187 protein-coding genes, 1 tRNA gene, 1 other RNA gene and 15 pseudogenes are annotated in these 222,455 nt (G+C 68.0%); 90 read left to right on the forward strand and 114 right to left on the reverse strand.

From position 1 onward, the window contains the following. Window positions 1-178: 178 nt before the first annotated feature. From tatC to dop, 9 genes are all read right to left on the reverse strand, one after another. Window positions 179-1,042 (reverse strand): twin-arginine translocase subunit TatC, encoded by an 864-nt coding sequence (tatC, locus tag SKC42_RS14545; RefSeq protein WP_442932159.1) that lies wholly within the window; start codon window positions 1,040-1,042, stop codon window positions 179-181. Between the two features lie 139 nt (window positions 1,043-1,181). Next, the gene (gene tatA, locus SKC42_RS14550) at window positions 1,182-1,448 is read right to left on the reverse strand and encodes a Sec-independent protein translocase subunit TatA (protein ID WP_330965011.1); all 267 of its coding nucleotides are present in this window, start codon (window positions 1,446-1,448) and stop codon (window positions 1,182-1,184) included. A gap of 80 nt (window positions 1,449-1,528) precedes the next feature. Further along, window positions 1,529-2,503, reverse strand: coding sequence for a helix-turn-helix transcriptional regulator (locus SKC42_RS14555; RefSeq protein WP_330965012.1), 975 nt, complete (start codon window positions 2,501-2,503; stop codon window positions 1,529-1,531). Beyond that, the gene (locus SKC42_RS14560; RefSeq protein WP_330965013.1) at window positions 2,500-3,513 is read right to left on the reverse strand and encodes a helix-turn-helix transcriptional regulator; all 1,014 of its coding nucleotides are present in this window, start codon (window positions 3,511-3,513) and stop codon (window positions 2,500-2,502) included. Before SKC42_RS14560 ends, SKC42_RS14555 begins: the two co-directional genes overlap by 4 nt. A 148-nt stretch (window positions 3,514-3,661) precedes the next feature. Then, entirely contained in the window at window positions 3,662-5,020 is a 1,359-nt protein-coding gene (gene pafA, locus SKC42_RS14565) for a Pup--protein ligase (RefSeq protein WP_330965014.1), read from the reverse strand. 182 nt (window positions 5,021-5,202) lie between these two features. Then, window positions 5,203-5,997, reverse strand: a complete 795-nt coding sequence (prcA, locus tag SKC42_RS14570) for a proteasome subunit alpha (protein ID WP_330965015.1) — start codon at window positions 5,995-5,997, stop codon at window positions 5,203-5,205. Continuing rightward, entirely contained in the window at window positions 5,994-6,881 is an 888-nt protein-coding gene (gene prcB / locus SKC42_RS14575; RefSeq protein WP_330965016.1) for a proteasome subunit beta, read from the reverse strand. The genes prcA and prcB overlap by 4 nt, the downstream gene beginning before the upstream one ends. Then, entirely contained in the window at window positions 6,878-7,072 is a 195-nt protein-coding gene (locus tag SKC42_RS14580) for a ubiquitin-like protein Pup (RefSeq protein ID WP_330965017.1), read from the reverse strand. Before SKC42_RS14580 ends, prcB begins: the two co-directional genes overlap by 4 nt. A 118-nt stretch (window positions 7,073-7,190) precedes the next feature. Continuing rightward, on the reverse strand, window positions 7,191-8,699 hold the full coding sequence (gene dop / locus SKC42_RS14585; RefSeq protein WP_330965018.1) for a pup deamidase/depupylase: 1,509 nt from the start codon (window positions 8,697-8,699) through the stop codon (window positions 7,191-7,193). 138 nt (window positions 8,700-8,837) lie between these two features. Here dop and SKC42_RS14590 point away from each other — a divergent pair, with 138 nt between their 5' ends. Continuing rightward, window positions 8,838-9,482 carry a hypothetical protein gene (locus tag SKC42_RS14590; RefSeq protein WP_442932148.1) on the forward strand — a complete coding sequence of 215 codons (645 nt, stop codon included), beginning with the start codon at window positions 8,838-8,840 and terminating at the stop codon, window positions 9,480-9,482. A 155-nt stretch (window positions 9,483-9,637) separates the two neighbouring features. Here SKC42_RS14590 and arc read toward each other — a convergent pair whose 3' ends face one another. Then, window positions 9,638-11,470, reverse strand: a complete 1,833-nt coding sequence (gene arc, locus SKC42_RS14595) for a proteasome ATPase (protein ID WP_330965019.1) — start codon at window positions 11,468-11,470, stop codon at window positions 9,638-9,640. Window positions 11,471-11,766: 296 nt separating this feature from the next. Between arc and SKC42_RS14600 the strand changes: the two genes are divergently transcribed. Both SKC42_RS14600 and SKC42_RS14605 read left to right on the forward strand, forming a co-directional pair. Beyond that, window positions 11,767-12,393, forward strand: coding sequence for a hypothetical protein (locus SKC42_RS14600; protein ID WP_330965020.1), 627 nt, complete (start codon window positions 11,767-11,769; stop codon window positions 12,391-12,393). 8 nt (window positions 12,394-12,401) lie between these two features. After that, entirely contained in the window at window positions 12,402-12,701 is a 300-nt protein-coding gene (locus SKC42_RS14605; RefSeq protein WP_330965172.1) for a DUF503 domain-containing protein, read from the forward strand. Between the two features lie 4 nt (window positions 12,702-12,705). Here the strand turns inward: SKC42_RS14605 and trmI are convergent, their stop codons facing one another. After that, entirely contained in the window at window positions 12,706-13,548 is an 843-nt protein-coding gene (gene trmI / locus SKC42_RS14610) for a tRNA (adenine(58)-N(1))-methyltransferase TrmI (RefSeq protein ID WP_330965021.1), read from the reverse strand. 73 nt (window positions 13,549-13,621) lie between these two features. Here trmI and SKC42_RS14615 point away from each other — a divergent pair, with 73 nt between their 5' ends. Further along, entirely contained in the window at window positions 13,622-14,503 is an 882-nt protein-coding gene (locus SKC42_RS14615) for a RecB family exonuclease (RefSeq protein ID WP_330965022.1), read from the forward strand. 218 nt (window positions 14,504-14,721) lie between these two features. On the opposite strand, the gene SKC42_RS14620 is transcribed toward SKC42_RS14615, so the two are convergent. The 6 genes from SKC42_RS14620 to metH all read right to left on the reverse strand — a co-directional run bounded on the left by SKC42_RS14620 (window position 14,722) and on the right by metH (window position 24,431). Next, window positions 14,722-16,092 carry an FAD-containing oxidoreductase gene (locus tag SKC42_RS14620; RefSeq protein ID WP_330965023.1) on the reverse strand — a complete coding sequence of 457 codons (1,371 nt, stop codon included), beginning with the start codon at window positions 16,090-16,092 and terminating at the stop codon, window positions 14,722-14,724. Continuing rightward, window positions 16,089-16,571, reverse strand: coding sequence for a DUF4126 domain-containing protein (locus tag SKC42_RS14625; RefSeq protein WP_330965024.1), 483 nt, complete (start codon window positions 16,569-16,571; stop codon window positions 16,089-16,091). Before SKC42_RS14625 ends, SKC42_RS14620 begins: the two co-directional genes overlap by 4 nt. Before the next feature lie 114 nt (window positions 16,572-16,685). Further along, the gene (gene hisG / locus SKC42_RS14630; protein WP_330965025.1) at window positions 16,686-17,537 is read right to left on the reverse strand and encodes an ATP phosphoribosyltransferase; all 852 of its coding nucleotides are present in this window, start codon (window positions 17,535-17,537) and stop codon (window positions 16,686-16,688) included. A 2-nt stretch (window positions 17,538-17,539) separates the two neighbouring features. Then, window positions 17,540-17,821 carry a phosphoribosyl-ATP diphosphatase gene (locus tag SKC42_RS14635; protein WP_330965026.1) on the reverse strand — a complete coding sequence of 94 codons (282 nt, stop codon included), beginning with the start codon at window positions 17,819-17,821 and terminating at the stop codon, window positions 17,540-17,542. 646 nt (window positions 17,822-18,467) lie between these two features. Then, the gene (locus SKC42_RS14645) at window positions 18,468-20,180 is read right to left on the reverse strand and encodes an amidohydrolase (protein WP_330965027.1); all 1,713 of its coding nucleotides are present in this window, start codon (window positions 20,178-20,180) and stop codon (window positions 18,468-18,470) included. Window positions 20,181-20,681: 501 nt separating this feature from the next. Beyond that, window positions 20,682-24,431, reverse strand: a complete 3,750-nt coding sequence (gene metH, locus SKC42_RS14650; protein WP_442932151.1) for a methionine synthase — start codon at window positions 24,429-24,431, stop codon at window positions 20,682-20,684. Window positions 24,432-24,906: 475 nt separating this feature from the next. Here metH and SKC42_RS14655 point away from each other — a divergent pair, with 475 nt between their 5' ends. Continuing rightward, window positions 24,907-25,797, forward strand: coding sequence for a PAC2 family protein (locus tag SKC42_RS14655; RefSeq protein ID WP_330965029.1), 891 nt, complete (start codon window positions 24,907-24,909; stop codon window positions 25,795-25,797). 39 nt (window positions 25,798-25,836) lie between these two features. Here the strand turns inward: SKC42_RS14655 and SKC42_RS14660 are convergent, their stop codons facing one another. The 7 genes from SKC42_RS14660 to SKC42_RS14690 form a co-directional block, all read right to left on the reverse strand. Beyond that, window positions 25,837-26,724 carry an SDR family oxidoreductase gene (locus SKC42_RS14660; RefSeq protein ID WP_330965030.1) on the reverse strand — a complete coding sequence of 296 codons (888 nt, stop codon included), beginning with the start codon at window positions 26,722-26,724 and terminating at the stop codon, window positions 25,837-25,839. A 31-nt stretch (window positions 26,725-26,755) separates the two neighbouring features. Then, window positions 26,756-27,991 (reverse strand): cysteine--1-D-myo-inosityl 2-amino-2-deoxy-alpha-D-glucopyranoside ligase, encoded by a 1,236-nt coding sequence (gene mshC, locus SKC42_RS14665; RefSeq protein ID WP_330965031.1) that lies wholly within the window; start codon window positions 27,989-27,991, stop codon window positions 26,756-26,758. 26 nt (window positions 27,992-28,017) lie between these two features. Further along, window positions 28,018-28,800 carry a 3'(2'),5'-bisphosphate nucleotidase CysQ gene (locus SKC42_RS14670; protein WP_330965173.1) on the reverse strand — a complete coding sequence of 261 codons (783 nt, stop codon included), beginning with the start codon at window positions 28,798-28,800 and terminating at the stop codon, window positions 28,018-28,020. Window positions 28,801-29,033: 233 nt separating this feature from the next. Continuing rightward, window positions 29,034-29,858: an SCO1664 family protein gene (locus SKC42_RS14675; protein ID WP_330965032.1), complete on the reverse strand. Its 825-nt coding sequence runs from the start codon at window positions 29,856-29,858 to the stop codon at window positions 29,034-29,036. After that, a complete protein-coding gene (locus SKC42_RS14680) occupies window positions 29,842-30,429 on the reverse strand; it encodes a DUF3090 domain-containing protein (protein WP_330965033.1) in 588 nt (195 codons plus the stop codon). Before SKC42_RS14680 ends, SKC42_RS14675 begins: the two co-directional genes overlap by 17 nt. A gap of 76 nt (window positions 30,430-30,505) precedes the next feature. Then, complete coding sequence (locus SKC42_RS14685) at window positions 30,506-31,240, reverse strand: histidine phosphatase family protein (RefSeq protein ID WP_330965034.1); 735 nt, start codon at window positions 31,238-31,240, stop codon at window positions 30,506-30,508. A 93-nt stretch (window positions 31,241-31,333) separates the two neighbouring features. Then, window positions 31,334-31,636: a hypothetical protein gene (locus SKC42_RS14690; RefSeq protein WP_330965035.1), complete on the reverse strand. Its 303-nt coding sequence runs from the start codon at window positions 31,634-31,636 to the stop codon at window positions 31,334-31,336. A 153-nt stretch (window positions 31,637-31,789) separates the two neighbouring features. Between SKC42_RS14690 and SKC42_RS14695 the strand changes: the two genes are divergently transcribed. The 3 genes from SKC42_RS14695 to SKC42_RS14705 are packed head-to-tail and all read left to right on the forward strand — an operon-like array spanning window position 31,790 to window position 34,172. Next, window positions 31,790-32,809 (forward strand): YncE family protein, encoded by a 1,020-nt coding sequence (locus SKC42_RS14695; protein WP_330965036.1) that lies wholly within the window; start codon window positions 31,790-31,792, stop codon window positions 32,807-32,809. Window positions 32,810-32,862: 53 nt separating this feature from the next. After that, on the forward strand, window positions 32,863-33,069 hold the full coding sequence (locus SKC42_RS14700; protein WP_330965174.1) for a DUF5703 family protein: 207 nt from the start codon (window positions 32,863-32,865) through the stop codon (window positions 33,067-33,069). Between the two features lie 26 nt (window positions 33,070-33,095). Continuing rightward, a complete protein-coding gene (locus tag SKC42_RS14705) occupies window positions 33,096-34,172 on the forward strand; it encodes a quinone-dependent dihydroorotate dehydrogenase (RefSeq protein ID WP_330965175.1) in 1,077 nt (358 codons plus the stop codon). Here the strand turns inward: SKC42_RS14705 and SKC42_RS14710 are convergent. Further along, window positions 34,144-35,493, reverse strand: a pseudogene (locus tag SKC42_RS14710) (HNH endonuclease signature motif containing protein). The gene SKC42_RS14705 and the pseudogene SKC42_RS14710 overlap by 29 nt on opposite strands. A gap of 171 nt (window positions 35,494-35,664) precedes the next feature. Here SKC42_RS14710 and SKC42_RS14715 point away from each other — a divergent pair. Beyond that, on the forward strand, window positions 35,665-37,497 hold the full coding sequence (locus SKC42_RS14715) for a PE family protein (protein ID WP_330965037.1): 1,833 nt from the start codon (window positions 35,665-35,667) through the stop codon (window positions 37,495-37,497). Window positions 37,498-37,515: 18 nt separating this feature from the next. Here SKC42_RS14715 and SKC42_RS14720 read toward each other — a convergent pair whose 3' ends face one another. Both SKC42_RS14720 and SKC42_RS14725 read right to left on the reverse strand, forming a co-directional pair. Further along, on the reverse strand, window positions 37,516-38,046 hold the full coding sequence (locus SKC42_RS14720) for a YbhB/YbcL family Raf kinase inhibitor-like protein (protein WP_330965038.1): 531 nt from the start codon (window positions 38,044-38,046) through the stop codon (window positions 37,516-37,518). 29 nt (window positions 38,047-38,075) lie between these two features. Beyond that, complete coding sequence (locus SKC42_RS14725; protein WP_442932152.1) at window positions 38,076-39,443, reverse strand: M20/M25/M40 family metallo-hydrolase; 1,368 nt, start codon at window positions 39,441-39,443, stop codon at window positions 38,076-38,078. Window positions 39,444-39,541: 98 nt separating this feature from the next. Here SKC42_RS14725 and SKC42_RS14730 point away from each other — a divergent pair. Further along, window positions 39,542-39,627, forward strand: a tRNA-Leu gene (locus tag SKC42_RS14730). A 77-nt stretch (window positions 39,628-39,704) separates the two neighbouring features. Here the strand turns inward: SKC42_RS14730 and SKC42_RS27745 are convergent. Together SKC42_RS27745 and SKC42_RS14735 are read right to left on the reverse strand one after the other, a co-directional pair. Further along, window positions 39,705-39,884 (reverse strand): annotated as a pseudogene (locus SKC42_RS27745) (recombinase family protein); the annotation flags it as partial. 344 nt (window positions 39,885-40,228) lie between these two features. Then, a complete protein-coding gene (locus SKC42_RS14735; protein WP_330965040.1) occupies window positions 40,229-41,644 on the reverse strand; it encodes an amidase in 1,416 nt (471 codons plus the stop codon). A gap of 113 nt (window positions 41,645-41,757) precedes the next feature. Between SKC42_RS14735 and SKC42_RS14740 the strand changes: the two genes are divergently transcribed. The 7 genes and pseudogenes from SKC42_RS14740 (at window position 41,758) to SKC42_RS14770 (ending at window position 49,626) form a co-directional block, all read left to right on the forward strand. Then, window positions 41,758-42,543, forward strand: a complete 786-nt coding sequence (locus tag SKC42_RS14740) for a crotonase/enoyl-CoA hydratase family protein (protein ID WP_330965041.1) — start codon at window positions 41,758-41,760, stop codon at window positions 42,541-42,543. 163 nt (window positions 42,544-42,706) lie between these two features. Further along, window positions 42,707-43,333 carry a TetR/AcrR family transcriptional regulator gene (locus tag SKC42_RS14745; RefSeq protein WP_330965042.1) on the forward strand — a complete coding sequence of 209 codons (627 nt, stop codon included), beginning with the start codon at window positions 42,707-42,709 and terminating at the stop codon, window positions 43,331-43,333. After that, window positions 43,330-43,938, forward strand: a complete 609-nt coding sequence (locus tag SKC42_RS14750) for a TetR/AcrR family transcriptional regulator (RefSeq protein ID WP_330965043.1) — start codon at window positions 43,330-43,332, stop codon at window positions 43,936-43,938. Before SKC42_RS14745 ends, SKC42_RS14750 begins: the two co-directional genes overlap by 4 nt. A gap of 362 nt (window positions 43,939-44,300) precedes the next feature. Next, a pseudogene (locus tag SKC42_RS14755) lies at window positions 44,301-44,422 on the forward strand (crotonase/enoyl-CoA hydratase family protein); the annotation flags it as partial. Window positions 44,423-44,651: 229 nt separating this feature from the next. Then, window positions 44,652-45,383, forward strand: a complete 732-nt coding sequence (locus tag SKC42_RS14760; protein ID WP_330965044.1) for an enoyl-CoA hydratase/isomerase family protein — start codon at window positions 44,652-44,654, stop codon at window positions 45,381-45,383. Between the two features lie 1,420 nt (window positions 45,384-46,803). Further along, entirely contained in the window at window positions 46,804-48,519 is a 1,716-nt protein-coding gene (locus tag SKC42_RS14765) for an acyl-CoA dehydrogenase (RefSeq protein WP_330965045.1), read from the forward strand. A 150-nt stretch (window positions 48,520-48,669) separates the two neighbouring features. After that, window positions 48,670-49,626 carry an HNH endonuclease gene (locus SKC42_RS14770; protein ID WP_330965046.1) on the forward strand — a complete coding sequence of 319 codons (957 nt, stop codon included), beginning with the start codon at window positions 48,670-48,672 and terminating at the stop codon, window positions 49,624-49,626. A 61-nt stretch (window positions 49,627-49,687) separates the two neighbouring features. Here the strand turns inward: SKC42_RS14770 and SKC42_RS14775 are convergent, their stop codons facing one another. The 3 genes from SKC42_RS14775 to SKC42_RS14785 all read right to left on the reverse strand — a co-directional run bounded on the left by SKC42_RS14775 (window position 49,688) and on the right by SKC42_RS14785 (window position 53,429). Beyond that, entirely contained in the window at window positions 49,688-51,388 is a 1,701-nt protein-coding gene (locus tag SKC42_RS14775) for a CocE/NonD family hydrolase (RefSeq protein ID WP_330965047.1), read from the reverse strand. A gap of 98 nt (window positions 51,389-51,486) precedes the next feature. Next, on the reverse strand, window positions 51,487-52,467 hold the full coding sequence (locus tag SKC42_RS14780; protein ID WP_330965048.1) for an NmrA family NAD(P)-binding protein: 981 nt from the start codon (window positions 52,465-52,467) through the stop codon (window positions 51,487-51,489). Next, the gene (locus tag SKC42_RS14785; RefSeq protein WP_330965049.1) at window positions 52,464-53,429 is read right to left on the reverse strand and encodes an NmrA family NAD(P)-binding protein; all 966 of its coding nucleotides are present in this window, start codon (window positions 53,427-53,429) and stop codon (window positions 52,464-52,466) included. Before SKC42_RS14785 ends, SKC42_RS14780 begins: the two co-directional genes overlap by 4 nt. Before the next feature lie 153 nt (window positions 53,430-53,582). On the opposite strand from SKC42_RS14785, the gene SKC42_RS14790 reads away from it, so the two are divergent. The 3 genes from SKC42_RS14790 to SKC42_RS14800 all read left to right on the forward strand — a co-directional run bounded on the left by SKC42_RS14790 (window position 53,583) and on the right by SKC42_RS14800 (window position 56,094). Then, on the forward strand, window positions 53,583-53,954 hold the full coding sequence (locus SKC42_RS14790; protein WP_330965050.1) for a winged helix-turn-helix transcriptional regulator: 372 nt from the start codon (window positions 53,583-53,585) through the stop codon (window positions 53,952-53,954). A gap of 356 nt (window positions 53,955-54,310) precedes the next feature. Further along, complete coding sequence (locus SKC42_RS14795; RefSeq protein WP_330965051.1) at window positions 54,311-55,270, forward strand: NmrA family NAD(P)-binding protein; 960 nt, start codon at window positions 54,311-54,313, stop codon at window positions 55,268-55,270. A gap of 131 nt (window positions 55,271-55,401) precedes the next feature. Further along, on the forward strand, window positions 55,402-56,094 hold the full coding sequence (locus SKC42_RS14800; protein WP_330965176.1) for an SDR family oxidoreductase: 693 nt from the start codon (window positions 55,402-55,404) through the stop codon (window positions 56,092-56,094). Window positions 56,095-56,172: 78 nt separating this feature from the next. Here the strand turns inward: SKC42_RS14800 and SKC42_RS14805 are convergent, their stop codons facing one another. Then, window positions 56,173-57,054: an MBL fold metallo-hydrolase gene (locus SKC42_RS14805; protein ID WP_330965052.1), complete on the reverse strand. Its 882-nt coding sequence runs from the start codon at window positions 57,052-57,054 to the stop codon at window positions 56,173-56,175. 168 nt (window positions 57,055-57,222) lie between these two features. On the opposite strand from SKC42_RS14805, the gene SKC42_RS14810 reads away from it, so the two are divergent. From SKC42_RS14810 to SKC42_RS14855, 12 genes and pseudogenes are all read left to right on the forward strand, one after another. Continuing rightward, on the forward strand, window positions 57,223-58,119 hold the full coding sequence (locus SKC42_RS14810; protein WP_330965053.1) for an alpha/beta hydrolase: 897 nt from the start codon (window positions 57,223-57,225) through the stop codon (window positions 58,117-58,119). Between the two features lie 66 nt (window positions 58,120-58,185). After that, complete coding sequence (locus SKC42_RS14815) at window positions 58,186-58,617, forward strand: tautomerase family protein (RefSeq protein ID WP_330965054.1); 432 nt, start codon at window positions 58,186-58,188, stop codon at window positions 58,615-58,617. 165 nt (window positions 58,618-58,782) lie between these two features. Beyond that, on the forward strand, window positions 58,783-59,214 hold the full coding sequence (locus SKC42_RS14820) for a winged helix-turn-helix transcriptional regulator (RefSeq protein WP_442932153.1): 432 nt from the start codon (window positions 58,783-58,785) through the stop codon (window positions 59,212-59,214). 877 nt (window positions 59,215-60,091) lie between these two features. Further along, on the forward strand, window positions 60,092-60,661 hold the full coding sequence (locus tag SKC42_RS14825) for a type IV toxin-antitoxin system AbiEi family antitoxin domain-containing protein (RefSeq protein ID WP_330965056.1): 570 nt from the start codon (window positions 60,092-60,094) through the stop codon (window positions 60,659-60,661). Then, a complete protein-coding gene (locus SKC42_RS14830) occupies window positions 60,658-61,509 on the forward strand; it encodes a nucleotidyl transferase AbiEii/AbiGii toxin family protein (protein WP_330965057.1) in 852 nt (283 codons plus the stop codon). Before SKC42_RS14825 ends, SKC42_RS14830 begins: the two co-directional genes overlap by 4 nt. Before the next feature lie 216 nt (window positions 61,510-61,725). Beyond that, window positions 61,726-62,227 (forward strand): annotated as a pseudogene (locus tag SKC42_RS27750) (TOTE conflict system archaeo-eukaryotic primase domain-containing protein). Continuing rightward, window positions 62,145-62,933, forward strand: a pseudogene (locus tag SKC42_RS14835) (SAM-dependent methyltransferase); the annotation flags it as partial. The pseudogenes SKC42_RS27750 and SKC42_RS14835, both read left to right, overlap by 83 nt. A 17-nt stretch (window positions 62,934-62,950) precedes the next feature. After that, a pseudogene (locus SKC42_RS27755) lies at window positions 62,951-63,142 on the forward strand (cysteine hydrolase family protein); the annotation flags it as partial. Next, window positions 63,121-63,252: a hypothetical protein gene (locus SKC42_RS14840; protein WP_330965058.1), complete on the forward strand. Its 132-nt coding sequence runs from the start codon at window positions 63,121-63,123 to the stop codon at window positions 63,250-63,252. The pseudogene SKC42_RS27755 and the gene SKC42_RS14840, both read left to right, overlap by 22 nt. A 19-nt stretch (window positions 63,253-63,271) precedes the next feature. Further along, a complete protein-coding gene (locus SKC42_RS14845) occupies window positions 63,272-64,255 on the forward strand; it encodes a hypothetical protein (RefSeq protein WP_330965059.1) in 984 nt (327 codons plus the stop codon). Window positions 64,256-64,704: 449 nt separating this feature from the next. Beyond that, window positions 64,705-65,437 (forward strand): annotated as a pseudogene (locus SKC42_RS14850) (IS1634 family transposase); the annotation flags it as partial. Between the two features lie 19 nt (window positions 65,438-65,456). Further along, a pseudogene (locus tag SKC42_RS14855) lies at window positions 65,457-65,697 on the forward strand (integrase core domain-containing protein); the annotation flags it as partial. 218 nt (window positions 65,698-65,915) lie between these two features. On the opposite strand, the gene SKC42_RS14860 reads toward SKC42_RS14855, so the two are convergent. The 7 genes from SKC42_RS14860 to SKC42_RS14890 all read right to left on the reverse strand — a co-directional run bounded on the left by SKC42_RS14860 (window position 65,916) and on the right by SKC42_RS14890 (window position 78,935). After that, entirely contained in the window at window positions 65,916-66,800 is an 885-nt protein-coding gene (locus tag SKC42_RS14860) for an ankyrin repeat domain-containing protein (RefSeq protein WP_330965060.1), read from the reverse strand. Between the two features lie 30 nt (window positions 66,801-66,830). Beyond that, window positions 66,831-70,721: an aldolase/citrate lyase family protein gene (locus SKC42_RS14865; protein ID WP_330965061.1), complete on the reverse strand. Its 3,891-nt coding sequence runs from the start codon at window positions 70,719-70,721 to the stop codon at window positions 66,831-66,833. A 29-nt stretch (window positions 70,722-70,750) separates the two neighbouring features. Further along, window positions 70,751-72,700 carry a thiamine pyrophosphate-dependent enzyme gene (locus SKC42_RS14870; RefSeq protein ID WP_330965062.1) on the reverse strand — a complete coding sequence of 650 codons (1,950 nt, stop codon included), beginning with the start codon at window positions 72,698-72,700 and terminating at the stop codon, window positions 70,751-70,753. 93 nt (window positions 72,701-72,793) lie between these two features. Continuing rightward, the gene (locus SKC42_RS14875; protein WP_330965063.1) at window positions 72,794-73,627 is read right to left on the reverse strand and encodes a type 1 glutamine amidotransferase domain-containing protein; all 834 of its coding nucleotides are present in this window, start codon (window positions 73,625-73,627) and stop codon (window positions 72,794-72,796) included. A 51-nt stretch (window positions 73,628-73,678) separates the two neighbouring features. Next, window positions 73,679-76,285, reverse strand: a complete 2,607-nt coding sequence (locus SKC42_RS14880) for an alpha-amylase family glycosyl hydrolase (RefSeq protein WP_330965064.1) — start codon at window positions 76,283-76,285, stop codon at window positions 73,679-73,681. Continuing rightward, on the reverse strand, window positions 76,189-76,884 hold the full coding sequence (locus SKC42_RS14885) for a DJ-1/PfpI family protein (protein WP_330965065.1): 696 nt from the start codon (window positions 76,882-76,884) through the stop codon (window positions 76,189-76,191). Before SKC42_RS14885 ends, SKC42_RS14880 begins: the two co-directional genes overlap by 97 nt. Beyond that, window positions 76,881-78,935 carry an AGE family epimerase/isomerase gene (locus tag SKC42_RS14890; protein ID WP_330965066.1) on the reverse strand — a complete coding sequence of 685 codons (2,055 nt, stop codon included), beginning with the start codon at window positions 78,933-78,935 and terminating at the stop codon, window positions 76,881-76,883. The genes SKC42_RS14885 and SKC42_RS14890 overlap by 4 nt, the downstream gene beginning before the upstream one ends. Before the next feature lie 396 nt (window positions 78,936-79,331). On the opposite strand from SKC42_RS14890, the pseudogene SKC42_RS14895 reads away from it, so the two are divergent. Continuing rightward, a pseudogene (locus SKC42_RS14895) lies at window positions 79,332-80,568 on the forward strand (IS256 family transposase). A 171-nt stretch (window positions 80,569-80,739) separates the two neighbouring features. Here the strand turns inward: SKC42_RS14895 and SKC42_RS14900 are convergent. Both SKC42_RS14900 and SKC42_RS14905 read right to left on the reverse strand, forming a co-directional pair. Then, window positions 80,740-81,039, reverse strand: a complete 300-nt coding sequence (locus tag SKC42_RS14900) for a hypothetical protein (protein ID WP_330965067.1) — start codon at window positions 81,037-81,039, stop codon at window positions 80,740-80,742. Window positions 81,040-81,174: 135 nt separating this feature from the next. Beyond that, a complete protein-coding gene (locus SKC42_RS14905; protein WP_330965068.1) occupies window positions 81,175-81,882 on the reverse strand; it encodes an IclR family transcriptional regulator in 708 nt (235 codons plus the stop codon). A gap of 249 nt (window positions 81,883-82,131) precedes the next feature. Here SKC42_RS14905 and SKC42_RS14910 point away from each other — a divergent pair. The 9 genes and pseudogenes from SKC42_RS14910 to SKC42_RS14945 form a co-directional block, all read left to right on the forward strand. Continuing rightward, window positions 82,132-82,389 (forward strand): annotated as a pseudogene (locus tag SKC42_RS14910) (serine hydrolase); the annotation flags it as partial. Between the two features lie 436 nt (window positions 82,390-82,825). Further along, on the forward strand, window positions 82,826-83,293 hold the full coding sequence (locus SKC42_RS14915) for a nuclear transport factor 2 family protein (protein ID WP_330965069.1): 468 nt from the start codon (window positions 82,826-82,828) through the stop codon (window positions 83,291-83,293). A 73-nt stretch (window positions 83,294-83,366) separates the two neighbouring features. Further along, a complete protein-coding gene (locus SKC42_RS14920; RefSeq protein ID WP_330965070.1) occupies window positions 83,367-84,014 on the forward strand; it encodes a pyridoxamine 5'-phosphate oxidase family protein in 648 nt (215 codons plus the stop codon). Window positions 84,015-84,052: 38 nt separating this feature from the next. Then, the gene (locus tag SKC42_RS14925) at window positions 84,053-85,819 is read left to right on the forward strand and encodes an MOSC and FAD-binding oxidoreductase domain-containing protein (RefSeq protein WP_330965071.1); all 1,767 of its coding nucleotides are present in this window, start codon (window positions 84,053-84,055) and stop codon (window positions 85,817-85,819) included. A gap of 139 nt (window positions 85,820-85,958) precedes the next feature. Continuing rightward, on the forward strand, window positions 85,959-86,282 hold the full coding sequence (locus SKC42_RS27760) for a hypothetical protein (RefSeq protein WP_442932154.1): 324 nt from the start codon (window positions 85,959-85,961) through the stop codon (window positions 86,280-86,282). An 85-nt stretch (window positions 86,283-86,367) separates the two neighbouring features. Continuing rightward, complete coding sequence (locus SKC42_RS14930) at window positions 86,368-87,159, forward strand: hypothetical protein (protein ID WP_442932155.1); 792 nt, start codon at window positions 86,368-86,370, stop codon at window positions 87,157-87,159. After that, window positions 87,156-87,422 carry a hypothetical protein gene (locus tag SKC42_RS14935; RefSeq protein WP_330965072.1) on the forward strand — a complete coding sequence of 89 codons (267 nt, stop codon included), beginning with the start codon at window positions 87,156-87,158 and terminating at the stop codon, window positions 87,420-87,422. The genes SKC42_RS14930 and SKC42_RS14935 overlap by 4 nt, the downstream gene beginning before the upstream one ends. Next, window positions 87,419-87,760, forward strand: coding sequence for an STAS domain-containing protein (locus SKC42_RS14940; RefSeq protein WP_330965073.1), 342 nt, complete (start codon window positions 87,419-87,421; stop codon window positions 87,758-87,760). Before SKC42_RS14935 ends, SKC42_RS14940 begins: the two co-directional genes overlap by 4 nt. A 28-nt stretch (window positions 87,761-87,788) precedes the next feature. Further along, window positions 87,789-88,466, forward strand: a complete 678-nt coding sequence (locus SKC42_RS14945; RefSeq protein WP_330965074.1) for a phosphoribosyltransferase — start codon at window positions 87,789-87,791, stop codon at window positions 88,464-88,466. 9 nt (window positions 88,467-88,475) lie between these two features. Here SKC42_RS14945 and SKC42_RS14950 read toward each other — a convergent pair whose 3' ends face one another. The 20 genes and pseudogenes from SKC42_RS14950 to SKC42_RS15045 all read right to left on the reverse strand — a co-directional run bounded on the left by SKC42_RS14950 (window position 88,476) and on the right by SKC42_RS15045 (window position 111,390). After that, window positions 88,476-88,853, reverse strand: a complete 378-nt coding sequence (locus SKC42_RS14950; protein ID WP_330965075.1) for a hypothetical protein — start codon at window positions 88,851-88,853, stop codon at window positions 88,476-88,478. 63 nt (window positions 88,854-88,916) lie between these two features. After that, window positions 88,917-89,729, reverse strand: a complete 813-nt coding sequence (wag31, locus tag SKC42_RS14955) for a DivIVA-like cell division protein Wag31 (RefSeq protein WP_330965076.1) — start codon at window positions 89,727-89,729, stop codon at window positions 88,917-88,919. A 261-nt stretch (window positions 89,730-89,990) separates the two neighbouring features. Then, entirely contained in the window at window positions 89,991-90,281 is a 291-nt protein-coding gene (locus tag SKC42_RS14960; RefSeq protein ID WP_023364806.1) for a YggT family protein, read from the reverse strand. Window positions 90,282-90,438: 157 nt separating this feature from the next. Continuing rightward, a complete protein-coding gene (locus SKC42_RS14965; protein WP_330965077.1) occupies window positions 90,439-91,083 on the reverse strand; it encodes a cell division protein SepF in 645 nt (214 codons plus the stop codon). Between the two features lie 62 nt (window positions 91,084-91,145). Beyond that, on the reverse strand, window positions 91,146-91,958 hold the full coding sequence (locus SKC42_RS14970; protein ID WP_330965078.1) for a YggS family pyridoxal phosphate enzyme: 813 nt from the start codon (window positions 91,956-91,958) through the stop codon (window positions 91,146-91,148). Window positions 91,959-91,963: 5 nt separating this feature from the next. Beyond that, window positions 91,964-92,671 (reverse strand): peptidoglycan editing factor PgeF, encoded by a 708-nt coding sequence (gene pgeF, locus SKC42_RS14975; RefSeq protein ID WP_330965079.1) that lies wholly within the window; start codon window positions 92,669-92,671, stop codon window positions 91,964-91,966. Between the two features lie 106 nt (window positions 92,672-92,777). Next, on the reverse strand, window positions 92,778-93,932 hold the full coding sequence (gene ftsZ, locus SKC42_RS14980) for a cell division protein FtsZ (RefSeq protein ID WP_330965080.1): 1,155 nt from the start codon (window positions 93,930-93,932) through the stop codon (window positions 92,778-92,780). 310 nt (window positions 93,933-94,242) lie between these two features. Then, entirely contained in the window at window positions 94,243-95,190 is a 948-nt protein-coding gene (locus SKC42_RS14985; protein ID WP_442932156.1) for a cell division protein FtsQ/DivIB, read from the reverse strand. Further along, window positions 95,187-96,635, reverse strand: a complete 1,449-nt coding sequence (murC, locus tag SKC42_RS14990) for a UDP-N-acetylmuramate--L-alanine ligase (protein WP_330965178.1) — start codon at window positions 96,633-96,635, stop codon at window positions 95,187-95,189. Before murC ends, SKC42_RS14985 begins: the two co-directional genes overlap by 4 nt. 50 nt (window positions 96,636-96,685) lie before the next feature. Then, window positions 96,686-97,939, reverse strand: a complete 1,254-nt coding sequence (gene murG, locus SKC42_RS14995; protein WP_330965081.1) for an undecaprenyldiphospho-muramoylpentapeptide beta-N-acetylglucosaminyltransferase — start codon at window positions 97,937-97,939, stop codon at window positions 96,686-96,688. Then, entirely contained in the window at window positions 97,936-99,735 is a 1,800-nt protein-coding gene (gene ftsW, locus SKC42_RS15000; RefSeq protein WP_442932157.1) for a putative lipid II flippase FtsW, read from the reverse strand. The genes murG and ftsW overlap by 4 nt, the downstream gene beginning before the upstream one ends. Window positions 99,736-99,741: 6 nt before the next feature. After that, complete coding sequence (murD, locus tag SKC42_RS15005; RefSeq protein ID WP_330965179.1) at window positions 99,742-101,208, reverse strand: UDP-N-acetylmuramoyl-L-alanine--D-glutamate ligase; 1,467 nt, start codon at window positions 101,206-101,208, stop codon at window positions 99,742-99,744. After that, window positions 101,208-102,287: a phospho-N-acetylmuramoyl-pentapeptide-transferase gene (mraY, locus tag SKC42_RS15010; protein WP_330965082.1), complete on the reverse strand. Its 1,080-nt coding sequence runs from the start codon at window positions 102,285-102,287 to the stop codon at window positions 101,208-101,210. Before mraY ends, murD begins: the two co-directional genes overlap by 1 nt. Before the next feature lie 161 nt (window positions 102,288-102,448). Then, window positions 102,449-103,966: pseudogene (locus SKC42_RS15015) on the reverse strand (UDP-N-acetylmuramoyl-tripeptide--D-alanyl-D-alanine ligase); the annotation flags it as partial. Then, entirely contained in the window at window positions 103,963-105,528 is a 1,566-nt protein-coding gene (locus SKC42_RS15020) for a UDP-N-acetylmuramoyl-L-alanyl-D-glutamate--2,6-diaminopimelate ligase (RefSeq protein ID WP_330965083.1), read from the reverse strand. The gene SKC42_RS15020 and the pseudogene SKC42_RS15015, both read right to left, overlap by 4 nt. Before the next feature lie 111 nt (window positions 105,529-105,639). After that, window positions 105,640-107,700 (reverse strand): peptidoglycan D,D-transpeptidase FtsI family protein, encoded by a 2,061-nt coding sequence (locus SKC42_RS15025; RefSeq protein WP_330965084.1) that lies wholly within the window; start codon window positions 107,698-107,700, stop codon window positions 105,640-105,642. Beyond that, window positions 107,697-108,947: a hypothetical protein gene (locus SKC42_RS15030; RefSeq protein WP_330965085.1), complete on the reverse strand. Its 1,251-nt coding sequence runs from the start codon at window positions 108,945-108,947 to the stop codon at window positions 107,697-107,699. Before SKC42_RS15030 ends, SKC42_RS15025 begins: the two co-directional genes overlap by 4 nt. Beyond that, the gene (gene rsmH, locus SKC42_RS15035) at window positions 108,944-110,116 is read right to left on the reverse strand and encodes a 16S rRNA (cytosine(1402)-N(4))-methyltransferase RsmH (protein WP_330965086.1); all 1,173 of its coding nucleotides are present in this window, start codon (window positions 110,114-110,116) and stop codon (window positions 108,944-108,946) included. The genes SKC42_RS15030 and rsmH overlap by 4 nt, the downstream gene beginning before the upstream one ends. Continuing rightward, entirely contained in the window at window positions 110,091-110,522 is a 432-nt protein-coding gene (mraZ, locus tag SKC42_RS15040; RefSeq protein WP_085254095.1) for a division/cell wall cluster transcriptional repressor MraZ, read from the reverse strand. Before mraZ ends, rsmH begins: the two co-directional genes overlap by 26 nt. 466 nt (window positions 110,523-110,988) lie before the next feature. Beyond that, window positions 110,989-111,390 carry a DUF3040 domain-containing protein gene (locus tag SKC42_RS15045; protein WP_330965087.1) on the reverse strand — a complete coding sequence of 134 codons (402 nt, stop codon included), beginning with the start codon at window positions 111,388-111,390 and terminating at the stop codon, window positions 110,989-110,991. 330 nt (window positions 111,391-111,720) lie between these two features. Here SKC42_RS15045 and SKC42_RS15050 point away from each other — a divergent pair, with 330 nt between their 5' ends. Together SKC42_RS15050 and SKC42_RS15055 are read left to right on the forward strand one after the other, a co-directional pair. Beyond that, window positions 111,721-112,356: a GNAT family N-acetyltransferase gene (locus SKC42_RS15050; protein WP_330965088.1), complete on the forward strand. Its 636-nt coding sequence runs from the start codon at window positions 111,721-111,723 to the stop codon at window positions 112,354-112,356. Window positions 112,357-112,493: 137 nt separating this feature from the next. After that, window positions 112,494-113,141, forward strand: a complete 648-nt coding sequence (locus SKC42_RS15055; RefSeq protein ID WP_330965180.1) for an LppM family (lipo)protein — start codon at window positions 112,494-112,496, stop codon at window positions 113,139-113,141. On the opposite strand, the gene SKC42_RS15060 is transcribed toward SKC42_RS15055, so the two are convergent. Further along, window positions 113,138-114,034 carry a mycobacterial-type methylenetetrahydrofolate reductase gene (locus tag SKC42_RS15060; RefSeq protein WP_330965089.1) on the reverse strand — a complete coding sequence of 299 codons (897 nt, stop codon included), beginning with the start codon at window positions 114,032-114,034 and terminating at the stop codon, window positions 113,138-113,140. The genes SKC42_RS15055 and SKC42_RS15060 overlap by 4 nt on opposite strands. 227 nt (window positions 114,035-114,261) lie before the next feature. On the opposite strand from SKC42_RS15060, the gene idsA2 reads away from it, so the two are divergent. Then, the gene (idsA2, locus tag SKC42_RS15065) at window positions 114,262-115,359 is read left to right on the forward strand and encodes a bifunctional (2E,6E)-farnesyl/geranyl diphosphate synthase (protein ID WP_330965181.1); all 1,098 of its coding nucleotides are present in this window, start codon (window positions 114,262-114,264) and stop codon (window positions 115,357-115,359) included. Window positions 115,360-115,361: 2 nt separating this feature from the next. Beyond that, window positions 115,362-116,894: an alpha-(1->6)-mannopyranosyltransferase A gene (locus SKC42_RS15070; RefSeq protein WP_330965090.1), complete on the forward strand. Its 1,533-nt coding sequence runs from the start codon at window positions 115,362-115,364 to the stop codon at window positions 116,892-116,894. Here the strand turns inward: SKC42_RS15070 and SKC42_RS15075 are convergent. Further along, on the reverse strand, window positions 116,888-117,292 hold the full coding sequence (locus SKC42_RS15075; RefSeq protein WP_330965091.1) for an Rv2175c family DNA-binding protein: 405 nt from the start codon (window positions 117,290-117,292) through the stop codon (window positions 116,888-116,890). The two genes, SKC42_RS15070 and SKC42_RS15075, sit on opposite strands and share 7 nt — an antisense overlap. Before the next feature lie 92 nt (window positions 117,293-117,384). On the opposite strand from SKC42_RS15075, the gene SKC42_RS15080 reads away from it, so the two are divergent. Further along, window positions 117,385-118,659 carry a protein kinase domain-containing protein gene (locus tag SKC42_RS15080; protein WP_330965092.1) on the forward strand — a complete coding sequence of 425 codons (1,275 nt, stop codon included), beginning with the start codon at window positions 117,385-117,387 and terminating at the stop codon, window positions 118,657-118,659. 82 nt (window positions 118,660-118,741) lie between these two features. On the opposite strand, the gene SKC42_RS15085 is transcribed toward SKC42_RS15080, so the two are convergent. Genes SKC42_RS15085 through SKC42_RS15095 form a run of 3 tightly spaced genes read right to left on the reverse strand, consistent with a single transcriptional unit; the run spans window position 118,742 to window position 121,548 of the window. Next, on the reverse strand, window positions 118,742-120,127 hold the full coding sequence (locus tag SKC42_RS15085) for a class II 3-deoxy-7-phosphoheptulonate synthase (RefSeq protein ID WP_330965093.1): 1,386 nt from the start codon (window positions 120,125-120,127) through the stop codon (window positions 118,742-118,744). A 58-nt stretch (window positions 120,128-120,185) separates the two neighbouring features. Continuing rightward, window positions 120,186-120,671 (reverse strand): polyadenylate-specific 3'-exoribonuclease AS, encoded by a 486-nt coding sequence (locus tag SKC42_RS15090; RefSeq protein ID WP_330965094.1) that lies wholly within the window; start codon window positions 120,669-120,671, stop codon window positions 120,186-120,188. Between the two features lie 10 nt (window positions 120,672-120,681). Then, window positions 120,682-121,548: a hypothetical protein gene (locus tag SKC42_RS15095; RefSeq protein ID WP_330965182.1), complete on the reverse strand. Its 867-nt coding sequence runs from the start codon at window positions 121,546-121,548 to the stop codon at window positions 120,682-120,684. 115 nt (window positions 121,549-121,663) lie between these two features. Between SKC42_RS15095 and SKC42_RS15100 the strand changes: the two genes are divergently transcribed. Continuing rightward, window positions 121,664-122,977 (forward strand): glycosyltransferase 87 family protein, encoded by a 1,314-nt coding sequence (locus SKC42_RS15100; protein WP_330965095.1) that lies wholly within the window; start codon window positions 121,664-121,666, stop codon window positions 122,975-122,977. On the opposite strand, the gene SKC42_RS15105 is transcribed toward SKC42_RS15100, so the two are convergent. The 5 genes from SKC42_RS15105 to SKC42_RS15125 all read right to left on the reverse strand — a co-directional run bounded on the left by SKC42_RS15105 (window position 122,978) and on the right by SKC42_RS15125 (window position 126,367). Beyond that, window positions 122,978-123,706 (reverse strand): lysophospholipid acyltransferase family protein, encoded by a 729-nt coding sequence (locus SKC42_RS15105; protein WP_330965096.1) that lies wholly within the window; start codon window positions 123,704-123,706, stop codon window positions 122,978-122,980. Window positions 123,707-123,791: 85 nt separating this feature from the next. Beyond that, the gene (locus SKC42_RS15110) at window positions 123,792-124,151 is read right to left on the reverse strand and encodes a hypothetical protein (protein ID WP_330965097.1); all 360 of its coding nucleotides are present in this window, start codon (window positions 124,149-124,151) and stop codon (window positions 123,792-123,794) included. Then, window positions 124,148-125,431, reverse strand: coding sequence for an ArsA family ATPase (locus SKC42_RS15115; protein WP_330965183.1), 1,284 nt, complete (start codon window positions 125,429-125,431; stop codon window positions 124,148-124,150). Before SKC42_RS15115 ends, SKC42_RS15110 begins: the two co-directional genes overlap by 4 nt. Beyond that, complete coding sequence (locus SKC42_RS15120; protein WP_330965098.1) at window positions 125,428-125,862, reverse strand: SRPBCC family protein; 435 nt, start codon at window positions 125,860-125,862, stop codon at window positions 125,428-125,430. The genes SKC42_RS15115 and SKC42_RS15120 overlap by 4 nt, the downstream gene beginning before the upstream one ends. Before the next feature lie 115 nt (window positions 125,863-125,977). Continuing rightward, the gene (locus tag SKC42_RS15125; RefSeq protein ID WP_330965099.1) at window positions 125,978-126,367 is read right to left on the reverse strand and encodes a polyketide cyclase / dehydrase and lipid transport; all 390 of its coding nucleotides are present in this window, start codon (window positions 126,365-126,367) and stop codon (window positions 125,978-125,980) included. Between the two features lie 160 nt (window positions 126,368-126,527). Between SKC42_RS15125 and SKC42_RS15130 the strand changes: the two genes are divergently transcribed. Next, window positions 126,528-128,333, forward strand: coding sequence for an AMP-dependent synthetase/ligase (locus SKC42_RS15130; protein WP_330965100.1), 1,806 nt, complete (start codon window positions 126,528-126,530; stop codon window positions 128,331-128,333). A 14-nt stretch (window positions 128,334-128,347) separates the two neighbouring features. Here the strand turns inward: SKC42_RS15130 and pimB are convergent, their stop codons facing one another. The 4 genes from pimB to SKC42_RS15150 all read right to left on the reverse strand — a co-directional run bounded on the left by pimB (window position 128,348) and on the right by SKC42_RS15150 (window position 131,922). Beyond that, window positions 128,348-129,481, reverse strand: coding sequence for a GDP-mannose-dependent alpha-(1-6)-phosphatidylinositol monomannoside mannosyltransferase (gene pimB / locus SKC42_RS15135; protein WP_330965101.1), 1,134 nt, complete (start codon window positions 129,479-129,481; stop codon window positions 128,348-128,350). Between the two features lie 9 nt (window positions 129,482-129,490). Continuing rightward, on the reverse strand, window positions 129,491-130,336 hold the full coding sequence (locus SKC42_RS15140; protein WP_330965184.1) for a DUF4157 domain-containing protein: 846 nt from the start codon (window positions 130,334-130,336) through the stop codon (window positions 129,491-129,493). A 34-nt stretch (window positions 130,337-130,370) separates the two neighbouring features. Then, a complete protein-coding gene (gene ripC / locus SKC42_RS15145; RefSeq protein WP_330965102.1) occupies window positions 130,371-131,507 on the reverse strand; it encodes a peptidoglycan hydrolase RipC in 1,137 nt (378 codons plus the stop codon). Between the two features lie 169 nt (window positions 131,508-131,676). After that, window positions 131,677-131,922, reverse strand: coding sequence for a hypothetical protein (locus SKC42_RS15150; RefSeq protein WP_330965103.1), 246 nt, complete (start codon window positions 131,920-131,922; stop codon window positions 131,677-131,679). 270 nt (window positions 131,923-132,192) lie between these two features. Between SKC42_RS15150 and SKC42_RS15155 the strand changes: the two are divergent. Next, a pseudogene (locus SKC42_RS15155) lies at window positions 132,193-134,043 on the forward strand (DEDD exonuclease domain-containing protein); the annotation flags it as partial. Here the strand turns inward: SKC42_RS15155 and trpD are convergent. After that, on the reverse strand, window positions 133,981-135,060 hold the full coding sequence (trpD, locus tag SKC42_RS15160; protein WP_330965104.1) for an anthranilate phosphoribosyltransferase: 1,080 nt from the start codon (window positions 135,058-135,060) through the stop codon (window positions 133,981-133,983). The pseudogene SKC42_RS15155 and the gene trpD overlap by 63 nt on opposite strands. 138 nt (window positions 135,061-135,198) lie before the next feature. Here trpD and ctaE point away from each other — a divergent pair, with 138 nt between their 5' ends. From ctaE to qcrB, 4 genes are read left to right on the forward strand one after another with little or no spacing between them, the layout of a single operon-like run. Then, window positions 135,199-135,810 carry an aa3-type cytochrome oxidase subunit III gene (gene ctaE, locus SKC42_RS15165; RefSeq protein ID WP_330965105.1) on the forward strand — a complete coding sequence of 204 codons (612 nt, stop codon included), beginning with the start codon at window positions 135,199-135,201 and terminating at the stop codon, window positions 135,808-135,810. A gap of 29 nt (window positions 135,811-135,839) precedes the next feature. Beyond that, window positions 135,840-136,712 carry a cytochrome bc1 complex diheme cytochrome c subunit gene (qcrC, locus tag SKC42_RS15170; protein WP_330965106.1) on the forward strand — a complete coding sequence of 291 codons (873 nt, stop codon included), beginning with the start codon at window positions 135,840-135,842 and terminating at the stop codon, window positions 136,710-136,712. A gap of 49 nt (window positions 136,713-136,761) precedes the next feature. Next, on the forward strand, window positions 136,762-137,967 hold the full coding sequence (gene qcrA, locus SKC42_RS15175; RefSeq protein ID WP_330965107.1) for a cytochrome bc1 complex Rieske iron-sulfur subunit: 1,206 nt from the start codon (window positions 136,762-136,764) through the stop codon (window positions 137,965-137,967). Then, entirely contained in the window at window positions 137,964-139,667 is a 1,704-nt protein-coding gene (gene qcrB, locus SKC42_RS15180) for a cytochrome bc1 complex cytochrome b subunit (RefSeq protein WP_330965108.1), read from the forward strand. Before qcrA ends, qcrB begins: the two co-directional genes overlap by 4 nt. 514 nt (window positions 139,668-140,181) lie before the next feature. Here the strand turns inward: qcrB and SKC42_RS15185 are convergent. The 4 genes and pseudogenes from SKC42_RS15185 to ctaC form a co-directional block, all read right to left on the reverse strand. Then, window positions 140,182-140,826, reverse strand: coding sequence for a DUF2561 family protein (locus SKC42_RS15185; protein ID WP_330965109.1), 645 nt, complete (start codon window positions 140,824-140,826; stop codon window positions 140,182-140,184). Next, entirely contained in the window at window positions 140,826-141,773 is a 948-nt protein-coding gene (locus SKC42_RS15190) for an MmpS family transport accessory protein (protein ID WP_330965110.1), read from the reverse strand. Before SKC42_RS15190 ends, SKC42_RS15185 begins: the two co-directional genes overlap by 1 nt. Window positions 141,774-141,955: 182 nt before the next feature. Next, window positions 141,956-142,375, reverse strand: a complete 420-nt coding sequence (locus tag SKC42_RS15195) for a cytochrome c oxidase subunit 4 (RefSeq protein WP_330965111.1) — start codon at window positions 142,373-142,375, stop codon at window positions 141,956-141,958. Window positions 142,376-142,387: 12 nt separating this feature from the next. Then, window positions 142,388-143,499: pseudogene (ctaC, locus tag SKC42_RS15200) on the reverse strand (aa3-type cytochrome oxidase subunit II); the annotation flags it as partial. Between the two features lie 156 nt (window positions 143,500-143,655). Between ctaC and asnB the strand changes: the two are divergent. After that, entirely contained in the window at window positions 143,656-145,590 is a 1,935-nt protein-coding gene (gene asnB / locus SKC42_RS15205) for an asparagine synthase (glutamine-hydrolyzing) (protein ID WP_330965113.1), read from the forward strand. A gap of 91 nt (window positions 145,591-145,681) precedes the next feature. On the opposite strand, the gene SKC42_RS15210 is transcribed toward asnB, so the two are convergent. Then, window positions 145,682-146,656 carry a carbohydrate kinase family protein gene (locus SKC42_RS15210; RefSeq protein WP_330965114.1) on the reverse strand — a complete coding sequence of 325 codons (975 nt, stop codon included), beginning with the start codon at window positions 146,654-146,656 and terminating at the stop codon, window positions 145,682-145,684. A 187-nt stretch (window positions 146,657-146,843) separates the two neighbouring features. Between SKC42_RS15210 and SKC42_RS15215 the strand changes: the two genes are divergently transcribed. Next, window positions 146,844-147,512: an Rv0361 family membrane protein gene (locus SKC42_RS15215; RefSeq protein ID WP_330965115.1), complete on the forward strand. Its 669-nt coding sequence runs from the start codon at window positions 146,844-146,846 to the stop codon at window positions 147,510-147,512. Between the two features lie 17 nt (window positions 147,513-147,529). On the opposite strand, the gene SKC42_RS15220 is transcribed toward SKC42_RS15215, so the two are convergent. Both SKC42_RS15220 and SKC42_RS15225 read right to left on the reverse strand, forming a co-directional pair. Continuing rightward, complete coding sequence (locus SKC42_RS15220) at window positions 147,530-147,886, reverse strand: iron-sulfur cluster assembly accessory protein (protein ID WP_330965116.1); 357 nt, start codon at window positions 147,884-147,886, stop codon at window positions 147,530-147,532. Window positions 147,887-147,955: 69 nt separating this feature from the next. After that, complete coding sequence (locus SKC42_RS15225) at window positions 147,956-149,032, reverse strand: glycerate kinase family protein (RefSeq protein WP_330965185.1); 1,077 nt, start codon at window positions 149,030-149,032, stop codon at window positions 147,956-147,958. A 181-nt stretch (window positions 149,033-149,213) separates the two neighbouring features. Between SKC42_RS15225 and SKC42_RS15230 the strand changes: the two genes are divergently transcribed. Genes SKC42_RS15230 through SKC42_RS15245 form a run of 4 tightly spaced genes read left to right on the forward strand, consistent with a single transcriptional unit; the run spans window position 149,214 to window position 152,234 of the window. Beyond that, window positions 149,214-149,882: a DUF3043 domain-containing protein gene (locus SKC42_RS15230; protein ID WP_330965117.1), complete on the forward strand. Its 669-nt coding sequence runs from the start codon at window positions 149,214-149,216 to the stop codon at window positions 149,880-149,882. A 26-nt stretch (window positions 149,883-149,908) separates the two neighbouring features. Then, window positions 149,909-150,445, forward strand: a complete 537-nt coding sequence (locus SKC42_RS15235) for a bifunctional adenosylcobinamide kinase/adenosylcobinamide-phosphate guanylyltransferase (protein ID WP_330965118.1) — start codon at window positions 149,909-149,911, stop codon at window positions 150,443-150,445. Beyond that, window positions 150,442-151,491 carry a nicotinate-nucleotide--dimethylbenzimidazole phosphoribosyltransferase gene (cobT, locus tag SKC42_RS15240; RefSeq protein ID WP_330965186.1) on the forward strand — a complete coding sequence of 350 codons (1,050 nt, stop codon included), beginning with the start codon at window positions 150,442-150,444 and terminating at the stop codon, window positions 151,489-151,491. Before SKC42_RS15235 ends, cobT begins: the two co-directional genes overlap by 4 nt. After that, the gene (locus tag SKC42_RS15245; RefSeq protein WP_330965119.1) at window positions 151,488-152,234 is read left to right on the forward strand and encodes an adenosylcobinamide-GDP ribazoletransferase; all 747 of its coding nucleotides are present in this window, start codon (window positions 151,488-151,490) and stop codon (window positions 152,232-152,234) included. The genes cobT and SKC42_RS15245 overlap by 4 nt, the downstream gene beginning before the upstream one ends. Before the next feature lie 64 nt (window positions 152,235-152,298). Here the strand turns inward: SKC42_RS15245 and SKC42_RS15250 are convergent, their stop codons facing one another. Both SKC42_RS15250 and gcvT read right to left on the reverse strand, forming a co-directional pair. Beyond that, window positions 152,299-153,405 (reverse strand): branched-chain amino acid aminotransferase, encoded by a 1,107-nt coding sequence (locus SKC42_RS15250; RefSeq protein ID WP_330965120.1) that lies wholly within the window; start codon window positions 153,403-153,405, stop codon window positions 152,299-152,301. A 23-nt stretch (window positions 153,406-153,428) separates the two neighbouring features. Then, the gene (gene gcvT / locus SKC42_RS15255; protein ID WP_330965121.1) at window positions 153,429-154,526 is read right to left on the reverse strand and encodes a glycine cleavage system aminomethyltransferase GcvT; all 1,098 of its coding nucleotides are present in this window, start codon (window positions 154,524-154,526) and stop codon (window positions 153,429-153,431) included. A gap of 41 nt (window positions 154,527-154,567) precedes the next feature. Between gcvT and SKC42_RS15260 the strand changes: the two genes are divergently transcribed. Both SKC42_RS15260 and SKC42_RS15265 read left to right on the forward strand, forming a co-directional pair. Then, window positions 154,568-155,671, forward strand: a complete 1,104-nt coding sequence (locus SKC42_RS15260) for an adenylate/guanylate cyclase domain-containing protein (RefSeq protein WP_330965122.1) — start codon at window positions 154,568-154,570, stop codon at window positions 155,669-155,671. Between the two features lie 30 nt (window positions 155,672-155,701). Beyond that, window positions 155,702-157,243 carry a leucyl aminopeptidase gene (locus SKC42_RS15265; protein WP_330965123.1) on the forward strand — a complete coding sequence of 514 codons (1,542 nt, stop codon included), beginning with the start codon at window positions 155,702-155,704 and terminating at the stop codon, window positions 157,241-157,243. An 8-nt stretch (window positions 157,244-157,251) separates the two neighbouring features. Here the strand turns inward: SKC42_RS15265 and SKC42_RS15270 are convergent, their stop codons facing one another. Both SKC42_RS15270 and SKC42_RS15275 read right to left on the reverse strand, forming a co-directional pair. After that, window positions 157,252-158,841, reverse strand: coding sequence for a phytoene desaturase family protein (locus tag SKC42_RS15270; RefSeq protein ID WP_442932158.1), 1,590 nt, complete (start codon window positions 158,839-158,841; stop codon window positions 157,252-157,254). Window positions 158,842-158,843: 2 nt separating this feature from the next. Continuing rightward, window positions 158,844-159,311, reverse strand: coding sequence for an SRPBCC family protein (locus SKC42_RS15275; protein WP_330965124.1), 468 nt, complete (start codon window positions 159,309-159,311; stop codon window positions 158,844-158,846). A 142-nt stretch (window positions 159,312-159,453) separates the two neighbouring features. Here SKC42_RS15275 and SKC42_RS15280 point away from each other — a divergent pair, with 142 nt between their 5' ends. After that, window positions 159,454-159,798, forward strand: a complete 345-nt coding sequence (locus SKC42_RS15280; protein ID WP_330965125.1) for an aminopeptidase — start codon at window positions 159,454-159,456, stop codon at window positions 159,796-159,798. A gap of 193 nt (window positions 159,799-159,991) precedes the next feature. Here the strand turns inward: SKC42_RS15280 and SKC42_RS15285 are convergent, their stop codons facing one another. Beyond that, entirely contained in the window at window positions 159,992-161,758 is a 1,767-nt protein-coding gene (locus SKC42_RS15285; RefSeq protein ID WP_330965126.1) for an SDR family oxidoreductase, read from the reverse strand. Window positions 161,759-161,930: 172 nt separating this feature from the next. Here SKC42_RS15285 and sucB point away from each other — a divergent pair, with 172 nt between their 5' ends. The 5 genes from sucB to SKC42_RS15310 all read left to right on the forward strand — a co-directional run bounded on the left by sucB (window position 161,931) and on the right by SKC42_RS15310 (window position 167,206). Continuing rightward, complete coding sequence (gene sucB, locus SKC42_RS15290) at window positions 161,931-163,721, forward strand: 2-oxoglutarate dehydrogenase, E2 component, dihydrolipoamide succinyltransferase (RefSeq protein WP_330965127.1); 1,791 nt, start codon at window positions 161,931-161,933, stop codon at window positions 163,719-163,721. 15 nt (window positions 163,722-163,736) lie between these two features. After that, the gene (locus SKC42_RS15295; protein WP_330965188.1) at window positions 163,737-164,648 is read left to right on the forward strand and encodes a TIGR01777 family oxidoreductase; all 912 of its coding nucleotides are present in this window, start codon (window positions 163,737-163,739) and stop codon (window positions 164,646-164,648) included. Window positions 164,649-164,796: 148 nt separating this feature from the next. Beyond that, window positions 164,797-165,495: a lipoyl(octanoyl) transferase LipB gene (lipB, locus tag SKC42_RS15300; protein WP_330965128.1), complete on the forward strand. Its 699-nt coding sequence runs from the start codon at window positions 164,797-164,799 to the stop codon at window positions 165,493-165,495. Next, on the forward strand, window positions 165,492-166,424 hold the full coding sequence (lipA, locus tag SKC42_RS15305; RefSeq protein ID WP_330965129.1) for a lipoyl synthase: 933 nt from the start codon (window positions 165,492-165,494) through the stop codon (window positions 166,422-166,424). Before lipB ends, lipA begins: the two co-directional genes overlap by 4 nt. Window positions 166,425-166,453: 29 nt before the next feature. After that, window positions 166,454-167,206: a DUF4191 domain-containing protein gene (locus SKC42_RS15310; protein ID WP_330965130.1), complete on the forward strand. Its 753-nt coding sequence runs from the start codon at window positions 166,454-166,456 to the stop codon at window positions 167,204-167,206. Window positions 167,207-167,234: 28 nt separating this feature from the next. On the opposite strand, the gene SKC42_RS15315 is transcribed toward SKC42_RS15310, so the two are convergent. Next, complete coding sequence (locus SKC42_RS15315; RefSeq protein ID WP_330965131.1) at window positions 167,235-167,657, reverse strand: RDD family protein; 423 nt, start codon at window positions 167,655-167,657, stop codon at window positions 167,235-167,237. A gap of 229 nt (window positions 167,658-167,886) precedes the next feature. On the opposite strand from SKC42_RS15315, the gene glnA (SKC42_RS15320) reads away from it, so the two are divergent. Then, a complete protein-coding gene (glnA, locus tag SKC42_RS15320) occupies window positions 167,887-169,323 on the forward strand; it encodes a type I glutamate--ammonia ligase (protein ID WP_330965132.1) in 1,437 nt (478 codons plus the stop codon). A gap of 103 nt (window positions 169,324-169,426) precedes the next feature. Here glnA (SKC42_RS15320) and SKC42_RS15325 read toward each other — a convergent pair whose 3' ends face one another. The 8 genes from SKC42_RS15325 to SKC42_RS15360 all read right to left on the reverse strand — a co-directional run bounded on the left by SKC42_RS15325 (window position 169,427) and on the right by SKC42_RS15360 (window position 180,958). After that, a complete protein-coding gene (locus SKC42_RS15325) occupies window positions 169,427-170,146 on the reverse strand; it encodes a GAF and ANTAR domain-containing protein (RefSeq protein WP_330965133.1) in 720 nt (239 codons plus the stop codon). A gap of 81 nt (window positions 170,147-170,227) precedes the next feature. Beyond that, entirely contained in the window at window positions 170,228-171,088 is an 861-nt protein-coding gene (locus tag SKC42_RS15330; protein WP_330965189.1) for a TIGR03619 family F420-dependent LLM class oxidoreductase, read from the reverse strand. Then, window positions 171,085-171,729 carry a PaaI family thioesterase gene (locus tag SKC42_RS15335; RefSeq protein ID WP_330965134.1) on the reverse strand — a complete coding sequence of 215 codons (645 nt, stop codon included), beginning with the start codon at window positions 171,727-171,729 and terminating at the stop codon, window positions 171,085-171,087. The genes SKC42_RS15330 and SKC42_RS15335 overlap by 4 nt, the downstream gene beginning before the upstream one ends. Then, a complete protein-coding gene (locus SKC42_RS15340) occupies window positions 171,726-174,710 on the reverse strand; it encodes a bifunctional [glutamine synthetase] adenylyltransferase/[glutamine synthetase]-adenylyl-L-tyrosine phosphorylase (protein ID WP_330965135.1) in 2,985 nt (994 codons plus the stop codon). The genes SKC42_RS15335 and SKC42_RS15340 overlap by 4 nt, the downstream gene beginning before the upstream one ends. Window positions 174,711-174,770: 60 nt before the next feature. Beyond that, window positions 174,771-176,111, reverse strand: a complete 1,341-nt coding sequence (glnA, locus tag SKC42_RS15345) for a type I glutamate--ammonia ligase (protein ID WP_330965136.1) — start codon at window positions 176,109-176,111, stop codon at window positions 174,771-174,773. Window positions 176,112-176,201: 90 nt separating this feature from the next. Then, window positions 176,202-177,755 carry an alpha/beta hydrolase gene (locus tag SKC42_RS15350; RefSeq protein ID WP_330965137.1) on the reverse strand — a complete coding sequence of 518 codons (1,554 nt, stop codon included), beginning with the start codon at window positions 177,753-177,755 and terminating at the stop codon, window positions 176,202-176,204. Window positions 177,756-177,953: 198 nt separating this feature from the next. Beyond that, window positions 177,954-179,516, reverse strand: coding sequence for an alpha/beta hydrolase (locus SKC42_RS15355; protein WP_330965138.1), 1,563 nt, complete (start codon window positions 179,514-179,516; stop codon window positions 177,954-177,956). A gap of 50 nt (window positions 179,517-179,566) precedes the next feature. Then, on the reverse strand, window positions 179,567-180,958 hold the full coding sequence (locus SKC42_RS15360) for a WS/DGAT/MGAT family O-acyltransferase (protein WP_330965139.1): 1,392 nt from the start codon (window positions 180,956-180,958) through the stop codon (window positions 179,567-179,569). Between the two features lie 151 nt (window positions 180,959-181,109). On the opposite strand from SKC42_RS15360, the gene panB reads away from it, so the two are divergent. The 3 genes from panB to SKC42_RS15375 all read left to right on the forward strand — a co-directional run bounded on the left by panB (window position 181,110) and on the right by SKC42_RS15375 (window position 184,918). Continuing rightward, window positions 181,110-181,949, forward strand: coding sequence for a 3-methyl-2-oxobutanoate hydroxymethyltransferase (gene panB / locus SKC42_RS15365; protein WP_330965140.1), 840 nt, complete (start codon window positions 181,110-181,112; stop codon window positions 181,947-181,949). 177 nt (window positions 181,950-182,126) lie between these two features. Further along, window positions 182,127-183,320: a 1,4-beta-xylanase gene (locus SKC42_RS15370; RefSeq protein ID WP_330965190.1), complete on the forward strand. Its 1,194-nt coding sequence runs from the start codon at window positions 182,127-182,129 to the stop codon at window positions 183,318-183,320. A gap of 74 nt (window positions 183,321-183,394) precedes the next feature. Then, window positions 183,395-184,918 carry a CYTH and CHAD domain-containing protein gene (locus tag SKC42_RS15375; protein ID WP_330965141.1) on the forward strand — a complete coding sequence of 508 codons (1,524 nt, stop codon included), beginning with the start codon at window positions 183,395-183,397 and terminating at the stop codon, window positions 184,916-184,918. Window positions 184,919-184,937: 19 nt separating this feature from the next. On the opposite strand, the gene rnpB is transcribed toward SKC42_RS15375, so the two are convergent. Then, an RNA gene (gene rnpB, locus SKC42_RS15380) (RNase P RNA component class A) lies at window positions 184,938-185,340 on the reverse strand. Window positions 185,341-185,402: 62 nt separating this feature from the next. Further along, window positions 185,403-186,032: a class I SAM-dependent methyltransferase gene (locus SKC42_RS15385; RefSeq protein ID WP_330965142.1), complete on the reverse strand. Its 630-nt coding sequence runs from the start codon at window positions 186,030-186,032 to the stop codon at window positions 185,403-185,405. Window positions 186,033-186,079: 47 nt separating this feature from the next. Here SKC42_RS15385 and SKC42_RS15390 point away from each other — a divergent pair, with 47 nt between their 5' ends. Both SKC42_RS15390 and SKC42_RS15395 read left to right on the forward strand, forming a co-directional pair. Next, window positions 186,080-186,655: a helix-turn-helix domain-containing protein gene (locus tag SKC42_RS15390; protein WP_330965143.1), complete on the forward strand. Its 576-nt coding sequence runs from the start codon at window positions 186,080-186,082 to the stop codon at window positions 186,653-186,655. 74 nt (window positions 186,656-186,729) lie between these two features. After that, window positions 186,730-186,855 (forward strand): annotated as a pseudogene (locus SKC42_RS15395) (cytochrome P450); the annotation flags it as partial. A 354-nt stretch (window positions 186,856-187,209) separates the two neighbouring features. On the opposite strand, the gene SKC42_RS15400 reads toward SKC42_RS15395, so the two are convergent. The 5 genes from SKC42_RS15400 to cobC form a co-directional block, all read right to left on the reverse strand. Then, window positions 187,210-187,767, reverse strand: a complete 558-nt coding sequence (locus tag SKC42_RS15400) for a TetR-like C-terminal domain-containing protein (RefSeq protein WP_330965191.1) — start codon at window positions 187,765-187,767, stop codon at window positions 187,210-187,212. Window positions 187,768-187,855: 88 nt separating this feature from the next. Further along, window positions 187,856-188,956, reverse strand: coding sequence for a bifunctional RNase H/acid phosphatase (locus SKC42_RS15405; RefSeq protein WP_330965144.1), 1,101 nt, complete (start codon window positions 188,954-188,956; stop codon window positions 187,856-187,858). Then, window positions 188,953-189,690 (reverse strand): zinc ribbon domain-containing protein, encoded by a 738-nt coding sequence (locus SKC42_RS15410; protein ID WP_330965145.1) that lies wholly within the window; start codon window positions 189,688-189,690, stop codon window positions 188,953-188,955. The genes SKC42_RS15405 and SKC42_RS15410 overlap by 4 nt, the downstream gene beginning before the upstream one ends. Continuing rightward, entirely contained in the window at window positions 189,687-190,826 is a 1,140-nt protein-coding gene (locus SKC42_RS15415) for a Nif3-like dinuclear metal center hexameric protein (protein WP_330965146.1), read from the reverse strand. Before SKC42_RS15415 ends, SKC42_RS15410 begins: the two co-directional genes overlap by 4 nt. After that, window positions 190,823-191,863 (reverse strand): Rv2231c family pyridoxal phosphate-dependent protein CobC, encoded by a 1,041-nt coding sequence (gene cobC / locus SKC42_RS15420; protein ID WP_330965147.1) that lies wholly within the window; start codon window positions 191,861-191,863, stop codon window positions 190,823-190,825. The genes SKC42_RS15415 and cobC overlap by 4 nt, the downstream gene beginning before the upstream one ends. A 112-nt stretch (window positions 191,864-191,975) precedes the next feature. On the opposite strand from cobC, the gene SKC42_RS15425 reads away from it, so the two are divergent. Genes SKC42_RS15425 through SKC42_RS15435 form a run of 3 tightly spaced genes read left to right on the forward strand, consistent with a single transcriptional unit; the run spans window position 191,976 to window position 193,910 of the window. Then, entirely contained in the window at window positions 191,976-192,605 is a 630-nt protein-coding gene (locus tag SKC42_RS15425; protein ID WP_330965192.1) for an HAD-IA family hydrolase, read from the forward strand. Further along, window positions 192,598-193,095: a low molecular weight protein-tyrosine-phosphatase gene (locus SKC42_RS15430; RefSeq protein WP_330965148.1), complete on the forward strand. Its 498-nt coding sequence runs from the start codon at window positions 192,598-192,600 to the stop codon at window positions 193,093-193,095. The genes SKC42_RS15425 and SKC42_RS15430 overlap by 8 nt, the downstream gene beginning before the upstream one ends. Next, window positions 193,095-193,910: an SURF1 family cytochrome oxidase biogenesis protein gene (locus tag SKC42_RS15435; RefSeq protein ID WP_330965149.1), complete on the forward strand. Its 816-nt coding sequence runs from the start codon at window positions 193,095-193,097 to the stop codon at window positions 193,908-193,910. The genes SKC42_RS15430 and SKC42_RS15435 overlap by 1 nt, the downstream gene beginning before the upstream one ends. Here the strand turns inward: SKC42_RS15435 and SKC42_RS15440 are convergent. Beyond that, window positions 193,892-194,827 carry a cobalamin biosynthesis protein gene (locus tag SKC42_RS15440; RefSeq protein ID WP_330965150.1) on the reverse strand — a complete coding sequence of 312 codons (936 nt, stop codon included), beginning with the start codon at window positions 194,825-194,827 and terminating at the stop codon, window positions 193,892-193,894. The genes SKC42_RS15435 and SKC42_RS15440 overlap by 19 nt on opposite strands. A gap of 1,596 nt (window positions 194,828-196,423) precedes the next feature. Here SKC42_RS15440 and SKC42_RS15445 point away from each other — a divergent pair. The 4 genes from SKC42_RS15445 (at window position 196,424) to SKC42_RS15460 (ending at window position 207,643) form a co-directional block, all read left to right on the forward strand. Beyond that, on the forward strand, window positions 196,424-202,831 hold the full coding sequence (locus tag SKC42_RS15445) for an SDR family NAD(P)-dependent oxidoreductase (protein ID WP_330965151.1): 6,408 nt from the start codon (window positions 196,424-196,426) through the stop codon (window positions 202,829-202,831). 137 nt (window positions 202,832-202,968) lie between these two features. Further along, window positions 202,969-204,168, forward strand: coding sequence for an aminotransferase class I/II-fold pyridoxal phosphate-dependent enzyme (locus tag SKC42_RS15450; RefSeq protein ID WP_330965152.1), 1,200 nt, complete (start codon window positions 202,969-202,971; stop codon window positions 204,166-204,168). Next, a complete protein-coding gene (locus SKC42_RS15455; RefSeq protein ID WP_330965153.1) occupies window positions 204,165-204,812 on the forward strand; it encodes a GNAT family N-acetyltransferase in 648 nt (215 codons plus the stop codon). Before SKC42_RS15450 ends, SKC42_RS15455 begins: the two co-directional genes overlap by 4 nt. A gap of 23 nt (window positions 204,813-204,835) precedes the next feature. Then, window positions 204,836-207,643, forward strand: a complete 2,808-nt coding sequence (locus SKC42_RS15460; protein ID WP_330965154.1) for an MMPL/RND family transporter — start codon at window positions 204,836-204,838, stop codon at window positions 207,641-207,643. Window positions 207,644-207,741: 98 nt separating this feature from the next. On the opposite strand, the gene SKC42_RS15465 is transcribed toward SKC42_RS15460, so the two are convergent. Together SKC42_RS15465 and SKC42_RS15470 are read right to left on the reverse strand one after the other, a co-directional pair. Then, entirely contained in the window at window positions 207,742-209,001 is a 1,260-nt protein-coding gene (locus SKC42_RS15465; protein WP_330965155.1) for an IS30 family transposase, read from the reverse strand. 125 nt (window positions 209,002-209,126) lie between these two features. Further along, window positions 209,127-209,279 carry a hypothetical protein gene (locus SKC42_RS15470; protein WP_330965156.1) on the reverse strand — a complete coding sequence of 51 codons (153 nt, stop codon included), beginning with the start codon at window positions 209,277-209,279 and terminating at the stop codon, window positions 209,127-209,129. A gap of 204 nt (window positions 209,280-209,483) precedes the next feature. On the opposite strand from SKC42_RS15470, the gene SKC42_RS15475 reads away from it, so the two are divergent. Next, complete coding sequence (locus SKC42_RS15475) at window positions 209,484-209,879, forward strand: VOC family protein (RefSeq protein ID WP_330965157.1); 396 nt, start codon at window positions 209,484-209,486, stop codon at window positions 209,877-209,879. Window positions 209,880-209,894: 15 nt separating this feature from the next. Here the strand turns inward: SKC42_RS15475 and SKC42_RS15480 are convergent, their stop codons facing one another. Continuing rightward, window positions 209,895-211,013: an epoxide hydrolase family protein gene (locus SKC42_RS15480; RefSeq protein WP_330965158.1), complete on the reverse strand. Its 1,119-nt coding sequence runs from the start codon at window positions 211,011-211,013 to the stop codon at window positions 209,895-209,897. Between the two features lie 138 nt (window positions 211,014-211,151). On the opposite strand from SKC42_RS15480, the gene SKC42_RS15485 reads away from it, so the two are divergent. Continuing rightward, the gene (locus SKC42_RS15485; RefSeq protein ID WP_330965159.1) at window positions 211,152-212,033 is read left to right on the forward strand and encodes an SDR family oxidoreductase; all 882 of its coding nucleotides are present in this window, start codon (window positions 211,152-211,154) and stop codon (window positions 212,031-212,033) included. Here SKC42_RS15485 and SKC42_RS15490 read toward each other — a convergent pair. The 3 genes from SKC42_RS15490 to SKC42_RS15500 form a co-directional block, all read right to left on the reverse strand. Further along, window positions 212,024-212,821 carry an NAD(P)/FAD-dependent oxidoreductase gene (locus SKC42_RS15490; RefSeq protein WP_330965160.1) on the reverse strand — a complete coding sequence of 266 codons (798 nt, stop codon included), beginning with the start codon at window positions 212,819-212,821 and terminating at the stop codon, window positions 212,024-212,026. The two genes, SKC42_RS15485 and SKC42_RS15490, sit on opposite strands and share 10 nt — an antisense overlap. Before the next feature lie 170 nt (window positions 212,822-212,991). Then, complete coding sequence (locus SKC42_RS15495; protein ID WP_330965161.1) at window positions 212,992-213,342, reverse strand: UBP-type zinc finger domain-containing protein; 351 nt, start codon at window positions 213,340-213,342, stop codon at window positions 212,992-212,994. A gap of 275 nt (window positions 213,343-213,617) precedes the next feature. Continuing rightward, window positions 213,618-214,526 (reverse strand): alpha/beta fold hydrolase, encoded by a 909-nt coding sequence (locus SKC42_RS15500; RefSeq protein ID WP_330965162.1) that lies wholly within the window; start codon window positions 214,524-214,526, stop codon window positions 213,618-213,620. Between the two features lie 358 nt (window positions 214,527-214,884). Here SKC42_RS15500 and SKC42_RS15505 point away from each other — a divergent pair, with 358 nt between their 5' ends. Next, complete coding sequence (locus SKC42_RS15505; RefSeq protein ID WP_330965163.1) at window positions 214,885-215,748, forward strand: alpha/beta fold hydrolase; 864 nt, start codon at window positions 214,885-214,887, stop codon at window positions 215,746-215,748. Window positions 215,749-216,302: 554 nt separating this feature from the next. After that, complete coding sequence (locus SKC42_RS15510) at window positions 216,303-217,496, forward strand: Fic family protein (protein ID WP_330965164.1); 1,194 nt, start codon at window positions 216,303-216,305, stop codon at window positions 217,494-217,496. 71 nt (window positions 217,497-217,567) lie between these two features. Here the strand turns inward: SKC42_RS15510 and SKC42_RS15515 are convergent, their stop codons facing one another. Both SKC42_RS15515 and SKC42_RS15520 read right to left on the reverse strand, forming a co-directional pair. Continuing rightward, window positions 217,568-217,753 carry a hypothetical protein gene (locus tag SKC42_RS15515; protein WP_330965165.1) on the reverse strand — a complete coding sequence of 62 codons (186 nt, stop codon included), beginning with the start codon at window positions 217,751-217,753 and terminating at the stop codon, window positions 217,568-217,570. Beyond that, window positions 217,750-218,058, reverse strand: a complete 309-nt coding sequence (locus SKC42_RS15520; RefSeq protein ID WP_330965166.1) for a transposase — start codon at window positions 218,056-218,058, stop codon at window positions 217,750-217,752. The genes SKC42_RS15515 and SKC42_RS15520 overlap by 4 nt, the downstream gene beginning before the upstream one ends. A 239-nt stretch (window positions 218,059-218,297) precedes the next feature. Here SKC42_RS15520 and hxsA2 point away from each other — a divergent pair, with 239 nt between their 5' ends. From hxsA2 to SKC42_RS15545, 5 genes and pseudogenes are all read left to right on the forward strand, one after another. Further along, on the forward strand, window positions 218,298-218,588 hold the full coding sequence (hxsA2, locus tag SKC42_RS15525; RefSeq protein WP_330965167.1) for a His-Xaa-Ser repeat protein HxsA2: 291 nt from the start codon (window positions 218,298-218,300) through the stop codon (window positions 218,586-218,588). Further along, entirely contained in the window at window positions 218,588-218,878 is a 291-nt protein-coding gene (locus SKC42_RS15530; RefSeq protein WP_330965168.1) for a hypothetical protein, read from the forward strand. The genes hxsA2 and SKC42_RS15530 overlap by 1 nt, the downstream gene beginning before the upstream one ends. A 3-nt stretch (window positions 218,879-218,881) precedes the next feature. Further along, window positions 218,882-220,336, forward strand: coding sequence for a His-Xaa-Ser system radical SAM maturase HxsB (hxsB, locus tag SKC42_RS15535; RefSeq protein WP_330965169.1), 1,455 nt, complete (start codon window positions 218,882-218,884; stop codon window positions 220,334-220,336). Next, window positions 220,333-221,493: a His-Xaa-Ser system radical SAM maturase HxsC gene (hxsC, locus tag SKC42_RS15540; RefSeq protein WP_330965170.1), complete on the forward strand. Its 1,161-nt coding sequence runs from the start codon at window positions 220,333-220,335 to the stop codon at window positions 221,491-221,493. Before hxsB ends, hxsC begins: the two co-directional genes overlap by 4 nt. Window positions 221,494-221,742: 249 nt before the next feature. After that, a pseudogene (locus tag SKC42_RS15545) lies at window positions 221,743-222,455 on the forward strand (transposase); the annotation flags it as partial.

Raw genomic sequence — 222,455 nt, forward strand, 5'->3', positions numbered from 1 at the left:
CCAAAACGCCGGCATCCTCGAACGCAACACCACACTCGAACCCACAACACTCCTCAAGCCAAAAGGGGTGTTGCATCGATCCCTTGAAACCACCGGCGTGTCGGCGTACAAACACGCACGCTCGCGGGGACGACGGCGGGCGGCCGCCTCGCGGGGACGACGAGTGGCGTGGGCGGGGTTAGGTGACGTCGTCATGCTGACCGCCGGTGACCGAGGGCTCGGGGATCGGTGCGGGCGGCTCGATCATCGAGGCCTCGTCGTCGGGAATCTCGACCAGAGCTTCGCGCTTGGCCTTTCGCCGGTCGTGCACGCGGGAGATCTGGATCGCGAACTCGAGCAGCACCGACAGCGCCACACCGAGCGCGGTCATCGAGAAGGGGTCGGAGCCCGGCGTGAAGACGGCCGCGAACACGAACATGCCGAAGATCAGACCGCGCCGCCACGACTTGAGCCGCTCGTAGGTCACCACCCCGGCCATGTTGAGCATCGCGATCAGCAACGGGAATTCGAAGCTGACGCCGAACACCACCAGCAGGTTGATCAGGAAACCGAAATACCGGTCGCCCGACAGCGCGGTCACCTGCACGTCGCTGCCGACGGTCAACAGGAAGCCCAGCGCCTTGGACAGCACGAAGTACGCCAGCACGGCGCCCGCCACGAACAGCATCGCCGCGGGGATCACGAACGCGATCGCGAAACGGCGCTCCTTCTGATAGAGCCCGGGCGTGATGAACGCCCACAGCTGGTAGAACCAGACCGGGCAGGCCAGCACGACCCCGGCCGTCATCCCCACCTTCAGCCGCAGCATGAACTGGTCGAAGGGAGCCGTCGCCAGCAACCGGCACTGCCCGTTGGCGCTGATGCTCGCGCGCGCCGACTGCGGCAGCGAACAGTAGGGATGGCGCAACCACTCGCCGAGGCTCTCCAGGCCGAAGATTCCGTGCGAATACCAGAAGAACCCGAAGATCGTGGTGATCAGGATCGCGCCCAGGGCGATCAGCAACCGGGTGCGCAGCTCCGTCAGGTGGTCGACGAGCGACATCGTCGCGTCGGGATTGGTGCGGCTGCGACGCTGGCGGGGGTTGAGCCGCTTCAGCAGGCCGGCGGCGCGCGCTGAAATTCTGGGTGTGTTCACGAGGCTTGATCAGTGGCGCCCGGGCACCGCGCCGACGACTGCCGCGCTAAGCCGGGCGCGCTTCGCTGTGACCCTGCTCGCTCGTGGCCGGCGGGTCGACTCGCTGCGACTGCACGGGCTGCGGGGTGTCGGAGTTTGTTTGCAGGGAAGGCGCGTCCGTCTTGTTCTCGCTCTGCATTTCGCGGAGTTCGGACTTGAAGATGCGCATTGATTTGCCCAAGGAGCGCGCGGCATCGGGGAGCTTCTTGGCGCCGAACAGCAGGATCACTACGACAGCGAGGATCGCCCAGTGCCACGGACTAAGACTGCCCACTTTGATTACCTCCAGACGTCCACCCGATGCTACCGCAGCCGGGCGAACTGCCGGTGTGCCCGCGCCGCGCCGGAACCAGCTCACCCCTGGCGGGTGCCCTCGTAGGCCGCCAGTGCCTCCTGCGCCGCTTCCCGTACACGCTGTGCGAGCGACTGCGGTTCGAGCACCCGGACCGCCGAGCCGAAGCCCAGGACCAGCCGCGTCATCCAGTGCTCGGACGCGTAGGTCATGACGGCCTCGCACGAGCCGTCGGGCAGCTCGCGGACGTCGCGCATCGGGTAGTACTCCAGCATCCACGACGCCGAGGGCGCCACCCGCAGCGTCGCCGACGGCAGGGACGGGTCGCCGTCGAACAGCGAGGTGTCCGGCGGCGCCTGCAGCACCGGCTCGGGGGGCGCGGCCGGCTCGCCCGATTCGTTGGCGTCCACGATCCGGTCGAAGCGGAACAGCCGTACTCCCTCGGACTCGCGGGACCAGGCCTCGAGGTAACTCTGCCCGCCGATCAGCAACACCCGAATGGGATCGACGATCCGGCTCGTCAACGTGTCCCGGGACGCCGAGTAGTAGTCGATGATCAGCGCACGCTTTTGCCGGACGGCCGCCCGCACCGCGGCGGCGACTCGATCCTCGACGGGCGCGGGCTCGGCGGCGGCGGTCACCGACGCCACGGTGTCGCGCCCGACGGCGCCGGCGGCGGCCTCGATCTTGGCGATCGCGCTGCGCGCCGCCTCCGGATCGACCACGCCGGGGATGTCGGCGAGCGCGCGCAGCGCCACCAGCAGGCCGGTGGCCTCCGGAGAGGTGAGCTTGAGCGGCCGGTCGATGCCGGCCGAGAAGGTCACCTGAATCGTGTCGCCGGAGAATTCGAAATCGATGAGATCGCCCGGGAAGTAGCCGGGCAGGCCGCACATCCACAGCTGGTTGAGGTCATCTTCCAGCTGCTTGATCGACACGCCCAGGTCCGCGGCCGCCTCGGTGCGGGTGATCCGCGGATTGGCCTGGAAGTACGGAACCATGTTCAGCAGCCGGATCAGCCGGGTCGATACCGGAGTCACCGGGACTCCCCCATTCCCGCGTGGCCGCGCAGGCGGTCGAGCACGTCCTCGCGCAGGGAATCCGGTTCGAGCACGATGGCGTCCGCCCCGTATCCGGCGATGTCGCGCGCCAGTTGATCGGCGGCCCGGATGTCGAGCTCGATCACCTCGCCGTCACGGTCGCCGACTCGGCGCCCCTCCGCGGCTCGTGCCGCCCGGCGCAGGGCGGTGGCGCGCCCGTCGGCCACCCAGACCCGGGCCCGGCCGCCGGCCGGCGCCGCCGAGACGTCGGTGACTCTGTCGGCGACGATGTCCCGCAGGTTCACGCCGTCGGGGACGGTGACGGCGCCGACGGGGCCGACCGGCGCGACGTCCGCGCCGATCCGCGAGAGGCGGAACACGCGGATGTCGTCTCGATCGCGGTCGTGACCCACGAGGTACCAGCGGCCCCGGTGGGTGACCACGCCCCACGGTTCGACGGTGCGGGTGCTGTAGGGCTCGGCCCGTGACGATCGGTGCGGGAACTGCACCGCCTGCCCGGAGTCGATGGCGGACAAGAGGATTCCCAGGACGTCCTCGGAACCGCGCAGGCCGGGAACGCCGGACGGGGAGGCGATCGCCACCGGGGCGCCCGCGTCGAAGGGATCGACGTCGACCCCGGCGGCCCGCAGCTTGAGCAGGGCGCCCTGGGTGGCGGTGATCAGCTCCGGTGACTCCCACAACTGGGTGGCGACCGCCACCGCGGCCACCTCGTCGGGGGTGAGCTCGACGGGTGGCAGCGAGTACGCGTCGCGGTTGATCCGGTAGCCCTCGGTGGGATCCAGGGCGGACACCCGGCCGACCTCGAGCGGGATGCCGAGGTCACGCAATTCGTTCTTGTCGCGCTCGAACATCCGCGAGAACGCCTCGGCGCTCGGGCTGTCCGAATACCCGGCCACGGTGGACCTGATCTTCTCGGCGGTGACGTAGCCGCGGGTGGACAGCAGGGCGATGACGAGGTTCACCAGCCGTTCTACTTTGGAAGTCGCCATTGGCTAAAGGTTATCGCTGGCGCTCGTCCCTCGCGTGCACCGGCGGGCGAGTCGCATTTTTCACATTCGCCCCACGCGTCCCGAGTTGGCAGGGACCACAACTACACGAAAGTCGATATCACGTGGGTGTGACTGATAGGACCGATGGCTACATGCTGGCGATCAGCCGCTTGACCCGTTCGTCGACCGCGCGGAACGGGTCCTTGCACAGCACCGTCCGCTGCGCCTGGTCGTTGAGCTTGAGGTGCACCCAGTCGACCGTGAAGTCGCGGCCCGCCGCCTGGGCGGCGCTGATGAACTCGCCGCGCAGCCGGGCGCGGGTGGTCTGCGGCGGGGTGTCGACCGCCTCCGCGATCTCCTCGTCGGTGGTCACCCGCGCCGCCAGGCCCTTGCGCTGCAGCAGGTCGAAGACCCCGCGACCCCGCTTGATGTCGTGGTAGGCCAGGTCGAGCTGGGCGATCTTCGGGTCGGACAGCTCCATGTTGTAGCGGTCCTGATAGCGCTGGAACAGCTTGCGCTTGATGACCCAGTCGATCTCGGTGTCCACCTTGGCGAAGTCCTGGCTCTCGACCGCGTCGAGCTGGCGGCCCCACAGGTCGACGACCTGCTCGATCTGCGCGTTGGGCTCGCGGGTCTGCAGGTGCTCGACGGCCCGGCTGTAGTACTCGCGCTGGATGTCCAGGGCGCTGGCCTGCCGGCCGCCCGCCAGCCGCACCGGCCGGCGGCCCGTGGTGTCGTGGCTGACCTCCCGGATCGCGCGGATCGGGTTGTCCAGCGAGAAGTCGCGGAACGGCACCCCGGCCTCGATCATCTCGAGCACCAGCGCCGCGGTGCCCACCTTGAGCATCGTCGTCGTCTCGCACATGTTGGAATCGCCAACGATGACGTGCAGGCGCCGGTACTTCTCGGCGTCGGCGTGCGGCTCGTCGCGGGTGTTGATGATCGGCCTGCTGCGCGTGGTCGCCGAGGACACGCCCTCCCAGATGTGCTCGGCGCGCTGGGACAGGCAGAACGTCGCCGCCTTCGGGGTCTGTAGCACCTTGCCGGCACCGCAGATCAGTTGGCGGGTGACCAGGAACGGCAGCAGCACGTCGGAGATCCGGGAAAACTCCCCGGCCCGCACGATCAAATAGTTCTCGTGGCAGCCGTAGGAGTTGCCGGCCGAGTCGGTGTTGTTCTTGAACAGATAGATGTCGCCGCCGATGCCCTCGTCAGCGAGCCGCTGCTCGGCGTCGATGAGCAGGTCCTCGAGCACCCATTCCCCGGCCCGATCGTGGGTGACCAGCTGCACCAGGCTGTCACACTCGGCGGTGGCGTACTCGGGGTGGCTCCCCACGTCGAGGTAGAGGCGGGCCCCGTTACGCAAGAAAACGTTCGAACTGCGCCCCCACGACACCACCCGGCGGAACAGATAGCGGGCGACCTCGTCCGGACTCAGCCGACGATGACCGTGAAAGGTGCAGGTGACACCGAACTCGGTCTCGATGCCCATGATTCGTCGCTGCACGTAATCGAGGGTACTGGCTGTGGCCGCCTGTGGTGTGAAAGCGTCGCAGTAAGTGCCCGTTTTGGTTGAGTGAATGCCGCTGGAGCGGGCGGCGGCGCCGCTGATCGGGCATGACGGCACAGCAACCCACCGGCATCGCGGGGTTCCGACACGCCGCACGAGCGGCGGCGGCGCGGCGGGGGCTATTTCGCCGGCTTGCCCTCTTTGGAGCCTTTGTCCGAACCTGAGCCCGAACCCGAGCCTTTGTCCGAACCATTGCTCTGCGGCAACAGCGCGTCGAGCGCGGCGCCAGTGATCCGACGGAACGCGCGCCGCGGCCGGCTCGCGTCCAGGACGGCGACCTCCAAAGAGGCCACCCCCAGCGTGGGCTGATCGCTGGAAGAGCTCGACGAGTTGTCCGGGCTGCCCGCACGCAGCGCGTCGACCGCGATGCGCACGGCGTCGGCCAGGTCCGCGTTCTCGGTGTAGGTGTCCTTGAGGGCGGTGGCGATCGGCTCCGTCGTCCCGCCCATCACCACGAAATGCGGCTCGTCGGCGATCGACCCGTCATACAGGATCCGGTAGAGCTCGGGCGGCTTGGTCTCGCCGTAGTGCGCGACCTCGGCGACACACAACTCGACCTCGTAGGGCTTGGCCTGCTCGGTGAAGATGGTGCCCAGCGTCTGAGCGTAGACGTTGGCCAGCTGCCTGCCGGTGACGTCGCGCCGGTCGTAGGCGTAGCCGCGGGTGTCGGCGAACTGGATTCCGCCGCGGCGCAGGTTGTCGAACTCGTTGAACTTGCCGGCTGCAGCGAAGCCCACGCGATCGTAGAGTTCGCTGATCTTCTGCAGCGACCGCGACGGGTTCTCCGCGACGAACAGCACGCCACCCGCATAGGCCAGCGCGACCACGCTGCGGCCGCGGGCGATGCCCTTGCGCGCGAGCTCGCTGCGCTCGCGCATCGCCTGTTCGGGCGAAATGAAATACGGGAAGCTCACTTATCCCCTCGCGACTCGGCGTCGGAGCCGAATGTATCGGCGCGCGAACGACTTTCGATGACCTGACGGGCCAGTTCGGCGATGCGGCTCTCCGGCACGTCGGCGGCGCCTTCGGCGCCGATGGTGACCGCCGTCGGGTAGATACCGCGGACCAGATCCGGTCCGCCGGTTGCCGAGTCGTCGTCGGCGGCGTCGTACAGCGCCTCCACGGCCACGCGCACCGCGGAATCGGCGTCCGTCACTTGCGAGTACAGCTTCTTGATCGACGACTTCGCGAAGATCGATCCCGACCCCACCGACTGGTAGCCCTCTTCTTCCAGGTTCCAGCCGCCGGCGGCGTCGAACGACACGATGCGGCCGGCGCTCTGCGGATCGGAGGCGTGGATGTCGTAGCCCGCCAACAGCGGGAGCGCCACCAGGCCCTGCATCGCGGCCGCCAGGTTGCCGCGGACCATGATGGCGAGCCGGTTCACCTTGCCGGCGAACGTGAGCGGCACGCCCTCGAGCTTCTCGTAGTGCTCGAGCTCCACCGCGTAAAGGCGCGCGAACTCCACGGCGATCGCGGCGGTACCCGCGATCCCCGTGGCGGTGTAGTCGTCGGTGATGTACACCTTCTTGACGTCGCGCCCGGCGATCATGTTGCCCCGCGTCGAGCGCCGGTCACCCGCGAGGACGACACCGCCCGGGTATTTCAGCGCGACGATCGTGGTGCCGTGCGGCAGTTGCGCGCCAGCCCCACCGGGATGATGGCCGCCGCCGAGGTTCGTCGGCAGCAGCTCGGGCGCCTCGCGGCGCAGGTAGTCGGCGAACGACGACAGATTTACTGCCGAGTTTCCCGAGAGAGCGAAATTGGTGGACAGGCGATCAGAGAACGACCAGGTCACTGTCCGCCCTTTTGGACATACGCGCGGACGAAGTCCTCGGCGTTCTCCTCAAGGACGTCGTCGATCTCGTCGAGCAGGTCGTCGGTGTCTTCGGCCAGCTTCTCGCGGCGCTCCTGGCCCGCGGCGGTGCTGCCGGCGAGCTCGTCGTCATCGCCGCCTCCACCACCACGCTTGGTCTGCTCCTGAGCCATAGCCGCCTCCTGCTTTCGGTGAATCTCATCAGCGGCCAGTTTGGTTACTTAACCGAACTGCCCGCTGGTCTTTCCCTACCCTACCGGTCGACCCCGACGTTTCCCCGCCGAACCGGGCTTAGCTGGTGAGTTGCTCCACCAGTTCGACGGCGCTGTCGACCGAGTCCAGCAGCGCGCCGACGTGCGCCTTACTGCCCCGCAGCGGCTCCAGGGTCGGGATGCGGACCAGCGAATCGCCGCCGAGGTCGAAGATCACGGAGTCCCAGCTGGCGGCGGCGATGTCGGCGCCGAAACGCCGCAGGCACTCCCCGCGGAAGTAGGCGCGCGTGTCGGTCGGCGGATTGTCGACGGCCTCGAGCACCTGGTGCTCGCTCACCAGACGCTTCATCGACCCGCGTGCCACCAGCCGGTTGTAGAGGCCTTTGTCGAGCCGGACGTCGGAATATTGCAGATCGACCAGGTGCAGCCGGGGCGCCGACCAGCTCAGGTTCTCCCGCTGCCGGAAGCCTTCGAGCAAGCGCAACTTGGCCGGCCAGTCGAGCAATTCCGCGCACTCCATCGGGTCGCGCTCGAGCAGATCGAGCACATCGGCCCAGGTTTCGACGATGTGCGACGCGCGCGGATCGGGGTCCCGGCCGTCGACCAGCTTTGCCGCGCGGTCGAGATAAATCCGTTGCAGCGCAAGGGCGGTCATCTCACGACCGTCCGCCAGGGCGACGGCGACCCGCAGCGACGGGTCGCGGCTGATCGCGTGGACGGCGTGCACCGGCCGGGCCAGCGCCAGGTCGCTCAGGTCGATCCCGTGGGCCGGGCCGTCCTCGATCAGGTCCAGCACCAGCGCGGTGGTGCCCAGCTTCAGGTAGGTCGAGGTCTCGGCGAGGTTGGCGTCACCGATGATCACGTGCAGGCGGCGGTACCGGTCGGCGTCGGCGTGCGGTTCGTCGCGGGTGTTGATGATGCCGCGCTTGAGCGTGGTCTCCAGCCCGACCTCGACCTCGATGTAATCGGAGCGCTGCGACAGCTGGAAGCCGGGCTCGTCGCCCGAGGGGCCGATGCCGACGCGGCCGGAGCCCGTCACGACCTGCCGGGACACCAGGAACGGGGTGAGCCCCGCGATGATCGCGGAGAACGGCGTCTGCCGCGACATCAGGTAGTTCTCGTGCGCCCCATACGAGGCGCCCTTGCCATCGACGTTGTTCTTGTAGAGCTGCAGCTTGGCGGACCCCGGCACGCTGGCGACGTGCCTGGCGGCGGCCTCCATCACCCTTTCGCCGGCCTTGTCCCAGATGACGGCGTCAAGGGCGTCCGCACACTCGGGCGCGGAATACTCCGGGTGCGCGTGGTCGACGTAGAGACGGGCGCCGTTGGTCAGGATCATGTTGGCCGCGCCGACCTCGTCGGCGTCGACCACCGGCGGCGGCCCCGCCGAGCGGCTCAGGTCGAACCCGCGAGCGTCGCGCAGCGGCGATTCCACCTCGTAGTCCCAGCGGGTGCGTTTGGCCCGCTGGATGCCGGCGGCGGCCGCGTAGGCCAGCACCGCCTGCGTCGACGTGAGGATCGGGTTGGCGGTCGGGTCGGACGGCGACGAGATGCCGTACTCGACCTCCGTCCCGATAATCCGTTGCATGGCACCAGCCTAGGCCCGCCGAGGAGCCGGCCCGTGATGCGGGGCGGTGCGAACGGGTCAGCGGCGAACCGCGACCGCGGGGCCGCGGCAGCCGCGTGCCCTGTTGACGCAAACCGGCCCAGTGATTAACTTCACCGTGTGTCCGCCCCCGAATCAGGTCCCATAGTTCGCGAACCGACCGACGACCTGTCCGGGAAGCGTTATGGCGAGGTGCTTCTGGTGACCCCCGGCGAGGCGGGCCCGCAGGCAACGGTCTACAACAGCTTCCCCCTCAACGACTGCCCCGAGGAGCTGTGGCGCGAGCTCGACGCTCAGGCCATCGCCAAGGAGAACGGCGCCGCCACGGCGTTGCTCAACGGCCCGCGCTACTGGCTGATGAACGCCATCGAGAAGCAGACCCGCGGACCGCAGATCACGAAGACCTTCGGCGGCATCGAGATGATCATGCAGGCGACCGTGCTGCTGTCCTCGATGAACCCCGTCCCGTACACGGTCAACCAGGTCAGCCGCCACACCGTCTTCGTCTTCAATGCCGGCGAAGAGGTCTATGAGCTGCAGGACCCGCACGGACAGCACTGGGTGATGCAGACCTGGAGCCAGGTCGCGGACCCCAACCTGTCGCGGGCCGACCTGCCCAAGCTGGGCGAGCGGCTCAAGCTGCCCGACGGGTGGTCCTACCAGCCGCGCGTGCTCACCAGCGAGCTGCGCGTCGACACCACGTCGCGCGCCGCCTGCGTGCTGCAGGACGACCTGACGAACAGCTACTCACTGGTCACGGCCTGAGGGGCCCGCAGCCTTCTTCTTCTTTCGCCGAGCGAGCGTGTTTGTACGCCGACACGCCGTGCGGGGCGTCATTTTGCGCACGCTCGCGGGGCCCCGCGGCGGGTACCTGGCGGCCTCGCCACCACGCTGAGGCGCGCCGGCGAGGCCCCAGACCGCTACAGGTACTGACCCAGGTTGGACTCGGTGTCGATGGCCCGAGACGCGCTCGACGACTTGCCGGTGACCAGCGTGCGGATGTAGACGATCCGCTCGCCCTTCTTGCCCGAGATTCGCGCCCAGTCGTCGGGGTTGGTGGTGTTGGGCAGGTCCTCATTCTCGGCGAACTCGTCGACGATCGAGTCGAGCAGGTGCTGGATGCGCAGACCGGGCTGCCCGGTCTCCAACACCGACTTGATCGCGTTCTTCTTCGCGCGGTCGACGACGTTCTGGATCATCGCCCCGGAGTTGAAGTCCTTGAAGTACATGACTTCCTTGTCACCGTTGGCGTAGGTGACCTCCAGGAATCGGTTGTCGTCGATCTCGGCGTACATCCGTTCGACGACCTTCTCGATCATCGCGTGGATGCAGGCCGCTCGGTCACCGTCGAACTCGGCGAGGTCGTCGGCGTGCACCGGCAGCGACTCGGTCAGGTACTTCGAGAAGATGTCCTGTGCCGCTTCGGCATCCGGCCGCTCGATCTTGATCTTCACGTCCAGCCGGCCCGGCCGCAGGATCGCCGGGTCGATCATGTCCTCGCGGTTGGAGGCGCCGATCACGATGACGTTCTCGAGCCCCTCCACGCCGTCGATCTCGCTCAGCAGCTGCGGGACCACGGTGGTTTCCACGTCCGACGAGACGCCGGTGCCGCGGGTGCGGAAAATCGAGTCCATCTCGTCGAAGAACACGATCACCGGCGTTCCCTCGGACGCCTTCTCACGGGCGCGCTGGAAAATCAGCCGGATGTGGCGTTCCGTCTCACCCACGAACTTGTTGAGTAGCTCGGGGCCCTTGATGTTCAAGAAGTACGACTTGGCCTCGCGGGCGTCGTCGCCGCGCACCTCGGCCATTTTCTTGGCGAGCGAGTTCGCCACCGCCTTGGCGATGAGCGTCTTCCCACAGCCGGGCGGCCCGTAGAGCAGCACGCCTTTGGGCGGGCGCAGCGCATACTCGCGGTAGAGCTCCTTGTGCAGAAACGGCAGCTCGACGGCGTCGCGGATCTGTTCGATCTGGCGCGTCAGGCCCCCGATGTCGAGGTAGCTGACGTCGGGCACCTCCTCGAGCACCAGGTCCTCGACCTCGGCCTTCGGGATGCGCTCGAACGCGTAGCCGGCCTTGGTGTCGACCAGCAGGGAGTCGCCGGGCCGCAGCTTTCGCGGCCGAGTGTCGTCGTTGAGAGCGTCGGGCGGCTGGTTGTCCGGCAGGTCCGGCGCGACCAGGGGCTCAGCCAGCCAGACGATGCGCTCCTCGTCGGCGTGGCCGACGACGAGCGCGCGGTGGCCATCGGCCAGGAGCTCGCGCAGCGTGGAGATCTCGCCGACCGATTCATACGTGCCCGCCTCGACGACGGTCAGGGCCTCGTTGAGACGGACGGTCTGCCCCTTGCGCAGGACCGAGACGTCGATGTTCGGTGAGCACGTCAGCCGCATCTTGCGACCCGAGGTGAACACGTCGACCGTGTCGTCCTCGTGCGTGGAGAGCAGGACGCCGTAACCGCTCGGCGGCTGACCGAGCCGGTCGACCTCCTCGCGCAGCGCCAGCAGCTGCTGACGCGCCTCCTTGAGGGTGTCCATCAACTTGGAGTTGCGCGCCGCAAGCGAATCGATGCGGGCCTCCAGCTGGTGCACATCGCGCACGGAGCGGGCGCTGCCGTTCGCTTCCGCCGCGCTCTCCAGTTGCTCGCGCAGCAGTGCCGCCTCGCGGCGTAGTTGTTCCAATTCGGCAGCTTCGCCGCTGGACATGCTGGACTCGCGGGGGGTACCGAATGCTTCAGAACGCTCTGAGCCACCCATGTTGCGCTCCTTTCCCACCCCGAATTGGTGTGGATACCTCAAAGCTACCGGCGATTGGCGGTTCATGTGCGCAGTCAAATACCCACGAAAAGTTAAGACTTTCGTCACGCTGGTAAATTCGGCGACGAATCGTGTTGATCGAAAGGGCTCAGAGGGAACGCAGTGACCGCAAAGTGCCTCTCCACAGGCTCATCCGGCCACTCCGACATTGGGATGGTGGCCGTCGCTGTGACTTCCGTTGCACCCGTTAGCCCGACATCAGTGATTACCCGCCCGTAACCCGGCTGACCGTCTGGATGCCCCGACACCCTTCCTTGAAGCTGATCGCCGCCGCAGCCCTGGCGGCGTTCGCGCTGGCGGGATGTTCGGCGAGTGAGCCCAAGATCGAGTCGTCGCCCTCGACGCCGGCGCCGCCCGCCACTTCCATCCCGGTCGCAGCTCCCCCGACCGCCCCACTGCCGGGCCCCGAAGCCCTCAATGCGGTGCTCACCCGGCTCGCCGATCCGAACGTGCCGGGCACCGAGAAGGTGAGCCTGGTCGAGGGCGCGACGCCCGAGAACGCGGGCACCCTGGACAAGTTCGTGAGCGCGCTGCGCGACAACGGCTATCTGCCCATGACGTTCGCGGCCAACAACGTCGCCTGGTCGGACAAGAACCCGTCCCACGTGATGGCCAGCGTCACGGTCAACACGGCGCAGCCGAACAACCCGAACTTCACCTTCCCGATGGAGTTCGCCCCGTTCCAGGGCGGCTGGCAGTTGTCCCGGCGGACCGCCGAAATGCTGTTGGCGCTGGGCAAGTCGCCGGCCGCGCCGCCAAGTTCCGCTCCGCAGCCGCCCGGCCCACCGTTGCCACCGCCGCCCGAACCCGTTCCGCCGCCGACGTCGTCCGAACCCGCCGCGACTCCACCTCCACCGGGTTGACCGGCGGGATGTGGATCGGCTGGCTGGAGTTCGACGTGCTGCTGGGCGATGTCCGATCACTGAAACAGAAGCGGTCGTTCATCCGTCCCGTGGTCGCCGAGCTGCAGCGGAAGTTGAGCGTGTCGGCGGCGGAGACCGGCGCGCACGAACTGTATCGGCGGGCCGGCATCGGGGTGGCGATGGTCTCCGGGGACCGCGGCCATGCGGTTGACGTGCTGGACGCGGCCGAACGCCTGGTCGCCGGCCATCCCGAGTTCGAGCTGTTGTCGGTCCGTCGCTCGCTGCTGCGCAGCGACGATCTGACCTGAGCACCTAGCCGTCGCGCCCCACGCGCTTGCGGCCCAGCGGGGCCGGTGCGACGGCGCCGGGCGCGAGTCGCCGGGTGAACACCAGGAAGGCGGTGTGTCCGCGCATCGAATGCTGAGGTCGCACCGCCAGGCCGACGACGTTCCAGCCGCGCTGCAACGTCTCCCAGGACCGGGGTTCGGTCCAGCACTGCTGGGCCCGCAGCGCCTCAACGGCCCGCGACAGCTGGGTGACGGTGGCGACGTAGATGATCAGCACGCCGCCGGGAACGAGCAGCCGCGCCACGGAGTCGAGCACCTCCCAGGGGGCGAGCATGTCCAGGACGGCACGGTCGAAGGAGCCGTCCGGTAGGTCGGAGTCCGCGAGATCGCCGACGATCAGCTGCCAGTTGTCGGGCGGCCCGCCGAAGAACACCGAGACGTTGCGCCGGGCGTGCTCGGCGTGGTCGGCGCGCGCCTCGTAGGACACCACCCGTCCCGCCGGCCCCACGCTGCGCAACAGTGACAGGGTCAGGGCACCCGACCCGGCCCCGGCCTCCAGCACCCGGGCGCCCGGAAAGATGTCGCCCTCGTGAACGATCTGCGCCGCGTCCTTCGGATAGATCACCTGCGGGCCGCGGGGCATTGACATCACGTAGTCGACCAAAAGGGGACGCAGCACCAGGAACAGCGCGCCGTTGCTGGACTTCACGACGCTGCCCTGTTCCAGGCCGATCAGGCTGTCGTGGGGGATGGAGCCGCGATGGGTATGAAACTCGACGCCCTCGGTGAGGACCATCGTGTAGTGCCGCCCCTTGGCGTCGGTGAGCTGGACGCGTTCCCCCGCGGTGAAAGGGCCGGTATCGGACACGGCGTCCAGCGTGCCAGTCGACGCGCCGCGTCGGCTGGCCGGGGTTGTCGGTCCCCGGTCCTAAGCTGCCGACATGACCGTCCTGCAGGTGGAGACCACGCCACATCCGGCTGCAGAGCCGCCCGCGAAGCCGGTATCGAAACCTGCGCTGTCCCCGTCGCGCGCCGCGGACTTCAAGCAATGCCCGCTGCTCTATCGCTTCCGGGCGATCGACCGGCTGCCGGAGGCACCGTCCCCGGCGCAGCTGCGCGGGTCGGTGGTGCACTCCGCGCTCGAGCAGCTCTACGGCCTGCCCGCGGCCCAGCGCGGTCCCGATACGGCGGCGACGCTGGTGGAGGCGGCGTGGGACAAGGTGATCGCCACCGAGCCCGACCTCGCTGGCCAGTTCGACGCCGGCCAGCGAACCGAGCTGCTGGCCGAGGCGCGCGCGCTGCTGGCCGGGTACTACCGGCTCGAAGACCCGACCCGGTTCGACCCGCAGTGCTGCGAAGAACGCGTGGAAGTGGAACTTGCCGACGGCACGCTCCTGCGCGGCTTCATCGACCGCATCGACGTCGCCGCGACGGGGGAACTGCGAGTGGTCGATTACAAGACGGGCAAGGCGCCGCCGGCCGCGCGGGCGCTGGCGGAGTTCAAAGCGATGTTCCAGATGAAGTTCTATGCGGTTGCGCTGCTGCGGTCACGCGGTGTGAAACCCGCGCGTTTGCGGCTGATCTACCTGGCCGACGGCCAGGTGTTGGACTATTCGCCGGATCACGATGAACTGCTGCGCTTCGAGAAGACGCTGATCGCGATCTGGCGCGCCATCCAATCGGCGGGCCAGACGGGCGATTTCCGCCCCAGCCAGTCCCGGTTGTGTGACTGGTGCCCGCATCAGCAGCACTGCCCGCTCTTCGGCGGCACTCCCCCGCCCTATCCCGGCTGGCCGGAGGCGGCTGGAACCCTGGCGGTTTGACGCCGCACTGGCTTGCCCGGTTCCACGGGCTCACGATCACTGCGGGTTCATTGACCCGCCGAACGTGGGTGCTACGCAGGAAAATTCGGCGAAATTGGTACGCGGCACCCACGTTCGGCGCGGGAGCGCGCCGCGCCCGGCCTCGCCGCGCTTGCGATCGCCACTACCTCAACAGCGGCGACCCGCCGCGCCCGGCCTCGCCGCGCTTGCGATCGCCACTACGCGAGCGGTGACATCTCCTGCAGCATGGTGGGAATCAGCTCGCTGACGGTGGGATGGATGTGCATTGTGCGCGACAGCGTCGTGTACGGCGCCTTGGCCGACATAACGTCCAGGATGGCGTGAACGGCCTCGTCACCCCCCACCCCGAAGATCGCGGCCCCGAGGATCTCGTGGGTGTCCGCATCGACCACGACTTTCATGAAGCCTTCCGTCTCCCCCTTTTCCACCGCCCTGCCGACCCTGGTCATCGGCCGCTTGCCGGCCAGCGCCCTGCGGCCCGAAGCGCGGACCTGGTCGACGGTCATGCCGGCCCGGCCCAGCGGCGGGTCGATGTAGAGGGCGTAGGCGGTGATGCGGTCGCTCACGCGCCGCGGGTCGTCGTCGAGCAGATTGGCGGCGACGATCTCGAAGTCGTTGTAAGAGGTGTGGGTGAACGCCCCCTTGCCGTTGCAGTCGCCCATCGCCCAGATGTGGTCGACGCTCGTCTTGAGCTGATCATCGACCACGATGTAGCCACGCCCATCGGTCTGCACACCGGCCGCGTCGAGGCCCAGGTCGTCGGTGTTGGGCCGCCGCCCCACCGCCAGCAGCAGGTGACTGCCGGCAATGGCGTCGGCGCCGGCGCGTGGAGTCAGCTCGAATCCGTTGGCGGACTTGCAGACTCGCACTTCATCGGCGTTCACGATGACGTCGATACCCTCGGCCTCCAGGATCTCCCGCACGGTGGCCGACACGTCCTCGTCTTCGCGGGACGCCAGCCGCGAGCCCCGCTCGACGACGGTCACCCGGGCCCCGAAGCGTCGGTACATCTGGGCGAACTCCAGCGCGATGTAGCTGCCCCCCACGATGACGAGATGCTCTGGCAGACTGTCGAGTTCGAGGATCGACACGTTGGTCAGGTATTCCACGTCGGACAGCCCGGGGATGTCCGGGACGACCGCACGGCCCCCGACATTGAGGAAGATGCGGTCGGCCTTCACCACTGTTTCGCCGACCTGAAGGGTGTGCGGGTCCTCGAAACGGGCATGCCCGCGAAAGACGGTGCAGCCCTCCATGCCGTCGAGCCAGCCTTCGATGCCGGCGCGGTCGGCGAGCATGATCTCGTCCTTGCGCGCCTTAACCTTCGCCATATCCACACTGATGGTCCCGGTCCGCACCCCGTACTCGGCGCCGCGCCGCGCCAAGTGGGCGGCGTAAGCGCTGGCCACGAGCGTCTTCGTCGGGATGCATCCGGTGTTGACGCAGGTCCCGCCGAAGAGCTTGCGCTCGACCACGGCGACGCGCTGCCCGGCAGCGGTCAGCCGGCCGGCGAGCGGGGGCCCGGCCTGCCCGGCGCCGACGATGATCGCATCGAAATGCTCTGTCACAGGCTGGCCGTCACGGCGAGGATCGCGAAACCTCCCAAGATCGCGATCGCGTCCTCGAGCAGCGCGATCGGCAGGTCCTGGCCGTCACGGGCGGCGACCAGCCGCCGCCGGGCGTGGAAGCCGCCGAGGGTGCCGAGCACCGCGCCGATCACACCAGCGCCCAGCGAGCTGAAGGTGTAGTGCCACGCGGCCCCGATGACCGCGCCGGCGAACGCGCCCATCACGATCCGGGCGGCGAACGAGGGCGGCGCGGTACGGGCCGGGGTCTGCGGCAGCTTGTCGGCGACCAGTTCGCCGATCGCCAGAACGGTCAGCACCAAGACCGTGATGATGTTGGCGACCCACGACGCCCACGTGGCGTGCAGGTTGATCCATCCGAGAAAGCCCGCCCAGGCGACGACCGCGGGAGCGGTGAGCGAGCGCAGGCCGGCGACGACGCCAATCAGCAACGCCATCAACAGAACCAGAGCGTGTGTCACGAGAGCCTCCTAGGGGTGAACAGCCCGGCGACGATCAGGGCTGAGGCCTATGGAGGTGACACGGGCACGGCCCTAGGCGGACGCTAACACAGCGGCGCCGCCGGTGCCGGTCGATCAGAACCGGCAGAACCTGATGTCGGACGCCAGGATCGCCTTCGCGCCGATCGCCGCGAGCTCGTCCATGATCTCGTTGACGCCCCGGCGGGGGACCAGCGCGCGGATGGCGACCCAGTCCGGGTCGGCCAGCGGGGCGATGGTCGGCGACTCCAGGCCCGGCGTGATCGCCGTGGCCCTGTCCAACACCGAGCGAGGACAGTCGTAATCGAGCATCAGGTACTGCTGCCCGAAGACCACGCCCTGCACCCGGGCCACCAGCTGATCGCGGGCGGGGGCGGCCTGGCCGTCGTGGTCGACGCGTTCGATCAGCACCGCCTCCGAATCGCACAGCGGATCCCCGAACGCGACCAGGTTGTGCAGGGCGAGCGTGCGCCCGGACCCCACCACGTCGGCGATGGCGTCGGCCACCCCGAGCTGCACGGAAATCTCGACGGCGCCGTCCAGTCTGATGACGGTTGCGTCGACGCCCTTAACCGCCAAGTCTTTTCGGACGAGGTTCGGATAGGCGCTGGCGATCCGCTTTCCGGCCAGGTCGGCCATCGTCCACTGCCTGCCGGCCGGTCCCGCGTACCGGAAGCTGGACGAACCAAACCCCAGCGCGAGGCGCTCACGCACCCGTGCGCCGGAATCCAGCACCAGGTCGCGGCCGGTGATGCCGAAGTCAAGCTCTCCCGAACCGACATAGATGGCAATGTCTTTGGGCCGCAAGAAGAAGAACTCGACCAGATTGACCGGATCCACGACGGTCAGGTCCTTGGGGTCGGTGCGGCGCCGGTAGCCGGCCTCGGCGAGGATCTCGCTGGCCGGTTCGCTCAGCGCGCCCTTGTTGGGTACTGCGACCCGCAACATGCTCACAGCTTCCGGTAGACGTCTTCGAGGGACAGCCCGCGCGCGATCATCAACACCTGCGTCCAGTAGAGCAACTGGCTGATCTCGTCGGCGAGCGCCTCGTCGGCCTCGTGCTCGGCGGCCAACCACACCTCGCCGGCCTCCTCCAGGACCTTCTTGCCCAATGCGTGCACCCCCGCGTCCAGCGCGGCGACCGTCGCGCTGCCGGGCGGTCGGGTGCGCGCACGCTCCCCCAGTTCGGCGAACAGATCCTCGAAGGTCTTCACGGCGAGCGATTGTTCCACGCGGCGACGGCCGGAGTCACGGCGGTTTTCCGGCACGCGCGCGCGAGACCCGCGCCGACTCGGTTCCACGTTTGCTGAAACGGCACAGGCGCATCGAATTGGGCTAATATCCCGACAAGCAGGCCCGCAGCCACGCCGGCCAATTAGGCATTTGTTAAGTATTGAAACCGCCTTCCAAGTAGGCTACGTTTCTCCGCGAAAGCGATTTGAGCTGCGGTGTTATCAGACTCGGCAGCGCTGTCCCGGCCACGGAGTGCCGATGAGTGCCCTAATTTTCCGCCCGACACTGACGACCTCAAACGTGGGAGGCGCCGATGGCCCTGGGGTACCGCTACGCGACGTCCGGTGGCATATGTTTGCCAGGCCGAATGCGAGCCGCGCATCGATGACCACACCGCAAGACGGCGTGACGGCCATCCGAGACTGGTCGGTCGGGTATCTCCGGTCGTCAGCCCTCGCCTCGCTCACGACGGTCGGCGAACAGTTCGGATTGGTGGTTGTCATGGCGGCGGCGGCGCGCGTAGTGCCCATCCGCCGCGAGTGTGCGCAAAATGCCATCGTCAGCAGCGTGTCGCCGTACAAACACGCACGCTCGCGCGAGTTCTTGTGCGCGGTGCAACGGGACGACCGGTTCAGGACGCCGTCCCTACGCTCGCCCTGCAGGCGCGGGTTGCGCGGCGTGATCAGCCCGGTAGACCGTCCGGCCCTCTTTGAGCGTCTCAACCACATTGATGTCCAGCAACGCATCCGCCTCGACCGCGAGCGGGTTGGCATCGAGAATGACCAGGTCAGCCAGTTTGCCCGGCTCGATCGTGCCCTTGAGGTCCTCTTCGAAGATCTGCCAGGCCGCCTCAACGGTCAGCGATCGCAACGCCTGCCAGACGTCGATCCGTTCGGCGGGACCGATCGGGGTGCCTTTCTTCGATGTCCTCATGATCGATGACCACATCACCCGCATCGGCTCCATCGGTGTGACCGAGAAGTCCGTGTGGTTGGAGCAGTGCAGGCCCTTGGCGATCGCCGACGCCATCGGACTGAGGAAGCCCGCGCGGCGCGCACCGAGATTGGCGAGGTGCTCGTCGCCCCAGTAGAACGTGTGCGCGGTGAAGAAGCTGGGGTTGACGCCGAGTTCGACATAGGCGTCGAGCTGGTCGGGCCGCATGCATTGGGAGTGGATCACCACCGGGCGGTGGCCGTCCCCGGCGCGAGCGCCGGCGTCTCGCAGGCCCTCGATGGCTAGATCGATGGCGGCATCGCCATTGGCGTGCATGAAGACCTGAATGCCTTTGCCGTATATCTCGGCAACCGCCTCCTTGATGACTTCGGGCGGAAGTGTCGGTACGCCCCGCCAGTCTTGCTCGCCGCCGGGACCGGCGGTGAGCAGTGGCTCGGTCCAAAATGCCGTCTTGCCCTGGGGAGAGCCGTCCAGCACGAGCTTGATGCCCTGAAGCTTCAGGCGGTCGCGGTAAGCCCCGAAGGCCGTGCGGGCGTCGTCGGGCAGTTCGATAGGACCGCCGTGAAACTCCGGCGCCCACTGCTTGAGCATCTCGGGTATTTCGAAGATGAACGGCAGCGACACCACGTCGAGGTAGAGCAGGCCCTCGGCACCAGCCTTGCGCAGGAATCGCAGGTCGGCGGCGTTCGTGGCACCTTCCTGGCACGTCGTGACCCCGACCCGGGCGTATATCTGCTGGGCGGCATCCAGGGTGCCGAGACGCTCACGCTCACTCGCCTTGGGCATGTTGCCGAATATCGGCAGGAAAGCCGTCTCCATGACCAGGCCGGCCGGCACATTCGTGCCGGCCTTACGGACGATCACCCCACCGGCCGGGGTTTCGGTGCTCTGGTCGTAGCCGACCATCCGGAACGCCGCGGTGTTCAGCACCGCGCCGTGGTTGGAGCAGTGAATCAGCATCACCGGGTTCTCGGGAAACCACGGGTCCAGGTCGTCGACGGTGAGCTCGCGCTGCTCGGCCAGATTGGACCGGTCGTAGCCGTAACCGATGATCCAGTCGCCCGGGCCGAGCCCGAGCTTGCGGACATGATCCTGCAAGACGGCAACGACGTCGGCCACCTTGCTGACCGGCCCGGCCGGGACGCCCTGGACGTTGGCCCACGTGACCACCTGCGGTGCGTTCATGAAATGGCCGTGCGCGTCGATGAACGACGGCATCAGCGTATGACCGGCGAGGTCGACAATGCGGGTCGCGTCGCTTCTGGTTGCCATCACGTCGAGTTCGGAACCGACCGCCAGAATGCGACCTGACGCGACGGCAACCGCCTCGGCCTCTCGATGGCCGTCGACCATCGTCACGATGGTCCCGTTCCGGTAAATCGTGTCCGCGCCAGTGCTGGCCATCAATGCCCTTTCAGGACCCGAATCTGGGCGTGCAAGCCGACATCCGAGCGAACACGAACGACAGGATGGCACACACGGCCCGGCGAACCTAGGCCAGGCCTTCCCAGAACTTTGCAGGATCAATCGGCTGCCGTCCATGCCGAACAGCCCGACGCGCACCGGCCGGTCACGCGGCGCGCTGTTGACGCGGTCGTCGAAGAGGGATGGCCTTGCCGAACGCCGAACGCCGAACGCCGAACGCCGAACGCGGGACAGCGGCGCGCCGATTCCCGGCGAAATCAGGCATGCCCAGGGTACGAGCGGACCGACCACGCCGGCGATGGCGTCGGCCACTCCGAATTACGCGGAGATCTCCACGGCTTCGTTGAGCCTGATGACTGTCGAGTCAATCCCTTGGCCAACCAACTGTCTGCTCGGACCCGCCGCGAACGTGCGCAGAATGCCGCGTTCAGCGGCGTGTCGTCGAACAAACACGCACGCTCGCCACCGGCGCGCCGGGGCTCAGTCCTCGGGGTTGTAGCCGAGGTTGGGCGCGAGCCAGCGCTCGGCTTCCTTCAGGGTCCAGCCCTTGCGCCTCGCGTAGTCGGCGACCTGGTCCTGGGCCATCCGGCCGATGACGAAGTACTGCGACTGCGGGTGTGAGAAATACCAGCCGCTGACGGCGGCACCGGGCCACATCGCCATCGACTCGGTCAACTCGATGCCGGTCCGCTCCTTGACGTCCAGCAAATTCCAGAGCGTCACCTTCTCGGTGTGCTCTGGGCAGGCCGGGTAGCCGGGGGCGGGGCGGATGCCGCGGTACTTCTCGTTGATGAGCGCCTCGTTGTCCAGATGCTCGTCGGGCTGGAATCCCCAGAACTCCTTGCGAACCCGTTGGTGCATCCGTTCGGCGAACGCCTCCGCGAGCCGGTCGGCGAGGGACTCCAGCAGGATCGCGCTGTAGTCGTCGTGGGCCGCCTTGAACTCCGCGATCTTGTCCTGGCTGCCGAGCCCCGACGTGACGGCGAAGGCGCCGACGTAGTCGGCCAGGCCGGTGTCCTTGGGGGCGATGAAGTCGCCCAACGACCGGTTCGGGATGCCGTCCCGGTGCTCGCCCTGCTGGCGCAGGTTGTGCAAGGTGGTCAGCACCTCGGTGCGGGTGTCGTCGGTGTAGACCTCGATGTCGTCACCGACCGCGTTGGCCGGGAAGAACCCGATCACCCCGTTGGCGGTCAGCCACTTCTCCTTGATGAGGGTGTCGAGCATCTCCTGGGCGTCGTCGTATAGCTTGCGCGCGGCCTCGCCCGAGACCGGGTTGTTGAGGATGTCAGGGAAGCGGCCCTTCATCTCCCAGGCGTTGAAGAACGGCTGCCAGTCGATGTACTCGCGCAGCTCGGCGAGGTCGTAGTCGTGAAACTCCCGCACGCCGAGCCCCTGGGCGGGCACCGGCGGCGTGTAGCCGTCCCACTCGATCGGCGTCCGGTTCGCGCGGGCCATCTGGAGCGTCAGCATCGGCCGCTCATTCTTCTGGGAGTGCCGTTCGCGCAGCGAGGCGTAGTCCTTCTCGGTGGCCTCGAGCAGGGCGGGACGCTGCCTGTCGTCGAGGAGCGCCGCGGCGACGGGCACCGAGCGGGACGCGTCCTTGACCCACACCACCGGACCGGACCGACGCGGCGATATTTTCACGGCCGTGTGGGCCCGCGAGGTGGTCGCGCCACCGATCAACAGCGGGATTTCCAGCCCCTCGCGTTCCATCTCGACGGCGAAGTTGGACATCTCGTCGAGGGACGGCGTGATCAGTCCGGACAGCCCGATGATGTCGGCGTCGTGCTCCTTCGCCGCGGCCAGGATCTTCTCGGCGGGCACCATCACACCGAGGTCGATCACTTCGAAGTTGTTGCACTGCAGGACAACCCCGACGATGTTCTTGCCGATGTCGTGGACGTCGCCCTTCACGGTCGCCATCACGATCGTGCCGTTGGTGTCCTTCGAAGCGGCCGCGCCGGAGCTCACCTTCTCTTCCTCGATGAACGGCAGCAGGTACGCGACGGCCTTCTTCATTACCCGGGCCGACTTCACCACCTGGGGCAGGAACATCTTGCCCGAGCCGAACAGGTCGCCGACGACGTTCATGCCGTCCATCAGCGGGCCCTCGATCACCTCGATCGGGCGACCGCCCGCGGCGGCGATCTCGGCACGCAACTCCTCGGTGTCGTCATCGATGTGGGCGTCGATGCCCTTGACCAGGGCGTGCGTGATCCTCTCGCGGACCGGGAGGCTGCGCCACTCGGCGGCCTTCGGGTCCTCGGTCTTGTCTGTCTTGTTGAACCGTTCCGCGATCTCCAGCAGCCGCTCGGCCGCGTCCTCGCGGCGGTTCAGCACGACGTCTTCGATGCGGTCCCGCAGCTCGGGGTCGATCGAGTCGTAGGGCACCAGAGCGCCGGCGTTGACGATGCCCATGTCCAGGCCGGCCTTGATGGCGTGGTACAGGAACACCGCGTGGATCGCCTCGCGCACGGGGTTGTTACCCCGGAACGAGAACGACACGTTCGAGATGCCGCCGGAGATGTGCACCCCCGGCAGGTTCTCCTTGATCCAGGCGCAGGCCTCGATGAAGTCGATCCCGTAGGTCGCGTGCTCCTCGATGCCGGTCGCCAGCGCGAAGCAGTTCGGGTCGAAGATGATGTCCTCGGGCGGGAATCCGACGTCTTCGGTGAGGATCCGGTAGGCGCGCCCGCAGATCTGTTTGCGACGCTCCAGGTTGTCGGCCTGCCCCTGCTCGTCGAAGGCCATCACCACGACGGCGGCGCCGTACTTGCGGCACAGCCGTGCCTCGCGGACGAACTTCTCCTCGCCCTCCTTCAAAGAGATCGAGTTGACGATCGGCTTGCCCTGCACGTTCTTCAGGCCCGCCTCGATTACCTCCCACTTGGACGAGTCGATCATCACCGGGACGCGGCTGATGTCCGGCTCGGCGGCAATCAGCTTGGTGAACCGGTCCATCGCGGCGACGCCGTCGATCATGCCCTCGTCCATGTTGATGTCGATGACTTGGGCGCCGACCTCGACCTGCTGCAGGGCGACCGACAGCGCGGAGTCGTAGTCCTCGGCCTTGATCAGGTTGCGGAACCGGGCGGAGCCGGTGATGTTGGTGCGCTCACCGATGTTGACGAACAAGGAGTCGTCGGCGATGTTGAGCGGCTCCAAGCCGGAGAGCCGGGTGGCCACCGGGATTTCCGGCACCACGCGCGGCGGTTTGCCCTCGACGACCTTGGCGATCTCGGCGATGTGCGGCGGCGCCGTGCCGCAGCAACCGCCGACGAGGTTGACCAGGCCGGCCTCGGCGAAGTCGGCGATGTAGCCGGCCTGACGCTCCGGCGACTCGTCGTACTCCCCGAAGGCGTTGGGCAGTCCGGCATTCGGGTAGCAGGAGACGAAGGTGTCCGCGATCCGCGACACCTCGGCGATGTAGGGCCGCATCTCCGGGGCGCCCAGGGCGCAGTTGAGTCCCACGGCCAGCGGCTTCGCGTGGCGGATCGAGTTCCAGAAGGCCTCGGTGACCTGCCCGGACAGCGTCCGGCCGGACGCGTCGGTGATGGTGCCCGAGATGATCACCGGCCAGCGGCGTCCGCGCTCCTCGAACAGCGTCTCGACGGCGAACACCGCCGCCTTGGCGTTCAGCGAGTCGAAGATCGTCTCGATGATGAGGAGGTCGACGCCCCCGTCGACCAGGCCGTTGGCGGATTCGAGGTAGGCGGCGACCAGCTGGTCGTATGAGACGTTGCGCGCTCCCGGGTCGTTGACGTCCGGCGAGATCGACGCGGTGCGCGTGGTCGGCCCGAGGGCGCCGGCGACGTACCGGGGCTTTTCGGGGGTGCTGTACTCGTCGGCAGCCTTGCGGGCCAGGGCCGCGCCGGCGTAGTTCAGCTCGTAGCTCAGATCCGCCATGTCGTAGTCGGAGAGCGAGATCGCGTTCGCGTTGAACGTGTTGGTTTCCAGGATGTCGGCGCCCGCGTCGAGGTATTCGCGGTGGATCCCCTCGATGATCTGCGGCTGGGTCAGGTTGAGCAGGTCGTTGTTGCCCTGCAGCGCGGTCGGCCACTCCGTGAATCGCTCGCCGCGATAACCCGCCTCGTCGGGCCTGTCCCGCTGGATCGCCGTGCCCATCGCGCCGTCGATGACCATGATCCGCCGGCCGAGCGCAGTCCGCAGTTCGTCGGTGCAGTCGGGGCGGATGTTGGGCGCAAAGCCCTCTGACTTAACGGCGTTCACATACGTTCCTTCCATTACGGAAGGCGCCCTTGACTCCGCCGAGCGTGGCGGATACCGGCGGGACCGGAGATCCGTTGCAACGCCTCTCGACCAAAAAAGTCTACGTCCTCACCCGACGTCTGGACGCCCAGCTCAACCCAACCCGCGTTCGCGGCGCCCTGGGGCGCCCGCTCGCGGATCTCGTCGGCAATGTCGTAGTTACCAAGGGTAACGGAATTGCCGCCGACCGTATTTCGTCTCGGCCGCGTCGACGCCGCTGCTTGACGTCATCGCGGCTCGGACCGATCGCATGCGGCTCGATCTCCAGCGCAAAAATCCCCGTGTAGACGTGGTGTTCGTTAGCGGCGGCCGCCCCGTAAGGATAGTCGCGCTATGGAATGCGCCCGGTCGTCGACGGGTCCCTCCCTGACGGCGAGCGCCGAGTTCTCGGCCAGCGTATGCGCAGGCAGTCCGCAGGAGGCCGTACGCTGATTCTGTGACCCCGCCTCAGGGCCCCCCTTATGGAGAAGCCGCACTGCCCGAACTGCACAACACCATCGTCGTGGCGGCGTTCGAGGGCTGGAACGACGCAGGCGATGCGGCGAGCGACGCGCTCGACCACCTCGAGACCATCTGGGAAGCCGACCCGATCGTGGAGATCGACGACGAGGCCTATTACGACTACCAGGTGAACCGCCCGGTGATCCGCCAGGTGGACGGGGTGACGCGAGAACTGGTGTGGCCGGCGATGCGGATTTCCCACTGCCGGCCGCCCGGCAGCGACCGCGACGTCGTCCTGATGCACGGCGTGGAGCCCAACATGCGCTGGCGGACCTTCTCCGCCGAATTGGTCGCCATCGCCGACAAGCTCAACGCCGACACCGTCGTGATCCTCGGCGCGCTGCTGGCCGACACGCCGCACACCCGGCCGGTGCCCGTCTCCGGCGCGGCCTACTCCCCGGAGTCGGCGAAACGCTTCGGCCTCGAAGAAACCCGTTACGAGGGTCCGACCGGAATCGCCGGGGTGTTCCAGGACGCCTGCGTGGCCGCCGGGATCCCCGCCGTGACGTTCTGGGCGGCCGTGCCGCACTACGTGTCGCAACCGCCCAACCCGAAGGCGACGGTGGCGCTGCTGCGCCGGGTCGAGGACGTGCTCGACGTCGAGGTGCCGCTGGCCGACCTGCCGGCCCAGGCCGAGGAGTGGGAGCAGACCATCACCGAGATGGCCGCCGAGGACGAGGACCTGGCCGAGTACGTGGTGTCCCTCGAGCAGCGCGGCGACGCCGAGGTCGACATGAACGAGGCCCTGGGCAAGATCGACGGCGACGCCCTGGCCGCCGAGTTCGAGCGCTACCTGCGCCGCCGTCGCCCCGGGTTCGGGCGCTGAGCCCGCCCGACGTCGACTAGTTGCGTGCCCCAGCTCGCATCAACTCGACGCCGGGCCGTCCAGGCCCACGTTGTAGGCGCTGGTCGAGCGCCCCAACGCCGCCACCTCGGCGTCCATGCGCGGCACCAGCTCGGCGGTGTGCCGCAGCACCGGCAGCTCGCCGATCGGCGTGGACAGCACCGGCTTGAGCCACCGGAACAACCCCACCCAGGGCGGCGAGTAGACGCGCCGCGCGCGGCCCTCGATGCCCTTGACGAAGGCGTCCGCGCAGTCGTCGACGGTGGTGGTCTTGCTCAACGGCCACGGCAACTTCGTCAGCAATTCGGCGAACGACGGCAGGTCGGCCTTGGTGTCGCGGACCAGGGCGGTGTCGATCCACGACATGTGCGCCGAACCGACGCTGACGCCGTGGTGGGCCACCTCCAGGCGCAGCGCGTTGGCGAGGTTCTCAACGCCCGCCTTCGAGGCGTTGTACGGCGCCAGCCCCGGAGCCGCCGCGTACGCCGCCAGCGACGAGACGATCAGCACGTAGCCCCGGCGGTCGATCAGCGCCGGCAGGGTGGCGCGAACCGTGTGGAAGACGCCGAGCACGTTGATGTCGAGCACGCGCTTGAAAGCCTCGGGGTCGACCTGCAGCAGCGACCCGTAGCTGGCGATGCCCGCGTTGGCCACCACGACATCGATGCCGCCGAAACGCTCGACGGCCTGCGCCGCGGCGGACTGCATGGCGGGTAGATCGCGCACGTCGGCGACCGCGGTCAGCACCCGGTCGTGGCCGACCTCGGCGGCCAGCGCGGTGAGCTCGCCCTTGTCGAGGTCCGTCAGCACCAATTTGGCGCCCCTTTTGGCCAGCCGACGCGCCACCTCGGCCCCGATCCCCCGAGCGCCGCCCGTGATGAAAACAACCTTGCCCTGCAGTGACGTCATGGCCGAGACGGTACCTCGGCCCTCGCGGCGATTACAGGTCCACACCGAGCAGCGCGTCGATGGCGGTCGCCACCAGTGTCGGCGCCGCGGCATGATGGCCGCCGTATTCCAGCGTGTCGGTCACCCAACCATCAAGGGCGGCAAGCGCTTTGGGTGTATTTAGGTCGTCGGCCAGGTATTGGCGCAGGCGGGCGATCACGTCGGCGGCGTCCGGCCCCGCCGGCAGCGCGGTCGCGGTGCGCCAGCGGTGCAGCCGCGCACTCGCGTCGTCGAGCACCTCCTGGCTCCAGTACCGGTCCGCCCGGTAGTGGCCGGACAGCAGCCCCAGCCGGATTGCGGCCGGTTCGACGCCCTGTTCGCGCAGCTTCGACACCAGCACCAGGTTGCCGCGGCTCTTGGACATCTTGTGCCCGTCCCACCCGATCATGCCGGCGTGCACATAGTGCCGGGCGAATCGGCGCTCGACGCGGACGCACTCGGCGTGCGCGGCGGTGAATTCGTGGTGCGGGAAGATCAGGTCGGCGCCCCCGCCCTGGATGTCGGGGCCGGTGCCGATGCGGCTCAGCGCGATCGCCGCGCACTCCACGTGCCAGCCGGGCCGTCCGGCGCCGAAGGGTGATGGCCAGCTCGGTTCCCCGGGCCGCGCGGCGCGCCACAACAGGGCGTCGAGCTCGTCGCTCTTGCCGGGGCGGTGCGGGTCGCCACCGCGTTCCTCGGACAGCCGCAGCATCGTCTCGCGGTCATAGCCGGACTCGTAGCCGAACTGGGGCGTGGCGTCCACCCGGTAGTAGACGTCCGGGTAGTCGCCGTCCAGGACGTAGGCCGCGCCCGACGCCAGCATCTTCTCGACGAGCTCGACGACCTCGGCGATCGCCTCGGTGGCGCCGACGTACTCGCGCGGGGGCAGCACCCGCAGCGCGGCCATGTCCTCCCGAAACAGCGCGACCTCGCGGTCCCCCAGCACGCGCCAGTCGATGCCGTCCCGATCGGCGCGTTCAAGCAGCGGGTCGTCGACGTCGGTGACGTTCTGCACGTAGTGCACTTCGTGGCCGAGATCCAGCCATTGGCGGTAGACCAGGTCGAACGCCAGGTACGTCGCCGCGTGACCGAGGTGGGTGGCGTCGTAGGGCGTGATCCCGCAGACGTACATGCTCGCCTTCGCGCCGGCCGCGACGGGGCGCACCTGACGGTCGGCGGTGTCGTACAGCCGCAGCTCCGGCCCGCGCCCCGGCACCACGGGAACCTGTGTGGAAGACCACGTCTGCATAACGTCGACTCTAAACGCGGGCGAGGTCAGTGAAATTCCTGGCGGATGGCGCCGAGGAGGATCGGCGCCAGCTCGGCGCGGCACATCACGAAGTCGGGCAGGTAGGGGTCGAGCTGGTTGTAGCGCAGGGGCGACCCGTCGAGCCGCGACGCGTGCATGCCCGCGGCCATCACCACCCCGGCCGGTGCCGCCGAATCCCACTCCCACTGGCCGCCTGCGTGCACGTAGGCGTCGACGTCGCCGTCGATGATGGCCATCGCCTTGGCGCCCGCGGAGCCGATCGCGACGGGCTGGATGTGCAGGGTCTGCCGCATGCGGTGCAGGACCGCCGGCGGCCGGGTCGCGCTGACGGCGATGCGGATGGTGTCCGGAATGCCCTCGCGGGCGGCGCCATCGGTGACCGTATCGCTGCGGTACACCGTGTTGCCGCGCGCCGGCAGGGAAACCGCCGCGTCGGTGATCTCGCGCGCGTGGTTGCCGGATTGGCCGTCGGCCGGGCGCTGCCACAGCGCGACGTGCACCGCCCAGTCGTCGCGGCCCGGCGTGGAGAATTCGCGGGTACCGTCCAGCGGGTCGATGATCCATACCCGGTCGTGTTTGAGCCGCACCAGGTCGTCGTACGCTTCCTCGCTGAGCACCGCGTCGCCCGGCCGCTCGGCACGCAGGCGCCGCAGCAGGAGGTCGTTGGCCAGGGCGTCGCCCGCATCGCCGAGCGCCCACGGATAGCCGAAGCCGATCTCGTCACGCACCTTCAGCAGCAGCTCCCCCGCGTCTGCGGCCAGGTCGGCAGCGAGCGCGGCATCCGTCATCTCATCGCCGGCCGGGGTCACCGCATCAGTATCGCCGACGGCCCGCACGAGCGCGCTCGCGATCGGCGCTCAAAAGCCGGCGCCGACCCGCCACGCCCGGCCCCGCCGCGCTCGCGATCGGCGCTAAAAAGCCGGCGCCGACCCGCCACGCCCGGCCCCGCCGCGCTCGCGATCGGCGCTAAAAAGCCGGCGCCGACCCGCCACGCCCGGCCCCGCCGCGCTCGCGATCGGCGCTAAAAAGCCGGCCAGGGGATCGGGCGATGCCGGTTGGGGCCGGGCATGACGGGGTTTTTCAGCAGTGCGAGCGCGCGCTTGCGCAGTGCCGTGACCTCGGCTCGGGTGATCCGCCCGGCCAGCTCGTCGCCGAAGGAGCCGGCGAGCGCCTCGGCGAGCCCGGCCACAGCCTCCAGCGCCTCGTCATCGACCGGCTTGCCGGCCCACCCCCACAACACGGTGCGCAGCTTGTTCTCCACGTGCAGGCAGACCCCGTGGTCGACGCCATAGACGCGGCCGTCGACGCCACACAGGATGTGGCCCCCCTTGCGGTCGGCGTTGTTGACCAGCACGTCGAACACCGCCATCCGCCGCAACCGGGCGTCGTCGGCGTGCATCAGGATGACCTCGTCGCCGGCGTAGTCGTAGGCGCGCAGCACCGGCAGGTAGCCGCGGCCCGGCTTGCCGACCGGGAACAGGTCGACGAGGTCCGGGCCGGGCGGCGGATCGGAGTCGGCCGCGTCGCCGGGCTGGTCCACCCACAGCTGCAGCATCCCGGGACCGTTTGGACCGTCTCGAATCACCGTGTAGGGCACGATGTTCCAGCCCAGCTGCCGCGACACCAGGTACGCGGACAGCTCGCGGCCGGCCAGGGTTCCGTCGGGAAAGTCCCACAGCGGCGCCTCACCCGCGACCGGCTTGTAGACGCAGTGGACCGTGGCCTCGCCGAGGGTGGCTTCGCAGAGGAAGGTGGCGTTGCTGGCTGAGCGGATGCGCCCGAGGACCGTCAGCTCGCCGTCCCGAAGCACCTCACGCTCGTCAGTCCCGTTATTCCTCGGCGTCATCGTTCGGCCCGAGCAGCGCGCTGCGCCGGTAGCCGTTGGTGCGCGCGCAGATGTGACCCTCGGGGTCCAGCGGTTCCTCGCACAGCGGGCAGGGCGGACGTCCGGCCGAGATGACGCGATTGGAGCGCGTGGCAAACTGGCGCGCGGATTCCGGCGTCAGGAACACGCGGACCGCGTCCGGGCCCTCATCGGTGTCGTCCAGGACCACCGACGCGTCGAATTCGGCGTCGGTGACCGCGAGGAGTTCCACCACCACGGTCTGCGCCTCGGAGTCCCAGCCCAGGCCCATGGTGCCGACCCGGAATTCGGCGTCGACCGGCGTGATCAGCGGGCTGAGGTCGTCGATCTCGGTGGGCTCGGGCGGAACGGGCGTGCCGAACCGGCGGTTCACCTCGAGCAGCAACGCGCCGATGCGTTCCGCGAGTACCGCGACCTGTTGCTTTTCCAACACCACCGACACCACCCGCGAATCGCCGACCGCCTGGATGTAAAACGTCCGATTGCCGGGCTGGCCGACGGTCCCGGCCACGAATCGGTCGGGTGTGCGGAAAACGTGGATTGCGCGTGCCATGGCAACTCCAAAATACCGGCTGTTGCGGTCACCGTGCGATCCGATCACCGTTGTGGTCCGCGTCGGCGCGGCCGGATCAATCCGTGGAGCCGCCGACGACCGCGTCGCTCGGGGATGCCGCCGCGGCCGGCTGCGGTTGCGCTTCCCCGTCCTTCTTCGGTGGGGGCCCCGCCCGCAGCGCGGCCGACAGCCGGGCACCGGTGTGGTTGACGTGCAACACAAACGGGCGCATTTCGGTGTAGCGGATGACGCTCACGGAGCTGGGATCGGCGGTGACGCGCTGAAACCCGTCCAGGTGCATGCCGTACGCGTCAGCGATCACGGCCTTGATGACGTCGCCGTGGGTGCACGCGACCCACAGGGCGTCGCCGCCGTGCTCCGCCCCGAATTCCTGGGCCAGCCGGCGGTCGTGCTCGCGGATGGCGGCCACCGCGCGCGCCTGGACCTCAGCCAGGCCCTCGCCTCCCGGGAACGTCGCCGCGCTGGGGTGCGCCTGCACCACCCGCCACAGCGGCTCCTTGGCCAACTCGCCGATCTTGCGGCCGGTCCATTCGCCGTAGTCGACCTCGGCGAGCCGCTCGTCGACGAGCGGCTCCAGGCACAACGCCTCGGCGAGCGGCTCGAGGGTGCGCCGGCACCGCAGCAGCGGCGAGCAGATCAGGGCGCGGATCGGCAGATCACCGATCCGGTCGATCAACCCGACGGCCTGTTCGCGGCCCTTGTCGTCGAGGTCGACCCCCTCGGAGCGCCCGGCCAGGGTGCCCGCGGTGTTAGAGGTGGAGCGGCCGTGCCGCAACAGGATGACGGTCATATCGCGGGGCCTGAACCCTCCCAGCTGGGCGTCGCCGGAACCGCAGTCACGACGACGACCGTACCTGGTGTCGGGGGCCGCAACCCGGCGTAGCTAGTGTGACACCGCCACGGCGTGCGCGACGGAATCGCGCACCGCCGCGGTCAGGCTGCGCGCGTCGGTGAGGTCGATGTCGACCAGGCTGCGCACCGCCCGCGCGACGACCTCCTCGGCCTGCGGAACCGGCCCGGCCAGCCGCGGCCGGTAAATCTCGACGACGAGCGATCGGTGTTCAATGTGGAATGAAAAACTACGCCCATCACCGACTTGCCCATATCCGCTGGCGAAAATTCCCGCGGTCATGTCTTCGACAGCAAACTCTTTCTGTGCGATATGCCGGTCGGCGATGACGGTCATGCCGTGACCATACCTCGCCTATTGGACCAAATGCATTCAACATGGCCATATTGGATGCGAAACCGTTCCTTACGATTTCGCTTACGCGAGGGGAAATAATTGCTGTCCCGATCGGAGGGCCGTAGATCGCCTGGCAGTCGACGCGCCGTAAAATTGCTCTCTTTGCTGGCCAGCGCCGCGGCACTGTTGGCATGTTCGTCGAGTCCGCTCTCCAGCGCGCCTCCCACCATCGAACCGGCGAAGGCGGCGCAGTCGCCGCCGGTGGCGCAACAGCCGGCGGGTGTGGTCCGTCCGCTCGGCGGTCAGGCGGCCGCGGCTACCTTCGACGGCGGGACGCACCAACTGGCGGTCCTGACGCCCGGCGCGGACCCGGCCGCACCCGCCATCATCACGGCGTTCGGCGAGCCACAGGCGGCGCCGCGGGTTTTCACCCTTCCCGGGCCCGCGACCGCGCTGACCTGTGACGGCCACGGCACCGCGTACCTCGCGACCCGGGGCGGCTACCTCGTCGTCGACTTGTCCGACGGCCACCCGCGATTCGTGAGCGTCGCCGGGGCTCAGCAGGTGGACTTCACCGCCATCGCCCGTCGCGCCGACGGCAGGCTGGCGCTGGGCAGCGCCGACGGCGCCGTCTACCTCTTGCAGGCGCCGGACAGCACCGGCGCGGCGGCGGCCGTCGCCAGCCGGAACAAGATCTTCGCACGGGTCGATTCCCTTGTGACGCAAGGAAACACGACGGTGGTGCTGGACCGGGGCCAGACGTCGGTGACATCGATCAGCGCCGACGGCCGCGCCGAGCAGGCGCTTCGGGCGGGGACGGGGGCGACCACGCTGGCCGCCGACCCGCTCGGGGTGGTGCTGGCCGCCGATACCCGCGGCGGCCAGCTGCTGGTATACGGCGTGGATCCGCTGATGCTGCGGCAGGCCTACCCGGTGCGCCAGGCCCCGTACGGGCTCGCCGGATCCCGCGCGTTGGCCTGGGTGTCCCTGACCGCTTCGAATATGGTGGTTGGTTACGATCTGTCCACCGGAATTCCCGTCGAAAAGGTGCGATACCCAACCGTGCAGCAACCGAACACACTGGCCTTCGACGAGACGTCGGGCACCTTGTATGTGGTGTCGGGGTCCGGGGCCGGAGTCCAGGTCATCGAGCACGCGGCGGGCGCGCCGTGACGAGCGGGACCGCGCCGCGGTGGAGTCGGCTGCCGGCCGGGTGGGAAGCCGACATGTCGGACGAATACGAGTGGGTGCCATTGCGGCTGCCTCCGGATGTCACCCGGATCAGCGCGTCCATCCGGTTGTCGATCGAGGCGGAATACCGTGGCTGGGAGCTGACCCGGGTTCGGCTGTACACCGACGGCAGCCGACGAGTCTTGTTACGTCGCAAAAAAATTCGACTGGACAAGCGGCTACCCGACCAGCCCGAGCTGTGACGCCCGCCCCCTCCCGCGGCCACCGGGTGTACGGCGTGGTCCGACGGCTGCTATTCGCGATCCCGCCCGAGCGCATTCACGCGCTGGTGTTCGCCGTGCTGCGCGGCGTCACGTCGGTCGGCCCGGCGCGGCGGTTGTTGCGTCGGCTGCTCGGCCCAACCGATCCCCTGCTCGCCAGTACCGTCTTCGGGGTGCGGTTCCCGGCGCCGCTCGGGCTGGCCGCGGGGTTCGACAAGGACGGCCTTGGGTTGGGCACCTGGGGCGCGCTCGGATTCGGGTATGCCGAGGTCGGCACCGTCACCGCGCGTCCGCAGCCCGGCAACCCCGCGCCGCGGATGTTCCGGCTGCCCGCCGACCGCGCGCTGCTGAACCGGATGGGGTTCAACAACCTTGGGGCGGGAGCGCTGGCGATCCGGCTCGCACGGCATAGCCACGACGTCCCGATCGGGGTCAACATCGGCAAGACGAAGACGACCCCGCCCGCCGAGGCGGTCGACGACTACCGGGCCAGCGCGCGGCTCGTCGGGCCGCTGTCGTCGTATCTGGTGGTCAACGTGAGTTCGCCCAACACGCCGGGGTTGCGCGATCTGCAGGCGGTCGAGTCGCTGCGGCCGATCCTCGCCGGCGTCCTCGCCGAGGTGTCGGGCGGCCCCGGGGCACCCACTCCCGTGCTGGTGAAGATCTCGCCCGACCTCTCCGATTCCGATGTTGACGACATCGCCGACCTCGCCGTCGAATTGGGGCTGGCGGGCATCGTCGCGACCAACACCACCGTGTCGCGGGACGGCCTGCTCACACCCGGCGTCGACGAGCTGGGGCCGGGTGGCGTATCCGGTCCGCCGGTCGCCCGTCGCGCAGTCGAGGTGCTGCGCCGGCTCTATGCCCGCGTCGGCGGTCGCCTGGTGCTGATCAGCGTCGGGGGCATCGAGACGGCCGACGACGCCTGGGAGCGGATCACCGCGGGAGCGTCGCTCTTACAGGGCTACACCGGGTTCATCTACGGCGGGGGCTTGTGGCCCAAGCACATTCACGACGACATAGCCCGCCGACTGCGCGACGGCGGGTTCGCCTCACTCAGCGACGCGGTTGGCTCGGCGATCTAAGCCGCTCCCCCTCGTCCGCATCTTCGCCCTCTTCGTCGTCCTCGTCGTCTTTGGGGGTGAGGAGTTTCTCGGGGTGATGGTGGGTGTCGGTGCGGGGTTGGCCGTGGCCTTGGTGCGGTGGGGGGATCCATTGGGTGGTGCCGTTGGGGTGTTTGCGGGTGGTGTAGCCGTGGTCGAGAAGGCGGTGGTGGGGTGTGCAGGCGAAGGTGAGCTGGTTGATGTTGGTGGTGTGGGTGGTGGCCCAGTCGGTGACGTGGTGGACTTCGCAGTAGTAGCCGGGTTGGTCGCAGCCTGGTGCGGTGCAGCCGCGGTCTTTGGCGTAGAGGATGAGGCGTTGGCCGGGTGAGGCCAGCCGTTTGGTGTGGTAGAGCGCCAAAGGTTTGGCGTCGTCGAACACGGCCAGATAGTGATAGGCGTGGCGGGCCAGGCGGATGACGTCGCTGATGGGTAGCCGTGATCCGCCGCCGGTGCGTCCGGTCCCGGTGGCGTTGTGCAAATCCCGCAGGGTGGTGGTGACGATGATGGTGGCCGGTAGCCCGTTGTGCTGGCCCAACTTGCCGGAGGCGAGCAGGGCGCGCAGCGCGGCGGTCAGGGCGTCGTGGTGGCGTTGGGCGGCGCTGCGGGTATCGCGGCGGGCGGTGTCCTGGTCGGCGGGGCCGTCGATGACGGGCTGCTCGTCGTCGGGGTTGCACTGGCCGGGGGCGGCGAGTTTGGCCAGCACGGCTTCCAGGGTGGCCCGCGCCTCGGGGGTCAGCAGGGCGCGGAGTTCGGACATGCCGTCGGGGCCTTGGCGGCCCAGGGTCAGGCTGCGGCGGCGGGCGCGGTCGGTGTCGGTGTAGGTGCCGTCGGGATTGAGGCAGTCGGTCAGGGCATCGGCCAGGCCGGCGAGGTGGTCGGGCCGAAACGCGGTGGCGAGCCGGGCTAGGTGGGCTTCGGCGCATTCCCGGGTGGCCGTCGCGTTCGGCGGCCGCGGTCGCTTCGAGTAGCGGGGGCAGGGGTTGGCCGGTCAGGGCACGCCGCGGGCCCAGGTCGGCGGCCTCGGCCACCCGCCGGCAGGCCTCGCGCGGGTCAGGCCCAGCCGGTCGGCCACCACGTGGCAAAGCCGCCCGCCCAACTGCTCAGGATCGGCCTGCTCGGCGAGTTGATTGAGCAGCTGATGGCCCGGCACCCGCAACCGGCGGCCGTCCACCTCAAGGCGCGCCAACAACATCAACCGCTCCGGACACGTCAGGGCGTCATAGGAGTGCTCCAGGACGCGCGAGACCGCGGCGTGCAACGCGGCGAAATCCGCCTCGAACTCAACCCGATCACCCGAACCCATGTTCGAAACATTAGTCACACGCACCGACACAAACCGCCGATCTTGTGCCCCCGAGGCAAATGGACGGAATCGTGCGAGGTCGCGTGCCACCGCTGGGCATGTGTCCAACAATCCGCGGGTGTGCTTATGATCACAACGTCGGGTTCGGGGCCTGAAGTCGAGGAGACATCCATGTCCTTTTTGACCGCAGCACCCGACGCAGTGACGGCGGCGGCCGGGAACCTGGCGCACATCGGTTCGGCGCTCGAGGAGGCCACCGCCGCTGCGTCCGGCAACACCACGGCGATCGCGGCCGCGGCCGCCGACGACGTGTCCGTCGCGGTCTCCCAGCTGTTCGGCACGTTCGGCGAGGACTTCCAAGCCCTCACCGCCCAAGCGGCGGCGTTTCACAGCGCCTTCGTCGGCGTGTTGAACGGCGGCGCGGCCGCCTACCTGAGCACCGAGGTCGCCAACGCCGAGCAGGCTCTCTTTCCCGTGGGCGCCGTCGCCGTCCCCGCGGCCACGCTTCCGATCATCGGTGACCTGGGCGGACTCCTCGGCGGCACGGGCGGCACGGGCGGCGGGCTCCTCGGCGGCTTGGGCCCGATACTCAGCGGTAGCCCGCTCGGCCCGATCCTCAACGGCGTCGGCCAGGACGTCGGCGGTGTGCTGTCGGGCATCCTGGGCGGCAGGCCGGTCTCCCTGCTGACCAATCCGCTCGGACCGGTCTTGCAAACGATCTCCGGGGCCTTCGCGGACGTCCCGGGGCTGCAGGGACTCGGGGCGCTGCTGCAACCCGCCCTCCCGGGCTTGTTCGCGCCAGGCACGCTGCCGTCCCCCGCCAATGACCCATGGGCGGTCCTGTTCACCCAGACCCAGGCCAACCTGCAAAACCTGTACACCACCTGGTCGGCCGACCCGTTCCCGTTGCTACACCAGGTCGTCGCCAACCAACAGGGCTACGCGCAGCTGCTGGGCGGTCAGATGGCGTTCGCGCTGCAGAACTTCCCCACCACGCTGGCGAACGCACCGGCGACCCTCCAACTGGCGATCCAGCCGGCGTTGCACTTCAACCTGGCCGCCGCCGCACAGGTCTTCGTCAACCAGCAGCTCGGCTGGGCCGGGACCATCACCGCGTCGTTGCAGAAGGCGGGTGTGGACCTACAGACGACGTTGCCAGTGTTCCAGGCCAACATGGGGCTTGCCGCCCAGGCGATCGCGACGGGTAACTACCACGGCGCGGTGCAGGACGTCACCCATGGCATCCTGGGCCTGTTCGTCAGCGGATTCGACACCAGCAACCTGTCGAACATCACCGTGCTCGGCCCGGGCGGGGACCTGCTGCCCATCCTCGCCATCCCGGCGCAACAGGCCCAGGCCTTCGCCGGCCTGTTCCCGCCCGCTTCGATCCCCGGCCAGATCGCGCACAACTACCTCAACGCGGTGTCCACGCTGACGAGCTCGACCACGTCGACGAGCTTTGGATTGAACCTCTTCAACCCCAGCGGGAACGTTTTGCAGGCCGACGCCTTCTTCGGAACGCCCTTGTCGCTCGCCTTCTCCTTCCTCGGGGCGCCCGTCTCCGGACTGAACGGCCTCGCAACGGGCGCGACGGTGCTGTCGGCCGCGATACAAACCGGCAACGGCACGGCCGCGGCCGGCGCGCTCTTCGACATGCCGGCCTACGCGTTGAACGGCTTCCTCAACGGCGAAACGATCGTCGACCTGGCCCTGCCGGTGAGCACATCGACTGTTCTCCCCAGCTTCCTCGGTCCGCTTGGTCAGTCCCTCTCCGCGATCCTGGGCGTCGCCGGCATCGACCCCACCATCCCGATCGTGATCCACCTGCCGTTTGACGGGCTTCTCGTGCCGCCGCACCCGATCTCGTCCACGGTGGACGTGACCGTAGGAGGCGTCCTCAACCTCCCGATCAGCCTCACGCTCGGCGGCACGCCGTTCGGCGGCCTGCTTCCCTTGCTGGTCAACGACCTGCCGCGGCAGGTCGCGGCCGCGATCACGCCGTGAGAGCGGCCTGAGAGCGGCCTACGTCTGCTCGTAGGTGGCGTGAATGACCGCGCGGGCGATCGCGTGCTGGAACAGGTTGAACCCGAGGTACGCGGGGCTGGCGTCCTCGCTCAGGTCGAGCTTGTCGACGTCGACGGCGTGCACGGCGACGTAGTAGCGGTGCGGGCCATGCCCAGGCGGCGGCGCGGCGCCGAGGTAGCGGCGCATTCCGGCGTCGTTGACTAGCGTCAGCGCGTCTCCGGGCAGGTTGCTGCCGTCACCGGCGCCCGCCGGCAGCTCGGTGACGTCGGCCGGCAGGTTCGCCACCGCCCAGTGCCAGAACCCGGACGCCGTCGGGGCGTCGGGGTCGTAGACAGTGACCGCGAAGCTACGCGTCTCCGCGGGAAAACCCGACCAGCTGAGCTGCGGGCTGACGTCTTCCCCGCCAGCCCCCATGATGCCGCTGACCTGGGGTTTGGCCAGCGGCTGACCGTCGGTGATCGAGTCCGAGGTCAGGGTGAAAGTCGGCAGCTGCGGCAGCGAGGCGTACGGATCGGGCGCGGTGCTCATGAACGGTCCTCTCGTGTGATCGGCTTGCTCTAGCAGTGTGTCAGGAAGCGTGCCAGCACTTCCGTGCCGAACCTCAGCGCGTCGATGGGTACCCGCTCGTCGACGCCGTGGAACAGGGCGGTGAAATCCAGGTCCGGCGGCAGCCGCAGCGGGGCGAAACCGAAGCAGCGAATGCCCAAGCGGGCGAACGCCTTTGCGTCGGTGCCGCCGGACAGCATGTACGGCACCGTCCGGGCGCCCGGGTCGAGCGCGAGCAGCGCAGCGTTCATGGCGTCGACCAGGTCGCCGTCAAAAGTGGTCTCGTACGACTCGAAATCCCTGATCCACTCGCGGGTCACGTCCGGGCCGAGCAACTCGTCCACCTCGGCCTCGAACGCCGCCTTGCGGCCGGGCAGGATGCGGCAGTCCACCACGGCCTCGGCCGTCGCCGGGATGACGTTGGCCTTGTAGCCGGCCTTGAGCATCGTGGGATTCGCGGTGTCGTGCAGCACGGCCTTGAGCACGCGGGCCATCGGGCCGAGCTTCTCGATCATCCCCTCGAGGTCGGGTGAGTTCACGTCGAAGGACAGGCCGGTCTCCTCGCTGACGGCGGTCAGGAACTGGGCGACCGTGTCCGTCATCACCAGCGGGAAGCGGTGCCGCCCCAGTCGGGCGACGGCCTCGGCGACGGCGGTGACCGCGTTGCGGTCGTGGGCCATGGAGCCGTGCCCGGCTGGACCCCGCGCCGTGAGCCGCATCCAGGACAGGCCCTTCTCGGCGGTCTCGATTACATAGAGCCGGCGCTCGCCGCCGTCACGGCGCGGCACGGTCAGGGAAAACCCGCCCACCTCGCCGATGGCCTCGGTGATGCCGGCGAACAGCTCGGGACGGTTGCGGACCAGCCACTGCGCCCCGTAATGGCCGCCGTGCTCTTCGTCGGCGAGGAAGGCGAACACCAGGTCGCGGGGCGGCACGATCCCGGCTTGCTTCAACTGCCGCGCGACCACGATCATCATGCCGACCATGTCCTTCATGTCGACGGCGCCGCGGCCCCAGACGAACCCGTTTTCTACCGCGCCGGAGAACGGGTGCACGCTCCACTCGGCCGGCTCGGCCGGTACCACGTCGAGATGCCCATGGATGAGCAGAGCTCCCCGCGAACTGTCCGCGCCGGGTAGGCGGACGAAGACGTTGCCGCGCCCGGGCGCCCCGGATTCGACGTATTCCGGCTGATAGCCGACGTCGGCGAGCTGCTCACCGATCCACTGGGCGCATTCCGCCTCGCCTCGCGTCGTCTCCGGCTCGCCGGTGTTGGTGGTATCGAACCGGATCAGCCTGCTGACGACCTCGACCACGTCGTCGCTGGGGTGGACCGGGGCCTCCCCGGCATCAAGGGTCACAACCACCTTTCCTACCATCGGCGCCCCCGCGCGGCTCGCGGGCTGACCGGCACCCACCTGGCTTGGGTCTGCGCACCCCGATCCGCTAGCCTTAGCTGCCAACTCCGGTTGGTTTTGTCCGAGTGGCGGAATGGCAGACGCGCTAGCTTGAGGTGCTAGTGCCCTACTAATGGGCGTGGGGGTTCAAGTCCCCCCTCGGACACACGACTGAGGCGAGCGAAATGAACGCTCGCGTTCATTTCCGAGCCGATGGAGTGTGTTGAGCGGCGAAGCCGCGATCACACATCCGGCGACACGACTCAGGTCGGCCGTCACCTTGACCCGTCGCAGGTAGGGGTCGTAGTCAAGACGCAAACCTAGGCTTGCATACACCTGTGCCCGTTCCGCCCCGGTTGCCTGACCAAGCACGGCTGACAGGCCGCCCAACTCCTCGACCAATTCGCTGATCTGCGCGGCAGATCTCGAAGACAGCTATCTTCCGGGTACGTGATGGTGTCGGTGTTATCGGTCGCGAATAGCTCGGCCTTTGATGAACCTGATTGTGAATAGTCGGGTGCATCGCTCGCGACGCCATGGTGATCGCTAAGCCTGGCAACGTCACCCAAAGGCCAGCAGCCAAGCCGCCAGCGTCACGACTAGCCGTTGCCACTTCGAGGCGATCATGTGGCAGAACTCAGTAAACGGGATGATGAACGTCGGCGTTGATACGAGGGCGGAGCTTGTCCGATGTCCGGGGCAGGCGGCCTTCATCATCGGCGGGGTAGAGCACATCGAGAGGCGCCGGGGCGGGGTCGCTATCACTTTCACCCGCAACGCTTTCCGCGCGCGTCGAACCGCGGCGGCCAAGATGGCCAGTCGACAGCCGATTGATAGGCATGGCCGACGCCCAGCACGGTGGCCTCGTCGAAGGGCCTGCCCACCACCTGCAGACCGATCGGCAACCCGGCTCTGTTGAACCCGCATGGCACTGACAACGCGGGCAGGCCGGTGAGGTTCCCGGGGGCGCAGAACCGGATGTAGGCCTCCACTGGCCCCTCGATGACGCCGTCGGGCCACGACGCCTCCGGTTTTCCGGCATCCATCGCCACAACCGGCACCGTCGGGACGATCAGGACATCGATGTCGTCGAAGAGCTCACGCCATTGTTGACGGATGAGGACCCGCTTACGTTGCGCGCGAAGGTAATCTGTCGCGGACACCGACCCACCCGCCCGCAATGCCTGTCGTACGTCGTCGGTGTAGTGATCGCCGTGCTCGCGCAGCATCTGCTCGTGATAGCTGGCGGCCTCGGGCAGCATGATCCCGAATTGGGTGGGCATCACCTCGTCAGCCATCGGCAGCCGGGCTTCTCGTAGCCGCATACCCAGCGCCGCGAGCCGGGCGCACGCCGCTTCGACTGCGATCCTGACTTCAGAGTCAACGTGCTCGGTGAAAAAGTTCACCGGGACTCCGGCCGTCATCCCGGCCACCTCGCGCCCCAAGCAGGCCGAAAAGTCGGGCACGCCCACGTCGACCGAACCCGGGTCGCGTGGGTCGTACCCGGCCATCACGTTCATCGCCAGTGCCGCATCCTCGACGGTGCGCGTCAACGGGCCGGCGTGATCCAGGGAAAACGCCAAGGGTGTGATGCCCGTCAAAGACACCCGGCCGTACGTCGGTTTGAGCCCCACCGTGCCGCATAGAGCCGCGGGGATGCGGATTGAGCCGGCGGTGTCACTGCCCAACCCGAGGACGCACGCCCCGACCGCAACGGCCGCCGCCGAGCCACCGCTGGACCCTCCCGCGATGCGATCCGGACGCCACGGGTTGTGCGTTTGGGGCGTGACGACTCCCAAGGCGAACTCATCAGAATGAGTGCGGCCCACCACCACCGCCCCGGCCTCCCGCAGGTTCGCGACGACGACACTGTCTTCGTCGGGTATATGGTCCGCCCGGACACGTGAGCTGGAAGTGCTCGGCACGCCGGCCATGTCGTAGATCTCCTTGACCCCGACGGGGATTCCGTGCAGGGGCCCACAATATCGACCTGCCGCGATCTCTCGTTCCGCCCGAGTCGCGGCCCTGGCGGCCAATTCCACGGTGACGTTGCTGAATGCGTTGATCTGCGGGTTGACCGCAGCGATGCGGGCCAGCACGGACTCTGTCAGTTCGACCGGCGACAGCGCCTTGGCCCTGATCTCCTGAGCGGCCGCGGCCAACGTCAGTTCGAAAGGTTCCATACTGCGGCTCTTCCGTTCCTTGCGATGCACGGCGCACCCCGTTGACGGTACAGTCTAGACGAATTAGTCTAGACGTAAATGAAAATGTCCGACAGGGCGAGGAGATGTGCCAGATGAGCCAGGAGAGTAAGCCGGGGGAAGTAACGTTGGCCGTGGATGGCCGCATCGCGATTATCACCGTCGACAACCAAACGAAGAAGAACTCCTACACCCCCGAGATGATGCGCCAGCTCGCTGGTCATCTCACGACGTTCGACGAGGACGACGATCTCTGGGTAGCGGTGTTGTGCGCGGCTGGTGAGAACACCACCGCTGGCTTGGACATGCCATTGTTCTTCGGCCCGGGCGCTGACGCCGAACTCGATCCGTCCTTAGTGGACCCGTTCGGTTTGGGCCGTCCCGCCACTAAGCCGGTGGTTGCTGTCGTTCAGGGGCTCACATTGACCGTGGGCATCGAGATGATGCTGGCCGCTGACATCGTCGTTGCTGCGGATACTGCGGTGTTTCAGCAGTTGGAGGTGGCGCGAGGGATTGCTCCGCTGGGCGGCGCGCACTTCCGGTATCTCACCCGTACCGGCTGGGGTAACGCGATGTATCACCTGATGCGGGCGGACCGCTTCGATGCGCAGCGCGCGCTGCAATTGGGGTTCGTTCAGGAGGTCGTGCCGTTTGGTGAGCAGCTCAGCCGCGGAATCGAGTTGGCTCGCGAGATCTGTGCCAACGCACCATTGGGTGTTCGGGCGACGAAGGCGGCCGCGTTCACGTATGCCGCGCAGGGTGAGTCCGCCGCGATTGCCGCGATCGACGGCGTGAAGTCCTCGGTATTCGAGAGCGAGGACTTCAAGGAAGGCATCCTGTCGTTCGTTGAGCGACGTGCAGCCAACTTCCAGGGCCGCTAACGGCGGATGTGACCGTGCGGGTGCTTGTTTCGCTCCGCGGCGAGGTTTCGGCCCCGGCGTCGAGCCTGCTTACGCCGCGAGGTGCGGGTGGCGGGGCGAGCCAGGGGTCGGCGGTGCGCGCGAAGGAACGGCGATGCACCCATTAGGCTGCCGATCAGAATCAATGGTCGAGGAGTCTGAATCTGCTGTGTCCCCCGCTGGACGCTCAACCCCATCGCACAAGGAGCGTCTCCTTGCGGCCGGCATCAGGATGCTGTACGCGAAGGGCTATCACGGCACTACGGTGGACGCCCTACTCGAGGACGCCGGAGTGCCTAAGGGCTCGTTCTACCACCACTTTGGATCCAAGGAATCGTTCGCTCTAGCGGTGCTGCAGCGTTACGAAGACATCCAATGCGAACTGTTGGAGCGCTGGTCAGGTCGTCACGACCTCAGTGTCCCCGAACGGCTCGCGGGCTACCACCGCGACGTCGTCGAAAAGTCTTTGTCAAGGGAGTGGCAGTTGGCATACCTGCCCGGGAAGCTGTCCAACGAGCTTGCCGCCAATTCCGAGCCGTTTCGAGCGCGTCTTTCGGCGGCCTTCGTCCACTGGGGCCGTGCCTTGGAAGAGTTACTCGCCGAAGGACAGCGAAGCGGCGATGTGCGTGCTGACCAGCCCGCCGGCCGCCTCGCGGACGCGGTGATCGCAATGATCGAGGGCGGATTCGTTTGTGCGCTGTCGTTGCGGCAAAGCGAGGATTTGACGGCCGTGACGGTCGGACTGGGTGACTTGGTGAAGGCAAGACTGTGACCGCGATCGATCACGTTCACCCGATATCTCACCGCGAGGCCCTGCTGCAGGAAGGCATGGCACAGATCTTCGCCAACGGGTATCACGGCACGACGGTGGATGGCTTACTGAAAGCCACCGGTGTGCCTAAGGGCTCGTTCTATCACCACTTCGGATCCAAGGAAGCCCTCACCGAGAAAATCTTGAACCGTTATGGGGGTTTCCACCGCAATCTTCTAGCTTCCTGGGCTGAACGTGACCTGCCCACCCCGGCGGTCCTGTCGGGATACTTCCGGGAACTCGCGCGGATCGTCGTCGAGTCCGGTTACCGCCAAGGCGAACTCGCGGGAAAGCTGGCCACCGAAATCGTGGATCCCGCCGACCCGCTGCACCAGCAGATTGCCGAGATCGTGCGTCAGTGGCGCGCGCAATTAGAGAAGATTCTCCGCGTCGGACAACGGCGCGGAGATACCAGGACCGACCGCGACGCGCAAGCGCTCAGTGCTTGGCTGCACGCGCTAATGGATGGCGCCTTTGTCGTGGCGCAGTCCACGCGCGATGCGGATTCCCTGGAATCGGTGGCCACCGCGATCGAGCACCTGATCGCGGTGCAAGCCGTCGGCTGACGGCTTACGGGGGCATCTGCCGTCGGCCCATCGGTCTCCTCACCGTGGGCGGCACGAGTCGGCGTCGATAGTGCGGTGTTCGATCTCACGACACTCACGCGACTCTCATTGTGGTGCTCATCCCGCCGTCGAGGGGAATCACCGCGCCGGTGATGAACCGCGACGCGCGCGCCGACAGAAGATGGACCGATCGCAAGAGTCCGCGGTTGACGCCTCAGTCTAGACTGTATAGTCTAGTTCAGGTAGAGGTCGCCGCCGACACACCGTGACGACGATCTTTCATCCGATGAAAGGCAGTTATGCGCCAGCCAGCCACCATCGATTACGGTTCCTGCTGCGGCGCGTCATTGATGGACCGGATCCTCGAGATCACCCGTGGCATCTACCCATTCGGCGGCGCCACAGTCCGCCTTCCGCGCGCGGCCGGCTCGGCAACGCCATGCGCTCGATGCTGACCGCCGACGCCGACACAGCAGCCCGCGCCGCCATGCCTACGACAGAGCACTAGAACCCATTGACCGGCACTCCTCCCAGGTCATGTCGGCGTAGAGCTCATCCGCAGCAAGTGGACGATCCGGGTACTGGCGACACCCACACTCAAGATGGGCCGTCAGTTCGCCGAACAGACATGCAGCTCAACCATCGAATTCCTCTACGCAGCAGAGCAATAACTCACGCCCAGGAGAAACCGTGGCCGACCCCAGCACCCCGCCATGACCATCCTTACCGACGACACGACGCCTGGCATCCGGATCCTCACTATAAGTGAACCGTCAACACGCAACGCGATGACGGCGGCCACCTACCGACAGCTCACCCATGCGATCGCCGACTCCGACGAACGACCGGGCCTCCGAATAGTCATCATCACCGGCCACGACAAAATCTTCACCAGCGGAACCGATCTGCGCGACTTCCAAGACCACCCCGACACCACGGCTGCGCTCGCACTCCTGTACGCCCTAGCCGGCGCCGAGATACCCATCATCGCCGCGGTCGAGGGACACGCCATCGGCATCGGCACCACCATGCTGCTGCACTGTGATTTCGCATACGCCGGCGCATCAACCAAATTTGCACTGCCATTCACCCGACTCGGCCTCAGCCCACAAGGCGCAACCTCGCTCCTGTTACCGCGCAACGCCGGCGACAAACGCGCCAGCGCCATGCTCCTATTCGGAAACAACTTCACCGCCCACGACGCCCAAATCGCCGGCATCATCAACGATGTCGTCGACGACGGTACAGCGCTGGCCACCGCACTCGCAGCCGCACACCAACTCATCGCGCTACCCGAAGAATCCGTGCGCATGACAAAGCGCCTGCTGCGCGACCGTGACGCCATCCTCGAAGCCATCACCCGAGAAGCCTCAATATTCGCCAAACAACTCCGGTCTCCAGAGGCGCAGTCGGCCATCAGTCACTTCTTCAACGACCGGACCTAATCGCAGCCAACTCCCACTGCGGTCATCGTCTCAACCAGCGACCTTCAGCGAGGTCCGAACCGCCTGGCGCCCGCGGTCATCGCGCCTGTCGGGCGGAATCGATCGGGGCACAGCGCGTCAACCCGGCACAGAAGGCAGTCGAGACCGGCGTAATCGAGGACGGCATCGGTCAAAGTCGATGCATTTCGCGTGCCATACGCGAATCTTCGAGGAAATCAGCTCGAGGCGGATAATGCCGTCGCGCCTGCTCTGAGCCCTGCGGTGCGGTGGCGAAGAGACGGCGGATCGCCGCCCTAACAGCACAAGTCGCACGTCGAGGCCACCCATGGGGTGCGACCGACACAGCGGCCGCGGTGGCGAAGATGACCCGTTGAGCTGTGATGAGAGTCGGACCCGTCTGCATCGCAACGACTTGGGCGGATGGCTCCGTTTCGAGGAACACTTCTGCGCGCTCGATGTCGTTTGGCGGCAGCGGCTCTGCGTCTGGTGACCTAGACATGTCGGGTTTCCTTGTTGTGGGTGTGGCCGAGCCGTGAGCGTCACCAAGATCCGTGGTGTTTCTTGCCGAATTCTTGGATTTTTCGACGGCCTGTCGTCACGCATTGGGCCGCCTCAGTGAACTGTTATTGAGCTAGACTAACTCGTCTAGACGATATAGTCAACTGTCCGCTGAGTGAAACCCGTTGTGCTCCAACTGCACATCGGCCCGCAATCCTGCTGATGTCACTCGAGCCCTTGCCCAGGGGTTTATGAGGGTGGCGTTGAGCAGGCCGCTGCCCTGACCGGTCCGCCTCGCCTGCCGGCTGTAGCCGAATCTGCCTCAACGTCGGGGCGTCAACGTTTGGACTGCGGCAGTCGCGTGGTTGGCACTAGCTGTCGGCGGCGCCCGCAGAGCCGCGGATCTCGTCGTACTGTTGTCGCGCCCGATCGATCTCGGTAGTAAACCGCGCGGGCACAACGACTTCGGACTAGACCGCCGCGTACGAGGTCGTGCAGTGTCGCCGAAAGCGTCTTGCCCGACACCTCGGGGGTTTCGAGGGGCCGGGTGGCTGAATCCCAACTCGACCGACCCGGCCAGCGACTCCCGTGAGAGCGACCCACGTGTCGCCCCATCTTTGCGAGCAGGAAGCGGGTGGAGCCATGGTCGCGGACACCATGGCGCGGGCAGGCATGCGCCGCCACGCTGGTCGTCGAAGATACCGTGCACGTGCGCGGAAAACGCTGGTAAACAGCGTGTTTGGTCGCATCGAGCCGCCCGGCAGATGTGGTCACCGTTTAACCGGCCGTGAAAGATCCGTGTTGACGGTTTAGTCTAGACGATATAGTCTACATCGGTAGGGGCGCCCACACACTGCGCCCCCTTGCGGGGTCGCCGTCGACACACCGTGACGACAATTTCTCACCCGATGAAAGGCCGCTCATGTACCAGCCACCGATCGACGATTACGAATTTCTGCTGCGGCACGTCATCGACGGACCCCGAATCCTCGAGAACACCACCGCGGGCGAATTCAAGATCGATGACGCCAGCGACATCCTCTCCGGCGCCGCAGCATTAGCCGTAGAGACCTGGCATCCCCTCAATAGCGTGGGGGATCGCCTCGGCAACAAGCTCATCGACGGCGTCGTCGTCACGCCACCGGGCACGATCGAGGCCTACCGCACGCTCGCAGACGCTGGATGGGTGGGCGTCACTGCTCCGAAATCTGCTGGCGGGGAAGGTCTTCCCTGGATCGTCGCCAATGCGCTCAATGAGATATGGAGTGCGGCCAGCGTGGCGATGTCCCTGAGCATCGGATTGTCGATGGCGGCCATCGGCGCAATCGACGCCTCCGCAGACGAGCACCTCCGCGCAACCTACCTTCCTGCGATGATCGCCGGACGGTGGACCGGCACCATGAACCTCACCGAGCCTCAGGCCGGCACCGACCTCGCCGGCATCCGAACGATGGCACGCCCCAACGACGACGGCACCTGGGCGGTCAAGGGACAGAAGATCTTCATCACGTGGGGGGATCACGATCTCACCGAGAACATCGTGCATCTCGTGTTGGCCAGAACGCCCGACGCACCCGAGGGGCTAGGCGGGTTTTCCCTGTTCTTGGTGCCCAAGTTCCTGGTGAACGCCGACGGCTCCCTAGGGCGACGCAACCACGTGCACACGCTGGCGCTAGAACACAAACTCGGCATCCACGCCAGCCCTACCTGCGTACTGGACTACGACGACGCCACCGGCTTTCTGATCGGTGGCCGCCACGCCGGACTATTCGCGATGTTCGTGATGATGAACATCAGCCGCGTGGGCACCGGCGTCCAGGGCCTCGGAGTGTCGGACCGCGCCTACCAACAGGCCCGCGACTACGCGGCCGAACGCATCCAGGGCAGGGTCGTCGACCGCCCCGAGAGCGCCCCCATCGCCGAGCACCCCGACGTAACCCGCCTGTTGACGTCGATGGCCAGCATCATCTCGGCGATGCGCGGCTTGTCCGTCCAGGTGGCCGAATGGCTCGATCTGGCACCCACCGACTCGCAGGCCGCACAACTCGCCGAACTCTTCGTCCCAGTGCTCAAGGGCTGGTGCGCCGAGACCTCCTTGCAGGTCACCTCCGACGCCGTCCAAGTTCACGGAGGCGCGGGATTCATCGAGGAGACCGGCGTTGCCCAGTACTACCGCGACGCACGGATTTTGACAATCTACGAAGGCACCACCGCCATCCAAGCCAAGGACCTCGTCGGTCGGAAGGTCCTCCGCGACGGGGGCGCCACCGCCGCAGCAGCGTTGGCGGCTATCAATGCCACCGTCGAAGTCCTGCACCAGACCGACCATCCCGTCGCCGCGCGCACCGCACACCGCCTAGAACGCGCCATCGCCTCAGTGCAACACAGCACTCGCACCATGTTGCAATTCGGCGAAGCGCACCGCAAGCGCGACGCCTACGCCGGAAGCGTCGCCTACCTACTCAGCTGGGGCCTGCTCGGCGGCGCCTGGATGCACGCACGGATGCTCGCGGCCGCATTGAGCGACAGCGACCAGCACACAGAGCGACGCGTTGCCGAAGCCGACTTCTATGGGGCCCATCACCTCAGCCGAATCGGCTGGCTCGCCGAGACCATCGAAGCCGGCGAAACCGCCTGAGCGCCTCGACCAAAGGGGCGTCGACATGCCTGAAACCGTCATCGTATCGGTGATGTGCTCGGCCATTTGCATGGCGGGAACGGGATCGCTGAGCATCGCGCGGCCTCTATCTCGCCCTGAATCAGACAGCGAAGGACCACGGGTAGTGAGATGAGAGCATTGGGGATTGCGGCGGCAGCCGCCATAGCATTCGCACCCTTCTCGTTGGTAGCAACCACACCCTTTGTGGCGCATGCGACTCCATTTCCCGACGCTGGGGCAGATCCCAAAGGGTGCCAGCGGTTCCCGTTTTTGCTGCCACAAAATCGTGTCCGGATAGGGCCCGCTCTGCCGGAGGCCGGCGGCGACCGCAACGCCGGTGCTGACCCCACCGACCCTTCCGCCAAGTCCTCCTCGCCCGAGCACGCTCCCCGCAGGGCCGCTGACGAAGAGCCGACCCCACCCTGGTGGCGTTCGGTGCTGCTGCGATACGGGGTACTTGTGACATCTGCGAGCCTGATCGCCTGGGGTCTCGGATTGTCTTCACATCACAGCACCGGCACCCCACCGATCCCGTCCCGGTCACGGTCGCGCCGGGCCGGTCCCGGCGCACTGACCGTCAAATCCGCTCTCGCTCCGACGTTTCCGACGATCGATCATCCAGACTCAGCAGTAAAGAGGAGGGTGCTCGTGGAGGCGGGCCATAGATGCGCCATCCCCACCTGTCGGAACCCAACGACCGAGATGACTCACATCCCGCCTGAATCACAGAGCCAAAACGACTCGTTCGAAAACCTCATTGCATTATGCCCAGACTGCCAAAAGAAGGAAAACGATCCGCAGTCGATCCGCATGCACAAGCGCAATCTCGGGATCTTGAACAGCCGCTACTCTGATTTCGAGCGCCGGGTGTTCGACCAGATTGCCGAGACCGACCAGAGATCCTTCATTGTCGAGGCGGGTTTGGAGATCCCTCTCCTGCACGCGGTCAATGACGGGTTATTGAAACGAATCGAACTGTCAACCAAGGCGATCCACCGCGGTCAACCAACCCATTACAAGTACGAAGTCGCCGATGCTGGGCTGAACTTCGTCAGCCGGTACATCCAGGGCGAAGACATCTCATGAGGCGCCGCAACGGCACCGTCTTCCCAATACGGACAAGGTCTTTGTCCGAATGGACATCGGATCAGACGGATCGTTTGGGGACCACGGGAAGGATGATGCGCGATGGCCGCTCCGCATCATGGGCGATCTGTTGTTGTGCGCTACGCATGTTCGATTTGTCCCCGATTGGCTCGCCGGCGTTGAGGTTGCGGGCCCATCGGGGAAAGTTGCTGGATGTGACGTGTACCCGGATGCAGTGTCCTGCGCGGAAGACGTGGCTGGTCGACCACAGGTCCACTTCTCGTGCGGCGAAATAATCCGGCTGCGTGGCGGAGCGCACGATGCCGTCGACGAGGTTTCGCGACGTGCCCATGAGGTCGACGTCGCACACGCGGACGACCCAGTCGGTGCTAGGGACATCAGTGGCCGCATGTAGCACGGCGCGGACGCGGCCGGTAACCTCTACGTCCTCGGTCAAAGGAGCGGTTGTGTATACAAGCACGTCCGGCCGGGATTCAACGTTCGCTTGGTTCACCGGTCCGGGCCGAAACTCGTTGGACATCAGCAGAGCCCCGCCTGCAGTTATAACAGGGTCGGCCGGGTCGTATCGAAAGCTGTCGGCGCCTTCTCCTTCTGCTGGAGGCTCCAGTTCTAGTCGCCCGTCGGCGCGCAGGAACAGCTCTGTTTGTACGGTGCGCGATAGCGGCCACTCCTGTTCCTCGCGCCACTCGTTTCGGCCCATGACGAATAGCAGTACCGGTGGCAATGTCGCTGACGCGGAAACATTTTCGCCTGTAGTTGAGGTCGAGTCGAGATGGTGTCGAAACCACGCCAGTTGAAGGTCAGCCAGCGAACCACGAAAGCCCATGAGCTCACCACTTGACGCGAGTCCGAAGTTGACATCACCGAGGTAGCCACTGTTGTCGGTATGAGCCCATGGCCCCATGATCAGGGTCGCGGAACGGCCCGCCGAGCGCATCGCCGTGAAATTGTCGAGTGTTCCCTGGCTGAAGATGTCATACCAGCCGCTAACGAGCAGAGTCGGCAACTCGACCTCGGCCTGCCGCCCGGCGACCCGGCAGAATGCAGCCCAGCTCGGATCCTCCTGTACGCGCTCGAATCCCATCTCACGAATTCCGTGCCGGGGGAAGGCGGGATGATGTTCGGCGGGTAACTCCCAATAGGCGTCGGTCGCAACATTGTCGATGTCAGCGACCAGTCCATTGATCGCTGCGCCAAGCGCCACCGGGTCGCTGGCGTGCCGACGCACCAGAGTGTCGGCCCCCTGTGACAATGACCAAGGCACCGTGATGCCTAGTTCGAGGACGCCGCCGCGGGAGAAGAGGCCGTCGAGAGGTTCTGACCAAGTCACCGCTGGTGCAATCGCCTTCAGCTCAGGCGGTTTCGCTAAAGCGGCCATCCATTGTGTATTGCCGAAATAGCTCGCACCGAACATCCCGACAACACCGTTAGCCCCAGGGAGGGTCGCGGCCCACCGCACAGTGTCGTAGCCGTCGTCGGCCTCGAAAGTCCAAGGCTCCCAATCCCCATCGGAGGTGAACCGCCCCCGGGTGTCTTGGACGACGACAATGAAACCACCCCGGGCCAGGCCCAGCGGATCTACGAAGCTGCGCAACGGGCCGGGTAGATGCTTGCCGTAAGGCAACCGGGTCAAAAGCACGGGCCAGGGCCCGGCGGGGACGGGCCGATACACATCGGCTCTTAGAACCACGCCGTCGCGCATCGGTGCGGCCACACTATGTTCCACGGTCACGTCATGCACAACTGACACCTTCCTTGCACGCGCTCGTCCTCGGGTCCGACTCCCCCATCCCCGATCGACTGATACTTATCGAGCCAGGGCGCCTAGGACTCACTGTGTTACTGCAACTCTCGCGTCGGTTGACCAATCAGCGTGGAAAGTGCCCATCGGACGGTTCTAGCGGGACGGCCGAGCAATGCCTCCAGTTCGCCGGTCGCCTTCTCGTAGAATCCGTCGGCGACCATCTGCACCAACGTGATGAGATGGTCGGCCGCGTGCGGGTTTATCGCGTAAAGCGCCGAGCGAATGTGCTTTTCGATCCAGTCGTCGGCGTCTTGCGGGATGTAGGACACGGGCCGCCCGAGTACCGCGGCGTAGTCCTCGGCCAATTGGTACATGTCGATCGCATGCGCGCCGGTAAGTGCATACGAACGACAGATGTGATCGGTCGGGTCGGCGAGGATGTTGGCGCACACGGCACCGACGTCATAGCCCGCGATCGGCGCGACGCGCTTAGTCCCGTAGGGCAGGCGAAGCTCGCCGTCGTCCATGATTGATGGCAATGGGAATCGCGACAGGAGAGGATTCTCGACGAAGATGGTGGCTCGAATGTTGACGACCGGCAGCCCCGACCAGTCAAGGACTTGCTCGGCGACCCAGTGGGCACGCTGCTGTGGCGACCATTGGGTTACGTTGGCGCTCAATACTTGTCGCCGTTGGGCGAGCGGAGCAGCCATCAGGCCGAAGGTCATGAACGCCTGCTCGTACTCGGACATGTTGACGAAAACTTCGATGTCTCCTTGTGCCCGTGCAGCGGCGGCCATCAGCGTCACCGCATCGGAGTAGTAGGGCGACAAACTCATGCTGAAGTACACGCGGCGGCAACCAGCCAAAGCTGCGGCGACGTCGGCGACGTCGAGAAGGTCGCCGACGAAGACCTGGGCGCCAACGCGGCGCAACGAGTCGGCGCGCTCGTCATCTCGCCGTACGAAAGCCCGAACCGGATAGCCCTTATGGATCATCATTTTGACGATCAGTGGGCTGACCGCGCCGACGTCCCCGCCCGCACCGGTGACCAGGACCGCTGCTTGCCGAGTCATCGCGTCTGGTCGCCTGACGTTACGGCGGCCAAGAAGTCGCCGCGATGCTCACGGATGAAGTCGGCGAAGCTGATGGGCGGCCGACCGAGCAAGTGGGAGAGCCGGTTGGGGTCCGTCTCGGCCATCGCTCGGAACCTGTCGCCGTCCTCGCGCCACATCTTGGTCGTCGCCGACAAATGCTGCACGGTGGTGGCGTCGGCGGCCTCACCCAGAATCGCCAACTGCTGGTTCCATTCATCCTCTGACAGCGGCCGATAGCTAATCGACTGAGATGTCTCCCTTCCGATCATCGCGGCGACCTCGGCATGGCTCATCAGCTCTGCGCTGGGAATGAGCGGCGTGCGCTCGGCGCCGAAGAGTTGCGGATCCAACAGGGCCTGAACGCATACTTCTGCGGCGTCCCGCCCAGCCATCCACTGGATGGGAGAGTCACCGTGGTAGCTCGCGAACTGGCCCGACTCTCGGATCGCGTGGCCGAAGAACACGTTGACCATCTCGTAGAAGTGGGCGGCGAACTTCAACGCCACCGCGCTATGAAGTGAGGTGGTGATCAGCTCGTCGGCGACATATTGCGCGCGCCCGTAACCGCTGGGGCTGTCGGCCTCGCTCGCGGTACCCATCGAGCAGACCACGACGTGTGGGTCGTTCCCGATTTCGCGGATGGCCGACACCAGATTGGCCGCCGCAGCAATCACACCCGCGGCGACGGGATGCGTGAACTGCACCGCGCTGACGTTCTCGAGCGCGGGCACTAAGGTGCGTCGGTCGGCGAAGTCCCCGAACACCACCTCCGCGCCTTGTTCCCGCAATGAATGGGCACGCTCGTCGTCATGCCTAACGAGCGTGCGCACCCTACGGCCGCGCTCCCGCAGCAACGTGACCACGGCGGCCGCGGTGCCCGTGGCCCTGCCGGTGGCGCCGAAGACCAAGATCAGATCGTTTTGACCGTTCTGCTCACTCATATCGTTGTGGACGCCCCATTTATGGCGACATGTGACAGGAGGGCCGCCGCAACGTGCGGCTCGGCCCAAGTCCACCGTGCCGCAGCCGGTTACTTGTAGTTCGCAAGTCACTAGAGAATGTACTCATGACGAGTTCACTTGTAAACTGCAAGCATGTCTGCGAGACGGCCGGGCTCCCGAGATGAACCGCACGCGAGGCGGTCCGAGTGCGCAATCGCCGGTGTCCTGGATATCGTCGGCGATCGCTGGTCGCTGCTCATCGTGCGTGATCTGCGGCTGCGCGGAAAGCTGCGCTTTCAGGACTTCGCGTCCATGGCTGGGCAAGAATCCATCCCCACCAACACGCTAGCCGCGCGACTTCGCCTTCTCGAAGAGGCCGGGATACTTACCCGCGAAAAATACCAAGACCATCCCGAACGGTTTGCGTACGAACTGACGAGCAAGGGCAGCGCGCTCGTGCCAGTCCTTGAATCGATGGCGGAATGGGGAGTTACCCACATCCCGCACACCCGCGGATTCCTCTGAGTAATCATCACTTCCGCCATATCAATATGGCACGCGGCGGGAGAGAAACACGCCGGCTCCCTGGAACCGAACGCGTGATTCGCCGGGCCGGCGGCCGGTCGCCGACGAGGACGAGCATGCCGGCGGTCGCGCAACTCGTACCGTCGTCCCCACATCCTCGACATCGAAGCCGCGGGCCTCCCACAACATACTTTCGTTTTACAAGTGAGCACCAAAAAGCTACATTGCTAATGACTTGCAAATTGCAAGTGATGCCGGCTACTGATGGCATCGGCCCGCACCGCCCGGCACACAAAGCCCGGCGGCGCGGCACTAGGGCCACCACGCCGCTCTTCTAGTTGGGAGTCCAGAACGATATGAGCGACCAGAACGGTGCGATCTTGGTCTTCGGCGCTACCGGCAGAGCCACGGGGACCGCTGCCCGCGTCGCGAGGTTGTTGCGCGCGCGCGGGAAGACCGTACGCGCCCTCGTCAGGCGCGACGATGAGCGAGCACAGCTATTGCGGGACAACGGTGTAGAGGTGGTTTTCGGCGACTTCGCCGACCGTCGCACATTGGTGCCTGCTCTCAAGGATGTGGTCTCGGTGCAGTTCACACACCCGGTAGCCGCGGGTGTGATCACGGCGGCAGCCAATATGGTGTCGGCCATCCGCGAAATCGGGAACGACCCGCATGTGGTCGTCTGCTCGATGGGAACGGCCCGCAAAGCTGACAGCCCCAGCGGCTACGGACGCGACCAGTTCGTCGCCGACGAGCTGATCACCACCACACTTCGTAGCGCGGTGGCGTTGAAGTTCGCCACTCACTTCTACGAGATGGTCGACGTGTTCTACGGCGACGCAATACGCGGGACAGGCGAATTCGCGAGCTACCACGGCGACGCACCCGTCCCGTGGACAGCGGGTCACGACGTTGCGGAGATCTGTGTGCGCGCACTGCTGGACCCTCAGCTGTTCGGCGCCGAGCGTACGCCGCTCATCCCCAGCGCTGAGCTGATGAGCCATGCCGAGGTCGCAGAGCTGATCAGCGACGAGACCTCGCGATTGGTGACTTATCACCCGCTGTCGGAGAGCGATTGGAACGAGCGCTTGGCCGTGTTGAGCGAGCACGCCGATGCCACCACCGTGCAACACTTGTCGGCCGTCACCAAGGTCCAGCGCGAGGACGGCGACGCCAGATTTCGGGCTATGGCCGAGAACAACCCGGATCGGCTCGCCGACTTGCTCGGCAGGCCACCCATCCGTTTTGCCGATTTCATCCACGAGCACCGTGCTGACTTCCTGGGTCCACTTACGTCGCGTCGCGTACGTGCTTGACATGCCTTCGGCTTGTGCCACAACTCTTATCCCCCGAATAAGTTCTGCCATCTTGGTTTTCATCGAGCACCGTCGTGGGGCTTGCGTCGTCAGCTGGCACCGCCAGAATCTGCAGCATGGAAGGTTGGAGAATGGTACGGATTCAGGGCACGACCGCAGTAGTCACTGGGGGCCAGCGCGGGATCGGTCAAGCGATAGTCGGCGAGCTGCTCGACCGCGGCGCGGCCAAGGTTTATGCGACCGCACGTGACCCTCAACCCAGTGCCGATCCAAGGATCGTCAGCATCGAACTCGACGTCACCAAATCTGATTCCATCGCAGCACTGGCCAATACCGCTCGGGACGCAGCTATCGTGATCAACAACGCGGGAATCTCTGGCGGTACGGACCTACTCACCATGCCGATCGACGAAGTACGGGAGATCTTCGAAACCAATTACTTTGGCGCCCTTCAAATCGCCAGGGCGTTCGCGCCCATCCTCGCCCGCAACGGTGGCGGCGCTCTCGTCGACATCCACTCCGTGTTGTCGTGGGCCAGCGGCGCCGGCGCCTACGGCGATTCTAAGGCCGCATTCTGGTCGGCGACGAATTCGCTGCGGATCGACCTCGAGCCTCAGCACACCCTCGTCACCGGAGTGCATGTCGCGTACACCGACACCGCGATGGTCGAGCACCTCGACGTGCCGAAGAACGATCCGGCCGATGTAGCCAAAGCGATCGCTGACGGCATCGAGCGCGGTGATACCGAGATTCTCGTCGACGAGATCACCCGACACTTCAAGGCGGCACTGTCGGGGCCAGTGGCGGGATTACGGACGCGTTGACGGGCCGAACGCGTTGAAGCGGACCAGTGATGTATTCAAGAAGGTTCGAACACATCACTGGCCGCACAAAGCGCTCGACTATGTGGAGCTGGCGTCGACCCGCCGGAAGTACATAGTCGCCGAAAGCTTGAGGGTCCACGGGTTGCCGTACTCCGGATACATTGCCACCATGCGCTTTACGGCATCATCGGGCGACGTCGTCCTTTGTACCGTCTCGGCGAAGTCGCGAATGTACTCACGGGTGGAATCGATGAGTTCCTGGGCCGGCTCGTCGGCTGCGCCCGGAGTCTTGTGCCCGGCAATGACCGCGGTTGGTTGCAGTCGCTCGATGGCGTCGATCGACGCGATCCAACCCTCCCATTCCTCGGGAGTGGAGAGGGCGAGCATGGGGTGGATGCGGTTGTAGATGGCATCTCCTGCCACAACTGTCGAGATCGCAGGAATATGGACGGCGGTCGTCGGAGAAATGTCGGCCTGGCCGACCTCGATGATCTCCAACGAGTGACCGTCGACGTGCATCGTGTTGCCCGACAACGGCTCGGGAACTCCCTGCCCGAACTCAACGCAGTCCTCGCCGAACCAGGCGTTCCACACGCCTCGTTGGTAATCCGTCGTCGCCACCATGTAGTCGATGACGTCGGGCTTGGCTACACACCGCGCTTCGGGGAAGCGCTTCAGCAACGGTCCAAGCCCGAGGTAGTGGTCGGCGTGTCCGTGCGTGATGTAGATCGTCGTCAGCTTCTTGCCGGTCGACACGATCAGATCACCTAATGCGGCGACGTCATCGTTGAGGAATTGCGCATCGATGAGAAGCGCCTCGGTTGGGCCGGTGATCAACGTGGACGTCGTTGGCGAGAAGGTCCCGCCGTCGGGCAGCGTCGGCCACGAGCTGGTGTAGACGACGGCCTTAACCGCAGCTCCTTCGGACGCTTCGGATGCTGCTCGTCGAGCGGGGTCCATGAGGCCTCCTATGGCAGACGGAAGTACAACGGCTTCGCGTGATGGGTCCCGCATTCGGGTACCGTTCCACGCTAACCCAGACCGATTCATTTTTACAACCGCTTGCAATTCGCAATCACATATGGCTAGGGTCGAGGTCAGATCACATCGCCGGTCAGAGGAGGCTCCATGAAGCGAGATGTCGAATTCACCACCGAGGACGCGACGGCGTTGCGCGGCATGTTACACGCCCCCGAAGAGGAACTGCCTGCACCGGGAATTGTTATGGCGCATGGCTTTAGCGGCGTCAAGGAACAACTTGACCACTACGCAGCACTGTTCGCCGCCGCCGGATTCAGCGTGCTTCTCTACGACCACCGCTCGTTCGGGACCTCCGACGGATCGCCGCGCTACGAGGTAGACCCCTATCAGCAGATCGCCGACTGGCAGGACGCGATCACCTTCGCGCTGAGCCAGCCCGAATTCGACGACTCAGTGACCATTGGCGTGTTCGGCTCAAGTTATGCCGGCGGACTGGCGATGGTCATCGCGGCCTGCGATCAACGCGTCGGAACGGTCGTCGCCCAGATTCCCAACGTGAGCGGACACCGAAACTCCCCCCTGCTGCTCGGCGAGGACGGCATCGCCGAAGTACGCCGACGCAGTGCCGTAGATCGCGCCGCGAGACTCGCCGGCGGGGAACCCGAGATGGTGCCGGTATTCACAACGGTTCAGGGCGGCTTCTGCGCGCTCCCGCCTGCCGTGGACGGCGACTACATCGCCTCCCTAGAAGCCGCGGGAACGTGGCGCAACACCGTCACCCTGCGTTCAGTCGAGCATCTCGTCGACTTCGAACCTGCAGGGTGGGTGCCCTTCATCGCACCCAAGCCGTTACTGATGATCGTCGGCGAGCACGACGAGTGCACGTTCGTCGAAGTTCAGCGCGAAATCTTCGCCACAGCTGGAGAGCCGAAGAAGCTGGTGGAACATCCTGGCGGCCACTTCGACACCTACTCAACGCATTTCGGTGTCGCTGGATACGCCGCGCGCGACTGGTTCATCAAATACATGCCGGCCAGCGTCTGACCGGCGCGCCGCCCGCAGCTCGAACTGAAACCCATCAACCCCAACCTCAAAGGAATCGAGTCGCTCATGCCGATGTGGACCATCTACGTGCCCGAGAACGCCTACACCCGCCAGGACTTGCAGGACATCGCCAACGTCATCACCGACCTCTACGAGAAGTACGTCAAGATCCCGCGCTTCTACGTCAGCGTGGTGTTCCACGAGCAGCCGACCGGAGCACTGTTCATGGGCGGAGTCCCCGCCAACGACTTCGTCCGCATCTGGATCGACCACGTCGTACGAAATCTCGATGCAGACACCACTACCGTGTGGCTCGGCATCATCGACGCTGCGCTTGCGCCGTTCATCCGTGATCGCGGCTTCAACTACGAAGTCCACGGCGATGAAACCCCTCTCGCTTTCTGGGCCATCAACGGGATGACTCCCCCGCCACACGGATCCGAAGACGAGCAACGCTGGAAAGCGGACAATAAGCCCAGCGCGCTGACCGAGGTCTGATCTGACGAACCGGCTCGGGCCACAACTTCGCGACTGGTTGTAGTATGCAACCAGAGTTCGTGACAATCAACTGAGTGAGGATGACGATCTCCGGTGGCAACGACTGGCCGCTCAGACTGCCCGATCAACCTGACAGCCGAACTGCTCGGCGATCGGTGGAGCTTGGTGATCCTGCGCGACATCATCTTCGGGGATCGGCGCCACTTCCGGGTGTTGCTCAACGAATCCGAGGAGGGGATCGCCTCCAATATTTTGGCGACGCGGCTGCGGAACCTAGTCGACGAGGGCCTGCTCAGTACATCCAGCGACGCCACGCACCGGCAAAAGATCATCTACAGCCTCACCGAATCGGCCATCGAGCTCTTGCCAACCATGATCTCGATGGGCAACTGGGCCAACAAGAATCGGTCGGCCAGCCCGATCACCGGGCCGTGGTTCGCCTACCTCTACGAACAAGGACCTTCGGTGTGGGATGAACTTGCCGATGACCTGCGCCACCGCCATCTTGGCGGCCCGCCGCCAAGAACCTCTGCGGCCACGATGAAGTCCCTGGCATCCGCATACCGTCGACGACTCGCAACCACACCCAGCGAGTAGTCGTCCCATCAATCGCCGCTTTGATCGCGTAGGACGACCTTTGGGCAACTAAGGCCGGTCGTAGCGCCCCGTGTCTGCGGCTGGTGCATAGGATGTTCGTCAACAGCAGCGTGTGGGGCTGCGGCCACGGTCCCGATAGTGCAGAACGCCCTCAGCGAGCTCGGCGTCAGGAATGGTCCCACCTCCATAGGCGATCCTAGGCATCCAGCTGACCAACTCGCTCTGAAGAAAGCGGGCAGCTTGATTTTCAAGGAGCCAGGGAACTGAACGCCGTCAGATAAGCGGGCCCGCGACGCCAGTTAACGCGTTCAGAGGTCAATTCCAATCCGTCACCGAGGGGTCAATCCCAATCAGCCGTTGCCAGATGGGTTTGTCTTCCCTGGAACGGACGCTGAGGGCACCTGACGCGGCCGAGACGCCCGACCTTGCCGGCGCAGCCGGCAGTAATCGTCAGCCGCAAGACAATTGCTGATCATCGACTCAACTCAAAGAGTTGAACCCGTGTCGCAGGTGGCCAAGTCCCCCCTCGGACACCGCTTCATTAGCTATATACCGCAAATATGCTGTACAGCTCATTTTATGCATTTGCCACATAGTTAATGCTTGCGGCGAATGGGCTCAAATCCGTGTCGCAGATGGCCAAGTCGCCATTCTGGACACCCCCTCGGACACGTCCGGCGACACGGCTGAAGCTAGCGGTCGCTGCGATCCGTCCCCGACGCGAAATCATCATGGGCGCCTTGTTGACACTAATGCCGACCTGGCCGTAGATCGAAACGCACCCTCGCCGGCAATGACACCGCCGCGACGCCCGGTCGTAGCGATACAATTCGCATACAGGTACTATTAACTGTAAACGATTTGTTTAGGATCGGAGGTGTCGACGGCCATGGAAGCGCTAACCCCACGCACCGCGCAGAAGGTCGGATTGTCGCGCGGCGCCTTCTACCGGGACGCACGCGAAGGCCGCCTCGACCGCATCGCACGAGGCATTTACCTTCCCGCCGACGCCCCAGCGATGGACTGGGATCTGATCGAGGCCTCAACGCGCCGACCTGATGCGACTATCTGCTTGACCTCCGCGCTGGCCCACTACGACCTCACCGACGAGATACCCGCCGCCGTGGACGTCGCGATCCCGCGCGGATCCCGCACACCGGCGGGCCGCTCCGCCATCACCTGGCATCACTTCGATGCGGCCACCTTCGACATCGGACGCGACCAGATGACGATCCCCGGTTCGAACCAAACGATCGGAATCTACTCCCCCGAACGTTGCATCGCCGATGCTTTCCGCCTGCGCAGCTCGGTCGGCTACGAGCTCGCTCGTGATGCGCTGCGGCAGTGGCTGCGCGCAGGCGGCAAACCGGCACTGCTCATGGACATCGCCACTCGACTGCCGCGCGCAAAGACCCCTGTCCTGCAAGCACTAGAGATGTTGACGTGAGCCGCGGCGACGAGGTCTTCCGTCATATCCAGGGCACCGCACGGTCGGCCGCAGCACAGAGCAGAACCGGTGCACCGACACAGGAATACCTGATCCGGCACGTACTCGAATCGTTTCTGGGCCGCCTCACCCAAACGCCCCACGCCGATGGTTTTGTCCTCAAAGGCGGAATCTTGTTGGCCGCCTATGGTGTTCGACGTCCCACCAAAGACGCCGATGCCAATGCGATCAGTGCCGATGTCGATGCCGAGCACCTCGTGCAGGTGGTTCGTGACATCGCCGCTGTCACCGCGGATGACGGACTGCAGTTCGATCTCGCCGCAATCACCGTCCAGGAGATCCGTGAACAATCAGAGTATCCCGGCCTGCGGGTACGGATCGCAGTCTCCGTTGGGCCGTGGAAAGGAGTCGCGGCGTGGGACGTGTCCACCGGCGATCCGATCGTCCCGCCACCACGACGCGTGACCATCGATCGGATCATCGGCGACCCGATCACCCTTCTGGGATATGCACCGGAAACGACGATCGCCGAAAAGGGCGTGACTATCCTCGAACGCGGAATCACCAGTACCCGCTGGCGTGATTACGTCGACATCGTGCAACTCGCCCGCGCCGGCATCGATGCGGACGAACTGCTCCGCTCAGCACGGGCGGTCGCCACCCATCGTGGAGTAAAGCTCGAGCCCGTCGCACCGCGGCTAGCCGGTTACGGCGCTGCCGCACAAGCGAAATGGGCGGCATGGCGACGCAAGGAACACCTCGAATCAGCTTGCGAACAAAACCTCGACGACCAAATCGCTCTCGTTGTTGCCCACCTCGATCCGGTCTTTCGCCATGGACCCGAGTGAAACCCCGGCACCTACCGGCGCGAGACAGGGTCCGTAGCCGACGGAGGGACATCAATGAAGATCACTGGCCGCTTTGAGCGATTTCCCGGAGAGTTGGATCAACTGCGGGCTGACAATGCGCGCCTGCGGCACTTGCTTGAATTAACCGACGACCAGGCCCGCACCGCGCGCAGCGACCAGGCCACCCTGACCGGCGCCCCGACACCACCTGTCAACATGGAGTCCAGCCCCGCAGACAAGGTCAGGTTCTATTTCGACCTATTCCGTTGCCGCACCGATGTTTATGCTCAGCGGTGGGAGAACCGCAAGGACGGCCGATCAGGGTGGATGCCGGCGATTGAAGGCTATTGGGGCAAAGGCATGAACCGTGCCGATGCTCCGTACCTGACGTTGACCCCTGAGGTAGTGAGCTCGCATCTCCGCATACCTGAAAGCCGCCCGATCCCATCAGATTCCAGCAGCGTTGGAAGTGTCCCAGTCCGGCCGCGGTGCCCACGTGTGGATCTTCTTCGCGCACGCGACATCAGCCTCCGTCGCGCGCGGGATCGCCACCAGCCTGCTCGGCGAAGCCTTCCGGCTGCGCGGAAGCATGCACCTGAGCAGCTACGACCGCTTGTTTCCCTCCCAGGACGTGCACCCGCTTGGCGGGCGGAGACATTACCGCGGGAGACTTGAACGATGCAGTGCCGGGATCTTCCGCCCTCGCCGACAACCTTGATCGGGTATTGATCGACGCAGCCGCCGTGCGCACCAAGTTCTACGACGAGTTCTTCCTCGACGCCACCACAGCGGGCATCAAGCAAGTCGTGATCCTGGCTTCAGGCCTCGATTCTCGCGCATACCGACTGCCCTGGCCAACGGGGACCGTGATTTATGAAGTCGACCAGCCAGACGTCATCGACTTCAAAACCCGCACTCTGGACGGTCTCGGCGCCGCGCCTGCCGCCGAACGGCGAACAGTCTCAGTCGATCTCCGCGACGACTGGCCCGCCGCGCTGCGTACCGCAGGATTCGACCCTGCTCAGAAAACAGCATGGAGCGCCGAAGGTCTACTCGGCTATCTGCCGCCGGAGGCCCAAGACCGCCTGCTTGACACCATCACCGAACTCAGCGCATCGGGAAGCCGGCTAGCGACAGAGAGCACCCCAAGCGCTGGGCCAGGGCGCGACGAAAAAACCAGGGAGCACTTGCACAAGCTGTCCCAGCGTTGGAGCGCACACGGTTTCGATCCGCAGATGTCGGACCTGGCATACCTGGGTGACCGCAACGAAGCAGCTCCCTACCTCATCAAACGCGGCTGGACACTCAGCGGAAGCAGCATCGCAGACCTGCTCGCGACCCACGGATATTCACCGATCGAGAACGACGACATACGCTTCGGTGACACACTTTTCGTTCACGGCACACTCACCAAAACCGGGTAAACCCTCTCGATGACCTCGACCCCCAAGACAGCGATATCCGTATCACCAAACGCAGTTGGGGTGCCTTCCAGAACACCAAGTTGGCCGAGGTACTCGCCGAACGCAATGTCACTCAGGTCATTTTGGCCGGAATTGCCACCAGCATCGGGGTCGAATCCACAGCGCCCACGAACAGGGGCTGCACGTCGTGCTCGCCACCGACGCCATGACCGACTCGAACGCCGATGCCCACCTCAACAGCCTCACCCGCATCTTTCCCCGGCTCGGCGAGACCGCTCGCACCCGGGACATCCTCGCGAAACTCCGCGCCAACGACTGACCACACAGGAGAAACAGATATGAAGATCGTTACCTTTGAGGAAGCGTCCCCGCGCCCGCGCCGGCGAAGCGGAACGCGTGATCACGGTGAGTCGGAGGGACGGCGCACACTGAGTGAAGTCGCCCCGGATGATCTGCGATTCCATCTCGGCCGCGGCATCCACCGAGAAGGCAAAGCCCCCTTCCGCGCACCGCGCCATCACCACGCCTTTCAGCAGATCCGGTGGTGTGACAGCGGCCGCAAGAACTTCGCGCCGGGCCAGTATCTAGAAGCCGGTGACGTTGCGTACTTTCCCAAAGGCGCCTACTACGGCCCTGAGATCAAACACGGCGCCTACACCGGCTGGTCCACCCAATTCGGCTTCGGCGATCAACATCAACTCGGACCTGACTGGCAGGCCTTCCGCCACCAAGCACGCGCGAACCTTCGCGCCCGCGGCGTGTTCGAGAATGGCCGATACACCCCGATTGATCCGGCCACCGGAGAGCACGGAGCAGAGATCGACGGCGTCGAAGCTGTCTATGCCGAAACCGTCCGCCTGAAATCGCAAGGCCACGAGAGATACGTCATCCCCGCCGAGGGCTACCACGCCCCAATCGTGATGCACACCGCCGCATTCGAGTACTACCCGACGGCACCAGGCGTCGAAATCAAACGCCTCGGCTGCTTCTACGACCACCCCGGAGACAACGGCGACACCCGCATCGCGATGGTCCGCCTCAACCAAGGCGGCGCATTCACGCTCAGCGCCGAGCGCAACCAGATCGGCATGACCACCAGCCCGGGTCTCCAAGCCAACGACAGCGACCGCGCCTATCCAATGCATACCTCCTACTACAGCCCGATCGGCGAGACCACCGAACTCCGAGGCACAAACAACACCGAACTCTTCGTCGTCGAACTGCCCCGCCAATACCAATGGGACTGTGGAAATAACGGTGTTTCCGGCACTGCCCGGGAACAGGGCCTGTCGCTGACCGGGCCCCACGGTCCCCAGAAGTAATGGACATCTGAGATAGGGGGACGGTGATCCCTGGACCGATGCCCTTTACTCCGGTGTGCAGGGTCGAGGCCGCCTATCTGGCTGCGCGGGCACACTACTCAACTTAAAAACCTCAACCCGTGTCGCAGATGGCCAAGTCCCCCCTCGGACACACGACTGAGGCGAGTGAAATGAACGCTCGCGTTCATTTCCAAGCCGATGGAGTGTGTTGAGCGGCGAAGCCGCGATCACACATCCGGCGACACGACTCAGGTCGGCCGTCACCTTGACCCGTCGCAAGTAGGGGTCGTACTCAAGACGCAAACCTAGGCTCGCGTATACCTGTGCCCGTTCTGCCCCGGTTGCCTGACCAAGCACGGCTGACAGGCCGCCCAACTCCTCGACCAATTCGCTGATCTGTGCAGTCGACATGACGCAGGGCCGCTCCGCTTGCTCAAGACGGCCTTTCAGCCCCCAATGATCTAGCATCGCATTTCCATTGGCACGGTGAGCTTTTTAGCGACGGTCAGATCATCGACACCATCACCCCACGCGACCAACGCGGCACCGCCACCAAGACCAGCGACCCCAAACGCAAGGCCGAGCCCAGCTGGGATCCGGCCACCCATACCAAGTCGTGGCGGGCGGTGTGGGCGTACTCCACCAAACGCGCGGTGCGCGACACCAAGACGCTGAACCTGCAGGAGAACTAGGCCCGCGCGGTCGTCGCCGGCGAGAAGGCCGCGCGCACAACGCGGTTCATCAAGAACCGCAATGGGTCCCAAGAACTCGACGAGGCATCGTTGCAGCGGGCTCGGCGGCTGGTCGGGCTCAAAGGCTACGTCACCAACATCGACGCCGCACTGATGCCCGCGACCGAAATCATCGCCAGCTACCACGACCTCTGGCACGTCGAGGCGTTCCTTCCGGATGTCGAAATCCGACCTCGCCGCCAGGCCCATGTTCGCCCGCACTCGCGACGCCATCGAAGCCCACCTGACCATCGTGTTCACCGCGCTGGCCCTCAGCCGCGAAGTCCAGACCCGCACCGGGCTGTCACTGCGACGATTCCTGCGCACCTTCAAGCCCCTGCGCTCGGCCACCATCGACCTCAACGGCGTCATCGCCACATTCCCGCCAGCCATCGACACCGAGGTCAAGACGACTCTTGATGCGCTGGAAGCCGAGAAATCAAGGCACTAAGGCAAATGACCCAACTCGGGTCGGGGCGGTCGGGAGCTCCTATGACAATGCACTCGCCGAGACGATCAACGGTCTGTACAAGACCGAGCTGATCAAACCGCGAAAGCCCTGGCGCACCATCGACGACGTCGAACTGGCACACCGCGCAGTGGGTCCACTGGTTCAACCACAACCGCCTCTACGAATACTGCGGCGACATCCCGCCGGTCGAGCTGGAGACGGCCTATTACGCTCAGCACCGGAGGCCAGCCGCCGGCTGAGTCCTCAAATCAGGAAGTCTCCGAACTCACCGGGGCGATTCAATTACGACAATCTACTGGGACCCTACAAGCAGCAGGCTTGGCCAACAGCTGCGGCTGATCGAATTGGACATAGGTACGGGCACCGTCGATCTTCTCAAGCCGCGCCCGCGGCAGTACGTCAGCGAGCCGTTCAGCATCTCGTAGGGGGAAGAAGCGGTCGCGGGTGCCCCAGGCGATCAAGGTCGACACTCCGTCGCAACGTCGGCGGGTCGCCTGCCGTCGAACGCGATGACATCTTGGTTCGCGCCGGCATCAATAAGAATTTTGGCGCATTCCTGAAAGCCGTGTTTCAAAGCTTCGTGCAGAGGGGTTTCGCCAGTCGTCGGTCGCTGGAGATTGACAAACGCACCGGCTTCCACGAGCGTCTTCACCGAACGCGATTTGCCGGTTCGGCATGCATTGAGAAGGGCTGTGTTCCCTGTTTTTCGGCTGATCAGATTTGGTTCTGCTCCGTACGAAAGGAGCAGCTTCACCATCTCGACGTTGTCATCTTCTGCGGCAATCATCAAGACGGACTCCATACTGACTGGATCAGCCTGATTCGGGTTCGCTCCAAACGGCAGGACGCGTTCCGCTTCGTCGGTGTCTCCGTGCTTTGCTGCGGCCAACAACCGTGCGGGCATGTCGCCCCGGAACGCCGCGACCGCCTGGCAGGTATCCCACGACACGTTCAGCATGACGATTACGTCGCCGGCAACCTGGAGGTGCTGAATCAACTGGACGTCGTATACCAAGCCGGTCGCTTTGACGCGGGCAGCCTCGTGAATGAGCACCAATGCCTGATCGTTATTGAACATCGTATTCAGGCATTCATATTGGAGTGTGTCTCGCAGTTCGCCCCAAGGCTTGAAAGTCGCCATAACCGCGGCCTTGCTTGAGAAGTCCCCGAGCCACGGAAGGATCGCGCTGAGGCCGGGAATGCCGCCGGGTTTGCCTTTCTCGGCGGGGCTGTTGATCCAGCGGACATTGTCGTCGAGACACGCCATCGCGGCATCTGTGTCACCTGCAGCCATCGCGCCAGACCACCGCGACACCACCGCTCTGGTCGCTTGTTCACTCATGTTTCGGTCCTCTGGTGCAGGCCCGTCACTTCATCGGGCGGAGTTGTCCTTCTGCAAAGATTCGAGTGGATTGGTGCCCGTAATGCCCGTATCGAGCGCACCACCGTCCATGCCGACGGGCGCCAACACCATGCCGAGGCCTTGGTCCAACGCCTCTTCGAGCGTGTTCAAAACATTAGCCAGCGGAACTCCCGCGGCCCGGGCCGTGCTATCGATCTTACGGAGGGTGGACTCGTATCTTTCCGTTCCCCATGCCGCCCCCAGGGAAGCCGACAGGTCCAGCGGACCGATATGACAGACTCCTTCGTGTTCTTGAAGCATGGGGACGATCTTGTCGGTGTCATTGGCGGCCCCTTCGGTTTCCATCATTACCACCGGAACGGCCCACTTCCTTTTGTCGTTCTCTCCGTAAGTCTCCACGTTCGCCTGGTCAACCGCGCGGAGAAAATGGCGTGCTTCGTCGGCATCGAGCACCGCGGTGGCTATCAGACCCGCGACACCTGAGCCGATGAAGGTCCCTACCTCTGGGTCAAGGGCGCTGCCCAGGCGCACGAGTACGTTGGTGTGCTCCCGCAACGCTATTATGTGTCTAACCGCTTCGTCGGTGGTCCAAGTACCGTGTTCGCGTTCGATGGCAATAGCGTTAAGGATTCCGCTATTCGCCAGTTGGGCAGCATTATTCAAGTCTGGTGTGGTCAAGGCGCCGAACACCACTAGCTCACCGTCCGTCAACGCGCGTCGTACGTCGTTGAACTCTCGGCAGGGTCGTCGAATCGGCATCTCGCGCGGGAGCGGTTCACCTCCATCCGTCTTGCCGGCCGGCATCCAAGTGCGCCATGACATCTCATGGGCGCCTCTTTGGGTGATCGTGGTGATGTGTCGATACCCCATTTCGAACGCACGCAGGATCTGTTCGTCCGTGCTGAAACGTCCTGACAGGACGACCCCGGCATCTCGCGCGGCCTTCTCGATGGCGGAGATCGCCGCTTCCGTCTTGAGGTCTAGTTCCTGCGGCGCACAGGATCTCGCGAACTCGGTCCGGATGCCGGCATGGTCGATTTCGACCATTTTTACGCCGATCTCTTTGAGCGCAGGCAGTTGCCGCAAGACGTCTGGTGTTGCGGGTTTACTGAACGAGAGACCACCAACGAACATGTCGTTGAGGATGTCCATCATCTTGGGATATTCCGCAAAGGTGCGCTGAGCTATGTTGTCTGCCCCCACAGCGCGTTTGCCGAGCGGATGTTGTGCCGTGGAAGGTCTGGTGGCGGCTTGCGCATCGGGCCGCTGCGGGAAGTAGACATCGCGAAGCAGGGCGCGCACCGCCTCAGGGCTTTCCGGATTCACGAGCAGGGCACCGAACAATCCCGCCCCGAGGAGCTCCTTGATGTAGGAATCTGGTTTTTCGAATCGCATAATTGGGAGAAGCGGTGTACCGCGCGTCTGCGCCGCAAACGCCTGCACCTCCTTCGCGTCGGCAGGACGTCCATCCGGCCAACACCGGTTCATGGTGGCAGTACCGAACGAATGGTTCTGCGCAACCTCCGCGGATAACGCGTTGGGACCGTCGAGATCGATGCCCTTCACGATCACGTTCGAGGAGCCGGCCAACGTCCGCCACACCGTGCCCTTGTCTGCCACATGAGCCGGGATGGTCAGAAACGTCAGATTCTCGTATGAGAAGAACTCATACGGTCTGGGCGGCGGCGAATTCAATTGCAGGGCTTCCCAAACCGCCGCCGCGTTTTCCTTCTGACCATCCGTCACGAATGCCGCGGCTGCATAGTCCCGTTGCGTTCGCCCGGTGTGATCTGGGATGTCGGCCGCCGCACCAAGACCGCGCGCCCAACGGATCTGCTGAAGATAGCTCGCCGATCCGGTGGCTGCACGCAGCACGGAGTCGTGAAGTGCGGTCAGACCATTGACTGCAGGCTTGTGGTTGAGTGCCTGCTTCATGGCCTCCGGCGTCATCACCACTTCAAACCGTTTCAAGTCTTCGAAGTGGTTGAACACCGCAGCGCGGATGATGGCGTCCACCGCCATCGGGTGCATCTCTGCCTTGTGCGGGTCCGCGCCCCTCTCCAGCAGGATGTCCACGATGCCACGGCGAAGTTGGGCAACCCCCTCGTTGGCGTTGGTGCCGGTTACCGCGGCGATGATGGGCGTTTGGAGCAAGTCGCCCGCCAAGCGGTTCGGATCGAAATTCGGGTCCTGGATCACTTCTTTCAACTCGGTGATGACATTTGTCACCGCCGTGGAGAGATCGGACCCCTTGAGCAGCGCGACCTTAGCCAAACCGGATGTGATCACCTTGAACACGCTCTCGCTGGCCTGCTGAGCTTCAGTGCCGGCTTCGGGGTTGCGTGGGCTGGCGGGGATTGCTTCGAGAAGCGCCTTGGTATCCGCCTGCTTGGCTTCCGTCGTTGCCTTGTCGAATGGCTCCAGGACTTCAATCATCGCATGGTTCTGGAACTGACGTCCCAACTCCGTGGCGTTGATCCCACGCACAGTGGTCTCGCTGAATAGGCGCAGTTTCTCCGCTTCGATGTTGGCGCCTTGGGGCAGGATGGACCCCAGGTTGTCCAGAATCGACTTGGCCAGTTCGACGTGCCCGTAGAACGCAGCCTGCAGTAAAGGCGTGTGCCCGTTTACTTCTACCCGCGCATGGAGCTGTTCGGGGTGCTTGGACAGAAGGAGCAGGGTGCTGGTGACGTCCCCCCTCTGAGCCGAGAGGTGTGGCGCCAAAATATTGGAGCGGTAGTTCGGGCGCTCAGGATCCTTGAGCGCAAGAACAGGATCCACTTTCGTGGCGCCAACTCCCTCCAAGAGCAGCATTCTGAGGACTTCGATGTTGGCTGTCGCCGCGGCCACCAAGAACAGGTTGAAGCCGTCAGCAGCGTAGGCGTTGGGATCACCGCCGTGTCGCAGCCAGTCGCGCACCACTTCGTTCTCGCCGTGTCGCGCAGCCTCATGCGCACCGTTGACGTCCAGCGGGTCGACACGCGCGCGGAGATCGAATAACGCGAATGGCCGCTGATTTACGAGCTGAGGCCTACCGCGTCCGTCGCGGCGAAGCGTCCAGATGCGCTCGACGGAGAAGTCGACCGACCTGTCTTGGCTCGGTTCGGGATTCCTTTGATCGGCTGTGAAGCAAATCTTGAGGTGCGCATCAATGGTCCCATCGGCGTTCTCTAACGCAACCAGGCCCTGGATCCTGTGGACGGAGTTGATGAAAGTCTCATCGATCGTTTTGAACCATTGCGGAAAATCCTCGATAATTTGGCCTCCCTCAAGCGCGATGTTCAATTCGCGCTCTGGTGCCAACACGGCGAGCATGCCGTCGAGGTTTCGTCGGTCCAGATTGTTCAGATAGTTGACCGCAAATTCGCGTGTTCGTTCCGTGGAGAACTCAGGGGCGGGGTCGAAAGCTTCACGCTGACCGGAAATGACCCACCGGCCGTCCGCTGTACGGGTGAGATCCCAACCGACGTCCACAGTTACTGTGGCGCGATCATCCTCGTCTGTTGCAGGGTTACGCCGATCGAACTCGGAGTTGACGATTAGTCGCGCCTGTGCCGAGTTCGCGGTGACCAGTTTTGGATCGAGAACCACCACCGTGTGTCGCAGGCGGCTGAACGTCGAAACAATTCTGCGGCAACATTCTCGACAATCGTCTTCGCTCGTCAAAGTGGCATCGGGCGACAAGACGTGGATATGGAAGCCGTTCGGGTCGAACTGGGCGAGCATCGAGTCGGAGTTGCCCGCATCGATTGCGCCGAAGTAAGCCTTGGCCACGGCGCCGACCTCACGCGTGAAGACCCCGGCATCCGGCGGAAGAAGTACCGAATTCGCCTCCAAGTCAGCTGGATTGACCCGGTTGATCTGACATCGGCAACTGTCGGCTTCCATCGCACCGTCCATCGTTGAATCCTTTGCGTCTCGCGGGGTGCCTACTTGTTTGCGGGCTGAAAATGCACACCTTGTGTGATCACCTGCAGCAGGAATGGCCCGTTCGAATCGAGCATCGCCTCAATCGCGGGGGCAACTTGCTCCGGCAGCTCGAGGTACGCCGAATCGAACACCGGCTTTTGGGACGCCCGGCTAACGAACCCGCGCACCTGAAACGCCCTGTTCTGATGGATCGGGTGCTGGGCGTGAAGGGGCAGAACGCGCCCGGCCGCCAGTTGTTCCTCTGCGTTCTCACCGCGCAGTCGAGCGTCTCGCGCGAAATTCTGACTGACCAACTCGTATCCACCGTTGTCGATCATGAGGTGTTTGACCGGCAGGTTCTCTCTTGCCGCCACGATAAACGCCGCATCATTGAAATCGGCTCCGCCGTCGCCAAATAGGGAGATCACCAACTGATTCGGGGCTGCTGCCTGACACCCGAGAGATGCCCCATGGGCTCCCAACGTGGGCCCGGGGGTGCCGTAGTAGAAGAGGTTGTGCAGGCCGAGGTGTTCCACATAGTCCAGAAACGGCCCCGAGCTCGTCAACGCTTCGTCGAAAATTGCGACGTCCTCTAGGCTCAGTTTTCCGTTGTCGGCTCTCGTTCTTAGCGCCAGCGCCAACTCCTTGGCTATGCGGGCTGGATGGACGGGTGTTTCGTCCATGTGCTTTTCGTACCCTGCGATGCGGGAATCGAGAGTGGTGCGATTCTCTTCCGCAATCTGGTCTAAGCGTTCCTTCGCACCCTGTTGTTGTGCCTGCGTGCGACGCGCCTCGAGCTGCCGGACCAGGCCAGTCAGGGCGATCCCGACGTTGGCGCGAACGAAGACCTCGGCGAGGATATTGCACCTAGTCCGGTCGCTTTCGTCCGGGCTAACGACAACGGCGGGAACCCCGTCGGGTACCTCCGAACGCCCGTTGGGCCAGACGTTGTTGGGGAATGGGCCGCCGACCACCGCGATCGCATCGGGGGCATAGCCGGCGATCTGGTTCGCAACGTCGTCCGCCTCTCCAAAACTCAGGTTGCCGCACCAGGATGGATGGCCGCGGTCGAAGACGGTGCCCGGTGCATAGCAAGCGACGACATGGGCTCCAGTTAGGCTTGCCAGCCTTTCGGCTGCCTTCCTGGCGCCAGGCGAGCGCCCAACCTCTTGATTAAGCACTAGCACGGGCCGCTGCTTATTCACCAGCAGCTCTGCTGCCCGAACGATCGCCGCCTCGGTCTCTGCCGTCGGGGTTCCGGAGCCCGACGTGCCCATGAGCGGAGGTGTCGCTACGTGGGCGGGAGCGATATCCGCAATGGTGTTCAGAAGGTTCTCGTCGAGAATGACCGCGACGGAGCCGTAAGGCTCACTCATCACCGCCGTCATCGCCGCCTGGACCGCAGGCACCAGCCCCTGCGGACCCTCTTCTTCGACGGGGAAATGGACGCTCTTGACCCCGAGCTGTTTGAGCAACCCGCGATAATCGGGGACAGAGTTATGCCCGCCATACTGCCGAGCCAGTCTTCCTGCGTCACCGATGAGCAGCAGGCACGGTTGGCGCTGCCGAACCAGGAAGTCGAGCCCGGCGGCGCCGTACTTCACACCGACTTGGGCGTGCAGCGCCAGAACCGGAATCTTCTTCGTTCCGTCATCAGCGGAGGCGGCGGCCAAGACCTCGAACCCCGAGGCCATGCACATCGCAATGAACTCAGTGGCACCGTGAACCAAGCCCTTCAATCCCGTGACATCCTGTATGGCTTGCCAAATCGGGCCCTCGTTGCTGCCGGCGTTTCCGGAGAGGAAGTGGAAGCCGGTGCCGTCTCCGAATGAGGGATGCCGGATGAGCGTCCGAATGACGGCTTCGGCGGCAGTCCCACGCTTGCCGGCGGTGCAGGCATCAGGGTTCGGGCTCGGCGAGTCGGTGATCAGTGATTCTCTAGGTTTGTTGAGAACGAGTCCGCTACGCATAGTGCTTGACCCCGTATCTATTTTGTGGGGCGGTAGTTGCTAAATTCAACGGTCTCTGAATATAGTTCGAGCGCCTCGGTCCGCATGATGCGATCACCATCCATAGCGGCGGATGCCCTTTTCCAGGACCTGGACCATGAGCTCGCCGACCAGTTGGGAGTCTTGTGTGGACCGTCCGGTCAGGAAGGGATAGTCCAGGATCGTGGAAATCGTGTGTCCCACACCACCGTGGTACTGCCCGTCCGGACCGACCGCGTCGCGCAGGATGTACTCCAGTGGGTAGAACGGTGGTCCGAAATTGACTCCGGCCACAGCCGGATAGGCGAAGCCGGTGCCGTCTTTGTAGTCGTATTCCCTGGCATGTCCGGTGACGTGTCTACCGGCGATGATGCTTTTGCGGTCGGTCCAGTCCCGGGCGAAGGCCAGACAAGTCACGCAATAGCATTCGGCGGCAATGAGTTTGCCGTTGGCCAGGAAACCTAGGATGACATCGTGTAGGCGTTCGTTGTTGACCATATCGATCATGGGGCCGCTGCCGCCGGGCAGCAGCAGGGCATCATATTTGTCCAGCTTCTCCCAGCAAGCGTTGCGCTGGTTGTAGTAATCCTCGAGACCGTGGCCGAATCCCGCGCTGTTGAAATACGGCATTTGCGGAAACCATTTCGCCAGGCTGATCGGATTGTCCAGCAGGCTGGAATTCTGAATGTCCCGGGTGCGCTGCGCGAAATGGTCATCGGTGACCACTTTGTCCAATGGTGGATCGACGTAGCCGGCGTGCATGCTGGGCGGCAACGCGGGCGGCTGTTTGCCCGTCGGTGTCATGAAGTCAACCTGGTAGCCGTGCTCGATCAGCACATCGTAGGGACCGACGAGTTCCTCGCCCCAGTAGCCCCATTCCGACAGACAGCACAGGATCGTTCTACTCATGTCCGTTCTCCCTTGTCTTTCCATGTTTGTTGGTAGTCACGTCGTCGACCGTCACCCGACGGCCCGGTTCCCGATGCGCCGGAACACAACGAAGCCTGCCCGGGGTACGATCGCACTGAATTGGCCTGAGCACGAAGGCAGGTCGGCGCACGCGTTGCCGTCGTTCCAGCCGCCGTAGAGGTCGGCATCGCTGTTGAACACTTCCCGCCAGGTGCCATCGGCGACGCCCTCGATGGCGTAACCGGACTGGAAGGGCTGGTTGTTGAGGCTGGCCAATATCAGCGCTTGGTCGGGGCCGTAGGTTCGAGAGAACGCCAGTACCCTGTTGCCGTCGTGGACGTGAACGACCTCGAGCGCACCCGAGCGCAGCGCGGGCACAGTGCGCCGCAGCGTGATGAGACCACGGAAGAAGGTGAACAAGTGACGCCCGTCGTTGGCTGCCGCATTCTGGAAGTCGATTCGGTGGGAAAGGAAATCGTTGTAGCGGTACAGCTCGGTGTCGCCGCACTCCTCGCCCATGAAGAACATTGGGGTGCCGGCCGACAACAAAGCCATGCCCGCCGAGAACCGGGTCCGGGCTTCGGCGTAGCGACGGGTGTCATCGAGCAGCGGTGCGTAGTTAACGGCGATCAAGGGGGTCCGCCCGGAGTGGTGGCCGTTCCAGGTGGAGTTGCCCGCCTCGTCATGAGACTCGGGGTAGACGATCGTCGCTGCGTTCGTCTCGGCGAGTTTGCCGGCGAAGACTCCCATGGCCAAGGCACGGTCGTCGCCGATGGCGGCGGTGGACAGCAGGTTGGCGCTGTCGGGCCCATGGCCGGTGTCGCCGGAGAGGTTATGGTAGAAGTCGGCGTACCAGATGGCGTCGAAGCCCAGTCCTCCAAGATCCGTGGGCTGGGTGACGCCCTCCCATTCCGAGTAGTCTTCCGCGATCAGAAACACATGTGGTTTGACCAGACGAAGAGTTGTGGTGAACTCGCGCAGGAACTTTGCGCCGAACGCATTGGCGGCCTCGACTGGTCGACCGTTGGCGTGCAAGGTGTTGTACGAGTGGATCGATGTTGTCTGATCCACCCGGAAGCCATCGACGTGAAACTCTAGTGCCTGGGCGACCGCGCTGGAGACGAACATTTGCCGAACGCGTTCCTCGCTGAATCTTGGCGCCCAGCCAGTCGAATAGTTGTCGAGGTATCCGCCATCGGGATTGGGGTATTCGGCGGAAGACCCCTCATACCAGTAGTAGAGGTTGCGATCCGGATCGTCGGAGTCGTAGGCCCATTCGGCGCGCTCGGCGTCGGGGTTGTAGTGGTTGTAGACGACGTCGAGGATAACCGCCATGCCACGCCGATGGCATTCGCGGACAAAGTATTTGAATTGGTCGCGGCCGCCGCCGCTGAATTCGATGGCGAAGTAGTGCGAGGTTCCGTATCCCCAGGTTGCCCAGCCTTCGAACTGCGCCAGCGGCATCAGCTCGATCGCGTTGACACCCAGGTCCACCAGATAGTCGAGCATCCCCATGGCATCCGCCAGGTCGCCGGGTATCGGTGTGCCGTCGGGCTCGGCTTTGCCGGCACCCAAACCGCCGACATGCATCTCGTAGATGACGAGGTCCTCGAGGCGTGTGGGAACGGGCCGGGTCGGGTCGAATTCGTGTTCCCAGAAGTCCCGCTCGGTGACCCAATCGATTTCCGGCCAGTACGGGTCTTCGTAGTGCGCGGTGACCCATTGCGGATCCACCACGACCGAGCAGCTGACGCTGCCGTCGAGATCCTCGCGCCGCCCGGAGAAGACGTGTGGCTGCTTGGCCGGATTGACCGTGCCGCGACCAATTTGGCAGCGCGAGTACAGGTCAGTGCGGTACGCGACGCGTCCGCTGTCTTTGGTGATCGCAAACATATAGGGCCGGTGGTCGAACCCGAGGAAGCTCGAAAGCCGCGGGTCGGAAAGCTCGGTCTCCCAGATCCCATCGTGGCCGGGACGCATAATGATTGGCTCGCCGACGACGCCGTTGCCGGCGTCGGTGATGTAGCCAATCGTCGGGTCGCCCAGGACTACGCTGACCGCTCGTGCGGCTGGGGCCCACACCGCGAACTGGATGTGCTGGCCGCCGTCGGGCGCCCACCGCGGGTTGGCGCCCAGCAGCCGGCTGGTGGAAAGCCAGTAGTGCTGCTCACTCGGGTCGGGGCCCAGGGTGAAGATGCGTTGTCGCGCCGTGGAATCGGGATCGGAGATCTCTGTTGGAATGGCCCAGAGGTCGCGGCTGAACCCGCTATCGGCTATGACCCCCCAGGAGAATTGGGAACCGACTTGACTGTCAGGGAATTCGACGGTAGCGAAATATGCCGGGCACCCGTCGATCCCGTTATGTTGCTGCATTGATCTACTGGTCCACCCGGCCGCTGACACTCCGCTGGGATCCCAGCTGCCGCACAACCGCACGTTGCTGAATAGGTTTCGCGAAATCCCAGTGTGGTAAACAAACTGCACGGCAACGGTATTGGTTACTGCGGCGGCGTGCTGTGGTGGGGCTTCGAGGTCTGGTCGGGTTGGTAGGGCAGAGATCGTCACGGCGTTGCCGCCGCAAATGCGATGGAACTGCCTCGCCGCTTCTGGACGATGAGGTCCTTGACCTTGTCGACGAGCAATTTCGAGGCGTGCCAACCCGTGTTGGTGACCAGGTCGTCATCCACCCAGACCTGATCGCTATCGGGCGTGTCTTTGGGGAACGCGTGATATTCGGCTCCCGCATTCAACACGTCGGCCAGCACAACCGGGTTGCAGGTCACCACCCGCCCCTTCAGCGCGTCCGGTGAGGGGGTCAACAGCCACAGCGCGTGGCAGGGCGCAGCCTTGACGATCCGCTTGTTGTCCATGGCCTCTAGGAAGAAGCGCACCGCAGGCGCGTTGCAAATCTCTGTGCGCGGATCTCTTCCCGGCTCAAGCGTGTCGACGTAGCGCAGTCGGACCGTGGTGTAGTTGGCCGCGGCGATGATCGCGGCATAGTCAGTTGGCTTGACGTCATCGAAATCGATGCTGACTTCGAGATATTGCACGTCGTCGACCACCCCGGGTTCCACTGTGGAGTAGAAGCGCTGTTTGGGCTGGCCCCAGAGTCGTGAGATGAAGTCGACCGTGGCGCCGTAGCTTTCGAAGCGCTCCTTATAGATGTGCAACTCTTCGGGAATGAACTGGCTTTCGACGATTACCGCCACTCGCTTGCCGGCCAGCGGCTGGTCCGATACGGGCTGGGATTGGTTCATTGTGTCGTCCTCTTGTGCACCGCGAATTCGACAACCAGGTCGATGGTTCCGTCTGGGTTGGTGGGGGTGTCAGCATCGATGTGCACCTGGAAATCGTTAGGGTCGTCGGGCTTCTGTGCCGAGCAATCGTTGCCGCCGACTCGCACCGTGTTGATCTCCACGCGGGCCGTTGGGAGGAAGTCCGGCAGCACGTTGATGGTGGTCTGCTGCGGGTTGTGGCGCACTCGGAAGTACAAGCAAAACCCGCGATCGTCGTCTTGCAGTAGGTGCGTGCGCTGGTAGATGTGGGCCAGATAGTTGAGCTCGAAGACGTGGTAGCCCGAGACCGAATGGCCGCCTTTTTGACCGTATATGCCCTCGATGACCGGCAGCCCGCCTTCGGTGGTACGAAAGTAAATGCCCTGGCGCTCGCGGTCGAGGAAGAACAGGTTCCAGAAAGCCATGCACTCGCGGGCCAGATGGAGGTACTTTTCATCGCCGGTGTCGCCGTAAAGCACCAAGTAGGCAAGGATTCCTTGCTCCTGCTGCCAGAAATCTTTGGTCGCCCCCCAGGCGAACTGAGTGGGCATTCCATTGGTGGGAACGCGTTGCACGGCGTCGAACACACCGCCGCGCATTGTGTCAACGCCGACCTCGGCCATCTTGTCGGCCAGGCGTGCGGCGGTAGCGCGGGACTTTTTGGCGAGCTGCTCTAGTTCTTGAGCCCGGCCAGGCTGTCCGCGTTGGCCGGCCCGGCTTGCGCGAGCGTCGAGGTGGAACGCGCAGCGGGTCAAGTTCCACGCGATCTTGAGGTTATGGCCGACGATGGCACGGTCCTGCTGCCACTTGTACGTGTGGTCGGCTTTCCAGTATGCGTCGAAGCGTTCGTTGACGTAGTCGCTGGTGTCATCGGGGAAGTGGTCGACGATTAGGGCGACCAGGTTCTCGAGCATGTCCTCGGCAATCTTGCCCAGGTCGGACAACCCGCGGGCCGCCGCGTCGTCGCCTTTGGGCGCCGGACTCAGCGCCAAGACCAGATTGATCAGATAGGCAGGGATGTGGTCCCCGATGGAATTCCAGTTCTTGCGCATCATGTTCTGGCCTAGACATTTCGTGTCGGGCCGGCGGGTGATGGGGTCGAGGTGCGAGAGGTACCCGCCTTCGCCGGTCGCCCAGGGCTTGCTGTCCGACTTTTCGTCGTCGAGGTAGTAGTCGTCGAAGGTCTGCATTGTGCGTCGGATGTCCTCGAGCACTTCCCAATCGGCGGTGATGCGGTAGTACTGCGCCAGCCCGGCCAGGGCGTAAATCTGTTCGTAGAGCGGGATGCTGCCCCTGTCGTCAGCGTTCTCCGACGCGAACACCACTACTTCCCCGGCTTTCAAGCGGCGCCGGCCGAAAGCCCAGAAGCAATGTGTACCGTCACTGGTCAGGGTGCGAAACGCCTGCCGCTGGTAGGAGACCGCGGCGCGGGCGGCTAGGAAGTAGCGCTCGCTGCCGGTGAGCAGATACGCCGAGGACAATCCGTAGATCAGCCGTGAGAGGGTCGCGCATTCCTGCAGATCGTCATCGATTGGTTGCCCGACGATGTTCAGATTGGTCCGGTACAGCCTCGCGAAGTCTGCAACGGAGTAGTCGCGGCGAGCGTCGAACAATTCATCGAGCCAGCGATCGACCAGCAACGCCGTCTGATTGAGCCACCAGTAGCTGTCCTCGAAGACGTATGGCATTGCCGGATCTCTCGGATCTGACTTGAGCACGTAAATGATGCGGGCCTCGAACCGGTCACGGTCGTCGGCTTGTTGATGAATGCCTCGCACGAACACCAAGTCGCCCTGGGCGATGTATAACCGCAGCTTGACGATGGGGTCGGTGGCCTGCTCGCCGTCTGTCCGGTCACGATTGACGCCATCGACGTTTTGCACCACCTGGTAGCTGGTCGAGTCAATCGGCCCGACAAACACCTCGATGGTGTCATTGCTTCGGCATTGGATCGTGAACGACGGGCCGCCGTCGTCAATCGTGGTGACATGCCCGGCGAACGTAATGCTTTCGGCGAGTCCGTGGAAAGTCACTTAGCGCTCCTTTCGAAGTCACCGAAACGCGGCCGAGTGTGTCCGCGCGATGAATCGATATTTGTTTTCAGTTCGCATGAAGACTGGCGGTATTAACCGGTAGTGGCGTCGAACGGCGCTTTGAGTAGTTGGCGCGTCCCGATAGCGACAACATGCCGTCGATTGCAGCGCAGCAGATGCGCCTCAGACAAGGGTGCGGTCCGCTGAGCGGACCACACCCGAATGGACCTCGTCAGCTCTCAGCGGGGGTAAGTCCCCTGGTTGGTGGGGTTTGGGGAGCCGGGGTGACGGCGCCGGGCCTGCTGGCGGTGTGTCGTTGCTCTTGCTGGGGTGGGCCGTCGCGTAGTGGTCAGTGAGTTTCCGACCAAAGTGACTCACAGAAAGACATACGACGCGATGCCCCAGAACCATTGGGCCCTGCTTGACCAGCTCGACGCGCTCAAGTCGGCCGACGCTTGGGTAGTGTTCGCCGAGTTGATCCGCGCCGGGCTGCAGGCGCTGATCGAGGCCGAGGCCACTGAGGCGATCGGCGCCGGCCGCTACCAGCGCAGCGATGTGCGTACGATGCGCCGCAACGGGCACCGACCTAAGACGGTGTCGACGACGGCCGGGGATATCGAGGTGCCGATCCCCAAGCTGCGGGCTGGGTCGTTCTTCCCGTCGCTGCTGCAGCGCCGCCGCCGCCGCCGCCGCCGCATCGATAATGCGTTGCACGCGATGATCATGGAGGCCTACGTACATGGCGTGTCGACGCGCGGCGTCGATGACCTGGTCGCTGCGATGGGAGTCGAATCCGGTGTCTCCACGTCGGAGGTTTCCCGGATCTGCACCGGCTCGGACAAAGAGATTGAGGCGTTTCGGACCCGCAGCCTGTCTCACTCGCAGTTTCCGTACATGTTCTGCGATGCGACGCTCTGCAAGGTCCCTATCGGGGCGTACGTGGTCCCTCAGGCCCTGGTGGTGGCCACCGGGGTGTCCATCGGGGGTACCCGCGAAGTGCTGGGGTACCGCCGTCGGGGACAGCGAGTCCTACGAGTTCTGGCGCGAATTCCTCGCCTCGCTCAAAGCCCGGGGGCTGAGCCGGGTGAATCTGGTCATCTCCGATGCTCATGCCGGGTTGAAAGCTGCTGTGGCACAACCGTTCACCGGATCGTCGTGGCAGCTGTGCCGGGTGCATTTCTTGCGCAATCTGCGCACCGCGCTGGCGGCCAAACATGCCGCGGCGGTCAAGACCATCTTCGCCCACACCGACCCAGCCGAGGTCGCCACGCAGTGGGACCGGGTCGCTGACACCCTGGCCGGCTCGTTTCCGAAGGTGGCCGCGATGATGGCTGACGCCAAGACCGACGAGCTGGCGTTCACGGCGTTCCCGAAGGCCCATTGGTAGAAGATCTGGTCGAACAATCCGATCGAGCGGTTGAACAAGGAGATCAAGCGCCGGGCCGATGCCGTGGGGATCTTCCCCATCCCGGCAGCGTTCCCGCGACCGGCCACCGCGGTAGTCATCGAAGCCCACGACGAGTGGCAGGTCACCCGCCCCTATCTCTCTGATGCCTCCCCGGACGAACTCCGGGCCGTTATCGCCGCCAAACGCGACGCCGGAGCGCTTGCCAAACACCACCAAATCGCCTAGCGTTCAACACGACTCGTTGATCGCAACGCCGAGAAACACCCCAGATCCGAAGCCCACCACCCCCTCGACACTTTCTGCCAGAAGTCGATGTCCGCGCATTGGCGGTGGTCAGTCGGTTTGCGGGGTTATCCGTTGCGCCACGGGCGGAGAGGCGTCCTGGTATATGCATGTTCAAGCCTCGCCGAGGGCGATTGTGCAGGTATTACTCCATAACAGGCCGTCATCGCTGCCTGCGGCGGAGCGGTGGTCGGTGGCGCTGATCCGCAGGGTTCCGCTGGCTGTCGCGGTCGGAAGGGCTGCGTGGAGAAGGCCTTCGGCGTCCGTGGTGTAGGTGAGGTAATCGGCGATGTCATCGCGGCCCGTGGTGATCCGGATGGTCACGGGGTAGTCGGGCTGAAATCCGCTGCCGATGACGAAGACCTCGTCCGCAGTCGCCGCGATGGACGGGGTGTTGTCGGCGGCGATCGTCATCAAGTGCTCCGGTCGGCTCAGCGCTCCGACGGTGGTGGTATCGACGCTGGCGTCGTGGTCTGCGACAGACGCCCCGCGAGGACTGTCCTTGAAGAAGACACCTAGGGCACGAGAAAGGGCAACGGTTCGGTTCAGTCAGCGGACCCGAACCGGGCATTCTTTGCCCGCCGTCAGGTTGCGCTCGATTTGGCGGGCGGCCTGCAGTACTCGATTGGGCAGCTGTGGCGGCGGTGCGGGCGCACAGATGGTGCAACTGACCGCCCCCGCGCAGTGACCGTTGGAGTGCCATACGGGTGCGGCGACGCAATTCATATCGGGGATCGGGTCGCGGTGCTCGGCAATGATCGCGTGCGGGTTGCGGAGGGTGTCCCTCAACTGCTGCCACTCGGTGGGTGTCCAGCGGCCGGGTCTGACCTCACCGTGGGGTTGGGTGCCGTAGAGGACGCGTCCGGTCGCGGTGCGGGCGGCGGCGTCGCGGTCCAGGTCGCTCAGCGTCCAGGCGCGGCCGCGCGGTGCGGCCGCCGTGACGATCCGAATCCGGCCACCGTCAAGCACGCACATCGACGCGGCGGCGTGCAACTCGGCGGCCAGATTATGTATAGGATCTCGGGCCGCCCGACGCAGTATCGGATCCGGTTGCCACCGTTTGCCGTACTTGGCCAGCCGCGACCCGATATAGTACCGGTGGTCGACTCGTTGGGCGGCGCCCAGTTTGACGAGTTGCTCGGCCAGGCGATATGCGGAGGTTTTCGCTAGCCCGGTCGCGTGAACGAGCGCGGTCAGACCGATGCCGTCCTCGGCATGAGCGACCGCGTCGAGGACGGCGAACGCACCCGTCAGCACACCGCGACCCGGCCCACAGGTCAGCATTTGCTCGGATAGGTCTAGTGCGTTGTCACAACCGTCGTCTGCGGCGGCGGGTATAGGACCCGCCGCCGTGAGAGGCGCAGATATCGAGACGTTCATGCAGGGGCCGCCACCATGAGACAAACGCGCGGGAACCCGCGACAGCGAAGAGCATAAGCCCCCGCCGGTGCGCCAGTCTGCAAATTTCGCTGCAACATGAAACGAACGACCGGCGTGAACTACAGCGTATTGCCCGGGTTCAGCGTGCACCGGCCCAACGATTAGGGGCTGGGATTCGAGGTTCGGGGTTCGAAATCACCACACTGGACGGGTAGGCGCAATTCGGCGCCGACCTAAGGACATTTCGGGGTATCAGGCTGTTTTATATGGGTGGACCCAGAGGCGAATCTGGCGCTGGTGGTTCTTACAGACCGCGTTTTCGGCGAGTGGGCCCGAGGCGTGTGGCCCGCGCTTTCCGACCTAGTGATATCCGAGTACAACTGAGCTTCCACAACCTTCAAGGGCTGCCCATTGTGGACGTGGAAACTGGTATCCCGTCCAATAGTTCATCACTCGATTGGAGACTTGATCCTAAATGCCGATCTTCTCAGTCGTCACCCCAGTCTAGGGTGACGAACCCTTCTTCGGTCGGTGGCGGGGCCGGTACTGAACCGCGTCGACACCTGGTCGATCCATTCGAGGTCACCACCACGTATCCCGACATCCCTCCACCAGCCGTGAGATCGCTGGTCAACGACTCAGTTGCAAGATCTCAACTCGTGTCGTAAGTGGCCAAGTCCCCCCTCGGACACTCTTACGACCAGGCGATTGATCCGAGCCAGCGACCCAGCGATCTGGCGTTGCCTTCTTCCATTCACCCACCCGGAGCAACTTAATCTGTCGGAACACGCGACATGCGCCCGAGGAAGGACCCGACCGGATGACCGAATCCCGCCCGCCGTTTCCGCCGTACGACCTGGACTCGGCGCGGATCAAGGTCCAGGCCGCCGAGGATGCCTGGAACACCTGCGACCCCCACAAGGTCAGCCTGGCGTACACGCCCGACAGCGCTTGGCGTAACCGCGACCAGTTCGTCACCGGCCGGGACCAGATCGTGGAGTTTCTCACCGCCAAGTGGGAGCGGGAGCTCGACTACGCGCTGCGCAAGAGCCTGTGGGACTTCCACGGCAACCGGATCGCGGTGCGGTTCCAGTACGAGTGCCGCGACGCCGCCGGCCAGTGGTGGCGCAGCTATGGCAACGAGCTGTGGGAGTTCGACGACAACGGGTTGATGCGCCGCCGCGAGGCGAGCATCAACGATCTCCGCATCGACGAGTCCGAACGCCGCTACTTCGGACCCAGGCCGGAGAACGAGCGTGGCCCCGGCCACGACATCCCGCTGCGCTGACCGGTGGATGATACGGGCGTCTCGAGCTGTTGAGAATGGCACCACGTCCCGAGCCCCGCGATCGGAGCACCCCATGAGCAAGCACTACGGGACCATCGCGTTCACCGAGGACGTTCGCGCCCTCCAGCGCGACCATGGCAGCGAGGCCTTCTACGACCGCAAACGCGTCGCCGGGAAGGCTTCGCCCGGCCGCGATCCACTGACCGACAGCGAGCGGGACTACCTCGCCGAGCGCGACAGTTTCTACCTCTCGACGGTCAGCGAGACGGGCTGGCCCTATGTCCAATTCCGCGGCGGACCAACGGGTTTCCTTCGTGTGCTGGACGATCACACCATCGGGTGGGCCGATTTTCGGGGCAATCTGCAGTACATCAGCACCGGCAACCTGACCGGCCAGGACCGCGTCGCCATCATCGCCGTTGACTACGCGCACCGGCGTCGCCTCAAGATCTTCGGCCACGCCCGTATCGTTACCGCCCAGGAGAACCCACAACTGGCCGCGTCGCTGACCGAACCCACCTACGAGGCCGCCGTCGAGCGCGCCGTCGTCGTCGACGTCGAGGCCTTCGACTGGAACTGCCCGCAGCACATCACGCCCAGGTTCACCGCCGCCGAACTCGAACCCGCGTTGACGTCGCTGCGGGAAAGGCTGGCCGCACTGGAGGCGGAAAACGCCAAACTGCGCGAGGATCTTGATGACTGCCGGAATCGTCCCCACTGACGCCGCGGCGGCCGCCCCGACCCGATGAGGTGAGCGACATGGCCAGGCTGGTTTCGGTGAACGTCGGCAAGCCGAAAGACGTTTCGTGGCAAGGTCGTACGGTCTACACCGGCATCTGGAAGTCCCCGGTGGCGGGGCCGCGCATGGTCCGGCGGCTTAACATCGACGGCGACGGGCAGGGCGACCTGGGCGGACACGGCGGCGAAAACCGCGCCGTGCTGGTCTACCAACTCGCCGCCTACGACCACTGGGCGGCGGAGCTCGGCCGCGACGACCTGGAGCCCGGCGCGCTCGGGGAGAACTTCACCGTCGACGGGCTCCCCGACGACGAGGTGTGCATCGGCGATCGCTACCGCATCGGCCAGGTGGTGCTCGAGGTCACCCAGCCCCGCGTCACCTGCTACCGGGTGGGCATCCGGCTCGGCGAGCCCCGCATGCCGGCACTGTTGGTATCGCACCGGCGGCCCGGCTTCTACTGCCGCGTGCTGACCGAGGGTGAGGTCGAGGCCGGCCAGGACATCGAGAAGGTCGCGGCCGGACCCGAAGAGGTCACCGTCGCCGAGATCGACGCGCTGCTCTACCTGCCCGGCCATCCCCGGGACGCTCTGGAACGCGCGCTGCGCATCCCGGCGCTCAGCCCCGGCTGGAAGTGGTCGCTGCAGCAGTTGCTCGACCAGGGCGCGGGCAAGGCGACCGGCAACAGCGGGCTGACCGGCAATAGCGCGCCGCCGCCGGCCTGGCCGGGCTTCCGGCGGCTGCGCGTGACCGGCACCCAAGACGAAAGCCGCAGCGTGCGCTCCATTTTCCTGGCCGACGCCGACGACGCGGCGCTGCCGGAATGGCTGCCCGGCCAGTCGATCACGCTGCGGCTTCCGGCCGGGCCCGGTGGTGCCTCCCTCATCCGCAACTACTCGCTGTCCAACGAACCCGGCTCCGGCGCCTACCGCATCGGCGTCAAGCGCGAGCCGCTCGGCACCGTCAGCGCCTACATCCACGCCCAGGTCCGGCCCGGCGACATCCTCGATGTCGCGGCCCCGCGCGGCACGTTCTTCCTCGACGACGGCCCCGCCCCGGTGATCCTGCTGTCGGCCGGAGTCGGCGCGACACCGGTGTTGTCCATGCTGCACTCGCTGGCCAAAACCGCGTCGACACGGTCGGTCTGGTGGCTGCACGGCGCGCGCGACGGCGCCGAACACCCGTTCGCCGCGGAGGCACGCGGTCTGCTCGAAGCGTTGCCCAACGGGCATTCCCACATCGTGTACAGCCGCCCGGAGGTCACCGACCGCCTGGGCGTCGAGTACGACGAACAGGGCCGGCTTTCGGCCGACAAGCTACGCCGCCTGGCGCTGCCCGCGAATGCGCGGGCCTTCATTTGCGGTCCGGAATTGTTCATGGACGAAATGGCGGAGGCGCTTGCCGGGTTAGGTATCGATCCCGCCGACGTCCATATGGAGAAATTCGGCGCACGCGCCGCCCTCACACCCGGTATCGCCCCTACCGATGCCAAGCCCCCGCACCCGCCGAAAGGCCCGGAGGGACCGGGACCCGAAATCCAATTCGCGCGCAGCGCGCTCACAGTGCGGTGGGCGCCCGGCTATGGAAGCCTGCTCGAATTCGCCGAAGCTTGTGACGTCCCTACCCGCTGGTCCTGCCGCACCGGCGTCTGCCACAACTGCGAAACGGCGCTGCTGTCGGGGCGGGTGCGCTACGACCCGGAACCCCTCGAACCGCCCGCCCCGGGCAGTGTCCTGCTTTGCGTTTCCACGCCAGCAGAACCTTCGGAGAACATCGTTCTCGATCTCTGAATGAACACAAGGGAATACGCGTCGTCGCGGTGCAAGAGCCCCTCGTCCGGGTCCGTGCGTAGACTCGAATCTTACCGGGTCACACTCGGGCCAGATCCGGTTCGAAGGCGATCACACAGACCACTGACAGGCTCATGCGATGCATGATGGAGCGCCCGTGGGCGTCGAGACCGAACTCGACGCCTTGTGGGCCTCCGTGCCCTGTCCCACCGTGGTGGTCGACCGTGCCGGCATCGTCCGGACCGTGAGCGCATCGGCCGAGTCCGTCCTCCCCGACACCACGCCGGGTGCCCGCCTCGAGGACGCGGCCGCCTGGCTGTCGCGGGCACACGACCGTCTGGCCGGCGCCACGCCGGACCCCGCTGACACCGTCGCCGTCGTCGTGTCCGGAAGCCTGGCGGGGCGCAAGTTCGACCCGCACGCCGCGGTGCTGCCCAGCGGCGAGGTCGTGGTCGCTGGTTGAGGACGCCGGCCAGCTGCTGCGGGACGCGCAGCGCGCGCTGGCCCGCGAGCAGCAGCGCACCGCGTTCCTGCTCGAGGCGTCTTCCGTGCTGACGGCCTCGCTGAACGTCGACCGCTGCCGGGAGGCGACCGTGCAGATGGCGGCCCGCCACCTGGCGGACGCGGCGGTGCTGGTGGCGGCCGCGGGCCGCGCCCGCCGACTTCCGGTGTTCAGCAGCGGCATGGGCGGGGCGGTCGAGCAGTGCAGCGTGGACGCCGACCCGGCGACGGTTGCCGGGTTGAGCGAGGCGCTGCACGGCTTCCCGCCCGTCTCCTCGGGCTGGATCGATCCCGCCTCTGTGCCGGATTGGCTTGTGCCGCAAACTTTTTCCGGGGAAGTCGGCTCGGCGGCGATCATGACGCTACCCGGGCACGGGGTCTCGGCCGGGGCGCTGGTGCTGCTGCGGCACGCCGACCGGCCGGTCTTCTCCGAGGATGAAGAGATGTTCGCGCGGCTGTTCGCGGCGCGGGCCGGAGCGGCGCTGTCCGCCGCGCGGCTGCATGCGGAGCAGGCGGCGATCACGCGCACCCTGATGCGCGACCTGCTGCCCCCGCCGTTGCATGGCCTGCACGGAATCGAGTACGCCGGCGGTTACCGGGCGTCGAACGATTACGAGGTCGTGGGCGGCGATTTCTTCGGCGACCAGCGCCTGGCCGACGCGCTCACCCCATGCGCCGGGATGCCGGCCGAGGCCGTGGTCGAGCGCGTGCTGATGCTGACCGCGCAGTGGGTGGGGTACTGCGCCCACGACGACATCGCCGTGGTCGCCATCACTGCCCCGCGGCGCACGCATCTCAGCGCGGTCGACGGCCACACCCGGGGGAGGTATATCGCTTGAGTCGCAATGACACCGAGGCCGCCACCACCCGGATTGCCGCTGCCACCGAGAACGTCGACGACCTCCAAAGCCACCTCACCCGTGAGCGGCTGTGGGGCGCCCTCACCGACCGCGACGAGCACGCGGCGGCCGCCACCGTCTTCGACGCGCTGGACGCGGGCATGACGCCCGAGGACGTGCTGAACGATTTCCCCCGAGCGCGCCGCCTGCTGCACGCGGCCAAAGTCGCACTCGACGCCGAGAGCCCGGGAGCACCCGAATGAGCCTGACCATCACCGCCGCCAAAACGTCCCGATCGGCCAGCCTGCGCCTCGCCGGGGAAGTCGACTATCAGTCGACCGGCAGCTTCGTCGACACCGTCGACGAACTGATCGGCCGGCGGCCGGCACCGGCGGACCTGCACCTGGACCTCTCGGAACTGACCTTCTGCGACCCGGCCGGCCTGTCCGGTCTCCTCCTCGCGCACCGCCGGACGAGCCAGGCGGGCGTGCGGCTGCACCTCGAGCACCGACCCCAGTTTCTCGATCAGATCCTCGACATCACCGGCACATTCGAGCACCTCGTCACCTCGAACGCCGCCGGCGAGACCGGGGTCCGTTAAGACCGCCGCCTCGAGTCCGGCCCCGACGATGACTCCCCCGGGCGGCTTCCTCCGGCGAACCCGGACGCGCACGTTCCGCGACCGTCGCGAAGCCGGCCGCGCGCTGGCCGACGAGCTCGTCTCCTACCGTCACCGCGACGATGTGCTGGTACTCGGGCTGGCGCGCGGCGGCGTCCCGGTGGCCTGGGAGGTCGCGGCGGCGCTCCACGCGCCGATGGACGTCTTCGTGGTCCGCAAACTCGGGGTGCCCGGCTGGTCCGAGCTCGCGATGGGGGCGCTGGCCAGCGGGGGTGCGATGGTGATGAACGACGACGTGATCGCGGGCCTGCACGTCACGGACGAGCAGGTGCGCGAGGTGATCGAAAACGAGAGCGCCGAGCTCGCCCGCCGCGAGCGGGCCTACCGGGGCGACCGGCCGGTCGCCGACCCCCGCGGCAGGGCCGTCATCCTGGTCGACGACGGCATCGCCACCGGTGCCAGCATGCTGGCCGCCATCCGGGCGGTGCGATCCGCGGGGCCGAAGTCGATCGTGGTGGCGGTGCCCGTCGGGGCGGCGTCGACCTGTCGCGAGCTCGCGCGGGCGGCCGACGAGGTGGTGTGCGCGAGCATGCCGCCCGGATTCGAGGCGGTCGCGCAGGTCTACGCCGACTTTCACCAGGTCGGCGACGACGAGGTGCGCGGGCTGCTCAACTCCCCGACGGGCTGAGCGGAGGTCCTACTTCGCCGGGTCCTCGCCGCGGCCGTCCGCGGGCACCCTCGACTCTTCGGCCTCCCCGGGCTCGCCGGCGGGGGCGTCACCGGTTGCGTCGTGGCCACCGGCGGCGGGCTCGTGCGGCTCCTCTTCGGAGACTTCCTCAGGGTAGTCGACGTAGGCGTCGTGGTCCTCATCGGGCGCCCCGCCCTCATGGCCCTCGTGCGGCAGGTCGCCGGTGTCGCGCCGCTGGCGCTCACGCACCGCGTCGATGATCAACAGCACCACGCCCAGGACGCTGGCCCCGATGCAGACCCACGCCACCAGCTCGTTGCTGGTGACGACGGCGAACACCAACGCGACGAGCCCGATCAGGGCCAGGACCAGCGCAATGATGAGCATCAGTCGTCCTCCAACCGACAGGCCCGACCGTCGGGTCCAGGCATCTGGTGTGCGATTCCGACGTTAGTTATTGCCCCGATTGAATTGGTCGAACCCACCGGCGTCGGCGCTGGAGTCGACCGGTGCGGCCGATCCGCGCTGGCCGAGCTCCTCCAGCTGGGATTCCAGGTAGGTCTTGAGCCGGGTGCGGTATTCGCGCTCGAAGGTGCGGAGCTGCTCGAGGCGGCCCTCCAGCACGGTGCGCTGCTGGTTGATGGTCCCCATGATCTCGGAGTGCTTGCGCTCGGCGTCGGCCTGCAGAGCGTCGGCCTTTTCCTGGGCCTGACGCAGCTGGGTCTCGGAGCGGGTCTGGGCGTCGGCCAGCATCGCGTCGGCGCGCTGGCGGGCTTCGGTGACCGTGGTTTCGGCGGTGTGCCGGGCCTCGCTGAGGATCTGGTCGGCGTTGGCGCGGGCGTCGGCCAGCATCTTCTCCGACTCCGCCTTCGCGGTGCTGGTCAGGCGGTCGGCGGTGTCCTGCGCGAGGGTCAACACGCGGGCGGCCTTCATGGCCTGCTCCTCGTTGTTGCCCGCAGGCGCCACGACCGGCGCGGGCGCCGCGACCGGCGCCGGGGCCGGCTTGACGGGCTCCGGTTCGGGCACCGGGATCGCCTGGGTGGGGGCAGCGGTGACGGACGGGCCGGCGCCGCCCCCGGAGGCCAGCTCCTGGTCCAGCTCCTCGATCCGCTGACGCAGATCGGAGTTCTCTTCGATGAGCCGCGTCAGCTCGGCCTCGACCAGGTCGAGGAACGCGTCGACCTCGTCTTCGTTGTAGCCCCGCTTGCCGATGGGTGGCTTACTGAACGCCACATTGTGGACGTCGGCTGGTGTAAGCGGCATTGTTTCGTCCCCTCAAGTTCCTGTCGAACGTTCTGGAAAGTGTAGAACGCAGTGCTAGCCGTCGTGCAACTGCCGTCCATCCTGTCACACCAGCCGCGAACGTTGCTGAGTCGGTCAGTAATTAAGGACGGATTTCAAACACTAAGAGCAATAAAATCCCATTCCTTAGATTTTTTAAATCGCGCCCCCCGAACCGACACTAAACCGTGGCCGAACCGTCTCCCGGCTCCGTTAGCGACTTCTCCGGTGGCCGCCCGTCGCTCACGCGGCGGCACCGAACGCCAGCTGCATGCCGATGAACGCGACCAGAAGCAGCACCATGATCGACAGGTCGAAGCGGACCGCACCGATCGTGAGCTGGGGAATCAGCCGGCGAAGCAGCTTCACCGGCGGATCGGTGATCGACATGATGATCTCGAGGATCACCACGGTCAGGCCGGTGGGCCGCCAGTCGCGGCTGAATGAGCGGATGAACTCCACGACCACGCGCGCAATGAGCAGCAGCCAGAAGATGAACAGCGCAAACCCAAGAATCTGGAAAAACAGCACCAACTGCGGGCCCCGACCTTACTCGTGAGACGTCAAGTGCCGCACCTCAGCACGGCAGTTGCCAGCGTACCGACTCCGAAGAGGCGCCCACATCCGGTGTGAGCAGCATCAACACGGTGAGGTGGGTGCCCGGGCCCCGCGACGCGGGGCGGCCAGCGCGCTATTGGTAGGCGTAGAAACCGGTTTCGGCGATCCGGCGGCGCTCCTCGGGGGAGACGTCGACGTCGGCCGGCGACAGCAGGAACACCTTGGTTGCGACCTTGTCGAAGGACCCGCGCAGCGCGAACGCCAGCCCGGCGGCGAAGTCGACCAGGCGTTTTGCGTCGGCGTTGTCCATAGCCACCAGGTCCATGATCACGGGGGTGCCGTCGCGGAACCGCTCGCCGATGGTGCGGGCCTCGCTGTAGTCTTTGGGCCGCAGCGTGGTGATCTTCGACAGCGGGTGGCCCTCCTCGAACATCATGGCCATCCGGCGCGGGTCCATCGCCAGCGCGCCACGGGTGGAATTGCGCAGCCACGACCCCAGGCGCGGCCGAGTCATGTCGGGCCGGTCGAACTCGCGGGGGTGGACGGCGCCGTAGCGCGGGTCCTCCGCGTAGCCGCCGCGGTAACTGCCCGGCGGCGGGTAGTCGGCGGGCTCGGCGCGCGGGTCGTCGTAGTCGCGGCCCTCGTAGCGGCCATACCCCTCATCGAAGCGGGGGCGCGGGAAGCCGCGGGACGGGGCCCGGTCGTCGTAGTACTCGTCGTCGTAGTCGTCCATCGGGGCCATCCCGAAATAGGCCTTGACCTTGTGCAGTGTGCTCATTGCGTTCGACCCCTTCTGGCCCCTGGTGTTGGTGTCAGTGATGAAGATGTGACTACAGTGACTTAATACGGTGACGGTAGCGGCCGGGAACCCATTAGCGCGGTACCGACACGCACACACGTCGAACCGTGTTTGACGGCGATCTCGAAATCGTTCGTCATGCCGGCCGAGAGGCCGACCGCCCCCGGGTGCGACCCGAGGACCCGGCGGTGTTCGCTTTGCAACCGGTCGAAGGCCCGGTCGGGATCCCAGTCCAGCGGCGGAATCGCCATCAGCCCGACGAGCTTGAGGTTCTTAGCGTGCGCGGTCTGGTCGCACACCTGGTCGACGGCCTTGGCGTTGGAGATGTCGACTCCCCCGCGCGAGACGTCGCCGTCGAGGCTGAGCTGCACGTAAACGCGAAGCGGCTCGGCGCGGTGTCCGTCGGCGAGCGCGACGGCCGATCCGCGATCGAGCGCGGTCACCAGCGGGACGCTGTCCACGGAGTGCGCGGCGTGCGCCCACCGCGCCAGCGAGCGCGCCTTGTTGCGCTGGATGTGTCCCACCATGTGCCAACGAATGCCGCGCGGGTCGGCCCAGGGGGAAGCCGACCCTTTGGCGGTTTCGGCCAGACGGGCGACTTCGGCCACCTTCGCCGACGCTTCCTGGTCCCGCGATTCGCCAACGGCCCGGCAACCCAATCGAGACAAAATCGCTACATCGGTTGCTGGAAAGAATTTGGTAATTGGCAAAAGTTCAATTTCGCCGACATTGCGACCCGCCGCTTCCGCGGCCGCGGCAAGGCGCGATCGCACCACCGCCAACGCATGGGTCAATTCGGCTTCGCGGTTTCCCGGCTCGCCCCGACTTCCGCCGGCTGCATCCCCTGGGCCCACGACCGTCACTCCATCCAGACCAGCGAGGCCAGCCGCCCCGTCGGCGCGTCCCGGCGGTGGCTGAACAGTCTCGGGTCGGCCACCGTGCAACGCGGGTCGATGTCGATCGACGTGACGCCTAAACCCTTGAGCTGCAAGGCTATTCCGGCCCGCAGATCGAGGCCGGGTGTCCCAGCCGCGGTGGTGGTGCGGCTGCCGGGCAGCGCCGCCTCCACCTCGGTCGCCATCGCCGCGGGAACTTCGTAGTTGCCGCCGCTGACCGCCGGGCCCAGCAGCACCGAGATATCGGCGGCCTGGGCGCCCAGGCCCAGCATCGCCTCGACCGCCCGAACCACCACCCCGCGCTGTGCGCCGACGCGACCGGCGTGCACCGCCGCGACCACACCCGCGCGTGCGTCCGCCAGCAACACCGGCACGCAGTCGGCGGTCACCACGGCCAGCGCCAGGCGCGGCGTGGTGGTTACGAGCGCGTCGGTCTCGTCGACCGCCGCGTCCAGCGGCCCGTCCACGACCTCGACACGGTCGCCGTGGACCTGGTTCATCCACACCAGCCGGTCGGCGCCGAGGCCCGTCGCGGCGGCCAGGCGGGCGCGGTTCGCGGCCACCGCCGCCGGGTCGTCACCGACGTGATCGCCGAGGTTGAAGGTGTCGAAGGGGGGCGTCGAAACACCACCCGCGCGGGTGGTGGTCACCCGCCGGATGCGAACGCTCACACGACAATTATCAGAGACGCCCGGTCGGCGGTGCGGTCCCGACCCCGCGGACAGTGCGGCCCCGGTTCTCCGTCGGCGCTGCCATGACCCTGTCGCGCCCATGTCCTCAACGGCGCATGAACGGCGGCACGTCGACCTCGTCGTCGTCGCCCCCGATGTTCAGCGTCGCACCGTTGGTGTGCAACGGCACGCTGACCGCGTCAACCGGCTCGAACAGCGTCGAGCTGAGCTTTCCAGCCTTCGCCGACTCGATGCGGTGGGCTCCGCCGGTACTGGTGTCCGCCGCGCCGCCCACCACGGGCTTGCGCCCGGGCCCGGCGGCGTCGAAGCCGGCCGCGATCACCGTGACGCGCACCTCGTCGCCCAGGGAATCGTCGATGACCGTGCCGAAGATGATGTTGGCGTCCGCGTGCGCGGCGTCCTGCACCAGCGACGCCGCCTCGTTGATCTCGAACAGGCCCAGGTCGCTGCCGCCGGCGATCGACATCAGCACGCCCCGTGCGCCCTCCATGGACGCCTCCAGCAGCGGCGAGTTGATCGCGATCTCGGCGGCCTTGAGCGAACGGCCGTCTCCGCGCGCCGAGCCGATGCCCATCAGGGCGGTGCCGGCGCCGGACATGATGCCCTTGACGTCGGCGAAGTCGACGTTGATCAGGCCGGGCGTGGTGATCAGGTCGGTAATGCCCTGCACGCCGTTGAGCAGCACCTCGTCGGCACTGCGGAACGCGTCCATCAGCGACACCGCGGCGTCGCCCATCTGCAGCAGCCGGTCATTGGGGATCACGATCAGGGTGTCGCAGCTCTCGCGCAGCGCGGAGATGCCGTTCTCGGCCTGGTTGCCGCGGCGCTTGCCCTCGAACGAGAACGGCCGGGTCACCACACCGACGGTCAGCGCCCCCAGCTTGCGGGCGATGCTGGCAACGACGGGCGCCCCGCCCGTGCCGGTCCCGCCGCCCTCCCCGGCCGTGACGAACACCATGTCCGCCCCGCGCAGCAGCTCCTCGATCTCGTCCTTGGCGTCCTCGGCGGCCTTGCGCCCGACCTCCGGGTCCGCCCCGGCGCCCAGGCCGCGGGTGGAATCGCGGCCGACGTCCAGCTTGACGTCGGCATCGCTCATCAACAACGCCTGCGCGTCGGTGTTGATCGCGATGAATTCCACGCCCTTGAGGCCCTGCTCGATCATCCGGTTCACGGCGTTGACGCCGCCGCCACCGATCCCGACGACCTTGATCACGGCCAGATAATTGTGCGGGGGGGTCATCATTCGTCTTCCTCCCTGGTGGGCTCAAAGCTCTCGCGATGGCGGTTGTCCGCCTGCAAAACCCTCAACCTCAACCATAGGGTTAGAGTTATGTCAAGTAGTTCCGCGCAACCAGAACGGTATGGGCACGGCGCGCGCTAGCCGCGCAGGCGCGCCGAGGAGCCGTCGCGCAAATTTTTCGCTGGCGGTGAGGTTACGAACGCGGACGGCGCGCCCGCCCGTCCAAGCCAAATGCCCGGCTGGCCGGGCGCTGGGCACCGACGGCCCGGCTGGCCGGGCGTTGGGCGCCCGCGTTGCGGGGCCGCACCGCCTATTTGACCGTCGGCAGATCGGGGCTGGACACGTCGTAGGTCCGCCCCGGTTGCGTCAGCAGCGCGGCCAGCTTCTCCGCCTTCTCCTCGGTACGGTCGGTGGTCCCCCAGATCACCACGCGACCGTCGCCCAGCGTCAGGGTGATCGAGGCGACGGAGGGCGCCGCGATGCGGCCCACCTGGCCGGCGACCTCGGGGCGCAGCGCGGTCAGCACCTGCAGCGCGGCCTTGGTCGCCGGGTCCATGGGGCCGGGGTCGGCGACGTCGAGGTAGGGCAGCGCCGGCGGCGGCGGGCCGGCCGCGAAGTCCACCCCGTCGCGGTCGAACAGATGCGGTCCGTCCGGAAAGTCCTTGACCGCCACGGGAACCCGCTCCACGATCGTGATCCGCAGCGCGGACGGATACTGGCGCTGCACGCGGGCGCTGGCCACCCGCCGGATCGCCGCCACGCGGTCGGCGACCTGGCTGGTGTTGATCTGCAGCAACGGGGTGCCGGGGCGCACCCGCGCGGCGTCCAGCACCTCCTCGCGGGTGACCGTGCCGGTACCCGTCACGACGATGCTGCGCGCCGACATGGCGGGCGTGAAATAGAGGACCAACGCCAGCCCGACCCCGGCAACGGCCAGCAGCACCGTCGCCAGCAGCATCTTCAGCCCGCGAACGACGCCCCGCTTGGCCTGTTTCTGCTGGACGGCGACCCGTCCGCCCGCCCGGCGCTTGGCCTCCCGGCGGGCGTCCTCGATGGCCCGCGCGCGCTCTTCCGCGGCCCGGCGCTCGGCCCGCTCCCGCCGCGCGCGCCGGCGCGGGCCCTCGACCTCGGCGTTCTGCCGCTCTTCGGATTGCGGCCGACCCGCGGCCAGCGGCTCGGTGACGGCGTCGGCCGACGGACCCGAGTCGGCCACGTCGGTCGGGATGGCACCGGCCGGTTCCGGGTTCGGCTCGGTCACCGCAGCGCCCCCGGCCGCCCCGGAGCGCTGCGGTTGGCCCGCACCCGCAGCGCGGTCACGATCTCCGGGCCCAGCAGGGTCACGTCGCCGGCGCCCATGGTGACGATGACGTCGCCGGGGCTCGCCGCCGCGGCCACCTCCTTGGCAACCGCGGAGAAGTTCGGCAGGTAGTGCACCGGCTTGGTGACGTGTTCGGCGACGCTGGCCCCGCTGACGCCCGCCAGGGGTTGTTCCCTGGCACCGTAGACGTCGAGCACGAACACCTCGTCCGCCACGTCCAGTGCGCGGCCGAATTCGGCCGCGAAAGTCTTTGTGCGCGAGTACAAGTGGGGTTGAAAGACCACGATGCACCGGCCGCCGGGGCTCTGCTCGAGCAGCTTGCGGACCGCCGCCAGCGTGGCGCTGATCTCGGTGGGATGGTGGGCATAGTCGTCGAATACCCGCACCGGCGCGTTCGGGGTCGCGCCGACCGCCGAGGAGCCAACCAGTTCGAACCGGCGGCGCACGCCCTCGAAGCCGGCCAGCCCGTCGAGCACCTCGTCGGCGGGGGCGCCGATCTCCACCGCCGCCAGCAACGCCCCGAGCGCGTTGAGCGCCATGTGCCGGCCGGGCACGGAGAGCCGCATCACCCGCGGGTGCGGTTCGCCCGCCAGCTGGACGTGGGCCACGCCCTCGGTGCCGCGCTGCTCCCACGACAGCAGCGTGCCGGCCAGGGGCTCGGGCGGGCCGGCCTCCGCCGACCCGTATCGCAGCACCCGGATCCCCAGCTCGGCCGTGCGTTCGGCCAGCGCGGCGGCCCCGGGGTCGTCGGTGCACACCACCAGAGCTCCCCCGGGGGCGAGCCGCTCCATGAACGCGTCGAACACCGCGACATAGGCGTCGGCGCTGCCGTAGAAGTCCAGGTGGTCGGTCTCGATATTGGTGACCACCACCACGTCGGGGCTGTATTCCAGCAGCGAGCCGTCGCTTTCGTCGGCCTCGGCGACGAAGCAGTTGCCGCTGCCGTGGTGGGCGTTGGTGCCGGCCTCGCCCAGCTCGCCGCCGACGGCGAAGGACGGGTCGCGCCCGCAGTGCTGCAGCGCGACGATCAGCATCGACGTCGTCGTCGTCTTGCCGTGCGTGCCGGTGACCATGAGCGTCGAGCGGCCGGCCATCAGCTTGGCGAGCACGACGGGCCGCAAAACCACCGGGATGCCGCGCCGCCGGGCCTCGACGAGCTCGGGGTTGGTCTTCGGGATCGCCGCGTGGGTGGTGATGACCGCGGTGGGGCCGCCCGGCAGCAGGTCCAGCGACGAGGCGTCGTGGCCGACCCGGATCAGCGCGCCGCGCGCCCGCAGGGCGCGCAGTCCGCGCGACTCCTTGGCGTCGGAGCCGGACACCAGCCCGCCGCGGTCGAGCAGGATGCGGGCGATGCCGGACATGCCGGCCCCGCCGATGCCCACCATGTGGACCCGTCTCAGCTCGGGGGGCAGCTCGGGCGCCGGCTGCTCGGCGGTCACCGTGGTCCCCCGCCCGCGTGCCCGGCCCGCACCCGTCTGGCGATGTCCAGCGCCGCCTCGGCCACCAGGCGCGCGGCGTCGCGGTGACCCACCTGCGCGGCGGCCGCCGTCATCTCGGCCAGCCGCGGCGCGTCGTTGAGCAGGCCGCCGACCTGCTCAACCACCAGGTCCGGGGTGAGTGCCGCGTCGGCGACCAGCATGCCGCCACCGGCGTTGACCACCGGCAGCGCGTTGAGCCGCTGCTCCCCGTTGCCGATGGGCAGCGGGACGTAGATGGCGGGCAGGCCGACGGCCGACACCTCGGCGACCGTCATCGCCCCGGACCGGCAGATCGCCAGGTCGGCCGCGGCGTAGGCCAGGTCCATCCGGTCGAGATACGGCACCGCCACGTAGGGTGGGTCGCCCGGCCGCGATTGCCGCAGGTCGAGCGTGTTCTTCGGGCCGTGGGCGTGCAGCACGGCCACGCCGGCGGCGGCCAGCCCAGCGGCGGCCCCGGACACCGCCCGGTTGAGCGAGACGGCACCCTGCGAGCCGCCGAACACCAGCAACACCTTGGCGTCGTCGGCGAAACCGAAGTAGCGCCGCGCCTCGGCGCGCAGGGCCGCGCGGTCCAGCGTGGTGAGCGCCGCCCGGATGGGCACGCCGACCACCTCGGCCCGCGCCAGCCCGCAGTCGGGGACCGCCGAGAGCACCCGGTCCGCGGTGCGGGCGCCGACCCGGTTGGCGATCCCGGCGCGGGCGTTGGCCTCGTGGATCACCACCGGGATGCGGCGCCGCCGGCGGAATCCGCTCGGGATGCCGCGGGCCGCCAGGTACGCCGGCAGGGCCACGTACCCGCCGAAGCCGATGACGACGTCGGCGTGCACGGCGTCCAGCACGGCGCGGGTCTCGCGGACGGCCCGCCACACCCGCGGTGGCAGCCGGGCCAGGTCGCCGGTGGGCTTGCGGGGCAACGGCACCGGCGTGATGAGCTCGAGGTGGTAGCCGCGCTTGGGCACCAGGGTGGTCTCCAGGCCCCGCGGCGTGCCGAGCGCAGTGATCCGCACCCGCGGGTCGAGCGCGGTCAGCGCGTCGGCGACGGCCATCGCTGGCTCCACGTGGCCGGCGGTGCCGCCACCGGCGAGCACGACGGACAGGGCATCCGACGGCGGCGACCCGAACGGCGGCGATTCAAAAGACGGCGACGCGGCACCGGCGGGCGAGGGGCTTGCCCCCAGCCCGCCGGCCGGCTTCCTGACCGTGTCGTTCACCCGTAACGCTGACCTTCCAGTGCGCGTGTGCGCCGTGGCTGGCGCTGGCCCGCGGCATTGCCGGCGCCCTTGGCGCCCTTTCCGAGGCCCGTGCCGACACCGCGCTGGCCAGATCCATGATGCCTAACCCGCGATCGGGCGCTGCCGCCAGACTGGCGCGACGGCCGGGCCGCGGCCGGGCGCAGGGGTGTCTCGGAGTTGCGGGACGCCTTCCGGGCCGGCGCCTTCGCCTTGCCGCCGCCCTTCCCGTTCCCACGCGGGCCGCCCTTCCCAGGGGCCGTGCCGACCCGCCTGCGGTCGCGGAACGCCTCGAGCCGGCTCGGCACGTAAGGCTCGGGCAGCGGCAGCCGCAGGATCCGATTCATCTTGTCGTCGCGGCCCGCGCGCAGCGCGGCCACCGCCTCCGGCTCGTGACGCGCCGCGTTGGCCATAATCCCGATCATGAATAGCGTTGCCGCCGTTGATGTCCCACCGGCCGAGATGAGGGGCAGCTGGATGCCTGTGACCGGGAGGATGCCGATCACGTAGCCGATGTTGATGAACGCCTGCCCCAGCACCCACATCGTCGTGGTGGCGGTGAGCAGCCGCAGGAACGGGTCGGCCGAGCGGCGCGCGATCCGCATCCCGGCGTAGGCGAACAACCCGAACAGGACCAGCAGCCCGAACGCGCCGATGAACCCGAGCTCCTCGCCGATGATCGCGAAGATGAAGTCGTTGTGCGCGTTGGGCAGGTAGTTCCACTTGGCCACGCCCTGGCCCAGGCCGTCGCCGAAGACGCCGCCGTGGGCGAGCGCGAATTTCGCCTGCCGGGCCTGGTAGCCGGTGTCCATCGGGTCGTTCTCGGGGTTCATCCAGGACCGCACCCGGTCCGACCGGTAGCCCGCCGACATCGCCAGCACACCACCGGCCATGAAGACCGCCAGTAGCGAGGTGCCGAAGACGCGCAGCGGGAGCCCCGCGTACCACAGCAGGGCCAGCAGGATGATGCCGAAGGACACGGTCTGCCCCAGGTCGGGCTGTGCCACGATCAGGGCCAGCGCGATGACGGCGGCGGGCACCAGCGGAATCAGCAGCTCGCGCAGCGACGCCCGCTCCAGGCGCCGGGCGGCGAGCAGGTGCGCGCCCCAGATGGCGAATGCGATCTTGGCCAGCTCGGAGGGCTGCATCGAGAAGCCCGCGATGACAAACCACTTCCGGGACCCGTTGGCCAGGTTGCCGATGCCGGGGACGAGCACCAGCACCAGCAGGATGACGGTGACGACGTAGCCGGTGAACGCGACCCGGCGGAGGAACCGGACCGACATCCGCAGCGCGGCGTAGCAGGCGATGAGGCCGACGACCGTCCACATGACCTGCTTGCCGAAGATCACCCACGCCGAGCCGTCCGCGTCGTAGGACCGCACGCCCGAAGCCGACAACACCATGATCAGGCCGAGCGTCGTGAGCAGCCCCGCAACCGCGATGATCAGGTGAAACGAGGTCATCGGGCGGCCGAGCCAGGCGCCGAATCGGCTACCGGGGCCCGGCGCCGGGGCCATCGCGGCCGGGACCTCACGGCTGAGGAACGCCGGCGCGTGGGCGGGCCGGTTCTCCTCGGCGGCGTCGATCGCCTCGTCGGCGATGTCCCCGGGCGCCTGGTCGGCGCCGGCCACCCCCTCGGCCGTGCCGTCTTCGTTGGCTCGGCCGTCGGCGTCGGTGACGGCGAGTTGGTCGTCGGGCTCGGCCGGCGTGGTCTCCCCCGCCGCCCGCGTCGATTTCTTGCCCCGGCGCAGCCGCCGGGTCAACCCGTTACCCACACCCGCCTACCGCAGGACCGCGCGTACGGCGGCGGCGAACGCGTCGCCCCGGTCGGCGTAGCCGGTGAACTGGTCGAACGAGGCACCGGCCGGCGCAAGCAGAACGGTGTCGCCAGGCCTGGCGAGGTCGCGGGCCGCGGCCACGGCGGCGGTCATGACGCGGGCGCCGAGATCATCACTCGAATGTTTCACTTCTGTCACATTTGCATCAGAAACCACAGCCGTCGCATTCATATCAGCATCCTCGCCTGTCACAACCTCGACGACGGGGACATCCGGCGCGTGTCGCGATAACGCCTCTGCAACCTCGCGGCGATCCCGGCCGATCAGCACCGCGCCGACCAGGCGCGACGCAATCCTGGCGACCTCCGCGTCCACCGAGGTCCCCTTCAGCAAACCGCCCGCGACCCACACCACCCGCGGGTAGGCCAGCACGGACGCCTCGGCCGCGTGCGGATTGGTGGCCTTGGAGTCGTCGACGTAGGTGATCCCGTCGGCGACGGCCACCACCTCGGCGCGGTGCCGGCCGAGCCGGAAGGAGGCGATCGCGGTCCGGATCGCGTCGGCCGGCACACCGATGCTGCGCGCCAGCGCCGCCGCGGCCAGGGCGTCCAGGATCCCGACGGGGCCGGGCACCGGAATCGACTCGACCGGCAGCAAAGCCAGGCCGTCGGCAAACGCCCGGTCCACGAGTTGGCCGTCGCGCACCCCGAGCTCGCCGACGGCCGGCTCGCCGAGCCGGAACCCGGCCCGAACCGGCGCCGCGGCCGTGTCCAGCAACGCCGAGGCGCGGGCGTCGTCCAGCCCGACCACCGCCACCCGGCCCCGCAGGACGCGGGCCTTGTCGGCCGTGTATTCGGCCATCGTGGAGTGCCAGTCCAGGTGGTCCTCGGCGATGTTCAGCACGACGCCCGCCTCGGGCCGCAGCGAGGGCGCCCAGTGCAGCTGGAAGCTGGACAGTTCGACGGCCAGCAGGTCGCCGGGCTCCTCCAGCACGGCCAGGACCGGATCGCCGATGTTGCCGCAGAGCAGGCTGCGGCGCCCGGCGGCAGTGAGGATGGCGTGCAGCATCGACGTCGTCGTGGTCTTGCCGTTGGTCCCCGTAACCACCAGCCAGCGGCGCGGCGGGCCGTAGCGTCCCGCGGCATCGAGCCGCCAGGCCAGTTCGACGTCGCCCCAGATGGGCACGCCCGCCGCCGCGGCGGCGGCCAGCAGCGGCGTCCCCGGGGAGAAGCCCGGGCTGGTGACCACGAGCGCATAGTCGGCGATCCCACGGATGGCCGCCGCCGTGGTGGCGGTCGCCACGCCTTCGCCGGCGTAGCGGCGCAGCGTGGCCGGGTCGTCGTCGCACAGCGTCGGGGCGGCGCCGAACCGGGTCAGGGCCGCCAGCACGGCCTTACCCGTGACGCCTCCGCCGGCCACCAGCACCGGCGCGCCCGGCGCGAGCGGCGCCAGGGTGTCAGGGCCGCCCATCAGGCACCGGTCGCGGCGAGCCACTCACCGTAGAACAGCGCGACGCCCAGACCGCAGGTGATCGCGGTCAGCAGCCAGAACCGGATGATCACCGTGGTTTCGGCCCAGCCGGCCAGCTCGAAGTGGTGGTGGAAGGGTGCCATCCGGAACACCCGGCGCCCGGTGGTGCGGAAGGCAAGAATCTGCAGTACGACGGAGGTGACCTCGGCGACGAACAGCGCTCCCAGCACGACGGCGAGGATCTCGGTCCGGCTGGTCACCGACAGCCCGGCGATGATGCCGCCGAGGGCCAGCGAGCCGGTGTCGCCCATGAATATCTTGGCGGGTGCGGCGTTCCACCAGAGGAAACCGATGCAGGCGCCGGCGGTCGCGGCCGCGACGATCGCGAGGTCCAGGGGGTCGCGGACGTTGTAGCAGCCCAGGCCGGGCGTGGCGACGCAGGCGCTATGTGCCTGCCAGAACGTGATGAGCACGTAGGCGGCCGAAACCATCGCCATGGCCCCGGCGGCCAGCCCGTCGAGGCCGTCGGTGAAGTTGACCGCGTTGGACCAGGCGCTGACGACGACGACGCAAAACAGCACGAACAGCCCCGGCGTCAGGGTGACGGTGGCGATCTCGCGCACGTAGGACAGGTCCGGGCTGGCCGGAGTCAGGCCGTAGGCGTTGTGGAACTGCAGGACCAGCACCCCGAACAGCACCGCGGCCCCGATCTGGCCGAGCGCCTTCGCGGTCTTGTTCAGCCCGAGGTTGCGCGACTTGCGGACCTTGATGATGTCGTCGAGGAACCCGACGCCGCCCAGCGCAGTGGCCAGGCCCAGCACCAGCAGGCCGGACGCCGAAATGCCCTCACCGTCGAACGCCAACCCCGCGAGGTGCGTGCCCAGGTATCCGGCCCAGATGCCGGCGAGGATCGCCACGCCGCCCATCGACGGCGTGCCCCGCTTGCTGTGGTGGGTCGGCGGGCCGTCCTCCCGGGTGTGGTGGCCGAACCCCTGCTTGGTGAAGAGGCGGATCAGCACCGGCGTCAGCAGGATGGAGACGGTCAGCGCGATGGCGACGGCGATCAGGATCTGTCTCATGCCGGTTCCCAGCTTGAGGGTGACGACCCGCTTCGCCCGGCTTCGCCGCCCTCGCGATCATCACGGCCGCTCGAGGGTGACGACCCGCTTCGCCCGGCTTCGCCGCCCTCGCGATCGTCACGGCCGCTCGAGGGTGACGACCCGCTTCGCCCGGCTTCGCCGCCCTCGCGATCGTCACGAGCCAGGGCGTCGGCCAGCGCACCCAGCCCCACGGCGTTCGACGCCTTGACCAGGACCACGTCACCGGGCCGCAGCTCGGCACGCAACAACGCCAGCGCCGCGTCGCCGTCGGCGACCTCCACGGCTTCGGTTCCCCACGATCCCTCCATGACCGCTCCGTGGTGCATCGCGCTCATCGGCCTCCCGCTTCCCACGACGACAAGTCGAGACACATCTAAGCGCACCGCCAGCCGGCCGATGCGGTCGTGCTCGGTTATCGCGTCCTCACCGAGTTCGGCCATCTCCCCCAGCACGGCCCAACTCCTGCGTTTTTCGCCGGGGCCCGCCACTCCGCCGTGGGCCATCCAGGCCAGCGCCTGCAAACCGGCCCGCATCGAGTCGGGGTTGGCGTTGTACGCGTCGTCGATGACCGTCACCCCGTCGGCGCGGGTGGTGACCTGCATGCGGTGCCGCGACACCGGCCCCGCCGCGGCGAGCGCGCCCGCCACCTGCTCGACGGTGGCGCCGCATTCCAGCGCCACCGCGCCCGCGCACAGGGCGTTGGTGACCTGATGATCGCCGGACACGGCGAGCCGGACCGGCGCCTCGCCGGCGCCGCGCACGTGCAGGGTGAAGCGCGGCCGGGCCAGCTCGTCCAACGAGACGTCGTCGGCCCACACGTCCGCCCACTCGCCGGCACCGCCGGAATCGTCGCGGCTGACGCGCACCACCCGGGCCGCGGTCTGCCTGGCCATCGCCGCCACGGCCGGGTCATCGACGTTGAGAATGACCGCGCCGGATTCCGGAACCGATTGCGGCAGTTCGGCTTTCGTCCGCGCGATGGCGTCGCGGGAGCCGAACTCCCCCAGGTGCGCGGTGCCGACGTTGAGCACCACGCCGATGGCCGGCGGGGCGATCTCGGCGAGCGCGGCGATGTTTCCGGGGTGGCGCGCCGACATCTCCAGGACCAGGTAATCGGTGTCCCGGGTCGCACGCAGCACGGTCCAGGGATGGCCAAGCTCGTTGTTGAAAGAGCCCGGCGGCGCCACCACCTCGCCCAGCGGCGCCAGCACGGCCGCCACCAGATCCTTGGTGGAGGTCTTCCCCGACGACCCGGTGATCCCCACGACGGTCAGACCCCCGGCCACCAGCTCGGCGGCCACGGCCCTGGCGAGCTTGGCCAGCGCGGCCAGCACGGCGGCACCCGACCCGTCGGCGTCGTGCTCGAGCACCCCGGCCCGCACGTCGGCCGCGCTCACCGGCGGCGCCACGATCGCGGGCACTCCCACCGGCCGGGCCGCCAGCACGGCGACGGCGCCCGCTGCCACCGCCGAGGCCGCGTGGTCGTGCCCGTCGGAGCGGGCCCCCGGCAACGCCAGGAACAGCCCGCCCGGACCGACGGCCCGCGAGTCGAACTCCACCGTTCCGGCGACGCGAGCCCGCGCGGCGGCCTCCGGGGTGATATCGGCGAGGGTGCCGCCGACGATGTCGGCGATCTGGGCGACGCTCAGGTCGATCATCGGCGCGCCTCGAGCGCCTCGAGGGCCGCCCCGAGCTCGACCCGGTCGTCGAACGGGCGCGTGTGGCCGCCGCCGCGCTGCCCGGTCTCATGCCCCTTGCCGGCGACCAGCACCACGTCGCCCGGGCGCGCCCAGGCCACCGCGTGCCGGATCGCCTCGCGCCGGTCGCCGATCTCCACCACCTCGGCGGTGCCACCGGTCGCCCCGGCCACGATCTCGCACCGGATGGCCGCGGGGTCCTCGCCGCGCGGGTTGTCGTCGGTGACGACCACCAGGTCGGCCAGCTCGGCGGCGGTCGCGCCCATCGGCGCCCGCTTGCCCGGATCGCGGTCGCCGCCCGCGCCGAACACCACCGCCAACCGCCGGCCGGGCCGCGCGAGCGCGGTCAGCACGGCGCGCAGCGCCCCCGGCTTGTGGGCGTAGTCAACGAGCGCGAGGAAGTCCTGGCCGCGGTCGATCTCTTCCATGCGCCCGGGCACTCGGGTGTCGAGCAACCCGGGCGACGCCTGCTCCGGCGACACCCCAACGGCCTCCAGGACTGCAAGGGCCACAAGACAATTGGCGATGTTGTACGCGCCGGGCAGCCGGATGCCGACGCGGTGCTGCACGCCGGCGGGGTCGACGGCGGTGAACTGCTGGCCGCCGGCGCCCATGGGCGCCGCGTCGGCGGCGCGCCAGTCGGCGGGGCGGTCGGTGGCGCTGACGGTGACCGCGTCGCCGGCGCGGTCGGCCATCGCGCGTCCGGCGTCGTCGTCGACGCAGACGACGACCCTGCGGGCCCGCAGCGCGGAGGCCGGGTCAATCAGCAAGGCCTTGGCCTCGAAGTAGTCGGCCATGGTCGGGTGGAAGTCCAGGTGGTCGCGGGACAGGTTGGTGAACGCGCCGACCGCGAAGCCGGTGCCATCGACGCGGCCGAGGGTCAGCGCGTGGCTGGACACCTCCATGACGACCGTGTCCACGTCACGTTCGGCCATCGCCGCGAGCAGGGCCTGCAGGGCCGGGGCCTCCGGGGTGGTGAGCGCGCTGGGGATGTCGGCGCCGTCGATGCGGATGCCGATCGTGCCGATGAGCCCGACGGTGCGGCCGGCGGCGCGCAGCCCGGACTCGACCAGGTAGGTGGTGGTCGTCTTGCCCGAGGTGCCGGTGATGCCGATGACGGCCAACCGGTCGGAGGGGTTTCCGTACACCGTGGCGGCCAGGCCGCCCAGCACGCCGCGCGGCGCGGGATGCACCAGCGTGGGCACCCGGCCGGCGTGGGCGCCCATCTCGGCCACCCCGGCGGCGTCGGTCAGCACCGCGACGGCGCCGCGGTCGATGGCGTCGCCCGCGTACCGGGCGCCGTGCGTCATCGAGCCCGGTAGCGCGGCGAAGAGGTCCCCAGGCAGCACGTCCTGGGCGCGCAGCGTCACGCCGGTGACGGCGACGGCGGGGACGGCGGCGCTCCCGTCGGCGGCCACCGCGCCCGCCTGGGTCGCCAGCGCGGACAGCGCGACGCCCGCGACGGCGCTGGGACGCAAGCCACCCGCCACTGCCCATACCTCCCTACGCTGCGCGATCCCCATCGCTCGGCCATGACACCCTACCGAGGCACCGGGGTGACGCGGTCTTGCCGCGCCTCGCAGCCGCGCCCAACGTCGCGTCGTGGCGCCGAAACGCCGGGCGGCCCGGTGCGGCTAGGTGGCCTGCAAGGTGAGCGGCGGCCCCGGGTCGGGCGACAGCGGGACGTTCTCCCGCTGCATCAGCCAGCCGGCGATGTTGTGGAACAGCGGGGCCGCGGAGTGCCCAGGCGTGCCGTCGGCGTTGCGCTCCGGGTTGTCCATCATGATCCCGACCACGTAGCGCGGATTGTCCACCGTGGCCATGCCCGCGAAGGTGATCCAGTAGACGTTGTCGAAGTAGCAGCCGCACGCCGGATTGATCTGCTGCGCGGTACCGGTCTTGCCCGCCATCTGGTAGCCCGGCACGCCGGCCGCCGACCCGGTGCCCTGCTGGTACCCCATCGGGTCGCGCTGCACGACCGCGCGCAGCATCCCCCGCACGGTCTGCGCGGTCTGCGCCGACACCACGCGGACGCCGTCGGGCCGCGGCTCCTCGGTGCGGGTGCCGTCGGGGGCGATGGTCGCCTTGATGATGCGCGGCGGTATCCGGACGCCGTCGTTGGCGATCGCCTGGTACATGCCCGCCATCTGCAGCAGGGTCATCGAAAGGCCCTGCCCGATCGGGAGGTTCGAGAACGTGCTGCCAGACCACTGGTCAATGGGCGGCACCAGCCCGGAGCTCTCACCGGGCAGTCCGACGTTGGTGCGCTGGCCGAGCCCGAACTTGCGCACCATGTCGTAGAAGCGTTCCGGCCCCACCCGCTGCGCCAGCATCAGCGTCCCGACGTTGGAGGACTTCCCGAATACGCCCGTGGTCGTGTAGGGCATGACGCCGTGCTCCCACGCGTCGTGGATCGAGACGCCGCCCATCGAGATGGTGCCGGGCACCTGCAGCACCTCGTCGGGGTTGGACAGCCCGTACTCGATCACCGACGACGCGGTGATCACCTTGTTCACCGATCCCGGCTCGAACGGTGACGACACCGCCAGGTTGCCCAGCTGCTTGTCACCTTGCCGGCCGATGTCCTGCGACGGGTCGAAGGTGTTGTCGTTGGCCATGGCCAGCACCTCGCCCGTCTTGGCGTCCAGCACGACGGCCGAGACGTTGTGCGCCCCGGACAGGTTCTTGGCCTGCTGCACCTGCTGCTGCACGTAGAACTGGATGTCGTCGTCGAGGGTCAGCTGGACGGTGGAGCCGTTGACGGCCTTGTGCCGGTTGCGGTAGCTGCCGGGGATCACGACGCCGTCGGAGCCCCGGTCGTAGGTGACCGATCCGTCGGTCCCGGACAGCACCGAGTCCATGGACTCCTCCAGGCCGAGCAGCCCGTGGCCGTCCCAGTCGATGCCGCCGACGATGTTGGCCGCCAGCGACCCGCCCGGATACTGGCGCATGTCCTGGCGCTCGGAGCCGACCTCGGGGTACTTGTCGGAGATCGCGCTGGCGACGGCGGGGTCGACCGCGCGGGCGAGGTAGACGAAGTTCTCGTCGCTCTGCAGCTTCTTTAGCAGGGTCGGGACGTCGGGCTTGTTACCCAGCCGGGTCGCGACCTCCTTGGCGATGTCGCGCAGCCGCTGCTGGGGATCGGGCGCCGCCGAGTTCTTCTGTTTGGCCTCCTCCAGCTGGTGCCGGATGCGTTTGGGCTGGAAGGTCAGCGCGCGCGACTCGGTGGTGAACGCGAGCTGGTCGTTGTGGCGGTCGACGATGCTGCCGCGGATCGCCTTCTCGACGTCGGTGACCTTCAGTTGCCCGGCCGCCTGGGCGCGCAGCGTCGGCGCGTCGGTGACCTGCAGGACGAACAGCTGGATGGCGGCCACCAGGATCAACACCAGGATCACCGCATTGCCGGCGCGGTGCCGGAAGACGAACGACGCGCCGCGGCTTCCGGCCGCGACGATCTGCCGGGTTCGGCGCTCCTTGGCCGAATGACCGGCCGGTGCCGCCGCCGGGCGGGCCGCCGCCTTGGCCTTCTTGGCCTTGCGGAATCCCTTGGGTTCCCGGGCGTCTCGGCCCTGCTCGGCTTGCCGCGGCTTGCGCAGCCGCTTGGGTTGCCGGAGGCCCTCGGCCTGCTGCGGGTTGCGGGGACCGCGCGTCGGCCGGGTCGACTGGCGGGTCCGTCGGGCGTCGCCCCGGCTCATCGGCCGGCACCCGGGGGCACGGCGGCCGGCAGCAAGACCTGCCCACCGGTCGCGAGCCCGTTACCCGGGCCCGGGCTCGGGAACCCTCCCGGCGCCGGGGCTCCGGGGATCACCGGGACGACCGCCTGCGACGCGGCGGGCGGCGGACCCGGCAGCACCGGAACCGGGACCTCGGCCGGTAACGGCGCCGGCACGCGAGCCGGTGACGGAATCGGCAAGCCGCCCAGGGGGATTGAGACTTCCGCGGGGCCCTGCGCGGGCGCCGGTCCCCCGGGCGTCGGCAGCCCCGGCATGGGCGCGGCGGGCGCCGGCAGGCCCGGCGTCGGGATGGCGCCCGGCACCTGGCCGGTGAGCGGGCCGTTGGGCAGCCCGGGCAACTGCGGCACCGCCTGCGGCAGGTGCTGCCCGCCGACCGTGGAGGCGCCGTCGGGCGCGCGCAGCAGCGCCTCGGGGCCCGGCCTGGCCGGGACGGGCGGGGCGCCCGCACCGGGCTCGACGCGAACGGGCACCTCGGGGGGCAGCGCGGCCGGCTGGGGCGGCGGCGGTGGGCCGGCATCGGGAAGCTTGCTGTTCAGCGGTGGCGGCGGCACGCCATCGGCGGGCTTCGGCGTGCCCACGACCACCCAGTTGCCGGACGGGTCCTGGACCAGGTGCGCGGTGTCGCGCGTCGGGATCATGCCCTGCTTGCGGGCCGCCTCGGCCAGCGCCGGGGCCGACTCCGCCTCGCGCACATCACGTTCCAACGATTCCTTCTGTTGCTGCAGCATCCGGTTCTTCTCGCGGGCGTGGCTCAGCTGATAGGAACGCTCCGCGGAGTCCGTGGACAACCACAGCGTGAGCCCCAGGCCCAGCGCCAGCGCCCCGATCACCAGCACGACGAATGGGACTTTGCTCGCGATGGTGCGCGGCCGCAGGTCGGTCGACGCGAGACGGATGGCCAGGCGCTCGCTCAGGCGGGGCCGAATAACCTTGGGCGCCTTGGCTTTGCGCGCCTTGGCCCGCGCCTTCGCTTGGCTGGTGCTCTTGGGCCGGGCCGGCAGCTCGACCGGCCGGGTGATCGGGCTGGTCTGCGGCCCCGACCTGGGCGCCCAGGCGTCCCGGGCGGGAGCGGCGACCCGGCCAGGCCGGTTCCGCCGCGACGACACCGGGTCGGCCCCGGCCCGCCTGCCGGTCCGGGCCGAACCGTCGCGAACACCCCGGCGGTCGTTGCCGCGGCCGCGTATCGGCGCCTCGCGCTTCACCTTCATGAGTCGCCTTTCCCAATTCGTTGCAGGGCCCGCAACCGCACGGCGGCGCTGCGGGGATTGCGTTCGACCTCGGCGGCGTCCGCGCGCTCGGCGCCGTGCGTCAGGGAGCGGAACCGCGGCTCGTGCCCGGGAAGCTCGAAGGGCAGGTCCACCGGCGTGCGGGACGCGACCGCGTCGGCGAACACCCGCTTGACGATGCGGTCCTCCAGGGACTGGTAGGCCAGCACGACGACGCGGCCCGACACGGCCAGCGCGCCGAGCGCGGCGGGAAGCGCCCGGCGCAGCGACTCCAGCTCGTCGTTGACGGCGATCCGCAGCGCCTGGAAGGTGCGCTTCGCCGGGTGGCCGCCGGTCCGCCGGGCCGGCGCCGGGATCGCCTCGTAGAGCAGCTCGACCAGTTGGGTGGTCGACGTGAACGGGGTGCGGGCGCGCTGGCGGACGATCCGCGCGGCGATGCGGCGGGCGAACCGCTCCTCACCGAAGCGGTGCAGGATGCCGGCCAGTTCCGCCTCGTCGTAGGTGTTGAGGATGTCGGCGGCGGTCAGCGCGGACTCCGGGTCCATCCGCATGTCCAGGGGTGCGTCCTGCGCGTACGCGAACCCGCGCTCGGGACGGTCGAGCTGCATGGACGACACGCCGAGGTCGAAGAGCACAGCGTCGACCGATTCCGTTGCCGCCAAACCGCATTCGTCGAGCGCGGCCGGGATTCCGTCATAGCGGGTGTGCACCAGGGTGGCCCGGTCGGCGAACCGCGCCAGTCGGCGCCGCGCGATGCCCAGGGCGCTCGGGTCGCGGTCGAGCCCGATCAGCCGCAGCCCGGGCAGCTCGCTGAGGAATCGCTCGGCGTGTCCGGCGGCGCCCAGGGTCGCGTCGACCAGCACCGCGCCCGACCCGTCGGGCTGGTGCCGGGTCAATGCTGGGGAAAGCAGCTCGACGCAGCGTTCCAGCAGCACGGGCACGTGGCCGTAGTCGTCTGAATTGTCAGCCACCGCAACGCCTCCCCGGGTTTGGCGGCACTCTCGCGACCCTAGGAACCCGAGGGCCGCCCCTGCACCGAGGTCCCTGTCCGAAGGCACGAACCTGGCGTTGGGGAAGTACGCCAGGGTCGGTTCGGGCAGAGACCACGATGCACGGGCACGCGCCTCAGATGATGTCGCCGAGTGCTTCATCGCTGGCCGCGGAGAAGTTCTCTTCGTGGGTCTGTTGGTAGTCGTTCCAGGCCTGCGCATCCCAGATCTCGAGGAAGTCGACCGCTCCGATGACCACGCAGTCCTTGGACAGGTTCGCGTACCGGCGGTGGTCGGCCGACAGCGTGATCCGGCCCTGCGCGTCGGGATGTTGTTCGTCGGTGCCGGCGGCGAGGTTGCGCAGGAAGGCCCTGGCCTCGGGGTTGCTCCGCGACGTCTTGCTTGCCCGGCGGGCCAGCTGCTCGAATTCCGCGCGCGGGTACACGGCCAGGCTGTGGTCTTGGCTCTTGGTGACCATCAACCCCCCTGCCAGTGCGTCGCGGAACTTGGCGGGCAGCGTGAGCCGCCCCTTGTCGTCGAGTTTTGGCGTGTAGGTGCCGAGAAACACCTGCTCACCTCCCCTGCGGGGTCACCCGAACACTTGAGCCACCATACCCCACAATCCCCCACTTCTCCCCATTAATTGGATGTCGTCGCCGTGTTTTCGCGGTTCTCCGCCCCCAAATGCGCTTTCAGTGGGACGACGAGATGCGCCACGTCACCCGGCAAACGCCCCGAGGCTCATAAAACGCGCATGTCAGAGGCCTAGAACCGCGCGGTGGGGCAAGGCGGGGAGTCGGGTGGGGCAAGGTGGGGCGTGCATCCAGGCCCGAAGCCTCGATTCCGGCTCGGTTTGGATTCAAAAGGGACTCAACGGGTCTGCCGGACGGCCCAGGGCTATCCGAGCCTGAAACGATGCCGCCGACCCCGCGCTCAGCGCACCGCGGCGCTCACGTGGCACCCCCGGCCCAGACGCCCCACAAACGACAAGCGGGGCAGCTGTTGGCTACCCCGCGGTGTCGTGCCGTGTGCCGCTAGTCGTCGAAGCGACGGCGGAACCGGTCTTCCATCCGGCTGGTGAACGAGCCCCCGCCTTTGTTGCGGCGCTGGCGCGGCGAACCGACCGCCGGACCGGAATGGCCCGGCCGCCCCGACAACCGCGGCCCGGTGATGGCGAACACCACACCGCCGAACATCACGATGAAACCGATGACGCTGAGGATCGGGAAACTTCCGATCATGGTGGCTTTGAACGCCACCCCGGACACCAGCATCGCCAAACCGATCACGAACAACGCCGCGCCCTGCAACCGCCGCCGCGCCGTCGGCGCCCGGAAGCCCCCGCCGCGCACGCTCGACGCGAACTTGGGGTCCTCGGCATAGAGAGCGCTCTCGATCTGATCGAGCATCCGCTGCTCATGATCGGAGAGTGGCATTCGTCCCTCCTTGCCGGCACGTTGACGCGTATCCATCGGTAGCACGCGGATGCCCGTTGGGAGGGCAACTAAATCAAATGATACGAGGTCAATCTGCGCCTTACCACCGGTTCGGCGGCGATTCTATCCCCGTCCACCCTCTTCGCTGCCCCACACCCACCCCACACGCGGCGGACGCGGAACCTCGCTGCGCGCCAACCCCCTTTGCTTCGAGCGGGCCGCCCCGTTCGCGCCCGCCCGTCGAACGGCCCCACCCGGGTCCGATAATTGCGTGAGCGCGGGGACCGGAGGGGCAACCGCACGGGATGACCGGACGAGGAGGCACCGCAGTTGGCGATCTTCCTCATCGATCTGCCGCCGCAGGACATGGAGCGCCGCCTCGGCGACGCCCTCGGGGTCTACGTCGACGCGATGCGCTACCCGCGCGGCACCGAGCACCAGCGCGCCGCGATGTGGCTCGAGCACCTGCGGCGACGGGGGTGGCAGGGCGTCGGGGTCGTGGAGTCCGACGTCGCCCACGGTTCCTCCCCGTCGGCCGCCGACCTGAGTGACGCGCCGCTGCTCGGCGTGGCCTACGGCTATCCGGGCGCCCCGGGGCAGTGGTGGCAGCAACAGGTCGTGCTGGGGTTGCAGCGCGGCGGCCAGCCGCCGCAGGAGATCGCGCGCCTGATGACCAGCTATTTCGAGCTGACCGAGTTGCACATCCATCCCCGCGCGCAGGGCCGCGGGCTGGGCGAGGCGCTCGCCCGCCGGCTGTTGGAGCGCCGGACCGAGCAGAACGTCTTGCTCTCGACGCCGGAAACCAGCGGTGAGCCCAACCGGGCATGGCGGTTGTACCGGCGACTCGGCTTCACGGACGTCATCCGCGGTTACCACTTCGCCGGTGACCCGCGGGCCTTCGCAATCCTGGGCCGCGCACTGCCGCTGGAGAGCTCCGCGCCCCTTCAGAGCCCGGCGTCCCCTTAGCGCTATAGCGCCGCGACGCGGGGCGAGTCGCCGAGGCGACACACCGCATCTGGCACGATGACCTGGTGCGCGCCAGCTCCCCTCCGCTCCCGGCCCGGCGATCCGTCCCCCGGCGCCGCCGCGCGTTGGCCATCGCGATGCTGCTTTTCCTCGTCCCCCTGGCCACCGGGTGCCTCCGCGTCCGGGCGTCGCTCACCATCTCCCCCGACGACATGGTGTCCGGGGAAATCGTCGCCGCCGCCAAGCCCAGGACCCCGAAGGACATGGGCCCGCAGCTCGACACGAACAACCTGCCGTTCGGCCAGAAGGTGGCGGTGTCGAACTACGACAGCGACGGCTACGTCGGGTCGCAGGCGGTGTTCTCGGACCTGACCTTCGCCGAGTTGCCGGAGCTGGCGAACATGAACTCCGACGCCTCCGGAGTAAACCTGTCGCTGCGCCGGAACGGCAACCTGGTGATCCTGGAAGGCAGGGCGGACCTGACGTCGGTGACCGACTCCGAGGCGGACGTCGAGCTGACCGTCGCCTTCCCCGGCGTGGTGACCTCTACCAATGGCGACCGTGTCGAGCCCGAGGTGGTGTCCTGGAAGCTCAAGCCCGGCGTGGTCAGCACCATGACCGCCCAGGCCCGCTCCACCGACCCGAACACCCGCTCGTTCACCGGCGCCGGCGTCTGGCTGGGCATCGCATCCTTCGCGGCGGCCGGCGTGGTGGCGCTGCTCGCCTGGATCGGCCGGGATCGCTCCCCGCGGATCACTGCGCCGCGCGACCAGCCGCCGGCCTAGTCGCGCCGCGCGGGCGACCAGTAGTCGAGCATCTCCGCGAACGTCTGGAACGCCGGCCCCGACACCCCGTACGTGGCCTCGAAATGGACGCTGAGCGGGAAGCCGAGATCGGCGACGCCGTCGATCACCCGCTTGTAGAGGTCGACCATGAGCCGGCGCTTGTCGGCCGGCTCGCTGCCCGCCAGCCGTTTGACGAACTCCTGCTCGCCCGCCACCGCCGCGTTACCCGGATCCTGGATCAGCCAGTTGATCAGGCCGACCCGGTCCTCGACCGTCGGGACGAACCCGAACGACAGCAGGATCTCCGGCCGGTGGTCGCTGGTCTTGGCGAATTCGGCCAGGAAGTCGACGATCGCGTCGGAGTACAGCAGCTGGGTCATGGCGTAGTTGGCGCCCTGGTCGCACTTGAAGTTGAAGCGGCCCTGCTCGCCGTCGCGGGTCGGGATGAGGATGACGCCCCGGTTGGGCACCAGGTCGCGGTAGATCGACAGGGCATCGGTGGGTGCCACGCCCGATCCCTCGCCGTCGTTCATGGTGCGCGGCACGCCGACGAAGACGACGCCTTCCATCCCGGCAGAACACAGGGCGGCGAGCCGGTCCCGCAACGACGCCTCGTCCATGAACGCGGTGACCTGCGTGCAGAGGCCGTGCATCTCCGGCAGTTCCGGTTTGATGATCGACCAGAAGTCGAGCACGTCCAGCTTCGGCTTCATCGGGACGGGCCGGTCGTCGTCTTCCGCGATCATCCCCGGGATCATCACGTGTCGGAGCCGGCCGTCGAGGCCGGATTCGGCCGAGTACCGCACGACTTTCCGCGCGTCCTCGAGGGCCCGCTGCTGACCATCGTCGCAATTCGGGGGCACCAGCTCGAGGGCGATGGTGTTGAGGGTCACGCAGCTCCTCTCCGTCCGTCAGACGACCATTTCCCTGGGCTATGGATGGCCGCGCTGCCGTAGCGCCCAGACACCTCCGCCAGCATAGGCGTGGGCGGACCCGCCGCTCGGCGGGGGAATCTCGGCGGGGGAATACTGAGGCGGTCCAAGCTCGTGCGGCCGCCGGAGCGACATAAACTGTCGGCCCAGGACCGCACGAGCCAGGCCGAGCAGGAAGGGGCGCCGCGCTGAGCCCGGAAACCGCAAACGCAGCGGCAGCCGTCGAGTCGACCGGCGCGATCACCGAACGGCTTCGGCAATATCTGCACGAACGGCGCGCCGAGAGTGCCTACATCAGCTCCGAAGGCGGGGAGTACGACCAGCTGATCGCCGCGCTGGAAGACTTCGTGCTGGGCGGCGGCAAGCGGCTGCGGCCCGCCTTCGCGTACTGGGGCTGGCGTGCCGTGGCCGATGACGAGCCGAATTCCGATGCACTGCTGCTGTTTTCGGCCCTCGAACTCTTGCACGCCTGCGCCCTGGTGCACGACGACGTGATCGACGACTCCTCCACCCGCCGCGGCAGGCCGACGACGCACGTCCGCTTCGCCGCGCTGCACCGCGAGCGCGGATGGCGGGGTTCGCCGCAGCGGTTCGGCGAGTCGGCGGCCATCCTGCTCGGTGACCTCGCGCTGGCCTGGGCCGACGACATCGTCGCCGACTGGGCGGTAACACCGGACGCGCACCGGCGGATTCGGCCCGTGTGGGCCGGTATCCGCACCGAGGTGCTGGGCGGGCAGTACCTCGACATCGTTGCCGAGGCGAGCGCCGCCGAGTCCATCGCGTCGGCGATGAACGTCGACACCTTCAAGACGGCCTGCTACACGGTGACCCGCCCCCTGCAGCTCGGGGTGGCGGCCGCGGCCGACAGGCCGGACGTGCAGACGGCGTTCGGCCGGCTCGGGACGGACCTCGGGGTGGCGTTCCAGCTGCGCGACGACGTGCTGGGCGTGTTCGGGGACCCGGCGGTGACCGGCAAGCCGTCTGGGGACGACCTGCGCTCCGGTAAGCGGACGGTGCTACTGGCCGAGGCGGTCGAGCTCGCCGACCGGTCGGACCCCGCCGCGGCCGCGCTGTTGCGCAGCTCCATTGGCGCCGAGCTGACCGACGCACAGGTCGACGAATTGCGGGCGGTGATCGAGTCCGTCGGCGCGCTGGATGCCGCCGAGCGTCGCATCGCCGACCTGACGCGGCGCGCGCTGGACGCTTTGGCGGCCGCACCCGTGCACGCGGCCGCCAAAGCCGGGCTGTCCGAGATGGCCAAGATGGCCACCGACCGCTCCGCCTGACGATGTCTACGCCGACGCATACCCCGCCCGCCGACGAAGCGAGGGCCAAACCGACTATTCGGCAACGTTTTTCACGACTCACGACCTTCGCCGCAGCCCCCGAGTCCGGTCCGGCGCGGTTGGGCCTGCTCGGCTCGGTCCTGATCACCACCGGTGGACTCGGGGCGGGCAGCACCCGCCAGCACGACCCGCTGCTGGAAACGATCCACATGTCCTGGATGCGGTTCGGCCACGGCTTGGTGCTGTCGTCGATCCTGCTGTGGGCGGGCGTGGGCATCATGCTCATCGCGTGGATTGCCCTCGGCCGACGCGCGCTGGCCGGGCAGGTGACCGAGTTCACGATGAGAGCCACCACCGGTTTCTGGCTGGCGCCGCTCCTGCTCTCGGTGCCGGTTTTCAGCCGCGACACCTACTCGTACCTGGCCCAGGGCGCGCTGCTGCGCGACGGCCTCGACCCCTACGCGGTCGGACCCGTCGCCAACCCGAACATCCTGCTGGACAACGTGAGTCCGATCTGGACGATCACCACCGCCCCCTACGGCCCGGCGTTCATCCTGGTCGCGAAATTCGTCACGATCGTCGTCGGCAACAACGTCGTCGCCGGGACCGCGCTGCTGCGCCTGTGCATGCTGCCCGGGCTGGCGCTGCTGATCTGGGCCGCCCCACGCCTGGCGCGGCAGCTGGGTACCGACGGCTCGATCGCCCTGTGGATCTGTGTGCTCAACCCGCTGGTGCTCATCCACCTGATGGGCGGCGTGCACAACGAGATGCTGATGGTGGGCCTGATGGCCGCCGGCATCGCCCTGACGTTCGCCGGCCGCCACGTCCTGGGCGTCACGCTGATCACGGTCGCGATCGCGGTCAAGGCCACCGCCGGGATCTCGCTGCCCTTCCTGGTGTGGGTGTGGATGCGGCACCTGCGCGAGCGGCGTGGGTACTCGCCGGCGAAGGCGTTTTTCGCGGCGACCGCGGTGTCGCTGCTGATCTTCGGCGCGGTGTTCGGGGTGCTGTCCGCGGTCGCCGGCGTGGGCCTGGGGTGGCTGACGGCGCTGGCGGGATCGGTGAAGATCATCAACTGGCTGACCGTGCCGACGGCGGCCGCCAACCTCATCCACGCGCTGGGCAGCGGGCTGTTCCCGGTCGAGTTCTACGCCACGCTGCGGGTAACCCGCTACATCGGCATCGCGATCATCGCGGTGTCACTTCCGCTGCTGTGGTGGCGGTTTCGGCGAGACGACCGGGCGGCGCTGACGGGCATCGCGTGGTCGATGCTGATCGTCGTGCTGTTCGTGCCCGCCGCCCTGCCCTGGTACTACTCCTGGCCACTGGCGGTGGCGGCCCCGCTGGCCCAGTCCCGGCGGGCGGTCGCGTTGATCGCCGGCCTGTCGACGTGGGTCATGGTGATCTTCAAGCCCGACGGGTCGCACGGAATGTACTCGTGGCTACACGTTTTCATTGCCACGGCCTGCGGGCTGGTGGCCTGGTACGCGCTGCGCCGCGCCCCGGCTTCGTCACCGTCAGTAGGCCATCAGTAGGCCATCGCCTGCGCCCGGCGCAGGACCTCCCGGGCCTGGTGGGCGTGCAGCGCGTCGACGGGACGCGCGTTGCTCAACGAACCGCGGGTGCCGTCGCGGGTGACGGTCAGCGACGGGTCCGGAGTGAACAGCCAACGCACGATCTCGGTCTCGTGGTAGCCGCCGTCGTGCAGGATCGTCAGCAGCCCCGGGAGGCTCTTGACCACCTCACCGGAGTGGGTGAAGAAGACCTGCGGCACCACCACGTCACCGTCCCGGCGCACCGCGACCAAATGACCTTCCCGCAACCGCTGGTGAACCTTGCTGATCGGCAAGCCGAGCAATTCGGCGACCCGGGTCAGGTCATAAATCGGTTCGTCGGGGTCCAATACGTCATCGCCGGCTGGAATGCTGCCCACGGCGCCAGTGTAGGCCCTGCTCGGCGCGCTGGAGCCGTGTTCCGCCCGGCCGTTCGCGCGGCGGCGCCCCCGCCGCCCCCTAAGCTGGCCCCGTGGCCGCAACCGGTACCGGGGATCCGTTGGAGGGCACGTTGCTCGACGGCCGGTACCTGGTGGAGTGCAGGATCGCCAGCGGCGGCACCTCGACGGTGTACCGCGGCGTCGATGTCCGGCTTGACCGGCCCGTCGCAGTCAAGGTAATGGACGCGCGCTACGCCGGCGACGAGCAGTTCCTCACCCGCTTCCGGCTCGAGGCCCGCACCGTGGCCCGGCTGAAGAACCCGGGTCTGGTCGCGGTGTACGACCAGGGCATGGACGCGCGGCACCCGTTTTTGGTGATGGAGCTGATCGAGGGCGGCACCCTGCGCGAGCTGCTCGCCGAACGAGGACCGATGCCGCCGCATGCCGTGGCGGCGGTGCTGCGCCCGGTGCTCGGCGGGCTGGCGGCGGCGCACCGCGCGGGCCTGGTGCACCGCGACGTCAAGCCCGAGAACGTGCTCATCTCGGACGACGGCGACGTCAAGATCGCCGACTTCGGCTTGGTCCGCGCCGTCGCGGCAGCCGGGATCACCTCCACCAGCGTCATTCTGGGCACCGCGGCCTACCTGTCGCCCGAACAGGTGCGGGACGGCAACGCCGGCCCCCGCAGCGACGTCTACTCCGCCGGGATCCTGACCTACGAGCTGCTCACCGGGCGCACGCCGTTTACTGGCGATTCGGCGCTGTCGATCGCTTATCAGCGGCTGGACACCGATGTGCCACCGCCGAGCGCGGTGATCGAGGGGGTGCCGCCGCAATTCGACGAGTTCGTCGAGCGTGCGACCGCCCGCGACCCCGCGCGGCGCTACGCCGACGCCATCGAGATGGGCGTAGACCTGGACGAGATCGCCGACGAGCTGCGGCTGCCCGCCTTCCGGGTGCCGGCGCCCCGCAACTCCGCCCAGCACCGCTCGGCGGCGCTGCACCACAGCCGGATGGTCGAGCGGCCGGCCGGGCCGCCGCCGGCGGCCCCGGCGCCGGTTCGCCAGGCCACCCGGCAGCTGACCCGGGGGCCCGGCGAGTGGGCCGAGGCGGCGCCCGCCGAGCAACCCGAACCGCGGCCCGATCGCGACGGCTACGACTTTGACGACGGTTACGACAACGGCGACGACTACGAATACGAGCCCATCTCAGGCGAATTCGCCGGCATCGCGATGAGCGAATTCGTGTGGGCCCGCCAGCGCGGCCGGCGTGCGGTACTGATCTGGGTGGCGGTCATCCTGGCGCTCACCGGCCTGGTCGCTACCGCGGCGTGGACCATCGGCAGCAATCTGAACGGCCTGCTGTGACTCCATCGCCCGCGAGGGTGCGCAAATGCACGCCCGCACCGGCGTGTCGCCGTACAGACACGCTCGCTCGCGGTGCGGAAATTCACTCGCGCAGCATCTCGGCCACGAGGAACGCGAGCTCCAGCGACTGCTGAGTGTTCAGCCGCGGGTCGCACGCCGTCTCGTAGCGCCCGGCCAGGTCCACATCCGAAATGTCCTGCGCGCCACCGAGACATTCGGTGACGTTCTCGCCGGTGAGCTCGATGTGGATGCCGCCCGGGTGAGTGCCTAGCGCGCGGTGCACCTCGAAGAAGCCCTGCACCTCGTCGACGATGCGGTCGAAATGCCGGGTCTTGTAGCCGTTCGACGATTCGTGGGTGTTGCCGTGCATCGGATCGCACTGCCAGATCACCCGATGACCGGTGGCCTGCACCTTCTCGATGATCGGCGGCAGCACGTCGCGCACCTTGTGGTTGCCCAGCCGGGTCACCAGGGTCAAGCGTCCAGGCTTGTTGTGCGGGTCGAGCCGCTCCACGTACTCGACGGCCAGTTCGGGAGTCATGGTCGGGCCGATCTTCACGCCGATCGGGTTCGCGATCACCTCGGCGAACGCGACATGCGCGCCGTCGAGCTGGCGGGTGCGCTCGCCGATCCACACGGTGTGCGCCGACAGGTCGTAGAGCTGCGGTAGACCTTCGACGTCCGACAACCGCAGCATGGACCGCTCGTAGTCGAGCACCAAAGCCTCATGGCTCGCGTAGATCTCGGCGGTCTGCAGGTTACGGTCGGCCACTCCGCAGGCGCTCATGAACTTCAGGCCCCGGTCGATCTCGCTGGCCAGCGCCTCGTACCGCGCCCCGGCCGGCGAGGTGCGGACGAACTCACGGTTCCAGTCGTGCACGAGGTGCAGCGACGCCAGCCCCGACGAGGTCAGCGCGCGCACCAGGTTCAAGGCCGCGCTGGCATTGGCGTAGGCGCGCACCAGCCGCGACGGGTCGTGCTCGCGCGTCGCGGCATCCGGGGCGAAGCCGTTGATCATGTCCCCGCGGTAGGACCGCAGGCCCAGCGCGTCGACGTCGGCCGAACGGGGTTTGGCGTACTGACCCGCGATGCGGGCCACCTTGACCACCGGCATGCTCGCGCCGTAGGTCAGCACCACCGCCATCTGCAGCAGGGTGCGGATGTTGCCGCGGATGTGGGGTTCGGTGTTGTCGACGAACGTCTCCGCGCAGTCGCCGCCCTGCAGCAGGAACGCCTCGCCGCGCGCGACCTGGGCCAGGTGCTCCTGCAGCCGGACGATCTCAGAGGGCACGGTCACCGGCGGCACGCTCTCGAGGACCGTGCGCATCGACGCTGCCTGTTCGGCGGGCCAGCTGGGTTGCTGGGCGGCCGGTAGGGCCAGGGCGGCGTCGAGGCGGGCGCGCAGGTCGCCCGGCAGCGGCGGCAGCGACGGCAGCTGGTCGAACGGTATGTCGACGGTCCAGTTCATCGGTACATGGTAACCGGGATGCGACGACTCATCAGGGCGAGCGCAACCCGACGCGCTTTCACCGGCCGCCGGAGGTGATGATCCGGAATCGGCGCGCCTGCTCGCGCGCGTCTACCAGCGCGTCGTGGGCGTCCGGTGGCCGCGGCGGCAGCCGGGGGGCCCCTCGGTCCTCCCACAGCTGCCGAAGCTCCCGGGTGAAGCGGGGCAGCGCCCGCGGCAGTTGCGGCATTGTGCCCCATAACTGGCACAACGCCACATGGTCGTAGGCCGCGATCCACGCCCACAGCTCGACACCGTCGGCGTCGTCGATGCGGAAGAAGTCCTCGAGGTCCGCCCTGATCTGCCGACGCGAACGCCACAACTGCGACGACACCGGCGGCAGCTTGGGCAACACGTTGGCGCGGACCCAGGTGCCGGCTCGCTCGGGATCGAACTCCGTAGACACCGCGTAATACTCGCGGCCGTCCTCTGCGACCACGCCGATGGAAATCAGTTCGATGGTGCGGCCGTCCTCGATGAACTCGGTGTCGTAGAAGTACCGCACACGCCGCAGCCTATCGGGCGACCAGGATGGGCCCCGTCCCCTCGGGCGGCGGCGCGGGGTGCACCTCGTCGTCCAGGAGGGCGTCGACGGCACGTTCGTCGGGCAGTCCGGGCGTCCCGGCGATCGCGCCCTGGACGTATAGCTTGGCGCGCACCACCGGCCGGCGCAGCATCCGTTCGCGCTGCAGGGCCCGCCGCATCTTGTCCGGTCGAGCGGTGTAGCGCCACCGGGCCCACGGCGCGTGCGGACGCGACAGGCGGACGGCGCCGATGACCAGCAGCACCACGATGAACATGCCGAGCAGGCCGGTCCACACCTTGCCCTTGAGCACCACCACCACCGCCAGCGGCAGCGTCAGCACCAGGGCGCCGGCCACCGCGGCGCGCAGCGGCACCGAATCGGTGTCTTCCCAGATGGGCAGGAAGAACATCAGCGGGTGCAGGCCCATGGTCAGCAACCCGGCCACGCCGACGGCGGCGAACACCGCGTCCACCGAGGTGCGGCCGTCTTCCGACCAGTACACGTCGGAAAGGTGCAGGATCAGTGCGTACTCGTCGAGCACGAGGGCCGCGCCGATCCCGAAACAGATTGCACCCAGGGTGAATTCGGGCTCGCGCCCGTTGATCGACAGCGTCACCAGGGTGAGCCCGGATAACAGCACCAGCACCACACCGAACGTCACGTGGTGGATGTGCACGTCCCCGATGTGGACGTTGCGCGGATGCCACCACCTGGTCGGGCGACCGCGCGCGGCCCGGTGTCGGATGAACCGGACGAAGCTGCGCGTCACGAAGAAGGTCAGGATGAAGGCGACCAGGCAGCACAACAACGGCAGCCGGCCGGCGGCCACGATGTCATGCGAAAACCACCGGGCCACCCTCGGCGCGAACCAATGCAGCACTTCTCAGAAGCTACGCCTGCGGTCGCCGACACCGCGGGCGCCGCGCTGTGCCCGCATCCCGGGGTCAGGCACCGTTACGCTGTTCTGCGACATGAGTGGAACGCAGGCGCCCGGCGCGGGCCGCACAACCAGACGTGGCTCCCGACGGGCGCTGCTCTGGTGCCCGCTCTGGCTGCTGGCCCTGGCGGGACTCGGCTACGCGGCCTGGCAGTTGTTCGGCCACACGCCCTACCGGATCGACATCGACGTCTATCAGATGGGGGGCCAGGCGTGGCTAGACGGCCGCCCGCTGTACCACGGCGACGTGATTTTCCACACGCCCATTGGCATCGACCTGCCGTTCACCTATCCCCCGCTGGCGGCGATCGTGTTCTGCCCGTTCGCCTGGCTGCACATGCCGGCCGCGAGCGTTGCGATCACGGCGCTGACGTTGGCGATGCTGATCGTCTCGACGGTCATCGTGCTGGCCCGGCTCGACGTGTGGAACACCTCGGCCCTGCTGCCCGGCCCGGCGTGGCTGCGCCGGCTGTGGCTGGCCGTGGCCATCGTGGCGCCCGCGACGATCTGGCTGGAACCGATCGCATCGAACTTCGCCTTCGGGCAGATCAACGTCGTGCTAATGACCCTGGTGATCGCCGACTGCGTGCCGCGGCGCACCCCGTGGCCTCGCGGCGTGCTGCTCGGTCTGGGGATCGCGCTCAAGCTCACCCCGGCGGTGTTCCTGCTCTACTTCCTGCTCCGGCGCGACAACCGCGCGGCGCTCACGGCGCTGGGCTCGTTGGCGGTGGCCACCCTGATCGGCTTCGCGCTGGCGTGGGACGACTCGTGGGAGTACTGGACCCGCACTGTGCACCACACCGACCGGATCGGCGCCGCGACGCTCAATACCGACCAGAACATCGCGGGCGCCCTGGCGCGCACGGGAATCGGGGAGCAGCAACGCTTCCTGCTGTGGGTGGCGGCGTCGCTGCTGGTGCTGGCCCTGACGGTCTGGGCGATGCGGCGGGTGCTGCGGGCCGGCGAGCCGGTGCTGGCGATCGTCTGCGTGGCGCTGTTCGGGCTGGTGGTGTCGCCGGTGTCGTGGTCGCACCACTGGGTGTGGGCGCTACCGGCCGTGCTGGTGACGGGCGTGCTGGCCTGGCGGCGGCGCAGCGTGGCGCTGGGGGTGGTCGCTGCCGCGGGGGTGGCGCTGATGCGATGGTCACCGATCGACCTGATGCCCAAGCACCACGAGATGGCGGCGTCCTGGTGGCGACAGCTCGCCGGGATGTCGTACGTGTGGTGGGCGCTGGCGGTCCTCGTGGTGGCGGGACTCGCGGTCACCGCACGCACGCCGTCGCGGGACGCCGACGATCCGGCAGCGGACGCCGGCAAGAGCCGACAGCTCAGCGACGTCGGCGGTTAGTTAGCCGACGGCGCTCTCGGGGATCCGCGCGGGCGCGCCGGTCGGCGCGTCGCCGTTGCTGCGCTCCTTGAGGTTGGCTGCGTAGATGTCGACGTACTCCTGCCCGGAGAGCTGCATCAGCTCGTAGATCACCTCGTCGGTGACCGCACGCTCGATGAAGCGGTTACCGGCCAGGCCCTCAAAGCGGGAGAAGTCCATCGGCTTGCCGAAGCGGACGGTCACCCGGCCGAACCGCAGCATGCCCGTGCCGGGCGGGTTGACGACGTTCGTGCCGATCATCGCGACCGGAATCACCGGGACGTTGGTGTGCAGCGCGAGCCGGGCCAGGCCGGTCTTGCCCTTGTACAGCCGGCCGTCGGGCGAGCGGGTGCCTTCCGGATACATCCCCAGCAGCTTGCCCTGGCGCAGCAGCCGCTCGGCGGTCTGGAGCGCGGCCTGTGCGGCGTCCGCATTGGTGCGGTCGATCGGCACCTGACCGACGGCGGTGAAGAACCAGCGCTTGAACCAGCCCTTGAGGCCCGTGCCGGTGAAGTACTCCGACTTCGCCAGGAAGGTGATCCGCCGACGCACCACAAGCGGCAGGTAGAAGCTGTCCATCACCGCCAGGTGATTGCTGGCCAGGATCGCTGGGCCGGAACTTGGAATATGTTCCAGGCCTTCAACTTTCGGCCGGCCAAGCAACGACAGCAGCGGGCCCAACAGGATGTACTTGAACAGCCAGTAGTACATGGCCCTCCCTCTCGCTCCGCCCGACCGCGTTCTGCGCCAACTGTACCGACCCGCGACAGGAGGGACCACCATCGACGCGGCCGACTCAGTCCTCGACGGTGATCGGGATGGGCTGATAGCGGGTACCACTCCCGCCAGGGCCGCCCGTAGGCCCGTCGCCCGGGGGTGGTTCGGGGGGCCCGCCGGCGTCGTCGACGATGCCGCGGATGACCTCCAGCAGGGCCACGCTGTGGTCGGCGATCACCGTGAGCAGCGGGTGCTGATCACCGGTGGCCAGGGCGGCCAGCGCGCACACCGGACACCAGACCTGCTGGCACTTGCCGGTCCCGGCTCCCGCGCCGCTCGCCAGCGCCGCCGCCGCACGCACGGCCGGGTCGATCCCGTCCACGATGGCCTGGGCGAGCCGGCGCAGTTCGGGACCGATGTCGGGATGAGCCCCACTCACTTAGGCCACACCTCCGGATCCGGTTGAAAACGAACTGTCAGCTCACTGCCCCGAATTCTGGCGTCCAGCACCGTGCACCGGCGCAATACGGACGCCAGCCGCACCCGGCGCCGCAGCCCGCCGACGCTAATGATGAGGTCGTCGTCGACGCGGCCGAGGGCCAGGGTCCCGGGATCGAGTTGGGGCAACGCTAGCCGCATCCGGTAGATCGACCCAAGCCCGGATCCGGATTCGAGTTCGACCATGGGCCGCAGCGGTCCCGGCGGGGCCGCCCCGCCGCGACGACGGGCGGCGTCGAGCAGCGCGCTGAGCGCCTTCGGGCCGATCGGCTCGCCGGACAGGTGCGGGGTCAGGACGAGCGCCACGTCACCGATCGTGGCGTCGAGCTCGTCGAGGACGGCGTGCTGTTCGGCGATGCGTTCGGCGTACCACTCGAACGCCGGATGGTCGGGCAGGTTGCGGTACTCGTAGGACTGATCCTCGACGAGCACCTGGTTGACGATCAGCTCCTCGACCCGCACGCCCATCAGCGCCAGGGAACCCAGCGTCCGAACCGCTTCGGCGGCGACCACCCGCTCGGGCGTCAGCACCAAGTGGGCACCGACCAGCTCACCGTCGGCAAGCAGCGCGCCGAGCCGCTCGACGCTGGCGCTGATGCGCTCCAGCAGTTCGACGAGCGCCGCCGAGTGGGCGTCGTCGCCGGTGGCGGACAGCCTGCGATGGCGGGGCCATGCCCGCTCGACGTAGAGGCCGACGGTGGCGGGCAGCGTCAGCATCCGCAGGGCGTCCGCGGTGGACGCGCAGTCGACGACGATCCGATCCCATCGCCCCGACGCGGCGAGTTCGCCGACGGTGTGCAGGCCGAGCACCTCCTGCACCCCGGGCAGCGCGGAAAGCTCTTGCGGTGCAACGGTGCTGAACTCGGAGTTGGGAAATTGGCGGTCCAGCGCGTCAACCACGCCCTGCCACCGGACCTCGAGCAGGGCCAGGGTGTCCAGGGCCAGCGCGTCGAGAAATCCGCCGCCGCCGTCCGCCGGCCCGGGGGCCAGGTCGGCCAACACCCGGACCAGCCCGTCCCCGGCGCTCGCCGGCACCGGCACCCCGAGCACGTCGCCCAGGGAGTGCGCTTGGTCGGTGGACACCAGCAGCACGCGCCGCCCCGCGGCGGCGTCGCTGACCGCGGTGGCGCACGCGAGCGTGGACTTGCCTACCCCACCTTTGCCGACGAACAGGCTGATCCGGGCCGGGGCTGGAGCCCGAGATGCGGTGGACTCACTCAGCCCTCGACTCGTTTCTTCAGGTCTTTCAGCGCGGTGTCGGTCAACCGGCGCTCGGCCTTACGCTTGAGCAAGCCGATCATCGGGACGGCCAGGTCGACGGACAGCTCGTAGGTCACCTCGGTGCCGGAGCCCTTGGGCGACAAGCGGTATGACCCCTCGAGGGAGCGCAGCAGCGAGCCCGAGACGAGTGTCCAGCTCACCGATTTCCGGTCCGTGGGCCACTGGTAGGACATGACCATCGTGTCCTTGAGCATGGCGGCATCCAGCACGAACCGGGCGAGCTTCGGGTAGCCGTCGGCGTCTTTCTCCTGCACCTCGGCTTCCTTGTACTCCGAGATCCACTCCGGATACGAATCGATGTCCGCGATCACGTCCATCACGGTGCCGGGGTCGGCCTCGATGTAGATGGTCTGCGTCGTCTTCTCCGCCACCTGGCTGCTGCCCTCTCTCCCGCAACGCGGGTCGACGCGGCTGCGGGGATACCGAGTGCCTGACTACCCCTGGCCTACGGTCCGAAACGGTACTCTCCACGCACACCGGACCTGGTTAAACTACCGGAGAAACCCCCACCGGACGGTGGCGTTCCAGCGTCGTCTTGACCTCGAACGCCATTTTCTTCCCCGACACGCGCCGGCGGTGCGTCAATTTCGGCAGGTTCAGCTTGGCCAGCTGCCAGGCCGCCACGCCGGTGGGTTCGGCGTGCAGGAAGTAGTGCAACACCACCCCGTCGAGCGAGGGCTCCAGCCAGATCTCCATGGTGCCGGTCAGCGCCCCGGTGACCGTCCACCGGATCCCCTTGTCGCCGCGGTCCTCGACCACCTGCAGCCGCAGGTCGGGCCACCACCGCCGCCAGCTCGACCTGTCGGCGATCGCGGCCCCGACCCGTGCCCCGTCGGCCGCGACAAACGTCTCGTCAGCGATCTGGATGCTGTTCACCGCCCAAGCTTCACACATCGGTCGCGCCCACCCTGGACAGGGCAGGTCCGGGCCCCCGCCGGATGCGCGACGGCCGGTGCGTGAACGCTCGGATTAGGCTGGGTGCAGCAACCCCGGCTGCAGGAATGTCCCCTGCGAACGAGTCAAACGAGGTCATAACGTGCGTCAGTACAGTGTCCCCGCCCACTTTTCCGTCAGCGAGCAGGACCACATCGCGGCCACCGTCTTCTCCCACGAGCGCGAACACCCCGATTTCGTCATCTACCGACGCCAGGTCGACGGCGAGTGGACCGACGTCACGTGCGCCGAGGCCGCAAGCCAAATACGTTCCGCCGCATTGGGTTTGATCTCGATGGGCGTACAGGCCGGCGACCGGGTATCGATCTTCTCGGCCACCTGCTACGAGTGGGCGATCCTGGACCTGGCCATCCTGTCCGTCGGCGCCGTCACAGTGCCCATCTATGAGACGTCGTCGGCCGAGCAGGTCCGCTGGGTCCTGCAGGACTCCGAGGCGGTGCTGGCGTTCGCCGAGACGGACGCGCATGCGGCGATCGTCACCGAACTCACCACCGAGCTACCGGCCCTGCGGCGCGTGCTGCACATCAACGGGTCGGGCCCGAAGGCGCTCGACCAGCTCGCCGAGTCCGGCGCGTCGGTCGACCCCGCCGAGCTCACCGCCCGTCAGGAGGCGCTGCGCGCCGAGCATCCGGCCACACTGATCTACACCTCGGGCACCACCGGACGCCCCAAGGGCTGCCAGCTCACCCACTCCAACCTGCTGCACGAGATCCGCGGCACCAAGGAGAGCCTGCCCACCCTGCTGCACGAGGGGCAGCGACTGCTGATCTTCCTGCCGCTGGCCCACGTCCTGGCCCGGGCCCTCACCCTGGCGGCGTTCACCAACAAGGTGACCGTCGGGTTCACCAGCGACATCAAGAACCTGCTGCCGATGTTCGCGGTGTTCAAGCCGACGGTGGTCGTGTCGGTGCCGCGCGTCTTCGAGAAGGTGTACAACACCGCCGAGCAGAACGCCGCCAACGACGGCAAGGGCCGCATCTTCGCGCTCGCCGCGCAGACCGCCGTCGATTGGAGCCAGGCGCACGAGGGCGGCGGCCGGCCCCGGCTGGCGCTGCGGGCCAAGCATGCGCTGTTCGACCGGCTCGTCTACCACCGGCTGCGCGCGGCGCTGGGCGGCGAGTGCCACGCGTCCGTCTCCGGTGGCGCCCCCCTGGGCGCGCGCCTGGGCCACTTCTACCGCGGCGTGGGCCTGACGATCCACGAGGGTTACGGGCTGACCGAGACCAGCGCGGCGATCACCGTCAACCGGGTCGGCGACGTCAAGATTGGCACGGTGGGAACGCTGGTCCCCGGCAACAGCCTGCGGATCGCCGACGACGGCGAGCTGCTGGTGCGCGGGGGCGTGGTGTTCAGCGGTTACTGGCACAACGAGCAGGCCACCGCCGAGGCCTTCACCGACGGCTGGTTCAGGACCGGGGACCTCGGCGCCGTCGACGAAGACGGCTTCCTCACCATCACCGGGCGCAAGAAGGAGATCATCGTGACCGCGGGCGGCAAGAACGTCGCGCCCGCGGTGCTCGAGGATCAGCTGCGGGCGCACCCGTTGATCAGTCAGGCGATGGTGGTCGGGGACGCCAAGCCGTTCATCGGCGCGCTGATCACCATCGACCCCGAGGCGTTCGAGGGCTGGAAGCAGCGCAACCACAAGCCCGCCGGCGCCTCGGTGGGCGATCTGGCCTTCGACCCGGACCTGGTCGCCGAGGTGGACGCGGCCGTCAAGAACGCCAATCTGGCTGTCTCGCACGCGGAATCGATCCGCAAGTTCCGGATCCTGCCCGTGGACTTCACCGAGGACACCGGCGAGCTGACCCCGACGATGAAGGTCAAGCGCAAGGTGGTGGCCGAGAAGTTCGCCACCGACATCGAGGCGATCTACGAGAAGGACTAGGGGCCGGACACGCGCTAGGCGCGCAGCAGCTCGCCCAGCCGGGTGGCCAGCGTGTCCCAGCGCCACTGCTCGGTGATCCAGCGGCGGCCGGCCGCGCCCATCGCGGCGGCCCGGTCGCGATCGCCGAGCACCCCGGCGACGGCGTCGGCGACGTCACGCACGGAGCGCCCGTCGACCACCAACCCGGTCTCGTTGTGCCGCACGGTTTCCGGAGCGCCGCCCGAGCTGCCGGCGATCACCGGCACGCCGGTCGCGGAGGCCTCCAGGAAGACGATGCCCAGGCCCTCGACGTCCATCCCCCCGCCGCGGGTGCGGCACGGCATCGCGAACACGTCGGCCAGCGCGTGGTGGGCGGGCAGTTCGGCGGCCGGCACTCCGCCGGTGAACGTCACGTCGTCGGCGACCCCGCACTCGTGGGCGAGCTTGCGTAGCGAGTCCAGGTAGGGGCCGCCCCCGACGATGACCAGCGCCGCCCCGTCGACGCGTCGCCGGATCGTCGGCAGGGCCCGGATCAGCGTGTCCTGGCCCTTGCGCGGCACGAGCCGCGACACGCACACCACCGTCGGCCGGCCGCCCAGCCCGTAGCGGTCGCGCAGCTCGGCCCGCGCCAGCGGGTCGGGACGGAAGCGGTCGGTGTCCACGCCGGATGGCAGGTATTCGAGCCGCGCCGCCGGCCCGAAGGCCGGGGCGAACCGCGAGCGCGTGTAGCGGCTGACGAAGGTGACGACGTCGGTGTCGTCGCCGATGCGGCGCAGCACCGAGCGCGCGACCGGCAGCATCGACCACCCCACTTCGTGCCCGTGCGTGCTGGCGACGACCCGCCGCACACCCGCCTGGCGGGCCCGGCCCGCGAGCAGCGCCAGCGGGGCGGCGGCGCCGAACCAGACGGTGTCGATGCCGTTCTCGGCGATCAGCCGGCGCATCCGGGCGTCGACGGACGGCACCGGCAGCATCAGCGTGCCCGGATGGCGCACCACCGGATAGCCGGCCGCCGCGTCGTAAGCGTCGGCACCCTTCCACCGCGGGGCGTACACCGTGATCGAATGCGACCCGGCGGCGACCAGCCGACCGACGAATTCGCCCAGATACGACTGGATGCCGCCCGGCCGCGGCGGAAAGTCATTGGTGACGAGCAGGACCCGGCTCACCGGGAAAGGCTAGCCGGTGAGCCACTGGTGCCAGCGCACCAGCAACCCGGACGGGTCGACCCCCAGGACGTCGTGGACGGCGGTGGGGACGTCGGGGTGCCGGATGCCGCACGCGGCCAGGTAGAACTCGCGCAGCTTCGGCGCGCCGTAGGTGTCGGCGACGAACCGGGCGAACCACCACGCCCGGTCGTAGCCGAGCGACCGCTGCGGCCCGGGCTGGTCCAGCTCGGCGTCCGACGGCATCGTCAGCGGCGCCGGCACCGCCTCGCGGGGCACCGGGGTCTGCGGCCGTGCCACGAAGTCGGCCACCCCCTCGGTGAGCCAGCGGGGCGCGTCCGCGGCGGTGTCGACGCGGGCGGCGTAGTGGAATAGCTCGTGCGCCAACACGATTCGAAGTGCCGAGGCGCTCATGCCGGCGGCGCCCGGGGCGAATACGATCCGCTGGCCCACGGCCAGCCGGCGCGCGGGGTCAACGCGGTCGGCCACCGTCACGGCCGCGATGTCGGCCCACTGCGACGCCGGTCCCCCGCCGGCGGCCGCGCGGAACTCCTCGTCGGTGCGCGCCGCGACCACCGAGATGTCGCGGGACCAGTCGACCCCCCAGAAGGCCTCGACCGCGCTGACCGCGGCGCCGATGTCCGAGCCCACCCGGGACAGCAGGCGATCGGCGGGCAGGCCGCCGGGGCTGACGAGCCGGACGGTGCGGCCGCCGGCGGCGATGGTCCTCGTCGCGGAACCCGTCTGGGTGCGCGCGGGCGTGACGACCTCTGCCGGGCGGACCCGGCGATCGATCGACGCGTCGAACGGGACGGCCGCCGCCGCAATCAGCTCGACGACGAAGACCCAGGCCAGCAGTATCGCGAACCGCCGCCGTCGCGGGCGGGGGCGATCAGTAACGGCGGGCGTCGTAGATCGGGCCGCCGGCACCCATCGGCACCACCCGCACCGGCTGTCCGTAGGTCGAGGAATGGATCATCATCCCGTCACCGACGTAGATGCCGGTGTGCGAGGCGTCCGAGTAGAACGTCAGCACGTCGCCGGGCTGCAGGTCCGACAGCGACACCGGCTGGCCGCCGCGGGCCAGCGCCTGGCTGGAATGCGGCAACTGGATGCCCGCCTGCTGGAACGCCCACATCACCAGGCCGGAGCAGTCGAATCCGCCGGGCGCGGCGCCACCCCACACGTAGGGCGAACCGACCTGAGTCAACGCCGCCTGCACGACGGTCCCGCGGTCACCGCCGCCGGGGGGCATGAAGATCCCGGGGGGCGGGGCCTCACCGGGGGCCGGACCGCCGGGCTGCGGGGCACCCGGCGGCGCCGCCTCGGGCCCCGGCGCGCCGGGCACCGGGGCCGCCGCCGGGACGGGGCCCGGGTCGGCGAGGGCGGTGCGCTGCTGGGGCGTCAGCGCCACGTACTGCGACTTGACCACGGCGATCTGCACCTGCAGCTGGCTCTGCTTGGACTGGAGGCCCGACCGGACCGCGGCAGCCTGCTCGGCCGCGGTCCGCGCGTCGGCGGCGGATTTGGCGGAGTCGCGCTCGGCCTTGGCGGCCGCTTCGCCGGCGGCCCGGAAGTCGGCCATCTGGGTGGCCATCTGCCGCGCCATCACCCGCTGCACGGCCAGCTTGTCGATCAGCCCCTGCGGCGAGCCGGCGGTGAGGATGGCCTGCATGCCGTCCACGCTGCCGCCCATGTAGGTGGCGGCGGCCAGCTTGTTGACCGCACCCTGGAACGAGGCCAGGCGCGCCTTGGCCGCGTCGACGGCGGCCTGGTCGTCGTCGTGCTTCTTGTCGGCGGCGCGCTGGGCGGCCAGCTTGGCGTCCAGGTCGAGTTGTGCGCTGTGCATGGCCTCGGTGGTCTGCTCGGCCTGGCGAGACAGCTCGCTGAGCTTGGCGAGCGCATCGTCCGCCGGGTCGGCCGCCGCGTTGGCGGCCAGCACTCCGGAGAAGAGGGTCAAGCTCGTTAACGTACCGACGACGATTCGTGTGGGGACACGGAAAATCGGGTACTTAGAACCGAGCCTCAAAATTTGCTTCCTTAAACGGCCGTTCGACGGACGTGGCGTCGAGCTGGTCTCAGGTCTCAAACAGGTTACGAAACGATATCGACGTTTGTCCAAAGCGGGGGATTAAGAAATTGGAAAGATTTCTGTCATTTCCGTGTGAGTGTGTGAGCTTCGTTGCCGCACAAGGCGTTTAGGCTACGCCAGAACTGCGGTCGCGGCGAATCGGCACCAGGCGCAACCTCGGCGCCAAACCGACGTCGGCGAGAACTTCCAATGCGGCGCGTTCGTCCTGCATTAATGTCTCCGGGACGCCGAGTAACACGCTGACCACACAGTCGCGGCATCCGCGGCCGCGCACCGCGCACTCGTCGCAGTCGATCACCACCGGGCCCGTACCGTGCGGTGTCCAGCCGGGTGCCATCGGGTCGTGTGCCATGAGTACTCAGTCCTCTCGGTCGGGCCCTGACGAACGGGAAGTAGGGCTGTCCGAACGCTAACCACGCCCCCCGACAAGTTTTCGGCCCCGCGAACCGTCGGCCCGACGCCCTGACACCCTGACGCCCTGACGCCCTGACGCCCTGACGACCTGACGCCCTGACGACCTGACGACCGCCAATCCCGGCGTGGGAACCGCGGCGTGTCGGTGGGGGTGCCTAACGTCTCGGCCATGGGTGCAGGCGGCGCGGCTCAGCTGAGTTTCGCCGACATGGGTCCGCCGCTGCTGGCCGACGAGATCTCGTTGCGCGAAACAACCTTCGTGGTGGTCGATTTGGAAACCACGGGCGGGCGCACCAAGGGCACCGACGCGGCGGTGGCCGACGCCATCACCGAGATCGGGGCGGTCAAGGTCCGCGGCGGAGTCGTGCTCGGCGAGTTCGCCACCCTGGTCGACCCACAGCGCAGCATCCCGCCCCAGATCGTGCAGCTGACGGGCATCACCACGGCAATGGTGTGCGACGCCCCGACCATCGACGCCGTGCTGCCGATATTCCTGGAGTTCGCCGGCTTCGACCACGGGTCCGTGCTGGTCGCGCACAACGCCGGGTTCGACCACGGCTTCCTGCGCGCCGCGGCCGAACGGTGCGGCCTCCCCTGGCCGCGGCCCCGGGTGCTGTGCACGGTCCGGCTGGCCCGCCGCGTGCTGAGCCGCGAGGAGGCACCCAGCGTGCGGCTGGGCGCCCTGGCCAGACTGTTCGCTGTCGCCGCACAGCCCACCCACCGCGCCCTCGACGACGCCCGGGCCACCGTCGAGGTGCTGCACGCTCTCATCGAGCGGGTCGGCAACCAGGGCGTGCACACCTACGCCGACCTGCGCTCGTACCTCCCGGACGTGACGCCGGCCCAGCGGCGCAAGCGCGTCCTGGCCGAGGGCCTGCCGCGCCGGCCGGGTGTCTACCTGTTCCGCGGGCCGTCCGGCGAGGTGCTCTATATCGGCACCGCCGTCGACCTGCGACGCCGGGTGAACCAGTACTTCACCGGCGCCGATCCCCGCGGCCGGATGAAGGAGATGGTCAACCTCGCCACCTCGGTCGACCACGTCGAGTGCGCCCACGCGCTCGAGGCCGGCGTGCGCGAACTGCGGCTGCTGGCCGCGCACGCCCCGCCGTACAACCGCCGGTCGCGGTTTCCGCACCGGTGGTGGTGGGTGACGCTGACCGACGAGGCGTTCCCCCGCCTGTCCGTGGTGCGGGCGCCGCGGCACGACCGCGCGATCGGCCCGTTCCGGTCGCGCACCGACGCCGCCGACACGGCCGCCCTGTTCGCCCGGTTCACCGGGCTGCGGACGTGCACGGCGCGGCTGACGCGCTCCGGGTTGCACGGCCCGGCCTGTCCGCCGCTCGAGGTGTCACCGTGCCCCGCCGCCCGCGACGCGACGGCCACCCAGTACGCCGCCGGGGCGGCCCGGGCGGCGGCCCTGATCGACGGATCGGACAACTCGGCCCTGGCCGACGCCGTGCGGCAGGTGACGGCGCTCGCCGACCGGCACCATTTCGAAAGCGCCGCGCGGCTGCGCGACCGAACCGCCGTCGCCGTCGAGGCCCTGTGGCGCGGCCAGCGGCTGCGCGCCCTGGCCGCGCTGCCCGAGCTGATCGCCGCCGCCCCCGACGGCCAGGGCGGCTACCAGCTCGCCGTGATCCGCCACGGCCAGCTTGCCGCGGCCGGCACCGCCAGACGCGGCGTGCCCCCGATGCCGGTGATCGACGCGATTCATGCGGGCGCACAAGCGATCCTGCCGGCCGCCTCCCCCCTGGGTGGCGCGCCGGTCGAGGAGACCGCACTCATCGCGCGGTGGCTGGCGGGGCCGGGCGTGCGCATCGTGCGGGCCGCCGACGGCTCGGACGAGGGCTGGGTCTCCCCCCTGCGGTCGGCCGGCCCGTGGGCGGGGTGGGCGGCGGCGGCCCGATCGGCACGGCTGGCCGTCGAGCAGTTGCGCGATGGCCCGCCTCCTCAGCTCCCCGCTACGTGGCCCGCATCGTCGCCGGGCGTGCGCGACTCAGACCTGCTGGCCGAACCGCACCCATCGCGCGAGCAGTTGTTCGGCCGCCCCGGAGTCGATGGCCGCGACGGCGCGCTCCAACCCGTCCTCCCACGCCGGCAGCCATTCGGCGCGGCTGGATAGCCCGGCATGCGCGACGATCGCCCCCGCCGCGTTGAGCACGACCGCGTCGCGGACCGGCCCCGTCGCACCGGAGAACACGGCGCGGACCTCCGCCGCGTTGGCCTGCGCGTCGCCGCCCAGCAGGTCGGCGATGTCGGCCCGGGCGAAGCCGAAGCCGGCCGGATCGAACGTCAGCCGCTCGACCGTGCCGGCCTGCACCCGCCAGATCGTGCTCGTGGTCGTCGTCGTCAGCTCGTCGAGGCCGTCGTCGCCGTGCACCACCAGCACGCTGGCCCGGCGCGCCGCGAACACGCCCGCCATCACCTCGGCCAGGTCGGCGAACGCGCAACCGATCAGCCCGGCCCGGGGCCGCGCCGGATTGGTAAGGGGCCCAAGCAGATTGAAGACGGTCGGCACTCCGATCTCGCGGCGCACCGCCGAGGCGTACCGGTACGACGGGTGAAACAGCGGCGCGAAGCAGAACCCGATGCCCACCTCGTCCAGGCTCCGAGCGACCTGGTCGGGCCCGAGGTCGATGCGCACCCCGAGCGCCTCGAGCGTGTCCGCGCCCCCGGACAGCGACGACGCCGCCCGATTCCCGTGCTTAACCACCGGGACGCCGGCGGCCGCGACGACAATCGCCGCCATCGTGGACAGGTTGACGGTGTTGACGCCGTCCCCGCCGGTGCCGACGATGTCGACGGCGCCGTCGGGAATCGTGCCGGGGGGCAGCCGGCGCGCATGGGTCAGCATGACCTCGGCCAGTTCGCCGATCTCGGCCGCCGTCGGCACCTTCATCTGCATCGCCACCGCGAACGCCGCGATCTGCGCCGGCTGTGCGCTGCCGGTCATGATCTGGTCCATCGCCCAGGCGGCCTGGCCCCGCGCCAGTTCCCGGCCGCCGGTCAGACGCGCCAGGACCTGCGGCCACGACGTCGCCGGGCCGGGCGCGGGAGCTGCGGGTGCGGGAGTCACGCGCCGATGGTCGCACGCCGTGCGATCACCCCCAAACCGTTGCCGAACCCCCTCGCGCACCCCTGCGGACGCGACTCGGGAACACCAATTGGCCACCCGGGTAGAGTTCGACAACTACAAAGCGTCATACTTGCGGATGTGACCAGCGCTGTAGGGACCTCGGGTACTGCGATCACATCGCGAGTTCATTCGCTGAACCGGCCAAACATGGTCAGTGTCGGCACCATAGTGTGGCTGTCGAGCGAGCTCATGTTCTTTGCTGGGCTGTTCGCGATGTACTTCACCGCTCGTTCGCAGGCCGGCGGGAAGTGGCCGCCGCCGCCGACCGAGCTGAACCTCTATCAGGCCGTGCCGGTGACGCTGGTGCTGATCGCGTCGTCGTTCACCTGCCAGATGGGCGTGTTTGCCGCCGAGCGTGGCGACGTCTTCGGCCTGCGCCGGTGGTACGTGATCACGTTCCTGATGGGGCTGTTCTTCATCATCGGCCAGGGCTACGAGTACTACCACCTGGCCACCCACGGGACGACCATCCACGGCAGCGCGTACGGCAGCGTGTTCTACCTGGCCACCGGCTTCCACGGCCTGCACGTCACCGGCGGCCTGATCGCCTTCATCTTCCTGCTGGCCCGCACCGCGATGACCAAGTTCACCCCGGCGCAGGCGACGGCCAGCATCGTCGTCTCGTACTACTGGCATTTCGTCGACATCGTGTGGATCGCGCTGTTCGCCGTGATCTATTTCATTCGATGAGCAGGCGCTGGACGAACAGGAGTGCTCGGTTGATGAAACTGGGGTCTAAGAGATCCGGCCGCGACTCGGCGGAGCGCAGCCCGCGGAAAGGCTGGTCGGATCGCTCCCGGCGCCGGCTCCGTCGCCGGCTGTCGGGGGGTTTGCTGCTGTTGATCGCCCTGACGATCGCGGGCGGCCTGGCGGCCATCCTGACGCCGCGGCCGCAGGTGGCCGTCGCCGACGAGTCCTCGTCGGCGACGCTGCGCACCGGCAAGCAGCTGTTCGACACCTCGTGCATCTCCTGCCACGGCGCCAACCTGCAGGGCGTGCCCGACCACGGGCCCAGCCTCATCGGTGTCGGCGAGGCGGCGATCTACTTCCAGGTGTCGACCGGCCGGATGCCGGCGATGCGCGGGGAGGCCCAGGCGCCCCGGAAGGAGCCGATCTTCGACGAGGCGCAGATCGACGCGATCGGCGCGTACGTGCAGGCCAACGGTGGCGGCCCCACCGTCGAACGCAACCCCGACGGCAGCCTGGCGATGCGCTCGCTGCGCGGCGACGACCTGGGCCGCGGCGGCGACCTGTTCCGCCTGAACTGCTCGTCCTGCCACAACTTCACCGGACGCGGCGGGGCACTGTCGTCGGGCAAGTACGCACCGAATTTGGACCCGGCCAACGAGCAGCAGATCCTCGCGGCGATGCGGACGGGTCCGCAAAACATGCCGAAGTTCTCCGACCGCCAGCTGTCGCTGGACGCGAAGAAGGACATCATCGGCTACGTCAAGGCCGTGAGCGAGGAGCGTCAGCCCGGCGGCTACGGCCTCGGCGGCTTCGGGCCGGCGCCCGAGGGCATGGCGGCCTGGATCATCGGCATGGTGGCGGCCATCGGCCTTGCACTGTGGATTGGGGCGCGAGCGTCATGAGCCCCGCCGAGACGATGCAGAACGAAGCGATGTGGAGGAGCGGCGCAAAATGAGCGACGCGAACGCCGTGGGCTCTGACACCGACAAGCGCGCGGGCGGACCCCAGGAACCCGACGAGGCGGCCCTGGCCGCGATGTCGCACGACGAGCTGGTCGCGCTGGGCGGCAAGCTCGACGGCGTCGAGACCGTCTTCAAGGTCCCGCGCTGGCCAGTCGAGGGCACGAAGGCCGAGAAGCGGGCCGAGCGCTCGGTCGCGCGGTGGCTGTTGCTGGGTGGCGGCTTCGGGCTGGCACTGCTGCTGGTCTTCCTGTTCTGGCCGTGGGAGTACAAGCCGAAGAGCGCCCCGGGGAGCCTGCTGTACGACCTGGCCACACCGCTGTACGGGCTGACGTTCGGGATGTCGATCCTGTCGATCGCCATCGGCACGATCCTGTACCAGAAACGCTTCATCCCCGAAGAGATCTCGATCCAGGAGCGCCACGACGGGGTGTCCCGCGACATCGACCGCAAGACCGTGGTGGCCAACCTGACCGACGCCTTCGAGGGCTCTACCGTCGGGCGACGCAAGCTGATCGGCCTGTCCATGGGCGTGGGCCTGGGCGCCTTCGGGCTGTCGACCCTGGTGGCGTTTGCCGGCGGTCTGATCAAGAACCCATGGAAGCCGGTCGTGCCCACCGCCGACGGCAAGAAGGCCGTCCTGTGGACGTCCGGCTGGACCCCGAAGTACAAGGGCGAAACCATCTACCTCGCCCGCGCCACCGGCTCGGCCACCAACTCGCCGTTCGTCAAGATGCGCCCCGAAGACATCGACGCCGGCGGCATGGAGACGGTCTTCCCGTGGCGCGAGTCCGACGGCGACGGGACCACCCCGGAGTCGCAGGAGAAGCTCCGCGCGATCAACCAGGGCGTCCGCAACCCCGTCATGCTCATCCGGATCCGGCCCACCGACATGTCGCGGGTGGTCAAGCGGCAGGGCCAGGAGAGCTTCAACTTCGGCGAGCTGTTTGCCTATACCAAGGTGTGCTCGCATCTGGGGTGCCCGGCATCACTGTACGAAGAGCAGTCCTACCGAATCCTGTGCCCTTGCCACCAGTCGCAGTTCGACGCCCTGCACTTCGCCAAGCCGATCTTCGGCCCGGCGGCGCGCGCGCTGGCGCAACTGCCCATCACGATCGACTCCAACGGGTATCTGGTTGCCAACGGTGACTTCGTCGAGCCCGTCGGACCGGCATTCTGGGAGCGCACGACATCATGAGTCCAAAACTGAGTCCCCCCAAACCGCCCAAGATCGGTGATGTCCTCGCCCGCCAGGGTGAGGAAATCGACACCCGCTATCACCCGTCGGCGGCCGTCCGCAGACAGCTCAACAAGGTCTTCCCGACCCACTGGTCGTTCCTGCTCGGTGAGATCGCTATGTACAGCTTCATCGTGTTGCTGCTCACCGGCGTCTACCTGACCCTGTTCTTCGACCCGTCGATGGCCGAGGTCACCTACAACGGCGCCTACCAGCCGCTGCGCGGCGTCGACATGTCGAAGGCCTTCGCCTCGACGCTCGACATCTCGTTCGAGGTGCGGGGCGGTCTGTTCGTCCGCCAGGTCCACCACTGGGCGGCACTGCTCTTCGCCGCGTCGATCATGGTGCACCTGGCGCGCATCTTCTTCACCGGCGCGTTCCGGCGGCCGCGTGAGGCCAACTGGGTCATCGGCTCGCTGCTGTTGATCCTGGCCATGTTCGAGGGTTATTTCGGCTACTCGCTCCCCGACGACCTGCTGTCGGGCATCGGGCTGCGCGCCGCCCTGTCGTCGATCACGTTGGGCATGCCGATAATCGGCACCTGGTTGCACTGGGCGCTGTTCGGCGGCGACTTCCCTTGTGGGGGTGTGGGCAACGAGTGCGCGACCGCGGGCTACATCATCCCGCGCATGTACGCCCTGCACATCCTGCTGCTGCCGGGGATCATCCTGGCGCTCATCGGGCTGCACCTGGCCATGGTGTGGTTTCAGAAGCACACCCAGTTCCCCGGCCCCGGCCGCACCGAGCACAACGTGGTCGGCGTGCGGGTCATGCCGATCTTCGCGGTCAAGTCCGGCGCGTTCTTCGCGGCGATCGTCGGCGTGCTCGGCCTGATGGGCGGCCTGCTGCAGATCAACCCGATCTGGAACCTGGGCCCCTACAAGCCATCTCACGTCTCGGCCGGCTCGCAGCCCGACTTCTACATGATGTGGACCGAAGGCCTGGCGCGCATCTGGCCGCCATGGGAGTTCTACTTCTGGCACCACACCATTCCGGCAGCGGTCTGGGTGGCGCTCATCATGGGCCTGATCTTCATCCTGCTGATCATCTACCCGTTCCTGGAGAAGCGGTTCAGCGGCGACAAGGCGCACCACAACCTGCTGCAGCGGCCCCGGGACGCCCCGGTGCGCACGTCGATCGGCGCGATGGCGATCTCGTTCTACATGCTGCTGACGCTGGCGGCGATGAACGACATCATCGCCTTCAAGTTCGAGATCTCGCTGAACGCGACCACGTGGATCGGGCGAATCGGGATGGTGATCCTCCCGCCGTTCGTCTACTTCATCACCTACCGGTGGTGCATCGGGCTGCAACGCAGCGACCGCGACGTGCTCGAGCACGGCATCGAGACGGGGATCATCAAGCGGCTGCCGCACGGGGCGTACATCGAGCTGCACCAGCCGCTCGGCCCCGTCGACGACCACGGTCACCCGTTGCCGCTGGCCTACCAGGGTGCCGCCCTGCCCAAGCGGATGAACAAGCTGGGCTCGGGCGGATCGCCCGGTAGCGGTAGCTTCCTGCGCGCCGACCCCGCGTCGGAGGATGCCGCGTTGCGCGAGGCGGCGCACAGCTCGGAGCATCGACTCCTCACCGCGCTGCGCGAACACCAGGAAAGTAGCGTGGCTTCCAACGGATCGAATGGGTCCAACGGAGAGCACTAGCCGGATCGACAATGAGGGCCGCGCGTTTGCGCGGCCCTCATTGCGTTGGGGCCCAAGCCGTTCGACATGCGGTCGACAAGTGCGTCCCGTGTGACGAGGGTTTCCCGACTCGGCTCATCTTTTTGCCCGGGAGTCTGCTAACCGCTTCGACTGCGCCGCAACGGCATCGATTGTGCAGCTGGTGCTTCCAATGTGAACCGACGGCGGCCCCACACCGGCGTGTCGCCTACCTGGCCGCACACTCGAAGCACCCGCTGCACACTCAACGCCCCAACTGCACACTCAACGCCCAACAAGCGCCCCCACCATCCGCCGACTACTACTCCCCCGCGCAACGGCATCGAGTGTGTACTCAGAGTGTTCAGTGTGAACCGACGGCGGCCCCACACCGGCGTGTCGCCTACCTGGCCGCACACTCGACGCACCCGCTGCACACTCAACGCCCAACGGCATCCCTCCCGGCACAGACGGCCGGCCGCACGCGGCACGCTGCCGGCAGGCCGTCAGCCCACCGTTAGCCCTCGGCGATCACGCGCCTCAGCTGCCGAACGTGCACCCACTCGACGGGCGGCAACCCCGCGGCGACGGCGCCGGCGAGCCCGTAGCCCACCCAGGACGCGCCGTCGTGCCCCACGGCCATCAGGTACGTCGCGGCCGCGACCGCAATCAGCGCCAAACCCATGGTGCCCGCCAGCAAGACGGTCCCGCGCAACCAGATTCGATCGACCGCGGTCCCCGACCATTCCTCGAACGACCCGGCGGAATGCCCACTCGACTGGTAGGCCCGGTCTGGCCTGGGGTGCGGCCCGGCCCCTCCCAGCCGCACGGGGGGCCTGCCGGTGCCGCGCCCGGGTGCGGTCATCGCCGGAGCGGCCGGCTCGGCCTGCGACATGCGGCGAGCCCGCACCAGGACCGGGATGGCACCGGCGATGATCAGCGCGGACACGATGATGACGGCATACAGCACCCAGGTGGTGTGCGGGCTGCTGGCGGCCTTGTGGAAGCCCCGGCCGAGGTTCACCAGCGCGACCACGGCGGCCACGCTCACGCCCAGCCAGACCAGCCAGACGGCGGCGCAGGACGCGATCAGGATCCGGTCGACGACTTCCGGCGGAATGGTGTCGTCGCCGCGCCGGTATGCGGCATATCTGCTCACCATCAGCAGCTCGTCTGCGGTCCGTCGTTGGTGTTCGACGAGAGCACCGTTCCGTCACTTGTGGTGATCGAGCAGTTGAGCTTGCTCACCCGGAACAGGCTAGACGCCTCGACCGAGCCGACGTCGGACTGAGATATCGGGGTGACCGTGATGGACCACGGGATGTAGACGTTGTGTTGCGTGCGCCGCCGGCCCGAGGCGTCGACGTAAGTCACGGAGATGATGTCCCCCGGCGCTTTGGTGCCCGTCACCGAGTACGTCACCTGACGCGGGCCCGCGGGGGTGGTGGTCGTCGGCGGTGGAGCCGCGGTCGTGGTCACCGGCGGCGGCGCGGCAGTGGTCGTCGCGGGCGGCGGCGGTGGTGGCGGAGGGCTGGGTGTCACCGTCACTGTCTGGGTCTCCGTGGCTGTCGGGGTCTCGGGGCTGGGCGGTGGTGGCGGGGTGCTCGGGGGCGGCGCCTTGGTGGTCGTGATCTCGTCCTGCATCGGCGGCGTGGACGCGGTGGTGGTTCCGGGGGTGGCCAACTTGTTGGTGTCGGTCCCGGCGACCAGCAGGGACACCGACACCACGAGCGCGATCGCGGCCACGATCGCGGCGACCCCCACCACCCACGGCCAGCGCGGAGCGCGGTGCTCGTCGTCGAAATCCGGCGAGTCGTCGTATCCCTCGTAGTCGTAGAGCCGCAGGTCGGCCGGCACGTAGGGACCGGTGACGAAGTGCTCCGACTCCGGGGCCGAGTAGGCCCGGGAATAGGCGTCCGTCTGACCCGTCTGATCCGCGGCCGGAACTTCGGTGCTGTCTTCGAACGGCTCCAGACCGCCGCCGTGTTCCGCGTCGTCGTGGGGCTCCCACCGGTCGCGCGGCCTGCCGCCCGAATCCGGGCCGGCGCCGAGGTCACCGGCGGAATCCGCTTCTTCCGGCTCCCATTCCGGGGGATTCGGCCCGCTCATCCTTGCCTGCCCTGTCCAACTGCTTCACCAGCGCGCGGGGCTCCGCGGTTACCTCGTTGCGCGCGCGCTTGGGATTTCCTCATGGTGCTTGGGCAAACCCTACCGAACGGTGTGGAGCAAAGACCTCCCGGCGAAGGCCCACCGATCAACTGGTGCTCTGATTGTGACCTTCGAGGTGCAAGTCAGTGCTTCTCGGGCCCGATGTAATACTCGAACACCAAGCCGCCGACGGACGCGAGGATGAAGACCACCCCTGCGGCGATCAGCCAGGGCAGCCACAGCGCGACGCCCACCGCAGCCACCGATCCGGACAGCGCAATGAGGATCGGCCACCAGCTGTGCGGGCTGAAGAAGCCCAACTCCCCTGCGCCGTCACTGATCTCGGCGCCCTCGTAGTCCTCGGGGCGGGTGTCGATCCGGCGCGCGACGAACCGGAAGAACGTCGCCACGATCAACGCGAGGCCGCCAGTCAACGCCAAGGCGGTGGCGCCGGCCCACTCGGTGCCGCCGGTGGCGAAGAGCGCGGTCAGCACCGTGTAGAGCACCGCCGCGAAGACGAAAAACCCAGAGACGAATTCGAATAGCCTAGCTTCGATATGCATTCCGGTGTCCTCCCCTACTGGCTTTGGGTCAGTTCGCCGCGACGCGTGTCGAACGGGTGGGTGGTCACCGCGAGCGGCGGCTGCGCGATGGCCTGCAGAGCCTCGGCGTTGTTCTTTCCGGCCATCCGCTGCTGCATGTAGGCCTTGAAATCGTTGGGCGCCACCGCACGTACCTCGAAATTCATCATCGAGTGGTAGGTGCCGCAGAACTCGGCGCAGTGCCCCACAAACGCACCCGGCCTGGTGATCTCGTCAACCTGGAAGACGTTGACGGAGTTGTTCGCCTCGGCGTTGGGAATGACGTCGCGCTTGAACAGGAATTCGGGCACCCAGAACGTGTGGATGACATCCGCCGACGCCAACCGGAATTGGACGCGCTTGCCGGTGGGCAACACCAACACCGGAATTTCGGTGGGCGTCCCGAGGGTCTCGACCTTGTCGAAGTTCAGGTAGGTCCGGTCCGAGGTGTTGAGCCCGCGGATGGGCCCGACGCGCTCCTCCCCGTGGGCGTCCTTGCCTTCCGGCTTGGACACCATGGCGTTCTTACGGGCCAGGTCGGCGCCGTCGTAGGTCAGGGTGCCGTCCTTGAAGTCGACGCGCTGGTAGCCGAACTTCCAGTTCCACTGGAAGGCCGTGACGTCGATCACCACCTCGGGATCCTTGTCGACGTGCAGCATCTTCTCCTGCACCACCACGGTGAAGTAGAACAGCACCGAGATGATGAGGAACGGGGTCACCGTGAGGACCAGCTCCAGGGGCATGTTGTAGCCGAACTGGCGGGGCAACTCGGTGTCGGTGGCCTTCTTGCGGTGGAAGGCCGACGACCAGAACATCAGGCCCCACACGATGACGCCGACAACCAGCGCCGCGATCACCGATCCGATCCACAGTTCCCGGTTCCAGTGGGCCTGCGGGGTGACGCCCTCGGGCCAGCCCATGGCCAGCACGTGCGTCCAGCTGCAGCCGCTGAGGCTGACGGCCAGCACGCCCAGGGTCCCGGCGAGCGCGAGGGGCCGAAGACGACGGCCGAGGGTCCGGTCAGCGCGTCGGAAACGGTCGCCCAAAAGGCCCCTTAACCTGCGCTGCGACATACGTTGCGAACGGACCTGCCCGCGAGGTGTCACGTCGGCGCCTCCTGCTCGGATATCGAATACTACGCAGCGTAGACCACGCCGCTGACGCGGGCGAAGAAACCCCTGCGGGTCGGCCGGCTCGGCGCTTCGCGAGCTCCCGGGTGCGCCGGCCACACACACCGCCGAAGTGCGGCATACTGGGGCGCCGTGTGTGGACTGTTGGCGTTCGTCGCGGGCCCGGCCGGCTCGGCCAACGATGCCGACGACGCCGTCGCGCGCTCGTCGCACCTGATGCGCCACCGCGGGCCAGACGAGCCGGGCACCTGGTCCGACGGCGACGGATCGGTCGTCTTCGGCTTCAACCGGCTCTCCATCATCGACATCGCCCACTCGCACCAGCCGCTGCGCTGGGGTCCCCCGGACGCGCCCGAACGCTACGTGCTGGTGTTCAACGGGGAGATCTACAACTACCTCGAACTGCGCGTGGAACTGACCGCCCAGTACGGCGCGACCTTTGCCACCGACGGCGATGGCGAGGCGATCGTCGCCGGCTACCACCATTGGGGCACCGAGGTGCTGACGCGGCTGCGCGGCATGTTCGCCTTCGCGCTGTGGGACACCGTCACCGGCGAATTGCTCTGCGCGCGTGACCCCTTCGGCATCAAGCCGCTGTTCATGGCGACTGGCACCGGCGGCACGGCCGTGGCCAGCGAGAAGAAGTGTCTGCTGGACCTCGCCGAGCTGATCGGCTTCGACACCCGCATCGACGAGCGCGCCATGCAGCACTACACGGTGCTGCAGTACGTGCCGGAACCCGAGACGCTGCACCGCGGAGTGCGCCGGCTGGAATCGGGTTGCTACGCGCGCATCCGGCCCGGGCAACCCCCCCAGGTCACCCGGTACTTCACGCCGCGCTTCGCGGCCACCCCGATCACCCGCGATACCGAGCAGGCCCGGTACGACGAGATCACGGCGGTGCTCGAGGATTCGGTCGCCAAGCACATGCGCGCCGACGTCACGGTGGGGGCGTTTCTGTCCGGAGGGATCGACTCGACGGCCATCGCTGCGCTGGCGATCCGGCACAACCCCCGGCTGATCACTTTCACCACCGGGTTTGAGCGGGAGGGGTTCTCCGAGATCGATGTGGCGGTGGCCTCGGCGGAGGCGATCGGCGCCCGCCACGTCGCCAAGGTGGTCCACCCGGACGAGTTCGTCGCCGCCCTGCCCGAAATCGTCTGGTACCTCGACGAGCCGGTCGCCGACCCCGCGCTGGTACCCCTGTTCTTCGTCGCCCGCGAGGCGCGCAAGCACGTCAAGGTGGTGCTGTCCGGGGAGGGCGCCGACGAGCTGTTCGGCGGCTACACAATCTACCGGGAACCGTTGTCACTCAAGCCTTTCGACTACCTGCCACGGCCGGTGCGGCGGTCGATGGGCAAGGTGTCCAGACCGCTGCCGGAGGGGATGCGGGGTAAGAGCCTGCTGCACCGCGGGTCCCTGACGCTCGAGGAGCGGTACTACGGCAACGCCCGCAGCTTCTCCGACACCCAGCTGCGCGACGTGCTGCCGGGATTCCGTGCCGACTGGACGCACACCGACGTCACCGCGTCGGTGTACGCCGAGTCGAAGGGCTGGGACCCCGTGGCCCGTATGCAGCACGTCGACCTGTTCACCTGGCTACGCGGCGACATCCTGGTCAAGGCCGACAAGATGACGATGGCCAACTCGCTGGAACTCCGCGTCCCGTTCCTGGACCCGGAGGTGTTCGCCGTCGCGTCCCGGTTGCCCGTCGACGCCAAGATCACCCGCGCCACCACGAAGTACGCGCTACGGCGCGCGCTGGAGCCGATCGTCCCGGCACACGTGCTGCACCGGCCGAAGCTCGGGTTCCCGGTGCCGATTCGGCACTGGCTGCGCGCGGGCGAACTGCTCGAGTGGGCCTACGAGCTGGTGGCGGCCTCACAGGCCGGCCACCTCGTCGACCTGGAGGCTGTGCGGCGCATGCTCGACGAGCACCGCAACGGCGTCAGCGACCACGGCCGCCGGCTGTGGACCGTCCTGATCTTCATGCTGTGGCACGCGATCTTCGTCGAGCACAGCGTGGTCCCGCAGATCGGCGAGCCGCACTACCCCGTGCAGCTCTGACCGCGAGCAGACGCAAAAGCACCGCGACACGCCTAGCGTGCGGGTGCTTTTGCGTCTGGTCGCGAGGCTTTAGGGAGGCTTTAGGCGTGCTTTAGGCGAGCACCGCCGTGATCTCGGCGGCGGCCTCGTCGCCGTAGGCACCGGCCAGCCGGGTGGCGGCGACCTCGTGGTCCCACTTCCACTCCTGGGTTCCCGTCGACTCCAGCACCAGCACGGCGACCAGCGAGCCGAGCTGCGCCGACCGCTCCAGGCTCAGCCCGGCGCTGCGCCCGGTCAGGAAGCCGGCGCGGAAGGCGTCACCGACGCCGGTGGGGTCGACCTGGCTGGTTTCGGGGACCACGTCGACGTGGGTGGTGGTCCCGTCGGGCTCGACGATGTCGACGCCCTTGGGGCCGAGCGTGGTCACCCGCAGCTCGACCTGCGCCATGACGTCGGCCTCGGTCCAGCCAGTCTTGGACAGCATCAGGTCCCATTCGTAGTCGTTGGTGAACAGGTACTTGGCGCCGTCCACCAGCGTGCGGATCTCGTCCCCGGAGAGCCGGGCGAGCTGCTGGGAGGGGTCGGCCGCGAAGGACAGCCCGAGCGCGCGGCACTCGTCGGTGTGGACCCGCATGGCGTCGGGGTCGTTGGCGCCGACGATCACCAGGTCCGGCGTCCCGATGGCCGACACGACGTCGGCCAGCTTGATGTTGCGGGCCTCGGACATGGCGCCAGGGTAGAACGACGCGATCTGGGCCATGTCGACGTCGGTGGTGCAGGTGAAGCGAGCCGTGTGCGCGGCGTCGGAGATGAGGACGCTGTCGCAGTTGACGCCGTGGGCCTGGAGCCACTCACGGTAGTTGGCGAAGTCCTTGCCGGCCGCGCCGACCAGCGCCACGTCACCGCCCAGCACGCCGATGGCGAACGCGATGTTTCCGGCTACCCCGCCGCGGTGGATCACCAGGTCGTCGACCAGGAAGCTGAGCGAAACCTTGTGCAGATGCTCGGGCAGCAGCTGCTCGGAAAACTTGCCCGGGAATCGCATCAGATGGTCCGTCGCTATCGAACCCGTCACCACGATCGTCACGAAAACTCCACCCTTCCTTAGTAAGGCTGCCTAGCCTACTCACGCCCCGTCGACCGTCGCTGTTTCCGCGGTCGGCGGAATCTCGTGCGCTAGCCTGCCTAGAAGACTCAAGCAACCACGTCGCCGAAAACCCGAACGCGGGCGCCGACCCGCTCGTGGTCCCGTCTACCACCGTAGGAGAACCTCGATGGCCGGTCCGCACCCGCCGAACGACACTGTCGGCAGCTCCGGACCTCAAAACCGCGGGGAAACCCCCCCACTCGAGTATCCCCACGACCCCGGGGCCCCGCCCTTCAACCGCGCCGGTGGCGACGCCGGGCCCCCTCCCGCCAATTATCCCGGTCCGCCGCCGGCGCCGTACCCGGCGCGGCGATCCAAGCGGCGGTTGTTCATCGGCATCGCGCTGGTCCTCGCGGTCGCCACGGCGCTGACCGTGGCCATCGTGTACGGCGTTCGCACCAACGGGGCCGGCACCGGCGGCGCGTTCTCCGAGGGGGCGACCAAGTCCGCGATTCAGGGCTACCTGACGGCGCTCGAGCGTCGCGACATCGACGAGATCGTCCGTAATGCCCTGTGCGGCATGTACGACGGCGTCCGTGACAAGCGCTCCGACCAGGCCTTGGCCCGGCTCAGCAGCGACGCGTTCCGCAAGCAGTTCTCCGAGGTCGACGTGACCTCCATCGACAAGATCGTGTACCTGTCGCAGTACCAGGCGCAGGCGCTGTTCAGCATGCGCGTAACGCCGGCAACCGGGGGGCCGACGCGCGATCAGGTCCAGGGCATCGCGCAGATGCTGTTCCAGCGCGGCCAGATCACGGTGTGCTCCTACGTGCTGCGCACCGGCGGAACGTACTAGCGAAAAGCCCTACCGCGTCAGTTGAACGAGTCGCCGCAGGCGCAGGAGCCGGTGGCGTTGGGGTTGTCGATCGTGAAGCCCTGCTTCTCGATGGTGTCGACGAAGTCGATGGAGGCGCCCTCGACGTACGGCGCGCTCATCCGGTCCACCGTCAGGGTCACGCCGCCGAACTCCGCGGTCAGATCGCCGTCCAGCGCCCGGTCGTCGAAGAACAGGTTGTAGCGCAGCCCGGCGCACCCGCCCGGCTGGACCGCGATGCGCAGCGCCAGGTCGTCGCGCCCCTCCTGGTCGAGCAGGGACTTCGCCTTGGCGGCGGCGGCCTCGGTCAGGATCACGCCGTGGGTCTTGGCGGTCGACTCGTTTTGCACCGTCATTGCTTCTCCTACATGCCTAATTGTTTGGTGGGATTCCGCACATTCGCCGTCCGGGCAGAACCCACATGCTCAACGGTACCTTGCAGGACCGCTATTCCCGAGCCGCGCGGCCACCTGTGACGCCAATCCCATGAGCTGATTGGCCGCATCGGCCTGCGCCAATCGCACCGACCCGGCGTAATCGGCAATCGACAGGGCCGACATGATGCCCGACGAGCGCACCGCCGAGTTCTCCAGGCCGACCTGCCCGGCGAGCACGATCACCGGGATTCCCAGCGGGATCGCGGCGTCGACGAGTGAGCCGACCACCTTTCCGTGCAGGGACTGCTCGTCGAACCGGCCCTCGCCGGTGAGGATCATGTCGGCGGTTTCGAGATCCTCGGCCAGGCGGGTGTGCTCGGCGATGATCGCCGCGCCGGACTCGCAGCGGCCGCCGAGCGCCAGCAGCCCCGCGCCGATGCCGCCCGCGGCGGCCGCGCCGGGCTCCGAGCTGACGTCGCGCCCGGCGAACGCCTCCAGTTCCAGCGCCCACGCCTCCAGGCGCACCTCCATCGCCGCGACCGCGGCGGTGTCGGCACCCTTCTGCGGCCCGAACACCCTGGCCGCACCCCAGGGGCCGACCAGCGGGTATTCGGTGTCGGAGGCGGCGATCAGCTCGACGTCGGCCAGCTTCTGGCTCGCCACGTCGAGGCCCCCGAGCTCGTCGATCATCCCCTGGCCGCCGTCGCTGCACGCGCTGCCGCCCAGCCCGACCACGATCCGCCTGGCCCCGATGCGCAGCGCCTCGGCGATCAGCTGCCCGACGCCCCTGCTGTGGGCGGTCAGGGCGGTCTCCGCGGTGGGCGGACCGTCCAGCAGGGCCAAGCCGCAGGCCTGCGCGCACTCCAGGTAGGCGGTCGCGTGGGCGGGGTCGTACACCCACTCCGCGGTCACCGGGTCGTCGAGCGGCCCGGACACCCGCAGCCGCCGCTTCTCCCCCAGCCGCTCGGCCAGCACCTCGACGAAGCCGGGGCCGCCGTCGGACTGCGGGGCGACGATGAACCGGTCGGCCGGGCGCGAGCGGGTCCAGCCGGTGGCGATGGCGGCGGCGGCCTCGACGGCCGAGAGGGTGTTGCCATAGCAATCGGGGGCGACCAAAACCAACATGGCCGGGAGCTGGAGGCGGCCGGGGGCGGGGCCGACGTCATCCGGGGCCATGGTGCCATTCATCACAAGTAGCCGTTCATTACAGGTAAGCGTAGGGCCAACGAGTCGGCTGGCGCATGCCTAATAGGTACGCAATTGAGGCAATTTCGGTACCGACCAACTGCACAGTAACCTGGCGACTGTGAAGCTGATGGGCCGCAAGAAGGGCCAGGAAGAAGACGCCACCGCCCGGGGCGTGGCCGGAGAGGCCGATCCGCAGGATGCGGCGCCGGGCGGCTCGCGCAGGACCGGACCGAAGGGGCGGCCCACGCCCAAGCGAAACGACCTCCGCCGCAAGCCCGTTGCCCCCGCTCCGATGACCTCCGCCGAGGCGCGGGCCCGCCGCAAGGCGCTGGCCGGCCCCAAGCTCAGCCGCGAGGAACGCAGGGCCGACCGCACCGCCAGCCGCGCCCGCATGGCCGAGCGGCGCGAACGGATGATGGCCGGCGAAGAGGGCTACCTGATGCCGCGCGATCAGGGACCGGTCCGGCGCTACGCGCGCGACATCGTCGACTCCCGGCGCAACGCCCTGGGGCTGTTCATGCCGTCGACGCTGGTGCTGCTGTTCGTCATGTTCGCCCTCCCGCAGCTACAGCTGTACGTCTCCCCGGCGATGCTCGTGCTGATGGCCGTGATGGGCGTCGACGGCCTCATCCTGGGCCGCAAGGTCAGCAGAATGGTCGACGAGAAATTCCCCAACAACACCGAAAGCCGCTGGAAGCTCGGTCTTTACGCCGCCGGGCGGGCTTCGCAGATGCGGCGGATGCGAGCGCCCAAGCCTCAGGTGGAGCGCGGCAGCCGTGTCGGCTGACCGGCGCGAAGGCGCCTCCTGAGCCGGTGCGCACGCTGGTGCTCGGCGGGATCAGGTCGGGCAAGTCCCGGTGGGCGGAGGACGCCATCGGCCGGTCCGTGCCGCCGGACGGGCCGGTGCGCTACCTGGCCCCCGGTCCGCCCGTGAGCGACGACGCGGCCTGGGCCCGGCGAGTCGAGATCCACCGCGGCCGGCGGCCCGCGCACTGGTCGACGGTCGAGACCACCGACGTCGCCGGGCAATTGCGCCACGCGCCGGAGCTCCCGACACTCGTCGACGACGTCGGCGGCTGGTTGACCTGTGCCCTGGACCGCGACAACGCCTGGGCGGGCGGTTCGGTCGCCGGGCCGGTCGACGAGTTGCTGGCCGCCGTCGGCGCCTATCCGGCGGCGCTGGTGCTGGTCAGCCCGGAGGTGGGCATGACCGTCGTGCCCGCGACCGCGTCGGGACGGCGGTTCGCCGACGAGCTGGGCAGCCTCAACCAGCGCCTGGCCGCGTTGTGCGACGAGGTGGTGCTGGTGGTCGCCGGGCAGGCGCTGCCGATCAAGCGGGCGGACGGCTGATGGATTTCCCACCGGTGTCGCCGCCGGACGCGGCCGCCGCCGCGGCCGCCCGCGCGCGGCAGGACACGCTGACCAAGCCCCGTGGGGCGCTCGGTCGGCTGGAGGACCTGTCGGTGTGGGCCGCGGCGTGCCAGGGGCATTGCCCGCCCACGCAATTCCAGCGCGCGCGGGTGGTGGTGTTCGCCGGCGACCACGGTGTCGCCCGGTCCGGGGTGTCGGCCTATCCGCCCGAGGTGACCGCCCAGATGGTCGCCAACATCGACGCCGGCGGCGCCGCGATCAACGTGCTGGCGGGTGTCGCGGACGCGACGGTGCGGATCGTGGACCTGGCGGTGGACGCCGACCCGCCGTCGCCGCGGATCGGCGCTCACAAGGTGCGGCGCGGCAGCGGCAACATCACGACGCAGGACGCGCTCACCGACGGGGAGACCGCCGCCGCGATCGCGGCCGGTCGGGCCATCGCCGACGACGAGGTGGACGCGGGCGCCGACCTGCTAATCGCCGGCGACATGGGGATCGGCAACACCACCGCCGCGGCCGTGCTGGTGGCGGCGCTGACCAACACCGAGCCCGTGGCGGTGGTCGGCTTCGGCTCCGGGATCGACGATGCGGGCTGGGCGCGCAAGACCGCCGCGGTCCGGGACGCGCTGTTCCGCTCGCGTCCGGTGCTGCCGGACGCGACCGCGCTGCTGCGTTCCTGCGGCGGCGCCGACCTCGCCGCGCTGGCGGGGTTCTGCGCCCAGGCGGCGGTGCGGCGCACCCCGCTGCTGCTCGACGGGTTGGCGGTGACGGCCGCGGCGCTGGTCGCCGAGCACCTGGCGCCCGGCGCCCGGCAGTGGTGGCAGGCCGGCCACCGGTCCACCGAGCCCGCACACACGCTGGCCCTGGCGGCACTCGACCTGGATCCGATCCTCGACCTGCGCATGCGCCTCGGCGAGGGCACGGGGGCGGCGCTCGCGCTGCCGGTGTTGCGCGCGGCGGTGGCCACGCTCTCGTCGATGGCGACGTTCGCGGACGCCGGCGTCTCCGACCCGTCGACCTCGTGATCCGTTCGCTGACGACGGCTTTCGCTTTCGGAACGGTCCTGCCTGTCCCGCGCGGGGGCGACGCGCCAGTGGGCCGCGGCGCGCTGACCGCGCTGCCCGTGGTGGGCGCCGCCCTGGGGGCGCTGGCCGCGGCCGTGACGTGGGGCGGCGGACTGGCCTTCGGACCGGCCAGCGCGCTCCCCGGGCTGCTGGCGGTGGCCACCCTGCTGCTCGCCACCCGCGGCCTGCACATCGACGGCGTGGCCGACACGGCCGACGGACTGGGTTGCTACGGCCCGCCGCAGCGCGCGCTGGCGGTGATGCGCGACGGGTCGACCGGGCCGTTCGGGGTGGCGGCGGTCGCGATGGTGATCCTGCTGCAGGGGCTGGCGTTCTCGGCTCTCGGGGCGGCGGCCAGGCCGGCGGCGGTCGTCGTGGCCGTGGCCGCCGGACGGGTCGTCGCGGTGTTGGCCTGCCGCCGGTCGGTCCCGGCGGCCGAGGGCAGCGCGCTGGGCGTGCGGGTGGCCGGTAGCCAGCCGCTGCCCGTCGCGGCCGCCTGGGTGGCGGTGCTGCTCGGCTTCTCGCTGGTGGCGGGCCCGCGGCCGTGGCAGGGGCCGGTCGCGGCGCTCGTGGCGCTGGGCTGCGGGGCGGCGCTGGTCGCCCACTGCGTGCGCCGTTTCGGCGGCATCACCGGCGACGTGCTGGGCGCCGCGATCGAATTGACGACGACGGTGTGCGCGGTGGCGCTGGCCGCTTTTCACTGACGAGCAGACGCAAAAGTCCGCGACACGCCGGGCACGCGGAGGCTTTTGCGTCTGCTCGCGCTCGTTAGCCGAGCCGGGCCATCCAGCCGTGCGTGTCGGCGAAGGTGCCGCGCTGGATGCCGGTGAGCGTGTCTCGCAGCGCCATCGTCACCTCGCCGGGCTGGCCGTCGGCGACGGTGAAGTCGCTGTCGCCGTACTTCACCCGCGACACGGGCGTGATCACCGCGGCCGTGCCGCACGCGAACACCTCGGTGATCTCGCCGGCGGCAGCCTTCTTCTGCCACTCATCGATGTCGATCTTGCGTTCCTCGACGGAGAACCCGGCGTCGATGGCCAACTGCAGCAAGGAATCCCGAGTGATGCCGGGCAACAGCGACCCGGACAGCTCCGGGGTGACCAGCCGCGCGGAGCCCCCGCTGCCGAACACGAAGAAGATGTTCATCCCGCCCATCTCCTCGACGTAGCGCCGTTCGACGGCGTCCAGCCACACCACCTGGTCGCACCCGTGGTCGGCCGCCTCGGCCTGCGCCAGCAGCGAGGCGGCGTAGTTGCCGCCGAACTTGGCCGCACCCGTGCCGCCCGGGCTCGCCCGCACGTAGTCCGTCGACACCCACACGGTCACCGGGCTGACGCCGCCCTTGAAATACGCGCCGGCCGGCGAGGCAATCAGCAGGTAGCGGTACTGCTTGGACGGCCGCACCCCCAGCCCCGGTTCGGTGGCGATCATGAAGGGCCGCAGGTAGAGCGCCTCCTCGCCGCCGACGGCGGGCACCCAGGCGCTGTCCACCGCGACCAGCTGGCACAGCGATCCCATGAACAGCTCGTCGGGCAACTCGGGCATCGCGAGCCGCCGCGCCGACAGCCGCATCCGGGCGGCGTTGGCCTCGGCGCGAAACGACACGATCGAACCGTCTGCCCAGCGGTAGGCCTTCAGCCCCTCGAAGACCTCCTGCGCGTAGTGCAGCACGATCGCCGACGGATCCAGCTCGATCGGGCCGTACGGAATCACCCGCGCGTTGTGCCACCCCGGGCCCTCGGCGTAGTCGATGGACACCATGTGGTCGGTGAAGTGTCTCCCGAAACCGGGCTCCGCCAGGATGGATTCGCGTTCGGCATCCGTGGCGGGATGCGCCGAGCGCGAAAGCGTGAACTCGAGGGAGCCGCTGGTCATGGGCATGATTCTATATGCGCCGGCTAGCGAGTTTTGGTGTCGACGAACGGCGGGCGCACCACGTCGCATTCGACGGCGCGGCCGCGGACGTCGACGGTGACGCGCTGACCGTCGTCGATACCGGCGTCGGTATCGATCAGCGCCAGACCGATCCCAGCCTGCAGCGTCGGGGAAAATGTGCCGGACGTGGTGACCCCTACCGGCGTCTCCCCGGCGAGCACGGGGAGGCCGGGGCGCAGCACGCCGCGGCCGACCATCCGCAGGCCGCGCAGCAGCCGGCGCGGACCCGCGGCCTTCTCGGCCAGCAGCGCGTCGCGGCCGAAAAACGCGTCCTTCTTCCATCCGATCGCCCAGCCGCAGCGGGCCTGCAGCGGCGAGATGTCGAGCGAAAGTTCGTGCCCGTGCAGCGGATAACCCATCTCGGTGCGCAGGGTGTCACGCGCGCCCAGGCCGGCCGGTTCGCCGCCCGCGGCGCTCACCGCGGCGGCGAGCGCATCGAACACGACACCCGCGGAGTCCCAGGGCGGGAGCAGCTCATAACCGTGCTCACCGGTGTAGCCGGTGCGGCACACTCGCACGGGGACCCCCGCGTAAGTGGCGTCGGCGTAGGCCATGTAGTCCATGTCGGCGGGCAGGCCGAGCTCGGCGAGCACCCCGGGCGACCGCGGGCCCTGGACCGCCAGCACGGCGTATAAGCGGTGCTGGTTGGTGACGGTGACGGCGGCCGGAGCGGCCGCCTGCAGCGCCTCGACCACCGCGGCGGTGTTGGCGGCGTTGGGCACCAGGAAGATCTCGTCGTCGGCGACGTAGTAGGCGATCAGGTCGTCGATCACCCCCCCGGAGTCATTGCAGCACAACGTGTATTGCGCCTTGCCGGGTCCGATGCGGCCGAGGTCGTTGGTGAGCGCGGAGTTGACGAACTCGGCGGCGCCCGGTCCGCGAACCGACGCCTTGCCGAGGTGGCTGACGTCGAACAGGCCGACGGCGTTGCGGGTCGCGTTGTGCTCGCTGACGGTGCCGGCGTACGACACCGGCATCATCCAGCCGCCGAATTCGGCGAAGGCGCCGCCCAGGCTTCGATGGCGATCTTCCAGGGGTCCGTGTTGCAAGTCGTCCGTCACGACGATTCACCCTAATCGCCCGTGCTGGCACACTTGGGCGGGTGGCCGATCCCCTGGACTTTGCGGCGCTGGAGGCCGCCGGGATCGCCGATCCGCGCGAGCGGGCCGACCTGATCAAGTACCTGGCCGGGCTCGGGTTCACCGTCGACGAGATGGTCGAGGCCGAGCGCCGCGGCCGGCTGTTCGGCCTGGCCGGCGACGTGCTGCAGTGGTCGGGGCGCCCGGTGTACACGCTGCAGACCGCGGCCGAACGACTCGGCCTGTCGGCCGCCGACGTGGCGCGCGCGTGGGGGTTGCTCGGCCTGACCGTCGCCGGGCGCGACGTTCCCGCGCTGAGCCAGGCCGACGTCGACGCCCTGTCAACCTGGGTCGCCCTCAAGGGCGTCGTCGGCGAGGACGGCGCGTTCGGCCTGCTCCGGGTGCTCGGTGCCGCGATGGCGCGCCTGGCGGAGGCCGAGTCGACGATGATCCGCGCCGGGACGCCGGACATCCAGATGACCTACACGCGCGACGAGCTCGCGACGGCGCAGGCGTACCGATCGGTGGCCGAATTCGTTCCCCGCATCGGGGCGCTGATCGACGTCGTGCACCGGCACCACCTGACCAGCGCCCGCACCCATTTCGAGACGGTGCTTCGCGACACGTCGGCCAGCGTGGTGTGCGGGGTCGGCTTCGCCGACCTGTCGGGCTTCACGGTGCTGACCCACGCGCTGACGCCCGCCCAGTTGTCGATGCTGCTCAACGAATTCGCCGGCACGGTGTCCGATGTGGTGCACGCCGGCGGCGGCCGGGTGGTGAAGTTCATCGGCGACGAGGTGATGTGGGTGAGCGCTTCGCCCGAGCGGCTCGCCAGGGCCGCGATCGACCTCGTCGAGCATCCGCGGGCGCGGGAGGAGGGCCTGCAGGTGCGCGCCGGTCTCGCCTTCGGCACCGTCCTGGCCATCAACGGGGACTACTTCGGCGGACCCGTCAACCTGGCCGCGCGTCTGGTGGCCGCCGCGGGCCCGGGGCAGGTCCTGGCCTCGGCGCAGTTACGGGAGGAATTGCCCGACAGGCCCGCCGCCGCGTACGGGCCGTTGAGCCTCAAGGGTTTTGACGCCCCCGTGACCGCATTCGAGCTGCGCGGCCGGGACGCGCCGAGCTGAGCGCCGCCCGCGGTGACTAGGGTGTTTTCCGTGTCCACCGAACCGGGTTATCAGTCTCCCACCGTAAACGTCGCTACGTCGCTGCCCAAGCGGGGCGTAAATTCCGCCGTCCTGATCGTGCCGGTCGTCTCAAGCGGTGAAGAGGAGCGCCCCGGCGCCGCCGTGGCGTCGGCCGAACCGTTCCTGTCCGCCGACGCGGTCGCCGAGATCGAGGCCGGGCTGCGGGCGCTGGACGCGACGGGCGGCAGCGACCAGGTGCACCGTCTGGTGGTGCCCTCGCTGCCGGTGGCCAGCGTGCTGACCGTCGGCCTGGGCAAAGCGCGATCGGAGTGGCCGGCCGACACCGTCCGCCGGGCCGCCGGGGTCGCCGGGCGGTCGCTTGGCGGCGCGGAGGCGGTGGTCACGACGCTGGCCGAGTTGCCGGGCGAGGGCGTCTGCGAGGCCGCCGTCGAGGGCCTGATCCTGGGCAGCTACCGGTTCACCGCGTTCCGCAGCCAGAAGACCGCGCCGAAAGACAAAGGGCTGCGCAAGATCACGGTGCTGGCCACCGCCCGCGACGCCAAGAAGCAGGCGGCGCACGCGGCGGCAGTCGCGACCGCGGTCGCCACCGCGCGCGACTTGGTCAACACTCCCCCGAGCCACCTGTTTCCCGCCGAGTTCGCGGCCCGGGCAAAGGCTTTGGGTGAGGCCGCCGGCCTCGAGGTACAGGTGCTCGACGAGAAGGCGTTGCAGAAGGCGGGTTACGGCGGGGTGCTGGGCGTCGGCCAGGGCTCCTCGCGGCCGCCGCGGCTGGTGCGCCTGACCTACCGAGGCGCCAAGGGCAGACGGGGCAAGGCCAAGCGGGTCGCCCTGGTCGGCAAGGGCGTCACGTTCGACACCGGCGGCATCTCAATCAAGCCGGCGGCTGGAATGCACCACATGACCTCCGACATGGGCGGCGCGGCCGCTGTGATCGCAACCGTCGTCCTGGCCGCGCAGCTGCAGCTGCCGATCGACGTGATCGCCACGGTGCCGATGGCCGAGAACATGCCGTCGGCGACGGCCCAGCGCCCGGGCGACGTGTTGACGCAATACGGCGGCATCACCGTCGAGGTGCAGAACACCGACGCCGAGGGCCGGCTGATCCTGGCCGATGCCATCGTCCGGGCGTGCGAGGACAACCCGGACTACCTGATCGAGACGTCCACCCTGACCGGCGCGCAGACGGTCGCGCTGGGGGCCCGGATCCCCGGGGTGATGGGCAGCGACGAGTTCCGCGATCGCGTCGCGGCAATCTCGCAGCGGGTCGGCGAGAACGGCTGGCCGATGCCGCTGCCCGACGAGCTCAAGGACGACCTGAAGTCAGGAGTCGCCGACCTGTCCAACATCAGCGGCCAGCGCTTCGCGGGCATGCTGGTCGCCGGGGTTTTCCTGCGCGAGTTCGTCGCCGACGGGGTGGGCTGGGCGCACATCGACGTGGCCGGCCCGGCGTACAACACCGGCAGCCCCTGGGGTTATTCGCCGAAGGGCGCCACCGGCGTGCCGACGCGCACCATGTTCGCCGTGCTCGAGGACATCGCCGAAAACGGCTGAGGCCGAAGCTACTTCGTCAGCAACGACAGCACCGCGCGGTTGGCCCGGCGGCGCGGCCAGCCCGTCACTCCGTCGGCGGCCAGCGCGGCCCTGGCCGCGTTGCGCCCGCAGGCGCCGTGCACGGAGCCGCCAGGCGTGGCGGACGCGCTGCCCAGATACAGCCGTTCCACCGGGGTTTCGGCCCGGCCCAGCCCGGGCGCCGGGCGGAAGATCAGCATCTGCGGCAGTTGCGCGGTTCCGCCGTTGAGGGCGCCGAGATGCAGGTTCGCGTCGCTGGCCTCCAGGTCCGACGGACGCTGCACGAACCGGCCGATCACCGCCGCACCGAAGCCCGGCGCGTGTTCCTCGATGACCTGATCCATCGACTTGGCGAGCCGCTCGGCCGACGCATCGTCGTTCACGTGGCGCGGCAGATGCGTGTAGGCCCAGACGCTTTCGGTGCCCGCCGGGGAACGGGTCGGGTCGGCGGTGGTGGTTTGGCCGAGCAGCATGAACGGGCGCTCGGGCACCACCCTAGTGTTCAGGTCGGCCATCCAGCGGACCAGGCCGTCGCCGTCGGCTCCGAGATGCACGGTGCCCGCGCTCCGCAGGGCCTTGCCCCGCCACGGGATGCGGCCGCTCAGTGCATAGTTCACCTTCACCACCGACGGGTCCCAGATGTAGTTCTCGAAATCCCGGCGCAGCTTGGCCGGCACCGCGTCCGCGGGCAACATCTCGCAGAACAGCCGCGGCGCCGCCACGTCGGCCACGACAGCCCGGCGCGCCCGCACCGTGCGTGCGTCGGCCGTCGTCACACCGACCGCGCGGCCGCCGCTCACCTCGATGCGAGAAACGTTCTGGTTACACTCGATTCGCGCGCCGGCTGACCGGGCCCGGTTGACCAGTGCGGCCGTCAGCTGACCGGACCCACCGACCGGCACCGGCCACCCGCAGTCCTGGGCCAGCATGGTCATCAGATAGCCCATGGCCCCGCTGATCGGCGCGTCGGGCGGCACGTCGGCGTGCATGGCGTTGCCCATCAACAACACTCGCGGCGCGTCCCCGTCGAACAGCTGACTGGCCATCGTGTCGGCAGGTTGCACCAGCAGCCGCGCCAGCCGCAGCGCGTCCGACGTGCCGAGCTTGTGCAGCAGCCGCAACATCGGGCGCACCGGCGGAAACGGCGCCAGCATGGCGTCCAGCAGCGGCGCCTTGATCTTCTGCCACAGCTCGATGACGCGCCACCAGTTGTCGCCGTCGGTGGGCTCGCGCCGGGCCAGCTCGGCGGCGGTGCGGGCGGGGTCGTGGTGGACGATCGGCGGGTCGTCGTCGTCCGGGCCGCGCGGATGGCCCAACACCGCGGGCGCGTGGGACCAGCGCAACCCGTGGTCTTCCAGCTGCAGGGCCGACATCGCGGGGGAAGCCACCGTCATCGGGTAGTACGAGCTGAACAGGTCGGTGATGTAGCCCGGTGTCAGCTCGGCGCTGCGCACGGCGCCGCCCGGCTCCGGCTGGGCCTCGAGCACCAGCACGTCCCAGCCCGCGCCGGCGAGCATCGCCGCGGCGACCAGACCGTGGTGTCCGGCCCCGATGACGACGGCGTCGACGGCCTCGGCCACGCCTATTTGACCTGGGTCGGTTCGAGGCGTTCGGCGAGCGCGGTCAACCGCCACAGGCACTCGCGGTTGCGCGGGTAGACAGCGACCAGCAACAGGCGGTCGGGTATGAGGTTGACCGGCCCCTCGGCGGGTGTCTCGATCATTTCGATCCGGCACCCGCCGTCGGGCAGGTCCTCCAGGCGCAGCGTGATCAGCATGGCGCCGAGCGGCCCGATACCGGCGCGCAGCACGAGTTCCTCGCCGGGCGTGCAGCTTTCGACCACGGTCTGGTCGCTGATGACCAGCGGCCACACCCCCACCGAGTGCTTGATCGCCGACCCCGGCTGCGGCCAGTCGGCATCCACCGCCCGGGTTCGGCTGTTGCCCACCACCCACTGGGCGTAGGTCCATCCGTCGGCCATGGCGTCCCAGATCTCCTGGCGGGAGGCCCTCACCTCTCGGGTCGTGGCCATCTGTCGGGTCGCGGTCATCGACAATCCTTTCGCACCGGCGTGATGCCTACGGATACCCGTGTCGGCGCGAACCATGCGCGGTCCCGCCCTCAGCGGTTTAGCGGCCGGGGTCAGTGGCTACTACGCCGTTACACACGGGCAGCAAACTTGGAGGCGAATCATGACGGTGCGACGGTTGATCATCGCGGTGGGTGCCGCGCTCTTGCTGGCGGGAGTGATCGGGCTGCTGGTGCCGGTGTCGGTGACGGACTTCAACGGCCATTCCGTAGGCTGCGGCAACGCGGTCGCCGAGGACCTCTCCGAGGCCCGAAACGCCAACAACACCAGCGTGGCGAACGTGCCGATCCTGAACCAGATCGTGCCGCACACCGACTACGTCGCGCAGTGCGAGTCGGCGGTGGGCAGCCGGCGGACCTGGACGATTCCGCTGGCGGTGGTGGGGATCATCGCGATCGCCGGGCCGCTGCTGATGGCACGCCAGGGCGCCCCCCTCACGGGTGTCTAGTGGCGATCGCAAGCGCGGCGTAGCCGGGCGCGGCGGGTCGCCACCAAGCCCCCGCGGCGATCGCAAGCGCGGCGTAGCCGGGCGCGGCGGGTCGCCACCAAGCCCCCGCGGCGATCGCAAGCGCGGCGTAGCCGAGATCGACGTGAGCGTGCGGTTCACTCCGCGCCGGCGTCGATGTCGGCGCGAAAACGCGCTAAATCACCCGCACACGCGCGGTGCTCCGCAGCGCCTGCGGCGCGATACGGGAAATCCCATATGCCGCATAGGCTTCCGGCGCCACCGGGCGGATCGGCGTGTTCTTGGCCACCGAAGACATGATGGCGGCGGCGACCTTCTCCGGCCCGTAGTGGCGCAGCGCGAACGCCCGCTTCAGCTGCCCGTGCCGGCCCTCCACGGCCTCGTCGCCTTTGCCGGTCGGTGCGTGGAAGCTCGTGGTGTTGATGATGTTGGTGTTGATGACGCCCGGGCAGATCGTCGTCAGCCCGACGCCGGCGGCGTCGAGCTCGGCCCGCAGGCAGTCCGAGAACATGAAGGTCGCGGCCTTGGAGCTGCAGTACGCGCTCAGCGACTGCAGCGGCGTGTAGGCGGCCATCGACGCCACGTTGACGATGTGGCCCCCGGTACCGCGGTCGACCAGGCGCCGTCCGAAGGAACGGCAGCCGTTGACGACGCCACCGAAGTTGACGTCGAGCACCCGGCCGAACTGCTCGGCGGGAGTATCCAGGAACGCGCCCGCCTGGCCGATGCCGGCGTTGTTGACCACGATGTCAGGCACGCCGTGCTCGGCGCTCACAGCCGCGGCGAACGCCTCGACCGCCTGCCCGTCGGACACGTCGAGCACGTAGGCATGGGCCACGCCCCCGCGAGCGGCGATCTCGGCGGCGGTCTCCTTGACGGCGGCCTCGTCGATGTCGCTGACGACCAGCTCGGCGCCCTTGCGCGCGAACGCAAACGCGGTCTCCCGGCCGATTCCGCTGCCGGCGCCGGTGACGGCCACCAGGGTGTCGCCGAACTCCTCGCGCGGACGGCCGACCTGCGCGCGCAGCAGCGCTCGGCTCGGCGGCTTGCCTTCCGCCAGGTCGGCGAAGTCGTGCACGGCGGCGGCCATCACCTGCGGATGCGACATGGGCGAGAAGTGTCCGGCCTTGATGTCGCGGCGCCACAACCGCGGCACCCAGCGGGCGGCCTCGTCGTACCCGTAGGGCCGCACGTAGGGGTCCACCGTGTTGACGACGAGCAGCACCGGCACGTCGACCACGGGGATCGGCCGCCGACGGGAGAACGCCCGAAAGTAGTTGGCGGGATAGGTCTTCACCGAGTGGGCGGCATCCCGGGCCAGCTTGTCCGAGTGATGGATTCGGCCGGCGGGGATGTTGTCGACCATGTTGCGCCGCATCGCGGCGCTGGACAGCGCGAGCCGCAGCACCAGCGGCGTCAGCACCGGTATCGAGAACAACACCATGTAGGTCAGCCGCAGGGCCTGGCTGAGGGCCCGCGAGAAGCGCCGCGGCCACCACGGCCGGCGCAGGCCGCTGAAGATGTAATCGACGAGTTGATCCTGGCTGGGACCGGAGACCGAGGTGAACGACGCGACCCGGTCGCCGGCTCCGGGCCGGGTCAGGTATTCCCAGATGCCCACGGAACCCCAGTCGTGGGCGAGCACGTGCACCGGCGCACCCGGGCTCAGCTCGCCGGTCACCGCGGCGAAGTCGTCGGCGAACCGCTCCATGGTGTAGGCCGACACCGGTTTGGGCACCGAGGACTCACCGACGCCGCGGTTGTCGTAGCGGATGATCCGGAACCGCTCGGCCAGCAGGGGAACGACGCCGTCCCACAACACGTGGGAGTCCGGGAACCCGTGGACCAGGACGACCGTCGGGCCCGCGCTGTTGCCCTCCTGGTACACCGCGATGCGCGCCCCGTCCGCGCTCTCGACGAACTGCTGGTTTGCTGCCGGCATAGGGACCTCCGCGTCTCGCTACGTCGGCACACCGTAGCAAGCGGGTCGGTGCGGGCGGTGCAGCGAGCGCGCCAGCCCTGACTGCGTGCCGACCAACCCGCAGTGACAGGATGGTGCCGGATAACTCCGCACGACGAGCCCCGACCCACGAGCGATCGAGGAGTCAGAAGACATGGCCTTCTCCGTCCAGATGCCGGCACTTGGTGAGAGCGTCACCGAGGGGACGGTCACCCGCTGGCTCAAGCAGGAGGGCGACACGGTCGAAGTCGACGAGCCGCTCGTCGAAGTCTCGACCGACAAGGTCGACACGGAAATCCCGTCGCCCGCGGCGGGTGTGTTGACCAAGATCGTCGCGCAAGAGGACGACACCGTCGAGGTGGGCGGCGAGCTGGCCATCATCGGCGACTCCGCCGAGGGCGGCGGCTCGTCGGAGCCGGCCCCGGCCGCAAGCCAACCCGAGCCCCAGGCGGAGGCCCAGCCCCAGGCGCAAGCCCAGCCCGAACCCGAGCCGCAGGCCGAGCGGGAGCCCGCACCTCCGCCGCAGCAATCGGGCGGGGGATCCGGTGACGCCACCCCGGTGCTGATGCCGGAGCTGGGCGAGTCGGTGACCGAGGGCACCGTCACGCGCTGGCTGAAGAAGGTGGGCGACTCGGTCCAGGTAGACGATCCGCTGGTGGAGGTGTCCACCGACAAGGTGGACACCGAGATCCCGTCGCCGGTGGCCGGCGTCCTGGTCAGCATCACCGCCGAAGAGGACGACACCGTGGCGGTGGGCGGCGAATTGGGCCGGATCGGTGCCGGCGTGGAGGCCGGCGCCGCCCCCAAGCCCGCCTCCACAGCGGAGCCAAAGCCCGAACCGAAACCGGAGCCCAAGCCCGCACCCCAGCCGCAGGCCGAGGCGAAGCCCGAACCGAAGCCGCAGCCCGTGCCGCAGTCCCAGCCCGCCCCGGCCCGGCCGGCCGCGGAACCGGGCGGTCCGGGCGGGGACGGCGCTCCGTACGTGACGCCGCTGGTGCGGAAGCTAGCCACCGAGAACGGCATCGACCTGAACGAGGTCACCGGCACCGGGGTGGGCGGCCGCATCCGCAAGCAGGACGTGCTCGCCGCGGCCGAGCAGAAGAAGCGCGCGCAACAGGCGCCCACGCAGGCACCGGCCGCCCCGACGCCGGCAGCGGCACCCACCGCCCCCGCCGCACCTCCTGCGCCGGCCGCCCCGGTGCCGGCCCCGGCGCTGGCCCACCTGCGCGGCACGAAGCAGAAGGCCAGCCGCATCCGCCAGATCACGGCGGCCAAGACCCGGGAGTCGCTGCAGGCCACGGCGCAGCTGACCCAGACCCACGAGGTCGACATGACCCGGATCGTCGGGTTGCGGGCCAAGGCGAAAGCGGCGTTCGCCGAGCGCGAGGGCGTCAACCTGACGTTCCTGCCGTTCATCGCCCGGGCGGTGATCGACGCGCTCAAGACGCACCCCAACATCAACGCCAGCTACAACGAGGACACCAAGGAGATCACCTACTACGACGCCGAGCACCTCGGCTTCGCGGTCGACACCGACCAGGGCCTGCTGTCCCCGGTGATCCACAACGCCGGCGACCTGTCGCTGGCGGGGCTGGCCCGGGCGATCGCGGACATCGCCGCGCGCGCCCGCTCGGGCAACCTCAAGCCCGACGAGTTGTCCGGCGGCACGTTCACGATCACCAACATCGGCAGCCAGGGCGCGTTGTTCGACACCCCGATCCTGGTGCCGCCGCAGGCGGCCATGCTGGGCACCGGCGCGATCGTCAAGCGGCCGCGGGTGATCGCGGACGAGTTCGGCAACGAGTCGATCGGGGTCCGGTCGGTCTGCTACCTCCCGCTGACCTACGACCACCGCCTGATCGACGGAGCCGACGCGGGGCGCTTCCTGACGACGATCAGGCACCGGCTCGAAGAGGGAGCGTTCGAGGCCGACTTGGGGCTTTAGAAAGGCTTGGTGAACGTGCCCAAGCCCGTCATAGCGATAGCGGGTTCGTCCGGCCTGATCGGCTCGGCTCTGGCCGCCGCGCTGCGCGCCGCCGATCACCGGGTGCTGCGCATCGTGCGCCGCACGCCGGCGAATTCCGATGAGCTGCACTGGAATCCGGAGAGCGGCGAGTTCGACGCCGAGGCGCTGAGCGACGTCGACGCCGTCGTCAACCTGTGCGGCGTGAACATCGGGCAACGCCGGTGGTCGGGGGCGTTCAAGCAGAGCCTGCGGGACAGCCGGATCGCGCCCACCGAGGTGCTGGCCAACGCCGTCGCCGACGCGGGTGTCGAAACCTTCGTCAACGCCAGCGCCGTCGGCTATTACGGCAACACCAAGGACCGGGTGGTCGACGAGAGCGACCGGGCGGGCGAGGGTTTTCTGGCCCAGCTGTGCGAGGACTGGGAGGCGGCCACGCTGCCGGCCCAGTACGGCGGGGCGCGGGTGGTGCTGGCCCGCACCGGCCTGGTGCTGTCCCCGGCGGGCGGCGCGCTGCGCATGATGCGGCCGGTGTTCGCGGCGGGGCTCGGCGCCCGACTGGGCAGCGGCCGCCAGTACATGTCGTGGATCAGCCTCGAGGACGAGGTGCGGGCGCTGCTGTTCGCGATCGACCATCCCACGCTGTCGGGCCCGGTCAACATGACCGGCCCGGCGCCCGTCACCAACGCGGAGTTCACCACCGCGTTCGGTCGCGCACTCAACCGGCCGACCCCGCTCATGGTGCCGGGGTTCGCGATCCGCGCCGCGCTCGGGGAATTCGCCGACGAGGGGCTGCTGATCGGGCAGCGCGCCATCCCGTCCGCGCTGGAAAGCGCCGGGTTCCAGTTCCACCACAACACCATCGGCGAGGCGCTGTCCTACGCCACCGCCCGCCGCGACCCCGACTGACTTCTTGCCGCGAGAGTGCGCAGTTGTACGCCCGACGCGGCGTGTCGCCGTACAAACACGCCCGCTCGCGGGGCGAGGGGGAGGGCGAGGGCGAGGGCGAGGGGGAGGGAATCGACCAGAAGCCGCGTCGCCGAGTAGCGTCACGGCCGTGAGCAGTTCCATCCGGTCGCACTCGACCGCGATCGACGTCCGCCAGCTGGGGACGGTCGATTACCGCACGGCCTGGCAGTTGCAGCGCGACCTCGCCGACGCCCGGGTCGCCGGCGGCGCCGACACGCTGTTACTCCTGGAGCACCCGGCGGTCTACACCGCGGGCCGGCGCACGGAGCCGCACGAGCGACCTGCGGATGGGACGCCAGTGGTCGACACCGACCGCGGCGGCAAGATCACCTGGCACGGCCCCGGCCAGCTGGTCGGCTATCCGATTATCGGGCTGGCCGAGCCCCTGGACGTGGTGAATTACGTTCGGCGCCTCGAGGAGTCGTTGATCGAGGTGTGCGGCGACCTAGGTCTGGACACGGTTCGGGTCGACGGCCGGTCCGGGGTGTGGGTGCCGGCCGCCGGCGGGCGGCCCGCGCGCAAAGTGGCCGCGATCGGCGTTCGGGTGTCGCACGCGACCACGCTGCACGGGTTCGCGCTGAACTGCGACTGCGACCTGGGCGCCTACGGCGCCATCGTGCCGTGCGGCATCAGCGACGCGGGGGTGACCTCGCTGTCCGCCGAACTGCAGCGAACGGTGACCGTCGACGACGTGCGGGCGGCGGTCGCGGCCGCCGTCTGCGACGCCCTGGACGGCGTCCTGCCGGTGCGGGAACACCCCGCCGCCCGCGTAACATCGGCGGGGTGACTGTCGCACCCGAAGGCCGGCGCTTACTGCGGCTCGAGGTGCGCAACGCGCAGACCCCGATCGAGCGCAAGCCGCCGTGGATCCGGGTCCGCGCCAAGATGGGGCCGGAGTACACCCAGCTCAAGAGCCTGGTCCAGCGGGAAGGTCTGCACACGGTCTGCGAGGAGGCCGGCTGCCCCAACATCTTCGAGTGCTGGGAGGACCGGGAGGCCACCTTCCTGATCGGCGGCGACCAATGCACCCGTCGCTGCGACTTCTGCCAGATTGACACCGGCAAGCCCGCCGACCTGGACCGCGACGAGCCCCGGCGCGTGGCCGCGAGCGTCCAGACCATGGGGTTGCGGTACGCCACCATCACCGGCGTGGCGCGCGACGACCTGCCCGACGGGGGCGCCTGGCTGTACGCCGCCACTGTCCGCGCAATCAAGGAACTCAACCCCGCGACCGGCGTCGAGCTGCTCGTCCCGGACTTCAACGGCGATCCCGCCCGGTTGGCCGAGGTGTTCGACTCGCGCCCGGAGGTGCTGGCGCACAACGTCGAGACCGTGCCGCGGATCTTCAAGCGGATCCGGCCGGCGTTCAGCTACCAGCGCAGCCTCGACGTCATCACCGCGGCCCGCGACGCCGGGCTGGTCACCAAGAGCAACCTGATCCTGGGCCTCGGGGAAACCCCCGACGAGGTGCGCACCGCGCTGGCCGATCTGCGCGGGGCCGGCTGCGACATCGTCACCGTCACCCAGTACCTGCGCCCGTCGGCGCGGCATCACCCGGTGGAGCGCTGGGTCACTCCCGAGGAGTTCGTCGACTTCGCGCAGCACGCCGAGGGCCTGGGTTTCGCGGGCGTGCTGGCCGGGCCGCTGGTGCGCTCGTCGTACCGCGCCGGGCGCCTGTACCAGCAGGCGGCGGTCGGTCGCGGCTCGGCGCCGTAGACGCGGGGCGCGTACGTATCCTTTGACCTATGGCTAAACCCCGCAACGCCGCTGAGAACAAAGCCGCGAGGGCGCAGGCAACGGCCGCCCGCAAGGCCGCCGCGAAGGAGCGCCGCGCCCAGCTGTGGCAGGCGTTCAACATGCAGCGCCAGGAGGACAAGCGCCTGCTGCCGTACATGATCGGCGCGTTCGTCCTGATCGTCGGCATCTCGGTGGCCGTCGCGGTGTGGGCCGGCGGGGTCACGATGTTCACGCTGATCCCGTTCGGCGTGTTGCTGGGCGGCGTGGTGACGTTCATCATCTTCAGCCGCCGGGCCCAGCGGTCCATCTTCAAGAAGGCCGAGGGCCAGACCGGCGCCGCGGCGTGGGTGCTCGACAACCTGCGCGGCAAGTGGCGGGTGACCCCGGGCGTGGCGGCCACCGGCCACTTCGACGCCGTGCACCGGGTGCTCGGCCGGCCCGGCGTCATCCTGGTCGGCGAAGGGTCGGCGGCCCGCGTCAAACCGTTGCTGGCTCAGGAGAAGAAGCGGACCGCCCGGCTCATTGGCGAGGTGCCGATCTACGACATCGTCGTCGGCAACGGCGACGGTGAGGTGCCGCTGGCCAAGCTGGAGCGCCACCTCACCCGGCTCCCGCACAACATCACCGTCAAGCAGATGGACTCGCTGGAGTCGCGGCTGGCGGCCCTGGGCTCGCGGGCCGGTGCCGCGGTCATGCCGAAGGGGCCGATGCCCAACGCCGGCAAGATGCGCGGGGTGCAGCGCACAGTGCGCCGCCGCTAGCCCGCCGGCTTCCACACCCCCGCCACGCCTAGCGCCGCACCACCGCCGTCGCGCTCACCCGGTCGTGGATGCCGCGCCCGTCCCAATCGGTGAACAACGCCGGCACCACCAGCGCGAGGAGCAGCCCCCGCACCACCAGCCGCCCGACCCCCACCGGTGCCCTGCCGTCGACCGCCACCACCTGCAGCCGCAGCGCGAGCTGCCCCGGCGTGAAACTGAAGAGCCGCACGGCGACCACGCCGAGCGCCAACCAGATCACCAGCACCGCCGTCGACAACATGTGCTCGGAGAACGCGCCGAACCGTTCGGCCAGCGCCGCGAGGCCGTAGGCGATCAGCCAGTCGATCAGCAGAGCGGCCAGCCGCCGTCCCATCGGGGCCAGCGATCCGGGTCCGCTCTCGGGCAGACCGAGCCGCTCGCCGGGGTAGGCCGATCGGGCGCCCTGGGTCATCGGCGTGCCCCGACCGGTCGCGGGCGGCGCCCCGGACAGACGGTGCGTCCGGGCACCGGACCAGATACGATCTTGCCGTCCATGGCCCCCACAATAGAACCCGCCGTAGACCCGGGCTCCGTTGCGGACGGCCTGGCCGCGTAACCTGCGCGCAACACGGGGTTGACGGGCGGGCAACATCTGCTCCATAGCGTCAGGCCGCGGATCTCACCAAGAAAAGGAGCATTCTGTGACGGAAACGACGCCCGACGACGTCTTCAAACTCGTTAAAGACCAAGGCATCGAGTTTGTCGACGTCCGGTTCTGTGACTTGCCGGGCATCATGCAGCACTTCACAATTCCGGTTTCGTTTTTCGACGAGAGCGTCTTCGAGGACGGCCTGGCGTTCGACGGCTCGTCGATCCGCGGGTTCCAGTCGATCCACGAGTCCGACATGCTGCTGCTCCCCGACCCGGCCACCGCGCAGATCGACCTGTTCACCGAAGCCCCGACGCTGAACCTCAACTTCTTCGTGCACGACCCCTTCACCCTCGAGCCGTACTCGCGCGACCCGCGCAACATCGCCCGCAAGGCCGAGAACTACTTGATCAGCACCGGCGTCGCCGACACCGCCTACTTCGGCGCCGAGGCCGAGTTCTACATCTTCGACTCGATCAGCTTCGACTCGCGCACCAACGGCTCGTTCTACGAGATCGACGCCATCTCGGGGTGGTGGAACACCGGTTCCCCGACCGAGCTCGACGGCAGCCCGAACCGCGGCTACAAGGTGCGGCCCAAGGGCGGCTACTTCCCCGTCGCCCCCGTCGACCACTACGTCGACCTGCGCGCCAAGATGCTGCAGAACCTGATCAAGGCCGGCTTCAGCCTGGAGAAGGGCCACCACGAGGTGGGCACCGGCGGCCAGGCCGAGATCAACTACAAGTTCAACACGCTGCTGCACGCCGCCGACGACATGCAGCTGTACAAGTACATCGTCAAGAACACCGCGTGGCAGAACGGCAAGACGGTCACCTTCATGCCGAAGCCGCTGTTCGGCGACAACGGCTCCGGGATGCACACCCACCAGTCGCTGTGGAAGGACGGCAACCCGCTGATGTACGACGAGACCGGTTACGCCGGCCTGTCGGACACCGCCCGCCACTACATCGGCGGCCTGCTGCACCACGCGCCGTCGCTGCTGGCCTTCACCAACCCGACGGTGAACTCCTACAAGCGCCTGGTGCCCGGGTTCGAGGCGCCGATCAACCTGGTGTACAGCCAGCGCAACCGTTCGGCGTGCGTCCGCATCCCGATCACCGGCAGCAACCCCAAGGCCAAGCGCCTCGAGTTCCGCTGCCCTGACTCGTCGGGCAACCCGTACCTGGCGTTCGCCGCCATGTTGATGGCGGGCCTGGACGGCATCAAGAACAAGATCGAGCCACAGGCCCCGGTCGACAAGGACCTCTACGAGCTCCCGCCGGAGGAGGCCGCCAACATCCCGCAGGCGCCCACCCAGCTGTCCGCGGTGATCGACCGCCTCGAAGAGGACCACGAGTACCTCACCGAGGGTGGCGTCTTCACGCCCGACCTGATCGAGACGTGGATCAGCTTCAAGCGCGAGAACGAGATCCTGCCGGTCCAGATCCGGCCGCACCCCTACGAGTTCGCGCTCTACTACGACGTGTAGACACCTCGACGACTGAGTCCACCCGCCCCGCGATTCGATATCCATCGCCGGGCGGGTGGACTTTTTCGCGAACTACTCTCCGCGCGACACACCACCATCACTGTCACCGATTCACCCGTTGCACCTCGAGCCGCTTTTCGAACTCGGTCACCACCAGCCGCGCGACGTCGGCCAGCTTGATGTTGGCCTGCTGGGACGCGCGGGTGAGCAACGCGAACGCCTGCAGCCCGGAGAGGTTGTCGCGGTGCATGAGGATGCCTTTGGCCTGGCCGATCAGATCGCGGCTTTCGATCGCTGCCCGCGCCCCTTCCTCGGCGGCGGCGCCGGCCATGGCTATCGCCGCGTGCCGGGCCAGGATCTCGCCGACGGCCAGGGATTCCTCGGTGTACAGATTCGGTTCCGGCCCATACAGATTGAGGGTGCCCAACGCGCCGCGGATGACGAACAGCCGAAAAGACAACATGCACCGCACACCGTGGGCGGTGGCGGCGGCGACGAACCGGGGCCACCGGGTTTCGTTGCGCAGGTCCGGGATGGCGATGGTGCGCTCGTCGGCCAGGGAGCTCAGCGCGGGTCCCTGGCCGAGCTCGCTCTGCAGGCGGTCCAGCGTGCGGGCGACGTCGTCCGACGGCGCTTCCGACGTCACCGCCTTGCCGCGGACCAGTGAGATGCCCGCCCAGCTGATGCCCGGCATGACGTGCACACCCGAATTGACGACGATGCGCAGGAGGCCGTCCGAGTCGGCCTCGGCCTGCATCCGCAGGGCGAGATCACCGAGCAGGGCGGCGAGGGCCGTCGGCGATTCTGCGTTGGTAGACGTCATCGGACCCCCATCCTCACGGCCAGCTGTCGGGTTCTTACCCGATTCGTCGCGCCACTAATCGGGCGCGCCGCGACCGCGCGGCTACCCGTCGAGCGCGAGATCCTTGCGGAACCGCTGCATGCCGTCGATCTTGTCGTCCAGGCTCGCGTCCGGGCCCGCGTAGAACATCCACGGCATCGTGATGATCCCGGTGATGCCGGCCTCCGCGGCGCGCCGGTAGTCGGCGGTCGTGAAGGCGTCGGTGAGCGGCGTCAGAACGGTGAAATCGTCGAGCGACAAACCGCTTTCGGCCCGCAGTTCGCGCAGGCGGCCCACCGCATCGATCGCACGATCGGTCTTGATCAGGTCACCGATCCAGCCGTCGTTGCGGGCGGCGCGGCGCAGCGCGGCGTCGCTGAGGCCGCCGACGTAGACGGGAATGGGCGGCGGGGTCGGTTGCATCTCCAGCCGTGGGGCCCGGTAGAACTCGCCGTCGAACTCCGTCCAGCCAGGCTGCCACAGCGCCCGCATCAGGGCGATCATTTCGTCGGTGCGCTTGCCACGCGCGTCGAATCGCTCGCCCATCAAGGCGAACTCGTCGCGGCACCAGCCGACGCCAATGCCGAGTTCCACCCGTCCCGAGGCCAGGACCGCGGCCGTGCCAATGGCTTTCGCCGCCGCGTACGGGTTGCGCATCGCCGGGACGTACACGGTGGTGACGAACCGCAGCCGGGTGGTCACCTGTGCCAGCGCGCCGGCGAGCACCCAGGGATCGGGCCAATCGGTGAACGGCTGCCAGCGCCGTTGCCCGTCCTTGGTGTACGGATACGGGGTGTTCAGGGTCTCCAGGTTGACGACGTGGTCGGGGATTCCGATGCCGTCGTAGCCCAGTTCGTCGGCGGCCCTGGCGACCTCGATGATCTCCCGAGTGTTCAAGAAGGCGCTGCTGACGTAGAACTTCAACGCGGCTCCCGCGCCCACGACGGCTCGATGAAGACGCCATCGGCCTCCACGGTGACCCCGGCAGTGTCCGAAATGGTGCCGTGCGCAAAGGCTTTCACGCCCTCTTTGCGGTCGATCCACGCCTCGCAGCGGAGCGGTCCCAGCGGGGTCCCGCGCAGGTATTTCACGGTGATGGTTCCGGTGAACCGCGGCTTGGACAGCCCCTCGCTGGCCGCCTCCCCGAGCATGTGGTCGAGCACCAGGGCGCTCACGCCGCCGTGCACCAGGCCGGGCGGGCCCTCGTAGGCCGACCCGAGGACGAACTCGCTCCAGCAGCGGCCGCCGCCCTGGTGGTGCACGACGACGGGCGGGGCGATCGGGTTGCACAGGCCGACCGCCGCATTGCCCAGGGGCAGCGCGCGACCGTCGACGCGGTAACTCACCCCGACCGGGCGCGTCCGCTGGCGCAACGAGGCGGTGACGGCCTCGACCGCGGACCGCGCCTCGGCGATGACGTCGTCGTCGGCCTCCGTCCGGATGGTGGCGTCGATGAGTTCGCGGACGGCGTCGGCCAACGGGGCATACAGCGTCGTGACCCGATCCGCCTCCGCCGCGCTGAGCACCTCGAATATGGCATCCAACGCGCCGACCTCCCGACTCAACTACCGAACACCTTGCGCACCACGGCCTTTGCCCGGCGTGTCACCCGAAGATAGTTGTCCAGGAATTCGCCGCCGTCGTCGGTCGGCCATCCCGCCGCGACGGCGACCGCGTTGAGCTGGCGGCCGGGGCCGGGCAGCTGATCGGTTGGCTTGCCGCGGACCAGCACCAGCGCGTTGCGTGCCCGGGTCGCGGTCAGCCACGCCTGCCGCAACAGGTCCACCTCTTCGGCCGGCACCAGCTCGGCCGCGGCGATCACGTCCAGGGATTCCAGCGTCGAGGTGTTGTGCAGCGCCGGGATCTCGTGCGCGTGCCTCAGCTGCATGAGCTGCACGGTCCACTCGACGTCCGCCAGCCCGCCCCGCCCAAGCTTGGTGTGCGTGTTGGGGTCGGCGCCCCGCGGCAGCCGCTCCGACTCGACACGGGCCTTCATGCGGCGGATCTCCTGCACCGCCTCGGCCGAGACGCCGTCGGGCGGGTAGCGGGTCGTGTCGGCCATCAGCAGGAACCGCTCCCCCAGGTCAGCGTCGCCCGCGACCGCGTGCGCGCGCAGCAGCGCCTGGATCTCCCACGGTTGGGCCCACTGCGCGTAGTAGTTCGTGTAGGCGCCCAGCGTGCGAACCAGCGGACCGCTGCGGCCCTCGGGGCGCAGGTTGGCGTCGACCTCCAGCGGCGGGTCGACGCTGGGCGTGCCCAGCAGCGTCCGCACCTGCTCGGCGACCGTTGTCGACCACCTGATCGCCACCGAATCCTCGACACCGGGCGCCGGTTCGCAGACGAACATCACGTCGGCGTCGGACCCGTAGCCCAGCTCGGCGCCGCCCAGCCGGCCCATGCCGATGACGGCGATGGCCGCCGGCGCCCGCCGGTCCGACGGCAGGTTGGCGCGGACCATCGCGTCCAGCGCGGCCTGCAGCACGGCCACCCACACCGACGTCAGCGCCCGGCAGACATCGCGCACTTCCAGGAACCCGAGCAGGTCGGCGGAGCCGATGCGGGCCAGTTCCCGGCGGCGCAGGGAGCGGGCGGCGGCGATGGCCCGCACGGGGTCGGCGTGCCGGGCCGCCGAGGTGATGAGGCCGCGGGCCACGGCGCCGGGCTCGGGCTCAAGCAGCTTCGGCCCGGACGTCCCGTCGCCGTAGTCCTGGATGACGCGGGGGGCCCGCATCAGCAGGTCCGGCACGAACGCGGACGTCCCCAGCACATGCATAAGCCGCTTGGCCACCGCGGGCTTGTCCCGCAGCGTGGACAGGTACCAGCTTTCGCCCGCAAGCGCCTCCGACAGCCGCCGGTAGGCCAGCAGGCCCGCGTCGGGATCCGGCGCGTATGACATCCAGTTCAGCAACCGGGGCAACAGCACGGACTGCACCCGCCCGCGGCGGCCGCTCTGATTCACCAACGCGGACATGTGTTTCAGCGCCGTCTGCGGGCCCTCGTACCCGAGGGCGGCCAGCTGCCGCTCCGCGGCGTCCGACGTCATCCCGTGGGCGATCTCCAGACCGGTCGGCCCGATCGACTCCAGCAGCGGCTGGTAGAAGAACTTGGCGTGCAGCTGGGACACGCGCACGTTCTGGTGCCGCAGTTCCTCACGCAGCACACCGGCCGCGTCGTGGCGGCCGTCGGGCCGGATGTGGGCCGCGCGCGCCAGCCACCGCACGGCCTCCTCGTCGTCCGCCTCGGGCAGCAGGTGGGTGCGCTTGAGCCGCTGCAGTTGCAGGCGGTGCTCGAGCAGCCGGAGGAACTCGTACGAGGCGGTGAGGTTCGCGGCGTCCTCGCGCCCGATGTAGCCGCCCTGCCCCAGCGCGGCCAGCGCATCCACCGTCGACGCCACGTGCAGCGACTCGTCGCTGCGGCCGTGCACCAGCTGCAGCAGCTGCACGGCGAACTCGACGTCCCGCAACCCGCCGCTGCCCAGCTTGATCTCGCGGGCGCGGACGTCGGCGGGCACCAGTTGCTCGACGCGGCGGCGCATGGCCTGCACCTCGCCCACGAAATCCTCGCGCTCGCAGGCCACCCACACCATCGGCGTCAACGCGGCCAGGTATCGCTCACCGAGATCCTTGTCCCCCACGGCCATTCGCGCCTTGAGCAGCGCCTGGAACTCCCAGGTCTTGGCCCAGCGCTGGTAATACGCGACGTGCGACTCGAGCGTGCGGACCAACTCGCCGCTGCGTCCCTCCGGCCGCAGCCCGGCGTCCACCTGAAAAAACGCCTCGGACGCCACCTTCATCATCTCGCCGGCGACCCGGGCGCTCAGTGCGTCGGCGCGCTCCGCGACGAAGATGACGTCGACGTCGCTGACGTAGTTGAGTTCGCGCGCACCGCATTTGCCCATCGCGATGACCGCCAGTCGCGGCGGCGTGCGGTTGCCGCACACGCCGACCTCGGCGACCCGCAGGGCGGCCGCCAGCGCGGCGTCCGCCAGGTCCGACAGCTGGGCGGCCACCACGGTGAACGGCACGACGGGCTCGTCCTCGACGGTCGCGGCCAGGTCCAGCGCGGCCAGCACCATCAGCTGGTCGCGATACAGGGTGCGCAGCCGGATGAGCGCCGAACCCGGCCCGGCCAACGACTCGTCGACGCACTGGGTGAACATCTCCAGCAGCTGGTCGCGGGTGGGGAGTTTGACGTTGCCGCGCAGCAACTTCCACGACTGCGGATTGGCCACCAGGTGATCGCCGAGGGCCAGCGAGGCGCCCAGCACGGCGAACAGCCGGCCGCGCAGCGTGCGTTCCGTCAGCAGGGCGGCGTCGAGCTCGTCCCACCCGGCGTCCGGATTCTCGGAGATCCGCACCAGCGCCCGCAGCGCCGCGTCGGGGTCCGGGGCCCGCGACAGCGACCACAACCGGTCGACGTAGGCGCGGTCGTCACGGCCGTACCAGCCCAGCTCCGTGAGGCGGTCGCTCGCCGGGGGGTCCACCAACCCGAGCCGTCCGACGCTGGGCAGCCGGGGGCGCTGCGTCTCGGGTTTCGTCACGCCCACGACGGTAGCGCAACGTCTCGATTTCTCAGCCGAGACGGCACGCCGCGGGGCGAAGAAGGCCTACAGCGAGAGGTAGGTGCTCAGCTCGTATGGCGTGACGTGGCTGCGGTAGTTGGCCCACTCGGCGCGCTTGTTGCGCAGGAAGAAGTCAAAGACGTGCTCCCCCAACGTCTCCGCGACCAGCTCGGAGGCCTCCATGGCCCGAAGCGCGCTGTCGAGGCTGGTCGGCAGCTCGCGGTAGCCCATCGTGAGGCGTTCCTCGGGGGTCAGGTCCCACACGTTGTCCTCGGCCTGCGGCCCCAGCACGTAGCCCTTCTCCACCCCGCGCAGCCCGGCCGCGAGCAGCACGGCGAACGCCAGGTAGGGGTTGCAGGCCGAATCGGGGCTGCGCACCTCGATCCGCCGCGACGACGTCTTGTGTGGCGTGTACATCGGCACCCGCACCAGCGCCGACCGGTTGGCCGCGCCCCACGACGCGTTCGTGGGCGCCTCGCCGCCCTGTACCAACCGCTTGTAGGAGTTCACCCACTGGTTGGTGACCGCGCTGATCTCCGAGGCGTGCTCCAGGATCCCCGCGATGAACGACTTGCCCACGTCCGACAGCTGCAGCGGGTCGTCGGTGCTGTGGAAGGCGTTGACGTCGCCCTCGAACAGGCTCATGTGGGTGTGCATGGCCGAGCCGGGGTGCTCCCCGAAGGGCTTGGGCATGAACGACGCCCGCGCGCCGTTCTCGATCGCCACCTCCTTGATGACGTAGCGGAACGTCATCACGTTGTCGGCCATCGACAGGGCGTCGGCGAACCGCAGGTCGATCTCCTGCTGGCCCGGCGCGCCCTCGTGGTGGCTGAATTCGACCGAGATGCCCATGAACTCGAGCGCCTCGATGGCGTGGCGGCGGAAGTTCGACGCCGAGTCGTGCACGGCCTGGTCGAAGTAGCCCGCCGTGTCCACGGGCACCGGCCTCGACCCGTCGTCGGCGCCGGGCTTGAGCAGGAAGAACTCGATCTCCGGATGCACGTAGCAGGAGAACCCCAGGTCGTTGGCCTTCTGCAGCTGGCGGCGCAGCACGTGACGCGGGTCCGCCCACGACGGCGAGCCGTCCGGCATGGTGATGTCGCAGAACATCCGCGCGGAGTGATGGTGGCCGGACGAGGTCGCCCACGGCAGCACCTGGAACGTCGACGGGTCCGGGTTGGCCACGGTGTCAGATTCGGAAACGCGCGCGAAGCCCTCGATGGAGGACCCGTCGAAGCCGATGCCCTCCTCGAACGCGCCCTCGAGCTCAGCCGGGGCGATGGCGACCGACTTCAGGTAACCGAGCACATCTGTGAACCACAACCGAACGAAGCGGATGTCTCGTTCCTCCAGCGTGCGGAGGACGAATTCCTTCTGTCGATCCATGACCCGACAGTATGCGGCGCCTGTTAAATCCGTGTTACTGCTGCCGTTAAATGCCCGCTCAGAACGTTGCGCCGCCCCGGGAGCGGCGGCTCAGGGCTCGCAGCGTAGCGACGCCGGTGGCGCCGTCAGGTTGACGAGGTAACGCACCACCGTGGTGTCCACGCACTGGTTGCCGTTGAAAACCGCCGTGTGCTGGGTCCCGTCGTAGGTGATCAGCGGGGCGCCGAGCTGGCGCGCCAGGTCGACGCCGGACTGATACGGCGTGGCCGGGTCGTGAGTGGTGGACACCACGACGACCCTGCCGGGCGCGACGCGCGGCGCGGGGTGCGGCGTCAGCGTCGCGGGCACCGGCCACAGGCCGCACAAATCACGCGGCGCGTTTCCGGTGAACTGCCCGTAGCTCAAAAACGGCGCGGCCTGGCGTATCCGCTGATCGGCCAACACCCAGCTCGCCGGGTCCGTCGGCGCCGGCGCGTCCACGCACCGCACACCGTTGAACGCGTCCTGGTCGTTGCCGTAGTGCCCGGTCTTGCCGCGGCCCTCGTAGTCGTCGGCCAGCATCAGCAGGTCCCCGGCGTCGGTGCCGCGCTGCAGGCCGAGCAGGCCGCTGGTGAGGTATTTCCAACGTTCCGGCGTGTAGAGCGCGTTGATGGTGCCGGTGGTCGCGTCGGCGTAGCTCAGACCGCGCGGGTCCGACGTCCGGCCCGGCTTGGCCACGAGCGGGTCGACCAGGGCGTGGTACCGCGCGACGGATTGGGCCGGATTGGTGCCCAGCGGGCAGCCCGCCGAACGGGCGCAGTCGGTGGCGTAGTCGTTGAACGCCGTCTGGAATCCCGCCATCTGCGTGACGTTTGCGTCGACCGGCCCGACGGTGGGGTCGATCGCACCGTCGAGCACCATGGCCCGCACGTGGTTGCCGAACTTCTCCAGGTAGGCGGTGCCCAGCTCGGTGCCGTAGCTGTAGCCGAGGTAGTTGATCTGGTCTTCGCCGAGCGCCTGACGAACGAGGTCCATGTCGCGGGCGACGGACGTGGTGCCCACATTGGCCAGGAAGGCGGTGCCCATCCGGTTGACGCACTGCTGGGCCAGCTGCCGGTAAAGCTGTTCGATGTGCGCCACTCCGCCGGGGCTGTAGTCCACCATGGGCTCGCGTCGGTACGCGTCGAACTCGGCGTCGGTGCGGCAGCGCAGCGACGGCGTGGAGTGGCCCACGCCCCGCGGGTCGAAGCCCACCAGGTCGAAGTCGCGCCGAATGTCGGAATTCTCCAGGCCCGAGGCCATTCCGGCGACCATGTCGACGGCGGAAGCGCCGGGGCCGCCGGGATTGATCAGCAGCGACCCGATCCTCCGGCCGGTGGCAGGCACCCGAATGACAGCCAGCTTGGCCTGGGCGGCACCCGGGTTGTTGTAGTCCACCGGGACCGACAGGGTAGTGCAGCGGGCGGTGGTCGGGACGTCGCTGGTGTCGTTGAGGATCTGGCCGCAACTGCCCCAATTGGCCCCCGGCACCATGGCTTGCGCCGGCGCCGGAGCGGGGGTCTGCCCGGCACCCGGTTCCGGGGTCGCCCCCGCCACAGGTGCCTGCCCGGCGGCCAGCATCCCGAACGACAGCAGCGCCGAACTCAACGATCTCAGGCGCGGCATGGGTGTAGATCGTTGCAGCCGCGTGTACCCGTGACAGCGCGAAACGATTACGCCTTGGTCTCGCCTCCGCGTGTCGCCGAGCGCTTCGCGCGTTCGACCGCCCGTTTCGGGGCTCGCCGAGCGTGCGCAGAATGCCACTCCCACCCGGCGTGTCGCGGACAGACACGCACGCTCGCGGGGAAAAGGTTCAGCAGCGCGTCAGCACTTGGCACCGCTCGGCGGCGTGTTGCCGCCGATGAGGTACGTGGTCACGTAGTCGTCGACGCAGCTGTCGCCCTGGAACACCACCGTGTGCTGGGTGCCGTCGAACGTGAGCAGCGACCCGCGTAGCTCGTTGGCCAGGTCGACGCCGGCCTTGTACGGGGTGGCCGGGTCGTGAGTGGTCGACACCACCACGGTGGGCGCCAGGCCGGGCGCCGTGATGGTGTGCGGCTTGCTGGTGGGCGGCACCGGCCAAAACGCACAGGTGCCCAGCGGCGCGTCGCCGGTGAACGTGCCGTAGCTCATGAACGGCGCGATCTCCCGGGAGCGGCGATCCTCGTCGATGACCTTGGCACGGTCCGTAATCGGGGGCTGGTCAACGCAATTGACGGCCACCCGGGCATCGGTTGCGTTGCTGTAGTGGCCGTGCGCGTCGCGGCGCATGTACATGTCGGCCAACGCCAACATGGTGTCCCCACGATGGTCGACCAGCTCGGTCAGGCCGTCGGTCAGATGGCGCCACAGGGTCGGCGAGTACAGGGCCATGATGGTGCCCACGATGGCGTCGCTGTAGCTCAGCCCCCGCGGGTCGTTGGTGTGGGCGGGTCTGCCGACCATCAGGTTGTTCGGGTCAACCAGCGGGTCGACCAGGCTGTGGTAGACGTCGACCGCCTTGGCCGGGTCGGTGCCCAGGGGGCAGTTCGCCTGCTTGGCGCAGTCGGTGGCGTAGTCGTTGAACGCGTCCTGAAAGCCCTTCGCCTGCCGCAGGTCCGCCTCGATCTGGTCGGCGTTGGGGTCGACGGCGCCGTCGAGGATCATCGCCCGCACCTTCGTCGGGTAGGCCTCCGCGTAGGCCGAGCCGATCCGGGTGCCGTACGAGTAGCCGAGGTAGGTCAGCTTGTCGTCGCCCAGGGCGGCGCGGATCGCGTCCAGGTCCTTGGCGACGTTGACCGTCCCGACGTTGGCCAGGAAACTCTTGCCCATCTTGTCCACGCAGCGGCCGACGAACTCCTTGGTCTCGTCCTCGATGTGGGCGACGCCGGCCGGGCTGTAGTCGACATTGGGCTCGGTGCGCAGCCGGTCGTTGTCGGCGTCGGAGTTGCACCAGATGGCCGGCCGCGACGAGCCCACACCCCGCGGGTCGAAGCCGACGAGGTCGAAGCGCTCGCGCACCCGCTTGGGCAGCGTCTGAACGACCCCCAGGGCGGCGTCGATGCCGGATTCGCCGGGCCCGCCGGGGTTGATCACCAGCGAGCCGATCTTGTCGCCGGTCGCGGGGAAGCGGATCAAGGCCAGGACGGCGACGTCGCCGTCGGTGTGGTCGTAGTCGACGGGCACGGCCAGCTTTCCGCACATCGCCCCGGCCGGGATCTTTGCCTTGGGGTTGGAGGAACGGCACGGGGTCCATTCGATCGGCTGGCCGAGCTTGGGCCCGAACATGACGGCCCGGCCGCCAACCACCCGCACGCAGCCCCCGATGAGCAGGGCCACGACAGCCAACACCGTCCAGATCAGCAGCGTGCGCGCGATCCTGTCGCGGCGAGTCGGGCCCATGCCCACCTATGCTGCCAGAGCCAACCTGAGATTCTGATGAGCGCCACCACCGTCGGCTAGGTGGTAGCTGCGAGCAGCTCCTCCAGGACGACCGGGAACTCGTCGGCCATCTCCCACAGGTCCGGGAGCAGTTCCGGGCACGAGATCAGCCCGATGTCGAGTTTGCCGTTGAGCGACATCCCGGTGATGTTGAGGCCGGAGCCGTGAAAGATCGGGCCCAGCGGGTACATCGCATTGACCTCGCAGCCCAGCAGGTACAGCGGGACCTGGGGGCCGGGCACGTTCGAGACCACCAGGTTGTGCACCGGAATGGAGTCCGTCAACCGGGTCCTCGCGTAGACCCGCATCGCCACCCCGAAGACGGCCGGGGCGGCGAACTGTGACCAGTCCTGCAGCAGCGTGGCGCCGATCGCCGAACTGTGTTCCTTAGCAATAGAATTGGCCTCGGCGATGGCCTGGAGGCGCTGCGCGGGATCGGCGATCTCGGTGTACAAGTTGGCGAACATCGCCGACACCTGGTTGCGGCCGGGGCGGTCCGACTTGCCATGCACCGACACCGGGACCGACGCCACCAGCGACGCGTCCGGCAGACAGTCCCGCTCGGCCAGATACTGCCGGAGCACCCCGGCCACCAGGGCCATCACCACGTCGTTGACCTTGGCGCCGAAGCGGTTCTTCACCGCCTTGATGTCCTCGAGGTCCAGCTCCGCGTACGCGATGTTGCGGCGGCCGGTGATCTTCGCGTTGAAGGCGGTGGGCGGCGCCGCGAACGGGCGCGCCATGGTCAGGCCCTCGCGGGCTCGTTGCAGGGTGGCGACCACCGAGGAAACGGTGTCGGGCACCACATTGGCCAGCCGGAGGGGGCGGGCGGCGAACCTGAGCAATCCCCCGGCGGCGATCTGCCACCCGGTCGCGCCGCCGACGCCGTCGACCGGGTCGGGCGCGGGCGCGTCGGCCTCGGTGCTGCACAGCTGCGACATGAGGTTGGCGCCGGTGACCCCGTCGACGCCGGCGTGGTGCACCTTGGTCATGACCGCCAGCCGGCCGTCGCGGTGGCAGTCGGTGCCAGCCACGCCCTCGATGACCCACATCTCCCACAGGGGCCGGCGGCGGTCCAACTGCAGCGAGGCGATGTGGCCGCAGATTTCGGCGAGCTCGGTGCGCCCGCCCGGCGGCGGCAGCCCGATGCGGTGCAGATGGCGGTTGACGTCGAAGGTGTCGTCGTCGACCCACACCGGATGGTCGAGGTTGAGCGGATTGTTCGCGAGCTTCTCGCGGAACTCGGGCATCGCCTTGATGCGCAACGACAACGCGTCGCGCAGGCGATCGAAGGTGTAGCCGCCCGGCATCGTTGACGTGTCCACGTCGAGGATCGAGCACACGTGCATGGGCTGGTCGGGCGTTTCCAGGTACAGGAAGCTGGCGTCGAGTCCACTGAGCCGCTCCATGGCTGCATGGTATGTCTCACACGACGGCGGCGGTGCAACTGCGCAAAAGAGGTGGCAGAATGACGGTGTCAGACGCACCCGGGGACCCGGCCAGGATTTCGATCACCTGATAGGGCCACGAGGAGCGACCCGACCAATTTTGAGGACAATGATGTCTGAGCAGAACGTTTATGGTGCCGACTCGCCCTCGCAGCCGCTCACCAAGATCCGCACCCACCACCTCCAGAAGATGAAGGCCGAGGGTCACAAGTGGGCCATGCTCACGGCCTACGACTATTCGACCGCCCGCGTGTTCGACGAGGCCGGCATCCCCGTCTTGTTGGTCGGCGACTCGGCGGCCAACGTCGTCTACGGCTATGACACCACCGTGCCCGTCTCGATCGACGAGATGATCCCCCTGGTCCGCGGGGTGGTGCGCGGCGCCCAGCATGCGCTCGTCGTCGCCGACCTGCCGTTCGGCAGCTACGAGGGCGGGCCGGCCGCGGCGCTCGCCTCCGCCACCCGCTTCATGAAGGAGGGCGGCGCGCACGCCGTCAAGCTCGAGGGCGGCGAGCGGGTCGCCGACCAGATCGCCTGTCTGACCGCGGCGGGCATTCCCGTGATGGCGCACATCGGCTTCACGCCGCAGAGCGTGAACGGCCTCGGAGGCTTCCGCGTGCAGGGCCGCGGCGACGCGGCCGAGCAGACCATCGCCGACGCGATCGCCGTCGCCGAGGCCGGGGCATTCTCCGTCGTCATGGAGATGGTTCCCGCCGAGCTCGCCACCCAGATCACCGGCAAGCTGACCATCCCGACGATCGGCATCGGGGCCGGGCCCAACTGCGACGCCCAGGTGCTGGTCTGGCAGGACATGGCCGGGATGAGCAGCGGCAAGGCCGCCCGCTTCGTCAAGCGGTTCGCCGAAGTCGGCACCGAATTGCGAAGAGCCGCAATGCAATATGCCCAAGAGGTGGCCGGTGGGGTCTTCCCCGCCGACGAGCACTGCTTCTGATCCACCCGTCCCGCTCCCCGGGCGCGTAACCGGTTTTCCGCCGGTCGCCTGCGCAAACACGATCCCCGCGCTCGAATCGAAAACCCTTGTGCGTCAAGAGTGTACGATTGACGCCATAGGCCATCTCGACTCCGAGAGCAGGGTGAGCACATCAACCGGGCGAACTGCGGCGGCCCGCTGCCCCGTCGGACGGTGTTGAAGTCGCTGCTATCGATCGCGGCGGGCACTGCATTGGCGCAGGCGCCCCGCGCCGCCGCGCAACCACCGGCCACCCGGCCGGACGCGGGCCGGTGGTCGGCCGAGCGGGCCAACCGGTGGTATCAGCAGCAGGGTTGGCTGGTCGGCGCGAACTACGTCACGTCGAACGCCGTCAACCAGCTGGAGATGTTCCAGCCCGACACCTACGATCCCCGCCGCATCGACACGGAGCTGGGCTGGGCGCGGTCCAACGGATTCAACACGATCCGGGTCTTCCTGCACGACCTGCTCTGGGCGCAGGATCGGCGCGGCTTCCAGGGCCGGCTCGCGCAGTTCGTCGACATCGCGGCCGCCCACGGTATCAAGCCCCTGTTCGTGCTGTTCGACTCCTGCTGGGACCCGTTCCCGCAGGCCGGCCCGCAGCGCGCCCCCAGGCCCGGTGTCCACAACTCCGGTTGGGTGCAAAGCCCCGGCGCGGCGCGCCTGGACGACCGCGGCTACACCCGCGCCCTGCAGGGCTATGTCACCGGGGTCCTGACCCAATTCCGCAGCGACGACCGGGTTCTGGGCTGGGACCTGTGGAACGAGCCCGACAACCCCTCCAAGTACTATCGCCCGGTCGAAAGGCCGGACAAGCTGGACCGCGTCGCCGACCTGCTGCCCCAGGTGTTCGCCTGGGCCCGGTCGGTCGATCCCAGCCAACCCCTGACGAGCGGCGTGTGGGACGGCGAATGGGCCGATGCCGGGCGGCGCAGCGCCATCGCCGGCATCCAGCTCGACAACTCCGACGTGATCACCTTCCACAACTACGGTGACGCGGCGGAGTTCGAGGGCCGTATCACCGAACTCGGCCCGCAGGGCCGCCCGATCCTGTGTACCGAGTACATGGCGCGCCCGCTGGGCAGCACCGTGCCCGACATCCTGCCAATCGCCAAGCGCCACAACGTGGGCGCGTTCAACTGGGGTTTGGTGGCGGGCAAGACCCAGACTTTCTTCCCGTGGGACTCGTGGGAACATCCCTACACCGCGATGCCGGACGTCTGGTTCCACGATCTGCTGGCACCCGACGGGCGGCCGTTCCAGGACGCCGAAGTCCAGATGATCCGGCAACTCAGCGGCCTGGCGATGCATCTGCGCGACGACCCCGCGCCGCCACCACCGCCGCCGCCGTAGCGGCCGGTGTGCCGGCCGGACCCGCGACCCGGGTATGGCACGCTATGAGTGCCAATCACCACTACGGAGCCAATATGCCTGCTAAAGCGCCGAAGACCTCGCGGCATCTCGAGGTGGAGCGCAAGTTCGACGTCGTCGAGTCCACCGTGTCCCCGTCGTTCGAAGGCATCGCCGCGGTGGCCCGCGTGGAGAAGTCGCCGACGCAGTCGCTGGACGCGACGTACTTCGACACGCCGGCACAGGACCTGGCCCGCAACAAGGTCACCCTGCGGCGACGTACCGGCGGCCATGACGCGGGCTGGCACCTCAAGCTGCCGGGCGGCGCCGCCGACTCCCGCACCGAGATCCACGCGCCGCTGAGCGACGAGCACGACGGCGTGCCGGAGGAGCTGCGCGACGTGGTGCTCGCGATCGTCCGCGACCGCCCCCTGCAACCGGTCGCCCGCATCACCACCCGGCGCGAAAGCCAGTTGTTGTACGGCGCCGACGGCACCCCGCTGGCGGAGTTCAGCAACGATCACGTCACCGCGTGGGCGGCGAACTCCGCCGGCAACGGCGAATCCGCTCCGGCCGAACAGGAATGGCGCGAGTGGGAACTCGAGCTGGCCGAGGGTGACCGGGCCGCCGACACCGCGCTGCTGGACCGGTTGAGCAATCGGCTGCTCGACGCGGGCGCCGCGCCGGCCGGCCACGCCTCGAAGCTGGCCCGGGTGCTCGGCGCGACGCCACGGCCGGCCGGCGCGCCGCAAGCCGAGGAACCGTTGCGGCGCGCGCTGATTGAGCAACTCGGCGAACTGCGGGTGTGGGACCGCGCCGTGCGTGCCGACGCGCCCGACTCGATCCATCAGATGCGGGTGACCACCCGCAAGATCCGCAGCCTGCTGCGCGACTACCAGGAATCGTTCGGGTTGCCCGAGGACACCTGGATCATGGACGAACTGCGCGAGCTGGCCGGCATCCTGGGCATCGCGCGCGACGCCGAGGTGCTCGCGGAGCGGTACGAACGCGAATTGGGCGGCCTGGCACCGGAGTTGGTCCGCGGCCCGGTGCGCGAACGCCTGGTCGACGGCGCCCTGCGCCGCTACCAGACCGGGCTGCGCCGGTCGCTGATCGCCATGCGGTCGCAGCGGTACTTCCGGCTGCTCGACGCGCTCGACGCCCTGGTCGCGCAGAGCCCGGCCGAGATCACCGGCGAGGAGCATGCGCCGGTCACGATCGACGCCGCCTACAAGAAGGTCCGCAAAGCGGCGAAGGCCGCCGCGCAGGTCGCGGCCGAAAGCCAGGACGAGCACGAGCGCAACGAATCCCTGCACCGGATCCGCAAGCGCGCCAAGCGTCTTCGCTACACCGCTTCCGCGACCGGCGCAAGCAAGGTGTCCGAACAGGCCAAGGCCATCCAGACGCTGCTCGGCGACCATCAGGACAGCGTGGTCAGCCGGGAGCACCTGAGCCACGAGGCCGCGGCCGCGCACGCCGCCGGCGAGGACACGTTCACCTACGGGCTGCTGTACCAGCAGGAGGCCGACCTCGCCGAACGCTGCCGCGTGCAGGTGGACGACGCGCTGCGCAAGCTCGCCAAGGCGGTGCGCAAGGCCTGAGGCGGCCGGACTAAGGGGGCGGACGAGTTGGCCTGTAAGCCGGATTCTGTTCCCCGCCGCCGCGTGTTGAACAACGGCGACGGGGCGGCGACCATCCATCTGGGCACACCGTCGCCGGGTACCTCGAGCGGCCTACCCGCAGGCTCGGGCGAGCAGCCCTCGGGCGCCTGCGCAGCCGCACTTGCGTGCGGCCTTCTTGGCCTTGCTTCGGGTGGGGTTTGCCTAGCCACGCCGGTCACCCGGCGCGCTGGTGCGCTCTTACCGCACCGTTTCACCCTTACCACCCATGCGGGTGGCGGTTTGTTTTCTGTGGCACTGTCCCGCGAGTCACCTCGGATTGCCGTTAGCAATCACCCTGCTCTGTGAAGTCCGGACTTTCCTCGAACCGCCTTGCGGCAGTCCGCGGCCGCCCGGCCAACTCGTCCGCGACGGTCCACGGTACTACCTGCGCGATGCCGGGGCCAGCAACGACCCCGGCTCGTCGCTACTCGGCCCGCCGCAACGCGATGACGTTGTCGGGGACGGTGGCCGTTTGGCCGTCGACGACCATCACGCGGTCGACGGACTCGGTTCGCACGCGCGTCCAGGCGCCCGCCTCGAGCCCCAGCGCCGCGATCACCTCCTCGATCCCCAGGAAGGAGTGATCGTGGTGCCGTGCCCACGGCGGAACCGCCCCGTGGTCGACGATCAACAGCACGCCACCCGGGTTGACGCGATCGGCCGCCCGGCGCAGCACGGCCCCGCGGTCCAGCCGGGCCGGCGAATGGAAGTACTGGGCCGATACCAGGTCGAACGTCCCGTCGGGGAAGGTCTCGTCGAGGTCGTGGCGCTGGAAGTCGATGTGATCGGCCAGGTTTCGCGCCGAGGCGGCGTCGGCCGCCCGTTGCAGCGCGGTGGCCGAGACGTCGACGGCCACCACGCGCCAGCCGCGCTCGGCGAGCCAGAGCGCGTCGGCGCCCTCCCCGCAGCCCAGGTCGAGGGCCCGGCCCGGCGCCAGGTCGGCGGCCACCTCGGCAAGGCGCGCGTTGACCCGTCCGCTCCATACCCGCTCCGCCGAACGGTAGCGCTCTTCCCAGAACCGCCGGGCGTCGTCGGGTTTGCAAGAAGTATCCATGCCGCCGAGCTTGCCGAGCCGCGCCGGAATTGCCAAGCTGTTTTGCCATGCAGGCAAAAACCGCGTCGGACATCGACCTTCACGTGCGCCGGCGGCTGCGGGAACTGCGCATCCAACGCGGCATGACGCTTCAGGAGGTGGGCGAGCGCGCCGGGATCGACGTCTCGACCCTCAGCCGCCTCGAGTCGGGAAAACGCCGGCTCGCGCTCGATCACCTGCCGCGCCTGGCGCGGGCCCTGTCGGTCAGCACCGACGAGTTGCTGCAGTCCGCCGAGGACGACGATCCGCGGGTGCGCGGCGCGGCGCACACTCGGCGCGGGGTCACCTATTGGCCGCTGACCCGCCAGGGCCCGGCCGGCGGTTTGCACACGTTCAAGGTGCGGGTCAGCTCCCGGCGCCGCACCCCGCCCGCGGAGCTGCCGGTGCACGAGGGGCAGGACTGGATCTACGTCCTCTCCGGCCGGCTTCGGCTCGTGCTTGGCGAGCGCGACTTGACCATCGCGCCCGGCGAGGCGGTCGAGTTCTCCACCTGGACGCCGCATTGGTTCGGGGTGATCGACCGCCCAGTGGAGGCCATCATGATCTTCGGGACGCACGGCGAACGGCTTCACCTGCACAGTTGACCTCCACCGCCCACTGTGCGACCGCTTAGCATTGGGCATTGTCCAGCGGGCATGTTGGTGCCGGACTGGCCCTCATGACAGATGCGGAAGGGTTCGTCGACCAGGCCGTGACGGGTCTGGCCGAGCCGCAACCGATGTACAGGGTGTTGCGCGAGTCGAGCCCGGTCTTCCGGTCACCGCAGGCGGTCGTGCTGAGGCGGGCACTTGCGTGGGTGGTCGGCTCGGGCGCCTTGGCCGTCGCCGGGCGTCGAGTGTGCATTCAGTGCGTCGAGTGTGCAATCAGGCCGCAAAATCAGCGAATCCCCCACCCTGAACGCACACTCGAATACCTCAGTGCACACTCAATCGCCCCTGGCGCCGAGCAGCCGGGTCCGATTCACCCTGTCGCGCTGAGGCGGGCACTTGCAAGGATCCTCGGCCTGCACGCCTGGCCGCCCGAACCGCCGACTGTGCACCCAGAGCGCAAAATCAGCGAATCCCCCACCCCCAATGCACACTCAACCCCCGGCCACGCCACACCACAAGCGCGAAAGACCCGAACCAGCAACGAAGCGCTACGGCCGGGCCAGCGCGCGCCACGCCAGGTCGGCGATCTTCTGGCAATAGTCGTCGTCGACGGGATCGTCGAGGTAGAGGGCGCGCACGCTGAGCGGCGCCAGCACTATCTGCACGGCGGCCAGAGTGTCCACGCCCTCGCGCAGTTCACCGCGGTCCCTGGCCCGGTCGATCACCGTGCGCACGACGGCGTAACGCGCCTCCCATAAGTTCATCCGGATGTCGTGATCGTGCGGCCCGCGCCGGTCCATCACCAGCGCCCTCAGGAAGATGCGGCCGTCCGCGTCGTTGGCCCGGGCGGCGATGCTGCGCGCCAACGCCAGCAGATCTTCGCGGAACGACCCGGTGTCCGTCGCCACCCGCAGTCTCTCCAGGTCGGCGAGCGCCGCGTCGACGATCAGCCGCTGGCGATCACCCCAATGCCGATAGATCATCGCCGCGTCGAGTCGGTGCCGCTCGGCCATCGCCTCGACGCTGAACCGCTCGACGCCCCAGCGGGCCAGCTCGTCGAGCACGGCCGGCATCACGCGAGCGCGCACGTCGTCCGGAACGGGCACCGGCGAACCTTGGCCGGGCTCAGAAGACGGCATGGGTGGTTTCTTAACCCGAAATCCCTGGCCGCGGAAGTCGTACGGTCAGATTCGTTTACAGATAGACCGTTTGATTCACTAGCCGCACCGATGAGACACCGTCGGAATAGAACTCGGCGATGCTCAGCGACGCCAGATCGAGGTGCAGCCGGTAGAGGATGCCCGGCCCGGCCTCCAGAGCCATCCGCAACAGCATCTTGATCGGCGTCACATGGGAAACCACCAGCACCGTCGAGCCCTCGTGGTTGGCGACGATCCGTTCGCGGACCCTGAGCACCCGGTCGAGCACGGAGTCGAAGCTTTCGCCCCCCGGCGGCGTGACGCCGGTGTCGCGCAGCCAGCGGCCGTGCAACTCCGGGTCGCGCTGCGCGGCCTCGTTGAACGTCAACCCCTCCCACGCCCCGAAATCGGTCTCGATCAGGTCGTCGTCGACGGTGACGTCCAGCCCCAGCGCCTTGGCGGCGGTCGCCGCGGTGTCGTAGGCCCGCTGCAGCGGCGAGGAGAGAACCTCGGCGATCCCGCCGCGCTCGGCCAGGTATCGCGCCGCGGCCGCGGCCTGCCGGCGCCCGACGTCGGTCAGCGCGGGATTGCCGCGCCCCGAATAGCGGCGCTGGGCCGACAGCTCGGTCTGGCCGTGCCGCAGCAGCAGCAACCTGGTCGGGGTGCCGCGCGCGCCGGTCCAACCCGGACCGGTCTTCGCTTGTGCCGCAGCGCTCTTCGAGGAGGCCACGGACTCCGGCGTCTCACCGACCCGCGCCGCGGCGTCCATCGCCTCGTTGGCCAGTCGGTCGGCGTGCTTGTTGCGCTCCCGAGGGATCCAGGTGTAGTTGACCCGCTCGAACCTCGACGCCATCGCGCGGGCCTGCGCGTGCAGCGCGATCAGGTCCGGGTGCTTGACCTTCCACCGCCCCGACATCTGCTCGACCAGCAGCTTGGAATCCAGGAAGACCGCGGCCTCGGTGGCCCCGAGCTCCAGGGCGTGCTCGAGTCCGGCTATCAGGCCGTGGTACTCGGCGACGTTGTTGGTCGCCCGGCCGATGGCCTGCTTGGCCTCGGCCAGCACGGTCGACCGGTCTTCGCTAAGCACCACCGCGCCGTACCCGGCCGGACCGGGGTTGCCCCGCGACCCGCCGTCGGCCTCGATGACGGCCTTCACTGCCCGGATCCCGTGACCCGCAGCAGGATCGCTCCGCACTCGGGGCACCGCACCACGTCGTCGTCCGCGGCCGCCGAGATGCGCGCCAGCTCGCCGCGGTCGATCTCGAGCCGGCAGGCGCCGCACCGGCGCCCGAGCAGCGGCGCGGCACCGGGTCCTCCCCCGGCCCGCTGCCGTTCGTAGATCGCGGACAGGGCGGGGTCCAGCGTCGCGGTCAGGGTCTCCCGCTGCGACGATTGCGACTGGCGCGCGTGGTCGATCTCGGCGACGGCTTCGTCGACGGCGCTTCGCGCCGCGGCCACCTCCGACTCCAGCGCCTCCACGGTCTCCTGTTCCGCCGTCAGCCGCGCCTGCAACTCCTCGCGGCGCTCCATGACCTCCAACAGCGAGTCCTCCAGGCTGGCCTGCCGCCGCTGCAGCGTCTCCAGCTCGTGCTGCAGGTCCGACTGTCGCTTGGCGTCGGACGCGCCCGACTGCAGCAGCACCCGATCGCGGTCTTCGCGCTGGCGCACCGCCTCGATGTCCGCCTCGAACCGCAAGACCTCGGTGTCCAGATCCTCCAGGGCGATGCGCGTCGCGGCCAGCCGGTCGCCGGCCGCCGCGAGGTCCGCCTGCACCCGCTCGTAGGCCTCCCGCTCCGGCAGGTGGGAGGCCCGGTGCGCCAGACGCGACAGCTCTGCATCGAGCTTCGACAGCTCAAGCAGTGAACGTTGTTGCTTCACTTCGGCTTTCATCGATGATCTTCCTCAGCTTCGTTGCCCAGGTTCCAGGGATCGGTGCGCACGTCACAGACGCGGACGTCCAGCGCGGCGCCGAACCGGGACCGCAGCAAGCCGGCCGCCTGCGCGCACCAGGGGAATTCGCTCGCCCAGTGCGCCACGTCGATCAACGCGACGCCCGAGGCCCGCCGATGCTCGTCGGCGGGGTGGTGCCGCAGGTCCGCCGTGACGTACGCCTGGACATCGGCGCGGGCCGCGGTGGCCAGCAGCGAGTCGCCGGCGCCCCCGCACACCGCCACCCGCGACACGGTCGCCTCCGGGTCGCCGGCCGCGCGCACGCCCCAGGCCGTCCGCGGCAGCGCGGCCCGGACGCGGGACACGAAGGCCCGCAGGGGCTCCGGCTTCGGCAATACGCCGACGCGGCCCAGGCCGGTGTCCGCCGGCGGCGGCGCCATCGCGAAGATGTCGAACGCGGGTTCCTCGTAGGGGTGGGCGGCGCGCATCGCGGCCAGCACAGCGCCGCGGATTCGGGCCGGTGCGACGACCTCGAACCGGTCCTCATCGACCGTTTCGACGGTGCCGACGCTGCCCACCGCGGGAGAGGCCCCCTCGTGCGGCAGGAACTGGCCGACGCCGGCGACGCTCCAGCTGCAATGCGAATAGTCGCCGATGTGGCCGGCCCCGGCCTCGAACACCGCCGCCCGCACCGCTTCCGCGTTCTCACGCGGCACGTAGACGACCCACTTGTCGAGATCGGCGGTGGGCGTGCGCGGTTCGAGCACCGCTTCCACGGTCAGTCCGAGCGCCCCGGCGAGCGCGTCGGACACCCCCGGCGCCGCCGAATCGGCGTTGGTATGCGCGGTGAACAGCGAACGCCCGGTTCTGATCAGCCGGTGCACCAGCGCGCCTTTCGGCGTGCTGGCCGCCACCGTGTCGACGCCGCGCAACAGCAGGGGGTGGTGCGCCAGCAGCAGCCCGCCGTCGGGAACCTCGTCGACGACCGCCGGCGTCGCGTCCACTGCCACGATCACCGAGTCCACCGCGTCGCTCGGGTCGCCGCACACCAGACCGACCGAATCCCACGACTGCGCGAGCCGCGGTGGGTACGCCGCGTCCAGCGCCTCGATGACGTCGGCCAATCGCACGCTCATCGCGTCACCTCCGAGATCGCCCGCACCAGCAGCGGCCATTCGCGACGCACCGCGGCGCGCAGGTACCGCCCGTCCAGGCCGACGAACGTATCACAACGCCGGACGGCAATTCCTCTGCGGTGCAACGAATTTCGTATCCGCTCGGCGTCCGGCCGGCGGAACAGCACGAACGGCGCGCGCCCGTCGACCACGTCGGCGCCCACCGACGCCAGGCCGGCCACCATCTCGGCGCGCAGCTCACCGAGCCGCACCGCGTCCGCGGCGGCGTCCGCGACCGCCTCGGCTGTGCAACAGGCCGCGATTGCCGTTAGTTGCAGGGTGCCCACCGGCCAGTGCGCTCGCTGGGCGGCCAACCGCGCCAACAACTCCGGCGCCCCGAGCGCGTATCCCACCCGCAAGCCGGCCAGCGCCCACGTCTTGGTCAGGCTGCGCAACACCAGCAAGTCCGGCAGCGATTCACCGGCCAGCGACCCCGGCTCGCCGGGAACCGAATCGGCGAATGCCTCGTCGACCACCAGAATGCGCCCGGGGCGGCGCAGCCTCAGCAGGTCCTCGCGCGAGTGCAGGACTGACGTGGGATTGGTCGGGTTGCCCACCACGACCAGGTCGGCGTCGTCGGGAATCTCCGCACCGCTCAGGCCGAACGGCGGCTCGAGCACGACGTGGTGCACGGGCACCCCGGCCGCGGCCAGCGCCACGGCCGGTTCGGTGAACGACGGCGCGATGATCGCCGCGCGCGCCGGACGCAGATTGCCCAGCAACGCGAAGCCCTCCGCGGCGCCCGCCAGCGGCAGCACCTCCTCGCGGGCGCGGCCGTGGCGCGCGGCGGCCGCGTCCCGCGCCCGCCGTTCATCGTCGAGGCTCGGGTACCACGCCAGGTCGGTCAGCCGCGCCGCCAGCCGCCGCGTGAGCCACTCCGGCGGCTGCGCGTGCCGGACATTGACGGCGAAGTCCAGCATCCCGGGCGCGACGGCCTGATCGCCGTGATACCGCGCCGCCGGCGGGCTCGCGCCCACGCCGGTCATCGGGGAAGCCATCCGTGAAACACTAGTTGGCCGTCCCGGCCGCGCGGCGGCAACACCGTCACACCCGGGCGCGGCGATCGAGGACAATGGTGAGGTGACAGGCACGATCTTGACGGCCGAACTGGTGATCTTCGACCTAGACGGCACGCTGACCGACTCGGCGGACGGAATCGTCGCCAGCTTCCTGCATGCGCTCGACCACATCGGCGCCCCGGTACCCGACGGCGACCTGGTGGCGCAGATCGTCGGCCCACCCATGGACGACACCTTCCGGGACATGCTTGGCGCGGACGCCGACGCGGCCATCGCGGCGTTCCGGGCCGAGTACGGCGCCCGCGGCTGGGCGATGAACACCCTGTTCGACGGCATCGCGCCCCTGCTGGCCGACCTGCGGGCCGCCGGTGTCCGGATGGCGGTGGCCACCTCCAAGCTGGAACCCACGGCGCGGCGCATCCTCGCTCACTTCGGGCTGGACCAGCACTTCGAGGTGATCGCCGGCGCCAGCCCGGACGGCTCCCGCAAGGCCAAGGTCGAGGTCCTAGCCCACGCGCTCGACCAGCTGCGGCCGCTGCCCGAACGCGTCCTGATGGTCGGCGACCGCAGCCACGACGTCCACGGCGCGGCCGCCCACGGTATCGACACCGTGGTGGTGGGCTGGGGTTACGGACGGGACGACTTCGCCGAGGGCTTCGGCATCACCGGGGTGACGCACGCCGCGACGATCGACGAGCTGCGGAGGGCGCTGGGTGTCTGACCGGGAGCCGCTGCACGTCACCTTCGTCTGCACCGGAAACATCTGCCGCTCGGTGATCGCCGAGAAGATGTTCGCCGACCAGCTGCGCCGCCGGGGCCTCGGCGACGTGGTGCGGGTCACCAGCGCGGGCACCGGCAACTGGCACGTCGGCAGCTGCGCCGACGAGCGGGCGGCGCGGGTGTTGCAGGCCCACGGCTATGCCGCCGACCATCGCGCCACGCAGGTCGACGACGATCATCTCGCCGCCGACCTGGTCGTCGCGCTGGCGCGCAACCACCTCCGGATGTTGCAGCATTTGGGCGTCGAGCAGGACCGGATCCGGATGCTGCGCTCGTTCGACCCGCGGTCGGGCGCGCACGCCGCCGACGTCGACGATCCTTACTACGGCGACGACCGAGACTTCGAGCAGGCCTTCACCGTCATCGAGGCCGCGCTGCCCGGCCTGCACGAGTGGGTGGACGCGCGGCTCGCGGAGAACGGATCGGGCTGATGGGCAGGCTCGCTTTCCTGCTACGGCCCGGCTGGATCGCGCTGGCGCTGGTGGTGATCGCCTTCACCTACCTGTGCTTCATGGTGCTGGCGCCCTGGCAGTTGGGGAAGCACAACCGGACATCGCACGAGAACCAGCAGATCGAGTATTCGCTCAACACCGACCCGGTGGCTGTTCAAACGCTGCTGCCGCAACAGGATTCGTCGGCGCCCGGCGCCCAGTGGCGGCGCGTGACCGCGACCGGGCATTACCTGGCCGACGTGCAGGTGCTGGCCCGGCTGCGGGTGGTCAACTCCGATCCGGCGTTCGAGGTGCTGGCACCGTTCGCCGTCGACGGCGGCCCCACCGTCCTGGTGGACCGTGGCTACGTGCGTCCGGAGCAGGGGTCGCATGTCCCTGCAATCCCCCGCCCACCGACCGAACGGGTGACCATCACCGCGCGGCTGCGCGACTCCGAGCCCACCGCTCCGGGCAAGGATCCGTTCTTCGCCGACGGGGTCCAACAGGTGTATTCGATCAGCACCGCACAGGTCGCGGCGGTGACTAAGGTGCCGCTCGCGGGGTCGTACCTGCAGCTGGTGGACGACCAGCCGGGCGGCCTCGGCGTGCTGGGGGTGCCGCACCTCGACGCCGGGCCGTTTTTGTCCTATGGCATCCAGTGGATCTCGTTCGGCATCCTGGCGCCGATCGGCTTGAGCTACTTCGCCTACTCCGAGATCAAGGCGCGCCGCCGGGAGAAGCAGAGCGCGGCCGCCCCGGCGCAGCCGGTGACCGTCGAGGACAAGCTCGCCGACCGCTACGGCCGCCGGCGGTAGGCCGCCAGCGCGGCGATCGCCACCGCCGCCGCCTGCACCAGCCGCGACAGCGCCACCGCGCGACGCAAGTCGGCCACCTCCGGTGCCCGTCCGTCGCCGAGTGCGGGCCGGATCTCCAGGTGGTGCCGATACTGGGTCGGGCCGCCGAGCCGCACGCCCAGCGCCCCGGCGAAGGCCGCCTCGACGACGCCGGCGTTGGGGCTGGGGTGATGGGCCGCGTCACGCCGCCAGGCCCGCAACGCGCCCGCCGATGACCCGCTGACGAAGGGCGCGAGCAACGCCACCAGCGCCGCGGTCAGCCGCGCGCCCACATAGTTCGCCGCGTCGTCCAAGCGCGCTGCGGCCCAACCGAATCGCGCGTAACGCGGCGTGCGGTAGCCGATCATCGAGTCCAGCGTGTTGATGGCGCGGTAGGCCAGCACCCCCGGGACGCCACCCGCGGCGGCCCACAGCAGCGGCGCCACCTCGGCGTCGGACGTGTTCTCCGCGACGGACTCCAGCGCCGCACGGGCGAGCCCGTCGCGGTCCAGCGCAGACGGGTCGCGTCCGCACAACGATGGCAGCAGCCGCCGCGCGCTCTCGATGTCGCCGCGTTCCAGCAGCCCGGCCATCGCCTGGCCGGTGCGTGCCAGCGAGGTGCCGCCCAGTGACGCCCAGGTGGCCAGGGCGGTGGCCGCCGCCAGGCTGCGGGCGCCGGCGGACCGCTGCGCGAGCGCGCCCAGCACGGTGACGGCGCCGACCAGCAGCCCGACGTGCGCGGCCCCGGCGACCCTGTCGTCGCGGTAAATCAGCCGCTCCGTGGCGGCGGCCACCCGACCGAACGCGGCCACCGGGTGTCCCCGCCGCGGGTCGGCGAGGGTGACGTCGGCGGCGTACGCGGCCAGCACACCGAGGGCGCGGGGCTGCGTCACGAACACCCCGGCAGCGTCTCATACGGGGACTCCGGGGCCGTTACGACGGCCGGGCCTGATGTCCGGCCACGTCGTCGACGTCATGAACCAGACCCTGGCTGCGCACGAGCACACCGAGCGTCGCGCGCAGGCGCAAATCAAGCGCCCGAGCATATTGACAACACATGTTGTGAGCTCGTATTCGGGTTGCCGATCGGTTCCGAAAAGTCCTCGTTGCAAAGTGATCGGGCGGCTTACCCCCATTGTGGTCCGGTCCCGTGGTGCCCGGAATCATCGGCAGGCAGTTTCCGGCGCCGGAGTTGTCACCGATCAGGATGGAAAGCCCCGCCGCGGCGGCGACCTCCCGACCCGCCGTAACGGCGAATCTCCAAGTGCCGGTAGCGTCTTCGGACGCGAGAGCCGCCGGCTCCGCCCGGTCCGGGGTGGCGTCGACGTTCGTGTCCGGAAACTCGTGTCCTTCACCCGAGCAAGTCGAGAACGACCCTACGGGTCTCAGCGTTGGGTGATCAACGCCCTCGCGGCGGTCAGCCCCGGTGATGGCACCGGCCAGATCGGGGCCACGCTGGCCCCTGACGGTAGCTGCACGAGCGCTTCGTCCCTGCGTGGCGTGGCACGGATGCGCCCTCGCTTTTGCTGTCCGGCACCCAGGCCGAGCGTCGTGGCGCACCGTCCCGCAAACGACCGGACGTTGACGAGCACAGGGGTTTCATATGCGAGAAACTGGACGCCGGAGCGGCGCGGCCTGACGGCTTCATCGGGCACCGATAGCTCGAATCATTTTGCGCACCATTGCCCCGAGGCCTCCCGGCGAAATCATGCGCAGGTTCACCCGCCTTGCGCCGAGCGACGGGACAGCGCCGGCCGGCAACCGCACAGACCGGGCCCGTGCGTTAGCTCGGTCCTATCCCACTGGATGCGCGCCACACATCGCATGCCGGCCGGCGGCCACGTCCGCGGGCCGGCGAATGCGCTCGGCCGTGCTCCGACTCCGGGCCCTGCGAACGCCGCGACACCGGAGATGGACTTGCGGCCGGCCCGCCAGCAAATTAGCTGAGAAATGAATTCAGTATCAGCTACCAGTTTTGCTGGCTTAACGCCGATAGGTCATCACCACGACTTTCACACCCCGTGTATGCGCCGATATGCGGGTTCAACGTGCATAAATACCCGCTCCAGGAATGCCTTGTGCCTCGCACTTACTTCCGGGTAATGTCCGCGGGCAGCCGATCTGATGCAGCGTCTGCATTCATATCTAGCAAAGGAGATTTCGTGGGGCTTGCATTACGCTCCGGTATCAACGACGGCGACCGCGTGACCGGCGGATAGACGTCGATGGGATCGACTACCCACGCCTAGTCAACGCGACCACCCGCGCACCGGGGTCGTCACCGCGCACACGATGACGCCATGATTAACCCGCGCAGCCAAACGCCGCCGAGGTCGGTCCGAGCCGAGAACCCACGAAGCGGGCTCGCGCAGACAGGCACTTCCTCGATCCCGAGGCCTGTTCGGCCACAGACCTTTTGGCCTCTACGACCAGAAAAGTACACGCGAGGACTCGGTGGCGAGGCCTCGAGTTCAACACAGTGAGGCGTTGACCACGTGGTAGAAATCGCGATCGTCGGTATCGGATGCCGGTTCCCGGGCGGGGCGGCCAACCCGGAGCAGTTTTGGCGGTTCCTCGTCGATAAGGGCGACGGCATCGTGCCGGTTCCCGCCGACCGATGGCGCACCGAGGACTACTACGACCCCGACCCGGACGCCCCGGGCCGGATGTACACGAAACACGGTGGCTTCCTGCGGGAATCGTTGTGGGACTTCGACCCGGAATTCTTCGGCATCAGTGCCCGCGAGGCCTCGGTCATGGATCCACAACAGCGACTGCTCCTCGAGGTCGCCTGGGAAGCCCTCGACGACGCCGGCCTGGCGGGCCGTGTCGCGGGTCGCCCAGTCGGTGTCTACGTCGGCGGATTCACCAACGACAGCGCGATGTCGCGCGCCACCCAGGCCGCCCGTCCCTACATCGGAACTCACACCCCCACCAGCTCCGCGTTCACCCTGCTGTCCAACCGCATATCGTTCGCGCTCGACCTGCTCGGGCCGAGCATGACAATCGACACCGCGTGCTCGTCCTCGCTGGTCGCGCTGCACGAAGCCACGCAGGCGATCGCCCGGGGCGAGTGTGAAATGGCGCTTGTCGGCGGGGTCAATGCGATGCTGCAGCCGGAAACCTTCGTCTCGATGTGCAAGGGGCGCTTTCTGGCGAAGGACGGCCGGTCAAAAAGCTTCGACGCGTCCGCCGACGGATACGGCCGCGGTGAAGGCGCCGGCATGGTGCTGCTTCGGCCCCTGGCCGATGCGACACGAAACCGCGACCGCGTCTACGCGGTGGTGCGTGGAACCGGAGCCAACCAGGACGGTCGAACCATCGCCATTACCGTGCCCAATCCGGAATCGCAGGCGAATCTGGCCATCCGCGTCGCCGCCGAGGCGGGAATCGCACCCGCTGCAATCGGCTACGTCGAAGCGCACGGCACCGGAACCGCGGTCGGCGATCCACTGGAAATGGAGGCGCTGGGCAACGCATACGGGGCTGTCGGCGGCCGCGGCACGGACCTCATCGTGGGATCCGTTAAAGCGGCCATCGGTCACACCGAGGCGGCGGCCGGGATCGCGGGTGTCATCAAGGCAGCGCTTACGGTCTTTCACCGCACCATCACTCCGCAAGCATGGCTCGAGACGCTCAACCCGAACATTCCGTTCGCCGATCTGCGGCTGCGCGTTCCAACCGAATGCGAGCCCTTCCCCACGTGTTACGACAAGGCAATCGTCGCGGTCAACTCGTTCGGCTATGGCGGCACCAACGCACACGCCATCATCGAGGAGGCGCCCAAATCCGATGCTGCGCGCGAGCGGAGCGCCAAGCCGCTGCCATTGTTCCCGGTATCCGGTCGTACCGAACCAGCCGCCCGTGCGGTCGCCGCGACACTGGCAGACGTCATCGGCACCGACACCGACCTCGATCTCCTCACCGAGGCCGCGTGGACGCGACGCGCACATCACCTGACCCGCAAGGCGGTTGCCTTCACCGATCGAGATGATCTGCGCAACCAACTGCGCGACTTCGCGGCCGGGCATGGCCGGGCGGAGCCCCGGGTCACAAGTGTCGACGGACAGCGCCCAGCTTTCGTCTTCAGCGGAATGGGTCCGCAATGGTGGGCAATGGGCCGCGGCCTCCTGTCGACCGACGGCCCGTTCAGGCAAAAGGCGCAGGAAATAGATGCGGTGTTCCGCGCGATCTCGGGCTGGTCCATCCTCGAGGAACTGATGCGCGACGAGTCCGAATCTCAAATCACCCGAACCCAGTTCGCGCAACCGGCGAATTTCCTTGTGCAGGTCGCGCTGGTCGCCGAACTCGCCGCGACGGGAGTTCAGCCCGGCGCCGTCGTCGGCCACAGCGTCGGCGAGGTGTCCGCGGCCTACGTCTCGGGGACGCTCGGCCTTCGCGATGCCCTGCTGGTCAGCTACCACAGGGCTCGCCTTCAAGCGACCACCGAAGACACCGGGGGCATGATCGCGGTGGGACTGTCCGTCGAGGACATCGCCAAATGGCTGCCGAGCAACGGTAGCGTGTCGATCGCGGCGATCAACAGCCCATCGGCGGTAACCCTCGCGGGGGCGCACGAGGCCCTGGATGCGCTGCACCAAAAGCTGGAATCGGCAGCAATTTCCGTGCGCAAATTGCGTGTTCGGGTCCCATATCACAGCCATCTCATGGATCCCATACTGGCCGACATCACGGCGGAACTGTCATCCGTACAGCCGGCTCCGCCGACGCTGCCGCTCTACTCCACCGTCACCTCGGCTCGTGTCACGGGCGCCGACTGGTGTGGCGAATACTGGCGGGACAACGTGCGACAGCCGGTGCGCTTCGCCGACACCATCAACACCATGATCGCCGACGGCCACACGGTCTTCCTGGAGGTCGGGCCCCATGCCGTGCTATCCGGAAACATGCGTGAAATCTTTCTCAGGGCAGGGAAAGTCGCCGCGGCAGTCCCGACCCTGAGTCGCGATATGGACGACGTTCGCAGCGTGATGAATGCGCTCGCCGCTCTCTACGTCGCCGGCGCGCTGGATACCTCCAGCTGCCCAGGCACCGCGGCGCGGGGCGGTGAAAATCCCTGCCCAACACCGCACCTGGCCTTACCCCGCTATCCCTGGCAGCGCCAGCGCCTGTGGGTCGAGCCGGAAGTCATTCGCCGGCACCGGCTCGGAAGTCCCGACGCCTACCCACTGCTGGGTGCGCGGACGGCATCTGCGGTTGACGAATGGCAGTTCGAGCTATCCGTTGAACGACTGCCCTGGCTGAACGACCATGTCGTGGACGGCGTCGTCGTGCTGCCGGGTGCCGCATACCTCGACGCCGCACTCAGTGCGGCGACAGCCCGCACCGGGCGCCAGGACCTGGCGCTGGAATCGGTGCAGTTTCGATCACCGCTGGTGATCGGCAAGCACGCCGTGCCGGTTGTCCAGGTCACCGTCGAGCCGACCACCCGCCGCTTCACGATCCGGTCGCGCAATGTCGACGCCGACCTGTGGACGGTCAACTGCACCGGACGACTCGTCGAGGCGCCCGTTGAGCACGTCAAGGTAGACGTGGGTGTCCTCAGCGACGCCATACCGGTCGACGGGACCGACCTGTACCACGCGCTGACCCAGCGCGGACTGGTGTACGGGCCGGCGTTTCGCCGCATCGTCCGCGCGCAGCTCGGCGCCGGGGCCGTGCGCGCCGAGCTGGACAATTCGCACCTGGACGGCCTGGGACACGTCGCCCATCCGGCGTCCGTCGATGCCGCATTGCAGTGCGTCGCCCTGCTCGCGGCAGCGCGCACGGCAGGTGGTGGTGCGGTCATTCCCGCAGCGGTGGGCACCGTGCGCCGGCACGGGGCCATCCCCGAAGACGCTGTCGTGCTGGTGCACGGCCGGCGCCCCGACTCCCTGCTGGTCGACATCGTCATCGCCAACCAATCCGGTTCGGTCGCCATGGATTTGGGAGCGGTCGAGTTCAAGCCGGTTGCGCCGCCACCGGCGGTGACCGACCAGTTGGACCGGCTGTTCTACGAGCCGGTGTGGGAATTGACCGAAGACCGTGACACGGTCGAGGCCGCGAGGGAAGCCGCCCTCACGACGTCAGTGGTGGTGTGCTTTGGCCGTGAACCGTCTCCGCGGGTTCGCACCATCGCGGCAGCCGGCGGGCAGACGACTCTCGTCGAATTCGTGGACCCGGCCGACGAGGTCGTGGGACGCATTCGCGACGCCCTGCTGGCAGCGATGTCCTCGGCCGATGACGACGGTGTCCGGCTGTTGGTGATTTCCTGCCCGGCGTGGAGCGCGGAGGAGAACACCTATGGCCTCGTCACGGTCGCTCGGGCGGCCCACTTGGCCGTGGCTGCGCCAACCGCACCGGGCGATGCGGCCGGCGATGAGGGCCCCGCCGACCCACCCTCACCCGTGCGCGGGGTCGTTGTGACCGAGAACGCGTTCTGTCTGCCCGGCGATAGCGAAGGCGCCGCCACCTCGGTTGCACCGTTGGTCGGTGCCCGGCGGTCGCTGGCCAACGAGCAACCCGGCCTGCGGTGGCGACTGGTCGATGTCGGGGCAGGCGTCGGCGACGACCAGATATCCGCCGAACTGGTGACATCAGGGGTCTTCGCGTCTGACATCGCCGACGAGGTCGCACTGCGCCACGGGACGCGGTGGGTGATCCGGTTGCGTGCGAACCTTTCCGACCACCTGGCCGCCCGCGACGAGGCGTGTCCCCTGCTCGATCCCGAAACATCGTTCATGGTCGAGGTTCCGGGCAGCAAGATGCTGTCCGATCTTGCGCTTCGCGAGACCAAGCGCATCGCGCCGGGGCCCGGGCAGGTCGAGATACGCATGGACGCGGTCAGTGTCAACTACAAGGACCCACTGAAGGTCATCGGGCTGCTCACCGACAAAGAGCTCGCGGGAACGTACTTCGGGAAGTCGCTCGGATTGGAGGGCGGCGGAACGGTGGTTCGCGTCGGCCCCGGCGTCACCGCGATAGCACCTGGAGACAAGCTGGGCGTCGGGGCGCGCGACATGATGCGCCGCTACCTCACCATCGAGCCCGAGGCGGGCAACACCAGCACCGTGGCACCGACGTGGATCGCCGCGAACTGCTGTTCCACCCTGCCCTTCTTCTGCGCCCAGCACGGCCTTGTCGACCTCGCCCGTACCCAAGCGGGCGAAACGGTCCTTATTCACGGCGCCGCAGGAGGAATGGGCCTGGCGGCAATACAGGTGGCGAAGAGGATCGGCGCACGCGTGATCGCCACCGCCGGTAGCGAGGAGCGTCGTGCGGCGACGCTGGCTGCCGGGGCTGACCACGCGATCGGGTCCCGGTCGCTGAACTTCGTCGACGACGTGATGCAGCTGACCGATGGCCGCGGTGTCGACGTCATCTACACCTCGGCTCCGGGCGAGATCGGCGTGCAGAACTTCCGGGTGGCCGCCGAATTCGCGCGCATCGTCGATATCGGCAAGGCAGACATCTACGGGGGCGGAACCCTCGAGCTGGCGCCGTTCGACCGCAACCTGTCGTACTTCGCCGTCGACATGGACCGGATGCTGAGACACAAACCTGCCCTGGTGCGCAGCTTGACACGCCAGGCGATCGATCAGCTCTCCACCGGCCAGTACGAGTACCTGCCCTACACCAGCTATCCGGTGAGCAAGCTCGCCGAGGCGTTCGAAACCGTGGCGCGATCGCGCCACATCGGCCGGGTAGTCCTCAACTTCGAAGAGCCCAAACCGATGGTGCGTCCAAGGATCCCGTCTTTTGGGGTTTCACCGGGCGCCAGTTACCTCGTGACGGGAGGTTTCGGCGCTTTCGGTCTTGCGACGGCCAAGTGGCTGGTCGCCGAGGGCGCCCGCCGCCTCGTCCTGCTCGGGCGGAAAGGTCCGGCAACCGACCTCACGCGCAACCACATCGCCGAGTTCGAGGCGGCCGGTGTCGAGGTCGTCATCGAAACCCTCGACGTCGGCGACTACGACGCCGTCCTCGCCGCGGTTGCCCGGGCGAACCAGTCCGCGGCACCGCTGCGCGGGATCTTTCACACCGCCGGGCTCACCGACAGCCGGCCGATCTTCGAGATCACGCCGGAGAGCTTACGGGACGTATTCCGCCCCAAGGTAATTGGCGGCTGGAATCTTCACCGAGCCGTCGAGCAGACCGAAGCCGAGCTGGATGCGTTCGTGTTGTACTCGTCGGTCAGCGCGCTCGTCGGCGGTGCACCCCAGCTGTCGTACTCGGCGGCGAACTCGGCGCTGGATGCGCTGGCGGCCACCCGGCACGCGCTGGGGAAGCCCGCCATCGCGATCAGCTGGGGCGCCATGGGTGGCGGCGGAATGGCCGAAGCGAGCGAGGAAGCCATGCGCTACCTTGCGTTGTTGGGTTTCAGTCAGGTGGACATGGACGTGGCCACGCTTTACCTTCGCGAATGCCTGGCGCTGGGAATTCCGCACGCCGCGGTGGTGAAGATCGACTGGTCGGAATGGGCCCTGGTCAATGGTCCGGGGACACGCAATCCACGATTGGTGGAGCACATCGACTCCGCCACGGCCAGCAGGTCAGGGGTGACGGCGCTGCAAGCCGAAATCCTGGCGCTGCCAGAGGAGGAACGGCCCGCGGTATTGACACACATCCTCGCCGAACAGCTCGCGATGGTGATGGGCGTGTCCAGTGACGCAATCGATGTGCTCAGTGCGCTGCCCGACCTCGGTCTCGACTCGCTGATGGCCGTCGAGTTCGCCGCTCGGATCGCGAAGACACTGGGCGTCGAATTGTCGGTGCTCGAATTCGGGCGCTCCGCGGGGCTCTCGACCATCGGGGCACAGCTGGCCACCCAGTTCGCCGGTGTCGCGCATGCGCCCGAGGCCGAGCCGGCGAGGTCAACCACGACCAAGGAGGCCGCAACCCTATGACCATCAATCCGCGGGAGCTCGCCCGCGAACTGCTGGCACGCTCCGAGGGTGCGATGACCGCGGCGCCGAGCGCGGTCCACCGCACGTCCGTCGGCCATAGTCGCTCCCGGACCGGGGCGCTGCTCAAAACATCGTTCGTGGACCACCCCGACGTCGTCCGTGCTCGCGACGTCTACGGTGGCCTGGACGATCTATATGCGGCCGCGCAGCTGAGCAATCCGCTATTCGAACCGCACCGGGGCTCCAACGGGGCGACCGTGCACCAGGCCGGCCGCAGCCTGATCAATTTCAGCAGCTTCAGTTACCTCAACCTCGCCGCGGACCCGCGGGTGCATGCCGCGGCCAAAAAGGCGATCGACGAGTACGGCACGTCGGCGTCGGCCAGCCGTATCGTCTCGGGTGAGATTCCGCTGTTCGGTGAGCTCGAAACACAACTCGCGCAGCGCTACGACGTTGACGCGGCGGTGATCACACCGAGCGGCTATCTCACCAACGCGGCGGTGCTGGGCTACCTGCTGGGATCCAAGGACGTCGCGGTCTGCGACAGCCTCGTCCACAGCAGCGTGATCTCGGGTACCCGGTGGGCCGGCTGCAAACGCCTGACTTTCCGTCACAATGATCCGGATTCGCTGGAGGCGGTTCTAAAGATGTCCCGCGGCAGCTTCTCTCGCGCGATGGTGATCCTCGAGGGCTGCTACAGCATGGACGGCGACATCGCCCGGTTGCCGGAGCTCATCGCGGTCGCCCGCCGGCACAGCTGCTCCATCATGATCGACGAAGCGCATTCGTTCGGCGTTCTCGGCAGCACCGGCCGGGGTATCCGGGAGCATTTCGACCTTCCCGGTGACGCGGTGGACATCTGGATGGGGACGCTGTCGAAAGCCCTTGGCAGTGTCGGCGGTTTCGTTGCGGGCAATGTCGATCTGGTGCGTGCATTGAAGTACGTCGCACCTGGCGTCAGTCTGTTCGCCACCGGACCGGCTCCCTCCACCATCGCCGCAGCGCTGGAGGCTCTCCGCATCATCGATTGCGAGCCCGAGCGGGTAAGCCGCTTGCAGCACAACGGCCAGATGCTGCGCACATTGGCCCGGTCGCATGGCTTCGACACCGGAGTCTCGGAGGGGACGCCGATCGTGCCGATCATCTTCGGCGATGTCTCCCGGGCCGCGGTGGCTGCGGCCAGGATTGGGAAAGAGGGAGTCAACGTGGCGATTATCGACTCGCCCTCGGTTCCGGTGGGACAAGAACGATTACGTCTTTGCGCCACGAGTGATCACACCGGCGCAGAGATCACCTATGCGGTCAGGACCCTGCGCGCGATCGTCGACAGCATATGAAGCAACCCCACGACCAGCGCCCATCGGCAACCGACCCCACCGTCGTGGTGCGCAGCGCGGCAGTCGCCGATATCGGGCCGATGACCGGCGTCCTGACGGCCGCGTTCGCCAAGAACGATCCCTTCAACGAGTGGCTGTTTCCCGATCCGGCGCTCCGCGCACGAAGCGAGCCCAGGATGTTTGCCGCGATGATCCGCCACCGGTTCATCCCCCAGGACTGCGCCCTGGTGGCCAGCATCGGCGGCCGAATCGTCGGCGCCCTGCTGTGGAACGCCGGCGCCCCCGGGTTCCGGCCGATCCACGCGATGCTGGGAGGAATCAGCCTGCTGGCCGCGATGGGCAGCCGGGTGTCCGCCGGCATGGCCATGGACGCGATGGTGGCCGCGCTCGATCCTGGCCGACCACACGCAGTGGGCATATACCTGGGTTGCGCCCCCGATGTTCAGCGGCGAGGCGTCGGGCGCGCGTTGGTCAACGCCCTTGCCGCGCGATGCGACCACGACGACGTGCCGCTGTACCTGATGTGCAAGGACGCCAACGTCGGCTACTACGGGTGCCATGGATTTGAAGTCGTCAAGCAGGCACGGCTGGGCAACGACGGGCCGCTGGTCAACGTGATGGTCCGACAGCCCAATCGCCCGTGATGGATTCACTTGGCCGAGCCTTTGTGCGCCATTCGATGTGGGTGATCGCACTGTGGTTGTTGGCGACGGGCACGGCGAATCTTGCGGTTCCGCAGCTCGAACAGGTCGTCCGCGGGCACGCGAAACCGTTCTTCGCCGCGAACAGCGGTGCGGTCAGCGCGGCGGTCCGGATGGGCCGCGAGTTCGGGGATTCGACGGCCAACAACGTGGCGTACGTGGTGCTGGAGAGCACGACGCCGGTCGGCGGCGCCGATCGCCAGTACTACCGGCATCTGATCGACGCGCTGCGCGCTGACAAGGCGGACGTCGAGTCGGTGATGGACCTGTGGTCGGACCCCTACTCCGCACCCATAGCCGAGGCCCCCGACCACCGCGCGGTCACCGCGTTGGTACGGCTCACCGGAGAAATCGGAGACGCGCAGTCAGCCAAATCCATTGCCTCCGTGCGCCATACCTTCGACAAGATGCAGCGACCGGCTGATCTCCGCGTGTACCTCAGCGGCCCCGGGCCCAGTGTCGTGGACGAATTCGCCACCATCGAACACCGGCTCGCCACGATCACAACCGTGACCGTCATCGTCATCGCCGTGCTGCTCTTCGCCATCTACCGCTCCGTGTCAACCTGCGCCGTGGTACTGACCACGATTGGGTTGTCGCTTGCGGGCGCGCGGGCGGTGGTGGCGCTCCTCGGCGAGCTCGGGCTGGTCGAGGTCTCGACTTTTTCGGTGTCCTTGATGGCGGCGATGGTCCTCGGAGCCGGCACCGACTACACGATATTTCTGGTGGGCCGCTATCACGAGCAGCGCCGAAACGGCGCTGCTTCGGCAACCGCTGTGCGCGAGTCATACGCGCGCACCGCACCGGTGCTCATCGCTTCGGCGTCGACGGTGGCCGTCGCTTTGTGTTGTCTTGTCTTCACCAAGGTGGGACTGCTACGCAGCGCTGGGGTTCCCTGCGCGATCGCCGTGCTGCTCACCGCATTCGCATCGCTGTCCCTGACGCCGGCATTGCTCACGCTGGCCGCGCGCCGTGGATTGTGTGAGCCGAGAAGGCCTCGGACGACCAGGCGGTGGCGACGGGTGGGCACCGCGATCGTCCGCTGGCCAGCACCCATCTTCGTCACCGCGACGGCACTCCTCTTGGTATGCGCCGTGCCGGCACTCGGCATGAAGTTGAGCTTCGATGAGCGCACGGGACAACCCACATCGTCGGACTCCAATCGTGGATACCAGGCGGCCGACCGTCATTTCCCCGCCGACGGTTTGCTGCCGCAATATGTCCTCATCGAGACGGATCACGACATGCGTAATCCCGCGGGGCTCATCGCGATCGAGAGCATCACTCGACGCATCGTTGCGCTGCCGGGAGTTCGTGCCGTTCAGTCCGCGAGCCGGCCCACCGGTGTTCCTCTTCCCGGAGCCGCCCTCACCGACCAGGCGGCCCTCATCGGTCGCCAGATCAAAGAAGGATTGCTGTCGCTGCACACCGCACTCGACAGCATCGACCGCGCCCAAACGTATCTCGCGCAGATCGCCGAGGCCATCAATCAATTGAACACCGGCCTTGCGGGCACGGTCGACGGTCTGCGACGGATCAACGCGGGCGCGGCCAACACCAACGCGGGTGCCAGCGGGTTGCATCACATCACCGATTCCATCTCCGAACAGCTCGCGCCGCTGCGCGACTTTGTCACCGCCACACCGGATTGCCCGCAGAACCCGATCTGTGCGTTAGTAAATCGCGTAATCGGACCCATAGCTGCCGCCGTGACAAGCACCCGGCAGCTCGAGGAAGGCACAACGCAGCTCGTCGATGGATCCGGTCAGGCCGCCGATGCGCTAGCCACGGCGAGCACGGCCATATCGGCGACGCGCACCACGATGCGGCGGGCCCGTGACGGGATCACATCGCTGAGCCTCGATACCGGTTCGGCGCTACCCGAATTCACCGAGCTCGCTGACTACTTGACGGCCTTGGGCGCCGCTTTCGCCGACAGCCCCGAGCGGGGCTTCTACCTACCTGAGGCCGCGTTGCACAACCCCGGGTATGAACGCGTCGCGCGGCTGCTCTTCTCACCCGACGGCCATGCGACCAGGCTGCTCGTCTTCGGTGAAGGCGAAGCGTGGAGTCAATCCGCGGCCGAACACACCACCGAAATCCGCACCGCGATACACGAAGCCGCCAAGGAAGGAACCCTCAGCAAGAACGCCGTTCGCATCACCGGCGTCGGCGCATACACGTCCGACTTGCGATCCGCACTGGCTCGCGACATGACATTGCTGGTGGCGGTCGCACTGCTGCTGATCTTTCTGGTCGTGCTACTCCTGGTACGCAGCCCTGCCGCGGCCGTATCGGTGGTGGTAACCGTTGGCGTCTCGTATCTTTCGGCGATGGGAGTGACCGTCGCGCTGTGGACAGGCGTGTTCGGGCAGGGGGTCCACTGGGCGGTGCCCCCGCTGTCGTTCGTCGCACTGGTTGCGGTCGGTACCGACTACAACCTTATGTTCACCGCCCGCCTCAAAGAGGAGGCGCCCGGGGGCCTTCAGACGGGTATGGTCCGCGCCTTCGCCAGCACCGGCGGTGTGGTGACCACCGCGGGGATCGTCTTCGCGCTCACCATGTTGGCCTTGCTCGCCAGCAGAGTCAGCAGCATCGCGCAGATCGGTACGGCGGTGGGCATCGGGCTTGTCCTCGATACCCTGGTTGTCCGGACTTTCATCTTTCCCGCCCTGGCCAGCCTGCTGGGACGCTGGTTTTGGTGGCCCCATCTCCAACCGGCCATCCGTCCGGAGGCGGCGACGCGACGCCGGCACTTGTCGGACACTCCCTAGTGTCGTGAGTCATCGCTGGCGCACCAGCATCTCGGATGTTCATCCCGCTGGTGAATACGTCGAACGTGGGGGAAGAGTACACATTTCCAACGGCGGTTTCATGCGGTCGATGCAACAGTGGGCGGGTTTGACAGTAGTTCATCGAGCGCTTCGGCTGGTGTTTTCCAGTCAAGGGTTTGGCGGGGTCGCCCGTTGAGTTCGGCCGCGACGTAGTCGAGGTAGTGAGCACCGTAGACCGATAAGTCGGTGCCCTTGGGGAAGTATTGGCGCAGAAGTCCATTGGTGTTCTCGTTACTGCCGCGTTGCCACGGTGAGTGTGGGTCGCAGAAGTAGATGTCGAGATCGGTGGCCGCAGCGATGGCCAGGTGGTTGGCCATCTCTCGGCCTTGATCCCAGGTCAACGAGCGGCGGAGGTGTTGGGGTAGTTCGGCCATTTTTTCCACGATGGCGTTTTGCACCGACAACGCGCCGTGGTCATTGGGCAAGTGCAGCAGCACCACAAAGCGGGTGGCGCGCTCGACGAGGGTGCCGATCGCCGAGGCGGATCCGGTGCTGCCCAGGATCAGGTCGCCTTCCCAGTGACCGGGCACCGCGCGGTCGGCGACCTCAGGTGGGCGTTCGCTGATGTTGACCATGTCGGGGATACGGCCGCGGCGGGTGCCGGGCTGATGCTGGGGCCGGCGCACGGCGCGCTTGGTGCGCAGGCATTGGTGTAGTTCGCGGCGCAGCGACCCGCGGCCTTGGACGTAGATGGCCTGGTAGATGGCCTCGTGTGACACCCACATCTCCGGATCGTCGGGAAAGTCGTTGCGCAGCCGCTTGGCGATCTGCTGGGGGCTATGGCGTAACTGCAACCGAGTCTGCACCTCATCACGAAGCGTGTCACCGACGGCCAGCTTGCGCAGTTTGGGGCGACGCGCCCGCCGCGCGGCAGAGCGTTCAGCGGCCAACGCGTCGTAGCGCACCGTCGAACTGCTGCCGCTTTGACGAGCCCCGAACGCCTCTTTGCGGCGGTATCCCGATTTGCGCCCGTCGTACCGATTGGCCACGTTGTTGTCCAGTTCACGCTTGATGGTGGAGGCTGGCCGATCGAGTCGGCGGCCAATGGAACGCAGCGACTCATTGCGGCCCACACCCACCTGGATTTCCACTCGCTCCTCGACGGTCAGCCGCGGCCGCGGGCCCTGCGATCTTGGTTTGCTCACACGCGGTTTCACTCCACCAGCGTCAGTGAACCACTTCCAACCAGCGCTGCGTGACACGCCGACAGCCGCCGCCGCATCAAATGGGTTACCAACACGACGGACTTGATCCCAAAACGCGCCTACGGTCGACGGCTGAATCACACGACGGGGCATCGCAACACTCCTCACTCAGAAGACGTGTTGCATCGACCGCATGAAACCGCCAACACTTTTCCTCCATAGGGCCCACGCTCGGAAACAGCACCCGAAGGCTGCACCCAAATTTACGACTCAGGACACTAAGCCGCCGCCGCGATGGCCAGCGCGATCATCGCGATGACCACGGGGGCGACCATCAGGCACGGCCAGGTGACGTGTCGGTGGGTGTCCGACGTGCGATTCGGCTTCGGGCTGCCGGACGGAGCGACACCCCACGTGGGGGTGCAAGGCATGGGGCGGGTCTGGCGGCGGAGGGCTCGGCCGTCCCGGCGAATAACCACTACTCATCCCTATCTCCTGCCAACTTTCCAGCGGAACTAACATCCCGGGGCCGCGACACTTCCGGGGGCATGAATCGCCAGCCATCGGGTTTGTCTGCGGGACAGGCGCTCTCGCACCCAAGGAAACCGGCTGATCCTCTGGGTAAGCTGGGGACCATGGCATTCCCAGCGCTCAACCATGTCGCGGTCACGGTGCGTGACCTCGACGTCAGCGGCCCGTGGTACCGCAACCTCCTCGGCTCCGACCCGATGCTCGACGAGCACACCGATGGCGGCTTCCGGCATCTGGTCTGGATGCTCGACGGCGGCACGATATTCGGGATTCACCAGCACGATCGCCCGGCCCCCGATGGGACTTTCAGCGAGTTCCATGTCGGCCTGGACCATATCGGCTTCGGCTGCGCCAGCCGCTCCGAACTGGAGAACTGGGTGACGCGGCTGGACGACCTCGGCATCGACCACGGGGGCATCGTGGACGCGCCATACGGCTCGGGACTGAGCTTCCGCGACCCCGACGGCATCGCGCTGGAGTTCTTCGCCCCACCGCGCTGACCCGGCGCCGGCGAATCAGCGGACGGTCGCGAAGAACGCGCGCACGTCGTCGACGAACAGCTCCGGCTGCTCGAAGGCCGCGAAATGCCCGCCGCGCGGCATCGTCGTCCAGCGCGTGATGTTGTAGACCGGCTCGCACCACGACCGCGGTGCGCGCAGAATCTCGATGGGGAAAGACGCGACGCCCGTGGGTAATTCGACGCGTCCCTGCCCCCCGAACGCGCGGAAGCTCTCCCAGTACAGGCGCGCCGAGGAGGCGCCGCTGCCGGTGACCCAATACAGCATCACGTTGTCGAGAAGTTCGTCGCGGCTCAGCACGTTCTCCGGGTGGCCGTCGCAATCCATCCAGGCCCAGAACTTCTCGACGATCCAGGCCAGCTGCCCGACGGGCGAGTCGACCAGCCCGTAGCCCAGGGTCTGCGGCCGGGTGGACTGCTGCGTGGAGTAGCCGGTCCCCCACTTGCGGTGATCGGCCATGGCGGCCAGGGCCTTCTGCTCCTCGGGGGTGGGATTCTCGAGGGCCTCCGGGGTCGGCCGGGCGATCGGCATGTTCAGGTGAATCGCCGCGCAGTGGCCGCCATTTCGGCCGATCTGGGTGGTGACGGCCGCGCCCCAGTCGCCCCCCTGTGCGCCGTAGCGGTCGTAGCCGACACGCAGCATCAGCGTCTCCCATGCCTCGGCGATCTTCTCGACGCCCCACCCGGAACGCGTGGGCTTGCCGGAGAACCCGTATCCGGGAAGCGAAGGGCATACGACGTCGAAGGCGTCTTCCGGGCGCCCGGACGGCGGGTTGGTGAGCGGCTCGATCACCTTGTGGAATTCGACGACCGAGCCCGGCCAGCCATGGGTGATCAGCAGCGGGAAGGCGCCGTCGTGCGTCGAGCGCTGGTGGATGAAATGGACAGCGAGGCCGTCGATTTCGGTGACGAACTGGTCGAACCGGTTGAGCGCGGCCTCGCGCGCCCGCCAGTCGTACGCGTTCGCCCAGTGGTCGGCCAGCGCCCTGGTGTAGGCGAGCGGGATGCCCTGGCTCCAGTCGTCCACGCATTCGGTGTCGGGCCATCGGGTGCGCGCCAGGCGGCCCCGCAGGTCGTCGAGAACATCGTCGGAGACATCGATGCGGAAAGGCTTCACGCGTCCATCCTGCCGCGCGGGCTCCGGCACAGGTTCACGCCCCTGGCCAGGTTCGCCGCGGGTTGGCGACGGGACAATGGTACCGTCACACTGCTACAGTGATGGGATAAGTGTCGCATCACGCGTCAGGAGTCAGCCGTGCAAATCTTCGTCACGGGCGGTACCGGCACCATCGGGTCCGCCGTCATCACCGAACTGCTCGACCACGGCCACACGGTTCTCGCGCTGGCCCGCTCGGAGGCGTCCGCGCGAGCCGTCGAGCAGGCCGGCGCCAAAGCGTTCCCGGGGGACCTGGCCGATCTCGATGCGCTGCGGGCCGGGGCCGCCCGGTCGGACGGCGTGATCCACCTGGCCTTCGGGCGTGACTACAGCAGTGCTGAATCGCTCGCCCGGGCTGTGGCCGAGGAAAGTCGCGCCCTACAGGTGATGGGAGGCGAACTCGTCGGCAGCGACCGGCCGATCGCCGCGGTCTCGGGCACACCGTGGGTGCCGGGGCGGCCCTCCACCGAGGCCGATCCGCCGGCTACGGAAGGGCCGGTCGGCGGTCGCGGCCGATCCGTGCTGGCGCTGCTGGACCTGGCCGCGCGCGGCGTGCGCAGCATGGCGGTGCGCATGCCCCGCACCGTCCACAACGAGGGCAACGGCGGATTCGCTGGCCTGCTGACCGAGGCCGCCCGCCGGTCCGGGGTCGTGGGCTATCCGGGCGACGGCACCCAGCGCTGGCCCGCGGTCCACGCGCGCGACGCGGCGACGTTGTTCCGGCTGGCCCTGGAATCGGCGCCGGCCGGCACGTCATGGCACGCCGTCAGTGACGAGGGGGATGCCGTGCGCGACATCGCGGCGGTCATCGGACGCCGGCTGGGCCTGCCGGTCGAGACGGTCCCCGAGGAGTTCTTCGGACCGTTCGGCGCGATCTTCGCGCTCGACCAGCCCGCCACCAGCGCGCACACGCGCAGCGCCCTCGGCTGGAAGCCCACCCACCCCAGCCTCCTCGAGGATCTGGAGAACATTCAGCCCTGATCGCGTGCAGAGGCGCTGTGCCGCATCATCTTTCCCGCCGCAGCAGCGACTTGCAAGTGTGATGCGCGACCACACGGGCCAACAGCGGTGGGTCGAGGAGCCGTTCCGGGGGGTCGACGAGGTTGGCGATGCGGCTCAGGCGTTCGCTCACGACGATGTCCCCCACGGCCGCCTCGAGGATCTTCCGGCGGCTCCAGCGAGCGGGAATGGCCGAGTCGTTCGAGGAGCACAGGCGTGCGGGCGCCGCGGCCTGTGGCGTCGACGGTGAGTTCGGCGCGCAGGATTTCGGAAGCGCCGGTGGCGCGGTCGCAGACGGTGACACCGGTGATGCGGTCGGGTTCGGCGGCGACGAGATCGCCGACGTCATGCCCGTCGCGGATGGTCACGTTCGCGACGGCGGCGACGCGTCGACGCAGATGAAACTCGAGGAACGGCCTGCTCGCCTGGTACGTCACCAGCGCGGCGGGATCGGAGACGGGTTGGGCACGATTGAGGGTGTAGCGGCCCGTGCGGGTGTAGATGCGGTGCAGGTCGGGGTCGTCGAGGACCAAGGCGCCGGCGGCGGCGAGCTCGTCGAGGAATCCCGGCAGGAGCTGCTCGAAGGTGTGCGAGCCGCGGCTGAGCAGGCTGTGCAAGTGGCGCCCCTGCGGTGCGCCGCGGCGGTCGATTGGGTTGGCGGGCAGGCGATCTCGTTCCACCACCGTCACCGCCGGGAAGTGTTCGGCCAGCACCGAGGCGGCTAGCAGACCGGCGATGCCGGCCCCGAGAACAACGGCGTGACCTGTCATGTCGCCTCCCTGAGCCCTCGGATCGCGGGGGCCAAAGGCCTGGCCCCGCGATCCTCGATCGCACGGACGCTACCACAACTTTAAGAAAAATAAGAGAGAAATAAGAATGACTTAAGGCAGGGCGCGATCGTCCCGCCGAGAGCCGCCACCCGCAGGCGGCGCCGGTCAGTTCACCGCGAACGGCCCCGCAACACCGCCACCCAGTTCTCGGGCACGCGTCCGCTGGGCCCGGGAACGGACTGATCGACGGGATGGTTGTCGGGCGGGGCGAGCCGCGGACCGTCGTAGTAGGAGTCGGTTTCGTAGTTCCAAAACCAGTCCTCGCCGGGTTCGAAGGACCGAATGATGGGGTGCCCGCTGTCGCGCCAATGCTGTGTGGCGTGGCGACTGAGCGAGTCGTCGCAACAGCCGATGTGCCCGCAGGCGGCACACCGCCGCAGATGCACCCACCAACCGCCGTTTGCTTCGCACTCCACGCAGTAGTCGCCGGACGGCGGCACCGACGGGTCGACATCGGCCATCGCGATCAGCCCCTTCTTGCCAGCGCGAACGATACGCCACGGTCTTGCTGACACCGATTACTGTCTCGCGCAGACTTAAATTGGTCGCCCATTGTCCTCAATTCGTCGCCGAAGAGACGTTGGCGAAACGCACGGGAGGACTACGGCGAGCGCATGGCCGGCCCCGACGGTTTTCATCCCGACCTTTCCCACCATGCCACGCACCGCGTCCGCCGAATCGCGTTGGTGCGCAGCTCAAGAAGCTGGCCTCGCGCTCTTGCGCCAGAACAACACTTTCAGGATGATTGCGCGGCGGCTCCGTTCGCACCGCCGCCCGTCCCGGCGATGAATTCCCGCAGGCGCAACAGCAGCGTCTCCGGCTGTTCCTCGGCGATCCAATGGCCCGAATCTTCGATTGGCCGGACGGTGACGTTTTCGGCGACCTCGGACAACATGGACTCGGCGATCGGCATGAAGAAGCTCGCCGTTCCCCCGAGGCCGAGCACCGGCATCGTGAGCTTGCCCTTCTCACTCAAAACGCGCTGATTGTCGATCGCGTCCTGCTCGAACGCGCGGTATAGCTCCAACCCGGCGCGCATGGCCCCAGGAGCCGTGTACTCGGCGACGTAACGCTGCGCATCCGAAATGGAGATCGCGTCGGGATTGGCACTCAACCGCTGATAAAACGAACGGAAGTAAGGAAATTCGTTTCCCGCAATGAGCGTCTCGGCGACGTTGTCCGCCGCGCCGTGCAGGTGGAAATGCCACAGCTTGTTCGCGCTGAAGTTGGTGGTCGCCACGCTCTGGTACGCATCGGTCCCGGGAATCGGAGCCTCCATCAGCACAAGACGCTCCACGTCAGCGGGATACAGGGAGGCGAAGGCGTAGCCGACCATCAGACCAAGGTCGTGCGCGACCAGCGTGATCGGATTCTTTACGCCGAGATGATCGAGCAGCGCCTTGATGTCGCCGGCCATCGTGTGCTTGTCGTAGCCGCCGTTGGGCTTGGACGACCCACCCGCGCCGCGGTAGTCGGGAGCGACGACCAACCAGCCGTCGGCGTGCAATGGCTCCATCACGTGGCGCCATTCCCACCAGGTCTGGGGCCAGCCATGGAGCAGCACGAGCGTGCGATCCTCGCCGCCCGAGCTGGGTGGGGTACCGACGGTCACGTAGTGGATCCGGACGTCGTCGTGATCGAACATGTTGTGTTTGAACGTCGGCATCTCTGTCCCTCCCGACAAAACGGCTGTTACCGAGGCCGTTTGGACTTCTCCTGGGATGGTAAGAGCACCGCCCCGATCGGCGACTCGCGCATAGCGGGAATCGATCGGTGGTTGCCTGGATTCGTGTCGCCGAGCGGGTAACTCGGGCTGCTGCACCTCAGGACGGCCGTGACAGATCAGTGACGGGAGAACCAATTCACGCCAGCACGCGCATACCCACGCCGTGCCGGTTTTACGATCACCAATGGGATTCGAGAACGGTTTCCCAGTACCCGCTTTCCGTGGTGTCGCGTCGCGGTGCGCACGCGATACGCGCACTGTCATGGAGGAATGTCCAATGCCGTATTCATCCGAACACGACGGGTTCAAGCTCTACTACGAGCGCTCCGGGCAAGGTGTCCCGGTGGTGCTGATCCACGGCAACCCCGGCGACCACCGGGAGTACTCCAAGGTCGTCCCGCAGCTCACCCCACAGGCCGACGTGACCGCAATCGATCTGCGCGGCTACGGAAAGTCCGACAAGCACCTGCAGGACCCAACCGCCTATGCCCTCAGCCGCCAGGTCGGCGGCGTCATCGCCCTGCTCGAAGAACTCGGCATCAGCAACGCCGTGCTGGGCGGATACGACGTCGGGAGCTTTACCGCCCAGACGATCGCAGCGACCCGACCCGACCTGGTGCGATCGCTGGTCATCGCGCCGCCCACCCTCGGAGTCGGGCGGCGGATCCTGGAAGAAGAAGCGGTGAACGCATTCGTGCACGCCATCTTCTACAAGTCCGAACTGGTCGAACAGATCATCGACGGTAAGCCCGACGCTGTCCGGGCGGCGCTGAAAGAGAACCTGGTTAACTGGTCGGCCCCCGGATCGACCGTCGTCGACGACCTGCTGGACCAGCTCACCGAAAACCATTCGGCGCCAGGAGCATTCCTGGCCGGCGTCCTATGGTTCCGCAACCCCGAAGGGAACCCCATCACCTACTACGCCAACGAGACGACACCAGCACGTGAGGACAGGTTCGCCAAGCCCGTCACCATCTTGTGGCCCGACCGGGACCCGCTATTCCCACAGGCCTGGAGCGACACCCTCGATGATTTCTACGCCGACTTCACCCTGGAATACCTCGAGAACTGCGGCCACTTTTCCCCGCTGGAGGCACCCGACGCCTGGTCCGAGCATCTACTCGAACACGTCCGCCGCTGACCCGCGCCCGCGCCAACGGCGACCGCGGCGACGTTCGCGCAGGAGCGGCTGTCACGTAATCGGTGGCGGCTCTTGGCGCGGCGGGGTCATGAAAGCCCACGTGGCTCGACCAGGAAGAACGATGGTGGGCGCGGACGGTATCGAACCGCCGACCGCTGGTGTGTAAAACCCAGCCTGGCCGTCTACCGCGTCTCACACATTGCGGTAGCGTCTGCAAATGCCTAGGTCAGCGGCCGTTAGTTTCCACCCTGTCCACGGTGTGTAGGCGTGTGTCGGCTCGTCTTGGCACACTCTTGGCACAACGTGGTTTGGTTCGGGCTAATCCCACCGGTAGGAATGTTTTCGGAAGAGCCGCAGGGTGATGCCAGGTCCAAAGCCGCTGAGGTAGCGCCCGTTGTGGATGTAAGCCACGCTTGGTCACCGTGTACTGGCGGCAACGCGGCGTGAGCAACTCCGGGCCTGACGGATCAGCCGCCGCGTCGATGCCGCGAATAGTGGGCGTAACACGGAAGGTTACACCCACTTATTTATGCATCTGGGTGTAACTTGGTGAAATGGACCCACATACCGGCACCGCCGTCGAGTACGAGACGCTGGCCTGGGACATCTCGCCAGCCGCACCATATGTGCGCGCGGCGCAACGGCAACAGGGCAACTATAGGGCTGCGATTAGCGCCAACATCGCCGACCTAACCGTCAACCTGCCTTCCGATGTGCTGGCCGACGCCGAAGACGCCAGCCGAGAGGTCACCCGATTTGACGCCGAGCTGGGTCGAGAGATTGCACCGTTCTCATCGATCCTGTTACGAACTGAGTCGGCAGCCAGTTCGAATATTGAGAACCTGACAGCATCGACGCAGGCCATTGCCGAGGCCGAGCTGCCGGGGGCTAGGACAACCAACAACGCCAAGGTCATCGTTGCCAACACCGCGGCGATGGTCTCCGCGATAAACCTCGCAGACAAGATCGACCCCGATGCGATCCTGGCGATGCACGAGGCATTGATGCGTGACGTCGACCCCAAATCCGCCGGCCGATGGCGCGAAGAACAAGTCTGGATCGGCGGGGGTACCCACGGTCCGCGCGGTGCCATGTTTGTACCACCGCACCACAGCCGCGTCTTAGCAGCCATCGACGACTTGCTGCGCTTCGCGCAGCGCGACGACATCCCCGTATTACCCCAGATCGCGTTGGCACACGCGCAATTCGAGACGATCCACCCCTTCGCCGACGGCAATGGCCGCACAGGTCGGGCACTGATCCAGGCGATGTTGCGCGGCAAAGGGTTGACGCGAAACGTCACTGTCCCGGTATCGGCTGGGCTGCTGACCGACACTAACTCCTACTTCGCCGCACTGACCGCCTACCGCGAGGGCGACCCGTCCGCGATCGTCCGTCGCGTGTCGGAGGCGGCTGTCACGGCGGTCTTCAACGGCCGCGAGCTGGTGAACGAACTGCAAGCCGTGCGGGCAGAATGGAATGACAAGATCACCGCACGAAGCGACTCCGCGGTATGGCAGATCGCCGATCTTCTACTGCGCCACCCGGTCATCAATACGGCACTGCTGACCGAGGAGTTGGGCATCGAGTCAAAGCACGCGCGCCGATACCTCGAACCCTTGTCGAAGGCAGGCATCATCCTCGAGACCAGCTCGGGCCCACGCAGCCGCGTGTGGCGCTCGCCAGAGGTCATCGCCGCACTCGATGCCTTTGCCGAACGCGCCCGCCGCGGCGGGCTGGCACGATGAAGGGCAATTGTTCAGGTGTCGGGTGCTGTGCGTCGGCTGGCGGGTTCACTTCAAATTCCGAGCCAGTCGAACTAGGAGCGGTCGAAACGCTTGAGGATGAAAGGTCGCAAACCTCGGTGTAACTCCGCATTGCGCTCAGCGGGGGCCTCAGCGTCGGTCACCGAGTTGGCCCGCCAACGGTAGTAGGGCTGGCGGGCGAGCGTGAGTACCCGGCACGACACCGCGACGGGGATCCCGTCGGCGGCGAGCTCGTTCACGAGCGGGTAAAGCCTTTTCCCGGCAGATTGGACTGCGACAGATACGCCGCAGCGCGGCGCAGCACTTCGTTCTCCTGCTCGAGCAACTTGATCCGGCGTCGCGCTTCACGCAGCTCCGCGGAGTCGGTGGTACTGGTTCCAGGCTTGGCGCCCTCATCGACGTCGGCTTGGCGCATCCACTTCGACAGCGCCATCGGGTGCACCCCGGAGTCGGCGGCGATCTGCTCGATCGTCACACCGTCGTCGCGGGTGCGAGCAACCCGGACCACGTCGTCACGGAACTCTCTGGGGTAGGGCTTGGGCACGGGAACATCCTTCCAGCCGGCCCCAGCGAGGCAAGCCAACTCAGATGTCACCTATCCGTGCAGCAGACCTGGCGCCATGGACAGGCGCTTGCGACGCATGACGGTCGGGCACGACGAAATATTCAACATTCCCTATGTAAGTAACCCTGCAGGCGCATATGCTTCCAACGACGAATCGGGCAACGTCTTCACGAGAACGTCACCCAACAGGGAGGTTGGGAAGCCTGAGGAGGATGTAAATGCGCAAGACTACGAAAGTCGTCAACCTCGCCACAGCGCTTGGCGCCCTCGCGGTCCCGGCCGCCGCGCCGGAAGTCGCGAACGCCACCAACTCCGACGACGAGGCTCGCATCGCCGAAGCGTCGAAGACCAACGCCGAAACTGAGACGAAGGCCGAGGTTAAGCTGCCACGTGGCGAAGACCTTATGAGTTTCACCGTTCACCAGAACAGCGACGGCATGATGGTCCCGCAACATGAATCTCATTATTCGCATTCTTCTCATGCGTCGCATGCTTCCAGCTCGTATTGATGGCGGACATCGTCGTTGACTTCAACGCGTCGATACAGTCGCTCGGCGCGCTGCAAGAGGCTGCTTATCGCTTGATCGGGCTGGCTGCTTGCCAAATAGACGAAGCGAACGGGCGATACGTTTGCCTGCTCTCACCGTCTCAGCCGCAGCTAAAAACTGACGAACTGCGCACCCACTTCCTGAATCTCGTTACAGACGAGAACCTTCGCGAGAAAGTTAGCCGAGAGACTGACCGGCTCCGTGACGTCATTGTCGCTCTGGCATTCGGGTCGCTAGCGGAGGAGGGGTGAGCTGTGGCCGGCTTCGCCCGACCAGACTCCTTCTTGCCTGTAGCATCCGCGATTCAGCTTCTGCCCATCCGCTTCGAACGGCTCGGCGCGGATCGCCTGCTTGTCGGCAACATGGTCGGCGACATGACAGAGATGACCCAAGCCGAGCTGGACCGTCTCTGTGCGCTCGATCTCGCGCCTGGCGACGGCCTATATGAGCGTGCGTTTGAGAAGCTTCTCATCGGCTCGGTTGAGCAACGCGCCCAGCAGCAGCTCCTGGCGCTTCGTTTGCGGAGTCGCCTGAGTTTCTTGCGTACAGCCACGCCTCTCCACCTGTTCGTGGTCACGCTGCGGTGCGAGCATTCGTGCCCGTATTGCCAAGTGTCCAGGCAATGCAAGGACCGCGCCCGTTATGACATGGACCACGCGACGGCCTCGAAGGCGCTGGATATTGCGCTTTCCGCGCCGGCTTCGATGATCAAAATTGAGTTCCAAGGAGGCGAGCCGCTCCTCAACTTCGAACTCATCCGATGGATTGTCCTGGCCGCCAAGCAGCGGGCGGCCTCGAGGGGGAAACAGCTTCAGTTCGTGATCACGACCAACCTGGCGTTACTGAATGACGAGATACTCGATTTCTGCGCTGACCATGGCGTTCTTTTGTCTACATCGTTAGACGGACCGCGCGACCTCCACAACAAGAACCGGCCGCGCCGGGGCAACAACAGCTATGAGCTCGCGGTAGCGGGTATCGAGCGGATAAAAGAGCGCCTCGGGCCGGACAGGGTCAGTGCATTAATGACGACCACCGAGGCAAGCCTGGATCGCGTCGAGGAGATCGTCGACGAATACCTGCGGCAGGGTCTCGATGGCATCTTCCTGCGGCCACTGTCTCCCTACGGCTTCGCGATGAAGACGAAGCAGTTTCACAAGTATCGCGCCCAGGATTGGCTCCGATTTTGGAAGCGCGGCCTCCGCTATATCCTCGACGTCAATAAGTCCGGTCAGCACTTCCCTGAGTTCTATTCGTCCCTGATCCTTCGCCGGATGCTCAGTGACGAGCCTATCGGGTATGTCGATCTGAGAAGCCCGGCCGGGATTGGCCTGGGAGCTCTCGTCTACAACTACGACGGAGCCGTATTTGCCTCGGACGAGGCCCGAATGCTTGCAGAGATGGGGGACCGCACCTTCGAACTCGGCAGCGTGCACGAGCACAGTTATCGAGACTTGGTGTTGTCCGACACCTTGGTGTCGGCGGTTGCGGATTCGCTAACCCAGACAGCGCCGCAATGCTCAAGCTGCGTCTTTGAGCCGAACTGCGGCGCTGATCCCGTCTATCATCATGCGACCCAGAAAGACCCGTTAGGGATTAAGCCGTTGTCGGAGTTCTGCGAGCGGCAAAAGGGTGTTATCACGCACCTGTTCGAGCTGCTGGAACATTCCCCTGAGGACGCCGCCATCCTCCGGAGATGGGCCCAATGAGACCGCTTATTCTTTCAGGGCGCGCCCTAGCGGCTGATCTCGCCAGCCTGGGGGCAGATCAGCAGTCCTGGCGGCTTCGATCGCCACAATGTTTCCCAGCGGGCGATCGGGATGCCGCTTTGATTGCGCACCAACAAGATTGGGAGCTGGCGCACGCGAGGGGCTACAAGCTGGCGATCGGTCGCGATGAGCGTCCGGCCCACGCTTCCTTGAGCTATGTTCGCTTACCCGCCGAGTTCGCCGAACTTGGCGACGGCGACGTGCTGCGCATCCAACCTACGACCCGTCGGGTGCGGGTGCTCTACCGCCGCTCCTCGAGACACAACTTCTTCCTCGTGACGGAGCGCTGCAACAACTACTGCTTGATGTGCTCGCAGCCGCCGAAGTCAGTCGATGACGGCTGGCTGATGGATGAGATCGAGGAAACTCTGCCGCTGGTCGATCCAACTACACCCTCTCTGACATTCACTGGCGGCGAACCGCTTACGGAATGGCGCAGGTTTATCCATCTACTCAAGCTGACACGTGATCTGCTCCCGGACACAGCGGTACACGTGCTGACCAACGGCCGCGCCTTCGCCTCTCGCGACGTCGCAAGCGCCTGGGCGGCGGCTGGTCACCCTAAGCTCTCGGCGGGCATACCGATCTATGCCGCCGTCGACTACATCCACGATTACGTCGTGCAAGCCAAGGGGGCGTTCGACCAGACAGTCCTTGGTGTGCTGCGTCTAAAGGATCGTGGTCAGCGGGTCGAAATTCGTGTTGTGCTCCACGCCATCACCGCGCCGCGCCTACGTGAAACCTGCGCATGGATCGCTCGGAATCTACCGTTCGTGGATCATGTGGCGCTGATGGGCTTGGAAAACACCGGCTTTGCGATCGCCAACAATGACCTGCTTTGGATTGATCCACTGGACTACCGAGAAAAGTTGGCGGCCGGCGTTGACGTGCTGTCGGCGGCTGGGGTTAACGTCTCCGTCTACAATCTGCCGCTCTGCGTGCTTGACCTCAGCGTCCGGCCCTTCGCGGTGCAGTCGATCTCGGATTGGAAGAACGCGTATGTGGCCCAGTGCGATGGCTGCTCGGCCCGCCGCGATTGCGCAGGCTTCTTCTCGACCGGGCGACCGAAATTCAGTCGCGGGATAGCTGCGATTTAGTCTGCAAGCCAATGCTTCTTACCGCTGGAGCGTCGCTGACCGGACCCCGTGAACTGGTCCACCAATCGGGTCAGGCCATCCCAGTGGCGAGTCCCCGTTACCGAGTCCGCCCGGTTTTAGCCCGGATTTTTCGCGAAATGTTGCGAGTTTCGGGTGTAGATATGCGAAAGCGCCTGTCCTGCAAGGAATAATTGGACTTCTCTAGGGTTCAATCGTTCCAGCTGGAAGGCACCTTGCAGGTGCAAGAATATCGCGGTCGCGTCGCGGGTGAAAGTGTCGGCCGATGGCCAATGGTGTCGTGTCGCATGCCGGGATGGCCATGGTGCGGGAACTCGCCGACCGGACGGGGTCGGCGCAGGTCACCGCAGTGTTGACGGACACCTACAAAGGTCCGTGGGTGTATGCACCGGGGGAGGTGTTCGCTGATTTGGCGGCCGCGGTTGCTGACGGGGCGGACTGCATCGACGGCGTCGGTCAACTGTGCGGCGACCGTGAGCATGTCTTGGGTGCGAAGGCTTCGACGACCACGATGTGGCGGCTGGTCGATGAACGCATCGATGCCGCACACCTGCCCGGGGTGGGTGCGGCCCGCGCTGTGGCGCGGGCGGCAGCCTGGGCCGCGGGAGCTGCCCCTACAGCGGGACAATGGCTGCACATCGACATCGACGCCACCCTGGTGATCGATCATTCCGACAACAAACAACTCGCGGCGGGCGCCGACTTGGAAGAAAACCTACGGTCACCACCCGCTTCTGGCGTTCTTGGACCGCCCCGAGATCGCCGGGGGTGAAGCCATGGTCGGACTGCTGCGCACCGGTCGCGCCGGCTCCAACACCGCAGCCGACCACATCACCGTCCTGGCGCAGACGTTGGCGTCGCTGCCTGCGGCGTGGCGGCCTGACCCCGAGCACCGCGGTGATCCCGGCAAGCCGGCGGTGCTGGTGCGCTGCGATACCGCCGGG

Source organism: Mycobacterium sp. 050134 (assembly GCF_036409085.1).
Taxonomy (GTDB): Bacteria; Actinomycetota; Actinomycetes; order Mycobacteriales; family Mycobacteriaceae; genus Mycobacterium.

What these genes read in the sequence shown, in the direction of transcription:
- SKC42_RS14800 (WP_330965176.1), top strand. Translation starts at nt 55,402, where the DNA reads ATGGTACGGATTCAGGGCACGACCGCAGTAGTCACTGGGGGCCAGCGC.
- SKC42_RS15070 (WP_330965090.1), top strand. Translation starts at nt 115,362, where the DNA reads ATGTCTACGCCGACGCATACCCCGCCCGCCGACGAAGCGAGGGCCAAA.
- SKC42_RS14645 (WP_330965027.1), bottom strand. Translation starts at nt 20,180, where the DNA reads ATGGCCAGCACTGGCGCGGACACGATTTACCGGAACGGGACCATCGTG.
- SKC42_RS15385 (WP_330965142.1), bottom strand. Translation starts at nt 186,032, where the DNA reads ATGGATACTTCTTGCAAACCCGACGACGCCCGGCGGTTCTGGGAAGAG.
- SKC42_RS15105 (WP_330965096.1), bottom strand. Translation starts at nt 123,706, where the DNA reads ATGTACTACTGGCTGTTCAAGTACATCCTGTTGGGCCCGCTGCTGTCG.
- sucB (WP_330965127.1), top strand. Translation starts at nt 161,931, where the DNA reads ATGGCCTTCTCCGTCCAGATGCCGGCACTTGGTGAGAGCGTCACCGAG.
- SKC42_RS14690 (WP_330965035.1), bottom strand. Translation starts at nt 31,636, where the DNA reads ATGACCGTCATCGCCGACCGGCATATCGCACAGAAAGAGTTTGCTGTC.
- SKC42_RS15490 (WP_330965160.1), bottom strand. Translation starts at nt 212,821, where the DNA reads ATGACAGGTCACGCCGTTGTTCTCGGGGCCGGCATCGCCGGTCTGCTA.
- rsmH (WP_330965086.1), bottom strand. Translation starts at nt 110,116, where the DNA reads ATGAAGCACTCGGCGACATCATCTGAGGCGCGTGCCCGTGCATCGTGG.
- SKC42_RS14675 (WP_330965032.1), bottom strand. Translation starts at nt 29,858, where the DNA reads ATGACGCCGAGGAATAACGGGACTGACGAGCGTGAGGTGCTTCGGGAC.
- SKC42_RS15350 (WP_330965137.1), bottom strand. Translation starts at nt 177,755, where the DNA reads ATGCCGCGCCTGAGATCGTTGAGTTCGGCGCTGCTGTCGTTCGGGATG.
- SKC42_RS14790 (WP_330965050.1), top strand. Translation starts at nt 53,583, where the DNA reads ATGTCTGCGAGACGGCCGGGCTCCCGAGATGAACCGCACGCGAGGCGG.
- SKC42_RS14950 (WP_330965075.1), bottom strand. Translation starts at nt 88,853, where the DNA reads ATGCTCATCATTGCGCTGGTCCTGGCCCTGATCGGGCTCGTCGCGTTG.
- SKC42_RS14845 (WP_330965059.1), top strand. Translation starts at nt 63,272, where the DNA reads ATGAAGATCGTTACCTTTGAGGAAGCGTCCCCGCGCCCGCGCCGGCGA.
- SKC42_RS15375 (WP_330965141.1), top strand. Translation starts at nt 183,395, where the DNA reads ATGCCTGCTAAAGCGCCGAAGACCTCGCGGCATCTCGAGGTGGAGCGC.
- SKC42_RS14600 (WP_330965020.1), top strand. Translation starts at nt 11,767, where the DNA reads ATGCCCCGACACCCTTCCTTGAAGCTGATCGCCGCCGCAGCCCTGGCG.
- SKC42_RS15500 (WP_330965162.1), bottom strand. Translation starts at nt 214,526, where the DNA reads ATGTTCGATCACGACGACGTCCGGATCCACTACGTGACCGTCGGTACC.
- SKC42_RS14725 (WP_442932152.1), bottom strand. Translation starts at nt 39,443, where the DNA reads ATGGTAGGAAAGGTGGTTGTGACCCTTGATGCCGGGGAGGCCCCGGTC.
- qcrA (WP_330965107.1), top strand. Translation starts at nt 136,762, where the DNA reads ATGAGCGACGCGAACGCCGTGGGCTCTGACACCGACAAGCGCGCGGGC.
- SKC42_RS15220 (WP_330965116.1), bottom strand. Translation starts at nt 147,886, where the DNA reads ATGACGGTGCAAAACGAGTCGACCGCCAAGACCCACGGCGTGATCCTG.
- SKC42_RS15030 (WP_330965085.1), bottom strand. Translation starts at nt 108,947, where the DNA reads ATGAAGGTGAAGCGCGAGGCGCCGATACGCGGCCGCGGCAACGACCGC.
- SKC42_RS15025 (WP_330965084.1), bottom strand. Translation starts at nt 107,700, where the DNA reads ATGAGCCGGGGCGACGCCCGACGGACCCGCCAGTCGACCCGGCCGACG.
- SKC42_RS15475 (WP_330965157.1), top strand. Translation starts at nt 209,484, where the DNA reads ATGGCATTCCCAGCGCTCAACCATGTCGCGGTCACGGTGCGTGACCTC.
- SKC42_RS14745 (WP_330965042.1), top strand. Translation starts at nt 42,707, where the DNA reads ATGGTCGAGGAGTCTGAATCTGCTGTGTCCCCCGCTGGACGCTCAACC.
- SKC42_RS27760 (WP_442932154.1), top strand. Translation starts at nt 85,959, where the DNA reads ATGCATGATGGAGCGCCCGTGGGCGTCGAGACCGAACTCGACGCCTTG.
- mraY (WP_330965082.1), bottom strand. Translation starts at nt 102,287, where the DNA reads ATGAGACAGATCCTGATCGCCGTCGCCATCGCGCTGACCGTCTCCATC.
- SKC42_RS14660 (WP_330965030.1), bottom strand. Translation starts at nt 26,724, where the DNA reads ATGACGTCACTGCAGGGCAAGGTTGTTTTCATCACGGGCGGCGCTCGG.
- SKC42_RS15435 (WP_330965149.1), top strand. Translation starts at nt 193,095, where the DNA reads ATGGGCAGGCTCGCTTTCCTGCTACGGCCCGGCTGGATCGCGCTGGCG.
- SKC42_RS15190 (WP_330965110.1), bottom strand. Translation starts at nt 141,773, where the DNA reads ATGAGCGGGCCGAATCCCCCGGAATGGGAGCCGGAAGAAGCGGATTCC.
- SKC42_RS15195 (WP_330965111.1), bottom strand. Translation starts at nt 142,375, where the DNA reads ATGCATATCGAAGCTAGGCTATTCGAATTCGTCTCTGGGTTTTTCGTC.
- SKC42_RS14720 (WP_330965038.1), bottom strand. Translation starts at nt 38,046, where the DNA reads ATGAGCACCGCGCCCGATCCGTACGCCTCGCTGCCGCAGCTGCCGACT.
- SKC42_RS14670 (WP_330965173.1), bottom strand. Translation starts at nt 28,800, where the DNA reads ATGACGGATGCCGCGCTCGCTGCCGACCTGGCCGCAGACGCGGGGGAG.
- qcrB (WP_330965108.1), top strand. Translation starts at nt 137,964, where the DNA reads ATGAGTCCAAAACTGAGTCCCCCCAAACCGCCCAAGATCGGTGATGTC.
- dop (WP_330965018.1), bottom strand. Translation starts at nt 8,699, where the DNA reads ATGCAACGGATTATCGGGACGGAGGTCGAGTACGGCATCTCGTCGCCG.
- SKC42_RS14940 (WP_330965073.1), top strand. Translation starts at nt 87,419, where the DNA reads ATGAGCCTGACCATCACCGCCGCCAAAACGTCCCGATCGGCCAGCCTG.
- SKC42_RS14560 (WP_330965013.1), bottom strand. Translation starts at nt 3,513, where the DNA reads ATGGCGACTTCCAAAGTAGAACGGCTGGTGAACCTCGTCATCGCCCTG.
- SKC42_RS15020 (WP_330965083.1), bottom strand. Translation starts at nt 105,528, where the DNA reads ATGGGGATCGCGCAGCGTAGGGAGGTATGGGCAGTGGCGGGTGGCTTG.
- SKC42_RS15310 (WP_330965130.1), top strand. Translation starts at nt 166,454, where the DNA reads ATGGCTAAACCCCGCAACGCCGCTGAGAACAAAGCCGCGAGGGCGCAG.
- SKC42_RS14885 (WP_330965065.1), bottom strand. Translation starts at nt 76,884, where the DNA reads ATGAACCAATCCCAGCCCGTATCGGACCAGCCGCTGGCCGGCAAGCGA.
- SKC42_RS15465 (WP_330965155.1), bottom strand. Translation starts at nt 209,001, where the DNA reads ATGCCCCGTCGTGTGATTCAGCCGTCGACCGTAGGCGCGTTTTGGGAT.
- murD (WP_330965179.1), bottom strand. Translation starts at nt 101,208, where the DNA reads ATGGGCGGCCCTGACACCCTGGCGCCGCTCGCGCCGGGCGCGCCGGTG.
- SKC42_RS15530 (WP_330965168.1), top strand. Translation starts at nt 218,588, where the DNA reads ATGGCGGACATCGTCGTTGACTTCAACGCGTCGATACAGTCGCTCGGC.
- SKC42_RS15185 (WP_330965109.1), bottom strand. Translation starts at nt 140,826, where the DNA reads ATGGTGAGCAGATATGCCGCATACCGGCGCGGCGACGACACCATTCCG.
- SKC42_RS15250 (WP_330965120.1), bottom strand. Translation starts at nt 153,405, where the DNA reads ATGACCAGCGGCTCCCTCGAGTTCACGCTTTCGCGCTCGGCGCATCCC.
- SKC42_RS14870 (WP_330965062.1), bottom strand. Translation starts at nt 72,700, where the DNA reads ATGCGTAGCGGACTCGTTCTCAACAAACCTAGAGAATCACTGATCACC.
- SKC42_RS14810 (WP_330965053.1), top strand. Translation starts at nt 57,223, where the DNA reads ATGAAGCGAGATGTCGAATTCACCACCGAGGACGCGACGGCGTTGCGC.
- SKC42_RS14735 (WP_330965040.1), bottom strand. Translation starts at nt 41,644, where the DNA reads ATGGAACCTTTCGAACTGACGTTGGCCGCGGCCGCTCAGGAGATCAGG.
- SKC42_RS14785 (WP_330965049.1), bottom strand. Translation starts at nt 53,429, where the DNA reads ATGAGTGAGCAGAACGGTCAAAACGATCTGATCTTGGTCTTCGGCGCC.
- SKC42_RS14795 (WP_330965051.1), top strand. Translation starts at nt 54,311, where the DNA reads ATGAGCGACCAGAACGGTGCGATCTTGGTCTTCGGCGCTACCGGCAGA.
- mshC (WP_330965031.1), bottom strand. Translation starts at nt 27,991, where the DNA reads ATGCAGACGTGGTCTTCCACACAGGTTCCCGTGGTGCCGGGGCGCGGG.
- SKC42_RS15315 (WP_330965131.1), bottom strand. Translation starts at nt 167,657, where the DNA reads ATGACCCAGGGCGCCCGATCGGCCTACCCCGGCGAGCGGCTCGGTCTG.
- hxsC (WP_330965170.1), top strand. Translation starts at nt 220,333, where the DNA reads ATGAGACCGCTTATTCTTTCAGGGCGCGCCCTAGCGGCTGATCTCGCC.
- SKC42_RS14860 (WP_330965060.1), bottom strand. Translation starts at nt 66,800, where the DNA reads ATGAGTGAACAAGCGACCAGAGCGGTGGTGTCGCGGTGGTCTGGCGCG.
- hisG (WP_330965025.1), bottom strand. Translation starts at nt 17,537, where the DNA reads ATGTTGCGGGTCGCAGTACCCAACAAGGGCGCGCTGAGCGAACCGGCC.
- SKC42_RS14615 (WP_330965022.1), top strand. Translation starts at nt 13,622, where the DNA reads ATGACCGTCCTGCAGGTGGAGACCACGCCACATCCGGCTGCAGAGCCG.
- SKC42_RS14815 (WP_330965054.1), top strand. Translation starts at nt 58,186, where the DNA reads ATGCCGATGTGGACCATCTACGTGCCCGAGAACGCCTACACCCGCCAG.
- ftsZ (WP_330965080.1), bottom strand. Translation starts at nt 93,932, where the DNA reads ATGACCCCCCCGCACAATTATCTGGCCGTGATCAAGGTCGTCGGGATC.
- SKC42_RS15045 (WP_330965087.1), bottom strand. Translation starts at nt 111,390, where the DNA reads ATGCCACTCTCCGATCATGAGCAGCGGATGCTCGATCAGATCGAGAGC.
- SKC42_RS14925 (WP_330965071.1), top strand. Translation starts at nt 84,053, where the DNA reads ATGGCCAGGCTGGTTTCGGTGAACGTCGGCAAGCCGAAAGACGTTTCG.
- SKC42_RS15455 (WP_330965153.1), top strand. Translation starts at nt 204,165, where the DNA reads ATGAAGCAACCCCACGACCAGCGCCCATCGGCAACCGACCCCACCGTC.
- SKC42_RS15215 (WP_330965115.1), top strand. Translation starts at nt 146,844, where the DNA reads ATGGCCGGTCCGCACCCGCCGAACGACACTGTCGGCAGCTCCGGACCT.
- SKC42_RS14700 (WP_330965174.1), top strand. Translation starts at nt 32,863, where the DNA reads ATGTCGGACGAATACGAGTGGGTGCCATTGCGGCTGCCTCCGGATGTC.
- SKC42_RS15275 (WP_330965124.1), bottom strand. Translation starts at nt 159,311, where the DNA reads ATGACCGCGACCCGACAGATGGCCACGACCCGAGAGGTGAGGGCCTCC.
- SKC42_RS15360 (WP_330965139.1), bottom strand. Translation starts at nt 180,958, where the DNA reads ATGGAGCGGCTCAGTGGACTCGACGCCAGCTTCCTGTACCTGGAAACG.
- SKC42_RS15510 (WP_330965164.1), top strand. Translation starts at nt 216,303, where the DNA reads ATGGACCCACATACCGGCACCGCCGTCGAGTACGAGACGCTGGCCTGG.
- panB (WP_330965140.1), top strand. Translation starts at nt 181,110, where the DNA reads ATGTCTGAGCAGAACGTTTATGGTGCCGACTCGCCCTCGCAGCCGCTC.
- SKC42_RS15410 (WP_330965145.1), bottom strand. Translation starts at nt 189,690, where the DNA reads ATGAAAGCCGAAGTGAAGCAACAACGTTCACTGCTTGAGCTGTCGAAG.
- SKC42_RS15505 (WP_330965163.1), top strand. Translation starts at nt 214,885, where the DNA reads ATGCCGTATTCATCCGAACACGACGGGTTCAAGCTCTACTACGAGCGC.
- SKC42_RS14945 (WP_330965074.1), top strand. Translation starts at nt 87,789, where the DNA reads ATGACTCCCCCGGGCGGCTTCCTCCGGCGAACCCGGACGCGCACGTTC.
- SKC42_RS14780 (WP_330965048.1), bottom strand. Translation starts at nt 52,467, where the DNA reads ATGACTCGGCAAGCAGCGGTCCTGGTCACCGGTGCGGGCGGGGACGTC.
- SKC42_RS14605 (WP_330965172.1), top strand. Translation starts at nt 12,402, where the DNA reads ATGTGGATCGGCTGGCTGGAGTTCGACGTGCTGCTGGGCGATGTCCGA.
- SKC42_RS15150 (WP_330965103.1), bottom strand. Translation starts at nt 131,922, where the DNA reads ATGGCACACGACCCGATGGCACCCGGCTGGACACCGCACGGTACGGGC.
- SKC42_RS14680 (WP_330965033.1), bottom strand. Translation starts at nt 30,429, where the DNA reads ATGGCACGCGCAATCCACGTTTTCCGCACACCCGACCGATTCGTGGCC.
- tatC (WP_442932159.1), bottom strand. Translation starts at nt 1,042, where the DNA reads ATGTCGCTCGTCGACCACCTGACGGAGCTGCGCACCCGGTTGCTGATC.
- SKC42_RS14715 (WP_330965037.1), top strand. Translation starts at nt 35,665, where the DNA reads ATGTCCTTTTTGACCGCAGCACCCGACGCAGTGACGGCGGCGGCCGGG.
- SKC42_RS15325 (WP_330965133.1), bottom strand. Translation starts at nt 170,146, where the DNA reads ATGACGTCTACCAACGCAGAATCGCCGACGGCCCTCGCCGCCCTGCTC.
- arc (WP_330965019.1), bottom strand. Translation starts at nt 11,470, where the DNA reads ATGGGTGGCTCAGAGCGTTCTGAAGCATTCGGTACCCCCCGCGAGTCC.
- SKC42_RS14760 (WP_330965044.1), top strand. Translation starts at nt 44,652, where the DNA reads ATGACCATCCTTACCGACGACACGACGCCTGGCATCCGGATCCTCACT.
- SKC42_RS14770 (WP_330965046.1), top strand. Translation starts at nt 48,670, where the DNA reads ATGAGAGCATTGGGGATTGCGGCGGCAGCCGCCATAGCATTCGCACCC.
- SKC42_RS15495 (WP_330965161.1), bottom strand. Translation starts at nt 213,342, where the DNA reads ATGGCCGATGTCGACCCGTCGGTGCCGCCGTCCGGCGACTACTGCGTG.
- SKC42_RS14685 (WP_330965034.1), bottom strand. Translation starts at nt 31,240, where the DNA reads ATGACCGTCATCCTGTTGCGGCACGGCCGCTCCACCTCTAACACCGCG.
- SKC42_RS15470 (WP_330965156.1), bottom strand. Translation starts at nt 209,279, where the DNA reads ATGCCTTGCACCCCCACGTGGGGTGTCGCTCCGTCCGGCAGCCCGAAG.
- SKC42_RS15280 (WP_330965125.1), top strand. Translation starts at nt 159,454, where the DNA reads ATGACGGTGCGACGGTTGATCATCGCGGTGGGTGCCGCGCTCTTGCTG.
- SKC42_RS14875 (WP_330965063.1), bottom strand. Translation starts at nt 73,627, where the DNA reads ATGAGTAGAACGATCCTGTGCTGTCTGTCGGAATGGGGCTACTGGGGC.
- hxsA2 (WP_330965167.1), top strand. Translation starts at nt 218,298, where the DNA reads ATGCGCAAGACTACGAAAGTCGTCAACCTCGCCACAGCGCTTGGCGCC.
- glnA (WP_330965136.1), bottom strand. Translation starts at nt 176,111, where the DNA reads ATGGATCGACAGAAGGAATTCGTCCTCCGCACGCTGGAGGAACGAGAC.
- SKC42_RS14740 (WP_330965041.1), top strand. Translation starts at nt 41,758, where the DNA reads ATGAGCCAGGAGAGTAAGCCGGGGGAAGTAACGTTGGCCGTGGATGGC.
- SKC42_RS14580 (WP_330965017.1), bottom strand. Translation starts at nt 7,072, where the DNA reads ATGGCTCAGGAGCAGACCAAGCGTGGTGGTGGAGGCGGCGATGACGAC.
- SKC42_RS15390 (WP_330965143.1), top strand. Translation starts at nt 186,080, where the DNA reads ATGCAGGCAAAAACCGCGTCGGACATCGACCTTCACGTGCGCCGGCGG.
- SKC42_RS15085 (WP_330965093.1), bottom strand. Translation starts at nt 120,127, where the DNA reads ATGAACTGGACCGTCGACATACCGTTCGACCAGCTGCCGTCGCTGCCG.
- wag31 (WP_330965076.1), bottom strand. Translation starts at nt 89,729, where the DNA reads ATGCCGCTTACACCAGCCGACGTCCACAATGTGGCGTTCAGTAAGCCA.
- SKC42_RS15100 (WP_330965095.1), top strand. Translation starts at nt 121,664, where the DNA reads ATGAGTGGAACGCAGGCGCCCGGCGCGGGCCGCACAACCAGACGTGGC.
- SKC42_RS15225 (WP_330965185.1), bottom strand. Translation starts at nt 149,032, where the DNA reads ATGTTGGTTTTGGTCGCCCCCGATTGCTATGGCAACACCCTCTCGGCC.
- SKC42_RS14915 (WP_330965069.1), top strand. Translation starts at nt 82,826, where the DNA reads ATGACCGAATCCCGCCCGCCGTTTCCGCCGTACGACCTGGACTCGGCG.
- SKC42_RS14920 (WP_330965070.1), top strand. Translation starts at nt 83,367, where the DNA reads ATGAGCAAGCACTACGGGACCATCGCGTTCACCGAGGACGTTCGCGCC.
- SKC42_RS15055 (WP_330965180.1), top strand. Translation starts at nt 112,494, where the DNA reads ATGCTGCTTTTCCTCGTCCCCCTGGCCACCGGGTGCCTCCGCGTCCGG.
- SKC42_RS15285 (WP_330965126.1), bottom strand. Translation starts at nt 161,758, where the DNA reads ATGCCGGCAGCAAACCAGCAGTTCGTCGAGAGCGCGGACGGGGCGCGC.
- SKC42_RS14865 (WP_330965061.1), bottom strand. Translation starts at nt 70,721, where the DNA reads ATGGACGGTGCGATGGAAGCCGACAGTTGCCGATGTCAGATCAACCGG.
- SKC42_RS14965 (WP_330965077.1), bottom strand. Translation starts at nt 91,083, where the DNA reads ATGAGCACACTGCACAAGGTCAAGGCCTATTTCGGGATGGCCCCGATG.
- SKC42_RS14765 (WP_330965045.1), top strand. Translation starts at nt 46,804, where the DNA reads ATGTACCAGCCACCGATCGACGATTACGAATTTCTGCTGCGGCACGTC.
- cobC (WP_330965147.1), bottom strand. Translation starts at nt 191,863, where the DNA reads ATGGCTTCCCCGATGACCGGCGTGGGCGCGAGCCCGCCGGCGGCGCGG.
- SKC42_RS15415 (WP_330965146.1), bottom strand. Translation starts at nt 190,826, where the DNA reads ATGAGCGTGCGATTGGCCGACGTCATCGAGGCGCTGGACGCGGCGTAC.
- murC (WP_330965178.1), bottom strand. Translation starts at nt 96,635, where the DNA reads ATGGTGGGCATCGGCGGGGCCGGCATGTCCGGCATCGCCCGCATCCTG.
- SKC42_RS14805 (WP_330965052.1), bottom strand. Translation starts at nt 57,054, where the DNA reads ATGGACCCCGCTCGACGAGCAGCATCCGAAGCGTCCGAAGGAGCTGCG.
- SKC42_RS14900 (WP_330965067.1), bottom strand. Translation starts at nt 81,039, where the DNA reads ATGACGATCGCCGCCGACAACACCCCGTCCATCGCGGCGACTGCGGAC.